Here is a 230,686-nt window from a genome sequence, read left to right as displayed (position 1 = left end):
AACCGTTCCGGGCTCATCAAGCATTTTACGAAACTGGCGGATCTCGATATCCCGATCATTATGTACAATGTCCCGGGACGAACCGGCCAGAATCTCGAACCCGATCTTATCGCCGAGCTTGCCCGGCACCCGAATATCGTTGCGGTCAAGGAAGCCAGCGGCAATATCGGCCAGATCTCGCGGATCATTGAAGAGACGCAGGACGATGAATTCTCGGTGATCTCCGGTGATGACAACATCACGCTCCCGATCATGGCGCTGGGAGGAAGCGGTGTCATATCTGTTGCCGCAAATGTGGATCCCCGGCGCATGGTGGCCATGTACGAAGCCATGAAACAGGGCGATTACCAGAAGGCTCTTGTCCTTCATTTCTCTTTGTCCCCGCTCTTCCGGTCCATGTTTATCGATACCAACCCCATCCCGGTGAAAAAAGCCGTGGAGCTGATGGGCATGGCAGGCGGCCCTGTCCGGCTCCCGCTCGATGAACTGGATGCAAAAAAGACGGAGCAGCTCAAAAAAGTACTGGCGACGATCCCGGTAAAATCCGGTGCAAAACGTTCAGTAACCGCTAAAAAACCGGCAGCAAAACCAGACCCAATGAAAAAGTCTGTAACCGCGAAACGGACGAGGTAACCTGAATCATGATCAAAGTGGTAGTATGCGGCGCCTCAGGACGAATGGGGCAGACGATCGGAAGGATGGTCAATGAATCGTCCGATATGGAACTGGTCGGGGGAATCAACCTCAAGCCCAGTTCATTTTTCGGCGCTGAAATTGTTGAAGCGAAAAATGCTGAAGATCTCTTAAAATCGACCCGGGCCGATGTGCTGATCGATTTCACGATTGCGGCAGCAGCTGTAGAGAACGTGAAGATGGCTGCGCGGAACAACGTGGCGCTGGTTGTCGGCACCACAGGATTTTCTCCCGAGCAGCGTGCTGTGATGGAAAAAGCCATTCATAACAATGTTCCTGCCGTCATATCCAGCAACTTTTCGGTAGGAGTGAATATCTTCTGGCAGCTGGTCCGGGAGTCCGGGAAGCTGCTGAAAGACTATGATATCGAGGTCTTTGAGGCGCACCACCGGAACAAGAAGGATGCGCCGAGCGGTACGGCAAAGACCATCCTCGAGATCCTGGAAGAAGAAGTCGGCCACCGGCAGAAGCAGTACGGGCGTGAAGGTATGACCGAGCGGAAAAACGAAATTGGTGTCCACGTTATCCGCGGTGGGGATATTGTTGGTGATCACAAGGTCATGTTCTCAAAGAATTTTGAGACCATTGAACTCTCTCACCATGCGTCTGATCGCTCTGTCTTTGCCAGCGGGGCCGTCCATGCAGCCCGGTGGGTTGTGGGCAAAAAACCCGGTATCTACGGCATGAGCGATGTGCTCAACCTCAAAAAATAAGCCCTTTTTCTGAAATTTACCGGGAGGGTACAATCGAAACCCTTTTTTTGTCTTTTGTAAAACATATACGATGGAGTGAACGAGTTGGTAGCAGTCGTTGATATTTCCAAGTGTACCGGATGCGAAACCTGCGTGAGTGAATGCCCAGCATCGGCAATCGCCATGGAAAATGAAAAGGCCAAAGTGGACAAGGACATGTGCGTTGACTGCCAGACCTGTGTTGATGTCTGCCCGGCAGAAGCCATTCGTATGGAATAAGCCCGGAGAATAAATCCGGTTCTTTTTTTCATTCCCCGACATCGGGTTCCTGTATTGCGCTGTAATTTCTTTATCCTGTTCTTTTATCCTGCATATCTTGGATAGTGGAAAGGGTTTTCTTTCTGGAGTATTTTGAAATTTTCAGGATTTTTCCCCTTATGACGGCCAATAAGCCCTTTTGTATAAATTAAAATAAATTTTTTTTGATTGTTCCGTTAAAATATTAAAAAACAACGTTTTTATTATCACAGGTGAAATGGAATTTTACAACCCGACATTATCTCAAACGGGAAATACACACACAAGCAGGAACTGACTACTTATGATCAATGTTGGAGTGCTCGGAGCAACGGGTGCGGTTGGTCAGCGATTTGTTGAACTCCTTGCGGATCATCCCTGGTTCAATCTGTCGACGCTCGCCGCATCCGATCGCAGCGCGGGAAAGCCCTATGGAAAAATTGTGAACTGGCGTCTTGACACGCAGTTTCCGGAAAATATTGGGAAAATCAAGGTCGTACCCACTTCGCCAAAAGCGATGAAGGATGTTGATCTGGTATTTTCTGCCCTTCCGGCAGAGATTGCCATCGATGTGGAGAAAGAATTTGCCGATGCCGGGATCGCGGTCTGCAGTAACGCAAGTTCCTACCGGATGGAGAAGGATATCCCTCTGGTTGTACCGGAAGTGAACCCGGAACATCTTGGTCTCATCGATGTCCAGAAGGATGCCGGCAGGGATGGGTTCATTGTCACTAACCCGAACTGTTCCACCATCGTGATGGTGACAGCGCTGGCACCATTACGGCAGTTCAAATTTACGGATGTCCGTGTCGCAACCATGCAGGCCATATCCGGAGCCGGGTTTGCCGGTGTCGCTGCCATGTCCATCTATGATAATGTCATCCCGTATATCGGCAAAGAAGAAGAGAAGATGGAGACCGAGACGCTCAAGATCATGGGGGCCCTTAAGGGAAACAAAGTAACCAATGCCCGGTTTAATGTGAGCGCCAGCTGCCACCGGGTGCCGGTTATTGACGGTCACACGATGGCAGTCTGGGTCGATATCAAGGAACCGATCGAGACCCTTAACAAAGCATTCCGGAATTATAAACCGCCCATCAAAGGCCTGCCTACACAACCCGCGGAATCCGTTCACTTCTTTGAAGAAGAACCCGATCGCCCGCAGCCCCGTCTTGACCGGATGCGGGGGAAGGGAATGACCGTTTCAGTAGGGCGTCTGCGTGAGGGTGTTCGTTTCATTGCCATGGGGCACAACACGATCCGTGGTGCTGCTGGTGCAAGTGTACTGAATGCAGAACTGATTGTGAAAAAGAAGTATCTCTGATACAGGTAGTACCTATGCAACCGCTCAAAGAGAACACTGTATTCGTCGGGAATAAACCGGTAATGAACTACGTGCTGGCCGTAGTCACACAGTTTAACAATGGTGCAGATCAGGTGGCAATCAAAGCCCGGGGCAAAGCTATTTCCCGGGCTGTTGATACCGCAGAGATCTCCTTAAACCGGTTTTTGGAAGGAGTTACCAAGAAAGAGATTGTGACTTCAACTGAAGTCATTGATACCGATTCAGGCAAGACCAATGTTTCGAGCATTGAGATCATCCTGGTTAAATAATAAATAATATTTCTCTATATTTTCCGGCGTAAATTTATTTTAATCCGATAATTTTCTCACGATTCTACCCAAAACCATTTATGTGGTATTCACGAATTTGTATTGCTATGCGAGCCCGTGCCATCGCGCTGCTGTTTATTCTTATATTGGGCATCGCCACCCCGGCATTCGCCGCCAATGAAGAGCGCTACGGGTACCTGAAGATTGAGGATGTGACTGTACGGCTTGACAACGGGACTGCCGCCATCCATGTGAATTATACCGTTGATGAAGGCACGCGGTTCATCTTTTTTTTACTGGGAAAACAGGATCTCAAGAACAAGCTGTTAAAGATTCTCAATTATGACACAGCCCAGATAAAACGCATTGATCTTTCCAGTGCAGATTTTACCGTGGATGACGCGGCATTTGCGTATGGCAATGGGATATACTGGTATCCATCTCACGAATTCAATGTTGCCATCCCCACGCTTACGATCGAGACACCCCAGGTTTCGCGCAACTTTACTATGGTAAAAGAGTTTCCGGCCGGCATGGGGTATTTCTCCGCCAACAAAGATGAGTTCCCTGCGCCCCCTCCTGAACGTTTGCTCTCTGCTGGTCGGCCCCACTAACCGGCTTCTCTTCATTCAGGAACCCTGTTTTCCAGGGATTATTTCCTGATTTATGCAGGGGAAATTGAAATACGATATCCAGTCCGGATTGGGGGGTTGTTCCTGTTTTAAAGTATCACTGTATCCAGGCCGAAAGAATACTTCAGTGATTCCAAAACCATGCAGTTGTCTATTACCTGTGAACCCCGGCCGGAATATTTTTCCTGTTACAACCGGATTGCAGGTTGTCTCTTGTCAGATCTTCAATCGCTGACTCTGTAATATCGGTAAACAACCGGATTTATTGTGATAAAAAGATATTGAGAAATTCTTGTTTTTTTGCATCGGGAAAAAGATTATATTACTTCGATAATTTCCTGCTTGCGGAGTTCTGTCATTTTCTTATTCACAAAATACTGGACAACAACTCCCAGCACGGCAGATATGATGCCCACTATGGTTGAGTACATGATAGCACTTTGTGCTTCTGTTGCATTCAGCGGGAAATCGGGAAGGCTGCTGACGATTGCCAGAATGTATACGCTGGCTCCGTAGAGAATGAGACCAAGGGCCGTGACAAAGAAGGGAAAGACGATCACTTTTCCGAGTGCTTCGCGTTCATTGGCATACACATCGATAATTATACCAATGGATGTTACCAGTCCGGCAACAATCAGCCATTCGACAGAACCAAAAATAAATGTCATCAGGTACTGCAGGATACCAAGACTCGCGTCCGTTGAATAATATTTTAAGACGTTGATAAAGCCCGTGGTAAACCCGATGATAACGAGTAGGATTGTCGTTGAGTAGGTGATGAACGAGAACCTTCCCCGCGAGAGGGAGATGCGCAGTGCATCGAGGGTGCCATGGACAATTTCATCGAACCCGAATCCCTTGTAGAGCAGGTAACACCCGATAACACCCACCACAATGATAGTGGCAGTCCCGGGATACCCGAGCAGGTAGGCTGAAGCATAGAGCAGCATCGCAAGCCCGAGCGGGATGAAGATCATGCGGGAGATCTTCGGATCATCGAATAATTTCTTTAAGATATAATAGGTGCCTTCGAGATTGGGCATCTGGTTGACGATGACCCGTGTTATGGAGGTCACAGGGATTTTTGACTGGATGATGGGAACAACGTATTCATCTTCAGCGCCATCCGAAACAAGGATACAGTTAGTTGCCTGGGTTTCCTGTATTACCTGTTCCAGTGCGGTTGCAATCCGGCGATCCCCTTCTATCATGTGCAGGTGATTTCCTGCAACCACGGCAATGGCCGCATCTTCACCCTTGCCAGTGAGTTCATCGTAGATTTTGACGGCCATGAAGATTGCATTGACATCGGAATCCTCAGGGTCGGCAAGGGCTAACGTATTCGCTGCTTTTACCGTCGCCGCTCGGCCAATGACTGGGCTGTCTATTTTTCCTTTCCAGCCGATATCATCATCCCGATCGACACTGAGAACCAATGTCCGCCCTTGCGTCATTACTAATATAAAATTGCAGTAAACCTATTAAACCGTTACTGACGGAGAAAAAAGTAAGGTAAAAAAATTAGATGAGTTTTGAGCGCTGGAGGAGTAAAATATCGTCGGTAGTGAGTTTTTCTCCGGCCCGGAAATTCTTAAACAGGCTCTCTGCTTCTTTCCTGACCGCTTTCTGCTCTTTGGAGACCTTGACTTTCTTGGTCTTCTTGCGCAGACCTGATATGACCTTATCGTAATCGCGAAGTTCCTTCTGGCAGGCAATAAAGAACTTGTGCTCGGAATCTGCGGATTCCTGTGCCTCGACAAAACTCTTGTGTGCTGCGTCGGCGGCTTCGCGTGATTTGTCAGCCTTTCGGTAAGATTCGACCATGAGGTCGTGGTGCTTCTGGGCAAGTTCTGCGACTTCAGTTACTTTTGCGTGCAGATCGGATGCCTGCTTGCGAAATTCGCGTGCATCAGTAATCTTGGTGCGCATCTCTTTGTTCTGCTCGAACTCGGCTTCCTGTTCCCGCACCTGGCTTTTCATCTGCTTGATCTTATCGATCAGTTCGCGTTCCTTATCGGTGGTGAAAACCTCGGTCTGCTGGCGGTACTCCATGAACTCTATCTGTTTCTGGAGTTCTTTGGTGCCGCGGCTTTTTGCAGAGCCATGTTCCTTTTTAAAGGATTCAATATCTTCGAAAAGAACGTTTGCTTTATCGTTAAAATCATTGCGCTGGGCCTTGACATCAAGGACATCCTGGTTATATTTATCCCGGAGATCCTTGTTTTTCTGCGCTTCTTCTACAAACTCCCTTGTCTGGTTGTTGAGCGTGTTTCTTTCGCGGGCAAACTTGCTTGCAGATGCATTCAGTTCGTTGCGGTGGTTTTTGTGTTCTTCAGACTCGGCAAGAGTTTTTTTTCTTTTTTCCATAAGGTCATTCAACATGCGTTACAGCTCCTCATCAGATTTTCCTGTCCGGGAAGTGCATGAATTGTAAGGAGTTTATTTACTAAAAAGAGCAGAAAACCTGTCTCTCCTTTGTTACTCAAATACCAACTCTGCATACAGGATGCAGGGTGAAAAACATCAGAAAATGTAACCAGCGTATATTTCGAATGAGACTTCGATGCGAAGTCTTTGTTCAACACTCTGTTCATGATGTTCAACTCCCGATACCCGGGTCTCACTTTTCTTGAAAAGCAAAACCCCTCTCCTCCCAGTGAAGGACAGATCGAATGTACTATATTTTAAAGGATTGGGGAATAATTAAGCGTTTCGCCACATTCATCGAAGTGACATCAATTGGTTATCAGTAACAATTGACTCTGGTTTTACAGAATCATTACAAAAAGGATGTTGGTAGTTGGATGATGCCAACATTTCCCTGAATTACTGGAGTTTGGAAATTTGGTGTGTTAACAATTGTTCCGGTATGCTTAACCGACCCATTCAAGAACGCCGCCGCCACTGGGCTGGTCCCTGCCGCCTCTTCTGCTTTGAGGCATCTCAACTGCCTTGGGGTTTGAACGCTTGTTTTCAATATCATTGACCATGGTCTTGTAGGACTGGCGTGAACCGAGGATCTGCGCGCTCTTGACACCGGTCATGATCGCGAGTACACGGATCTTGCCTTCCATGTCACTGCGCACACGGGCGCCCCAGATGACATCTGCGTGGGGGTCGAGCTCGTACGTGAGTGAGGTTGCAACTTCTTCTGCATCCTGTAAGGTAAGGTCAGTGCCACCGGTGATGTGGATCAGGCTGCCGGTTGCGCCGCGGTAGTCGATGTCGAGCATCGGGTTGCTTAAGCATTCGCGGACTACGCTTTCTGCCTTGTTCTGCTGCTTGCTCTCTCCAACGAGCATGACTGCAACGCCGCCCTTTGACATGATGGCGCGGACATCTGCATAGTCAATGTTGATGAGTGATGGCTCAGTGATTGTTTCTGAAATTCCCTTGACGGTCTCACCGATGAGCTGGTCCATTACGGAGAATGCCTGGCCTAACGGGAGGTTCGGGACGAAGTTCTTCAACCGGTTGTTATCGAGAACAATCACGGAGTCTGCTGCTGCTGCAAGTGCCTCAAGACCTTCTTCTGCACGGATCAAGCGGGCCTTTTCTACCTGGAACGGGTAGCTGACCATGCCGACTACGATTGCGCCCTGCTCTTTTGCAATGGATGCAACAACGGGAGCTGAACCGGTACCGGTACCTCCTCCCATACCTGCTGTGATAAAGACAAGGTCTGCTGATTCCAGGATTGCCTCAAGGGTGGGGCGAGCCATCTCTGCTGCACGTTTACCGACATCGGGGTATCCACCGGCGCCGAGACCTTTGGTTAATGATTTACCGATAAGGATACGTTTGTCGGCCTGGATCATGTCCAGGTGCTGCTTGTCAGTGTTGATTGCGATCGTCTCTGCACCGGAAACACCCATGTGGTGGATACGGTTTACGGTGTTGTTGCCAGCGCCTCCGCATCCGATAATTACGATGCGTGGCTGTCCGCAGAAGTCGTCATCCGTTTCATTTGATGTGCTGGCCTTTTTCATCTCTTTTTCTAGGTCAGCATTTTTTAAAGCGTCGTTAATAATGCTCTGCATTTTTACCCTCTCAAACCTTGAATGAAACCTGGTCGCTCTCCTTTAAGACACGGTTTGCACGTTTTTCAACAAGTTCGCGGACCGCAGCCCGAACAGCTTCAGAAATGTTGGGATATTCTCCCGTGTCTACTATCTGTTGTAGCAGATTGATTTGCTGTTCAGGCAATCGGAGCGTGATTCTTTGCATCATTTTACCTCACATTTCTGACATATGTCTGTCATTTGTCATTCATATGTCAGACAAAGGGTGTCTTAGTGTCTGACTTAACCAGATGAATCTAAATAAAACATCTAGGTATAAATACCTTCTCCTTTGGTTGTCAGACATTCTCAAAACGAATTTAAGACAGCCAGACTAAGTATTCTAGAAAAGGAGGGATTTTTGTGACTCTTGATTTTCCTAAACGAGTGGTTCATGGGGGGACTGGAAAGCGCCAGCTCGAAAAAACCCGGAAAAGTGTGCTGGATTTCAGCGCGAGTGTCAATCCCTTTCCCCCACAGTTTGCCTGGCACTGCGATCCGGCACTCCTTGCTTCGTATCCGGACGACTCCTACCATGAACTTAAGGAACGAATTGGTGCAATATTCCATCGCGACCCCGAGGAGATTTGTGTAGGCAACGGTTCGATAGAGTTGATCAGGGCGTTTTGCTCTGTCGTGCTTCGCGGGGATAAACATTTTTTTTGTGAATCCCCGACATTTGGTGAATATGCACTTTCTGCACGTCTTGCAGGAGCTACACCTGTGGATAATCCTGCGATGGCAGATGTCTCGTTCATCTGCAATCCCAACAATCCAACCGGTATATTACAGGAAAAAAAGAGTCTGGTACAGAAACTTGCCGATATGAGATCGCATGGCGGGATGCTCTTTTGCGATGAAGCTTTTATTGACCTTTCTGATCCTGACCAGAGTCTTTCCGGCGTCAATGACTCAAATCTCTTTGTCCTGCATTCAATAACAAAAAGTTTTTCGGTTCCGGGAATCAGGTTCGGTTTTGGATTTGGGGACCCGGATCTGGTTGAGAAGATAGAAATATCCCGTTCTCCCTGGAGCGTGAATTCCTTTGCCGAGGCTTTTGCCATGGAGGCGCTTCTCCATATGGATGATCTTAAGGTATCGCGAGACCGAATACGGAAGGAACGTGACTGGCTCTCCCAGGAGATTGAAGCGCTGGGATTCCACTGTCACCCCTCATCAGTAAATTATATTCTTGTGGAATGTTATCGTGATGCCACAAAGATTTGCGAGTGCCTGGAGGGGCGCCTGATTCTTGTTAGGAACTGCACATCCTTTGGGATGCCTACCCATATTCGCGTTGCAGTCAGGACCCGGGAAGAAAATCTTCTGCTCATGGAGGCTTTAGCGGCATGCACGCCCTGATCATGGCAGGGGGTGCAGGAAGCAGGCTTAACCTTGGGGAAAAACCGCTTATTTTGATCTGTGGACAACCCTTGGTTTCCTACGTGGTTGATGCGTTTGAAGATGCCGGGTGCAAACCCGTTATAGCAACCTCATTCCGGACACCGATGACCCAGAACTGGTGTCGGGCCCATGGCATTGAATTCTGTAAAACTGCTGGTACCGGGTATGTGGAAGATATGGTACAAGCGGTTGGTATGCTCGAAGATGAAGGACCGGTGTTTATCAGTGCTTCCGATCTTCCCTGCATTACCTCGGATATCATCAGTACGATTTCTGATGCGCATCGTTCCAGCGGAAAAGATGCCTGTTCTGCCTGGGTGCCTGCAGCAATGGTAAAATCCTGTCGGGAGGGTATGCCTTACCGCGAAGAGATACTCGGTGTTATGGTTTGCCCGGCGGGAGTAAATATCCTGCATGGTGCACTTATTGACCAACCCCAGGATGAGTTTCAGCTGCTTTTAGAAGAACCCCGCCTGGCTCTTAATATTAATACGAAAGCTGATCTTGCTGAAGCTGAGATTTTTATCCGGCAAAATCCTGTTACGAAATCTGCAGGAAAACCATTTTCATAATTTAAAAAATTCTTTCTAATCCGTGACATTAAACCAAAAACGGGCTCAAATTCAGTCACATTAGTCAGGAATGCATATTAAGGTGCATCACCAAGATCATGGTATTATGGGAGAGTCGCAGGAGATAGAGCTGCGGGGTCATATCATAGACTCCGGGATTATGACACAGCTCTTCGACCGGGTCATGGATATGGGCGGCAACTATGAGATCCTGGTCTTTGATATAGGTAAGAAGAAGACCGACCCGAGTTATGCCCGCCTCCGGATCAACGCCTCAAGTAATGAGAACCTCCGTTCTATCCTGTCCGAAGTTCATCGTCTCGGTGCCCGCCCGGTCGAAGTCAAGGATGTCTTCCTTGTCGCAGCGGAAGCGGATCGCGTTGTCCCCAAGGGATTCTATACAACCTCTAATCATCCCACGGAAATTAAATACCAGGGCGAGTGGATTCCGGTAGAATCAATAGAGATGGATTTTCTCATTGTCGTGGATCCAAAAAAGAAACGTGCAGCAGCTGTTGCCTTGGGAAAAATCCGCAAAGGGGATCTGGTTATTGTCGGGGAACAGGGAGTAAGTGTGAATTATCCTGAACGTCCCCGCGAGGAGAGCACATTTGAGTTCATGCATGGCACGGTATCTTCCGAACGACCCAGTGAGACCCTCATTGCCCGGATCGCCCGGGAAATTCTTGACGTCCGGAAGAAGGGAGGAAAAATTGCAGTTGTCGGGGGACCTGCGATCATCCATACCGGAGCGGACAAAGCCTTGGCGGAACTGATCCATAAAGGGTATATCGATGTCCTTTTTGCGGGCAATGCCCTGCCTACTCACGATATCGAGTATAATATCTATGGTACTTCCCTCGGAATGGATATTTCAACGGGAAAACCCGTCATGGGCGGTCATAAACATCATCTCTATGCGATAAGCGAGATCATGAGAGCGGGATCAATAAAGAATGCCGTTGACAATGGGGTAATAAAAAGCGGGATAATGTATGAATGTGTCAAGAAGAATATCCCATTCGTCCTTGCCGGGTCTATCCGGGACGACGGGCCTTTACCTGATGTAATTCAGGATGTCATGGAAGCGCAGGATGCAATGCGCAAGCATATCGAAGGGTGCAGCATGGTGTTAATGATTGCAACTCTCCTCCACTCCATCGCTGTCGGCAACTGCCTGCCTTCAAAAGTCAAGACGGTCTGCGTGGACATCAATCCTGCCCATCTTACCAAACTGATGGACCGTGGCACGACACAGGCAATTGGTATCGTGTCCGATGCCGGAACATTCCTACCCCTGCTCGCAAAACAGCTCGAGCTCCAGAGTGCTGCAGCAAAAAAATAATATTTTTTTTAACCGGATCGATTTTATTCAACGGGTCAGTGGCATGCAGAATGGCGTTTCATGCGCCAGAACGTACTCCCACTCTTTTTTGCATTCACAGGGTGTTTCTAACAGGGCATTGATCAACTCCCTGTCTGCATTTAAGGAATAGTCGCGGATGCCTTTGACCAGATCATAATCACAGGTACCGCAGTTATGGGGTCCCCGTTTTTGCCCGCCACCGAGCGGATCGCAGGTCATATGAACCGGGGCATCTTTGAGAAGGGTAAGAACACTCCAGAGATAGGGCGGGCGGTATGCGCCCCGCTTCCAGTAAAATTCAAGTTCAGTTCTCCGCTGAACTGTGCAGGGGTTCATCGAGATCATTTCGGTATGTGAAGCTGCATCGCGGATTGACTGTTTCATATCATCAAGCGACTCTTTCTCCGTTAAAAAGAGCGGTTTGAACAGGAGGTATGCCTTGATACCTGCTCCTGCTGCTTTGGCTCGTGATACTGCTGCTGTAAATTCTGCATAGGTAAAGCCCTTGTTGATGCATTTTTCCCGGATGGGATCGCTGCTCGTTTCCAGCCCGACCGCACAATAGAGCGGTTTTTTCCAGGTACCATCGTCAAGGTTTTCAATGAATGTACGGATCACGTCAGAATCGACAAACTCCGGCCGGGTCTCGGCGATTACCAGTTTGCCGCGGAAATATTTTGCAACTTCCCCCAGAAATGCTGCCGGTACTTCAGCAGGATCAAAAAAACTTCCTGATGTGAAGATCTTAACCATCCGGTAATCCTCGGGTTTGAACTCGTTTTTTACCCAGGCAAGCTGGGCTGACAGGTGTTCAGCAAGTTTTTCGCATGATTGCTTATCGTACCGCTCGTGGCGGTAACTGCACATCCGGCATTTTGACCAGGTGCACCCGGCAGTTTTAAAAATTACCGTGAGGCAATCCAGCAGTTCGTTATCGTACCGCTCTTTTCCCCGCCAGCTTGCAAGGGGTTTTTCGATCCGTTCAGAAATCATTAACATCCTATTAGTTGATCCTATATAGATGAAAAAGATCGTCCTTTTTATGATAGGACTTTTCTTTTTATGGGGATTTGTATCGGCATATCAGGTTGATATAGATACCCCGGAATCCCTGTCTATCGGAAAACCCCTCATCGTAACCGGGACAACTACTCTGGGAATAGGAACTCCCATCGATGTAGTGCTCTATTACCAGCAGACATCTACCGCTGAAATCGAACGTAAGATTGTCTATGTCCAGCCGGATCAAACCTTCAAAACCTTTTTTGATACAACCCGCCTGAAGAAGGGAACCTACAAAGTTGAGGTGCCGGCCAATAGTCTGGGCAGTTCATCAGAACCTATGCGCCTAATCCAGCTAATCGATCGTTCGGATGAAATTGAGATGTCTTCTCTCTCCCGTCAGGCATTCAACGGGAAGATCTATATAGCGGGGACCATAAAGGGCGGTGAAAATTCTGGTGTCCAGATTGAGATAATCGGCCCTGACAATATCGCGGTGTTTGGACCCAGTTATATAAACACCAACAACGCCGGGGGCTTTTCTGCAGATGTTTCTATAACAGGGCCCGGGGATTATGAAGTGAGTTTTACCGATGCGAAAGGTTTCATTGGAACACGCACGGTCTCCATTTCGGGAGAAACCACAACAAGTTTTATCCCTATGGCAACAGCGACCACGCCCCCGGTATTCTCCGCACATGCAAAATCCTCGCGTGATACACCGGCATATTTTATTGTGAGGACTGTGTCCGGGCCGGTCATCCTGCATACCTCGTCATCCATTGACTGGGTGATCGAATATGTGGATGACAAGGGTGTTCTCCATATGGAAAATAATCAGGGGGCACTCAACCCGGAAAGAGCTGAATTCCTTGGTAAGGGAAAAACCATTTATGTAAAAATATATCCTTACACGTATGCCGATCGCAGTGAAGTGTTCCTCTATGCAGAAAATGTCAACTCCGTTCTCGTGAGTCCAACGGTACCTGCAGTGTTTGCAGTAACTGTTCCCCAGACTCCAACCGAAACACCACAGTCCCCGTTATTTCCTTTCGCTGGTCTGGTGGCAGCCGGCATTGCAATCTTTATTTCGCGAAAATAACCCGCTCATACGGGAAAACACCCTTGGTCGACCTTGGGCTTAATCATACCTGGATTAAGAAGCCTTTTTTACATACTACGCCCAACATATGGAGCACTGCCGGGGTAGTCTAGTCCGGGAAGGCGGTAGCCTTGAAAGCTACTGGTGCCTGCACCTCAAGAGTTCAAATCTCTTCCCCGGCGTTCCTGTTCTTCTTTTAAAAAAAATCTTGGGTGTCTGAATTTTAATTCTCGTTTCACTATTTCCCTTTCCTGTCAAAGATGATGCCGGAAACGCCATGAATTCTGGGAATTCCTTTTGATTATTCAAAAAATGCTATCCTGTATCAATATCACTGTTTTTATGTGGTTGAACCACCCACAGTACGGAATAGCTAGATCAAAGAGGATTATCGATGTGTGTTGCAGTTCCCGCAGAAGTGCTTGAAATCAAAGAGGGAAATATTGGTCTTGTCGATTATGGCGATCTCAAACAGGAGGTGAGACTGGATCTCGTGGATGTTAAAGTCGGCGAATTTGTCTTAGTCCATGTCGGGTTTGCAATCCAGCGGCTTTCCCGGGAAGAGGGTCTTGAGACCCGGGAAATTTTCAAACAGGTCTATGCTGCGCTGGAGGAGTGATGCACGAGTTATCCATTGCCTATGATCTGTACGCAACTGCACGCAAGGCTGCACTTGAAAATAATGCAAAACAAGTGAAACGAATCAGCGTTGATGTCGGTAAGATGGCGATGGTAAATCCGGAGCAGGTAACTTTTTTGTTTGGAACGATCAAAGAAGATGATCCTCTTTTTGAAAAAACAGAGCTCGTCTGTACCGAAGTCACTCCCCAGACTACATGCCCTTGTGGATATTCTGGTGAAGAAATTTATGTCTGTCCCGGGTGTGGGGCACTGCCCCACATGGTAAAAGGCAGAGAAATTGTTGTTACAAATATTGAAATTGAGGTTGATGATTAATGAAAGTCAATATAATGCACGGAGCCGGTGGAGAAGTTATGGGCGAACTTTTACAAACGCTCACGAAGTTCAAACATAATAATGCCGGAGGTATTGGACTTGAGGCGCTGGATGACGGGGCCGTCATCCCGTTAAATGGACAAAATATTGTTTTTACCACAGATTCCCATGTTGTCCGTCCGGTCTTTTTCCCCGGGGGCGACATCGGCAGAATTTCTGTCTGCGGAACCGTCAATGATCTTGCAATGATGGGCGGTCGTCCAATCGCACTCTCCTGTGGCATGATCATTGAAGAGGGATTTGAGATCGATGATCTCGCAAAGATTGTTGTATCTATGGATGATGCCCTTGGGGAATGCGGGGCGAACCTCGTCACCGGTGACACAAAAGTTATGGAGAAGGGTGCTATTGATGGCATAGCAATCAATACTGCCGGTATCGGCATAGCAAAAACCATTGTCCGGGACAATGGTCTTATGCCCGGTGATGTGATCATCGTTTCCGGCACCCTCGGCGATCACGGTCTGGCAATTATGGCACACCGCGAGGGATTTGATCTCGGGGAGCAGATCAAGTCCGATGTAGCGCCGCTCTGGAATATGGTTGATAAAGCCCTTGATGCAGGTACCATTCATGCGATGAAGGATCCGACACGCGGCGGATTTGCGGCTGCTATCAATGAAATGGCCAGAAAAAGTGGGGTTTGTGTTCGTATCCAGGAAGAAAGAGTGCCCATTCGTAAGAATGTAAAAAGTGCAGCCGGCATGCTGGGTATCGATCCGCTTGAGGTGGCAAATGAGGGGAAGGTAGTGATGGGTGTTCCGGCATCCAGCGTGGATGCAATCCTTGCAGCCCTCCGGTCGCACAAATACGGAAGAGAAGCTACGGTAATCGGGACTGTAACAAAAGGTTCCCATGTTATAATGGAAACATCCATTGGGGGAGAACGATTCATTGAACCGCCCATGGGTGATCCAGTACCCCGTGTGTGCTGATTACTTCCCCTTTTTAATAAAACCTGTAATCCGAAACAATATTCACACTTTTTTAAGGCAATGTCCGCTCTCTTTTTTAGGATTATACTATAGTGTCATTTCCCAGAATGGAACGATATGTTCCCGGGGGTGCATGGATCACAAACCGGGCTCCCTTTCCAAAGACTCCGTTTTCCGTGATTGTCAGGTTGGTGATCGCAAGGATTTCACGGGTCAAAAAGAGGCCGAATCCGGTATGTTTGAAATATGCTCTCCGGAAGATCTGTTCTTTGGCATCGTCAGGAATTCCTGTGCCATTGTCGCTGATAATAATATTGATGCCGTCATTAACCGTTTCTGAAATGATCTCTATCTCAGTCACCCGTTCCCCATGACGGAGGGAGTTTTCAATCAGGTTGTAAAATACTTTCTCCAGTAACGGATCCGCATAAATTTCAATGGATGCGATATTCATCGTAACCCTGATATGACGGATTTCGAGAGTTGCCATCACCAGTGAGACTGTCTCACCAATATTATACCATTGGGGAGAATGAACCCCGATATTCTGGTAGTCACGGGTGAACAGGATCTGGTGACGAATGGCATTTGCTGCCTGTTCTTCCTTGGTCACATAGGACAGTAACCGGGGATCTTTTTCTTCCTCCCGGGATATTTCGAGATACCCGATGAGCGCTGTCAGCTGGTTGAGAATATCATGCCGGGTAACATTATTGAGCAGATTGAGTTTCCGGTTTGCAAGGCGGAGGGCATCCTGGGCCTGCTTTTGTTCGGTAATATCGACAACCGTACAGAGAATTGCCGGTTCAGCGCAATCGGTAGCTGATGCCAGTGCCCAGCGTTTACTTCCGTCTGCACAGGAAAATCGGACCTCAATGTCTCCAACCTTTCGTTTATCCCGCACTTGGGACAGGAACAATTCACGTTCTGTTGTATCGGTGATGATCTCAGGCAGCGTCTTTAACAAAAGTTCATCGCATTCATAGCCGATGAACTGGGAAAATTTCCGGTTTGGATCAATGATCAGCAGTGTTTCCCGGTTATAACCGAATACCCCCGCCTGCGAGTTGAAAAATGATCCACAGCTCCGTTCGCCTTCTTTACGGTATTCCCGGGAATAGGTCGAAATGAGAACCCCGATGGAAACGAAAATAAAGAACCACACGGTTGCCCGTGCAAATATGCCGGTATCCGGGAGACCCAGGGAATATACAAGGGCGATGTAGAGCCACCCGACAAATACTGTAATAAAGATGCTGATCTTTGGCCGGGTAAAGGAGATGAGCACAACCGGAATCAGGTAGAAGTAAGGGAATACATCGTAAATTCCCCGGGATATGGAGAGGTACGTTATTCCTATCGAGGCAAGAACGCTGATGATGATGAATATATCATAGATAAACTTTTTTTCCTTGCTGATAGGGCGCATGGTATCCTGCCTCTGAAATGGTTTTTTCGCCGCATCCACGTTATAACCGAAGTCGGGCGCAGATATAGTGAGTTGCAGTTGGGTAATATAAAACCGTAGTGGTTAACCGGAAATGCAAATGTGGTTTTTATGAGAAAAAAGTCTCTCAACAGGGAATCATGAAATATAGTTCAGAAGAAGTTCCAGTGCTGCATGTTCCTGTTTTCCCCCGCACTTTCTGACAATTCCTGCATGGTAATCGATCTGCTTTTTTAGTTCAGGATCGCGGTTCACCTGGTATCTGGTAGCATGCACCGTCATATCGATGATGCTGTTAAAACCGCGGTTCACCGGGTGCACAGACACTTCTTCGATGATCTCTTTCTGGAGCGTGAGGGTGACCATCAGCGCCTCGGAGGTCTTTTTATCAACCGTGGCCGTGAACGCAGCCCATGCATCCGCATCCTTGAGCCGGTGCATTTTCCTGCCATTGATTATCTCTTCAGAAAAAGCGTCCTGCGGGATATCCCCAAAGGCCGTTGTAACGTACAGGATGGGGTCATATACAAAATTTGCCACAACCCAGCCGTTTTTCTCAATATTATTTGCGGTGTGGGTGCCGGAAAACAGCACCATTCTTGCCACACCTTTCCGGAAAATGATGCCCATGGGAGCTGCGTTGAACCCGGTTGTTGCAATAACTTCGTTAATACCCGGTTTTAAGAGTCCCATTCCCATCCTTCTCCCAGGGCAATAAAAATCGCCGCTATCGTTATATCGGCAATCGAGCCCGGGTTGATATTCCTGTCAATGCAGTCCTGGTCAAATCCTGCAAGGGTCTCATTACCATCAAGCACTTCACGGGCTTTGCGCATCGTATCCTGTGCAACGATTGTACCATGCTTCTTGATAATGAAGGTATCCGGTTCCTGGGCAAGAAGAGTTATGAACATCTGGACAATAGAATCCCGTCCCGGTCCGAAGTGTTTCAAGAGATCTGCACCCCGCCGGGTCAGCGGAAACCCGGTTACCCACTCGCGTGCCACCATATCATGCTCAGCAGAATGCTGCATGACATCCAATAATGTCATCCCGCGATCCCGCAACTCCGCAAGGGATTTCGGGTCATTCACATCCAGTTCATCATCAGAATAGGTGTGGACTTTTGTAAGGCCGAATGCCCGGTAAAAAGCGACAGCATCCGAGGTATCTGTTTTTTCTATGGCTTTCATTGCTCCTTCAATGGAACTGCCATAAATAAGGGGAATGAGGAGAATGAATGCACCAAAATGAGTGTTTCCCCCTTTGTGACAATTGGTCTGCTGGACCGCATGCCGAATGATCTCGCCGATCCTGCCTTCGCCTTTTTCCGCTTCTTCAAGTGCCGGGCGTGCAAAGATCGTGGATGCAAGAAAATGTTCGAGACGTGTTTCAGGATAATCGTGGCAGCGATCGACATTACCGGGCTTGGGAAATGCGCACACTTCCAGCATCATGGCAAGCTGGGCCCGTTCAGCTGCTCTCATCGGTAGGCACGTCATGAAAGACACCGCTCATCAGCGTTTCAGAGAGATCGCGTTTGAGACGCATATATTCTTTCTTTGAAAGACCGGTCTGCTGGATAGTCATATCCCGGAACATGCAGGGAGATGAGATTTTGCAACACCATGCAAGACTGCCAAAACAGGTCTGCTGGCCGGTGTCGAGAGGAGTGCCTTTCACCCCCTCCAGTTTCATGTGTATGTACTGTTCCTTGGTAATGCCGATGCGTGTGAGTGTTGGGATCAGGGGGCACTCTTTTACCGGCATGCAGCAGAATGTCAGTGAACGGATATCCCCGCCGCGACAGAGCTGCTTGGGGGCATTATACCAACCCTCTTCATCCGCATACCGGGTGATGGCCGCATCCAGTCCCGAGAGCGTACGGATATCTGACTGTCGTGCGAGTGAAACAAGGTCAGCGCCGTGCGAGAGCATCTCTTTCATCTTGTCAAAACTGGTGATCGAATTGTTGGCAATCAGCATCAGGGGACAACTGTTCCTGATCTGCCGGAGTTTTGCCGGGCCAAAATCCATAAGATCGATATGCAGGATATCAGCCCCGGCTTTCCAGAGGATCCGGGAAAGGATACGGTCATCCGCTGCCACACCCGCCCGTATCTTCACTGACACGGTAACGCCATGGCTTTTTAATGCTTTTATGATTGCAACAAGCTTGTCCGGGTTTTTTAAGAAGTGCTCTCCGCACCCTGCTGCTATCATCTCGGGCTGGCGACAATGAGCATCGATTTCGTACACTACCTTGTCACCGATTGCGGCTGCAATGGCACTGAATGCTTCCGGAGTGCTGCCGCGAAGATTCATTCCCGGGATGACCGTGCTTTTTTCCATCATTGCGATCTGCCGGGTCAACTCTTCGATCGGGTCATCATACAAAAATTCCCTGCGATCTCCCTTTGCGGCAATGCTCCTGGCAGCATCCATGGTCCGCTGATCGATCGAATACCCGCCAATGAAAGCAAAACCGATATGCTCTGCTCTTTCCATCACATATGGTGCATCAACAATGCCCGCCATGGACGCAATTCCCACCGGTGTCCTGACTACCCGATCATTGATGAGCAGCCCGAAACGCTCAAATGCATCCATCATGAGTTCATATCCGTTGAGGCTGATTGAACAAATTACTTTGCATATTTTTTTCAGAAAAACAGGGATCTTTTTACATTTTTTCTAAGACTCCCGCATTTTTCCCGGTCATTCCGGCATTGTGCTTTGCATGGCAGAATTTTTTTAAAAGAATGGATAGCGAATGGAAAATCCCGCAAAATCTTCAGGTTTAAAATATTGAGTACTCTGTTAGGGGTATTATCGCCAATGGCGATCAAAACAAGAAAGTTATTACAATTACAGGTATATTTTCTTACGTAGTATTTTCTCGTGCTGTTTTTTCAGCATACGGAAAATCGAACTGACCCAGATGGTTACATTTAAAAAATCCTCAAAAACATACCATGGAGTTTACGCAAATGAGTAAGAAAGGAATGTTACTTGTAGGACATGGCAGCACGATGCCCTACAATCAGGATCTTGTCGAGAAAACCGCTGCAATGATCAAGGCAGGCAACACGGATTTTATCGTTAAGTGCGGTTTTATGAATGTGAACAAGCCCTCGATCAAGGAATCGCTCGATGCGTTCCGTAACGAACCCATCGATGTGCTCGTTGTTGTCCCCCTGTTCCTTGCAAAGGGTGTTCACATCGAAAAGGATATTCCCGGTGAGATCGGACTTCCTGAAGGTACCAAGAAAGGGAGCTTTGTTATGAACGGGACTTCGATCCCGCTTGTATACGCGGATCCTATCGGAAGCGATCCCCTGCTTGCAGACCTGATGGTCAAGAATGCAAAAAAAGCACTTTCCATTCTCTAACTTTTTTATGCACATCCTGGTACTGGATACAATCCACGGCGGCAGGGAAATTGGCGACCTGTATGCAGGGCAGGGACATGTCACTGATGTTGTGGATGTCTATACTGGTACCACTCCGGAAATTGCAGAGAATGCCCGTACCTGGACGTATGATCTTATCGTAGCACCGGTTCACCTTGACCCGGAACACCCGCTTTTACAAAACCGAAATAGCCCTGTCATCACCCATCACGAAGCAGTACGCCGGTTGCTGGGCGAAAAACTTCCCCACCCGATGATTGAGATCACCGGGGCCCGGGGAAAGACCACCACGGCACATGCTCTTGCCCACCTGTTACCGGGAAACGGTGTACTGCATACTTCAACCGGAACCTATGCGTATCCGACAAAAGAGTTTCTCGGAAAACGGAGTATTACTCCCGCATCGGTTCTTTCGGCAGTGCAGTCAGCCAACCAGATGAATGGCTGGCTTGTCGCTGAGATCTCTCTTGGGGTTATTGGGTCCGGGGATCTCGCCATCATCACTTCAGCAGAGGATTATACCTTTGCTGCCGGCAAGAAGTTTGCCGTAAAAGAAAAGATTGCATCGGCACAACACGCAAAACGTCTCCTGGTTGCTGACGGAATTGCCGGTGACCATAAAAAAGTCGTGCATATTGAAGATATTGCCCGGTGCGATGGAATGAACTGCACGGTTGAGCTGGATGGACTGCGTTTTATCCTGACAAATCCCCTCTTCATCCTGCCCCCGTACCGCCTCCCCCTGATGCTTGCCGCAGCAGCTGCAATGATGCTCAACGTGGATCCCACACCGCTCAATCATTTTGCCGCACTCCCGGGAAGGATGTCGATCAGCCATGAAAAGGATATCATCATTGTTGATAATGCCAATACGGGTACAAATATTATGACAACGGTCTGTGCCTCCCGGTACGCCCGGCATTGCGCCGGGGCCAGAGATCTGACCCTGGTGATCGGGCAGGTGGAAGGTGATGGTGCAGTCTGTGAAGGCTTTTCTGCATACCAGATCATCAGTGCAATTGAGAAAGTATGTCCCACAAACCTGATCTGGGTGGGACGGATGCCGGACCCGGGTTCAGATGCGTTCCGTGGAATCCGGCATCGTATCGATGCTCACTGCACGACCCTGGAGGAAGGCCGGAGAGCGGCTGTAGAAAAAACCGACAAAGGATCCATTGTCCTTGCGGTAAAAACCTGGAGATAACTGATACCCATGAAGTACATGCACCCCCGCCCCAGTTCGATCGTTGCTGCGCTCTATACCGCTCGCGATCTTGAAGCCGATGTCGCGATCCTGCACGGCCCGTCAGGATGTTCATTCAAGCACGCACGTCTTTTGGAAGAAGATGGCCTGCGGGTGCTCACCACCTCTCTTGCGGATAATGAGTTCATATTCGGGGGCCAGGCATCGCTTGAGAATGTTTTGCGGTATGCCGAAGATAATTTCGCACCAAAGCGGATGGTTGTGGTCGGCACCTGTGTCTCCATGATTATCGGGGAAGACCTTCAGTCCGCTATTGACGGATCTGGTATCACCACCCCGACTATCGCAGTCGATATTCATGCAGGATTTTTGGAAAATATCGCGGGTGTGCTAGCCACGCTCGAAGCTGCGCAACTGGCCGGCTGGATAACTGAAGAGGAACTCACCCGCCAGCAGTTCCTGATGCAGAAAGCCAACGAGGTTGAGCGCGTCCGGGGTGCAGCCAGCAAGTCATACATAGAACCATCCCGTGGCGACATGAAACACGTGGCAGCACAGCGACTACAACAATGCGCACGGAGTGGGGCAAAGGGAATTGCGATCTTAAATGCAAAGAAAGAGACCGCATACATGTTTGCCGATGAACTGATCGCTCTCCACGATAAGTGTCCTGATGCAGATATTACCTATATTGTCAATCTCGACCAGCGGGGACTGCCTAAAGTGCGGGCCGATGCTGCACGGATTCTTGACGAGATGAAAAAACGGGGCCTGAAGGTAGAATTACTCGGTGCCCTGGATGAGTACGGCGCGAATGGCGATGCACTCGGAAAACGCATTCGGGAAATAGCACCGTCATTTGCATTGATTGCCGGTGTGCCTCATGCCATTCCTCAGGAATATACAACGGGAATTGAGTGTTTCTCCATCACCAACGGCCCCCGACAGGTAGAACCGCTCCGGGATCTTGGTCACCAGCACGTGATGGTCGAAATAGACCTCCACCCCAAGACGCTGGGTGTCCGCGACATTGTTGAGAGCGAATTCGGGGCGGTTCTCCGGAGCTTGTAGATGAAACAGATCCTTATCACGGGTGATCGATCCGGCAGTGGCAAGACCAGTATCACGCTTGCCCTCACCGCGCTTCTCGCAAAAAATTACCGCGTCCAGACGTTTAAAGTGGGAATGGATTATATCGATCCATCTTACCTCGCGGCGGCTTCCGGTCGGCCATGCCGGAACCTTGACAGTTTTGCCCTCTCAACCAGCCAGATTCATGAAATTTTCTCGTACGGCTGTCGGGATGCCGATATTGCTCTTGTCGAAGGTGTTCGAGGGCTTTACGAGGGAGCAGAAGCGCTGAGCGATGTAGGAAGTACCGCAGCAATCGCAAAGGAACTCGATCTTCCGGTAATCTTGGTGGTATCAGCACAGAGCATTACCCGCAGTGCAGCGGCTCTCGTGAAAGGTTTCCAGGCATTTGACCCGAAGATACGGATTGCAGGGGTCATTCTCAACAATGTAAAAGGCGGTTCCCACAAGGCAAAAGCGGTGGCTGCCATTGAGCATTACTGCGGGGTGCCGGTCATTGGTGCAATCCCCCGTATGGACGAGATGCAGCTGACCATGCGCCACCTGGGACTCGTACCTTATCGTGAAGGTGCCGGAAAAGGGGATTTCGATACGCGGATTCGCACGATCACTGATAAGATCGGGCAATACGTGGATCTTGACTGGCTGCTCTCCCTGATGAAAGAAACGAATGTTCCTTTGCAGCCTTCGTCGGCATTCGAAAGAACTACGGAATCTGATGTAACGATTGGCATCGCCTTCGATGAAGCGTTCAATTTTTACTATGCCGATCTCTTTGATGTGCTTCGCTCGCTGGGTGCAGAACCCGTGATGTTCAGTCCCGTTCATGACAATCTTCCACGGGCCGATGGTTACATCATTGGTGGCGGATACCCGGAACTCTATGCCCGGGAACTGGAAGCCAACAAGGCTATGCGGGATGCTATCCGTGCAGCATCAGCCAATGGGACTCCGATTTATGCAGAATGCGGGGGGCTGATGTATCTTACCGACCGCATTGTCCTGCAGGCCGGCTGGCAGGGATCAACTGAAAACCGGCAGTATGCAATGTGCGGGGTTTTTTCCGGGGAGACCCGGATGCCTGCCCGCAGAGTGGTTAGTTATGTGACCGGTACGAGCGATGCGGACTCTCCTGTTGGCGCAGCGCAATTTCATGGGCATGAATTCCATCATTCTGATGTTGTCCTGTCAACCGGTACCCGATACGCGTACCGTCTTAACCGGGGTATCGGTATCCAGGATAATCTCGATGGCGCTGTAATCAGCAACACGCTGGGCAGTTACACCCACCTGCACCCGGTGGGGAGTAAGGGCATGCTCGAACATTTTGTCCGTATCTGTCGGAAGAAAACCTGATTATTCTGATTGTTGCTATTGTTGAAAAAAGTAAAACCCGAAAAAATATAATCATGTTTTTTTATTGGAGCGGGTATCAGTGCGGATTTTATCCGCGTAAAGATGCCTTACTGGTCTTTATCCGTATTTTCAGTTTCAAAATCTATAATTTTATCGACAAAGGAAGACATCTGCGAAAGAATGACCGGGTCAAGCCCTTTCTCCACGCAGAGGAAAATACCTGATACATCGGAGAGTTTGAGTTTGTTTATTACAAAATGAAAAAACTTGGATGCCGTTGCTGACGGGATGTGGATGAGAAGCATGCTGACAGAATCGAACATAATGCACTTTTTCTCCTCCGGCATCTGTTTCAGGAGTTCGGTTATGGCAATACCGAGATCGGTCAGGTTTGAAGGGTTATTGATATATTTCACCCGGGGAGTGTTCTCACAGACTCCCCCGGAATATTGAGTCACGGTATCTATCACATAGATTTTTGAAGTGTCAATGCCCTCCCGGTCATAAGTTCTTGTCAGCACTTTAAAAGGCTGGTTAACCGTGATAATGAGGGGTGTGCAGTTCCGCCCTAGTATCTTTTTCAGTACGGAAATGTTCATCGCATGGATACTTTCAGGAGGAGAGAGCATCAGGTACAGGACGTTATCCAATGTAGTATCAGTCGGGGTTGCGTCAGTCAAATCACTCACTTCCCGAGAAGGAATTCCCTGAATTCCTTGGGGATATCCTGTCCTCGCTCTTCTGCAACCATCCGGACAAGGTCATCGAGATTTTTTATCATCTGGCTGATATTATTTGCTTGTATCTGAAGTTCCATGCGGATCTCTTCCGGTTCAAATTCCCCAGTTTTTACCTGATCTGCAATGAGTTGCATATTCATTTTCGTCAGTTCAAGGGGCCGGCGGATACGGAGCATCGATTCATTCATAAAACCAATAAGAGCAACTTTCCGGTCATCTGCCTTTTTCCGGTCTGATATGTCAATGAAACTTTCCAGCAGGAGTTCTTTTCCCGCAATGGTAACCCTGGCTACCGTCTTTAAGATATCTACCATCTCGCCTTTTTTATTCAGGAATTTCCCCTCTTCATTAATTATGGAAGTATTCAGGTCAGTGATCGGACAGGTCCCCTCTTTTGCTGGGCAGATAAATTCGTGACATGTCCGGTTTATCAGGTCATGCTTCGATGCACCAAGGATCAGTTCAGCAATCGGATTCGCATCAACAATCGCATGGGTATCGGGATCTATGAGAATTATGCCAGTTTGTATCCGGTTAAAAATTTCTTTGAACAGGCTATCAGATGAATCAAAAGTAATCCCTTTTTCCGATGAAGAGATTTTTTGTTTTTGGGACATTTTATATCATTTCTCCATTCTTTATGCTATGGCCGAATCGTTGTTTTTACATGACACTATTGTTATATGCAGGAGTTAACGTTTCGTATTATCAAATATATATTCACGATAAAAAATGTATTGGCTGGTCATTATCTCCCCGCTTAAAAGAAAAAACTACAAAAACCCCGGCGATCTATGAGAAACTATGATCATCTATTATGATGGGAAATTTCTGCCGGATGACCAGGCAAAAGTCTCTGTTTTTGATCACGGATTCCTGTACGGGGATGGTGTGTTTGAAGGTATCCGTGCCTATAACGGCAGGATATTTCGTTTAAAGGAACATCTCGACCGTCTTTACGATTCGGCAAAAACCATTGATATCCATCCCCCGATATCAAAAGAGGAGATGACTGAAGCGATCTGTGAGACCCTACGTAAAAATAACTTAAAAGATGCATACATCCGCCCGATCATCACCCGGGGTGTCGGGGATCTTGGTCTTGACCCGCGCAAATGTCCCAAATCATCCGTGATAATTATCGCAGTCACCTGGGGTGCGATGTATGGCGACCTGTACGAGAAAGGATTGAAAGGTGTCACCGTTTCTGTGCGGCGCAATCCTGCAGAATCCCTGCCCCCGAATGTCAAGAGTCTCAATTACTTAAACAACATCCTTGCAAAGATCGAGGCGAATTACAAAGGAGGAGATGAGGCAATTTTCTTTGACACGAATGGTTACCTGTCAGAAGGGTCCGGTGATAATCTCTATGTAGTGAAGAATGGTGAGATTATCACCCCCCCCACGCTTAACAATCTTCGTGGAATTACCCGGCAGGTCCTTATTGAATGTGCCAAATCACTGGGTATTAGTGTGAAAGAACAGAATATGGGGTATTTTGATCTTTATACTGCAGATGAGATAATCTGTACGGGCACCGCAGCTGAAGTAGCACCAATTACCTGGGTGGACGGGCGAACAATTGGCAGTGGCAAACCCGGGCCGGTTACCCGGCAGCTTATGGAAGCGTTCAAATCTGTGACTGCAACTGAAGGTTATCCCATCAATAAAAAATAATTTTTTTTCTCACGGAAAAAAAGCATGAAGTCCTTTTTAAAAACAATGAGACCAAATGGTCTTTTTCCCCCTCCATAACCTATTTATAAGCCACAGGGTAATAATAGAGAGCAACTTGCTGCTATAGTGTAGTCCGGCCAATCATGCGGGCCTTTCACGCCCGCGACTGGGGTTCGAATCCCCATAGCAGCATCATTGGTGTATGAATTCCCTCTTTTCTTTTCGATCTTTGTTGATTTTCTTTTTAGTTCTGCGTTCTAATCCTGCTTCCAAAATACTAACAAAAACCGTGCCGGACAATAACCGGACCGTACCCAGATATCAAAATTTTGTGCATATTTTCCTTGCAGATCCTGCATGAAAAATTTTAATCGCGATTATAAGGTGTTAGTTGATGAGGCTACAATCAGATAATTATCCTACAAAATGCATGTACATGCTACAAAATTTTTGATTCTCCGGTGTGAGGGTTCGGAAAATACAATCAAGATCCGATTGAAAAATTTCAGGTAGGGGGCGAGGGGTCGATTGGAAAAAATTTCCGGAGATCGATTGCGATTTTTTTGCAAACGGTTGATTGCAAAAAACGCTTTTTTAAATGGAAACATCCAGAAAAAAGAATTAAACTGAGACCTATGCCGTTCCTGTTGCATTGGCAGTTGTATTCAGTGCCGCTGTTGTTGCGGGAGTGACTGCAGATGGAACAGGTGTCGGGGTCGGTGCCGGCTTGAGATCGACTTGTAGTTCGACAATGCCTTTGGGTGCCTGTGTTGAGGCACGTTTCATCATCTCACCATTTTTATAGACTTCCAGGATAAGCTCATCGGAAGACCCATCGAGTTTCTGGATGGATGCTTCAACCGGGCCGTTAATCGTTGATACCATGAAGAACTGGTCCCCGGTGTCCTTATCTCCTACAGGGTACTGGCTGCCCGGCATACCATAGGTACCGCTGAATTTCCCGTCATAGGTCACTCTCAACCACACACCGTTTTTCGGAATCATCACTTCAGGTTTTGGGGTTGGGGTTGCCGGGGTTTCAACGGTTACTGCAGGGGATGGGGTCGGAACCGGCGTTGGCGTAGCGGTAGTAACGATTGGGGTAACTGTCGGAGTGATTGTTGTATCCTGCGGAGTTGTGCCAAATGGATTTGCAAAGAGGAAAACACCCCCGATGACTGCCAGGATGACAATGGCGAGCACACCAATTGCGACAAAATTTCGCTTTTTTGGCGGAGAAGCGACCGGTACGGTTGGAGGTACCGGTGGTAGTGGAGGTGGTGTGGACGGTGCAGTGCCGTCAGGCTGAGCCTCGCCTGTTGGCGGCATTGCGGGAGTTTCTGCCTGCGGAACAGCAGCGGGAGATTCTATGACCGGGATTTCTGCCACGGTTGGGGGGGCCGGGTAATGACGGGGAATCAGAGGTGCAGCTTCAGAGCGACGGGGAACTGAGTCTTCGATCAATGGTTCGATGGAGTGGATAACATCTTCAATCATTCGCTCTTTACGGTCTCCACTTTGTCCGAAGACCGGGAGAGTCGGGACGTGGACCTGAGGTACAACCGGCTGGGGGGTTGGAACCGGGGCCGGGGCATCCACGGGTTGATCCGGTGATGTGGTCACTTTGGTCCCGCACAGGTTACAGAATACAGATTCCGGGGGTACGCGGTTGCCGCACCGGGAGCAGAACGAACCGACCGGCAGGGTCGTAGTCTCGACGGGACGGGGCATAGTGGGAATGGGTTCGATAATATTCCGTCTCGGTTTTGTGATTTCAATCTTCTTCTTTTGGGAGGGTGCACCGGAACCTCCGGATTGTGACTGGGGGGCAGTCCCGGCATTTTGTGAAGATGGCTGACCGAAGGCTGTTGTGTCAGGAACACCCGGGGAAGTGGCTGCGTAAGCAATCTGTGCTTTGAGTGCCTTTAACCATTCATCCCGCTCCCGCCGTCGTTCTCCACTGGCTTCGCGGGGGAAGGTAAGAATCATCTGGCGCGCGGTACCCCCCGGTGAAAAAATTGCGAGCGTGAGGATGGGGTCACGGATTGCATTCTCCCCGCCTTCAACGGTACTGATCGATGCGATCAGGATCTCCTGAGGGGGAATCAGGCCTTTCTTGCTGTCCACCAGCATAAGGCTTTTACCCGTAAGTACTGCGTCAAACGCTACCGATTTTACTTTGATATTGTGAGCCCGGAGGATCACCGGCTCATCATTGTTCTGTTCAGGAAAACCCATACAACCCCTTCGTACTATTATCTAGGTTATCCTCATAAAATAAGGATTTGCAAAAAAATGACTTTTTGAGAGAAAAATCAGAGATATTCCTGGTCATTCATATAGGGACGTAGTACCGGCGGGATCATGACACGCCCATCGGGCTCCTGGTAATTCTCAAGAATTGCACGCATGACGCGCGAAGTGGCAATTGCTGTTGAATTGAGCGTGTGTATATGATATTTAATCTCAAATTCGCTCTTGTCACGGACCTTGATATTAAGGCGTACTGCCTGGTACGAAGTGCAGTTTGAACAGGAGACTACCTCTTTGTAGGCATTTTCCCGGGGCATCCAGACCTCAATGTCATATTTTTTGGCTGCAACTGTACCGATATCGCCAGTGCATATATTGACAACATGATACGGAAGTCCCAGGTTCAGGTAAATTTCCTCTGCATTGGCAAGCAGTTCTTCATGGATCTTCCATGAATCTTCAGATTTGCAGAAAACAAACTGCTCCACTTTGGTAAACTGGTGGACCCGGAACAGGCCTTTGGTATCAAGACCGTGCGCACCGATCTCGCGCCGGAAACACGGGGAGATGCCGGCGAGCCGCAACGGGAGATCTTTTTCCTCAAAGATCTCATCCTGGTACATGGCACCGATAGGGTGCTCGCTGGTGGCAATGAGATAGGCATCATTGCCGTCAATCTTGTACATCACCTTCTCAAAATCCCCGAGATCCGTGACGCCTTCGTAGGAAGAGCGGTTGATCATGTAGGGGGGAATGACCGGGATGTATCCTTTCTGTGCCAGCAGGTCAATGGCATAGCGCTGGAGTGCCATATCGAGCAGGACAAGACTGCCTTTCAAGAAATAAAAGCCAGCACCCGATGTTTTTGTTGCCCGCTCGAAATCCGCCCAGCCCATGTCAGCGGCAAGCTGGCCGTGGTTCCGGATCTCAAAGTCAAAAGTACGGGGGGTCCCAACCCGCTTTATCTCGACATTTTCAGTATCATCTTTCCCGACAGGTACACTTTCATGCAGGATATTGGGAAGGCGCATCAGGTACGAACGGATCGTTGTCGCGTTCTCTTCCTGTTCGGCATCGCAGTCCTTGATCTTCTGGGGAAGAGCTGCAGCTTCTGCCATCAGGACCGTTGCATCCTGGCCGGCTTTTCGTGCGGCATTGATCTCGCGGGCAATGGTATTGCGTCGCTGGCGCAGCACATCGGTCTCTCCCTTGAGTTCACGCGACCGGGCATCTTTTTTGAGCAGTTCGTCAACCCACGGAAGTTTCTCCATGTCGTTGCGTTTTTTGAGATCGGCTTTGATCGCATCCGGATTTGCCCTAACGAACCTGATATCAAGCATTGATGAAACCTTCTTTTATTGAAATTTTATACTATTGATTGATTACTCATCATTATGGAACGTTTTCATTCTTATTTTGCACAGGTTGATACACGAATGATAAAAATCGTAATGTTACCCGTGTGTAAAAAATAATGGGTGCAAATTCCTTAAACATAATTTATATTTGACGCCAAGGCACCAGTATGGTTAGGGAGACAGAGAATCATGAAAATCGCGATTTCCGGAAAAGGGGGTGTTGGCAAGACCTTTATTGCGGGAAGCCTGGCCTCGTATTTTGCCCGGCATGGTCATTCTGTTCTTGCAATCGATACCGATCCCTCCCCCAATCTTGCCATGACCCTGGGGCTCACTCCTGAAGAGACATCCCGTATTGTTCCCATTGCAGAAAATGAACAATTGATCAAGCTCAAGACCAGCACAGAATTCTCCGGGGTATTCCGCCTCACGTTCTCGGTCGATGATATTATAGAAAAATACTCGGTTCGAACTCCCGCCGGTCCTGCGCTCATGGTGATGGGAACTGTCCGTGCGATGGGAGCGGGATGTACCTGCCCGGCAAATTCGCTGGTAAAAGCCCTGTTGCGCCACCTGGTAGTGGAGCGTAATGAAGTAGTGATTCTTGATATGGAAGCGGGTATTGAGCATCTCGGGAGAGGTACGGCAGAGCATGTCGATGTCCTGCTCGTGATCGCAGACGCGAACCGGAAGTCGCTTGAAATTGCCGGAACTATCTGCAGGCTTGCCCGGAATTCAGCGATTAAAAAGGTCTGTATTATTGGAAACCGGATTGCGGATGCCCGGCAGGAGGCGGCCGTATGGACATTTGCAGAAAAAAATGGCATTGAGGTACTTGCCCTGATCCCGTTTGACAAGCTTGTAGCTGATGCAGGAATGACCGGAGAGCCCATCGGGTATGACAATTCTGCCGCACTCCAGGCAATTGGTAATCTTGCAAAAACCATGGTGAGTATGAATCATGGATAATTCCGTGATTGTTATCTGGCTTAAGAGGAACAACGGATGAAAACGATAGTCACGATGGGACGCGGGGGGACCGGAAAGAGCAGTTTTGTCGCCCTGATGGCAAAATACTTCATAGAAAAAAAAGCAACGCCCCTGCTCCTTGTGGATGCCGACCCGGACCAGAACCTTGCTGAGATGGTGGGAGTAGATCTCGAAGCGGCCGGTAAGAAGACAATCGCAGAACTCCTGTCGGATACGTTCATTGCGCGAGGGGGCACGACCGTCGGTATTGCACCTTCGCACCGGATAGAAAACCAGATCTGGGAACAGGGATTGTACGAAGGGGATCAATTTGACCTGTTCGCTGTCGGTACAAAATGGGTGGAGGGTTGTTACTGCCTTCCAGATGCGGCGCTCAAAAATGCGCTCCTTGCAATAACAAAAAATTACCAGTATATCCTAATCGATTCTCCCGGAGGACTGGAACATCTCAACCGGAAGATTGCAAGCAATGTCGATATCATCTTTGATGTCATGGGTCCCTCAGCAAAATCGTTTGCCCATGTAAGGCGGGCCTACCGGGTAATCGGGGAAGTCGGCATCAGTTTCAATCGTTTCTATGTCATAGGCGGATATGCGTTCCCTCCCGATGTATCTGCCCGTGTATCAGAAGAAACCAATCTACCCTACCCGGGCAACATCGCTTTTGATGACGAGGTAGCAGCTCATGTCCTTGCCGGGGAATCGCTTCTTGATATCCCGGATACTTCTGTTGCTTATCGCTCGGTTTCAGAAATTATGGATCACGTTCTTACCATTCCGTAACTGGCGGACCGGAAAGAAAAGTACTGCCCTTTTATCAGTGCGAGAAAAGAGCTCCCTCCATGCTGCTGAAGATGAATTTCCAGACAATGGAAGATGTTGATATCCATTGATCTGAAAAAAGGTTTAAAAACCATCGCAATTCCTCTTTGGCAATTCTCGCTAAAAGAAAATGAACTGCCACTGCCCACTTCGATAACCTTATGTGGGCTATTCTTCAATGTATGTGTGAATTTTTCGTGGGTGAATAATGAACAGGAAAGGCGTCAATATCAAGATCAAAGAGTTGAATTCTGATATCGCACAGCTTCGCGATATCAGCCTCACGATTGGCGCCATTAATGAGGAGAAATGGGATGAACCGATGGGCCCGACGCCATTTCCTTCGCTCACCACTCTCCGGAACTGGGATCTCACCCTTCTCAACCGGTACAAACCCTTTTACCTGCCATTCTGCGATCTCTGCTGCCTCTGCACGTACGGCAAGTGCGATCTTACCGGCACCAAACGCGGAGCATGCGGTATTACCATGCCCGCCCAGCAGTCAAGGACTGTATTAATCTCTGCCTGCATCGGTGCGGCCACTCATATTGGTCATGCCCGGCATCTTCTTGATCATTTGATCGAAAAATACGGCCGCGATTTTCCGATAAATGTGGGGGAGACGGGTGTTGAAGTGGAAGCCCCGGTAACCCGGCTAGTCTGCGGTATAAAACCGGTTACTCTCGGTGACCTTGAACCCGTGCTGGACTATTGTGAAAACCAGGTCACCCAGCTCCTCTCGGTCACCCATGTCGGGCAGGAAGGAAATAACCTTGATTTTGAATCCAAAGTGCTGCATGCCGGCATGATCGACCAGCTCGGGATGGAAGTTGCCGATATTGCACAGATATCGGCTCTCGGTTTTCCCAAGGCTGATCCTGAATCAGCCCTGGCAGACCTTGGCCTCGGAACGGTGGATACCAGCAAACCGGTAATTCTTGTCATCGGTCATAATGTTCCGCCATCGACCGAGATTATCGATTATCTCCAGAAAAATGACCTTAGTTCTGATGTAGAAGTCACCGGTATCTGCTGTACTGCACTTGACATAACCCGGTACTCTGCACGGGCAAAGATCATCGGCCCCATCTCCTGGCAGCTCCGGTACATCCGGAGCGGCATTCCCGATGTAGTGGTGATCGATGAGCAATGCGTTCGCGCCGATACCCTGCAGGAATCTGCACATATTCATGCCCCCCTGATTGCGACCAGCGAAAAGAACTGTCTCGGGCTTCCTGACCGAACCAACGATCCGGTCGATGAAATTGTCCATGATTTTGTGACCGGAAAGATGAACGGGGCGCTCATTCTCGATCCCGTCAAAGTCGGGGAAGTGGCAGTTCGGACCTCAGTTGCAATCGCTCCGTTAAGAAAAAAGCACAAAACCCTGCCAGAAGGAACTGATGCCATTATTGCACTGGCAAAAAAATGCACCCAGTGTGTCCTCTGCCGGCGCGCCTGCCCCAATGATCTACCCCTGCCTGCCGCAATCAAGGCCGCAGCGCAGGGCAATTTGTCCGGTCTCGATGAGATTTACGATGATTGTATTGGCTGTGGGCGATGCGAATCTGCCTGCACGCAGAAGATACCGGTCCACAGCCTGATTGTTGCAGCTGCTGAGAAAAAGACCCGGGAGGAAACCTATTGTATCCGGACCGGTCGGGGAGCCATCCAGGATGTTGAGATCCGGAAAGTGGGTGGCCCGATTGTCCTTGGAGAGATCCCGGGTGTAGTCGCGTTTGTCGGATGCGCCAACTACCCGAAGGGCTCGCGTGAAGTAGCTGAGATGTGCATGGAGTTTGCAAAACGCCGGTATATAGTCTGCACCTCCGGTTGTTCTGCTATGTCTGCGGGAATGTACCGGAATGAAGACGGGAAGACCGCGTACGAACTTTACTCCGGTGCCTTTGAAGCCGGCGGTATCGTAAACGTTGGCTCCTGTGTATCCAATGCCCATATTGCCGGCGCCGCCATCAAGATTGCCAGCATCTTTGCAAAGCGCCCGCTGCGGGGCAACTACGAAGAGATTGCCGATTACGTGTACAACCGGGTCGGCGCAGTCGGTGTTGCCTGGGGTGCGATGTCCCAGAAAGCAGCAGCAATTGCCGCCGGTTTCTGGCGTCTCGGCATTCCGGTAGTTGTCGGGCCGCATGGCACCAAGTACCGGCGCATGCTGCTCGGCCGTGCGGATAAGGAAGAAGACTGGTACGTGTACGATGCCCGGACCGGGAAAAAAGTGTATGGGGGGCCGGTACCGGAACACCTCTTTTTTGCCGCAGAAACAAAGGAAGAGGCGATGGTAATAATTGCCAAGCTGACCATGCGCCCCAACGATACCAGCAAGGGTCGGGCAAACAAGCTGGCAAATTATGTTGACCTCCACAAGCGGCTCATTGGCGGTATGCCCCCCGATGTCCACCAGCTGGTCAGGACCCTTGCTGATGTGCCCCTGACCATGAAAGATGAGATCGTTACCCACCTCCATGATCATAACTGGAAGGAACACCCGATCCCGGACCCCACGCTCCTGAAACGAATGATCCATAAACCGAGGGACGGATAATCATGTCGAAGACTGACTCATGGCAGACCGCTGAGATCCCCGGGCCGAAAAAGGCTTCCCTGATCATCAAGCCGGATATCGCTGATGCCATGATCCGGAGGGCCAAACGCCCCATCATGATCGTTGGTCACGGCATTCTCGAATATGAAGTTGAAGGCAGGAAACTGATTGACTGCCTTATCGAACTATCAAAAAGAGGAAAAATTCCGGTTGTTGTTACGGCAAGTACGAACCGGGAATTTCTCAACCGAGGTTTCTCTCCCGCTGCCCTGATGCCTGCCGTTGATATCGCCAACCGTCTCACGGACTCCCAGTGGAGAGGCCTTGACGGGAAGGAATCCTATGACCTGGCAATCTTTGTCGGTCTCCCGTATTACATGGAATGGACCATTCTTTCGGGTCTCAAGCATTTTGCCCCCCACGTCAAGACCATGACCCTCGATTGCGTGTACCAGCCCAATGCGAGCTGGTCATTCCCGAACAGCACGATCAAGGACTGGGCGGCAAACCTCACATCCATTGTTGCAAACCTGGGGGACTGAAACGCATGTTTGACAATATTCCCGTAGAAGTCGGTCTTGTCCATGAAGGGGAACGTATCCGCAAGAACGATATGCAGGTGGAACTGGGAGGGCCAGCCGAGCCGGAAAAATTCGAGATTGTCCGGGTCCGGCCTATGGAACAGGTCACTGACGGTGAGATCCGGATTATCGGCCCGGATCTGAGCGCCATGGAACCGGGTTTGCATTACCCGATTGGCATCCTTGTCGAAGTTGCCGGTGCCCGTATCGAAACGGATCTTGAAGGAGTCGTTGAACGGCGGATACATGAATACTCGAACTATATCGCGGGATTCATGCACCTCAACCAGCGGTATGATATCTGGATCCGGCTCTCAAAAAAGGCCTATGCCAAAGGACTGAACTCCTTTACCTTTATCGGAAAGGTCATGCACGAGCTGTTCCGGAACGAACTGCCCATTTTAGAAAAGGTCCAGATAACATTCATCACCGACAAGGAAAAAATCCGGCCGCTCTATGCAGAAGCCCTTGGAGTCTATGAAGCCCGGGATGCACGGGCACGCGGGCTTTCCGATGATGACGTGGATACGTTCTACGGGTGTGCACTATGCCAGTCCTTTGCCCCTACGCATGTCTGTGTCATCACCCCGCAGCGCTATGCCAACTGCGGTGCAATCAGCTGGTTTGACGGCAGGGCAGCAGCGGGAGTTGATCCCAAAGGCCCGATCTTTGCAATCGAGAAAGGCGAGTGCCTCGACCGCGAGAATGGCGAGTATACCGGCATAAATGAGAGTGCAAAAAAGCGATCTATGGGTGAAGTGAGCCGGGTCTACCTCTACTCGGCATTCGGGTATCCCCATACTTCCTGTGGTTGTTTTGAAGGCATTGCATTCTATATCCCCGAAGTGGACGGGTTCGGGATTGTCCACCGCGGGTTCCGTCAGGTTACGGTAAACGGCCTTGCCTTCTCGACCATGGCTGATTCAACGGCCGGCGGGCGTCAGGTGGAGGGTTTCCACGGTCTCTCGATCGAATACATGCGGTCAACAAGATTCCTGCACGCGGATGGCGGGTACAACCGTGTGGTATGGATGCCCTCAGAGATCAAGGAACGCCTGAAGGAGTTCATTCCGTCAGGTGTCTATGAAGCCATTGCCACGGAAAAGGATGCCATGTCGGTTGCAGACCTCAGGGTATTTTTAGAAGACCATCATCATCCGGTGATCCAGCGCTGGGTTGCAGAAAAAGAAACCGCTGCGGGATCTCCGGATATTCCCACCGTATTTTCTGCCGGGGATATTCCTATGACGGTTGGTGGATTCCGGGTTATCTTAAAAAATGCAAAGATTACTGCGGAAAAAGTGATCATCCTGCCGGTCAAACCCCCGGCACCGAAGGGGAGGTGAATGGTGGCGCAAAAAAATAATTCCGGCATAAACAGCGAACAGTTGCTCTCGTTAGCCCCCCAGCTTCTCGAACTGCTGAAAGGTGTACAGCAGGTTGAGTTGCAGAATGTGATGCTGGAGATCGGCGATCTTGAGTTTTTCATCCCCTCATCAGCATTAGCTCCTTTGCTCACCCAGCCTCAGGTCACACCCGTCTTAATGCAAAAACCCACGGAACTGATCCGTGAATCCTATGTACCCCACATAACAGAATTCCCGGGAAAGATCCGGGAAGTAACCCTCGGGGCAACAAAATCACAGGGCGGCAGCCGGAGCAAGACCCTCACCATCGGCGGTGCAACAACTCCTGCGTATGCAGACCGGTTACATCCACCGGCCCATGCCCCGGTCTTCTCGCTCGATGTCTTTGATATGACCGTCTCCCTGCCCATGGTCCTTCGCGAGAATGTGAAAGAGGTGATGGAAGATCCCGCTGAATGGGCGCGGATGAATGTGAAAAAATTCGGGGCGGACATGATCACCATCCACCTGATGAGCACGGATCCTCTTCTCAAGGATGCCAGTGTAAAGCAGGCGGTAAAGACCGTTGAGGACGTGTTGCAGGCTGTAGATGTCCCTATCATGGTCGGAGGCTGCGGCGATCCGAAGAAAGATGCTGCTGTTTTTACCGCGGTAGCCGAGATGGCTCATGGGGAGCGCCTGCTGCTGAACTCTGTTACGCTTGATATGGCCGAAGCAAAAACACTGGAGAGCGTTGCTACCGCAGCCCGCGATCATGACCATGTGCTTCTCGCATTCACCGGTCTTGAACTGAATAGCGCAAAGGAACTGAACCGGAGGCTGTATGAGTTCATTCCCCCAGAACAGATCGTCATGGACCTGACAACCGTGGCGCTGGGGTACGGGCTGGAGTACTCGTTTACGATTCATGAGCGTGCCCGGTATGCGGCCCTCATGGGGGATTTGGAACTGGCACACCCGGTGATATCGGCTGCAACCAATGCCTGGGCTGCCCGGGAAGCCTGGATGAAGATGCCCCCGGAATACGGGCCGCGTGAACTACGGGGTCCGATCTGGGAAACGGTCAATGCCCTTACCCTGCTCCTTGCCGGTATTGACCTGTTCCTCATGATGCACCCGGCAGCAGTCCTCACGCTCAAAGACGTAATTCACCGTCTCGAAACAAAGGAAAATCCTCCGGTTGAACAGATCCATGACTGGGTGAGCGTGAGAATATGAGCAGCCCCGGTACCCTGCCCCAAAAAAAGGCTAAAAAAAGCATACGGGAGATCAGCCCCATAGATGTCTATACCCTGCTCCCCCGGACAAACTGCAAGGAATGCGGGGAATCCAACTGCATGGCATTTGCCACGCGGGTAGTCAATGGCGAACTGATGCTCTCTGCATGCCCTCCGCTTCATACGATTGAATATAGCAAGGAGCACGAGTCTCTTTCGCATCTTATGGCACCCCCGGTGCGCCAGGTAACCATCGGTACCGGAGCATCGGCTGCCATTACCGGTGGGAAATATGTGCTCCAGCGGCACGAGTTTACCTATCACAACCCGACCCCGGTCGCAATCGATGTCAATGATCTCATGACCGATGATGAACTGGTTGCCCGGGTCCGCCAGATCAGCGGTTTTTCCTACAATTATATCGGAAGAACCCTAAAACTCAATGCGATTGCCATCCGTTCCTGTTCAAACGATCCTGCAATCTTTAAGGCAACCGTGAAACGGGTGGCAGACGCAACCGACCTGCCCCTGATTCTCTGCACTCTCGATCCGGTTGTCATGGAAGCCGGCCTGTCTGAAGTGAAAGAACAGCGCCCGCTCATCTATGCGGCGACCGAGAAGAACTGGAAACAGATGGCTGACCTTGCCCTGGCCTGTCATGCTCCGCTTGCCGTCTTTGCCCCCCATGATATCCCGTTGCTTCGTTCGCTGGTAAGGACCTTACTTGCATATGGTATCACCGATCTTGTTCTTGACCCGGGGACAGTAGCAGAAGCCGGATTGGCTGAAACGATCAGTACCTTTACTGCCATCAGGACACAGGCCTGCAGGAATTTCGATGAACTGTCCGGTTTTCCGCTTATCGGGGTTCCGCTCACGGTCTGGACCGGTGGGGAGTTATCCGAAGATGTCTTAAAATGGCGGGAAGCCACCACGGCATCGATGCTCCTGACCCGGTATGCTGACCTGCTCATCATGCATAGCCTTGATGGCTGGGTGCTGCTCCCGCAGCTTATCTGGCGGTTCAATATTTACTCCGATCCCCGGAAACCGGTGTCTGTCGAAGCCGGTGTAAAAACATTCGGCAGGCCCGGCCGTGATTCCCCGGTCCTTATCACGACAAATTATGCTCTCACCTATTTCACCGTGGAATCCGATATCAAGGCAGCAAACCTTGACTGTTACCTCATCGTAACCGATACTGGTGGCCTGAGCGTGGAAAGTGCTGTTGCAGGACGGTATTTTACCGCAGATGCAATCGCATCGTCCATAAAGGAATATGGGGTAGCTGACCTCGTGGATCACAAAACGCTGATCATTCCCGGATTATCCGCCCGCCTCAGTGGGGAAACCGAAGAGGCAACCGGCTGGAAAATCCTGGTAGGGCCCAAGGATTCATCCGGTATCGCCTTGTATATCCGCGAACGCTGGCACAAGGAGTAATGAATTGAACATCACGGTCGAAAATAATTCCCGGTCGGCTTGTATGATTCATTATCAATTTCCATTTTTTCCCTATCTTTTCTCCGAGGCTTTCCATGACTGAGCAGGTTACCGTCTCGTTCTCTCCGGTGAACAAGCAGGTTTCCGTACCAAAGGGCACGACCGTACTTGATGCAATCCGTAAAGCAGCAATCCTGTTCGAAAGCATCTGTGGCGGAAACGGGGAATGCAATAAGTGCAAAGTTATCTTTGTGAAAGGCTCAAGCGATGCCGGTTCACCGCTGAGTCTTCACGGGCTTACTCCAGAAGAGATAAAGAACAACTATTGTCGGGCCTGCCACACACATGTCCTGGCAGATTGCGAGTTTATCATTCCCGTGGAAAGCAGGATCTTTTCTCCCCAGATCCTCATGAACAGCATAAGCGACAATCCCGAACTTTCTCCTCTTGTCGCAAAATACCGGTTAATGCCGGAACATGATGCCGGTCACTCCGCTTCGTCCCGCTCGCTGCGCCTTGAAGGGTATGCCGGAACCCGCCCGCACATGACAAAAGAGCAGCACGATCGCCTGCTTACTGTAAAAGCAATGGTTACGGTCACCATTACCCGCTCCCGTAATTACCCGGAAGTTATCGCAATAGAAGACGGCGATACCCGGGAACAGAACTATGGTCTTGCCCTGGACCTCGGAACTACAACCGTTGTGGGGGTGCTCGTAAATCATTCCGACGGAAGTATCCGGGCACAGGCCTCTTCTCTCAACCGGCAGATCACGCTCGGTGAGGAGCTCCTGACCCGTATCCATGCAGCAAGAAAACCTGAAGGCATGGCAACGCTCCAGCGCCTTGCGGTGGAAAGTATCAATGATGTTATCAGCCAGTTGACCCCTTCTGCAGTCGTGGACCCGTCCCATATCAACGACATCTGTATCAGTGGAAATACCGTGATGGAATACCTTCTTGTTGGAAAAGACTGCCATGACCTTGAGCTAGCCAACATCCCGGTCTCCCGGAAACCGATCCTGATCCCTGCCCGGCAGCTTGGGATTGGGGTAAATCCCGGGGCATATGTATACTGCCTGCCCAATGTCAGCCGCTTTGTTGGGGGCGATGCCGTAGGAGATGTATTGGCTTCGGGAATGCATTCCTCAAAAGATCTCTCGCTTCTCATCGATCTTGGGACGAACGGTGAAGTAATCCTGGGAAATTCCGACTGGCTGGCCTCCGTTTCCTGCGCATCCGGTCCTGCCTTTGAAGGTGCCGGGGTCAGCTCCGGTATGCGGGCCATGCTTGGCGCAATCGAATCTGTCAGTATCGATCCCAAAAACTTCACAGTATCCTGGACTACCGTTGGAGATGCACCCCCCCGGGGGATTTGCGGTTCTGGTATCATTGATGCTGCTGCCGCGATGGTACGTGCGGGAATTCTTGACTTTACCGGAAAGTTGGTTGACGGAAAGCCCGGAGTCCGGACCGGGCTGGAAGGTCCTGAATATGTGCTTGTACCCAAAGACAAGACGGCTACCGGCAGGGATATTGTGATCACGGGGCAGGATATGGCATACCTGATGGACTCGAAAGCAGCAGTACTCGGGTCGATTGGAGTGCTGCTGAAAAAGTACCGCATTCTGGTCTGCGATATAAAAAATGTGTACCTTGCCGGGGCATTCGGGACATTTGGCGACATAAAAAATGTTGTCCGGTTCGGCATTCTGCCTGATTTTTATAATGCCTCATTCCAGGGAATCGGTAATGGTTCGCTGAGTGGCGCCTATGCAACACTCATGTCTGAAAAGAAACGATCCACCGCACAGGAAGTGGCAGACAAAATGGTTTATATCGATCTTCTTACTGAGGCAGATTTCATAGAAGAATATTCAGCGGCAATTTACATTCCCGGAAAAAAAGAATATTTCTCCCGTGAAGAAATAACCTGAAGACCTAGCAGGGATATTGGTTTTTTTAATAAGAACCCGTGCTGATGACGGCTATTTTAAGCAAATCCTGAACCTTGCTTTTATTTATGGGAATTATTTCCAATAACGTTTGCAGATCGTTTAAGGTCCTGACAGATTCCACCAGGTATGCGAGTAACCGGCTTTAAATTTCCCGGTCCTAAATTGGTAAGTAAGGAGAGATCGTGAGAAAAGATTCCGAGGCCTGGGACAAGGATTACCTGCAACGCGGAGCACTCTGGAGTGGTACCGTACATCACCTGCCGGTCTTATCGCCTGGTTCCCGGGTGCTTGAACTTGGTTGCGGCAATGGCAAGACCCTCTCTTGTATGATCCAGCGCCACTGGGATGTGGCAGCCATTGATTTTTCCCCCTGTGCAGTCAGGATGTGTAAACCCATCACCGATACCGACCCCAATGGATTTACCTGTGTAGCCGATGCCCGCTGGTTGCCCTTTGCACCCGGCATTTTTGATGGGGTGATCGCGATTCATGTTCTTTCGCATCTGGTGAGCAGCGATCGCAAACATGCGGCTGCTGAAGCAACGGGAATGTTGAAAAAAGGCGGCATCCTGTATTTTTCAGGATTTTCTGTTGAAGATTTTCGATACGGTAAAGGGTCTTTAGCAGAACCGGGAACGATCCGTAAAGGATCGGGGATTATTACCCATTTTTTTACCGAACAGGAAGTACAGGATCTTTTCTGTACCTTACACCTCCAATCCATTACCACGAAACGGTGGTCCCTGCGTGTCCGCGGGCAGGAGCATCCCCGTGCTGAAATCCAGGCATTGTTTATCAAATAATTTCGGGCAGGTTTTTTCTCTGCAAAATATCTCCTGATGATGTTTTTTTCCGGTTACCAGAAATGTTTATACTGGAAAAAGCCATTCTCCCTAGACGGAGAATTACTATGAAAAAACTGCTTTTTCTTGTGGGTATCGCTATGAGTATGTTCCTGCTTACCATCCCGGTGGTAAGCGCACTTGGCGGCGAAGAGGGATGGATTGATATCCGCTGCAATGTTGATGGGGCGAGAGTCTATTTTGATGGTGTGGAAAAAGGCTTGATCAACGGGGGTTCCCTCACGGTCTCAGTATATACGACGGCTGCCCCGTACCATTCATTTTCCGTAGAAAAATCCGGGTACACTCCTTACAGCGGGGATATCTCGATGCCGGGTGCCGGGGAAACAAGGACTTATTACGCCACATTAAACCCGATTCCAACACCGGTTCCACCGGTTAATTATGGTTCAATCTATGTTGAATCGTCACCGTCCGGTGCCTCAATTTATTTTAATGGCAACTACCGGGGAAGTGCCCCCCTGACAATCAGCGAAGTCTGGCCAGGAAGTTACACGATACAGGCAGAACTCAACGGGTACCATACCTACACGACAACCACTTCGGTCTCATCCGGGACACGTTCGTCTGTCTATTGCCCCCTCTCTCCCTTGGATACTTCGGGCGCTTTGTATGTGATTTCCGATCCCACAAACTCAAAAGTGGTCCTGGATGGCATGTACCGTGGAACAACTCCCCTCACCCTCAACAACCTTGCATCCGGTACCCACATAGTCGAACTCGACCATGCAGGATATTATGACTGGAAATCAACCGTCACCGTACCGTCCGGCGGGACAAAAACCGTTTCAGGCACACTCAACCCGGTACCCGTGAGCAATGTCGGATGGGTATATGTGTCCTCAAGTCCCGGTGGCGCATCGGTAACCCTGGATGGGAATAATTACGGGCAAACCCCTTCAAGCGGCTCACTGAAACTGAATAACATTGGCGTTGGCGATCATACCATTGCCCTCGCTCTTTCGGGTTACGAGACTTATACGACTCCGGTCAGTGTAAATGCAAACACGGTTTCGGAAATCAACGCGATTCTTTCACGGGTGGGACCAAAACCCGGCTATGGTGAATTATCCATCTCCTCAACACCAGCTGGCGCAAATGTATTAATTGACAATAATTTTGTCGGGATTACTCCATTAACCTTAAAGGATATTCCTGTGGGAAGCCATGTCGTGATGGTCCGGCAGCCTGGTTACCAGGATTATGAAGTCACGACAACGGTAAACGCGGGTGCAGTGAGCACGGTTGTTGCCGGAATGTCACCGGTTACTCCCACAACCCAGCAGAAATCCGCGACGCTTCCGTTGATGGCGTGCGGAGCGCTTCTTGTGCTGGCGTTCTTCTCCATTAGAAATAACCAGTAACTTTTTTTTCTTTTTTTGTGTTTTGGATAAAACGGCCTCACTGTATCGTCCCCTTTCTGACATCCAACGATCAAGGAGGTTTACGGACATCCTTGCCTAATCACCGGACCCCGATACAGAATGTGTCCGAAGATGTGACTCTGCAGATCGTAGATGGTGAAGAAATGCATAATCCCCTAAAAAGGGTGTTCTTCCATCCTCTCCTGGATGAATTATCAAAAAAAAAATTACCGGACTATCTTTCGCAACATGATGCATCCGCTGACCGCAAGTCCCGTGATCAACAGACAGAACCCGGGAACAGGCAGAATTCCCTGGGGGGCAGTAGTTGTTTGTGGCGAATACTGGAGGAATACAAATACATTGGTTGTTTTGCCTTCAACGATGGCTATGGTCTTTGTCACGGGTTGAAAACCCTCTTTCTGGAACAGCAGCGTATGGGTTCCTGCCGGAATATCAGAAAATGTCCCGGGAGTATCTCCCATATAGTTGCCATCAATGGATACCTGAACACCTTCCGGGGACGCAGTTACGTTAATGCTGCCGGTCTGATCCATGGTTGTGGAGGCAGAAGGTTTCGAAGGATCGATCACAATATGGGTGAGTGAAGGAAGAACCGCTGAGTTTGCAAATGACCTTGTATAAGCATCAGGGAATGTTATCGTGATCTTTGCAGGTGTAAAATCGGCAGTCACCACGCTGCTCAATGCAGATTCTTTTAAGGCAATCTCTGCCTTCTGGAAATTCATGGAAGCGGTGCGGTACTCAGTTCCCGTTGCCACATCCTGCGTATCGGCAAATTTTTTTAAGATCATGACTGCTCCCGTTTTGTCCATGGAGAGGAGAACCGGGGGTTCTGAACTGGTGGTCAGGCCTTTTTTGAGTTCTTCTTCCAGCATAGACTGGGGTATGGCATTTTCCAAAAAACCCTCAAGGGTAAATTTGAAACTTGCCGTAGCATCACCGCTTTTGTCAATAGTAATATCAAGAGAATTTGCGGTAAATGCATGTGCCGGTGAAATAAAAAGCACAGCGATACATGCGATTGCGAGAATGCGGAGCAGGTTTGTAGAACAGATATGAGACATTGTTACATCACTCCATGGGGGATGATATTATCCGATCGAGTGAATCATTTTAGGTGCTTATCCCCGATATATGTTCTTAAGCGGATGATTTTTGAGATAATTTTTCCGCACTCCGATTGGAATTACCGCATTTTAGCTAACCGGCAGGAACTCAACTTAATATAGGGACCGAGCCCATATTTTTTTACCCATATGTTCGATTTTTTGATCACTATTTTTCTTCATCTCGACCAGAACATGGTCTCTGTTGTCCATGAATACGGCATGTGGACGTACCTGATTCTATTTTGCATCATTTTTCTTGAGACCGGTTTTGTCATTATGCCTTTCCTTCCTGGAGACTCCCTGCTCTTTGTTGCAGGTGCGGCGGCAGCAAGCGGGATAATGGATCTTCAGTGGCTGTTTATTGCAATTATTCTTGGTGCAGTACTGGGAGATTCCGCAAATTACTGGATTGGCAATTATATCGGCCTGCATGTTTTTCTCGAGCGGTTCCCCAATCTTGTGAAAAAAGAGTATATTGACCGTACGTATATTTTCTATGAAAAATACGGTGGTGCGACGATCTTTGTTGCACGGTTCGTCCCGTTGGTGCGGACGTTTGCCCCGTTCCTTGCCGGCGTAGGATCCATGCACTATCACCGCTTCCTGTTCTATAATGTGGTGGGTGCCGTGTGCTGGACTGCGGGAGTTGTTCTGGCCGGGTATTATTTTGGTTCATTTACGGTAGTAAAAGAAAACATGAGCCTCATGATCATTGCTGTCATTGCCCTGAGTGTGATAACCATCCTGTTCATACTCTATGGCATTGTATCCGGGTACCTGGAAAACCGGAAAAATTCTGAAGCCCGGAAAGAATAATTTTTTTATAGTCATCAATATTGGCGGGCAACAGGAATCTGCTTATTGATAAGGGCTGATGCCCCCATACTCCCATGAATGAGGTTCTGCCGTACCCGATGGGCGTTCTCGTGGCAATCCCGTCGATAAAAAGGATGGAGCCGGATTTTTTAAATCACCTTAAGACCCGCTTAATCTAATTATAATTTGGATAAACCTCCCTGCCCAGCAAGGCCCTGCCGAGGCGGCCAGCGACTCTAAATGATGGTGGGAGACATCGCAATAATAACAGGAAGGAAAAATTTCGGTGGTAAAATTTCACTTAAAAAAATTATTTTTTATGGCGGATCGTCATGCCCTTGTTATCGACTTTTGTGCTGATGGTAACGTTCAGGCCAAGAGGTTTGAGCAGTGTATCCATGGACTTCCTGTCAAGCGCAGTGACTACGGCAATGGAAGGTCCTACCGAACTCATACCGACAAACTCGAGTTTTTTCTCCCGCAGCTGGCTCATGTAGTGATAGATCCCGTAACTGTGGTGCTCCACTTCAGCCCGCTTGGATCCCCGGAACTCGATCTCCCAGACCACATCGCCTGCCTTTTTTATGTCATCTTTTTCCAGTGCAGGGACAAGGTCCATCAAGAAAAGATATGCCTTGAGTTCGCGGTCCCGGTAATCCAGTGTCCGCGCCTTGTTCATCAGGAGATCGAATTCCTGGGTACCGGCCGATGAAATGTCGGTCGGGGGGATGATGATATGGACATTTTTTCCTTCGGCAAACGCATGGTGGTAGACCAGCGAGAGCTCATCGCCCATGATTGCCATGCCGCCATAGGTACTTACTGCCGGGCCGACACCGGTCTCGAACCCGAAGGCAATATTCCCGTCTTCGGTCTCTTCGACATAGTTATGGCCGATAAGGTGACGGAGCTGGGTGTTGGAAAGCGGGGAACCCACAGCGACATTCATCGCTGTCGCAACTGCAATCATTACGGTGCTGGTCGATCCAAGGCCCACGTGTTTCTGTTCATGATCGGTTGCCGTAATGGAAAAACCGCCATTATAACCGACCGCCTTTTTGAAAACCGCCACAAAGTTTTCGACAATGGGGGCGCGCTCGTAGTTGATAGAGATTGATTTTTTTGTGCATTCTACGGTTGCAGTACAGTAGCACTGGATCGCAAACCCGATACCCCCGCCGCCCGGGTGGTCCGGGGCAAACCGGTTCATGTCCAGCACGGTTAAGTGGATGCGTGCCGGGGCTTTTACGATAACTTTGCCTTTTTTTGGAGCCAGCTTATACTTCTTTTTCTCAAGTCCGAGCGTCTTTAAGATCGTCATTGGAGCGAATGATTTGAACTCGTACTCCACGAGATCGAGATCTCCGCCACGGATTTTCATGATCGGCATGGTAACAGTTTCCATTAGGAGCGATCGAAGAAAATGTTTTTGCCTGTTGCAGAGAGCGGAATCGCATAGGCAACTGTGCAATCCTTTCCCATGAGCCCGAGATCGATAGCCGCGACTCCACCGGAATACATAATCCGGTTATCGGCATTATGGAACTGGGCGGTTTTTACTGCCGAGCCAAGGGCAATACCGAGATCCGCCATGCGTATTGCGCAGTTGGGCCCGGAGAACGGTGTGGTCTTCTTGTTCTTCCGTTTTTTGCATTCCGTTGTCATTTCTGCACAGGTTGCATACCCGCATGCCCCGCAGTTGATGCCGGCAATGGTGTCTCCGCGTGCCCCGACAAGGACGCATGCATCGCTAGCCGAGATGTTCTTTGCATCCCGTAAAAAAAAGCCAATGCCCTGCTTTTCTCCAAGGTCCGAGAGTCGGGTTGCGAGCGTGGATATTTCTTTGCCGGTAAGTACCCGGATGATGATCGTGTCCACCCCTTTTCCTTTCGGGGCCGTGCGTGCGGCAAGGGCCATGAGACCGGCAACGGTCATCACTGCCGTCTTTTCAGGAGTCATACAAACCTAGTGTGACCGGGCAGATGAAAAATGCTGAGGAAACGATCTAAAAATGTTTGAAAAAAAGAGGAAACAGACCTGATTGTCCGCATCGTTCCTGCGATTTCCTGAATCTTCCTATCTAATCTTCCATTCTTTCATTGGATGACGGGGTGTTCCATACCTGCCAGCACATACCGCCAATGCCAATGATAAGAAAGAGTACGAACAGGATCAAACTAAAAATATTTTCTGCTATGAGCAGGTTGACCGGGATCTGCATGCCCAGCTTATCATTTATTACACCAATTCCAAGCGCAGCGATGAGGAACAAAACAGTGCCGATGATAATGCCAAGAATTACTGCTGCTGCAAGGCGCAGCATACCGGGTCTTTGCATATTTTCTGTCATAGTGACAGATACTCACGCCAGATATTTAGTAATTGGTAAAAAAAATTGAAAAAATCCAGAAGGATCCTGTTTATCGTGGGGGTGGGTTTACCTGGAGCGCTACTCCGTCAAATTCAGCAATGGTGCGCTCACCTTCATAGACCATTACCCGGAATGTTGAGTACTGGCCATTGTCGGCAACGCGGTGTGCAACCGCAACAAGGGGGCCGGTTGCCGGTGCAATATATTGGATGTGCACCGAGACTGCGACCCGGTCAGCATTATCGCAATTTGCCGCAATACCGAATGCCTGGTCTGCAAGAGCAAAAATTGCACCCCCATGCGCCACATCGTGCGGGTTTAATGTCTGGCAGCAATCCATAACCACCCGGGAATAGCCATCATGCGCTTCAGTGATGGTCATGCCCAGCAATTGTGCAAACGGGCTCTGGTTGAAAGCGGCAATCCGACGCTCTTCCTGAGCTTTCCTGCTGGCTGGTTGATCTGCTGCTGGCATACTTTTACGATCCTGCCGGTAACAAGGGTAGAAAAAAAATTATTTGTACTTTTTCTGGGAATACGAGTATTTTTCAGAATTCCCGCCCTTGGACACGATATATATCCATTCGTAGAGTGACTGGAGGGTGCCGAATTTCTGGTACCGCCGCATGGAAAAACCCACCTTGAGCCGGTTATCGAAGTATATCTTTCCCTCGTCTTTCATCCGCATCGCGATCTCCAGGTCATCGCCGGCATCAATGCAGCGGTACATCCCTGCCCGGGTGAATGCATCTTTCCGGAACGCTGTATTGCAGCCAAGTGTATAGAAAAAGGTCTTGCTGTAATAGCCGATGCGGGCAAAGGTGTTGGCGAGCAGGAGCGAGAAATGGTTCCCTATTCCTTCTTCGATGGGATAGACCGGGCCATAGACCTGCACTACCTTTGGATCCTTAAAATCCTCTGCAAGGTTTTTGATCCAGTGCGGAGGAAGTATGCAGTCTGCGTCCGTTGTTGCAACGATATCGCCTTTTGCTTCCTTAACCCCGTCGTTTCGGGCCCCGCCGACTTTCCTGCTGGTCTGGGTGAACACCTTGTCGGCATACTTCTTTGCAATCTCACACGTGGTATCTTTTGAGCCACCGTCAACTACGATGATCTCGTATTCGGTCCGCGGAATATTCTGGTGCGAGAGCGAGACCAAGCACTGGGCGATATTCTCTTCTTCGTTAAAGGTGGGAATGATAACGGAAATCATTAAAGGAAATACTCCTGTACCATTTTTACGTTAACGGATAATAAGCGTGTGCCAAAACCGGAGAATCAGGACTCCGGTTGCTGCGCAGAAAAATCCATAACGCTGCGGAGGCAGCCGTCCATGTTGAGATACTCAAACTGGGAAAACCGGCCGACAAGCGGGATATCAACCGATGTGCAATACTCTTTTACAATGGCGATATTTTTCTGGTAATTGAGATCATAGACCACATACGCATAGGGCTGGCGTTCTACCGAGGAATAGACAACCCGGTCTTTGGTGAGGATCTGCATTGCCTCTAACGTTTGGACTACATGGGCAACAAGCGTGCCATCATCCATGCGGGAGACTTCATCGCCCGGCTGGTGGGTAATCTCCGCAAGCACCGATCCACAGCCTTCGGGTACTGCCCGGGCACTGTAATTGGATGGAAACGAGATGCGGTTGGTCATGCCGAGTGCTATCTCGGGAATATAGAGCCACGAGATATCCGGAACTGTTCCCCGTATACCGATATTCACGCAGACAATGGCATTGTACCTGAGGGCTGCACAAGCCTCCTTTACCCGGAGAGGCACACCCTCAAGGGCTGCAACAAGGTGCTGTACCGGCATCGTGGAGATGCACCGGTCGGCCACAATTGTCTCACTGCCATTACTGATCTCGAAACGCCCGTCTTTTTTCCGCACTGATGTTACGCGGAACCCGGTCCTGATCTTTTCCCGGATAGGTTGGGCGACAGCCTTCACAAGCGCTTCAATGCCCCCGTCGAGCGGGTAGGAAAAGACCGACTGGTGGGTGTACCCTTCCGTGGGAATACCGATGGCTGATTTGATCACATCTTCGACCGGGGGGCGGGGGATGCGCCCGTCCACCCAGTGCAGGGACATCTGGTCAGTGGGAAACTTCCAGATCTTCTCATTGTAGGGAACCATGTAGCATTCGGCAATGCCTTTACCGAATGTATAGTATATCCATTCCCGGAAATTTTCCGGTACAGGAAGCTCGCATTTTTCCACGGCAACATGGGTCTTTACAAACTCGTTGATGCAGAAGAACCGGTCCTCGATTGTGAGATCAGAAAGCCCGTTCTCAAACGGATATTTCACGTAATGGTCTTTATAAAAAATTTTTGTATTCCGGTCATTGCGCTGCTCGTTTCCTGCGATCATCCGCCGCATGAACCCGAGCACTTCGGTATCCCGGGAGAAGATGATATGCGAACCGCCAATATCGAACGTGAATCCCTGTTCGGTTTTTGAACGGCAGAGCCCGCCATATGCCGGTTCCGCTTCAAGGACAATGACATCCTTGCCTTTTTCATGCAGCAGGCGGGCCAGTGCGAGTCCTGAAAGCCCACCGCCAAGAATTGCTGTTGTCACTGCTCATACGTTGGCACCCGGAATTTATATTGATGAGTGTAAAAAAGGGGATGGATTTCCGTCCCGCCCGTCTTTCTTATCGTTACTGACAAGTCACTGGGGTACCGGCATGGGAGTTACGGGCGAATCACACCTGCCCGCAGAACAGATCAGCCCAGCCGGGCAGGAATTTTGGCAGGAACCGCAATGACGGGGGTTGGTCAGCAGATCAAAACAGCCGTCAATGCAGCTGGCCTGTCCGGCAGAACAGGTAAGTGCGCAATTACCGTTCAGGCAATAGGTTCCGGTGGGACAGGAATTATTGCAATACCCGCAATTGTTGTTGTCAGTCCTCCGGTCAATACAGGTATTATTGCAGGCAAGCCGGTCAGCAGCGCAGAAGACAGACTTTGTAACCTGAACCGTGGTCTGGAGGGTGGTGACCGGTGTTTTGGGAATAATCGTGGTGGCTGTGATGAGTGGTTCTGTTGCAGGTAATGGCGTTGGCTCTTCTGTTTCAACAATCACGTATGATCCGCCCGGGTAATCCCCGGGCCCGCCAGCGGGAGACTGCACTGTTGCAGGGGACGATAGTGTACCTGCAATAGCGGTGGTTCCCGGGACCATGAGCAGGGGATAGCCAATGGAGATGATAACAAGGATGATGATAACCAGTCCCGCGACCGCGATAAGGCTGTTTCTGGATGGGATCCCGGAGAGTGAGACCCGGGGAAACCGGCCGGACAGTAACCGTTGCGGGGATGCTGCTTCATCGGTTCCGGATAGATCCGGCCGGAGGGAGGCGCCACAGTTCCTGCAAAATTTATTTTCGGGCTTAACAGCATTGCCGCACAGTGGACAGAATCGCAGAACAATCACCTTATGAGAGTATCTGGTACCATCGTTGAATGTCAATGGGGAAAAAATGTTTTGCCAGCAGGTAAAAACCTGCCCGCCCGGACACCCAGAATTTTTTTATAAAGATGTCCAGTATTGTCTGTCCCTGAAATCATAAAAATAGATTAATGTTTTGAGAAGTACCAGCCGGTCTGGGTCTCGTTGAGCACTTTTTCAGAGGTTTTTGCAGTCAACAGGCTGACAATAATCATTGCAAGAATGGAGATCACGAATGCATAGAATGAGAAGTGCATGGGAATTGTTGCAAATTCGAAGCCCATGGCAACCGTCTTGGAATAATTAAGACCCCCTATAATGAGTGAGGAAATTAGCCCCAGTGACATTGCCGCAAGCGCTCCCTCACGGGTTGCTCCCCGCCAGTAAAGACCGGCAAGGAGCGGGACCGCAAATGTTGCGAGCATGACCCCGATACCCATCCAGATGAGGCTTGCCAGCATCTCCGGCGGGTTGATTGCAAGGATCATGGAGACAATAGCGGAGATCACTACCACAATTTTTGAGAGCAGGAGAACGGATTTGTCATCCGCATCGGGTTTTAACACTTTCTTGTAGATGTCCCACGAGAACATCGCCCCGATAGTCAGCATCAACCGGTCGGTCGTGGACATGACGGCGGCAAGCACAATAACGGCAAAGACTGCCCAGAGCGTGATGAGAGGCAGGGCATACTGGATCCCGTAAAGGATAACAAAATCCCCGGCATTTGGGACATTCGGGAGGGCGAACACTCCTTCTTTTACCATGGTGAGCCCGGCAAAACCGGTGAATTTCAAGAGGACCATGGTTGCCAGGTAGATGAAGAACGCGATGAGTGGTGCCCATTTAAAGTACTTGACATCTTTTATCGCCAGCACATTGTTGATGACATGCGGGGCACAGGCCAGGCCTACCATGAGGAGTATGGCAAACGAGAAGATGTACGGGATGGCAAATGCACCGGTCGGCATCCACGGCATGACAAGGTTCGGGTTTACCGATGCAATGAATTCATTGACATGAGTAAATCCGCCCGCATAAAATATGATGATGGGTGCCATGATGAGCACGCCGACAATCAGGATGATGGACTGAATGGTTGCAGCCCACGCCACCGCGTAGAGCCCGCCAATCGCGGTATAGACCATGGTCACTGCGGTTGCGATAAGCAGGGCCAGCCAGAGCGGGATCTGGAAGAGCCACATAAGCACGATCGCAATTGCGGTATATTGTCCGACAAGGTAGATGAGTGAAACGATGATACCGGCAATTGCAGCGAGTGTTCGCAGAGCGGTCGGGCTCTCGTACCGGTGAGCAAGGTAATCCTGTACCGTTACGTACCCGGATGTTTTTGCAACGTTATGGAGTTTCACGCCAAAAAAGACGATACAGAACGCAATCGAAAGCGGGACAAATATTTGTTCCCACATCGTTGGCCAGCCCATCTTATACCCGAGACCGGAAACCCCGAGCAGGGACATGCCCGAGCAGACCGTTCCTATCATCAGGAGAACGAACATCCAGAATCCTAAGGAGCGTCCGGCATTGAGATAATCGTTGGTGTTCTTGATCTTTTTAGATGCCCAGAATCCAATTCCGAGCATGGCAAGGAAATAGAGAGAAACAACCGCAATAGTGACAAAATCGGCCATATTAATCATGCCCCTTAAAGGTTATTCCCCATATAATGAGCAAAGCGATTGCAATGATCGTTACTATTCCAAAAACAATGATTGTGATATCCGGTAATCCGAACATAGTACCATGCTATATTGTAGCATGCTAACATATAACATAATCGAATTTGTTTTACAAAAACAGGGCGGAAATAAATCTAAATTTTATGGAATATTTATTGTTTTTAAGGCATTGCTATTGAGGAATTATTGCAGTAATTTTTACCGGTCCGGCCAGAGGATCTGTGGATAGTTTCAGAAGTCTGACAAACAATTAAAAAAACGGAAAAAAAATTTTCCGGAGTTATTCTCTTCGTTTCGTGTTCATCAGGATTGCCAGCCCAATCGCACCGATCAGTATAGTCACCGGTACTGGTGCTTTCTGGGTTGTGGGCACCGGTGTTGGTGATGGTATTGTTGTAGTGACCGGTGCTTGTGTTTGTTCTGTAACAACCGGTGCCGGTGTCGCAGGAGTGGGGGGGAGTTTTGCTACGATAGTAAAAAGGGTAGATCCCGTTACATCCACGGTGATACCGGAGACTTTAACGATATATTCATCCGGCTTGAATGTGGAGGCATCGACCGGAAACGACCACCGGTTCAATGTACCGCTGCCCTGTTCTACTTTGACCATGCCCGATGCACCCGAGAATTCGGCACTCTGCGATTTTGATGTGGGTTTAAATGACGAAGAGGTGATCTCGACCATCAGGTTATCCCCGACGGCAAGGTTGGTTGAACCGGTTATAGTGAACTGTTCTCCCACCGCATGAGTCCCGACCGGGTCGATAAATGCGGTCGAAGGATTGACGATAAACGATGTGGCAGCAAAGGTATCGTCAACATTCTGGCTGTTGATTGCCTGCATCAGTGCGTTTGCACCGGCCGGTGTCTGGAGACTGCCGGATCCGGTGAGCTGGAAGATGGATGTCCCGGTCCCGAGCTGGCGGTTGACAATCTGGCCCGTTGCGGCATCATAGTAAATATCGAACTGCCCGTTCATCATGGGATGCTGGATCAGGACATAGTACTGTCCCGGTGCAAGGGCCCGGGTATCCGCAGGTTTGAGTTCGTACTCGTAGGAATTATCCGCGTTAGTTGACACTGTGGAAATTTTCATATAATTATTCCCAAACAGCCATACCTGCAGGCCGTTTTGCGGGTGACCGGTGGCTATGCCGTGAATATAGACCGGGTCGCCGTTTGCTATTGACGCTGCACCTGAAAAAGAGCTGCCGGGTGATAATGAGACCGCAGCAGCCGGGGGCAGGGCCAGCAGTACACAGACGAGCATGATAGATACCCATAATCGAAGAGAAATTGTCATAGTGCTCATCCGTTATTATGCCTGCTTGGCAATGAATATGTGGTTAGGAAAAAGGCAGGGATATGCCACTCCTTCGATGACGGTATATCTAAATAGGTATATAACAACCAATCCTCATGGATCAAAAACCACAAGCCATACGAGTGAAACGTGATAAGCCGATCTGTGCAAAGTGCCAGGATACCAATCTGAAAGTCAGGCCCGATGGCAGCTACACCTGCAAACGCTGCGGGTATGACAGCGCAAAATAAGACCGGGGATTTCCCAACCCGTTCATTCCCTTAGTTTCCGATAATTTTTCTTAAAAATATTCTACCTGCTTGTAACCCTGGTTATCGATTTTTTCAAGAATTTTGTGACATTTTTTTTATGCTATTGATACTGCCCGCGCGACTTTCCCGGAGGTTGCCGGTCTCCAAAATGACACCAATTCACAAAAAATGACACTATTGTTTTTGAAAACTGCACATTGAACCCCGATTGGCTGAATCCCCTGGTCAATTGGCTCTAAAAAGTCAGCAAATCGCATCATTGAGGTGGCAATCGTTTTTCAGATTAATAGGTGTGGGTGAAAATGAAATGAAGGCCTGTTTAGGGGCTGATATTGGAAGTTTCTCTCTTCAGATAATGACGTTAATCTAGGGTTATTCCCGGGCAGCGGAGATGCGACGAAAAATGTTTTACAGGAAAAATCAGATGCATGGATATGCGGGATGAAAAATTGTTCGCGTTAACCAGCGAGAGAAGGGACGAGATGGTCGCGGAGATAAAGAAATATTTTTTACACGAGCGGGAAGAAGAGCTCGGTGACCTGGCTGCGGGTCTGATCCTGGATTTCATACAAAAAGAATTAGCACCGGAATTTTACAACCAGGGCATCGAGGATTCCCATCGTTACATGCAGGACGCGGCTGAGGATCTTCTCTCAATCCGGAAATGATGCCCGTCTATCCGCAGATACAGCGGTGATTGACACTTTCGCGACTCGCTCCTGTCGGTTTAATATCGCAATCGTATGATGCTGTTGCATGGAATGCATGCACAAACCCCGGCGTGCCGGGAAGATGGATACTCCCGTTACGATATATGATGATGAGAAAATAATCCGGATTCGTGAAAAAATTTCCCTTGTTTTTGGCAGAACGAGTGCTTGGGATGATGCAACGATCTCTGAGCGATATAATATAACTCCGGATGGCGACCTGATTGTTATTGTAAAATGACGAACCGGTCAAAATTTTTTGCCCGGAACAAAGTAAAAATTTTCAGAAAAAATGTTCACCGGAAATACCCGACGGCATTCCGGAACAGGTGCATGTTTAATGATTCTGCCGGCAGCGCCACACCTTTGCGCCGCATCTCTTCTTTCCTGAGCGGCCAGTCATACAGGTTGACAAACTCCATGGCCCGCTCGGGGTGCGGCATTAGGCCCAGCACTTTGCCGTCAGCGGACGTGATCCCGGCAATATCCTCTACCGAACCATTCGGGTTCCACGGGTATTCGCCATAGGCCGGGGTCAGGTCCTCGTGGCAGTAGGTAAACGCAATCTGCTTCTGTCGCTTGAGGCGCAGCAGGGTCTCGGGCGAGCACGAGAGGTTGCCTTCACCATGGGCCACCGGGCAGTACAGCCGTTCGATACCTTTTGTCCAGAGATTGTCGGCAGCGGGTTTCAGGGAAACAAACCGGCACTCCAGCCTGCCGCCCCGGTTGGGCATCAGGGCAATGTCGCGGGCATAGTGCTTGTCAAACGCCGGTACTAACCCGAGGTTTGCGAGAATCTGGAAGCCATTACAGATTCCCAGCACGAGATTATCGCCGTCAAGGAACTCCAGGAGATCGTCCCAGATATTGTTTCTCACCCGGTTGGCGTACGCATTACCGGCACCAGTATCGTCACCATAGGAAAAACCGCCGGGAAAGACCAGCAGCCGGTAGTCCGACAGCCGGTTGCGGCCGGCTATCAGGTCATTGATGTGGACAATGTCTGCGTCCATACCGGCCCGGGCAAGTACCTCTTTGGTCTCCATCTCGGAGTTGATCCCAAAGCCGCTCATGATCAGCGCTTTTTCATCGATCATCACCGGGGCAGTTCCCCGCGATGCACCGACTTTCCTTAAGGAGGTTTGTTGTGCAGCAATGGTCATGATCAGTACCCCCGGAAGGGTGCCTTGTACACCGCTTCGAGTTCAGTTACGGGAATATCCAGCAGGAGTTTATCCGATGTTATCCGCAGGTTTTTGCCGCCAACGCGGCCCAGCAGCAGGGCATCGGCCCCGCAGGTCCGCTCGAACTCCCGCTTGTGGTCCGGGGCAACCGTTACCACGAACCGGCCAAGTGATTCAGAGAAGAGATAATAGTCCGGGCGCAGGGCCGTCGGTATGGTGATATCCATACCCAGCTGGCCCGCGATTGCAACTTTGGCCAGCGTTGTTCCCAGCCCCCCGTGGCTGACCGGGAAGGCCGAGGCCACGAGTTCATGGGTAATGGCATCGGTCAGCCGGCTGTACCGGGCTTTCATGACCGTTGCGTCCAGTGCCGGCACCGTATTGCCGATCCTGTCGAGCAGGGCGAAATACTCCGACCCGCCCAGTTCTTCAGCAGTCTCCCCGATAATGTATACTAAGTCGCCCTCGATCTTCGCGTCAAGGGAAACCGATTTGGCCACGTCCGCATGGATGCCTATGGAGGAGATGAGCAGCGTGGGAGGCACCGAGATCTTTACCCGGTTATCCTCCGCATCGAAGCCCGAGAAATCATTGTACATGCTGTCCTTGCCGGAGATGAAGGGGGTGCCAAATGCAACCGCGTAATCGTAGCAACCCTTCGCCGCAAGTTTCAGCTGGCCAAGCCGCTCGGGTTCATCGGAGGAGCACCAGCAGAAGTTGTCAAGAATTGCAATCGTATCGAGCGGGACGCCGATGGCGATAAGGCCCCGGATGGCAGTATCGATTGCAGCGCCGGCCATCCGGTACGGGTCAATCTCGGAGTATGCGGGAAAAAGTCCCTGCGAAAGTCCCACGCCTTTTTTCGAGCCCTGCACCACTTTGGTCAGCGTGGCTGCACCCTGCACCCGGCCGGCTCCCTGCACCGGCCCAAGCACGTGGCCACCCTGCACCGTATGGTCGTACTGGAGGGAGATGAACTCTTTCGAGCAGATATTTTTCCGGCCCAGCATCGAGCGAAGGGTTGCATCGAGACGGTCGGGGCAGGGAGTGTCCGGTTCGGGCCAGGTCTGTTTCGTGTACGTAGTCTTGAGGTGCTTTTTCGGCAAGCCGTCGTGGAGGAAGTCCAGGCCGATCTCCATCACGACATTGCCGTGCCACTCTACCACGCATTTGCCGGAATCCGTAAACGTCCCGATCACCGTCGCTTCCACTTCCCGGCTCTGCATCAGGGTCATGAGTGCATCCAGTTTTTCCGGCGGCACCGCAAGGGTCATGCGTTCCTGCGATTCCGAGATCCAGATCTCCCATGGGGCCATGCCGTGATATTTCAGCGGCACTTTGTCGAGCTGCACGTGACAGCCATTGCACTCCTTGGCCATTTCGGCAACGGAACACGAGATCCCACCAGCCCCATTGTCCGTGATGCTCCGGTACAACTCAAGGTCACGTGCTTCCTTGACAATTACATCGGAGAGTTTCTTCTGGGTGATAGGGTCGCCGATCTGCACTGCGGTCACCGGGCTGGCCGGGTCGAGCGCTTCAGAAGAGAACGTGGCGCCGTGGATGCCGTCTTTTCCCACGCGGCCACCGGCAACCACAATGAGATCGCCGGGCGCGGCCTGTTTCTCGTAGAGTTTCCGGCCTGCATGTTCGAGCGGCATAACGCCGACCGTCCCGGCAAAAACGAGCGGTTTTCCCCCGTACCGGTGATCGAACCAGCACCAGCCCTGCGGCGTGGGGATGCCCGAGCAGTTCCCGCCAACACCCACGCCCCGCACCACCCCGTCAAGAATCTGTCGGGGGGAGAGGATGGGATTGGTTTTGTTCTTTGCCCGGAAGAGAGCGGGGCTGGTATCCGGGTCCCCGACACAGTACCCGTAGAAGTTGATGCAGGGTTTTGCCCCGAGACCGAAACCGATTGTGTCGCGGTTGACCCCGACAATACCGGTCAGGGCACCGCCGAACGGGTCGAGCGCTGAGGGGGAGTTGTGGGTCTCGACTTTGTGCGTCACCAGGTACGTGTCATCAAAAATGATCGAGCCCGAGTTGTCGGTAAACACCGTAACGCAGATGTCCTTTTCTCCCTTATCGGCACGGATCTTGTTGGTTGCCTCCTGGATGAATGTCTTGTACAGCCCCCTTGGAACATCATCATCCATGGCCGATGCAAAGATCGTGTGCTTGCAATGCTCGCTCCAGGTCTGTGCCAGCGACTCGAGTTCGATGTCGGTCGGCATCCGCATCTCGACATCAAAATAGTCGCGTATCGCGTGCAATTGGGCGAGATCGAGCGCAAGCGGCCCTCTCCGCTGGCCGGTCCGGCCATCAATTATTCCCTCTTTGCCAATCCGTGCGAGTTCCTGGTCATCGATATCCAGGTTCACGATATCAGCGGAATGCATTTCATGGAGATGGACAACGGGCACAACCGGATCCATGCCTTTGTCACTATACTCTGCCCGGGTTTTGATATGTACCCGGTTCACGAGCGGGTTCGCAAGCGTTGCGGCAAGTTTCTGCAGGTCTGCGGGAGACAACGTGCCCCGGACAAAAAAGAGCTGCGAAGTGTAGACCGCTTCTCCTTCCACAAATTTCATGGACAAGAAATCTTCGATCGTTTGCCGGGCTGTGGTGCCGACATTATCGGTAACGCCCGGAAGAAATCCTACTTCTATTGCGTAATCGAATGGCATCAGGGTTGGCGTGTCTACCAGGAATTTCTGGACAACGGGATTGATGAGTTGCGTGCCGATATCGGCAAGTTCCTTTCCGGAAAAATCGCGGGTACTGGTGGCGATAGTATAGACATCGATGAGATGCAGTTCATCTACAGGAAAACCTAACGATCGGATCCTGCTGGTCCGGGTTTTTAACCGGGGATCGGTTGTATAGTGAACTTCTATCCGGTGAACGCAACTCTCCATATGTATACAATGTGACTGCAATTACAAAATAGATGCCGTAAGGGACAACGAATGTCACTGGTATTTGACCGGGGTTGAGGAGATCTTTTACAGGAAAAAAATAAAATTTAAATTTTTTTATGTTATTTTTCGTGTTATTATCAGGTAAATCTCTCGCATCGTAGCGATGTATCCCACCCCCTTTTGGGGTCGTTCGGACGCCTCGGCGGGGCCTCGCTGGGCTGGGAATTTAATCCAACATTTTGGTTGTTGTTGTTCCGGGATGTGTATCGAATTCGAAAATATAGGGTTTTAACCAATTTATCCGCCGCGGGGGCGCCCCTTCGGGGGGGGTCATCCTAAATGGGGTTATGGGGGTATCAGTCCCCATCAATGAAAACGAAAAAGATTCAAATTTTCCTAAAACGCCGTCCACATCATACCGACCGCAAACGCTTTCCGGTACTGCTCGTCACTGAGTCCCGGACATTTCTTTCGCAGGATAACCAACGCAGCCTCAATCGCCTCGTCTCCGCTGCCATATTCACCTTCGCGGAATGCATTGCAGATATCATACACATCGTGCGAGAGCCGCTGGATACGGATAAGGGCATCCCGGCACATGGCCGGGGATTCATTGTGTACCTTGTCCCGTATACGGTTGAGAAGATCCATATCATCGGGTACTGGGCAGGACGGGGGTGACCGGCCCTGCCGGAAGATCAGGTCAAAGGCAATGGTCATCACTTCCGTGCCCGGGGGAGTTGGTGTTATAGTCATGGTCGTGGTCTCCACTTATCACGGGGCAGGTGCCGGGATATTGGTAGTCCCGTTAATCCAGTCTTCAGGCTTTGTCCAGTCAGCATCGGGGATTTTTGCAAAATAGACCTGCACGTATCCTTTCTGTTCCATCTGTTGAAGTTGCGGCAACTCGTATGTGTAGAAAATCCGGTTCGCTCGTGCACCCTGGACAAAACACCAGACCTTGACCGGTTTTCCGGTTGCCTGCGCGATCAGTTCAGCCATATCGGTATACCGTGCCGAATACTGCCCCCATACCTCATCGGCCTCGGCAAATGTGACCGGCTGGGGATCTGCGTAGGATTTTCCGAAGATGATTACAGTACCATTAACGCCGGAAGCCCGCTCGTACCAGTGTTCGTCAAGGATACGGGTGTAGGACGGGTAATTGTAATAGGCTGTGGTGCCCTCATCCCAGATTGCACGGTTGGGGGGAACAGCTGATGCTGCCGGTCCTTCATTGATGGCGTCCAGCACCCGCAGCATGCTGCCATGGTTTCCTTTGCCCGACCAGAATCCCATGTGCACCTGCGTGCCCGGCACTGCCAGAAGCGGTTCGGTTGCAATGGCTTCAGCAAATAACTGCCGGGAAAATGCCGGATCTTTTAAGGCTGTGATTTTTTCTACCGGGCCCGGAAAGAGCGGGCCTGTAACCGGAATAGTGCAGTCCGTGCTGCATACGGTTACCGGGCAGGAAGAAGTCGGGGGAATGCCCAAGACCGAGAGAAGTACAATAATGGCTAGAATTGCGAGCAGGACAACACCGATAGTCCATTTATTCAGGTAAGGGGTCAGGAAAGGAGGCGCCATGAAAAGACTCCATGCATCTTTAGGTAATCATTCTTAGGCAGACCCTCTATTTGGATTTTAATGGCTTGATATTCGCAAATTTCGTAAAGGTTGCCGGCATTGTCAGAAAAACCGCAGAATTTATACCCCTTCCCATGATACGCTATCCATCTGCATGGCAAAAAAATGTGAACGATGTGGTAATCCGGCGCTGGATGACCGGTCAGAGTTCTGTAACCGGTGCGGTTCTTCCATCATTGAAGAGCCCGTATCAAAAGTGTCGGTCTGCAACCGGTGCGGCAATGCGGCTCCCAATGCCGATGTGCTCTTCTGCAACCGGTGTGGTGCGGCATATCCCCCCCCAGAACCGGACCCCGTCACCCTGTCCTGCCCACGCTGCGGGAATATCATCTCCGATGAGCAGTCTGAGTACTGTAACCGCTGCGGCGCACCGGTGCATGAGATGCCGGCACCGGATCAGCGCATCTGCCGCAAGTGCGGCACACCGGCTCCGGATGCCGGGGCGCTCTTCTGCAACAAATGCGGCACGGGATATAAAAAAGAACCGGAGATCGTAAGTGCGGCCTGCCCGCGCTGCGGGTATGCCCTTCCTGACGACCAGTCGCAGTTCTGCAACCGGTGCGGTGCTGCGGTTGGCACGCAACTCGTGAATAAGAAACCGGCCTGCAAAAAGTGCGGGGCAGTAGCTCCGGATGAAGAGACCCTCTTTTGTAACCGTTGCGGAACATCGTTTAACTCCCCGGCATCATCATTTAAAACCGTTAATGTTCCTGAAACGTATCCGGTACAACCGGTTTCTGTCAAAATCTCAAAAAAGAAACCTGCGCCCGTGGCAATAACTCCGGAAGACCTCTGGGATACGGTTCCGGTAGAGCAGTATACTGAACCTTATTACCCGCCCCCGGTTACCCCTCCGGTATCACCCATGCGGAAAAAGTATGGCCATCTCCCGCTTGTAGCTGATGAATTTGCCGGGGGAAAAGTCCGGGATGAATGCATAGATATTCCGCAAACTTCAAAAAAATACGGCCACCTCCCGCTGATTGCTGACGAACTCAAAGAAAAGCAGTCCCCGCGCCTTGAGATAGAGTCACCGTATTATCCCGGGCCCCCAAAAGAGCGGAAAGCGGGCAAACCGAAGAAAGGGTTCTTTGACCTGCTGAAAAAATAATTAAATTTTTTTTAAACCAGAAAAAAAATTAATCTTTTCATCAATATTTTCTTCACAATTATCAGATAATTCCCGTTATCGTATCTTCGTTATTGTCCGACTGGTAATCCGGGTGTACTTCCTGCCGTGCAAACAGGGCTAATACAAGGATAATTATCGCTATAATGAACGAGGCAAAGAAGGCAAGGTCAAACCCTGCCGTCATAAGTTCCAGTTTGATGTTTGCCGGTGCGAGTTTTGTAATCCCATGATGCCCGGCAATGGCGATGATACCCTGCGTAAATACCAGGTTTGCAAAGGCGATTCCCAGCGTCAGGGGGGCGAACCGTTCAAGGCTCGTGAGACTCGAGACCATGCCCTGGTATCCCTTGCCCACGGAGTTCATGATCATATTCGAAGCCGGTGTGATCATGAGACCCAGGCTGAACCCGATTATGAGCAGGCAGAGAATGACAAATCCTGTAGATGAACCGACCCGCAGGAGAGTCATCATATAAAATCCGGCTACCAGGAAAATGCCCGCAGCAATGCAGAGCACTCTCCCGCCTACCCGGTTATAGAGCATGCCGGCAAGGATACCGGATACCATCATGGCTATTGAAAGGGCTGTCAGGATAAGTCCCGCATCGGAAGCGCCGTACCCTTTTACGTACTGGAGATAGAACGGGAGCAGGTAGCTGATCCCGGCAAAGCTGAAAAAGACCAGCGACATGATGAGGTTGGTCAGCAGGAAGTTCCGGTTCTTGAACAGGCGGAGCTCTAACAACGGGTCTGCTACCTTCAGTTCGTGCCAGACAAAGTAGGCGAGCGTGATGATCGCAAGTGCCAGGGTGCCAAGGATGACCGGCGATGTCCATCCCAGTTCATTTCCTTCCGAAACGGCAAAGAGCAGCGCAGCAAGCCCGGTGAAGATAAGGAGTGCCCCGGACTTGTCAAAGCCGGAGATCCTGTCATGGGGTGTTGATGCCGGGATGACTTTTGCACCGAGCATGAGTGCGATAATTCCCACCGGTACATTGATTAAAAAGATCCAGTGCCAGGAGAGATACTGGGTGAGCACACCCCCGATGGTTGGCCCGATGGCAGTCCCGAGTGCGGCAACCGTCATGATGATGCCCATGGCTTTTCCCTTCTGCTTCATGGGTATGTATGCTGTAACCATGGCAGGAGCAATCGCCGTTATCATTGCGCCGCCGATTGCCTGGAAGGCACGTGAACCCACGAGCACGGGAAATGAAGAGAGGAGATCCGGCAGGAGAGCGCAGCAGAACGATCCTATCGTGAAGATGATAAATCCCGAAAGGAAGACTTTCTTGAATCCGATGCCGTCCGATAATTTCCCGAAAATCAGAACGCAGCCGGCCATCACCAGCAGGTAGATGGTTGAGACCCAGCTCACGGTGCTGGTCGAGATATCGAAGACGGATGAGATCGTCGGCAGTGCAATATTGACGATTGTGCCGTCCAGTGCCGACATGAATGCGGCAAGAGAGATGGAGAGGATAAGGAGATTGAATCCAGCCTTATCCGTATCCTGACGGTTATTTTCCATACCGGTTTATTGGATGTCGGAATTATAAAAGGGGATACCGTCCGGAATTGATAGGATGACCGGGATTAAATGAGATGTACCATTATTCAAAGGATGACAATTGAATCAGGAAAACATAATCTCCGGTACCTGTGGTAATTTTTTTGCAGTAACCGATTTGCCCCGGTGATATGGACGAGAAAACGTAATGAAAAGTGTGAGTGGGAGGAGTAAGCCTCCTTTTGTTCTAGCGGCATTCAGCTCTGCGCCATACCCGGGCGGATACCGGACTATCCACTGGCCCTGTTCTGGCTTGCACCCGCAGGGATTCGTCGTTCCAACGTATCCTGTTCCTCAAACGCTCGGCGAGTTACTCGCATGGTTACCCATGCTTCTTGCTTTACAGCTCGATCGCCTCATTGCTCAGAACAGGCCGTGTCGTTTCTGTGCCATTGCCGTGACTCTCGCCACCCGTACTTGCGTACGGCTGCGTGACCGGTGGGTGGGGGGACTTTCCTCAGCGACACTTAAGTCACCGTCAGCCGCTCTCTCCCTCTCGCTCAGTATATTGGGTGGCCGGGCTGATAAGCGCAGCGACAAAATTAGTGTTGGAGATTTCAATTAAAAGAGAGTGCCAGTAATAATTTGCTCTCAATTTCCTGATTGTGTTGTTGATCTCATATACTTGCGATGGCCTCGCCGCCCCCGAAGGGGCGCCCCCGCGGCGGCCAGATTGGGTGCAATGGTCGAAGAGTTTTTTCGGGGGCTTTCCCGCTTGCCCGTTTCATAAAAAACAATCGCTGACAAAAGGCATATCATTCGTACGTCATAAAAAACCTGACCCGATAAGGGGGTCAAGGGGGCGCTCCCCTTGGGCTGCCTCCCCCTCTGGGGGAGAGAGGGGGTCACCATCCTAATTTGACGAAAAAGATGGTTAAAAATCTGGAAAAACTATACTGTTCGATAGATTGTTATCCAACCTGCACCAATCAAAGTCTCAACGCGGGAGAGAAAAGTATGCTGACAGCAGACGAAGGAACACTCGCTATCCATCTTGCACGTGGCGCACTTGAACAGGCAGTTGCAAAAAAACCGGTACCCGTTCTCAAACTTACTCAGGTCTTCCATGATAAAAGGGGGGTCTTTGTCACGCTTACCCGGGATGATGAGTTGCGGGGATGCATCGGTCTGCCGTATCCGGTGATGTCGCTCGGTGCGGCCATTGAGCACGCAGCAAAAGCCGCTGCGCTCGAAGATCCCCGCTTCCCTCCGGTAGCAAAAGATGAACTTGCCCATATTGATCTCGAAGTTACGGTCCTCACCGTACCGGTACCGCTGTTATGCGAGCCGTCAGAACGTCCTGCCAATGTCAAGGTGGGAAAACACGGCCTGATTATCCGGGGCATGGGCACGAGCGGTCTTTTGCTCCCGCAGGTGGCAACCGATTATGGCTGGGACAGCACAACGTTCCTGGATCATACCTGCACCAAAGCCGGGTTGCCCGGCCGGTGCTGGACCCGCAAAGATGTTGAAGTGATGATCTTTGAAGGCCAGATCTTTTCCGAGACACGGAATCGTTTAACCTCCTGAGCGCACATATAAAGGCACATTAAGGGTGCCTCATGGGAATTTCATTCGAGAGTTTGTACAGCGATATTGCCGGCCGCTGCGGAAAGCTGACGGTCGGAAAAAAGATTGTCAAGACTCCCGCGCTGCTCCCGGTCATCAACCCCCACCTCCAGCTGGTCACGCCCAAAGAACTCCGGAAGATGGGCGTGGAAGCGATCATCACCAATGCCTACATTTTTTCCCAGAGCAAGCAGTACCGGGAACGTGCCCTGTCCGAAGGTCTCCACAAGGTGCTGGATTTCGATGGTGTCATCATGACCGATTCCGGCTCGTTCCAGTTGTCCGTGTACGGCCAAGTCTCGATCACCAATACCGAGACGCTCTCGTTCCAGCGCGATATTAAAAGCGACATCTGGGTGCCGCTCGACATCCCCACCTCCCCGGCTGCCGACCGCCAGACCGCGGAAGGCGAACTTGCGATTACGATGCAGCGCCTTGCCGAAGCAAAGCAGGTTTTCGGCAACGATGCCCCGATAGCTGGTCCGGTCCAGGGCGGCATCTTTGAAGATTTACGGGAACAAGCCGGAAAGGCAGTGACCGATCTCGGTTTTACCTTCTGCCCTATCGGTGCCGTTGTCCCCATCATGGAACAGTACCGGTACCGGGATCTTGTCAGTGTCGTGATGGCGGCAAAACGGACGATCTCGCCATCAGCCTGCGTCCATCTCTTCGGCGCCGGCCATCCTGCCATGTTTGCGCTTGCAACGGCAATGGGCTGCGATCTGTTTGACTCGGCCGCCTACGCCCTCTATGCCAAGGAAGGACGGTACATGACCGTGCACGGCAGTTACAAGATCGATGAACTCGCCGATCTTCCCTGTGCCTGCAATATCTGCCGGACCCACACGGTCGAAGAACTCCGGATGTCACCGCAGCGTGACCGCCTGCTCGCGCTCCATAACCTGCATGTGACCCTGGCCGAGATCGCCCGCATCCGCCAGGCCATCACGGACGGGTCGCTCTGGGAACTGGTTGATGAGCGCTGCCGGGGACACCCACAGTTGCTTGCCGGCTACCGGGCGCTCCTGCTCCACAACGCGGAACTCGAAAAGACCGACCGTACCTCCAAGCGCCGCTTTTTCTACCGTGGTGACGAGAGCTGCAAACGAACCGAGGTACTCCGCTACCAGCAGCAGCTCGGCCGGCTCCGGCTGGGTAAGGAAGTGCTGGTGGCATTCGATGGCGGGGCACGCGACGAGTTTGAAGATACACTTCTCTTCAAGCCCCCGTTCGGGCCTTATCCGAAGGAACTCAAGGAGACGTTCCCGGTTGGCCAGAGCGAGATTCCCGAATGGGATGATGCGATGGTGCGCCAAGGGTGCCGGGGAATAAGGGCTCTTGTCGAGAGCCACCCGGATACCCGCGTGGTTGTCTCCTGCAGCCCGCGGTGGGAATCGATCCTGCGGCAGGAAGTAACCGGTTGTGAGGTGCGCAGTGAGCCAGTTTAATATTCGCAAAAGGGACGGTCTCGGCCGGACCGGGCTGTTCAAACACGAAGGAACGGAACTGAGACTCCCGGCCGCAACGGATACCATCGCGTTTTTTCCCGCACTGGGGACTCTCTGGAATGCCAACATGCCGGTCTCTGCCCCGGCTGCCGTTGCCCGGCAGTTCCCCCCGGCACCAGGCATGATGCCGGTCACCCTTCACCCGCAACTGGATAATACCGCGGTGAGCGGTGACTGTGTCATGGTTGCCAACTGGCACACCGCGTTTGCCAATCCCCGGAATTACGTGGAGTGGCTGGTGGGCTTAAAGAAGAAGACACCGGCCGATACCGCGTGGTACGCACCGGCCGCCGCGATCCCATCAACAGCCGCCATCCTCTGCTACTCCGGGTTCGATCTTTTCGATTTCATTGGCGTAGACCTCAAATCTGCGCAGGGAATTTTCTGTACGGCCGATGGCGAGTTTACTGCTGATGCCATGAAGACCGGCATCTGCACCTGCGCCGGGTGTGCAGCAAACGATCTCAAAGAGCATAACCGGAATGCCCTCCGTCAGGAGCTTGCTCTTGTTGCCCGCTTTATCGAGCAGGGACAACTGCGGGATCTCATCGAGTCCCGCTGCCGGATGAGCGCAAACCAGGTCGCCATCATGCGCCACCTGGATAACCAGTACGCGTTCATGGACGCAGCCCAGCCAATCGCCCGGAGCGGCGTGATGCGGGCAAACTCCGGCGACTCCATGCAGCGGGTGGAAGTGAGAAGGTTTGCAGAACGCGTGCTCACGCGGTATCTTCCACCTAAGACGGACGTGGCTGTGCTCCTGCCGTGCTCGGCACGGAAACCCTACTCGCTCTCCCAGACCCACAAGCGCTTCCAGATGGCGATTGGCGGCCGGGCCCACGAATTAATCGTAACTTCCCCGCTCGGTCTCGTGCCCCGGGAACTCGAAACAATATACCCGGCCGGGCACTATGATGTGCCGGTCACCGGTTACTGGGATGCAGAGGAATGCGCCTTCATCAGTAGCATCCTCACCCGGTATTTCAAACGCCACCCGTACCGCCGTATCATCGCCCATCTCGAAGGCGGGGCGCTCAAAGTTGCCCGGCAGGCTGCTGAAGCAGCGGGAATCACGCTCGAATGCACCTGCGAGGAGCACCCGACCAGCGATGCCGCCCTCAATGCACTCGACAGCGCCCTTGCGGGGGAACGGCGATTCAAGGATGACCGGCTTCATGGCATGGCCTCATACCAGTTCAATATTGATCTCGATGCCAAGGGGACTACGCTCCGGGGCCATTTCCCGGAGGTCTTCTACAGCCGGAATAATCTCCAGCTCTTCTCGATTGACACCGGTACCGGCATGCTCCGGCCAACCGTGGATGGCTGGAACCTGGTACCGGATGGCTACCGGGTGCATATCGACGATTTTATTCCGGAAGGCGATGTGCTGACACCGGGTGTGATGAAAGCAGACCCGGAGATCCGCGACGGCGATGAAGTGCTGGTCGTGGGTGCGCGTGCTCTTGCTACGGGACGGGCTGCCATGCCGGCGGATGAGATGCTCCGCTCAAAACGTGGAGTTGCCGTCCGGGTGCGTAAGATTAAGCGATTGTAAAGAAAATTTATGATCCATAGTTCTGGATCCAATAATACCATTTCATAATTTTCAGGAGTGACAGGGTTGTATACCATAGAAAAAGCCGGGCAGCTTGCCGATAAAGTGTACCAGATGTGGGTAAAGGCCCCCCACGTGGCCCACCATGCACAGGCCGGACAGTTCGTAATCTTCCGGATCGATGAGAAAGGCGAGCGCATCCCTCTTACCATCTCGGCGGTGGACGGGGATTCCTTCCGGGTCATCTTTATGACCATCGGTAAGACCACCACTCATCTTGCCGCCCTTAAGGCAGGAGATCATATCCGGGATGTGGCAGGCCCGCTCGGAAAACCCAGCGATCTCTCGAAGTTTGGTACCTGCGTACTTGTGGGAGGCGGTGTTGGTACCGCAAGCCTTCCCATCATTGCCCGCTCCTTAAAAGCCGCGGGGAACCGGGTAGTCGGGATTGTCGGTGCACGCAATGCCAGCCTGCTCATCCTGGAAGACGAGATGGCAAAAGCCTGCGATGAACTTCTCATCTCTACCGATGACGGAACCAAAGGCTTCCACGGCTTTGCCGCAGACCTGCTCAAGCAGGTCATGGCGCGGGAAAAAGTCGATGCAGTCTGGATTATCGGGCCCGCGATGATGATGAAGGTCACCTGCGAGGCAACCCGCCCGGCCGGTATCAAGACATTTGTCAGTCTCAACCCTGTCATGGTGGACGGGACCGGCATGTGCGGGTCCTGCCGGGTGATTGTCGGGGGCGAGACAAAATTTGCCTGCGTTGACGGGCCCGAGTTTGATGCTCACCAGGTTGATTTCAATCTGCTGATGGGCCGGCTCCGCACGTACCAGCCCGAAGAGAAAGAATCGCTCGAACGCTATAATGCGCACATCTGTGCCTGCAAGGGTGGTGATCACCATGCATGACCGGGCCATAGACCAGCGTCTCCATGACTTTAAAGAAGTAGATACCGGCATGACTTCCGAAGAAGCGAAGATCGAAGCCGAACGCTGTCTCCAGTGCAAAAAACCCCTCTGCGTTAAAGGATGTCCGGTGGGTATCGACATCCCCGCGTTCCTCCGGGAAGTTGCTTCCGGTAATTTCCAGAAAGCCGCCGCGATCATCAAGGAGCAGAACATGCTGCCGGCGATCTGCGGACGGGTCTGCCCGCAGGAAGTCCAGTGCGAGGGTCAGTGCATTCTCGGCATCAAGGAAAAACCAATTTCGATAGGCGAGCTGGAACGGTTTGTTGCCGACACCGAACGGGCGCATGGCATGGTAGCCCCCCAGAAGAAAGCGTCAACAGGTCGCAGGGTTGCCGTTGTCGGCGCCGGTCCGGCCGGGCTGACCGCATCTGCGGAACTCGCCCGCATGGGATATTCGGTCACTCTCTTCGAGTCGCTCCACGCAGCCGGAGGGGTGCTCATGTACGGGATTCCCGCGTTCCGCCTGCCCAAGGATATTGTCAAGGCAGAGATCGATGCGGTCCTCTCTCTTGGAGTTGATTTGAAACTCAATCATCTCGTGGGCCGCAGCGTTACGGTTAAGGAACTGCTCAGTTACGATGCGGTATTCCTCGGCACCGGTGCCGGCCTCCCCTACTTCATGGGCCTTCCCGGTGAGAATCTCCCCGGCGTATACTCGGCAAATGAATTTTTGACCCGGGTCAACCTGATGCATGCTGATAGTTTCCCGGTCTTTGATACCCCGGTAAAAAGGGGAAGCCGTGTGGTTGTGGTTGGCGGAGGCAATGTCGCCATGGACGCGGCCCGGGTTGCCCGGAGACTTGGCGGCAAAGTTATGCTGGTCTATCGCCGGCGCGAAGAAGATCTCCCGGCCCGTGAGGCCGAGACCCAGCGGGCGAAAGAAGAGGGCATCGAATTTGTCATGTGCTCACACCCCATAAAAGTCCTGGGAGAACAGGGAATTACCGGTGTCGAGTGCGTACGCATGGAGATGTGTGCCCTTGACAAGTCCGGCAGGCCCGAACCCGTCCCCATAGAGGGCAGCCATTTCACCATCGATGCTGATGTCTTCATCGCTGCTATTGGCCAGGGCCCCAACCCGCTCCTGATCAGCGAGATTCCCGAACTCAAACGCGGTAAACGCGGCAATGTCATAGTCGATGACGAGTTCCGCACCTCCATGCGCAAGGTCTTTGCCGGTGGCGATGTGGCGACCGGTGCCGCGACAGTCATTCTTGCCATGGGTGCAGCAAAGTGTGCGGTTCATGCAATCGATAAGATGCTGAGGGAAGAATAGGCAGGCTCTTTTTTTTTTATATTTCATACGAAAGCAGCAGGTTTCTGCGGTATTTATAAAAAAACCAAAAAAGGTTTTTAACTCATCATCCCAAGTTATTGCCAATGGATAGCCTGTTCACCTCCCCGGAATTCCAGATGAGCCTGCTCCTCTTCGTGGCTCTCGGCGGATACCTGATTGCATCGCGCATCAACCAGTCGGCCGTCATCGGGCTGATCCTCGTAGGTCTGCTCGTTGGTCCGAGTGCACTCGGACTTATCACCTACACGGATTTTGTCCGGGGGCTTGCCCATCTTGGAGCCGTGATATTGCTCTTTGTTATCGGGCTTGAGTTCAATGTAAAAGAGATTCTCTCTATCAGAAACGGGGCGATCGCGGCTGTAGGGGTGATCGTCCCGTGGATAGGTGGCTATTGGATATCGATTGTCTTTGGTTTCGATACTGCCAGTGCAATTTTCATCGGAACTGCCCTGACTGCGACCAGTATCGCAATCACGGCTAATGTGCTCAAGGAGATGGGAAAGCTCCAGACCGATGCCGCAAAAGCCATCATCGGCGCAGCGGTCATCGATGATGTACTCAGTCTTTTAGCTCTTGCGATCAGCACCGATGTAGTGAGCGGGACGGTCACGGCAGGGGGCATTGCCATTGTCGCTATCAAAGCAGTAGCGTTTATCGTTATTGGCGGAGCATTCGGGATCTTTGTTGTCAGCAAATACGTAGAAAAACTCGATTCTACCGGGTTCTGTAAAAAATTCCCGGAGTTCATTTTCATCTTTGCGATGATGATGGCATTTCTCTATGCGATGGGTGCGGAAGTAGTCGGGCTTTCTGCTATCGTCGGGGCATTCATCGCGGGAGTCTCCTTTGGGAGTGTGAAACTATCTCATAGTAAAAATTTCAAGGAAGGAGCTGAATACCTCGAGATCATCTTTGCATCCATCTTCTTTGTCTCGCTCGGGATCCTTGCAGATATCAGGGCTGTCACTCCAGAGATACTCCTGTTCCTCGTAGTGCTGACCCTTGTTGCGATTATCACCAAGGTTGTTGGCTGCGGGATACCCGCCCGCATGATGGGATTGTGCCGGAAGGACTCACTTATCGTCGGGTTCGGCATGGCTCCCCGTGGGGAGGTGGCGATGATCGTGGCCCTCATCGGGCTTGAAGCAGGAATTATCGACCAGACCGTGTATGTTGTGATCGTGCTCATGAGCCTTTTAACAACAGTGATAACCCCAATCGTGTACCGGAACTGGTTTTTCAAGGCAGAGGATTGCCGGTATGATGCGAAGGGGATGTGCATCGATGAAGGGAAATAACCAAAATTTTCTTTTCATGAGTAGTAATCCCGCACAGGGTAAAAAAATTCAGGGTATAAAAGGAAGATAACCCCTGATTTTTTGGGTAAAAAAACGTTACAAATGATTACGGATAATCTTCTCTTTTTTTATAAACCATAACCTCTAAAAAGATTACGGCGAATAGTAGCACAATGGACGTTGCTCCTGTTGTTGTGTTTCTTGGTATCCTGATTTTTTTGGGAAACCTGCTCAAACGCGTCTTTACGTTAACCAAAATCCCCGATCTCCTCTTCTTAATCGGTGTCGGTCTTCTTATCGGGCCGGTGCTGGGGCTCGTATCTCCGGACTCATTTGGGATTGTCGGGCCGATTTTTACTACCGTCACGCTGGCCATCATCCTCTTTGAAGGTGGTCTCCATCTCAGGGTCGAAACCATTCATTCTTCATTCAGGGGCACGATTTCGTTAACACTTGCCTCGTTTGCAATCACTATGCTGTTTACCACCGGCATACTGTATTACGGGGGATTTTTAACCTTTTTGCCAGCCCTGATGCTGGGGGCAATCATTGGCGGGGCATCACCGGCTGTGGTCATCCCGATGATCGGTTTCCTCCACTTAAAAAAAGAGGGCGGTGCGATCTTATCCCTTGAATCCGCGATTGCCGATGTGCTCAGTATCGTCATCTTCTTAATGATCCTTGATGTCTACCTGCTCGGCACCGTTGACCTGCGGGTAATGGCAGGCAAGCTGTTCGCCTCCCTCTTAATGGCAGTCATTCTTGGCGTTCTTGCGGGAGTGTTCTGGTCCTCGATCTATCACCGTTTGGGAGATATCAAAAGTATCTTCCTTACGCCGGCGTTCCTTCTCATTGTTTTTGGGACTGTCGACTCCATCGGCTATTCCGGTGCCATTGCGGCTCTTGCTTTCGGTATCACCCTGGGTAACCTCGATTCGTTCAAAATCTCTCATATTTTCCCTTCGGCAAATGATATCCCGCAGATGGAACTCAACCTGACGGAAAAATTGTTTCTTGCCCAGTTAGTCCAGCTCTTCAAGACTTTCTTTTTCATCTACATCGGGCTCTCAATCCATTTCACGAATGCGGAATCGTTCATCATTGCCGGTGTGATTGTCATTGCCCTGTTTATCCTTCGTATCATTGTGGTGTATCTTTCCCTGTCCCGGACGATTCCCGCATGGGATGCAAGCGTGATTGCTATCATGATCCCGAAGGGACTTGCGGCAGCAGTACTTGCCGGGATACCGCTCCAGTATGGGGTACTCGGGGGATCGTTTATCGAGACAACGACTTATGCGATCATCCTTTTCAGTATCATCATCTGCTCGGTGTTCGTCATCCTGCTGGAACGAACCGGGTTTAAGAAGATCTACGGCTTCTTTTTCCGGAAGTTCGGAACCGCACCGGTGCCCGTACCCGTTGCAGGACCGGAATAACCCCGCATCATTTTCGACGGTGCCATTTTATCCGATACGTTGCCGTTCAATACCGGTAAATGATTCCCGGATATGAGGATCCTATCCGGTCTCGTAAAGGCAGCCTGTGTTTTACAATCCCTTAACTCAACCCTGCCGGTGAACAGGGAAATACCGGGAAATCTTCAAATACCAGTCACATCCGTACGGTAGATTAAGATGGATAATTGCCGAAATGCTTTCGTGAGAGGCGCTGTGAGATGATATGACCGGATCAACTGCACCCGCAATCGCTCCCGGAGCATGGCACACTCTCCCGACCGATGAGGTCTTAAAAGAGTTTTCAGTATCGGAAGCAGGATTGTCTGATGCGGAGGCAGCACTCCGCAGGAAACGCTATGGCAAAAATACCCTTCCGGTAAAATCCCCGCCCGGACTTGCGTGGATCTTTCTTGTGCAGTTCAAAAGTCCACTTATCTTTGTCCTCCTGATTGCAGCAGTCATCTCAGCAGGTATCGGGGATGTCAAGGATGCGGCGTTTATTTTTCTTGTACTTCTTATCAATGCCGTGATCGGAGCATTCCAGGAATACCGTGCTGAACAGGGAGCACAGGCCCTCAAGTCAATTCTCCATGGCTCTGCCCGTGTTGTACGGGGTGGAAAGGAGCGGACCATCATATCAGATGAGGTAGTCCCGGGGGACATTGTCCATCTTGATGCCGGATCCCACGTGCCTGCGGATCTCCGTATCCTGCATACGGCAGGTCTTACCATCGATGAATCCATCCTGACCGGGGAATCGGTCGCCGTTGAAAAACGGGTGGGCATCCTTGAGCTGGCAACCCCGCTTGCAGAACAAAGGAACATGGCCTTTGCCGGGACTACTGTTATGACCGGCATCGCGGTGGGCATGGTCACTGCAACCGGATCCGGAACCGAAGTCGGGAAGATCGCCCGCTCGGTGAGTATGACGGCAGTCACAAAACCTCCCCTGATTATCCGGATGGAACGGTTTTCTCTCCGCATCGGCATTGCCGTGCTTATTGCAAGCACCGTTATGGCGATCATCATCCTAAGCAGGGGAGTGCCGTGGATCGATGTCTTTTTCTTCGCGGTTGCCCTTGCGATCTCTGCCATTCCCGAAGGGCTCCCGGTCTCCATCACCGTTGCCCTTTCAATTGCCGCCTCCCGGCTGGCAGACCGGCATGTGATCGTGCGGCATCTTGCAGCCGTGGAAGGACTGGGGAGTTGCACGGTCATTGCTACGGACAAGACCGGAACCTTAACCCTCAACCAGCAGACCGCACGGATAATTACGCTACCTTCCGGGGAATTCTACCATGTAACCGGTTCAGGGTATACCGGTGAGGGGCAGGTACTGACCCGGACAAACATCCTCCCGGACGATCGCGAAAAAACCCGTATAATACGCTTAGCAACCTCTGCGGTTCTTGCAAGCGAAGGTTCCCTTTTTCCGGAAAATGAGGAATGGATCCATTCCGGCGATACCATGGATGTCGCCGTTCTTGCCCTGACGTATAAACTGGGTCTCGATCCGGATGAACTCCGCTGTTGCAGTATTGACGAGCGCCGGATACCGTTTGATTCCCGGTGGCGGTATTCGGCTGCATTTTTCCCTGCTGAAGATGGCACCCGAGTGGCAGTAAAAGGGGGTATGGAGGTGATCCTGAACCATTGCAGGTTCATGCTCACGGATGAGGGTGAAGTTCCTCTCGACCGGGTGGTGGTGGAAGCCCAGGTCCATGAACTTGCCCATGCCGGCTACCGGATTCTTGTTGTAGCTGATGGTATTGCCCCGGGTGTGCAGGATACACCATCTTCCGATGATCCGATCCATTCCAACCTGACTCTCCTCGGCCTTGTGGGGTTCATCGACCCGGTCCGGCCGGAGGTGACGGAGTCGATCCAGCAGTGCCGGCATGCCGGCGTGGAAGTTGTCATGATTACCGGTGACCAGCCGGCGACTGCAATGTCCATTGCCCGGACACTCTCGATTGCTGACGATGAATCGCAACTGATGACCGGAACCGAACTGGCTGCAAAGGCAACCTCCGATACCGGGAACCTGCCGGAAGCCATCGCCAATATCCGTGTCTTTGCCCGGGTGACTCCGGAACAGAAATTTTTCATTGTTGATGCCCTGCAGAAAAACGGGCATTACGTGGCAGTCACCGGGGATGGTGTGAATGATGCACCGGCGCTCCGCCGGGCAAATATCGGTGTGGCTATGGGATCCGGATCCGATGTGGCAAAGGATACCGCATCTATCATACTCACCGATGACAATTTCACCTCCATCGTTGCCGGGATTGAAGAGGGCAGGTTTGCCTATGACAATATCCGGAAAGTGACCTACCTTCTGATCTCAACCGGATTTGCCGAAGTGCTCCTGTTCACCCTCTCGCTGGTGATCGGACTCCCCCTCCCGCTGCTCGCTGTCCAGCTTCTCTGGCTGAACCTTGTCACCAACGGGATTCAGGACGTAACGCTTGCCTTTGAGAAAGGTGAGGACGGGGCAATGAAACGAAAGCCCCGCCCGCCCGAAGAGGGGATATTCAACCGTCTCATGGTGAAAGAAACGCTCCTGTCTGCCAGTGCCATCGGGCTCATCGCATTTGGCACCTGGTACTGGCTGCTCTCTTCCGGTTGGGATGAGACTTCAGCCCGGAACCTGGTTATTCTCCTCATGGTGCTTTTGGAGAACGTGCACGTATTCAACTGCCGGTCAGAGTACCAGTCAGCCTTCAAAATCCCGTTCAGGGCGAACCTGCTCCTCATCATGGGGGTCATCGCTGCGCAGGGGATTCACATCCTCTCAATGTATAACCCGGTCATGCAGGATCTCCTCCAGATAGGGCCGGTCTCCTTTGAACAGTGGGGCATCCTTCTTGGGATCTCCTGCCTGATTCTGGTCGTGATGGAACTCTTCAAATTCGTAGGAAAATTCCGGAATAATGAGCCGAACGTGGTGTCTTAGTCGGGAATGTGAAACCGTTCCGGCGATTAACCCTCGTTCCGGATCCCCTGCCTCCTCACTTAAATAACTGGAATACCATGTATATTTCAAGGGGCACTGATATGTTTGAAAAAGTACTTCTGCCAACTGATTTCTCTCCCGGCTCACAGAGAATCCTTGCCTATGTAAGGGATATTCCCGGCCTCAGAAAAGTTACCCTTCTCCACGTGATCGATCCCACCACCCTGTCACGGCGGGAACTGGATCAGGACCCGAAGGAGGAAAATCCCCAAATTCTCATGGAGGAGAACCGGAAGGCGCTGGAAAGGGCCGGGGTAACGGCTGACCTTTCCGTTGAAACCATCGTCCCGGCGATCCCGCAGTCCGATATCCCGCTCACGATTCTTGAGACTGCCGAAACGGCGAAGGTCTCGCTGATCATGATGGCTGCCCGCGCAAAGAATACTGATAAGACTATCCTGACCCGCAGCATATCAGCCAATGTTATCCGCAGTGCCAGGATCCCCGTGCTCCTCATGAGGTTCCCGCCGGAATCGGGTACCCCGGATGGACACCGGAACCTTTTCTCCTGCGTACTGGTGCCGGTGGATTTCTCCAAACCCTCGGAGCAGACCCTTGCGCTGGTGAAAAGGATTCCGGCCACCGGGCGTGTTATCCTCATGCATGTCGTTAATGATGGAAAATCTGATACAATAGAGGCTTCAGTTGAGGCTGCAATTCAGGCCGCAGTCCAGGCAGCCCGGAACCGGCTGGAATCGATCCAGCAGGATCTTGCTGCTGCCGGGATCACGGCAGAAATCCGCGTAAGTACCGGGTATGCCCCGGATGAGATCAATGCAACCGCAGAACGGGACAATGTCACGCTGATCCTGATGAGCCCGTATGGTGAAGGCTGGGCACGAAATCTCCTGACCCTCTTTATCGGGAGCACCACGAGTGCGGTCATACGCAGAGTGCACCGGCCCATCCTGGTTACCACCGGCACTATGCTGCATGAGACAAAGGAAACGCAGGCTAAACATACAGCCTGACCCCGTATTCATTTTTAAGGCAGAAAGAAATGAGAGGTAACTACCAGCCCGGAACGTAACTGGATGGCAAACAGATAAGGAGACAGGACAATGAACTCGTGGGAACTACTCTTTGCAATCATTCCCGGTATCATCCTGTTTCTTTATGGGATCGAGCAGTTTTCCCGGGAGGTCCAGCTGGCGGCCGGAGCCTATTTCCGGAACCTGATCCAGAACCTGACCCGCACACCCATAAGGGGAACTGCTGTCGGTGCCATCGTGACTGCTGTTGTCCAGTCAAGCACAGCAACAACTGTCATCACCGTGGGGCTGGTGAATTCCGGTATCATCTCCTTTACGGCATCACTGGGCATCATCTTCGGGTCGAACCTTGGTACCACCGTAACCTCCCAGCTCGTTGCCCTGAACCTGACCTCCTTTGCCCCGCTTCTCATCCTTGCCGGGTTTTTAATTGGCATCATTGGAGGAAAGTACAAGAGTTTCGGGCGACCGATCTTTTATTTTGGTCTCGTCTTTTTCAGCCTCGCACTGATCTCCGGGGTTATGGAACCCTACCGGACCGATCCGCAACTGATCGAATTTATGGGAATGATGGATAATGTGTTCCTGCAGATCGCATTCGGTTTTATTATTACTACCATTTTCCAGTCCAGTTCCGTAACTACCGGTCTCGTTGTGGTGATGACCCAGAACGGACTCCTCACCCCCACGATGGCAATTCCCATTCTTCTTGGTGCCAATCTCGGGACGCCGACTACTGCTTTGCTCGTTGCCCTGCGGATGAACACGGCAGCAAAACGTGCCGCGGTTGCCCATTTTCTTTTCAACTTCCTTGGCGTCCTGCTCTTCCTCCCCTTCCTGACACCCTTTTCTGCCGGGGTTGAATCGCTGGGAGGAAGTCCTGCCCAGCAGGTGGCAAATGCCCATCTCATCTTCAACCTTACCTGCGTGTTCGTCTTTTTAGCCCTCATCCGGCCGTTCGAGCAGCTGGTACGAAAAGTCGTGCCGGGAAAAGATGAGGATATTGTGTTTGTCCCGCGATACCTGCGTCACCCCCTACCCGAAGCCACCGCTGATGCCTTCCGCATGATTGAACAGGAGATAACACATCTTCTGGAGATTTCCGGTAACTTGCTCAAAGAACTTCATTTGTTGCTTGAAACTCCCGACAAACCATCGCAACGAATCAGCCAGTTAAAGGAATACGCCACCTATCTGGACGACCAGATCAGTGATGCGGTTCTTGAAATTTCCAAGCGGGACTTTGCACCGGAAGATACGGCAAATATCTCAGGACTGGGCCGGATATCCAAACTGAGCGAGGTGCTTGCAGACCAGACCGGAGATCTGTATGGGATTATTTCCCAGCTGCAGGAAAAAGGCATCACTCTCTCCCTCGAATCAAAACTGGCAATCAAACTGACGATTGCTCACTGTGAGAAGAACTTAGCGATCCTGGCGGAATCCTTTCCCGATATTTCAGATGCTGCTGATGCTGCGATGCGATCGCAGGATGAGATCCTGAGAAAAGAAATTTCCCGGCAGTACCAGCAGTATCTCGTACGGTTAACTTCCGGTGAGAGCCCGGCGGGGAGCAATTTTTCCCGGGCCATGTTCCAGGTGGAGGGGATGGCAGGAACCATACGGGAGATACGGAAATCGTCGCGTCTTATGCGAAAGGGTTGGGAATGATGGATAATTTACCTGCATTCTTGTATTTTAAGGTCTACCGAAAGATCATTTTTTGTGCAGGGACACAACATTAAAATCAACTAAAGGTGTTGTTTTAAATAAATGGATGATTGGGTTAAAGAGCGATGTTCTCTAACGGTCGCTGATCAAATCCCCGGGTGAATACATGTTTGAAAAAATACTCTTTCCAACCGATTTTTCAGAGTTCGCGCAAAAGATGCTCGGCTGCATCATAAAAATCCCGGGCGTCAAAGAAGTGGTCCTGCTCCACATCATTGATGGTACGCAGTACTCCATTCATGGCTGGACCCATGAGCCGGAACGCGTGAACGCAAACCTTCTCATGGAAGAGAAGAAAGCCTATCTGAAAGAGCGGGGGCTGAAGGCAAAAACTTCTGTCGATACGATCACCGGGGGAACAATCGACCAGAGAATCCTTGAGATCGCAGGGCAGGAAAAAGTCTCGCTCATCATTATCGGGGCGCACCAGAAAACTTCCTACGATTTCCTGCTGCATCACATGAATACCCATGTCCTTGTCGTTCAACCCGATGCCAGTGAGTGTCCCGATGGAAAGACCCCCGGGGAAACCTGCACGGATATTTTCTCAAAAGTAATGATTCCCGTTGATTTCACGGAAAAATCCCGGGAACTGCTCAAGATCGTCCGGGGAATGGATGGCATTGGGGAACTGGTTCTCCAGCATGTGGTTACCCAGGGGGATACAAAAAAGGAAATTGAGCAGAGTATCACATACGCCCAGGAGGAACTAGCAAAGATCCAAAAGGATCTGGAGCAGGCAGGATTCCGGGTCATGGTTCATATCCGCGTGGGAAGTTCCGTTGAGAAGATCGTTTCCCTGGCTATCGATGAGGATGTATCGCTTATCCTCATGTGCGCCCATAAAAAGAACTGGATAGAGGAGTTCTTACAAGGCAGCACACCCTTCTCGGTCTTAAAGGTCTCAAAGAAACCGGTAATGGTCCTGCGGATAGGATGATGCATACAGAATGACTTTTGAGCGGAAGATCGCCCGATCCTTTGCATTGGACAACGCAACCTGGCTGCGTCACGCCAACCCGTGGAGCGTGATCCTGCGCTTCACCGTCCTGCCCATTCTTATTTTTGCCTTCTGGAGCCGGCTCTGGTTGGGATGGTGGGCAGTTATTCCGGTTGTTCTCGCCCTTGTGTGGACGTGGGTAAACCCCCGGATCTTTCCTGCACCGCAATCCTTCGATCACTGGACCTCGAAAGCCGTAATGGGGGAACGGGTATGGCTGAACCGTGACACGATTCCCGTACCGGTGTACCACCGGAAGATCCCAAATATTCTTTCTGCGGTTTCCGGTATCGGGATGCTCTTTGTATTCTGGGGCGTACTTGTTTTTGATCTCTGGCCAACCCTCTTTGGTATGGCGCTTGTCTATAGCGGGAAGGTCTGGTTCCTTGACCGGATGGTCTGGCTCTGGCAGGATATGCAGGATGCTGACAGGGAGTACCGGTCGTGGTGTATTACCCCAGAACCCCCGTCATGATCGTCATGAATAGGGATGGATCTTCCTGAACAACCAGACCTTAATCTGATCGCTGATCACAAACGCCACCAGTGCATACCCCCACACAATCATCGCAAGTCCCCACCCGATTGGCGTCATGACAAAGACCCCATAGATGGCGATAAAAGTTGCGGCCACCTGGGTAATTTCTGCCGTGCCAAAGAGAGCAAGCGAGGGGAACGGACGTTCCCAGAAATGCTGCTGGCCGGTGCGGGCAAGATAAATTGTCATGTGACCCGCGACTGCAAGCTTGAGGAAGATGAGCGTCTGAATAACATCAGGGGCCAGGTGGAAATATTCCCGTGCCATCCAGAGGAGAAGGAAGCTTGAAATTACTCCAAAAATCCCGAGAATTGATGCCAGGGTCAGGATGCGGTTCATCTGCCAGCGCACGGGTTTGGGAGCTACCGGTGCATTGTCAAACGCAATCATCATGATGGGGAGATCGTTGAGAATCGCCAGCATGACTATCATGAGTGCCGTAACCGGGTAAAAATTCAGCACTACGATACAGAGCGTCAGGAAGATAAGAACCCGGACCGTCTCGGCAATCCGGTACACCGCATAATTTTCCATACGCCGGAATATTTCCCGGCTCCTCTGGATTGCATCGATGATAACCGAGAGCCCGGGTTTTGTCAACACAATATCTGCTGCTGACTTTGCTGCATCGGTTGCACCGGCAACTGCAATACCGGCGTCTGCTGCCCGGAGTGCCGGCGCATCATTTACACCATCACCGGTCATGCCGATGATATGGTCACCCGTCTGCAGTACTTTTACGATCTGGAACTTGTCTTCCGGAAGCACCTGGGCAAACCCGTCAGCAGCCTCCAGCTGGTTCCGCACATCCTCTCCTTTACCGGTGATGAGTGCAGACCGGGGAAGTATGTCCCGGCCCAGGCCCACCTGGCCGGCGATCTCTTCTGCAATGGCGATGTGATCCCCGGTCACCATCTTCACGTTCACGCCGAGTTTTTTTGCTTCCGAGATTGTGGAAGCGGAATCCTCGCGAGGTGGATCGAACAGCCCGATAATGCCGAGGTACTGCCATTTCCCGGAACGGTCGGTCTGCGCTACCCCGAGAGCACGGAATCCTTTTACTGCAAACCCTGTCACCCATTCGTCCAGCGTTGAGGCGATCGTGCCATCCGCCCCGGCAAGGGACGCAATTGCCTGCGGAGCCCCCTTGGCTACCTCAAACGTGCTGCCGGAAGGTCCCCGGATGGTGGCTTTTGAAAATTTGGCAACGGGATCGAAGGGAATAAAATCCAGGGTTTCAGGGCCGGGTGTGCCGGGCACGGGAGTACTGCGATCATACCGTGAGAAGATGGCCATATCGATCGGATCATTGCTCTCTCTCTTCGATGCCCGTGCTGCTGCGATGATCACATCCTGTTCAGAAATCCCGGGAAATGTCCGGATATCCCCGATACTGATGGAGTTCTGCGTGATGGTCCCGGTCTTGTCGGAACAGAGGATATCCATCCCGGCCATCTCTTCAATGGCACTGAGCCGGCTGACAATCGCTTCTTTTTTAGCAAGGGCAACCGCCCCGACAGCGAGGGTCACTGTCATTACCGCAGGAAGCGCTGCGGGAATTGCCGCAACAACGAGGATAAGGGCAAACTGAATCGTGTCCAAAAAGGATGCAGATCTCAGGAGTGAAACAATGACAACAAAACTGACCAGCACAATGGCAAGGATGATGAGAAAGTTTCCAATCCTCTCAACGGCAGCCTGGAAATGGCTTCTGGGGGATTTTGCCTGGACCAGCCGGGCGGTCTTGCCAAAGAAGGTATTTCCCCCGATGGAAGTGACACTCGCATCCATCTCGCCCTGGCGGGCTATCGATCCGGAGTAGACCGTATCCCCGGACATCTTCTCGACCGGCAGGGATTCACCGGTCAGTGCCGACTCATCGACCTGGAGAAATTTCCCGGTGCCAAGGACGGCATCTGCCGGCACGATATCCCCCAGCCGGATATGGACGAGATCCCCGGGCACGAGTTCGCGGGACGGGATCTCCTGCCATGTACCGTCCCGGAGCACACGGGCATTGGGAGCGAGCTGCTTTTTTAAAAGTTCAATGGCGTTCTCGGCCTTCCGTTCCTGGAAAAACCCGACCACCGCATTGGTCATGAGCAGCAGGAGAATTATGGCAAAGTCTTCCCAATGAGAAATAACTGCTGAAAGGATTGCCGCGATCTCGATCATCCACGGAATCGGACCCCAGAAGTAGCCGAGGAATTTGAGCAAGGGATGTTTCTTCTCTTCCGGGATATCGTTAAAGCCATACTGTTTCCGGAGTTCGATGACCTCCGAACTGGCGAGCCCGGTTTTGGATCCCGGGGCGGGTACAGGGAATTTAGCTGCTTCTGGCGGTGTTGCAGTATCGTTCATAATTATTGTGCTCCGGTTCTCATGCCAATCGCTCAATAAATATGCTACCGTTCATTTGGGTACTACTTATTGACATCCTTTTTTTCTCCCCCAAGAAAATCGGCATGCATAACCCCGCTCCTGGATAAAGAACCGTTTATTTTGAGAATAAAACCGTAATAGTATTCTTCCAAAGGATCACATAACAGAATAATTCATGGTCCGGTTGCATTTTATTGACAATCTGCGGTGGATGTGCATCCTGATGCTCTTTCCATTCCATACCGCAATGGTATTTTGCGCAGGATGGTACGGCTATTACATTTCTTCCAGTTACTCGTCTACGGCTGCACATTGTCTTACGGTCTCGGTTGAGCCCTGGATCATGCCGCTGCTTTTCTGTATTGCTGGACTGAGTGCAAAATTTGCATTGCAGGAGCGAACGCCCCGGGTGTACCTCAAAGAGCGTGTCACAAAACTCCTTGTTCCGTTCCTTGCAGGTCTGGTGCTCCTCTGCCCTGTTATTGCCTACTTTGCCCTGAAATTCCACACCGGCTATATCGGGACTTTTGCCGGTGCGTTCGTGCATTTCTTCAGTTCACTTCTCCCCCTTCAGGATCCGCCAAACGGAATTACGGGTGATTTCAGCGTTGACCACCTCTGGTTTATCCTCTTTTTATTTTTTATATCAATCCTGGCACTCGGCGTAATCCTGGCGGAACGGCGATGGGCGGGGCTTTACCTCAATGACGGCAAAGCAGGTCTTCTGGTCCTGGGTCTCTTGTTTATACCGGTCTGGCTCCTGAACTTTGTCGGCTTCATGGTGACAGGTTATTCTTTCCTGTCGTATTTTGTCATGTTCCTCATCGGGTACTATCTATTTTCAATGGATTTTGTCCTGGCCCGGTTGGAACAGTACTGGTCCGTTCTCCTGGCTGCATGGATCATCCTGACCATTGGCGTGATGGGGATGTACGGAATAATCCTGGGGCATGACGAAGTATTCTGGGGGCATTCCATCCTCTATGTTTTAACCGGATGGACGGGCGTTCTTGCTCTCATGGGAACGGGCAGGCGCCTGTTTGACCGAAAGAACACCTTCGCTGCCTATATGGCAACCGCATCGTATCCTGTCTATATCCTTCACCAGGCAATACTGGTGGCAATTGCCTATTATGTGGTGATGCTCCCCATCCCTCCGGCACTACAGTTTGCAGCCATCGTGATCTTCAGTATCCTGCTGACCTTTGCCTGCTACGAGATCCTCAAGAGAATTCCGGTGGTTCGGGCGCTGTTTGGAATTATCAGTCCCCAAAAGAAAACTTCGTGAATTGTTCTTGTTTCTCTTTTTTTCTTTTTTATTACCGGAATAATAACGGATATCCTGATTGACAGGACACCGGGAGTGAGCGATTAACCTTACCCGTATCGTAAAATGTTCCTCGAATTCACCTTGAAACCTGCATGTCTGAATGCCCCTCTTTTTGGATACGGAAAATAGATCCGAAAATCAGATTCTTTGTATCATCCGGTTATCGATAAAATTTTAAAAACCGATTTGAGCCAGCAATCCAGGAAATTATTCGCCCGGACCTGCCCGGTAAATTCTGAAAGCGTATGGGGATACCAATAATTTTCCTTTCTATCGTTTTCTTCCGAATTGGTTCCGGGTAGCGGAAAAAAATTTTTAAAAATAATATTTCCTGGTTAAAAAAATCAAGGAAAAAAAGTCTCCCGTTTCAGAGAAGTTGTCGCCGGCGTATTGTCCAGAGAATAATCGATGCGCTGATGAAGAACAGGAAAAAGGTAAACCGGTAAATCATTGCCTGGGATACTTCAATTCCCTGGGGGGATACGATAAAACCGCCAACCAGGAAGAGCAGGGTTACGATACAGACCGTGGGAATTGCATACACCCTCTCCGACCAGTAAGACAGGACAAGAGGGATGAAATAGAGAAGCCAGACCGGTTCTCCCAGGGGCGTGATCGTATCGATCAGATAAACCCCAAGGATGATCACTGCGGCTATCGTTACAATTCCCAGGTCCGATGCCAGGGCGTTGAGGGTCTTATTGGTCGGGGTTTGGTTATGACGTTTGGCAAGGGGCATGTAATACTCCGTCTCTTGGGGGAACCGGCATTTCAATTATCACAATAAGTATTCCGTGATATATAGAAATTCCTTGCGATCCTCCTCAAGATTGTCATATTACGGTCAGAATAAATCCCGGAAATCATTCCGGCCTGTTTTTGGTCCCCGTTTTCGTTTTCTGACCTGAAATTCTGACATGTGGGATTTGTACAAACACAAAGGGTTTATAGGGTGAAACCAATATTGGAGATCACTGAGTGGTGCACTAAGGTACAATCAATTTCTGTTAATATTTAATCCGGAAATTTTCGCACCGCTCGACCCCTGCCCTCTGACGGGCAGAGAACAACTTCATAACCGAGGTCAAGCAATGAATCCAAAGTACGTTACGTCAATTTCAGAGCTCGACAACCTTGTCGGGCTCGCACCCAAAGAGAGGGAGATGATGGAGACCGTTACGGAACGGTTCCCGTTCCGCTCTAACGAGTATTATCTCTCGCTTATCGACTGGAAGGACGGGCACGATCCGATTAAGAAGATCGTTATTCCCGATGCACGGGAACTCAAAAACGGGGGAATATCGGATCCTTCGTGTGAAAAAGATTATACCAAAAAACCCGGCCTGCAGCATAAATATGACCAGACCGGCCTCCTGCTTCTCACTGATGTCTGTGGCGGCATCTGCCGCTTCTGTTTTCGGAAACGTCTCTTCATGTCCTGCGAACGCGAGACCGTAAAAGACGTATCAGAAAATATCGAATACATCCGTGAGCACAAGGAGATAACAAATATCCTGTTGACCGGGGGTGACCCGCTCACGCTCGAAACCCGGCAGCTCGAATCGGTCCTGCGCCAGCTCCGGGAGATAGAGCACGTCAATATCATCAGGATCGGCAGCAAGATGCTCGCCTACAATCCCTACCGGATTCTCAATGATCCTGATCTTCTTTCCGTCCTTTCGCGGTACAGCACACCGGATAAGCGCATCTACTTAATGGCGCATTTCAACCATCCCCGCGAACTCACCGATGTATCAAAAGATGCAGCAGAAGCGCTCCGGAAGGCCGGGGTAATGGTTGTCAGCCAGACCCCCATCTTAAAAGGGGTCAATGATGACCACGAGACCCTGACCTCACTCTTCCGCCAGCTCTCGTTTTCCGGTATCTCCCCGTACTATGTCTTCCAGTGCCGGCCAACGACCGGCAACCAGTTCTTCCAGGTTCCGGTTGAACAATCCTACGAAGTTCTCCAGAAATCCTGGCATGCCTGTTCGGGCCTTGCAAAAAGGGCCCGGTTCGTCATGTCCCATGCAACGGGAAAGATCGAGATCGTGGGAAAGACCGCCGATCACGTTTTCATGCGATACCACCAGGCCGCGGATTCTGCAAATATCGGGAAGTTCATGGTTTTTAAGAGCAACCCGGTGGCCCGGTGGTTCGACGATTACCGCCACGCACTATCGGATTTCCAGCCGAAAAAATTCTGGTTACTTTAAAGGAGGAAAAAAGATTTGACAACAGCCTCAGCAGCACCAAAGCAAGCTCCAAAGATTGATCCATCAAGCGATAATGCCAGTACGATCCGGCAATTGAGCGGGCAGGTAAAAAATACGGTAAAAGATCTTGTCTCCATCCTGAAAGGATATCACCAGGGCGCAGAAACCCCGGGGGATCCGGGTATGATGCAAAATACGCAGGAGCCAATGAATGCCCCGGAGTACTGGAAAGACTGGCGCTGGCAGGTACGGCACCGGGTCAAGGATATCGATACGTTCCAGCAACTCCTCGGAATAAAATTTTCATCAGCCGAAAAAGAAGAACTCAAAAAGACCATTGAGAAGTTCCCGTTAAGCATCACCCCGTATTATCTCTCGCTCATCGATGTGGATGATTACAAAAACGATCCGATCTTCAAACAGGCGTTTCCCTCTCCTAAAGAGCTGATTGTCGAACATTACGAATTGTCTGACCCGCTGGCAGAAGACAAAGACAGTCCGTGTGACTGCATCACGCACCGCTATCCGGACCGGGTCCTTTTCCTGGTCAGCAATACCTGTGCCATGTACTGCCGGCACTGCACCCGGAAACGCAAAGTCGGTGATGTGGATTCGATCCCGGACCGGGCAAAAATCCTGGACGGGATTGACTATATCCGCACTCACCCGGAGATCCGGGACGTCCTCTTATCGGGCGGAGACCCGTTCATGCTCAGCGATGAGTATCTCGACTGGATCCTAACAGAGATCCGTGCCATCCCTCACGTTGAAGTTATCCGGATAGGATCCCGGGTCCCGGTTGTCCTGCCCTTCAGGATTACCGATAATCTTGTGGCGGTCTTGAAAAAGCACCATCCCCTCTGGATAAACATGCAGTTCAACCACCCCAAGGAGATGACGGAATCCGCCCGTGCCGCAGTGGCGAAACTTGCCGATGCCGGTATCCCGCTCGGCAACCAGTCGGTGCTCCTTGCGGGCATCAATGACTGCCCGAGGATCATGAAAGAGCTCATCCACCAGCTCGTCAAAAACCGTGTCCGCCCCTATTATCTCTACCAGTGCGATCTCTCGGAAGGGATCAGCCATTTCCGCACGCCGGTATCCAAGGGTATCGAGATCATGGAGAACTTAATCGGTCACACGAGCGGGTTTGCTATTCCGCGGTACGTGGTCGATGCACCGGGCGGCGGTGGAAAGATCCCGGTCTTTCCCAACTACCTGCTGACCTGGTCGGTGCATAAGGTCGTCCTCCGCAATTACGAGGGAATGATCTGCACGTACCAGGAACCGGAAAATTATGATCATATCACCTGTGACGGCGATTGTGCTGCCTGCAAGCTCCAGTTAAACATCAACCGGGCCGATGAATCAAAGATTGTCGGTGTTGCAAAACTGCTCGCAGATTACGATGAAACAACTACCCTTATCCCGGAGAACAATGACCGGATCGAACGGAGGACCGATGACCTCGAGTGATATGGTCCTGCACCGGGGAAACAGTTACGTCCAGCACGGTCATTCCAACAACCGGGTCTATGTGATGAAACTCTCCCCGCCCGATACGCACGACATCATCCGGTACGCCGACGAACTCGTCCACAAGGAAGGCTATACCAAAATCTTTGTCAAGGTACCGGAATCCTTAGTGGAAACATTTGAAAATGCCGGGTATATCACCGAAGCCACGGTCCCGGACTTTTTCCAGGGTAAAGAGCCCGCAATGTTCATGGCGAAATATTCGGACCCCGACCGGAAAGAGGTCAAAGAATCGGTAAAAATTGCGGATGCATTAGCGGTAGCATTCGAGCATACGGGGGAAAGATCCTCATACAATCTGCCGGATGGATTCTCGCTGATGCATGCCCATGCAGGAAATGCGGAGGAAATAGCAGCATTGTATCGTTCGGTTTTCAAAACCTACCCGTTCCCCATTACGGATCCTGATTTTATCCGGAAGTCAATGCAGGGAAATACCCGTTTTTTTATAATTAAAAAATTCCACCTTTTAGCAGCAGTAGCTTCCTGCGAGATCGATGCAGAGAACCGGAATGCCGAGGTGACCGATTTTGCCACCGGCCTGCTCTTCCATGGAAGAGGTTTTGCCAGCACGCTCCTTCATGCAATGGAAAAAGAACTGGTAAAAGAGGGAATCCTGCTGGCCTATACAATCGCCCGGGCCAGTTTCGGGCCGATCAATGCAATATTTGCCGGGGCCGGATACCAGTTCGGGGGATTGCTCCCGAACAACACCAATATCTGCGGATCCACAGAGAGCATGAACGTGTGGTACAAAAAACTTAATGAAGGCAGTCCTGGACCAGAGGCCCGAAGCAAAACAGCAGAACCGGGGGATTGCCTGAATGGATAATGGTTTTTTATATGCAACTATTACCATTGCCGTCGGGGTGATCCTGGCCGGTGTTGCTTATGTCATCGTCCGGTGGCTGAAGAAACATGCAGAAGCCACTGAGTCCCAGTTGGATGATATCATCTTAATGGCCATAGGGACGCCGCTCATTGTCGCGATTATTGCCCTGTCGGTGTATGTCGCCCTGACACAGTTTGATATTGTTCCTGCCTCCATGGACTGGCTCATCACCGGCCAGGTGATCAATGCAGTATTCATCCTGTTCGGGGCATGGATAGCCTCGGTCTTTTCCTACAATCTCCTCCGGACCTATGGCACGCTCGTTGCAGAAAAAACGGAGACGGATCTCGATGACCGGCTCCTGCCTATCCTGGAGATTGCAGCGCGTTACCTCATCTGGTTCATAGCATTCCTCCTGATACTCGCGGAATTCAAGATCGATGTCACGCCACTTCTCGCAGGTGCAGGAATCGGTGCCCTTGCCCTTGCCCTTGCCGCTCAGGATATTATTGGCAACTTCTTCAGCGGGGCAATCATTGCAATGGACAAGCCATTCAAGATTGGCGACCGGGTGAAGATCGATACGTTCTTTGGAGACGTCATGAGCATCGGCCCAAGAAGTACCCGCCTCAAGTCGCTGGATAACCAGATCGTCACCTTCCCGAACTCGAAAGTCACCTCGAGTGTGGTTATCAATTACGCGATGCCAAATTACTACCTGAAAATCCGTATCCCGTTCTCGGTTGCCTATGGTACCGATATGGATAAAGTAAAAGATATCCTTCTCACCATTGCCCACGAGGCTGCGGAGAAGACGACCTGGGTCTTATGCAATCCCGCCCCATCGGTGTATTTTCTAGAATTCGGTGAATCCAGTCTCAACGGTCAACTCATTCTCTGGACGAACAATTACGACTCTGCATGGGATGTCCAGGATTATGTGAACTGCCGCATCGCCCGCAGGTTTACCGAGGAGAAGATCGAGATTCCGTTTAAGCAGGTTGATGTCTGGATGCGTAAAAACGCGGAATGATGGACATGCCTGGAGGAATTCCCCTACCCTATCGGATTGTCGCGCTGATGCAGGAGCGGAACCGTCTTTTTGCGTTCCCGCTTGAAAAAATGGCAGAAGAGATCAAGGCGACCGGGTTCCGGTGCGCCGGCTGCGGGACCTGCTGCACCCGTGCCATCAACAATCACATATTTCTCCTGGATCAGGATATCGCTAAACTCGAAACAATCGATCCCACAGCTTTTGAACCCGCACCGGACCCGGAGTTCTGTGACCAGAACGGCAGGTTATATGTCTCGGGATATGCTCTCCGGATGAAAAACGATCCGCCCGGATCCTGCTGGTTTTTAGAGAACGGGAACTGTCGTATCTATGACCAGAGATTCTCCATCTGCCACATCTACCCGCACATGTTGCGACGGGATGCCGATGCGGCTGGACAAGTGATGTGGCGACAGTTTGCCCACCCGGGTGAGCACGGGCGATATGACCCGGCCCTGTCCGATGAGGAGTGCCTTACTACCTCCCGGAAGATTAAGGAATACGAGAATGCATTTCTCTCCCAGCAGATCTCTTTTTTAGAAACGATTCACGAATATTTTACCGTGAGTAACCTAAGGCATGATCCGGAAAAATACAAACAGACTATACAGGAATACCTTTCAGGCCGCCCTGTGGATATTTCTGTGTATCACGCCGGCGAACTGGAAGATTACCGGATTGCCCGGGTACCGTAAAAACCTGTACAGGTTCTTGCGGTAACGTAAAAACCAACCGGCTTTTCCATATCTTTTAATAATCCCCCGTTTATCTCACTAGTAGGACTGGCAGGATATGGCAGAAGTGGAAAATTCAGATTGCGTGTGCACCGTTATCGGCTATGAACGGGAAATAAAAGAGATAACTGAAGCCATCGAACGCTCAGAATCCGGTGCACCGTCCCATATTGCCATCATTGCAGGTCCTCTGAGTGGCCGCACAACACTCGTTGACGAGATCCGGCGTCTCTATGGCGAAAGGGTACACTACCAGTCCCTGGATTTTGTCTTACATCAATCAGATCTTCCGGATTTCTCCTGCATGTCTGAAGATATCATCTTTATCGATAATTGCCAGTTCTTAACCACGAGAGTTATTGGTGGTTTTGATGTACTTGATACGTTCCTGCGTACGCAGATCACGTCAAAAAAGATCTTCATTACGACCTGGAACACCTACAGCTGGCAGTACCTCTCCTCCGTGATGAACATTGATGCGTATTTCCCCTCCATTGTCTCCTTAAACAAGATGGATACACCGGTTATCAAGCAGTTGATCCTGACGCGACACAAGACCGGCGAGATCCGGTTTGCCGACGAGGGAACCGCAGATAGTTCGATTTTTTTCTCCGTAATCCACCGCACGGTGCACCTGCCGTTTATGGCAAAGGAAATTTCAATTCCCTGGATAAAGCTGAATTTTAAGGTAGCGCTTCACAAACTTCCCCGGAAAAAACGCGTTCAAATCTCCTTAGAAGACATCATTTTTGAAAAGATCAACCGGATTGCACAGGGAAATCCCGGGGTTGCCATCCTGCTCTGGGATAAGAGCCTGAAAGATAATGTAATCTCATTAAGTGCAATCACCGAAACGGTCTATTCCATCTCCCTGGACACAAATGAATCCTTCATTCTTTCCGTTATCCTGTCCATGGAATCCCTGCATGCAAAGGATCTTACCGCGATTGCCGGATCCGAGATGAATATCGAGCGGGTGCTCTACCGCCTCGTCCAGCAGGGCCTGATCCGGGAGGATGCAGGGTATTACCGTATCGAGCCATTTGCCCTTGGCCCGGTAACGGATTATCTTAAGAAAACCCGGAGGTTGTGGTAACCATGGCAGATACCCTTCTTTCCAATGTTACTGCGAATGTTGCTGCCGATGTCACGATGCAACTCCCGATAAAAACCATCGATGTAAACCTGATACTTTACATCATCTTTATCATCGTCATCGCCTACGTCCTGTCCTACCTGCTCAGTTTTATTCTCGTCCATGTCTCTGAGCGGATCGGCTGGTACCGGACATCCGTCACGATGACCATCCCCCTCCTCAAGCTCCTCGTCTACCTGGTCGCACTCTATTACATCATCCTCGCGGTCATCGAACCTTCATTGACCCAGATGATTGCATTCTCGGGGCTCTTTGGTGCGGCTATCGGGTTCGGGTTGAAAGACCTGTTTTCCGATATCGTCGGGGGTATAGTAATCATCTTTGAAAAGCCGTACCAGATCGGCGACAAAGTAACCATCGGCGACAAATACGGGGAAGTAAAAGATATCGGTATTCGCTCTACGCGTATCCAGACACCTGCAGATGAACTGGTATCCATGCCAAACACCATGATCTTCAGCCAGTCAGTAACCAGTGGCAATGCCGGCGACCTGGCCATGATGATTGTGATCGACCTCTACATCCACCCGGATTCCGATGCGGATAAGGCCATGAAGATATTAAAAGAGGCGCTGGTGACTTCGAAGTACGTGATCATCTCGAAAAAATATCCGTACACGGTTCTTTTCGAGGACTTCCCGTTCTACAAGCGTGTCCGGGCAAAGGGATATGTCAATGACCTCCGGCTGGAGTTCGAGTTCAAGTCTGAAGTTACGCGGAGGGCATGGGCGGAATTTAAATCTGCAGGGATCCGGCCACCCTCATTTGTTCCCCCGTCACCGGATATGAAAGGGCAATCTCCGGAAACGAAACCATAATCCTGCCGGTCATCCAATTTTTCCCGGCTCTCCCGCATGAAATCTATATACCCGAAAAAGAAAGAAGAGAATATTACTGGTATTTACTCATGAAACGACAACTGCTCATCTTCTCTGCGTTTCTTCTCCTCTCTGTTGCACTGGGCGCTGCTGCGCATATCATCAATGAGCCGGTTGTCATGGATCTTTTCTCCACCTCCCTTGTCCTGACCATCACCTACCTGGTCTTCCCGGTGATTACCGGTATCTTCCTTGTCCGGAAGATAGCCGACTTAAAAACCCGGTACACCGCAAAAAAGGCCATTTCAATTATATCCGTTATATTCATCATCGCTCTCTGCCTGCGGATCTGGGTGACGGATACTTCTGCGCTGATTGTATCGTATGGTATCATCGGTGCTGCCCTTGCTTTTGCCCTGCAGGATGTGTTTAAGAATTTTGTCGGGGGTTTACTGGTCATCATCACCAGCATGTACCGGATTGGGGACCGGATTGCCATTGACAACCAGTTCGGGGATGTCATGGATATCGGTCTCATGAGCACAACGTTAATGGAGATCCGGGGCTGGGTCTCCGGAGACCAGCCGTCCGGGCGCCTGCTCATCTTACCAAACGGTCTGTTGATCACCCATGCGTTATACAATTACACCCGCGATCATTCGTTTGTCTGGGATGAGATCTCTATTCCCCTGACCTATGATAGCGACTGGAAACTGGCAAAAGAGCTCGTCTTAGGCATTGTCACGAAAGAAACAGCCCTGACAACAAAACAGGCAGATGCCGAGATCGAACGGATCGGGGAAAAATATTATCTTCCCAAAAAAGTTGTTGACCCTTCGGCCTACATTACGCTCACGGACAACTGGATTACGCTGGATGTGCGGTACGTTACCGATGCCCGCAGCCGCCGTATCCTGCGGTCAAAGTTGAGCGAGTTGATCCTTTCGGCTATTGAAAAAGAAGACCGGATTACGATCTCATCGACAACGGTTACGGTCACAACCACGGGTGAAACTCTCGCTTCGCGCAAGGATCAAAAGACAGGGTCTGCGGAAACATAGCGGTCAGTTCACTGATATCGATAAGGATGACAAGAACCGGAATGAGCAGGGCAATTGCCAATGTACCTGTTGATATTTGGTTTGCCAACACGGGATCCGGGTGAGGTGAGTTGGGAGAAGTAAGAGCCCCAAGTGCCGGTCTTAATCCAGCCTTCTCGCAGGCCTGAAACAAAACTTTTTTTTATACCCGGTTCGAAAGAAAAAGTATGAACCGGTTTTTGATCCTTTGTCTCATCATCATTGCGGTGAGCCTCCCTGCACCCGTTTCCGCTTTTGTCGACAGCAATGATGTCAGATCAGGAGCACAATTCAAAGACTACATTCCCGCATCATACCTGAAAAAAGCCGGGGTCACGGACGGGATGACGGTCGATCAGGCTCTTGACGCGTATATCACCTATGCGCTCAGTTTCTCGGATAAAACCTCATACGCGTACATTGCCCGGATTACAAACCCGGCACAGGTGAAGATCCAGGCGGGAAGGAGTACAACTGATGCATCGCGGGGAGACCCGGTATCAGGGGGATGGGACATTGAGGTTGATGACGGTGCCCTTGTCGCAATCCGGTACCCGGGAAGCGTAACGCACACCATTACCGGGCCCTATACTTACACGGTTCCTGCGTATGGCCAGTGGGGGACAACTGCCGCGTTCGGTGCTTCCCCGGGAGGATCGAACAGCAAGGCATTAGCCACACTTCCGGACACTGCTGGTTACAAGATTGTAACAAAGGAGATTCCCTGCCGGGGTATCACGAACAACGCGATTCAACTGGCAAAGGTAACCGGAACCGTCTACGCGGTCCATTATTCCCAAAACCCGGCTGACCCCAAATACTTCTCTTATCAGGTCTCCGCCAAGATGACCTCACCTCTTGGCGATACAACCACTCTTGTTGTTGGTCCGGGTTCATCAGCCACAGTAGATAATCTGGATCCAGTTTTTCTTCCTGAAAAGACCGTGTACAGACTAGAGCCGCGGTTCAGCGAATGTGTCATGGATAGCGACTGGAGCGGCAAACCAACGGGAACATGGCGGGAAAAGACCTTTATTGATTCCATTTCTTATGGGATTATTGAGATCTGGAATGGTGCGCAAACGAAGTTTTTCGAGATAACGAATCCGACCGTAGTAGCTGGTGTGCGGGGCTGAGTCTTTCGAGACCAGCCGTCCGGGCGCCTGCTCATCTTACCAAACGGTCTGGTGATCACCCATGCGTTATACAATTACACCCGCGATCATTCGTTTGTCTGGGATGAGATCTCCATTCCCTTAACCTATGACAGCGACTGGAAGCGGGCAAAAACATCCTTGGCATTGTCACGAAAGAAACTGCCCTGGCAACCAGGCAGGCTGATGCGGAAATCGAACGGATCGGGGAAAAATATTATCTTCCCAAAAAAGTTGTTGAACCGTCTGCTTACATTACGCTCACGGACAACTGGATCACGCTGGATGTGCGGTACGTGACCGATGCCCGCAGTCGCCGTATCCTGCGCTCCCGGTTAAACGAACTTGTCCTTACCGCTATTGAAAAGGAAGACCGGATTACGATCTCCTCGACAAACGTGACCGTTACAACGATTGAGGGGAATCAACCGCTGCAAAACAAAAAGCAACAGGATGATTTTTAATTTTTGTGTTCTGGAGAAATCATCCAGCAATCTCTGACGCTCCCAATTGCGATGGCGATGTGACCGGGAACCTCATTCGTCCTATTGCAATGTGCCCCCTTCCCCAACGGGAGATTGGTGGCACAAGAGGGGGGCATTAAATTTTAAGACAATTGGTTTTCTTATGAAAATAATCATCTTTAGGAATTATGATGAGGGGGCCCTTTACACCCCCAATGCGATAAACCCCGCCGCCCCCGAAGGGGCGCCCCCGCGGCGGATCAATGACGGAAATATGCAAAAAACTTCTTGCGGCGCCGTGCCTGAAAAGAGGCCCTGTAGCGGGGGTATATCTCAAATAATTTCATGGATCTGGTGTGAACGAGATCTATTCAAGTCTGTTTCCACAGAGCAAATTTTTGGATAAAATACTATTTTGCCATCATGTCGGGCTGGTGATTGAGTCGCGGTTTTCTCTAAAAAAAAAAGGAAATGTGTCAAACCCCTTTTTTAGGGCGTGATTAAAATCCCGCAAACTTGTGAATTTCCCCCTTAACCGGCAACCTCATACCCCCACTCATCCCCCTCCGCACACCCGTGCAGCAATCCCGGCAGGAAGTGTTCCGCTGGCACAGAGCTGGGTGAGGATCACATCGGATCCCAGCGCAATACCGAAACATCCGATAAGGGCTCCGATAAGGATTGCAAAGAAGACAAGCACATTATTGATTCCCAATATCTTTCCGGCAATGGAACCCCGGATTCCCCCGCTCCCTAAGAAAGGGACACTCGCCATAAGGACAATGGCAAAGAACCAGAGGCCGGCAAACCAGGGGTGGTTAAGGATAAACTGCTCAGTCTTTTTCGTAGTGTCCGAAAGCAGCGGACCGAGGAAGGGAATGCGGTAGGTGAGGTCAAAGTTCAGCGCCATGAAAAGGCCGGTCTCAACATCTATCATGACAATTGAAAGCGCCATGTACCACCACGGGATTCCCAGGGCAATCCCAATCGGGATGACGGCCTCTTTACCTGCGGGTGGGAGGAGATAGGTGACCATCAGCCCGATCATTGTATAAAACTGGGTCTGCGGGAGGGTGGCAGCCATTATGCTGATGTGGATAATGACGACAAGGACCGGTATGAGCAGGGCAATTACCCGGTACGGGATATCCCGCGACTGAATCCTGCCCATTATCCTGTTTACCATAACACTCTCAAGCGATCTATAGGATGGTATAGATTTATAGAATCGGGTTATGCGGGGAACCAAAGGGATGATAGTAATACCCGGATCACATCACGACCCGGGTCACCACACCGTGGATCTTTTCCGGGGGAAGGGCATAGAACTGGACAAACGGGGGAGAGACCTTTTTGATGAGCCCATACAGTTTCCAGAGAATCTGATCACTCACGATATTTTCAATGCCATAGAAGATCGTCTTCTCATCGATTGCCCGCTCCTTTAACAGTCCGGTTACGTTGACGACTTCCATGTACCCGGAGGTGACCATAAAGAGATGGAGGCCCGGGGCAAGATCGGCATCAAAAGCGGTGCTGATGCCAAACGGCTTTTCGGTGACCTTGATCGATACAAGAATATTATTCTCGTACAGGATCTCGTTCTGGAAAAAGACCTGGGAAATATAGGGCGAGAGGTTGTTTACATCGCCGATAAAGTAAAGCGCAGTCCCCCGGATCTTCGGGCAATTTGCATAAATCTGCTGGTACCGGGGGAGAAACTTTTCAAGCGGGACCGGTTTGAGCATGGCGTGAAGTTTCTCCTGCCCCAGGATGAACGTAATGATGATGATAAGAGGAATGGCAGCCATGATGAACGACCAGTAGGCCCCGTGCGGGATCTTGAGCAGCGTGGAGATGAAGAACAACCCATCGATGATGATGAGAGCTCCGGTGATTATCGTCTCGATCGGTTTTCTCTTGTGCAGGAAGATGATCGCCATCATGATAGCAGAGATCAGCATTGAACCTGAAACCGCAAGGCCATAAGCGGAAGCAAGATTCTCTGATGAACGGAATTCGAACATCACGACCAGCACGGCGGCAAGCAGCATCCAGTTGATCGCATCGATGTAGATCTGCGACTGTAGTTCCGAGGACGTGAACTCAATTTTCATCTTTGGCAGGATGCGGGTAGTCATGCCCTGGTAAACAATCGAGAACATACCGGAGATCATGGCCTGCGATGCAATGACCGTGGCTGCGATGCTTAAGATAAGGAAGGGGACGTAGACAAGGGGACTGATGTGGTGAATCATCGAGAAGAGTACATTGTGCGTGTTGTCTGTCTGGAGGACGTATGCTCCCTGTCCGAGGTAACTGAGCACGAGTGCCGGGAAAACCACGACCCAGCCTTTGACAATCGGTTCCCGGCCAAGATGTCCCATGTCGGCATAGAGCGCTTCTCCCCCGGTAACACAGAGAATCACGGCAGACATGACAATAAGCGAGGCCCAGCCGTTTTCTAAGATGAATGCCAGGGCAAACGTCGGACTTAATGCCCAGAGCACATGAGGGGCGCCGATGATCGAGATCGCGCCGGATAGTGCAAGGGCCGCGAACCAGATTACCATAATCGGCCCGAAGGCAAATGCCACCTGGTCCGTCCCCCGCTTCTGGAAGAGGAACAGGCCGATGGCGATGATGGCTGCGATGATGAGGATGCCAATCTGGCTGGTTGTTTCAAACCCGGGAATCAGCAGGATACCTTCAACTGCCGAGAGAATACTGATGGCCGGCGTGATCACGCCATCTCCTATGAACAGGGCAATCCCGATGATCGTGAGAACGGATACAACCGATGCGGTGATGCCGGGCTTTAACAGGGAGTCAAGGAGGGTTTTGAGAACGATGGTCCCTCCTTCCCCTTTGTCAGAAAGCGACATGGCCAGCCAGATGTACTGGATGGTGATGATGATAAACAGGGTCCATATGACGAGCGACAAGAGCCCGAAGATGTTCTGGACCGTGGGCATCAGGAAGAGCAGGATGGCCCCGACCGTGTAGATCGGGCTGGTGCCGATATCCCCGAACACAAGCCCGAGAGATTTGACAATCTTAGAGCAGGGGGTTTTCGGGTTTCCCATTATGCATAATCTGGGCTTGGTAAGGGGTAAATGTTTTGGATTCTCCAGCAGGAATTTTCCGGTATAATCCGGCTCTTTAAAAAAAAGGAATGAAGATAATTTCAGATTACGTGCAGGAGATAGCGGAGAATCAGAAAGATCAATGCAAGTGCACCAATAATTCCCCCTCCCGCCAGGAGAACTTGCAGAAAATCGACTCCCTGATTCTCACTACCGGGTTCCGTGACGGAATCGGAATCAGACTTTTTAATGGAATCACGACCTGGTTTCATGACTGTTTATTGGAACGAACACCATATCTATTTTCTGTGCGGACTGATTTTTTTAACATTTGATTCCTTTAAGCGCTATTAATAGAAAACATATAATTTCCTTATCGATCAACGTGTAACCAATGGATCCAGCAGTGACTGTACTCTTCCTTGGTCTTCTCATATTCCTGGGAAACATTCTTTCACGTTTTTTCACGCTCACCAAAATCCCTGACGTGCTCTTTCTTATCGCCATCGGTATAATCATCGGCCCGTTTCTCGGCCTTGTCGATCCTTCGGCTTTCGGGGTTGTCGGCCCGCTCTTTACCATGGTCACGCTGGCGATCATCCTGTTCGAAGGCGGCCTGCACATCACCCTTGAAACCCTGAAAAAGTCCATCAACGGGACGATGGCCATCACCCTGATAAATTTTGTTATCATTACCGGCATCTGTATCGCAGTCATGCATTTCCTGGCCGGCTTTACCTTTATCGAATCGCTCATGCTCGGCGCGATTCTTGGGGGCACGTCGTCTGCGGTTGTCATCCCGTTCACCAATTACCTCAATATCAAAAACGATACAAAAGCAATCCTCGCCCTTGAATCGGCGATCAGCGATGTGCTCTGCATCGTTGTCCTGCTCGCCCTGCTCGATGTCGTCAAACTGGACCAGTTCAACATTGGTCACCTTGTCGGCAACCTGATGGCCTCGTTCCTCATCGCCATCATTATCGGGGTTGCTGCCGGGGTCTGGTGGTCGTCCATCTACCACCGTCTCGCCAGTATCAAGAGCGTCTTTATTACCCCGGCATTCGTCTTCATTGTCTTTGGCTTTGTCAGCCTGCTCGGGTTCTCCGGTGCTATCGCTGCGCTGGCACTCGGCCTGACTTTGGGAAATCTCTATTATTTCAAGGCAGAAAAGATTCTCCCGTTCCTGGGGGAGGATATCACCCAGGTCGAACTCACCCCGATAGAAAAAGAATTTTTTGCCCAGCTGGTATCGTTGCTCAAAACGTTTTTCTTCATCTATATCGGGATCTCGATTCACTTCGGCGATATGTCTATCATTTTCCTGGGTGCAGCGATTACCATCATCATCTATCTTGCCCGGATCCTCATGGTCTGGTTAACGATTCCCCGGAGTATGCCGGTTGCGGATGCAGCGATCGTTGCGGTTATGGAGCCCAAAGGACTGGCAGCAGCCGTGCTCGCATCCCTCCCCTTACAGGCGGGTATCGCAAGCGGCCAGGCCATCCAGGACATCACCTATATTATCATCTTTTTCAGTATTCTCGCTTGCTCAATCATGATATTCCTGCTGGAAAGAACCGTGATTGCACGAGCCTACCAGAAATTGTTCTGGGGATTTGGAAAAGAGAAAAACCCCTCCTGATTTTTTGGTTACCGGTTAATCCTTTGTTAGCGTTCCCTCTTCCTTTTTAGTATCTTTCATTTTTTTTAAAACCCAAAAAGAAAAAGTATCAAACCCTTCGCAGCCAATGCTCCTTACATGCCATTCTGTACATCCTGCGGTGCAGAGATTCCCGCTGATAAAAAGTTCTGCGGGCAGTGCGGGGCACGCCAGGAGACCGATACTGCTCCGGCCGTTCCTGAAACCCCCACCGCTTCTGAAACACCCGTAGTCCCTGAAGCCCCCCTGCCCCGGTGCCAGCCTCCGGTCTTCCGGGCACCCTCTTCAAAACCCATACTCCCGAAAAACCCGGCAATTATTGGCATTATTATTGCGCTCATTGTTATCATGGCTGTATTACTTATCGCGGGACTGCCGATGCTCAAAGCCAGTGGCCAGGATACCCTGGAAGGAATGGCTCCCCTTCCTGCCAATTCCGTAACCCCGAACCTGACCCCACAGCCGACGGCCCAGTCCACGGTGCCTGTAGAAACAACCATTATCCCGGAAACAACAACCCTGCCGGTCGCACAATGGGATGCCCGCCTGGAGGAAGATTATGAGCCCGTCTATAATCTCAACCAGAATTTTTCCTATGGCCAGAAAGTTGAGTTCTCCCAGGAGCTCACGCGTCCCCCGCTGTATGTACGGTTCAATCTTACGCCGGTCCTAATCATCCGTCACCGGCTGGTTGCTGCCGAGACCAATAATGAACACTATGAAAATACCACCCAAGCCAGCCCCTATGCATGGTTTGAAGTGACCGTGTTCGACGCGGGAACCGGTGAGGTTGTTGAACAGCAGGGATATGGGAAGGACTACCCTGATCTCACAAAACACAGTTTCATGGTGCGGAAGAGTGGCAATTACCGGATTGTCATGTCCGGAAATGATGTCTTTGCCGAGGTCCAGATGCTGATTGGCACCCCATAATTTTTTTTGAAAATTCCCGTATTTTTTTGTGGGATTACCCCAACTTTTAACTGATCCCTGGTGTAACGCATAAAGTCAAAAGTGAAGTGAATCCTGATGAATTTTGGAAGTCTTGGTGGAATGGGCGGTGCGGTTAGCAGTTATCTTGCAACCCCCGAAGGACAGGAAGCGGCAAAGAAATTTCTGGCATCCCCGGATGGCATTGCCATGCTCAAAGGATTTATTGAAACCCCTGACGGGAAAAAAGCCATGATGAGCCTGCTCCCGGCATTGTTGGATACGCTGAATGTGCCCCCGGCGGTAAAAGATGCCGTGAAAAGTGCAATCGGCACTTCAGCATAATTTTTTTTAGAATTTTTTTTAGTCCGGGGATGAATTTCCCAGAATTTCGAAGATAATTTTTTTGCCAAATACTTTTTCAAACGCCTTTTTCTCGCTTTCGATGCTCCACATCTCCAGCTGGCAGTCTCCCCGGGCAATGATCTCGAACCGGACTTCATCATTTCCCGATGCGGTGAAACGGACATGCCGGATCAGGGCTGCATGACTCCGGTCAAGGCTCTCGCCGATCCGTATGAAAGTTGCCAGTACCCGCAGGGTTTCGCGCTCATGTGGATCGAGTTCGAGGATCTCGGGATCCTTCTTGCGCGGGCTCTTTTTCCGGTGGTACTTGGCAAGGTTGGCCATGAAGGTCACTTCCTTTTGGTCAAAGCCCAGCAGTTCTGAATTTTTTATCAGGTAATACGAGTGTGCCTGGTGATTGGTATACGATATGAACGAGCCGATGTCGTGAAGGAAGGTGGCGTATTCCAATAGTTCGCGTTCCGCATCCCCGTACGAATGGAGGTGCAGTTCCTTTGCACTGTCGAACATGGCAAGGACAAGGGCCGTGACCGTCCGGGCATGGGCCTCATTGATCCCGCAGGAGCGTCCCAGTTGCAGCACACTGCGCTGGCGCGGCGAGAGTTCTCCGAGCAGGGGAAACTCATCCATCCGCGAGAGGTAATCCACCAAAAGCCCGTCCTGCAGGCCCCGTGCGGTAACGGTAATCGCATTCAGGGAGAGTTCCTGCATGAACGTGTCGAGAATGGCAGCGCCCGGCACAATGATATCTGCCCGCTCGGGATTGATGCCGGGAATTTTCCTGCGCTGTTCGAGAGGCAGGGAACAGATCAGGCTGATGACTTTTTTTAGTTCATGGTGGGTGATCACGCCATCCGCATTCTGGTTCTGGTGCAGGGCTTTTGCTGCAATATCGGCAAGGTTCAATGCGGTGCCGGAGCTTGCAACCGCACAGACCGGGTTGTGTTTATGGATCTTTTTAATGGACCGGATGATGTTGTTTTTGACATGCTGCTGAATCTTTTTGTAGCGTTCAGCAGTAATCGGGCCTGCGTCAGAGAGGGGGACATACAGGTTAGCCAGCCGGATCGCCCCGAGTTTGAAGCTCTCAAGGTACTGGTAATTGCGCTCATCGCCCACCGCTATTTCCGTGCTCCCGCCGCCGATATCAATAAAAAAAGTGACTTTTCCTTCCAGGTGCATGCCGCTGGCAACGCCTAAGTAGATGAGCCGGGCTTCCTCCTGGCCCGAGATCACCCGGATATCGAGCTGGGCTTCGAGCCGGAGCCGGTGCAGGATTTCCTGTTGGTTGGACGCTTCCCGCATGGCCGAAGTGGCAACTGCCACAAATTCTTCGGCAGAAAACGTGCGGGCAAGCTCGGTGAATTTTTTGCAGACCACGACTGCCCGTTCAATGGCTTCGGGAAGGATCTCGTCGTCTTCAAACTCACCTTCACCCAGCCGCACCTGCAACTTCTGCCGGGTCAGGATGGTGTAGGAATGATTCGGGTTGAGCCGGACAACCAAAAGGCGGATGGAGTTGGTCCCGATATCGATAAACGCAACAACGCGGCCATTCCCGTCAAATTTTTTTGCCTTCACCGGATCACCAGGTTCCTGCCAAACGCCCGGTTAAAGACATCCGCCTTGGTCCGTGCCCGCTCTTTTTCCACCGTCAGGTCGGATGTCCCGGTGACATCGCAGAATATCTCGTCTCCGATAACGCAGTGAACCTCCTGTGCCGTCCCGAGATGCAGGTAATCCAGGCCATCGGCAATGCGAAGTATGCCGGAAAGTATCAGGAGTTTTTTCCGGTCATCTTCGGAAAGCAGGGAAAAGAAACTGTGGAATTCGATCGTAAGGTGCCCGCGATGGGCCAGGGCTGCCAGGGCAACAATCCCGCGTTCGGTCAGGTCGAGCGGCAATCGTTCATCGGCAAAGATCATGGCAGCGCTGCGCTTGTTATGATTTTTCTGTCCGAATTTCCAGCCAATATCGTGCAGCATGCCTGCGCACTCCAGCAGGAACCGGTCGCGTGCATCGAACTTGTGGAGGGGCAGGAGGCTGTCAAACAGCATGAGGGCAAGTTTTGTCACCAGCTGGCAGTGGTCCAGTCCTTTAGGGTATTCCGCAGAAATCATTGCAACGACTGCCCGGATTTCCGGTTCCGGTACCGGATCGCGGGGCCGGAAGCGGGTTTTCCTGCCGGAATCAAGCGTGGCCCGGAGTTCTTCCCAGATATGCGCCCGTTGTAAGGAGGCCCAGTAACTGGTGAAATGCCGGTACAGCGCTCTTCGTTCCCGCTCCCGTTCGGCCAAAAAGATCTTCAGGCTCGAGAGGGTCTGCGTGTCCGGGCGTTTTGCCTCCTTCTCGGACCGGAGGAGAGAGCGTTCCCGGAGGAGCAGCAGGGTGATGGCGTCAATCCAGACATCGCAGTCATGGAGATCGCCGAGTGCTTCCTGCACGGCCTTGACCCGTGCGATTGGCTTTTGCAGGTTGAGCCGGTACACCGGGGCATAGACTTCGAGCGTATACCGGAGTTTTTTTGCCGCAATCCGGGTAGCGTGGTGTTCGGCCACGGCTTCCGGGTGGGAAACCCAGGGTTCGAATGCGAGCAGATCGCATAACCGTTGTTCGATCCGGATGGCTGCAACGGGAGCAATGCCGTAGGCAAAGGCGCGTTTCATCCCGCCTTTGACCGGGAGATCCGGTTCACTAAACGCAATGAGCATCTCCTCAACGGCATGGTTTTTTTCCAGCGTTGCCAGCGCACGCAGTACTACTTTTTGTAAAAGATGCCGGCGTTTCTTCAGGTCGGCAAGCAGGTACCGCACCGCCGGGCTCGTCGGGAGCTCTGCACCATCCGCATGTTTTGTGGCCTGCCAGGCTTTCTCCGAGCGTTTCTGGTATTTTGTCAGGTACGCGATCTGGACATCGCAGTCCCGGGCTTCGCCCAGTGCCCGGGTGATCTCCTTAATCTCCTCGGTCCATTTTGCGTACTGCTTTTTCAAAAAACAGGACTGGAAGAGAGGAAGTGCAGCCCGGAGACGGCGGGAAGCGACTCGCATCCGGTGGATATACTCGATATCTTCTGCGGCTTTTACCCCGGTAATTTCCTTAGCGAACGCTTCGAGCAGCGGAAGCAGCCGTTTTTTCCCGAACATGCAGGCTGCGGTAACCGGCACCTGCCGCGCCTTCCGGTCATTGCCGGGCTGTTCAGTGGATGTCATGGTACCAGCACCCGCTGTGTTCCAAAAACCAGTCCTGGGCACTGAGCGGTTTGGCCCCGTCGGGTATGGTGCGGCGTTCATAGGTCCCGTCACTGCGGAGCACTCGTAATTTGAGATTATCTTTGAGCTGCACCGGAAGGATCTTTTCCACAATGGCATCCCGGATTGTGACATTCTGGACCGGGTAGAGGACTTCTACGCGCCGGTCGAGGTTGCGGGGCATAAGATCGGCGCTTCCTAAGAACACTTCGCCCTTCCCGCCATTGCGGAAATAGTAAATCCGGGCATGTTCGAGGAACCTGCCAACAATCGTGGTCACTTCGATGTTCTCGCTGATGCCGGGAATTCCCGGGCGGAGGCAGCAGATACCCCGCACCTGGAGATCGATCTTTACCCCGGCCTGCGATGCCCGGTAGAGTGCCGCAATGCAGAATGGATCGACAAGGGCGTTCATCTTGAAGATGAGGTGCCCTCCTCCTTCTTTCTGGTGACTGGTGATCTCGCGCTCGATTAAGGAGTGGATGCCTTTCCTTAAGGTGACCGGGGCCACGAGAAGTTTCTGGTAATTCTCAATCCGTGCATACCCGGTCAGGAAATTGAACAGGTTTGCCACGTCCTCTCCGATCTGCTTGTCGCAGGTGAGAAAGCCAAAGTCCGTGTAGATGCGGCTTGTCGTGGCATTGTAATTGCCGGTGCCGAGATGCATGTAACGCCGGATCCCGTCTTTTTCCCTCCGCACTACCATGCAGAGTTTTGCATGCACCTTGAGGCCTACGACCCCGTAGACTACGTGCACGCCCTCTCCTTCCAGAGCCCGGGCCCAGCCGATATTATTCTCTTCATCGAACCGGGCCTTGAGCTCGATGAGCGCAGCAACGGCCTTGCCATTCTCCCGGGCTTCCATGAGTGCCTTGACGATCGGGGAGTTGGAACCCACCCGGTAGAGCGTGATCTTGATGGCCAGCACATCCGGATCTTTTGCAGCCTGCCGGATAAAGTTGACGACCGGCGTAAAACTGTCATAGGGCTGGTACAGGAGAATATCGTGGTGGCGGATGGCAGAAAAAATATCCTTTCCTTCGGTAAGATCATCCGGCAGCGAAGGAGTGTAGGGCCGGTCTTTCAAGTCCGGGCGGTCCAGCGAGAGGAGCTGCATGAGATCTGCCATGCCTACGGGATGGCCGACCCGGTGGATCATTGCCGACGTGATGACGAGTTTTTTCTCCAGCATGTGGCAGATGTCGTCATGCATGGAACACTCCACTTCGATGCGCACCGGGTTGCCGTGCGCACGCTGTTCCATGATCTCTTCTACCGTTGTCAGCAGATCCGACGCATCGTCGACTTCAATCTCGGGGTCCGCATCCCGGGTAATCCGGAAGGGAAACGAAGCAATGGTCTCAAGCCCCGGAAAGAGCATGTCGAGATGGGCGGCAATGATATCTTCGAGATAGACGAAATGGGCATTCTGGTCATTGCGGCAGTTTCCTTCTGGATCCGGGATGCGGATGAGCCGCGAGAAGAGGTTGGTCGGTACTTTTAACCGGGCAAAAAATTCTTTTTTATTGGTATCCCGGATAATGATGGCGAGGTTGAGCGAGAGGTTGGAGATGAAGGGAAACGGGTGCGAGCTGTCGAAGGCAAGGGGCGTAAGGACCGGGAAGATCTCATCGACAAAAAAGCGGTGCATCAGCGCTTTCTGGCGTTCATCGAGATCCCGGTACACGTGGATGTGTATTCCCGCCGCTGCAAGTTTGGGCAGGATATCATCATGCCAGCAGTTGTACCCGCGTACGAGTTCGGGGAGCAGCATCTGCTGGATTCCGTCCAGTTGCTGCGCCGGGGTCATGCCATCGGCCGGAAATTTCCGCACGCCTTTTGCATACTGCCGCTGGAGCCCGGATACCCGGACCATAAAATATTCATCGAGATTATTGGAAAAAATGGAGAGGAATTTTACCCGTTCCAGCAGGGGATGGGTGGGATCATGGGCTTCATCCAGCACGTGCCGGTTGAACCGGATCCATGCCAGTTCGCGGTTGATATACAATGCGGGATCATCGAGGGAAATTATCGGGGCGGTATCCATAAATCTGCACCTGCCAGGTATTGTTCAGACGGCGACGCTATTGGTAGAATGTGTACCGTTGAAATATAACAGTTTTCACTGTACCTCTGATTATTCAAAGAAATCATCGTGGCGCATCAGGAAAAAAGAGGCTGTTCTATAGAGAATATTGGGGAAGGAAAAATGCTGTAAAAACATTCCATTGATGGGGGCTGATGCCCCCATACCCCCACTAATGATGGTCCGCCGCCCCCGACGGGGCGCCCCCGCGGCGGCTCTATTGGTAAAAATAGTATTTTTTCGAAAACGGTAAATTTTGATTGCGATTGATTTCGATTTTGGAAAATTTCAATTTCGAAGATTTTATTTTACGGTTTTTGATTTCAAGATTCCCGATTTCGACAATCTATCCGGGAATAACTCCGTAAAAGAACCGGTTGGATGAACCTCCCCGCCCAGCGAGGCCCCGCCGAGGCGGCCGAGCGACCCCCGCAGGGGGTGGGAAGCATCCCAATATTTCATGAAAAAAGTAATCCGGTCTCTTAAATTTCCCGATCAAAATCCTGAATTTTCATGGAAAAAAAGTTATCCGGTTTCTTAAAATCCCAATCAGAATCATATCGATTCCTATCCGTTTTTTTAAAAGCGAATTTTTCACCCATTGAAATTATGGAAATCATGACAATGCCGGATGAACTCCTGCTTCCGGTGCTCGCTCCCATTCACCGGGGGTTTGAGGTACCCGATCTCCGGGCTCTGGCGTGCGGGGCAGAACGGGCAGAGTGCGGCATCGACATCGTTTGCTTTCTCCCGCACCGGGCAATAGTAAACCCCGTCAATGTACTGGACCATGTCGCCTCCGGGAAACGGGGTGCCGACCGGGTGGCCCGGTTCGTGCTGCACAAACATGCAGAAACCGGCAATCAGGAATTTCAAGAACCGGAGCCGGATGTCATCGCCTTCACCAGCACTACCGCCGCCGCACTGCGTCGCAACCATCGCCCAGTACGCGTCAACCTCCTTTGGCACGGGCTCGTTCATGGGAGCAAAAGCGCCCTGCTGGTGCATCAGTCGCAGGGTCTGCCAGGTGCCGAGCAGGTGTTCGGTGATCTTTTCCTGGAGCCGGTCCCGGTATTCGGGGGTTACATCGCGGATCTTTTCTTTAAAATTGCGCCGCATCTGCTCGATGTCTTTGGGGGAATACCGGAGCACGATCGTTGAGATGATTGTGCCCAGTTCTCCCCGGGTTCGGGTGGATCTGATTTCCTGCAGGTCCGAACGGATCTGTTCCGTGATTGACGGAAGATTTTCCGTGTGGTGACCGGTCAGCATTTTTTTCTCCTGAAATATATGCCCCTTTTTTGTGGGCGGATTTTCCTGTACCTATCGAATGTGGAAGCTTCCGGGATTTATTGGCTCCGGATCAGGAAAAAACAGCGAATGTATTTATATTCTCCTTTCCCACGTGTATCTATGGTGAATGCCATGAGTGGTTGTTTTATTGGGCCAAAGGCTGCGTTTTTTTGATACTACTTTACGCGACGGGGAACAGACGCCCGGCGTATCGTTAACCCCACAACAGAAATTTGAGATTGCCACTGCCCTTTCCGATATTGGCGTGGACGTTGTAGAAGTCGGCTCGGCAGCCGCATCTGTTGGCGAACGGGATGCAATGAAGATGATCTCGGAGGCCGGCCTCTCGGCAGAGATCTGCACGTTTGTCCGGGCGCTGCATCTCGACATCGATGCGGCTGCTGATTTCGGAGCGGACTCTGTCCATCTCGTGATTCCGGTCAGCGATCTTCACATTGAAAAGAAGATGCGAAAGACCCGCGAGCAGGTGGCTGAAATGGCTTGGGAAGCCGTGGAATACGCAAAAAGCCGGGGGCTGATTGTCGAACTCTCCGGTGAGGATGCCTCAAGGGCGGACCAGGAGTTCCTGCACCACGTCTTTTCTGAAGGCGTAACGCGGGGTGCGGACCGGCTCTGCTTCTGCGACACGGTCGGACTTCTGACTCCCGAGAGAATTGCTGAAATCATCCCGCCGCTCAGCGGGATTGCCCCGCTGTCCATCCATTGCCACGATGATCTCGGGTTTGCGCTCGCCAACACTATGGCTGCGCTCAAAGCCGGGGCCGGGTGTGCCCACGTGACCGTGAACGGGCTGGGCGAACGGGCGGGAAATACCCCGCTCGAAGAACTCGTGATGGCACTCGAAGTGCTGTACGGGTACAAGACCGGGATAAAAAAGGAGAAGATCTACTATCTCTCGTCACTGGTCTCGCGCCTGACCGGTGTACCGCTTCCCGTCAACAAACCCATTGTCGGGGAGATGGCCTTTACCCACGAGAGCGGCATCCATGCCCACGGGGTAATGAAAGAGCCGTCCACGTACGAATCGATCAAACCCGAAGACATAGGCCGCAAGCGGCGTATCGTGCTCGGCAAGCATTCCGGTTCCGCATCGGTTGAGGCAGCGCTCCACGAGATGAAATACGCGCCGGATGCCCCGCAGCTCAAGGAGATCTTGAAAAGGATCAAGCAGCTCGGTGACGAAGGCAAACGGGTGTCGGATACCGACCTGATGGCAGTTGCCGATGCCGTGCTTGCCATCGAATGCAAACCCGTGATCCGGATGAAGCAGTTCACCGCGATCTCGGGCAGCAACATGATCCCGACCGCCTCGGTTACGCTGGTTGTAAACGGCGAGGAGATGACCGGGGCTGCGACCGGTGACGGGCCGGTGGATGCGGCAATGTCGGTGCTGAGAAAATCGGTTGCCGAACTGGCCGACATCCGGCTTGAAGAGTACCATGTCGATGCGATCAGTGGCGGCACGGATGCACTGGTCGAAGTGACAGTAAGATTAAGTAAAGACGGGAAGATAATTACTTCTCGCGGCGCACGCACGGATATTATCATGGCGAGTGTCGAGGCGATGATCGCCGGAATGAACAGATTACTTGAGGGAAAGAAATGAAAACCGGGGCAAAAATCCTCGTTGAATCACTCCTGCGCGAAGGCACTGAGATTATCTTTGGATATCCCGGGGGAGTGGTGTTGCCGATCTATGATGAACTCTATGATTCACCATTGCGGCACCTCCTTGTACGGCACGAACAGGCAGCAGCGCATGCCGCAGACGGGTATGCACGGGCAAGCGGTCGTGTAGGGGTATGCCTCGCCACGTCAGGCCCCGGCGCCTGTAATCTCGTTACCGGCATCGCCACGTCCTACATGGACTCCACCCCGGTGGTTGCGATCACCGGGCAGGTGCCAACCAACCTGCTGGGAAACGATGCCTTCCAGGAATCGGATATCACCGGTATCACGATGCCGGTCACCAAGCACAATTACCTGGTAAAGAGCGCCGGCGACGTCAGCCGGGTTGTCCAGGAAGCGTTCTATATCGCGGGTACCGGCAGGCCGGGCCCGGTCTTGATCGACATCCCCAAGGATGTGAGCACGGGCCTTGCAGAAGACGTGAAGTTGCCCGACAAAGTTGTCCTTCGCGGGTACAATCCCACGTACAAGGGACACAAGCGCCAGATCGAAAAAGCGCTTGAACTGATCGGTCACGCCGAGCGCCCGCTCATCTATGCCGGTGGTGGCATTATCTCATCGAATGCTTCGCCAGAACTCATGGAGTTTGCAACTCTTGCCTCCATCCCGGTCACCACGACCCTGATGGGCATCGGCTGCATCCCCTGCCACCACCCGCTCAACCTCGGGATGCTGGGCATGCACGGCACGGAATATGCAAACTTTGCTGTCACCGAGTGCGATCTCATGATCGCGATCGGGGCACGCTTCGATGACCGGGTAACCGGCAAGATCGATACCTTTGCACCACGGGCAAAGATCATCCATATCGATATCGACCCGGCCGAGATCGGGAAGAACAAGCGCGTTGATGTGCCGATTGTCGGCGATGTCAAAGCCGTGCTCAAAGACCTGCTCTCGGTGATGAAAAAACAGGGTGCCCACGAAGCCTGGTTAAAGAAAATCAGGCACTGGAAACAACACCACCCGCTCAAGTGCCCGTCGACCGATGGGCTGCACCCGCAGTTTGTCATCAGGACGTTAAGCGATCTCGTGAAAGAAAAAGCCGTGATTGTCTCGGAAGTCGGCCAGAACCAGATGTGGACTGCGCAGCACTTCTGCTTCCACAATCCCCGGACCTGGATTACGTCCGGTGGTCTCGGTACCATGGGCTTTGGCTTTCCCGCCGGGATCGGTGCGCATTTCGCCCGGCCGGATGTCCCGACCTTTGTTATCGCCGGCGACGGCAGCATCCAGATGAACATCCAGGAGATGGGAACGATTGCGGCAAACAAGATCCCGGTGAAGATCGCGATCCTGAACAACATGTATCTCGGTATGGTCCGGCAGTGGCAGGAGCTCTTCTTCGACCGCCGGTACTCGTTTACCGAATTGCCACCGGTCGACTTTGTGAAGATCGGCGAGGCGTACGGCATCGAGGGCATGCGGGTCGAGACTCCCGAAGATGTGCTTCCGGCCTTCCAGGCATCGCTCGACTGCGATGGCCCGTTTGTCATGGACTTCAGGATCGAGCGGGAGGAGAACGTCTTTCCCATGGTCCCGGCCGGTGCTGCGATCAATGAGATGATCGGAGGCCACCCGCAATGATGCCGCACACGCTGTCGATCCTGGTCGAGAACAAGGCCGGTGTCCTGTCACGGGTCACCGGGCTCTTCTCGCGCCGGGGATTCAATATCGAGAGTCTCGCCGTCGGTCCCTGCGAAGAACCGGGCATGAGCCGGATCACGATTGTGGTGATCGGTGACGATGCCAAGGTTGAGCAGATTATGAAACAGCTCAACAAGCTCATCGACATCATCAAGGTCTCGGACTTAACCGGCAATGAACGGGTGGAACGGGAACTTGCGCTCATCAAGGTCACGGCAGAGCAGGGAGCGTCCCGGGCCGAGATCATGCAGATCGCGACAATCTTCCGGGCATCGATTGTCGATGTCAGTCCCAAGTCGATCATTCTCCAGGTCATCGGCGATACGGAAAAGATCGATGCGCTCGAAAAACTCCTGCGCCAGTTCGGCGTCAAGGAATTTGTCCGGACGGGAACGATCGGGATTCTCCGCGGGCCAAAGACGGTGGCAAGCGGGAAATAATTTTTTTGGGAAAAACCCTATTTTTTCAAAAAAATATTCAAAATAACCCTTAAACCCGTGAGTTCTATTGAATACGTGGCTTTTTGTAATGCTTCAATTTCCCTCGTGCTTAAATCACCCCCGGAAAGAATAATCGCCATGAAGAAAATTCAGCACTATTCTTAGTACGAGTAGCGATTTGGGGACGGGCATCTCTCCGTTGATTTCAATGTATTTTTTATTAAAACCCCCCACGGAAATGCATAATGCGGCTTGAACCTGCTGATGATTATCCCAAAAAATCCGGGCTTGGAAAATGTAATTTAATTATCGGTTTTTTACCGGGCCGCGTTACGCTTCAAATTGTTGCAGGGTGGAATGAATGACGGTTAAACGATATGCTTATCGCATTTTCATGAGGACGCACAGAAGACCCGGGCAATGATAATCTTGGTTTCGGAAATCAAGTCGAACAACTTATTACGAAATGGAGGCAAGCAATCGTAACCGAGATTCATTATGTTCATTCTTTACGTTGACGATGAACCCACCCTGCTTGAGATGGGGAAGATCTTTCTCGAAATCAATGGTGAACTCAGTGTCGATACCGTCACGTCCGCTCAGGCAGCATTCAAGATCCTAGCGGCAAAAAATTATGATGCCATCATTTCTGACTACCAGATGCCGGAGATGAATGGCATTGAATTTTTAAAAAATATCCGTGCCATGGGCAACAGGATCCCTTTTATCATATTCACGGGACGGGGTCGTGAAGAAATTGTTATTGAAGCCTTGAACAACGGGGCAGATTATTACCTCCAGAAAGGAGGTGACCCCGGTGCCATGTTTACCGAGCTTGCCCATATTATCCAGCAGGCTGTTCTGATGAGGCGGACCCTCTTGACCCTTGCCGAACAGGAACAGCGCTATCATGACATCCAGAATGCCAATGACCTGATCCAGAGCGTTGATCCCTCCGGCCATTTTCTGTTTGTCAATAAAAAATGGACCGATACGGTCGGATATGACGAACTGGAATTAAATAATCTTACAATATTCGATATTATCCATGAAGAGAGCCTCCAGCACTGTATGGAGGTATTTCCCCGGGTAATCTCCGGAGAAGATGTCGGCATCATCCAGGCTGCCTTCCGGACGCGGGACGGGAAAAAAATTTATGTCGAAGGATTGGTAACCTGCCAGATCATTGATGGAAAACCCCTTTACACCCGGGGATTATTCAAGAATATCACGGATCGCAAAAAGGCAGAACTCGAACTCCTCCAGAGAAATGACGAACTGAGAGCTGCTTATGAACAGATGACGGCAATCGAAGAGGAACTGCGGGGGCAGTTTGAAGTATTGGCGTTAAACGAGCAGCGGATACGGGAGAGCGAGGAGAAATACCGGACCCTCTTTAACAACACGACCGATGAGATCTATTCCCATGAGTTAATGCCTGACGGGTCACCGGGAAAATTCCTTGAAGTAAATGATATTATGTGCAGCAAACTGGGATATACCCGGGAAGAACTGCTCTCCTTAACCATCCGCGATATTGTTTCTGAGGCTCACCGGCAGAAGATGAGCGGAATTAAAGAACAGTTTTCCGGGACCGAAGTTACCACATTTTATGGAGAGCATAAGAAAAAAGATGGTTCTGTCTTTCCCGTAGAGATTACCATACGACGGCTTAAGTTTTCAGGAAAAGATATTGTCCTTGCCGCAGCCCGGGACATTACCGAGCGAAAACGGGCGGAAGATGCTCTCTATGAGCGGGATCTGAAAGCCAATATTATCCTGCAGAATGCAAACGATGCAATTTTCATCCACGAGATCTCCAAAGAAGGTCCCGGTCGTATTCTTGACGTGAATATCCAGGCATGCCAGATGCTGGGGTATACCCGTGAAGAACTTCTGGGAATGAAAATTCCGGATATCGATGTGCAGGAACAAAAAGCCCGTGTCCCCGAAATCCTCAAAACCCTGTTCTCTCATGGAAACATCGTCTTCCAGACCGAGTTCCTCGCAAAAGACGGGCGTCGCATCCCGATAGAAGACAGTATCCGGCTTATCCAGCTCGATGGAAAACCGGTAGTGTTGTGTATCTCCCGGGATCTTTCGGTACAGAAACGGGCTGAACGGGACCTGGATGTCGCAAATCGCAAGCTTCACCTCCTCAACAGTATTACCCGCCATGACATCTGCAATAATCTCACCGCCTTTTCAGGATATCTCCGCCTTGCCCAAGGGATCTCTTCCGATCCGAAAATGGCATCCTATCTCGAAAAAATGGAATCCATACAACAATCAATCGGTCAACAGATTGAGTTTTCCAGCGTGTACCAGGATCTTGGTACTACTACTCCGACCTGGCAGGATCTTCATACTCTGGTAACAAAATTACCGTTCCCGAAAAACCTGGTGGTCCATAACGATATAAAAGACATTGTGGTGTATGCAGACCCGATACTGGAAAAAGTCTTTTTCAATCTTTTAGATAATACCCTGCGCTATGGGGAGCATGTCACCATGATCCGGGTATCAGCGCATGAATCCCCCGATGGATTGCTCCTCCGGTGGGATGATGACGGGGTCGGCATTCCGGCCAAGGAAAAAGAGATGATCTTTAAGCAGGGGCACGGGAAAAATACCGGCCTGGGACTCTTCCTTTCCCGGGAAATTCTCTCTATTACCGGTATGACGATACAAGAGTGCGGTGAACCCGGAAAAGGAGCCCGGTTTGAGATCCTGGTGCCAAAGGAGATATACCGGTCTGTCGGGAAGCAATAGATATTCAGGATTTTTTTACATTACCAATCCGCCGGTTATTTTAAAAAAATTCACCGGAAATTCACTTAACGCTCTTAGGGGGTTACGGGGACCGCAGCCATTCCCATGCCTCAGCCATCTCAGTGGTCCGGAAAAACCGGATCTCCATGTGCGTTAAGGAGGAGGCAACCCTGAATAACCAGGTCATAAACTCTTGCCAGTTCTGGTCAACGACCACAGCCATGCGTTCTACCGACATGAATTTCGGCCAGTTGATGAAGTCATCCCAGGCCCCGTGAGCCGTCCAGCCTTCGAAATTCTCCATCTGGAAAAGCAGGCGGATCTTCTGGTTGGCACTGATGGCCTCTTCTATCGGGGGGAGAAGTCTCTGCTGGTAATCCTCGTCTGCCAGTTTTCCCTGGACCCGGAAACCAACAATGTTTGCGGAACTTTCCGGAAGTTTAGTTATCATGTGTTGCAATTCCGGCTGAGGGCTCATAAATTTTCTGGCCTGCATCCCGCATACTCTTAAAAAATCATCAGCGTGCCCGACCACCAGCCCGTTAGAGCAATCGAATGGAAAATTCCTGGTCTGGTATCCGGTCAGCACCAACTATTACCAGAACCCTGCGTGGGTGATGCCAGATGCGTTAACATAAGGCAGGGATATCAGGGAGAAGCGGGGCAAACCGTTTTTTCCTTTTATATTTTCTCTCTACCGTTTTTGACCCGCCGCGGGGACGCCCCTTCGGAGCGGCGGAGCATCCTTAGTGGGGGTATGGGGGTCTCAACCTCCATCAAGATTCCCGGATAGGAAAATTTTACCGGAAAACGGGAATCATGGGAAAAATGCCGATAGAATTTAAAAAATCCAGCCGGATAGAAACAAAAAAAGTTTGTTGGTATTACATAATGCATTCGAGCTTCTGCTCGAGAACATCCAGACCTTTCCGGATATCTTCCAGGTTCCGGCCACCCGTGAGGATGATCTTTCCTGATGAGAAGATGAGCACGACTATCCGGGGTTCCTTGATCCGGTACACGAGGCCGGGGAACTGTTCGGGTTCGTACTCGATATTTTCAACATTGAGCGTGACAACGAGCTTGTTGAGATTGATGTACTTGCCGAGATTGTAGGAACAGACCATGTTGGTGATGGCGACCTTGGGCTCCTTGAGCGTTGCAATGCCCGCATCGTTTAACGACTTGATGATGATCGCAAGTCCGTCCTTGAGCGCCTTGTGGTTCCGGATACCGGTGAGCACGACTTTACCTGATGAAAAGATCAGGGATGCAATCTTGGGGTCCTCGATGCGGTAAACTGCGCCGGGGAACCGCTTCTTGTTGAGCTCGCAGTTCTTGACCTTTTCTGATAACTCAACCAGGTCAATGGATTCAGCGATGACACCGGATGCAACGATGTTCTCAATCTTCAAGGATTCGTACTTCTTATCAACCATTGTCTATTCAATGATTCTCGCCGAATCATAATACTGATGGGGAACCTTTATGATGCCCTGTTAACCGGGCTGTGGCAGTGCAGATATTGCGCCCCCGTGAACCGCCCGGAACCTGTGAAATGCACGCGGGGAAAAATGTGATGCGAGATCCATGTGAGAAAAAATACCGGGAACTTTTTTTATTGGTACCGGACTTTCTGGACCGAGGAGAAGACGCGGGAAGCGAACCATAAAGGATGATAAGGAGTATGATGGTGCGGCATCATCTCTCTTTTCTCGCGGCAAGGAACACTGCACACAGGAGCGAGCCTATGACAATTACGGCCGGGAGCGGTGCGGGACGGGATGCCGGGGTTTGCGGAGTTGCATTCAAAATTACCGGAATGACTTCTGGTGTCGGGCTGGGACTTGCATTGGCATCGGGATAGATCTCAAATTGCCGGGCATCTCCCCGGACCTGGCTGGTACTGGAGAATGCTTCAACCCGATACGTACCGGGAGAGCACCCGCTGGTGTTGAGAACAAGGGACCAGTATTTCTGCGATGTCCGGTTGATTGTCGTGGCGTGACCCCCGGTATCCCCACAGGAAGGTTGCCGTGCGGTAATTTCTTTGGTGAGAATGTGAGGTTGGTATAGTAACTGAACATACAGTGGATCGTTATCTGAAAGCACGGTTGTTCCGGTTATTAGAAATGTGTCCCCTGCGGTATGATTGCTTACGGGATCAATGCGGATGGATCCGCTATACAATGTAAAGAGGGTTGAGGCGGTTGCATTTCCCCTGACCGCTGCCACACCCACGAGGTACTCATGTGCGAGCCAATGGGTGGTGTCGACCGGAAAACGCCAGGTATTATCTCCCTTGTGGCTCCCCATAACATAGACGGTCCCTGTCGTGCCTTCCTGCATACCTTCCGGTATCTTGAGACCTGGTACGAATGAAGATGGCATGATCTGCACAAGGATTTCTTCACCTTCAGAAAGGGTTGTCGTGCCATCGATTACGAATTGATCTCTCACGGTATGATCCTCAACCGGATGAATAAGAATCGGCACTTTTTCCGGATCAGGTTCCGTCACAGGAGCCGGTGTGATGACGAAAGGCACATCTGTATAGGTATCATTGACTGCGGGATCATTCAGCGCCTGGATAAGACTTGCATACGCAATCCGGCTGAAGGGAGTTTGTGGGCCCGGCATTAATGAGAAGATCTGTTGTTGTGGTACCGGCTTTTTGGTGTTAATCACCTGCCAGTCTTTTACCCGGATATCGTATAATCCAGGTTCGTGCGGAAACTGGATTACAGCATGATAATTTCCCGGATCCATTTCCCGGGTATTTTCCGGGAGTAATGAGACCGTGTAGGAACCATCGGGTTCTATCTTTTGTACGAAAAACAATACCTCAACAGGTCCAAAAACCCAGACCTGGATGTTCTCGTATCCCGGCGCTGATCCGTTCAGCAGCCAGGGTTGTCCCTGTCTTATTGTGGATGAAGGGACATTGATTGAATCGTACAATGGAACTCCAGAGACTATCGAAATTGAGCACAACAATGTCACAACAACTATTGATGTGATAATGATGCGTTTGCCGAAAACGTGCATTTGTCTCTCCATAGTTACTCCTTTTTTTGTTTTCGAATTGCTGCGATAAAGATAATGCATGCGATCGCAAGAATGGGAAGGAGGGCCGGGAGTGGTGCGGGTTGGTTTGTTGAGGTGGTCGGGTCAAATGTATATTTCTGCGTTTCCACAAAACCGGGGAAACAGGACATGATTAATGTCTTTATCTGAGGTATATCATCTGCCAGATCAGATCGCCCGACCACTCCGTAGTATGCGATATAATAATTCTCTCCCGGGAAGTAGTCGGTAGAAAATAGTATGAAATATCCGGATGTATCATTCGCGACATATTTTGTGGCATTGATCTGTTTTGCACGTAATCTGGCAATCCAGGGGTCATTCGTCCGGGTAAGTTCTTCAGTTATATTCAGGACAATGGGAGAGAGCGTGCCGTGTTTTTTTAAATATTGAAACAAATCGTCTTTATTCGTTTTGAACGTGGATCTGTCATTAAAATACCAGACTTCGGAGATGTAGGCTTTCCCGGTTTTTCTAAAAGAAAAATTCCTGAAACCCCGGTATTCCGTCAGATGGGGAAACGGTGATGATATTCCATTATCATAATACGTGGAACTAACGTCAAAACCTAAATCAATGGATTGATTATAGTATGGCCCGGTCGGGTTCGGCAGCAGATAAAAAGACCGGCCTTCTGGCGGTGGAGGCGTTGCATGTACAATCTGAATACAACAACTGAACAGCAATACCGCATAAAAAATTGTAATCCAGTGAAATTTATTCATTTTTACGCATCCTTTTTTTAGCGGCTATCATAATGATGCATCCGATTGCTATGATGGTAAATAGTGCTGGAAGCGGGGCTGGCTGTGTGACTGAAGAAATTGGGGAATAGGAAACATTTGCATCAGTCACCGATTTTGTCTCTTTATTTATCATTCCTGGTGAATTGAGCAAAAACCACTGATACGCAATTTCGGATTCATCATGCGGATCCAAAAAATTATGGGAACTCACCTGAACGATATATTCATCCGGATAGTAATCGGTTGTATTAATCGTGTAAGACCATGAGCGAAAACTTACCTCATCCGATCCTCGCACAACGGAAGTGGACCCCTCATAAACCGGCCTGCGATAGGCATCTGCCATGGTAGGATGTCTGAAGCTGTTGGGCCAGACAGAAATGAAGAGAGTTTGCCCGACCGGTTGTGCAGTTTTTCCCTGAATCGTGAATGAATCCCCGGTTATATGGTTCTCTATCGTGTCAATGGTTATTATATCCGGATATCCTTTTGCGGGACCCGAAGTTGAGTTATTATCTGCTGCAACAGTTTGGATTACGACTATCATTAAAAAGAAGAATGTAATCACTATTGCACTAAAACCAAATTTTTTCTCTTTCCATTGTTTCATCATTAACGATCTCCCGGTCTGTTTTGTCTGATAGTGATCAAAGAGATACAACAAAGTGCAATTACCGGGATTAAGGTTGAAAGTGGTGCGGATTGTGGTGTTGGTGTACCCGTACCATTCCCAGAAACAGCAGAATAGGGTGTCAGGTTTACGCGAAAGATCGATGACCCCTGGTGAGAGCCAGATACGGTGAGATTGATCTCCATCTCCTGGGCATCTGCCGGGATCGGGTCCATTTTATACATCGATTGGAATAAGTGGGGTGGTTCACAACTTACGTCATGATAAAAAAATTGCCGGGGGGTGTTGTGATCGATCGAAAACTCTCCCTCAATGGATACGAAATCCAGATAACACCTTTTCCATCCAGAAGGGTGAGTCCAGAAAGGGATCTCTTCTGGAACCTGGAACGTGAAAAATACATCTCCGGTCGTATTGGTGAGATGGATTGATTCCAGCGTTACTGATACATTATCCACAACCTGTGTCTGGTTGACCCGAATATCCGCCATCAATGCACCGCCCTTTGGCAGGATAACGATATCGACAGAACGGGAATATGGCTCCACGTGAGTGAAGTCCAGGTCTCCATCAGGATTTTCCGAAAGCAAATAATAAACGGCAATCGTGTAGAGCCCGGAATCAACCTGCATCCCTTTTGCATCCTTTTGATCCCAGGCAAAATCGAAGGTAAGATTGTGTCCTGGCAAAATTACAGCAGTATCCGGGGAACGCGGGAATGCAAGGAAATCGGTCTGGTTCCGGTTACTGATTCCCCGTTTGGGAGGAAAGCCCATGATAGTGATGGGATCCGGCCCCTGGTTCGTAAGAGTGACTTGCACATCAACTGGTTCTCCAAAAGCATAAGAGGGCAACTGCCCCGATGCGAACAACGGATTATGAGAGGGAGAAAGGGAAAGATCAACAGATGGTGCGGCCTGGGCAGATCCAGCGAGCGCCAGAAATAGCATAAATAATCCCGGTATGAGGAACTTTCCCGGGAGTTGAGATTGTTTCATTGCTTGCATCGCCTCGCAATAAGGAACGCCGCACACACAAGTGAACCTATGACAATTCCGGTCGGGATCGGTAACGCTCGATTCCGGGAGTTTTCGGCATTTACGCCCGATGCGGGGATGTTGCTGGATAGGCTGCCGCTTTGTTCAGAATGAACAGTGAATGATGTATCATTATTGGTTCCGTACCGGTATGACGTAACAATGATCTTATAGTCATCTGGTTTCAGGTCCGGGGGATTTATGGTAAACGACCAGATATTTCCCTGCGATCCTTTTTGAACATTCACCACACCAACAGCCCCGCTCTGGTCTGTCCCTTTGGGTACGAGTGTATGATTCAGTGAAAATACCTCAACAAGGAGTTCATCACCAGAAGGAAGATTGGTTGTCCCGGAGATTGGGAAAGACTCGTTCCGGGCATGCGGTCTGATCGGATCGATGATAATCATATACGGATTTCCCGTTGCGATTGTACCCGGAGAGGTGAGATTGAAAATTGCCGATGCGTTGATCGTGCTGTCACCGGGATACTTTAGCGAGATGAAGTATTCATCCGGGTACGATCCGGTTGTGTTTACTTCGTAGGACCAGACATTCAGGTTCTTGTTATTATATTTCACTCGGACACTTGTTGGGATATGGTCGTACCACGGATCGCTCTGCGGGGGAATTCCCGGGTTGAACGATCCCCCGTAAATGCTGATAGGGAGTTCAGTACCTGCGGGAAGAATGGCTACGCCATGAATAAGAAACACATCGCCGACCACGTGATCTCCGACAGGATCTATGGACAGTATATCATATCTGTCAGGAATTGAATCCACTCGGGAGGTGGAGTTTGGGTGACGGTCGTATTCGGCATTCACCATCTGTTCCGCACGTTCTTTACCAAAATGTTCCGTGAGGTATTCGATATATTGCCAGTTTACTGCAAAGAACTGTTCTCTCGTGAGAGGATGGTCGACTTCGGTTGTATTGAGGGGTAACTCTTTCGATGTAATGAGGGGGAGGGTAACACCATTGATGGTTACCGTGCCGTTGTCATTTACGATGGGGCCGGTGCCGGAATTATTCGTGGGATTTTCTGCGGTCACGAGCGGAATCATGATCAGTGTCGCCAGTGCCAGTATGATTACCATGAAACCGCTTATCCGAAGAGGTTTCATTGGATCCTCCTGATCAAGAGTAATGCACCGGCACAGATGACCAGTGCTGCAACCGAAATTATAGCCGGGAGCGGTGCGGGACGGGAGGGATATTGAAACGGTTCTACATTCGTATGACTATCAACAGGCACAAGTGTGGAGGGTACAAGCGGGGTCACGGGTTCAATAATCGTCGCATTGCCCCACCGGTTGAAGAAATAGAGGTTTCCTCCTGCATTTGCAGCCAGATAGTTTCCATCAGAAGACATCATGACCCGGTGCAGGTAAGGATCTTTTTCCCCGACTTGATAATCCCAGAGCTTCCGGCCATTAGCATCAAATAATGCCATGTGATTTGGTATTGCACGCTCAGGCGCAAACAATGCCGCGACAACCGATCCATTTCCCGAGACCGCTACGTCATTCACATATCCCGGATATTCAATGTGCCAAAGGAGATTCCCTGAATGATCGTAATAGAGCAACCGGTATTGGGACGATCCAACAAGATACCCGCCATCGGCAGATATCGAAACGGCTGTCATCCGGAATTGTGACAGACGCTGCCACGTAATCTCTCCCTCGCGGGTGAAATAATACACATGGTCGTTGCTCACCGCCGCACCCGAGCTCCCGTTGAAAGAGAGGGAAATATCCGTAATCCACGCATTGATCGGATAACTCCAGACGAACGTTCCATCCCCGGTGAAATATTGAATCGAGTCTGACCGGGGGCTTGCAATCCATTCCCCATCAGAAGAAACAACCACCGACCGATAATAATTGACAGGTAAATTTCCAATCCGGTTGCCGGTCCGATCGAAAATTTCCGTAGTTTGACCGTTCTTTACAAGAATAACAGATCCATCCGATGATATGGATATACCTTCGACCTCGTGTTCCATCTCTTTTCTCCAGAGGATCGTCCCGTCACGATCAACTAGCAGGACTTCTCCGGTAGATTCCGCCATGGTCCACGCATCTCTCCGGATTCCGATGGCACAGTGCGATCCATCACCGCTGACCGCGACCATGGCTGATTTTCCATAATCATAATATGACCAGAGGGGAGTTCCGTCAGGTAAAAACATACGGACTATGCCATTTTGTTCTGTGCCGAGTGCCCCGACATTCCCGCTCGAAGCGAGCGCGAAATTCAGGTTGTAGGTGTCGAAACGGTCAGTCCAGATCGGACCGGGAACCGTATGAGAAATTCCTGCACGTGAAGATTCGGCCGGATACATGAACGGGGCTGACCAATAGAGATAATACTCGGTCAGTCCTCCAACTTCCGGAAGGATATCAATGGAGAAGGATTGTTCCTTACGATCATCAGGATACCTGAACGTTATCGTTTTGGGATACTCTGGATGACCGGGGATATTACGTCCCGGGATCTCTATAGTGCACAACGACTGAGTTACCGTTCCCCGTAATTCTCCATCGATGAATACCTTCACCCCATCTTCCGGCCAATAAATCCGGTAAGTCCTGACCGATTCATTCGCTGAAGGTCCCGGTTGCCGGGTCTGAATCCAGCGGGGAAATACTTCAACATACTCTCCCGAAACCGGCGCATCGGGCAGGGTATCCGAAAACACGGTCCTGTTGCCGGATATAACTGAATATCGATGGTAATCCCGTGACAGGTCATTGACAGGAATCAGAAGCGAATTGTTTTGAATCCTTCCCATAAACTCGCTGCCGAAATAAATCCCGGTATTATTATTGTCAGGCCAGTGCATGACATAATAGCCGGGGTTCTGGATCTGGTTCTCAACACGAGCCGGGATGGTGTCAGTGCTCGCCGCATTCACCGGTGAGATCATCACTGCCAAAAGCAGAATGAGCATTATGACAAAATATCTCTGAAGAGGTTTCATTGGATCCTCCTGATCAAGAGTAATGCACCGGCACAGATGACCAGTGCAGCGATCGAAATAATCGCCGGGAGGGGTGCGGGTTGGTTTGTTGGTGCGACCGTACTATTAACCGCAATTGAAGATTGAATCGTTGGCGTCACCAGTGCAGAGCTTGGATTATTTGCTGTCGTTTGTTTTCCTTTAATGAGCGTGAAAATACCATTGACGGTTATATCATTGAATGTGGATGAATCGAGTGAAACAAAATACTCATCCGGTCTGAATTCTTTTGTGTTGAGAGTAAATGACCAACTGTTGTTTACGGAATTTCCCGCAACCACCCGGGTTGTTCCTGATGCATTGCTTGGGTTTCCGAACCGCGGGCCTCCGGGATTGAAAGCGCTCGTAAACACATAATAGTCAAGATCTTCACCTGCAGGAAGATTTGTTGTCCCGGTTATGACAAAAATATCTCCGATCGAATGGATATTAACAGGATCTATATTGATAAAGAACGGTTCGCCCACATGGATGAAGGAAGGCCGGCTCTTTGTACTGGTACCTTCCGGGCTGGTAACGGTCAGGTTCACGGTGAAATTGCCATCCCTCTGGTAAGTATGGGTTGGTTTTTTGTCGGGGGATTTTGTGCCATCGCCAAAGTCCCAGAGCCATTGTGTGATCGTGCCTTCAGAGTATTGCAGGAATTCAACCGTGCAGGGTGCCGGATGCGGGGTATAAATCGCTTCAAAATGAGCAACGGGCAGGAACGGGCCGACATGGATGAAAAACCAATTTTCCACCGTATTGTTTCCGGCAGGTCCGGAAACCGTCAGGCTCACGGAGTAGTTTCCTTGTTTCTGGTAGGTATGCACCGGGTTTTGTTCGGCCGATATACTCCCATCGCCAAAATTCCAAAGCCATCCCGTGATATCGCCCAGTGAATTATCAGTAAAGGTAATAGAAAGCGGTGCATAATCAGCTCGCTGGGGATCAACGCCAAACTGTGCCAGAGGTGGCCGGGGACCAACAGTGACACCGCCCGGGAGACCCCCGGTAACGGTACGGGTATCACTACCAGACGGGCCACGGACAACGAGGGTTACATTGTAAGTGCCATTGACCTTGTAGGTGTGGACCGGATTTCGGTCTGTGGAAAAAGATCCGTCGTCAAACGACCAGTTCCAGGTCGTGATCGCCCCTTCCGAGCAATCAAAAAACTGTACCTCCAAGGGAGGATTTCCCTCATTCGACTTTATCGCGAACGATGCAACAAGCAGTGCCGGTGTTGGTATTGCGAGACCTCGCTCTGTTGCATCAATGATTGTCATCACCAGCAGGTTCCCGGACACTATATAGGTTATATTCCCCTCGGAATCAATGAAAGCGCCATTTGGTACGGAATGGGTGTGCTGGGCACCGGTATCATAGACGGCGAGGAGCTGGGTACCTTCTGCATTGAAAACACGGTTGATACCATCATCCGACTGGAGGATGATTGAACCTGCGGGTAAGAGGTAAACGCCGGCCTGGTCCCCGGTGCCGAATTCCTGATTCAGGATCACTGGTTCCATTGAATTGTTGACCTGCAATGCCGGAAGGGAATATTTCCCGGAGTCCGGGATGATTATTTTCTGGCCGTTTTCAGCTGAAACCTGTGCAACAAGTGCCACCGTTGCAATGAGAACCAAAACGATCAGAAGGCCACTCGTCCGAAAAAAATGATGGGAACTCATGATATCATATCCGGTTTTTTTGCATTACAAAAATATCTCCTGGGAATTTTCCCCACTGTTGTTCTCAGACGCAGGGTAATTTCCCGGGTAAATAGTATCGGCATCATTGAATCCATCATATCTTTCACCCGGGATACTCCTTACGGGCAAACAGCACCCGGTCATCATCATTGAATTCAGCAAGAATTTTTTCCTGTTCGGTCTTGTTCATGACAGGATCGATATTAATGGAGACGGTTTTCATGGGTTTCAGGTGTACACCCAGTTTTGTAAGGTGAAGGAAATTCGCTTCTTTCGGAGCGCCGATACGAACCGGGATAGTGATCATACCGTTTTCCCGCTTCGGGATCTCAATATATTCCCCCCGGGAATTTACTCGTTCAGGGATGGTTACGGATGTATCGCCCGCAAGAATCAAAAACGTCCGGTTGTAATCCGCTTCCGCGACACTGAAGTAAAAGTCCCTTGCAATCGAAGCGGGCCAGATCTGAACCGTGTATTGGCAGGGAATCCGGTGGCTGCTGATGATCTGGATGATATCACGGTCGCTGAGTGACGCATCAACATCAATATACGTGAACCAGTCTGCCTGCTCACGCCAGACCAGTGCCTCCTTATTCAGAGTCGGGCGAACTTCAGGCCCCGGGTAGAGGGGGTTGAATAGTGCCGGGGGGTTCCCATACACGGGTGTATTGTTGGCGATATACGTACCGAGTGCTACAATTTCCTTATTGGTCAATGGCCGGTCCACAGGAATTTCCTGCGATTTTGCAAACGAGATAAAATCCCGGTCTTTGTTATTTTCCGTATTCCAGCGTTCGACATTTTCTGCAAAATCCTCCGGTGTCACTTTGGAAAACAATGAGGGGTACGCATCAGTTTCCCCGGTTCTGGTGACCGTTTCTGACCGGGTGTTGAGGGTATACGTATCGACAAGAATCCGGTTGATCCTGCGGGTCTCCTGATTCTCCACCTCCATCATTACAGTGACATTGTGGCAGCAATTGTCGGCAAGGGAATAGACCGGCCGTACCGTGAGCACGGTCTCTCCGGGAAAATCACGGAGAGCCGTTTCCTGAGCGACCCGCGTTGCGTTTACGAGATCATAGCTCCCGGCAGAAGAGTCAAGACCCCACGGGTGGGAGAACAGCCCCTTGTTGGCGGCAACAATAATTTCTCCGATAGCTCTCCCGCTGCGTTCGACACTGAACACATAGGAGAGTTTATGCCCGGCAAAATCCTCGATGGCAACCGGATCCCGGCTGCCCAGCGTGGCATCGCGATAGGACAAGTCTTCATAAATCTCCGGCCGGTCAACCTGCCGGTCCCAGAGTACGGATTGTGCCCGGGTCCGGGCAGTCTCAACTGGCACGACATTTTCCCGTATCAACTCATCGGTAACGGGGCGGATGTCAATTTTTTCCGGGGAACCATCGGTCTCCTGTGCGGGGGAGCCATCAGCGGATTCACCCGGTGATTCCCCCGCATAATAATTCCGGATAATACTCGCATTCTCCTCCGACAGCGGGAGTCGGATATCAATTCCCTGCGCCATTGCATAATCGACGATCCTGCTGGCATTTGATTCCTGCAACTCCCACTGCGCAATCCGGGCCGGGTATTCGCTCTCCGGGATGGAATCCAGGTACGACCAGGCATATTCATGGCCCTTGTAATCTTCAGATGCATGGTCCGGAACGATCTCATGCGTAAATGCATCGACAATGATCCTCTCGCTGACTCCGGAACTCGTGTTCCGGATCATGATCCTGCTTGACAGCATCGGATAACCACCTCCGTAAAGAGCGGGAACATTTGACAGAAGCGGGTAATCCGGGTACCGGGCTTTAACGATCGCTTCTGCATCCTGTGCAATCAGAGAGTGATTGTACGAGGGTGCTCCTTCATATATCCGAAAAATCCCGTGCCCCATCAGTTTATTTGCGGCAGTCCAGAAATATCCCGGGATGCCTCTATTGTTCCGGACATAAAATTCGTAATACTGCGGCTGTCCATTGATATCATAAAGGATGACCGGTGTAGGATCAAGGCTTGCGGTGTTCCAGTTGGGGTTGGCAGCATAGGGGCCATCGAGAGTAAATCTCCAGAATGTCAAGAGGGTCTGGTTATACGCTGTTCCAACGGGTACGGTATTGGGATCATTATTAACGAACAATGAAGAAGAATTTGATAGATTTTCCCAGTGCTTACCCGAAGCACTCGCACTATCTGTGCATCCTGCGCCCAGCAGGAAGCAGACGATCAGCCCGGCAACGATGCTGCTGGCAATAATAACAGAAACAAATTTTTTCTTCATAAATTATTCCCCCGTCCCAAACGTCTGTTGCTCATACGCACCCACTGCACGGAGAATCACGCTCTGTCCGATGCACGCAACCAGTATCGCGATTATGTATAAGGATAACAGGAAAGGAACTTCCGGTGGGAAGCTGGTGGCAGGTAAGCTATTGTAAAAATATTCTGAAATGGTGACCGTAAAGATTGCACCGGCAACGATCCATATACCGTTGACCGTGATCCGGTCAAATGTCCGCTCGAAAAGGAACAGAGGCGTAATGACCGCAAACGCAAGAAGGGCAAAGGCAATAAGTCCCGCATACTCCGGACCATGATAACCCGACATGCCGGTGAGCCAGAACCCGGTAAGAACAAGGGTGACCGGAATTGCAATAACGATAATTCTTCGAATCATTGTTGAACGAATCCCGCTCATAAGAAGGGTGAGGCTCAGGGCACAGCACCCGATACAAAACGGGGTGAACAGGAAGATTACGATGATTGGCACAGCAAGATATGCCAGGTAATTGTGCTGCAGGTGCGCCAGTTTTAAGCCCAGTTCCTGCAGGAATTCATACAGTCCCAGTACTATGAGGCCAAACAGCACCATCTCGAAAAACCGGAACATCTGGAAGATAATGTCAGTGGTCTGTATGTCCAGCATGGAGGTAATGGTGCCGGTTGCTGCCGGGCCAAACAATGCTGCAAACCCCATCAGGAACGCGGAAAGGAATGAGATGACAAAACAGGCAAAAAATAACAATCGCGGATATTTTGGCCGGAGGTGAACTGCCATGAGATGCCAGGCAAAAATTGCGCCCAGGGCCATGATAGTCAGGCCAAGAAATGAGGTAATAATAAATGAGGACGAGCCAAGCGATATGAACTGGCCGGTAGTCAGGAAAGTCCGCAGGAAATTCTCATAGGAATAATTTGCCAGTGACAAGATGACTGCGATAATAATGGCGACAAGCAACCTGACCGAACGCCGGGGGATCCGGTTGATTGCGGTAAACAGGAGCAGGGCATATCCCCCGACAAGGAGCGGCGGGATGAGGAAGACAATAAAATAACCAAACAGGGGCCCTATCAGGGGAATATCGATAAACGGGTTCATGAAAACCACCCTGCCAAATCGCCAAACGGCCCGAAGAGATCAAGTTTTCCGGCCCCGAAAATATATACCGGATTTTTAAGCGGCCACCCCGTCAGGCTGTACCCGATCACCGGCCCGGGCTGGCCGGGGTTGGTTGCGTTCACGTTATACATGACCATGAGTGTGAGCGGGGATTCGCACCGGGTAAACGGGAAGGAACACGGCCTGTTTACCATGCATCCATTGCTCCCGCACCAGGTCACGTTCGGGTAAAGACGGGCCGTGGTTGCATTCATCGTGTGGATGGGTTCTGGTTTTAGTATGTTGCTGTAACGTGACATGTCCTTCTGCCCGGCGAGAGTATCTGCGTGAGTCAGGTAGTACGACGTGTCCATTGTCTGATTCTCTGCACTCACTCCGGGAATTGCAATAATTCCTGTCAGCAACACGATGAATATGATACAAGACCAGGATTTCGTCGCTTATCCCCCCGTTGCATTGACCATCAGCGGGAATGGCTCGCTGTCAGTTCCCGGTTTTTTCCCGTAAAAGATCCAGACCGGGGTACATACGTTTGGCGGCGTTGGTTGGGCCGAAGCATCGGGAAGGTGGGTCTCGACATGGTACCCGAACTGCACCCGGGTGATGTTATACCCGAGAATACTGCACTGGACGGGGATGAGCAGTTCCTGCCGCTGTAGTTTTTCCCATGCACTTTCTGCAGAGATGATCGGACCATCCCCGGCATACTCAAGCGTGCTCCAGTCTTTGGAGATATCCAGAAGTTCCCCGCCTTCTCCGAGCGAAACCGTTATCCCGGAACCCATAACCGGAGAATCGTTGACATACTGGCGGTACATGACCCGGGTATTCTGCGGGGACTGCTCCTCGACCATCCCGGTCCTAAGATTATATTTGTTCATGAATGACTGCTCAGTTCGTTCAAGGACCGCATCGGCCGGAAGTCCCCCGTATTTTGCAAGGGCTTTTTCTGCCAGTACGGGTGCTTCAGCAATCGATGGGATATTTTCTCTTACCAAAAGAGCAGTTCCGGTGCCGGAAGAAAATTTCTGTACAGATGTCACGCGGTAGTAGGGAACGGTTTTTGGAGATGCAGGCAGCGGGACTTCAAGAGTCATCACTGTGTCGTATACCAAAGGAGCGGGGGATGGACCTGCATTTCCGGAAACAGGAAGAGGCAACTGGTAGCCCGTAATCCCGAGCACACAAAAAACAAGGATAAGACACCCGGCAAGGAAGACTGCGATGACAAGCCCGCCGCCTATCTTCATCAACTCGTGTGCATTCATAACGGTAGAGCGTCCCTTGTGTTTTTTGTTCTCTGGTATTTCAGTGCCTTGGCCGACGGGATTTTCCCGGGCACTTCTGCCGCAGGAACCCAACCCGGGCGGGCAGGACGCGTCAGATTACATTTCCGTAAACAGGATTATTTGCGGGTGGTGTTGCCCGTCTGCCCGCTGGGCAGGGTGAACCACGGGAAACCCGGTGACGGATTATCCCCGCCCTGCGAGATCTTATACTCAAAGGACTGCGTATTTCTCGGCATCACGGCAAGCGTCCACTCGCCCGGTCTTCCCTGTGCGGAATACGTGAAGATATACTGGGTCCCGCTCTCCTGGTACTGACCCGGCCGGTCACCGTTAGTCTGCATCGGGTCATTACCCAGGTTCACCGAACCCTTGATCACTTTCTCCACGAGAACCAGGTTGGCATTTCCGTCCGGCCCGGTGAGCGTGGCATCAAACGAGGGCTCCCTGCGGGGTATGTCCCGGGGAGTCCCCGTCTCTGTCATGGGCATCATCATGTACATCGACGAACTGAGTTCGAGCGATAAGGGCTCCTGCGTTGTTACCATGAACTTTTTGGAAAAACCTCCCTCAGGTTGTTTCCAGATCTGGAAATTGAGCTGGATCCGGTTCTCCTCCATCCGTATCGCAGGATCATCGATACCGAGGTCCAGGTTCCCGTTGAAGTACCCGCTGGCGTTCTGCGGCACATTCACCTTTAGCGTGATCGTCCCGTTCTGGCCCGGCGGAAGGTTAAACGGTCCGCTTACGGTGAACGATTTTGCATCCAGCGGGGGTGCCTGCGGCCCGTATGACCCATAGGACGGGTAGCTTTCGTCGCCAATCCGGGCATTCAGGGCTAGGGGCGTTTTTCCTTTATTTTTGACATCAATGGTATAGCTGTACTCCCCGCCGGATTCCAGCTGGTCGCTGATAAAGGGAGTGGAGATGAGGATGACCGGAGAAGATGCAACACTGACACTGAGCCCGAGCGTATGGATATAATTGGGAAACGGCTGGGGGTAAGGGGTGGGATATGTCTCGTCGGTTAAGGTGAGCATCGAAGAATATGATCCCCGCACGGTATCCTCCGGCACGGTAGTTGTCATGGAGAATTTCGCGCTCTCACCGGCAGGGATATCGGCACTGGCGGGAGTTATCACAAACCAGGAATTCTCGGCAACATAGGGTCCGCCATAGGGTTGCTGCCGGACTATGGGCTGGACATGAACGCTTTTGGTGTCCCGGTTACGGACCGTTACGGTCATCTCTTTTTTCTCGCCCGGTTCGACTACGAAGTTCATGTACGAGGGCGTCAATTCTAATTTCGTGTAACTGGCCGAACTCTCGCCGGAAGGTGTTGGTTCGGGAAATGGTATGGCAATCGCCTCACTTCCGGCTGCCGAAACCATCATTCCCACCGGGGCACTCCCGATACTAACGGGACTTTCAACAGCAGAACAGGTAGTGATGATGAAAAAAAGCACCATGATTGCAAAAATTCCTTTGCCGGTATTATGTTTCATATTAAATCAAAATCCTTAATTAATTCAATTTTTACATCTCATGGTATATACAATTTCTAGCCATTCCCTTTACCGGTCGGGAACATTATGTCGGCGTTACCGGTTTTTGCCGGCATCCCGGTCCAATACCATCTGCCAGGCCGGGCTGGTAAGGTTCGGGTAATCCCCCGATGCCCTGATAAACAGGCCTTTTGCCACCTGCCAACCCTGCGAGTCCCCGGTATGGAACCAGGTATAACTGTCAGCGTAAAAATTATCCCGGGTATCCCCGTGTTCATCCCACTTGTTCAGGACAAGCACCTGGGAATAGATATTCACCCATGTTGACGGCGATGCAGAATAATCGGCATAGAGCATCACCTTCTGGTTGACATCAACATCCCTGTACACGATGAGATCCGGATTTTTTGACGCGGTTACTTCCGGCAATGCTTGCGAGAAATTTATTTTCTGCAGGAAAACGGACTGGTTGTCAAACGGGTAGATTGTATCGGGAAATGCGAGCGGAGAGTCTAACGCGGTCTTGTTTTCATAAAAGAACGAATACTCGATATTATTGGTCTTGTTCGGGTAGAACCTGTCGGCATGGATCTTGAGAAACAAGGGCGTTTCACCCGGTACCGGACTGGTCCAGTTGGGATCCATTCCCGGCGGGAACCGGACAAAATCAAGGGAAATATTTTCCTGCGAAAAGTATTGTTTTGTCAGCACAAACGTCCCGGCTACCGGTGTTCCGTTTTTCACCGGCAGCGGCACATACAGCGTGACATTGGTCAAAGGCCCGGTGGAAACGACCTGGAATTTGTAATCCACGTTGGTTGAAAACATTCGCGGGTTGGGATCGGCTATGCACCCGGCACTGATGACAAGCGTGACGCAGAGCAGTAAGCATATCGTCGGGCAGGGCCAGTTCCGGTTCATTTACGTATTGTCGAACGCACCGGGTAATAAAAATGGTGAAATGATTCCCGTGAAATATTCTGTGATGGATTTTCCTGTAAAAATCCTGGCTGATGATGGTGCCAATTTTTTTTAACCCTCAAATGATTATCAAGAAGTAACACCGTTTCTCTCACGAAGGCAAAGCATCTCCCAAGGAGTATCCCCATACCCCGGTAGCGATAAAAACTGCTGCACCTGATGGTTGCTCACGGAGCGAATCAAAAAAACTAAAACCTTATTGCCCTGCCCTGCCGTGCCTCGGAGATGCCCTGAGGCGGGGAGCCTCGCAGTATCCAGAGTATTATTGTTCGAAATGAATTCCTGTTCATGAGCGTTTCCGGGCCCAAAAACCAGATCATAACACTATAAGACCAAAGAATTTACACCTATTTCCCAATGAACGAGGATTATCTCGCGATCATCATCACCATTATCTGTCTGACTCTCGTAGTGACGGTCATATCCACGCCGCAAGTAGCGAATCACGGGTACGTGGTCGTGCCGGCAACCGATGCAGATTCAGTGGGGCAGTCCGGGGCAGATGCGGTCCGTATCACGTTCTGGGAACTCCCGCCCCGCCTGATGTTGGTCACGGTGATACAATCGATCTCGCCGATCCTGCTCGTCCCGTTTGAACTGTTTTTCTTCATACAGAGCCTCACGTTCCTTGGCTATCGCAAAATTACCGCAGGCAATGTGCTCGGGAGTCCGGCACGCTCCCTTATTTTTGAGAAAATCCAGGCTAATCCGGGCATTTATTTCAATGAATTATCCCGCGAAACCGGACTGAACCGGGGATCCCTCCGGTATCATCTTGCGCTCATGCGGGTGACCGGTAAGATATCGACGCTTGCCATGGAAGGCGATATACGGTATTTTGAAAATTCCGGGAGATTTTCCGAGACCGAGCAGAAAGTCTTAAAATTCCTGCGGAACGACAAGGAGCGTGCGATATTTGTCCACCTCATGGACAATCCTGAATCCACCCGGGGCGATCTGGAAAAGATACTGGGGATATCCGGCGCTGCGGTGACGTGGCACACAAACCGGTTGTGCGATGCCGGGATGCTGAAAGTTGCCCGGAGCGGGAAAACAGCAAGGTATCTCATTGATCCGGACGCGAGGACATACCTGGAGAAATATCTTGCAGACACGCCAGAAAAACCGGCATTTATCCCTCCAGGGTGACGGGGATTTACCTGGTATCTTCTGTTAATATTCCCCGATAAATCCCTGCAGGATCCGAATAACGGGATCGTTTCGGAAAAACATACGCCTGCATTTTCAGGGCAGAGCATAATCCCTCCTGAAGGTTACATCCAGGTCAAGTGAACGGGTTCTTATCGGGGTCCATGGGATCTTGGCGAAGTGCGGGAACCCGTTTTTGCCAGTTTTTTTGTTGGGGAATAAATGTACAAGTGAATGAAATTTTACCCTCGGAAAAAAAGATCCCCATATTCGCAATCCGGCAGGGTTTTGGGTGTCCGGATGGAGTAACTACGTGGGGAAAATCACCTCGATTTAAACGCATTTGATGGGTTTTGGGAGGGGGGAGTATTCCAGCCGCATTTTTGCAAACCGTGTGATTTAAAGGCTTATTTTCCGAACGAACTGAAAAAAGGGAATTGTTGGGGGTTTCCGGGATTGAAAGGGATACCGACAAAGGAAAAGGAACCTGTATAGGGCTTATTTGCCATCAGGGTCCAGACCAATTATTCCATGAGTCTCATACGACGGGTAAATGAAGGAGGGTTATCTGGAACTTAAAAAACCAAGAAACGGTAAAATCAAGAGCGAATTGTATTAAAAATGGATATTCCGGAAGATCCAATATCAAAAAAAGGGATCATCTTTTCCTTTATCAGATACTGCTTCCCAACATAACCGCCGATTCCGGTACATCGAATTCCTGACTGGAACCAGTGATCCGGTATTTGCCCGTCGCTTTCACACCATAGGGATTGCCGGTCGTAGAGAAGGGCACGATAAATTCCCCATTAACGCTCTCCTGTCGGTATGTGAAATTCCGCCCGGTATTGGAGATAAGGTCCAGTTCAATGATACCGGTCCCCTTGATGTGTGCCCCTTTAACATATTCAAAAATTTTCACGTATTTTATATCCGGTGTCTTTGCATTGAACACATTAGTCGGGGACTCATGGATCAGCCGGTAGTGACGTAGTGCCGGGACATTTCCTACCGGATCAATCAGTGATGAACTAAGAGCGATTGCATGGTAACCGTCCGGTGCTTTCAGATTATATTGTTCGACACGCTGTGAAGCATCAGATGCATTCGTCAACACTCCATTGATGATGACCGGCAACGATACATTGGTGATGCTCGGATCGGCATATTCGATATAATATACCCCAGTCGCCGGAGTCATCGAACCATCAAAGTTGTGAAGCCGTGAAACCATAGTCAGATAATACTGCAGCGTATTCAAAAGTCGTGGTTCTAACCTGTTAGGATCATTCTGATCGGGGATAAACATGGTTTTCATGTAAGGATCCGCAGCAAGCGACGGGTTATACCATGTTGCCATAGCGGGGAATTTTCCCATATCCATTTCGATATCCGTGATTACGTACCGCGTACCAAGTTTGTCCAGCATCTCATTGGCATTTTCTTCTGAGATTGAAACGAAATATGCAGCAGCCCCGGTATCTCCCGCTACACCCTGCTGGAACGGGTTGGCATTGGGAATCCGTTTTGAAATGTAGGTAATCATATGCCCGTAGTCCCACCAGGACATAACGCCATATGCCTTTTCCGGGTAATGGAACGTCTTGGGATCGTAAATGGTCAAATAATCCAGACCGGTTTCCGGGGAATTATTCCCCAGCCATTCCAGTGATTCCCGCCAGTCCGGATTCATGTTGTAGCCATTGTTCACCACATTTGTGTAGCTGTAGGATGCGGAAGAATATGCGAAGAGAATTCCTGTTCCTGCGGTAAGAATAGCAATGATAATAATAAGATATGTGAAGGCAGGAATCTTTTCGGGTTTCCCCGGATCTTTCTTCTGGTGCTTTCCTTTTGGAGATTTCTCTTTTGGTTGTTCTTTTATTTCTGATGGGTGAATGTTCTTCCGGCTTCGTGTTATCCTCGAATAAATTTCTGACCAATACCTGCTGAAAACAAAACTCGTGCAGACCGCTGCCATGAGGGCGATATTTATTGCAAGGTAATATTCGTACCGAACATGCTGCCATGTTGAGAGGAACATGACAAGCGACCAGACCAGTGCAAATACCTGGTGCGGGTGCTCATCTTTTCCGTTGTTATAGAGCATGACCAATATTCCCCCGGCAAACAGGATGAGCCCGTAGTTAAACGACATCCACGCATGATCGAGTGACCACCCCCGTGCTTCCAGCACGGTTTCGGTTACCGGTTGCTGGCCGAAAAAGGCGAAAAGGGATGAGACGAGAAGGTTATAGATCTGGGGTGCTGCAAGATACAGGATTCCTGAAAAACACATTGCGCCGACAAGAATTACTGCGGGATACCAGATTTTTTCCCTGCATTTGAGATAATACGCTAAACCGTAAAGCAGTACCGTACCCCCGATAAGTCCGAGATAGGCATAGACATGACCAATCGAATAGGTGGACAGACCAACGCCCGGGTCTTTTAAGCCAAAGAGGAGCAACCCGAGGATGGCCACGAGAAAAACGGTTATATTTATTATCAGGAGATATTCACTGGTACGGTTGCGGTAAACATCAACGACAAACTGGATTACTGTAAATATTCCCACGATCAGGGCAAACAGGATCATTGTCGGCATTACAAAAAGACCGAGAAGATAACAGACACCGGCGAGTAATGAGAGAAAAAGGATTTTATTATAACTTACAAAATTCCTGAGATCAATTTTTGTGTTTTTATCAGAGACAATCGCATAACTGTATATCAGGCAGAACAGTGTTGAGAAGAGCACTTCTGCGATGTGGTGATCGATGTAGCCATACCATGAGACTGTAAAAAACTGGCCCGATACGATCGCAGTAAATCCTGCTGCCAGGAGTCCGGTCTTCCAGTCACCAAAGACCTTCCCGATGAAATACATCAGCACAACGATTACCGCAGCCATTAATGGTGGTACAAGGAGACCAATGCCGATAATCTCCGGGCGGGTGGTGGCACCGACGATGAGGCAACAGACAGCGATAATTGTGGGAAACAGCGGACCCCAGTATATATTCGTCCCATGGGGATAGTTGGTCAATGCCTCGAACCAGCCGTAGCCCGGGAAATTTGCGAGGATCAGTTCAACCTGGCGAAGATTATAGAGCGGGTCATCCATTGCAACCATGTTGAGAATATCGGTATTCCCCATGTGGAACATCGGGATGAGACGAAGCCAGAGCGCAAAAAGCGAGAGAAAAATGATGAGACCGGCTATGAGATAGTTCCGGGGGTTTTTAAAATCCAGATTTACCATGGAAACATCCGTTTTGTTAATAGAATGGTTATGAGAATATAATTATTTTAAATGTGTTTTAATAAAATGATGTGGAAACGTGGGAAAGGTGTCTCCTGCTCACTCCTATCCCAATACGATACCTAATGCATCTTTCTGAATCTGCAACGAAACCGAGGAACATCACCACCCTTATCCATTCCATGCTTTTTTTCAAGCAGACCCTCTGCCTGAATATTAATCAAACCTCGGTCGAAATTTTAAAGGTTTTATTTTGTAGATTTATTCCCTCCTTATCTGGATGAAGAGGATGCCGATAACCAAAACGGACAGAGTACAAAAGGTACCAAAACCCGGAGCCGATGTGGGTTTAGGAACCGGTGGAGAATCGGGAGAATACAAGGGGATACCGGTTGCATTTACCTGCGGTGCGGGACTCGGTTCCGGTAACGGAAAACTGCCCGGATCGAGCGTGAACAGCGAGATCTCCTGTACAGGATCCTGTCTCGGTTCATCCCGCCGGTCGGCCGGAATATGCGCAAGATCCATAAAGATGATCCGGTTCCCGTAAATTGCCGGTGCGAACATGCTGGGAATATCCTTGAGAACCTGGTATTCTTTCCCGGAAGAAATATCATACATCATCAGCCGGTTGCTCTCATCATAGGGATTGTAGAGGAGCATGGATGGCCTTTCCATCCATATGACTCGATCGCACGAGATATCCGCGGCCTCCTGCTCTTTGATACCAGTGGCAACCAGCGTTTCTTTACCGGTTGTGATATCGTACATATACACATCCCAGTTCTGGTCACGGTGATCGCTCCAGACGATTCGATCCCCCGATATCTCCGGTTCGGCTTGTATTCCGGTCCTCGTGCCGATGACCTGTTCTTTTCCGGTTGCCAGGTCATAGAGGTAGATGTCCCGGGATGCCCCGCCACTCCGGTAATCTTCCCAGACAATGCGGGAACCGTCGATCCTGACGCCGGTTTTATCCCATGCTCCATGTGCGACAATGATTTTTTTTCCGGTTGTCAGGTTATACGCGATGATATCCGGCGTATGGGACGCTGCTGCAAACGGTTGCTCTGTCCAGACAATAGTATCACCGGAAATCCCCGGATAGAGAAATACGAGGTGGCTGAAATCGTCAGACTTTTCATAAAGGGTGCTTTGTTTTCTGGTCGTAAGATCATACATCCGGATGGCCATGTCGGTAGTCCAGACAACCCGGTTACCGGAGATTGCCACCGGGTGTTCGTCAAACCCAGAGGCATTCTTTGGCGTTCCGTCTTGTAACAACGAGGATATGAGCGTTTCAGTCCCGGTTGTGATATTGTAGAGATAGATGTTGGATACAGATTCGTTATCTGAAGTGCGCTCGGCCCAGACAATCCGATCCCCGTCGATCTGGGCTGATCGCCAGATAATGCCGGTGTGGTTGCTGATGCCAAACGTAGTGGTGCCGGGCGTGATCTCATCGGCCGCTGCACTACCGGGAATGCAACATACTGACAGCATCACCATGAGGAGGAAAAAGAACAGGATGGCATGCCGGGCGGTAACCGGGTTTGCCCGGGTGTTTCCCAGTTTATTAAAGGAAATCATCATTTCTTCCTCTTTAACATCAGGACCCCGATCACGACAAGTCCCAGGAATATCCCCGCCCGGGCCAGGGGGGGCTGGGCCAGTTCTCCGCCATTGCCCGTCCCGGTAATACCGGTGTTCCGGGATTCAGGAGTTGACCCGGGCCCGGCAGCAATGGAAAACATTGTTGAATTCGGTTCAGCGACAACGGTAAATATTGTCGAACTGGTTCCGGTGGTATTCGATTTCAGCCAGCCAACGGTTACAAAATATTCGCCGGGCGAAAATCCCATGGTGTTCAGGTCAAACGACCAGCGGTTTGTATCTCTGCCTGCAATGACTGGTATCATCTCAGTGCTGATGAGAGTATTGGTGTCAAGGTTCCGGATAATAACCTGCAGGGTATTTTCCACGCCCATGTTCGTTGTGCCGCTAATGACCAGGTGTTCGCCGGCGGTCAGGCTGGGCAGCGGGCGATCCGGATCCGATTGGGATTTCCGGTCGAAATGAATGAAGGGCTCTTCGACCAGGAGATAATAGGGGGTGAAGATATCGTCGGCTCCCGGGCGCAGGGAACCCGCCTCAAGTATCCTGACTACCGGCTCTGCATTCGCCCGGATATCCAGTTTTGGCACGAGTTCAGCGACAACGGTTCCCGAATTCAGGATCGTAATGTTCCCGTTGCTTGCAACCCGGGATTTGATATCCAGTTTTTTGTTGAGCCCCGGGTCCTGGATCACGACAGCATACTGGCCGCTGGAAAATTTCCCGGTCTCTTCGGGTTTGAGAATTATCGAAAAATTCCCGGTTGCATCCGGCATTACGGGTGAGGCCCGGAAATAATTCCTGCCGATAATCCAGCAGGCCAGGGTTCCGTTCATTGCATGGGTGCCACTTATCATAACCAAGTCGCCCTTTGCGGTTACCTGCGGACGGTCCGAAATCAAAGTCACGGATGCTGCAACCGGAGCGATAATAATGAGCATTATCAGGCTCAGGGCCGTTACTGCGGTTCTGCAATTTTTCATCTATTCACCAACATCTTCAGATAAAGGAAAAATTGTCCCGGGTTCTTAAACGATCTCTGTGGCAATTGTCTACCGGTTATTCCTGAGAGGATTGACACAGAATCTTGATGAGTTGGCGAAAACATTCAGAATGTGTCGAATACCGCAAAGGGGTCCATTTCAATAACTCAATTATTCTTGGTCCTGTTAATCCGACACCTTTTCCAGTATGCGCTCGATATTGTCCAGTTTCTTCTCGATTCGTTCCATTTTCCCGTTCATGACTGCGAGTGCCTCCCCAGAATTTTCTCGTTCTGATTTTTGTGCGGCGAGCATGTCCAGTTTTGCGAGCATCTGATCCAGGTACTTCTCGATCCAAGTCTTGATCCAGGTTGCTGCCATGGTGATCAGGATGATAACAAGGATCACGAGAAACGCCTGCGTGAGGACCCACCCGAGAGATCCGAAGATCATAAAGAGCCCGTTACTTGCCTGGTAGTCATTAGGGCGGAGTACTGTCACCACAATTGCGATGAGAAAAAGTCCCGCGAACAATCCCGTTAATGCAATCACACTCTTTGTCAACCAATGAAATTCTCTGATTGTTTTAAAATCCATTTCTAATCATCTCCAAGTTTCCCGATTAAATCCAGGTTTACTACAAACTCAAAAGGCACCGCCTTGTAATACCGTTTAAGGTATGGCGGCTCTTCGGCAATGCGGTTCGTTCCGGTAACAAGCCCGGCCTTTTCGAACTGCTTTAAGTATATGTTCACCAGAGGCCGCGAAATCCCAACCTCTTCTGAGATCTCCCGCGCGAATTTCTCCTCGTGGGCGATCGCTTTGAGAATGTTGAGCCTCTGCTCGTTCCCGAGAAATCCCAGGAGTTTTGCCAATTCAGGGACTGAAGATGGGCTCAGCATGCTTATGTGTTTAATTATTTTTACACATGATAAATTTTTTGTTATTTAGGATCCTTTGGATTTTGTTTTTACTCTGATAAGAAGTAAAGTCCTGCCGGTCCGACAATAATGAAAATGTTTTTTTTTATGAAATCAAAATCCGTTCGATTTTTTTATTTTAGGGAACACGAGCTTCGCAGAGCTGCCATACCATTTGGCCTATTGATACAATTTATGAAGGAATTTTCTACTTCTCATGATGAGACATTTGTCACAGAATCTTTATGCATGATATAACAAAATTTCTATAATCCGATAGGGATATGCTATCGTAAAGGGGAATATTGCGAGAATTTTCTCCCGTTATGCAGGAATGAGGCGCATGGAAAAGAAAAAAATCCTCACCAATATTATTCTGGGAGTTCTCATTGCGCTCTTCCTCCTTGAATATCTCTACATTCCGTTGTTTGGCGTGAAACCCGGTAATGAAGCCATCCCGTTCTGGCAGCACCCGCCACAGGCAATTATCTTTCACGGGATTTACCTCATCTCGCCGGCACTCATGAAACCGGCAAATTTCCTGATGTACTGGTGCGTGGGGTTCGGGATATGGCTGGGCTTCCGCCAGGTGTCCGCCGGCAATGTGCTGGATTGCCCGGAACGACAACGGGTTTTTTCCTTCATACAGGATCATCCCGGCATCCACTACCGGGAACTGGAGCGAATAACCGGCATCAATCGTGGCACGCTCGCATACCACCTGGAAATCCTGTCCCAGACCAAAAAAATAATTGCAGCCCGTAGTCCCGGCTATACCCGGTATTTCGAGAACAATGGGAAATATTCCGGACTGGAACAAAAGATTCTCTCTTCGCTGAACAATGACCGGAAGAATACTATCCTTCACGTGCTGCTTGATTCGCCGGCAACGCTGGCCGAGCTCAGCGCCAGGCTCAATATATCTCATTCTTCGGTTGCCTGGCACATGAAAAGGCTCTGTCGCGAGGGGATCGTCTCGCTGCAGGATGATGGGGGATGCCGGAAATATTGTCTCTGTGATGAATCGGCGAGATTCCTGGCAGATTCCCGGTAACGGGATCATCTCTGGAAAAACGATATGCATCCCGTGAACAAAAAATCCGGTCGGAAAATTTCTCCTGCCGCCATCACCCGCCCAATCCCGTAACCCTCCTGAATATTTGCCGAGCGGTTGTCGGGACCATCCCCCAGGCCGGATTAGCCTGTCATAAAAAAATGACGGGCAGATTATTGAGAGCCCGGGTAAAAAAATGCTACAATGGCGACCCCAATTGCGGGTCCCAAAACAGGTATCCAGGTAATCTTTCCTTCAATGAGAAAACTCAATAGTGCACCGGTTGCAAATGCCACCAGTCCCAATAGTAATGAATAGGAAATTTTTTTCATACTTTTTTCCCTATGCACCGTTACTGCGGGGGATATTAAACACTTTCCCGCAATGCTCCCGACTTCCCCCGTCCCCAGAACCGGGCCAAGGAATAACCAGCCGGATGACCCCTCCCTTTTTAATACGTGAAAACTAAATTGCGTTCAATGCAGAATCCGGCCTCACCCCCAAAGATCATGCATATCTGCCCCACCTGCAAAAGGCCCGTTGAGCCCGGTTACAAATTCTGTGAAGCCTGTGGGACACACATAACGGAACTGTCAACCTGCAGCAAATGCGGTACCCAGTTCATATCTGAGGATAAGTTTTGCGATCTGTGCGGAGCCCCGCTTATCCATGGGGAAGTACCGGAAGACCCTGAGGAAAAGGAAACCAGGACGATTATAGGGCAGGCACCGGGACGCGATGTAGAAGAAATCACGGAACAAGTAATGGTTGAAGTACCTGTAGATAATGCAAAAGAAAACATCAGGACTGTTATAGGGCAGGTACCGGAACGCGATGTAGAAGAAATTCCGGAATCGGACACGGTTGAATTACCGGAAGATAATGGGGAAGAGGATACCGGGGCGGTGGAAGAGCAGGTTCCGGAAGACAATGAAGAGGAGATTCCGGAACAAGAACCGAATGAAGTACCGGAAGATAATGAGGAAGACCGTGTGCCGGTTGAGATGGATACTCCGCACCCTGCTATAAGGGACAATAAGGAACCGTACACGGATACATTACTGAAAAAATACGGGGCGGGATATTCAGATGAGGAAACCGTGGGATCCCATCGTAAGCAAAAACCTGAGCCCGTCGATGACGCGCTGTTTTTCACGCATAAAAAACCGGGAACCCCGGCAAAACAACGGGCAGGCATAACACGGATTATCGGCGTAGTTATTGTGCTGGTAGTCTTGATTGCGGCCATCTATTTTATCGGTCTGCCGATGCTCAACGGGGACGGTGGTTCAGGCGTTTTGGGCAATTCGTCGACAGTGGAGATCACCCCCACACCAGCACCATCCAGTGTCGTGATAATCCAGCCAGACCCCCCAGAGACAACCCTACCGGTCTCCCCAGGCCTCGTCCCCCTGCCAACACAACTGGTCCCATCAGACCAGAAGTTCTACTTCCAGGTCCGGAAAAACCCGGTTACGTTAAAGATCTCGGTCATCTTCACGGGAAGTGCGGGAGTGGGCGGCATTGAAAGTGCGAATATTAAGGTCACCCACCCGAACGGTGCGGTGTCAACGGGCATCATCCAGCCCTTAAAGGGCCAATCCGAGATCACGCTCGCAGGATCCCAAGAGGCCGACCGCGTAGAGATCATTGCCCAGATGTACTCTGGCGAGGCATACCGGGTCTATGATGATCTGGTCTCTGTGTGAGGTACCGGGCTGCCTCCGGAATTCTTCCGGTCTCATCCGGGGTCTCATCGTATTTTACGGCCGGTTTTTCCTTGTCAGGGCAATGACCGGATCCGAAGGATACGGCAACCGCATGCGGGAACCAAAAGGAAAAACGATGGTAAAATCCCGGGCGATACTCAGTCCTGCTGCAGCGTGCCGGTGATCTCCTGAGTTTTTTTAAAAATGGGGGATGTCAGTTCAGGAGCACGATTCCGGCATTCAGGGCCGTGGCGATGCAGACCCAGGCAAGATAGGGAACGAGCAGCATGGCGGCAGGTTTTGATACCCGGTAGAATGCCACGATTGTTGCAATGATAAGTACGAGCAGCAGGAAGATGTCTGCAAGGCCGGCGATGGGTGATTGCATCCCAAAAAAAAGGAACGACCATGCCAGGTTTGCTACCATCTGGAGACCAAAAAGAGTCACACCGGTTTTCACGGGTTTCTTTTCCCATCCCTGAGAGATGACAAGGTACAATGAGATTCCCATCAGGAGGTAGAGGACGGTCCAGACGGGGCCAAAGACGTAATTTGGTGGCGAGAACCAGGGTCTGTTGAGCGTGACATACCAGGTAGAGATCCCGCCCATCGTGAGGAAACCCACAACGATACCGGCGACCATTGGTCCCAGGATACAGGCTGCTGCGAGTGCGGCCGAACGAAGATTAGCCATAGACATCACTGGAAAGCCGGAGATAATGAGTGTATCGCTGGGAGATGTTAACAAAGGGGCTCTTTTTCACTCTGCACCCGGACCATGCCAAAATAAATTTATAAAAACCTGAAGGGAGATTTCCCTGCAAGGAATTAAAAATTAAAAAAATCGACAAAGGAAATTTCCCTGAAATGAATTAAAAAAATTCCGGCAGGGGAAAATCCCCCGCCGTTGTTCACATCGCATTACTTCGGGTTGTTGCTGTTTTCCATATGATAGAGGACCCGGTCCCCTGTGATGAGAAGCCCGCGTTCAAAAGGGGCTTTTGCGCGAGACTTGGTGGGCTGGAGGCTTTAAGAATCAGCAGAAGAGATCCTTTGGCTCCACTCTTCCTTTTTCCGTCCGGTCGAAATCCTTGTCGAAGCTGACAATTGAAAGCCCGTTTTGCACTGCGACAGCATATTGGTACGCATCATCAAAATCCAGGTGAAACGTGTCTGCTGCCCCGGTGATCTTTGAGAAATTATCGGGAGTTATATTGATGACACGAATTCCGCTGGCAAGAAGATCTTCATTGACAAATATGAGATATTCGCGGGACTTATGTTCCCGCAGGTAAAGCACGCCAATGGTATGCAGTGAGAAATCACTGATATACAGGGTCGTAAGATCGGCCCGTTTAAAAAAATCCCTTACTTCCTCTACCCGTGAGCGGCGGAGAATGTACTCGAGAAAAATGTTGGTGTCGAGAAGGTACATCAGGCTTCCCGCCACTCCAGTGCTTTGTGCTGGAGCTCAACGGAGGAATAGTGTTTGCCGAGTTCAGCAAGTGTACCTTCAGCTGCGCACCGGAATGGAGCCGGCTGTACTCGTTTGGAGCGTTTCACCAGCTCATCGATATAATGAATTGCTTCTTCACGTAGATCGGGAGGGAGCAGACGAATTTTTTCTTCAACTGAAATTGTTGAGGAAGACATGAAATATCAGTATTTTATTGTTTTTTATGCATAGAATCTTTTCGGGGATGCGGGATACCCGGTGCGGGGATTTAACGCTCAAAAGGGGCTCTGCCCCTCGGCCAGCGTTGGCTTACCCGGCCGGTCCCGGGAAAAATTGATCCAAAATAATAATAATTCCCAGGAAAAACCGGGATATTTTCCCGGCTTTTCTGCAGGGGATATCAAAAAATTCCGGCAGGGGAAAATCCCCCGCCGTTGTTCACATCGCATTACTTCTGGTTGTTGCTGTTTTCCATATGGTCGAGCACCCGGTCCCACATGACTAAGAGCCCGGGAACGATCACGTAGGCGAGCAGCCCGGCGCCGAGGAATGCCCCGGTGAGGATGAGTTCGGTTTCCATCATCATCACCGTTACGCAAGTGCCGGGACTGTGTCGGCCCAGGTCTCGACTTTTGTCCGGATGCTGTCGTCCGAGTAGGAGGTGAGCCCCACGCTGTCCCGGGTGAAATTTACCATGTAGATCTCCCCGTTGGCATCGTGGCATTTCAGGGTGGCCGAGAAGGTCTCGTTGTCGGTGTCCCGGTAGGGGCTTCCGCCGTGCGCTGCAGTGAGGGCGGCATTGGCAAGGATTGCGGCTGCCCCGGCATTGAACCCGGCGATCGTGCTGAAGCGGCCGGAGTCGGTGCCGACCGTGTTGGCTTCGTTGTCCTGGTACACGATTTTTGCCCCATAGCTTTCTTTTGTCTTTTCCACGCCGGCATGGTTGGTGCCTGCGGTCATGTAGGCTACGCATTCGAACGGGTTGTTGGTCAGGACCGACTCAACGATCGTGTTGAACGCTGCTACATCTTCGATCGGGTTTGCGAGTACGCGAACCGCTGATTTTGTTATGGTCTTTTGTACGAAATCTGCCATTGTTGTTTCCTTCTTTTTTGTTTCTTCTGGTTGTTTTTTTGGTGTTTTTCTGGTTGTCTCGGGGGCCCCTTTGACATGCTAGTATACGTCGTGAAAGGACTTAGCCGTGGCTGAATCTTTTTTATTTTTGGGGAATGGGTGGCGGTGTGCGGTTGGATTGCGGAAAAGAGCGGGGGTTGGGCGGGGATGGTGCGGGAAGAAATGGGAGCGAGGGATGATAGAAACAAACCGCAACAAATAATGTCACAGCCTTAATAAATCTCATACATTATCGAATATATTCCCGGAAGACATGAACGGTGAGCCTGAAGAAGTCACACGAAAGAAACGGATCGATCCCTTACTGAAAGCTGCAGGTTGGTCTGTTGTGCCTTTTAAGAATGGCATGGACATCTCCCGGTTCAACAAGTGCGCTCTTGAAGAATTTCCCACAGCAAACGGTCCCGCTGATTATGCACTCTGTCTTGACGGGAAGATCATTGCTGTTATCGAGGCAAAAAAAGTCACTCTCGGCCCGCAAAATGTGCTGACCCAAGCCGAACGGTACGCCACCGGGATTCCGGGCAGCCCGTTCAATTTCTCCGGCTTCCGGGTCCCTTTTATTTATTCCACAAATGGCGAGATCATCTGGTTCCACGATCTCCGCAATCAGTTAAACAGATCCCGGCCCATAGCAAAATTCCATACGGCGGACGCGTTAGCCGAACGGCTCAAAGAAAAATTCGAGGCGTCCTGCCAGCGTCTTTTGGAATGGGAAAATACGCACCCGATGATACGCCCCTACCAGGCTGAAGCGAATGCGGCAATCGAGCAGGCGATCCGTGACCGGAAGCGCCAGATGCTGATCGCAATGGCAACCGGGACTGGCAAGACCTACACGATGGTCAACCAGATCTTCAGGCTGATGGAATCCCATGTTGGAAAACGGATTCTCTTCCTCGTCGATCGCCGGGCTCTTGCAGCTCAGGCAGTCAAAGCATTTGCTTCATTTGAAGGCAGGCCCGGGCTGAAATTCGACAAGGCATATGAGGTCTACAGCCAGCGGTTCTTCCGCGAAGATTTTGAGGAGGATGAGAAATTTGATCCAAAAGTGCTCCCTCCGAATTACCTGTTGGAACCGAAACCCGGCCTTGCATTTGTCTATGTCTGCACGATCCAGCGGATGACGATCAATCTGTTCGGGCGTAACGCACTGTTCGGATCCAGCGATGAGCCAATCGATGAGGATGCGGAACAGATGGATATTCCGATCCATGCCTTTGACCTGATCGTTGCGGACGAATGCCACCGGGGATATACTTCAGCGGAGCAATCGGTCTGGCGCAAGACGCTGGATCATTTCGATGCGATCAAGATCGGGCTGACGGCTACCCCGGCAGCTCACACAATGGCCTATTTCCGGGAGATCGTGTACCGGTACGATTATGCCCGGGCGGTGCGGGAAGGGTTCCTGGTCGATTACGATGCGGTTGCTCTTGACTCAAATGTGCGAATGAACGGGATCTTCCTTCAAGCCGGGGAACAGGTCGGCGTGATTGATGCAGCAACCGGAGCACAATCGTTTGATAACCTTGAGGATGAACGGCAATTCGATACTACGGAAGTAGAACGAACCATCACTTCGCCGGACTCGAACCGGAAGATCCTTACCGAGATCCGGAAATACGCAGAAGAGCATGAGCAGCGGTTTGGCCGGTTCCCCAAGACCCTGATCTTCGCCGTGAATGATATTCCCCATACTTCCCACGCGGACCAGCTGGTGGATCTTGCCCGGGATGTTTTCGGGAAAGGGGATTCGTTTGTGCAGAAGATCACCGGTAAGGTTGACCGGCCGCTCCAGCGAATCCGCGAATTCCGGAACCGGCCACAGCCGTCGGTTGTAGTTACGGTGGATATGCTCTCGACCGGAGTGGATATTCCGGACCTGGAATTTATTGTCTTTTTGCGGCCGGTAAAATCCCGTATCCTCTTTGAGCAGATGTTGGGCCGGGGGACCCGGAAGGGCGAGCGATGCCCGGACAAATCCCATTTTGTGGTCTTTGATTGTTTTGGCGGTACGCTGTTCGAATATTTCCGGCAGGCTACCAGTATCACCGCAGAACCGCCCGAGAAGGAAACCCGGCCAATCTCGCAGGTGATCAAGGATATCTGGGATAACCGGGACCGGGAGTATAATGCCCGGGTGCTGGTGCGCCGGCTGCAGCGAATCGACAAGGAGATGAGTGGCGAGGCCCGTGACCTGTTCGCCGCGTTTATTCCTTCCGGCGATATGAAACGATACGCTGCCGGGTTGCAGCATGCACTCCGCCGGGATTTTACCGGGACAATGACGCTGCTCCGTAACCCGGAATTCCAGAACCTGCTCGTTCACTATCCCCGGCCTTCGCGCTCGATGCTGGTCGCGTATGAGAATGAGGACACCGTCAGTTCGCGGTATATCTTCCGGGATTCGGCAGGCAACGAGTACAAGCCGGAGGATTATCTTTCCGCATTCTCGCAGTTTGTCAAAGAGAACCCGGAGCATATCGAGGCGATCCGGATCCTGCTGGACCGGCCGAAAGACTGGGGAACAGATGCCCTGTCCGAGCTGCGGCTGAAACTCGCCGCAACCCGGTACCGTTTTACAGTTGAGAACCTCCAGATGGCCCACAAGGTGCGGTATAACAAGGCACTCGTGGATATTATCTCGATGGTGAAACATGCAGCCCGGGAGGAAGAACCGCTCTGTACTGCAGAGCAGCGGATTCACCGGGTCTTTGACAAGATGGCCTATTCAATCTCGCTGACTCCGGAACAGCAGCAGTGGCTCGACAAGATCCGCGAACACCTTATTGCAAATCTCTCGATCAGCAAAGACGACTTCGATATCATTCCTCTCTTTGCCAACGAAGGCGGATGGGGAAAAGCAAACCGGGTCTTCAATGGGGAATTGCCGGTCCTGATCCAGCAATGGAACGAGGCGATTGCAGCCTGAGCCGGTGGCCGACTAAATATTCCGGTACACGGACCGGCGATGATCGATCATGACCACGAAAATAACCAGGTGGCCCTGATCGATGGTCAGGATGATCCGGTAATGCCCTACCCGGCAGGAATAGAGCGGGACTTCTTCATGACCCTGGAGTTTTTTGACGAGCAGCCACGGCTCAGTTTCCTGTGCGAGCTCATTTAAGGTGGTGCGGATGCGTCGTGCATCCTCTTTGGGGAGGCTCAGGAGATCTTTTTGTGCCCGCTTTGCGAGATGGACGGTATACATTCAGATCCCATGCGCATCGCAGAACTCGTTGAGCTCCCGGGTTTTTCCTTTCCGGATATCGGCGAGTCCCTCTTCGATTGCCTGAAGTGTGTCTTCGCTGATGGGATCCTTGTCGGTCTGGGAGGACATGAGGCGGGCGATCACTTCATCGTAGGTCTCCCGGGGGTGTGCCCGGAATTTCATGAGCGCCTCTTTGGTCTCCTTCCGGATCCGGATGGGGATGGTTTCCATGGTTATCTGTAGTACTGCTGCACCCATAAGGCTACTGGTGTATGCATTGGTGATGCACGCGGACGATTGCGCAGGGTTAATGCGGACGTCGGTTCTATCCTTATCCACATGAGCGATATAGTCCAGAAACTGTGGGGATTCTGCCACACGCTCCGGCATGACGGGATCGATTACGGGGATTATATTGAGCAGATCACGTATCTCCTCTTCATCAAGATGGCTGATGAGCGGAGCGTACAGCTTCCCGAAGGCTGCGACTGGAAGGCGCTCATTGAGAAGTCCGGGACTGACCTGACGGAACATTACCAGGATGTGCTCCGGAGACTCGGGAAGGAGCATGGACTTCTTGGCGATATTTTTGCCGGCGCGATCTCCCGGTTTTCCAATCCGGTGAACTTAAAGAAACTGATCGGGCTCATCGATGAGACCGAGTGGACCGAGCTCAACATTGATGTGAAAGGCGAGGCGTTCGAGGGCCTCTTAGAGAAGGCGGCAAGCGAAGGGAAGAAGGGTGCCGGGCAGTACTTCACGCCGCGTATCCTGATCCAGTCGATTGTCCGGTGCATGAAACCCGATCCCCGTAAGCGGGCCGACCTGACGATCTGCGATCCCGCGTGTGGTACCGGCGGGTTCCTTGTCTGCTCGTACGAGTGGCTTCTGGAGCAGACGAAAGGAGGGGCACTTGACCGCGATGTTGCGAAACGCGTCATGAAGAGCACGTACTTTGGTCAGGAACTGGTTGCCCGCCCGCGACGGCTTGCGCTGATGAACCTCTTCCTGCACAATGTCGAGCCCCAGATCAAAATCGGGGACTCGATCTACGAGAACCCTGACAGCCGGCGCTTCGATGTGGTGCTGACGAACCCCCCGTTCGGTACGAAAGGGGCGAACCAGGCACCGGACCGCGAGGACTTCACGATCTCAACCTCCAACAAGCAGCTCAACTTTGTGCAGCACGTGATGACGATCCTCAAGCCCGGTGGACGGGCGGCAGTCGTGGTGCCGGACAACGTGCTCTTCGCGGACCAGGCCGGAGAAGTGTTCAAGGTGCTGACCGAGGACTGCAACCTGCACACGATCTTACGGCTCCCGAACGGAACCTTCACCCCCTATTCCCCCGGCACAAAGACGAACCTGCTCTTCTTCACCAAGGGCTTTCCCACTGAGACCATCTGGGTGTATGATGACCGGACGAACGTCCCGGGCATCACCAAGAAGGACCGGCCCCTGACACCGGAGTATTTCGCCGAGTTCGAGCGGCTGTATGGCGCTGACCCGAACGGCGGCTCGAAGCGGAATGCTGCGGACTCGAAAGAAGATCGCTGGCACTCGTTCCATATCTCTGAAGTGAAGGAGCGGAACTACAAGATCGATTCGCTGAAGTGGCTCAAGGATGATTCGCTCGATGATGCGGATTCTTTGCCGGAGCCGGAGGAGCTTGCGGTTGAGGCGATTGAGGAACTGCGGTTGGCGATGGATGAGTTGAAGCAGGTGCTGGTGTTGCTGGAGAATGGGGATGCGGCGGCGAGTGAAGGGAAGAAATGAAAAAACCGGTCGTGATATCTCCGGAACCCAGTTGTTTTCCCGATGACGAGCTACCGGAAGGCTGGAAATTCGTAACAATTCTTGATGCGTGTGAAGTAAATCCTCATAAGCCGTCCAAAGATTTTCTCCCTGCTGATGCGCCGGTGACTTTCATCCCGATGCCTGCGGTTGATGCTGACATGGGAGCGATCACGAATCCGCAGATCAAACCCTATCTGGAAGTGCGTAACGGTTTCACATCTTTCCGTGATGGCGACGTGATTATGGCAAAGATTACGCCCTGCATGGAAAACGGGAAAGCGGCTATTGTCACCGGAATGAAAAATGGGATCGGTTTCGGTTCAACAGAATTCCATGTGATGAGATCACGAGGGGAAATCATGCCGGAATATCTCTACTATTACATCCGGCAGGAATCCTTTCGGAATGAAGCAGAATCTCATTTTACCGGCTCGGTCGGACAAAAGAGAGTTCCTGCTGATTTCATCAAACAGAGTATGATCCCCCTCCCCCCGCTCACCGAACAGCAGCGTATCGTCGCCCGTATCGAAGCCATGATAACGCACATCAACGCCGCCCGTAATCAACTGAGCCGGGTGCCGTTAATTATGAAGAAGTTCCGGCAGGCTGTGCTGGCGGCTGCGTGTTCGGGGAGGTTGACGGAAGGATGGAGAGAAGAAAATTTACACATTTCTCAATTGTCAAATCAAATCAAGCTTAAAAATTATAGAGTACCTGATTTTATAGAAGACATATCTGAAATTCCTGCTTCCTGGAAATATGTTACTGTCGGATCTGTAGGTCGTGTCAAAGGGGGTAAGAGACTTCCTAAGGGATCAGAACTCGTGACGAAAAATACTGGTTTTCCTTACCTGCGAGCAGGTAATCTCAAAAATGGATCTGTACTGGGGGAAATTTTTTATCTAGAGCCTGAAATTCAGGTAAAAATCTCTCGGTATGTAATTTCTTCTTCTGACATCTATATTACAATTGTTGGGGCTTGTATCGGTGATTCTGGAACCGTACCAGAAAAATTCAATGGGGCGAATCTAACCGAAAATGCAGCTAAAATTTGTAATCTGGAAGGAATCGATAATCATTACCTTGCCCTTGTTTTTAGATCCCCACTTATTCAGGAACAAATCAATGGAAAAATTTTTTCTGCCACATTGGGTAAACTAGCCTTAAATCGTATTGCTCAATTAATAATTCCCCTCCCCCCCCTTGCCGAGCAGGACGGGATAGTCCGGCGTGTCGGTTTGCTATTCGAGCGTGCGGATGCGTTCGATCAGGAAGTTGCTGCGGCGGGCCGACGATGTGAGCGGTTGACGCAGGCGGTGCTGGGGAAGGCGTTTTCAGGTCGACTATAAAATATTATGATTGAGTAAGAAAGGACTTTGAGTCATCGATTTTTATCATGAGAAGACTTGCTAAAAACAGAAAGTGAATGGCATTTTCTTTACTGGTTGTCAAATTTGCATGAGCTTTTGGATTTCTAATTCCTAATATCGAGCCGGAATAAATTTGTAAATACCCTTTTTGAATATCTTTACCACTATCTGTAGAGAGATCATCTAAAACTATTATTGGTTTCCCTAAAGAAAATGCACGATTCATCAAATCCACACCATCAAATTCTTGACTGGTTTTATCCCTCACAATCTTTTTCACACGGGTATTCACTTCTTTGAATGCCGACTCTACTGCATCCGAATAATGCCCATCAATAAATTTTTTTTGGGAAACTCTTTGTATGTCTTTATGAATAAGAGTCCACATGTCGGGACTTAATATCGCTTTTTTATCGACAATCAATGTTCGAAGTGGGCTATTATCAGGAGTAAGCCCCTTGATGAAATCACCTAAAAGTTGGATCTTTTTATCATCGGTCATCGAATTATCTGCAAGTGTCATTACCCAATTGTAAATTAACTGAGATCGTACTGAGGTAATACTTTCATGAGGGTATTCTTTCAGTGAAAAATCAAAAATCGCAGATGAAATCCTATTAATATCGTTTACTGTGGTATCATACTTCAATCCCTCACCCAATTTTATCGCAATTAATTTGAAGTTCATATTACCCTCCCCCTATTTTTCAATGACTTTCAGGTATTCAGAATATCTTTTTCTACATCCATCAAGAAGATCATCATACGTCATAAGCTTAATTCCCCTCCGATATTCCATTATTTCCCTAGCCTCTTGTGATATTTTATTTCCGATTAAATACCCTTCAACCGATCGATATTTAGTGGAATATTGCTTCGAGATTCGCAAATACAACTCTAATTGATCTAGTTCGTCTTTAGTCAATTCAATAGAAGGTCGTTTTATTTCCAGAATTAATAATTTATTATCTGAATCAACGACTGCAAAATCAAAACGTTTTTTAACAAACTCCTTATGTTTTTTTTGCATGTCATCGCCGATAAACGTTCGAAGTGAGCGATTGGAATGAACTAAAAAATAATTCTCATCAATGAGCCACATACTTTTCTCAAGTACTCTATGGATTGAATCGGGTGTATCAATCTCATACGTATTTTCATCGTGAATCATTTGTTCAAATGTGTGAATTGTCTCCAGACGACTTTTTACTAAACTCGAAATTGATGCAATTTGAAAAAGATTCCATTGCTTCATCAGATCCGATAGATCTTGCATTCCTTCGGTATCTTCTTTGGAAACCTTTTCGATGACTTCTTTGAAAGCGACACGCAAGCGTTCATTTGAACTTACAATGTTTTCTCCAAGGATTTCCAATAAATCAGATAAATAATTAATATCTTTTTTTGTTGAACAGAATTTTATGATATCTTCGATAACCTTTGGATTATCATTGAGGAAACAAATAATTTCTGCCGGCAGATCATCATCCGATTTGATTATGTCTTTAATTTCCTCTTCAGATTTTACTTCCTCTACTTTAATTTCGAGATTATTGTCAGAATTCCATTCTAATTCTGACGCACCCTTGTGGAGCATCTTTTGAACGAGGTTTAAATAATCTCCGCTTGGTATAGAAAACCAATTTCGGAATCTCTTTAATCGAAGAAATTTTCTTTGGGATTTTTTTTCTTGTGCGACGACTAAATGGACCCAACCAAATTTTCCGGATATTTTATAAATGCGCAATACATCATTGCGTTCAGCCCATGGGGGGAATTGCTCTTCAGCCATTAATGTGAATTTTACATTTCACACGATTAATGTTCTGAATTTATATTCTTGGTTTTTTCCCATCTATAATGCCGTTGGGTCGTTCGCCCCCTTCCGCTCCTATCCGGCGTGCGGCTGGTACCGGGCGTGGCGGCGGCGGTCCGGCACATCCCGGTAGAAAATCCCCGTGCAAGCCGATCCTCAATGAAGATGACATTCCTTAAACCGGGTCCAGCTCAATACCCCACTCAGTGTCTGAACAATCAGGTGCGTAGGATAAAAGAGAAAATTCATTCCCCCAGTCTCCATATCACGTCCTCCACCCGCCCGATCCGCTCCCTCATCCGGATGCAGGCCGCCCGGTCAAGAACCGATTCATTGATCCAGGACTCCATCTCCGTAATTACCGATCCATCATCCTCCCGCCATGCAACCCAGGCCAGGTTCCAGATGGGAACGCCGGCCATCACCATCGGCAGGAACTGCAACAACCCCTCGTGCTTCTGGAATTCTGCCAGCGCCAGCTGCTGCTCGCCTAACGCTTCTGTCATCATAATGTGCCGGGGACCCTGAAGATCCTCAAGCGCAGTACGGCAGATCTCCTTAACCTGTGCCAGCTCCTTTTCAAGCCGTCTCTGTCCGGGACGGAACGCAGTGGTTATGGAGCAGGGCTCGCAGTACCCGACCTGCCCGACCGTACGTTCCGGTACCGGAGGTTGCTGGACGGCAATATTCACCAGGGTAACTATCTGTTCATGGATCAGATCCTTTCGCGTTTCTTCCGTAACTGCACGGATTAATAGTGTCATCTCTTCACTCCTGTACCTGCTTCAGCGCTCGTATTTCCTGTATTGTCAGTGATTACTTCCCGGGGCACTTGGGGCACATTGAGTGCCATTTCCGGGATCTTTTTTCTGTACAATTTTCTCGTAAGACTTTCCGGAAAATGGGGTATAAGTGCCCCATGTGCCCCCAACCCGTACTGCATGTTACAATACACCGGACAGTACATCCTGAAACCCTCCTGCTTTCTCCAGTTCAGTCAACTCATCCCCATTTTTCCAACGGATGCCGGACCAGAACCGCTCTCCATGACTCTTCCCGCCATCTCTGACGTTGCGTTCCCGTAAAGCATCCGCGACTCTCTTTCCCGAAGGCACCCGCCGTACTCCTTCCTCCGCACACCACTTCTCGAACATCTCCCGGAACGCGGACCGCGACAACGAGGCCCCCGCTTCAAACGTACACTCCGTCCCCAAAAACAACCCCACCGTATCGCTCACCGTCCGGAGATTCACCGTAGCCTGCGAAACCTTCCGGGGCTGCACCAGCCGGTGCCCATTCGCATAATACCGTTCCAGCCCCGCCAGGCACCAGTTCAGGATCCCGGCCGACTCCGCCAGCAGTTTTGCCGCAATATCGGGATCGCACTTCTCCTCCGGGATCTGGACCGAGAACGGCACCATCCAGAGCCGGCGCCAGATGCCGTCATCGGTCCCGGGGATGACGGGCTCGTGGTTGGTCGTCATCCAAATCTTGGCAACGGGCGTAAACTCGAACTCGTTTTCATAGAGTTTCCGGACCGTGATCGCGTACTCGCCGGTGATCTGCTTGATGATCGATTCGTCCATCCTCGCGCCTTCCGCACCTTCGGCCGCCGTTGCAAAGCGAGCCCCCGCCAGCCGGGCAAGATCCGACCGGGTGGTCTCGAACCGTTTGGCCATGAGCGAGTCGGACGCGATGTTGACCGCATAGTCAGCAAAGATCCGGGCCAGCACCTCGATCGTCTTGGACTTGCCGTTCCGGCCCCGGCCATACAGGATGAACATGATCTGCTGGGGATTGGTGCCAAGCAGCGTGTACCCGCACATGGACTGGAACCCTGCAAGATAATCCGCATCGCTCCCGAAGATCAGGTCCAGGTGTTCGAGCCACCGGGGGCACGCGGCCGTGCAGTCATAGTCAACGGCTGCCATCCGGGTGAGCATGTCCTCGCGCCGGTGCTCGCGGAAGCTCATGGTCGAAAGTTCCAGCGTCCCGTTCCGGCAGTTGAAGAGATCCGGCCGGGCATCGAACTCCCCCGGCAGCACCGGGCAGTGTGGCGCAGCGGAATCGATCATCGCCTTTCTCGCGTGGAGGCTTTCAGAAAGGATCGCCCATCGCGAGAGTGCCCGGGACCGGTCGGCAGTCGGGGCCTCAGCGGCTTCGCAATGGATTGAGCGGGCAACGGTGGTTGCGATGATGAGCATCCGGCCGGCGGCGTCGCGCTCCCAGCATTTACCGTTCCAGAGGTACCAGGCGCCAAAACTTGCACAGTACCGGACCGAATCGCCGTGCAACGCGATAAGCCGCTCGGCATTACCGGCATCCGTCAGGGCGAACTCCCTTGGATACTCGGGTGCGAGCGGGACGGTGCCGCCATCCCCGGCCTTTGCCCTTACCCGGTCCCGTTTGCCGGCCAGCAACCGCTCTTCCCGGTGCTTCTGCCGCTCCTCTTTCGTTTCGCACTGCTCCCGGAGTTCCTGCCACCGCTGTTTCCCGCTGCCGCAGGTGGCGTGGTGACAGCCGGCATGGATAGCGCCGTTTGCAAACTGTATCGCGTAGGCCCCGTCTTTATGGGCAGAGGAGAACGGGCATTGGGCGAGCGTGTACAGGGTTCCGCCGCAAAACGGTTTTTCCGACCGGACTTTTATCCCGTGGCCGGCAAGCCATCGGCCCAGTTCGATGCTTGTGCCCGACACCGGCCGGGCCTGCTCCTCTCCAGAGGGCAGAGCGCTTCCCAGTTTTTCCAGCAGTGCCCCGCTCACCGTATCGAGCCGGTCCGGCACCGAGAGGATGCGGCTCCTCCGGTGCGGGCGTTCTTTAGTGTTGTCCCCCTTCCGGGCCACCGTGCCATAGAGTTTCCAGATCCGGCCGGCGTTTGAGTTCGCTGCATCCACGGTCGCCGTACCGTCCGAAAAGATTGCGTCGAGCACCGCAAGTCCCCGCTTCACCAGCGCAAGCGATGCCGGGTCATTGGGGAGATCGATCCGGTACATCAGGTGAGCGCCGTTGCCGGAATCGGCCCGGACCGGTTCGGGAAATCCCAACGCACCGAGCCAGTCGGCAACCCGCCCGGCCATAGCGAGTGCAGCCTCGTGTTCGGCATCGGTGGACGAGACCCCGCTCGGCCGGACCGGGTCGATGTCAACCGGGAACCACCGGCGCCGGATAATCTCGGCATCCGCTGTGGTTGAATCCGTCCGGGTCAAGCGCATCTTGATCCGGTTTGCCCGCCGGGAGAGCAGCGACGGGTTCACCCGGTTTAAGGTCACGTAAATCCCGTGCACGGCCGGGTCCGCGTCAAGCGCCCCGGCAAACTGTGCGAGGGCGGCATAGTCGGTGAAGTACCCGCTGTGCGTTGCGTTCTCCGCCAGTGCCCGGATCTCGACAACCTGCCCCGGTCCCGCGAGGAGTTCGATCACCGATGCCACATTCCCGGAATAGTCAGCCGGTCCGGCCATCGCCGCTCACCCCGCAGCCCGGCATCGCGGGCGGGTTTTGAGATCCTGCCGTATCCTGCGCCGCTAACGTGGTAAATGTCCACTGCTCGCCGGGCATCTCCCGCCATTCCGACACGAACAGGGGTTCGGGTTCCCCTTTCATCCGGCACTTGTACTTGATGCGGTACGCATGCGAGTGGGTCCGCACCACCGAGATCCGGTAGAGTTTCCCGCCACGCTTCCGGACCCCGTCGGCAACGGCCGTTGCGATGAGGAAGAGCGGGACAATGGGATCGTTTCGCTGTGCCCTTGTCACCGGTACCGCCCCCGGGCCCGTTCGTTGTTCTCCCGTCCGGCGCCGTCTCTGGGCGATGCTGCCGGATTGGTCCTGTTCCTGGTGCGGGAACGTCCGGCACTGCCGGTGCTTCCCTCTTTTAAAATTCTCGTGTCTTTTTCTGCTGGTCTGTTCTTCGTTGCCATTACAATCACTGCTGAATTTTTTTCTTCTCCCCGGTTTTTTCCAAATTCCGGGAGACTTTTGCTCCCGGGTCAATCACCTCCAGCGCCGGTTCCGGTAAAAGCCGCCGCTCTTTGCAGCAACTCCATTTCCTGTTTCCCTGCGGACGGCAGGCTATACCGTACGGATGTGTCAGGGATTCAGCGACCGGAACCGGCGGTCAATTCCTATGTATACAAAAAGAGGCGGGCAGGATGGCTTCGGCTGCGGGTCCCGCGATGATTCCCGCGCCGGAATTTCGATGGGGCACTGCGATGAGACCGGCAAGCATATGCAGGAGTGTGCGGGACATTTCTTCTCCCAGGCTCTTCACTCCCTTCCGGCGGTTCATACACGTGATCATGATTCCGCTGACCGAGAGCATGGAGAGGTAAAAGAACCGGGAGAAGAAAGCCGCAACTTTTGCAGCAACTCCCATCTTTTGCATCTTGCGTGCTACCCGTTTGCAGAACCGGTTTGTCATGTGTATATTCTCCTGTTGAGAAATTATTCTTAAATAGGTTATTGGTTGCTGCGAAATTTTTCGCAGTTATTTCGGAGTTTTAGCGGAATCCGGGCGCGGATTGCGATTGGATTTGTGCGGATTGTCTGACAAAATGTTTGGGGAGGCAAAACGCGGCGCGGGGGGGTAAGGAAAACGATTTTGCAGGGAAATTTTTGCGGAATTAGGTGGATGGTGCCGCATCAATGAGCTAACCGAAAGGTTAGATCAATAAAATCAGGATCTAAAAAATCCGGAATACTAAAAAAAAAAAGATACGGCTTATTGCCGTACCGGACTTATGCTCTCTTGAGCGTATCGAGTGCCGCACTGTAGGGATCGGCATCGTCGATGTGAGTCATTTCCATAGTATCGGTTCCGGTTAATTCTCCGGTCGTGTACCCGTTGGCATTCTCAACCATGGCAAAGGTCTTACCATCGCGGCTGATAACGCCAGCCATCGGGAGGGTGTCGGTGCTGTTGACGCCGAATGTTACGTGGCCGGAGAAGAGACGCCCGTGCTGTTCGGTTACGACAAAGGTTATGGGCATTTTGTTATAATCGGTATACCCGATCCTCTCTTCATATCCCTGCATCTGCCCGGTCCAGGTACCGACGAGGTCAGGGGTTGCTGCTGCTGCCGGTGTGGCAGTGTTTGGTACTGCGGTCGCTGCGGTCGGTGCGGTTGAGGTGCATCCGCAGGCAAATGCTGCGAGAATAACCAGAAGAATAACAATTGCGATCTTCATGAAGAAAGATAGTAGCAGATTCCTGATAAAACAGGCAGTTTACCGACAAAAAAAATTTCCGGATTTTTTGCGGGAATTTCAGGAGACCTGGGTAACATAGGGGGCGATAATTCTTTTGTTACGGGATTTTTCCAGAATCGCCGTACTGAGTTGACCGGGCAATCGGATGAATGAGAGCAGGGTCCGGCAAAAATCATCGTGCCACCCTCACCCAAAAATCCCGGCCTCCGGGGAGTAAAGGGACAATCCCACCCCGCTCATTCCTTTTCTTTCACCACAATCGTAAACGCTGTACCGGCAGTCCGGTCCAGTTCAATAGTGCCATCCATCTGCTCCACCAGCAGGCAGACGAGCCGGAGCCCCAGCGATTCGGCATTGCGCCAGTCTAAGTCTTCTGCAATACCAACGCCATTGTCCCGGTACTCCAGGGTGATGGTACTTCCCTCTCTCTTTCCCGAAATGGAGATCTCTCCGATCCTGTCATCGGGAAATGCATGTTTGAGCGAATTGGATATGAGTTCATTGGCCATGAGTCCCAGGTTAATTGCTGAGTCGATGTCAACGAAAATATCCTGGATCTCGGGTTTGAACAAAATTCCTTTTGCCGAGGCACCCATGACATCTAACAGGCCGTTTCCCAGGAACCGGATATAATCGGCGAAATCGATATGCGAAATATCCGACGACCGGTAGAGTTTTTCATAGATCAGCGCTATGGCTTTGACCCGGCTCTGGCTGTCTTTGATCGCATGGAGGGTTTTTTCGTCGGTGACATACCGCGACTGGAGATTCAACAGGCTTGCAATCACCTGGAGATTGCTGTTGACCCGGTTGTGGATCTCTGTTAAGAGGATATTTTTTTCTTCCAGGGATTTACGGAGTCTCTTTTCTGCAACCTCATGCTGGTGCACTTCGTTATAGAGCAGGTCCGTGGTTGTATTCAGAGAAGCGGTCCGTTTTACAATCCCCCTCTCAAGGTCAACATTGTAACGCTCGAGTTGCAGTTCTGCATTTTTGAACTCGGTGATGTCCTGCGTTACGCCAAAAACATGCTCCGGTTTTCCGGAGGAGTCCCGGGACAGGTTGCCGATGGAATGGAGCCAGCGGATATCCCCGCCGGGCAGGACGGTTCGATAGGTGCGGTCGAACGGTATGCCCTCACTCACGGTTTTGTGCAGGGCCATTTCTGCGTCAGCCCGGTCTTCGGCATGGACCAGTGACTGGACTTCTGCGAGCGTCCAGCGGTGCCCGTCCGTTGATATCCCAAAAAGCATCCCATGATCTTCGTAAGAATGTAAAGCCCCGGAGTTGACATCGTACCGCCAGTAACCCATATGGGCGAGCGAAAGGGCAAGACGCAGGCGCTTCTCGCTCTCCCGCAGTACTTCATCGGCCCGCTTGCGAGCGGAGATGTCAGTGTGCGTCCCCACCACCCGTACCGGATTTCCCTTCTCATTCCGCTCAACAACTTTTCCCCGGCCAAGAATCCATTTCGAGTCCCCCTGCTTTGTCCGCATCCGGAATTCTAAGGAAAATCTCTCGTCATTATGTTCGATATGGGACCGGATCTTCTCTTCAACGATCCCGATATCTTCCGGGTGGATTAAGGATTTCCAGGTAGCAAAAGTGCCGGGCAATTCTCCGGGTTCGTACCCGATTATGGTAAGCCAGCGGGAACTGAAATATGCCGTGCCGGAAAGGACATTCCAGTCCCAGATGCCGTCATCGGTTGCATCCAGCGTGAGACGTAACCGCTCTTCGCTTTTCTGCAATGATGAAAAGAATATATCGCGCTCGGTAATGGTCCGGGCAAGCGTGAGATTGCTGTAACTGAGCCGGGAGATGAAATCGGTCAGTTGGATCAGGTAATCCATCAGGGTAGTTACCCTCTCCCGGCTGAACCGGGGGACTTTCCGGAACGCTGTTGTGTATTCTTCCCGGTCAAAACCATATTTTTCGGCCTGGGCAATAAAAACCGATTCGTCGATGATATCATCATCATAGAAAAACTGGCCGGTGAAGATGTTGCCCATATGCCGGTTACCGATATACAGGGGGGTAACCACATCCCAGAGATTATTTTTGCATTTATACGCAACATATTCACCCCGTTTTATGTTGTTTGCCAGGTGAAGATCGCTTTCTGTGCAGAACCGTGCCGTCTCTTTGTTGACGCGATAGAACCGGGTACAGATCGGCTGCCAGCCCGTTGCGACCAGCACCCTGCCGTTCGTATCGAGTATCGCAGTCACCATACCGGTCAGCCGGGTGAGATTATCCATGAGCCGCTGGAGTGCCTGCTTATCCAGAATGTCCACGAGATCCAGGGTCCCGATATCGCCTTTTGGGGCAAGGAGACTGTCGAGTTTCTGCTTGACCCGGCCCTCGCTCTCGGCAAGGGCATCCAGCTGCGCCGTGAGTTCCTCATCGGCAGCAGCCAGTTTTTCATTGGCTGCATAGAGTTCCTCATTTTTCTGTAAGAGTTCCTCTTTTGCCCGTTTCCGCAGGGTGATATCGGTCAGCATTGCAAAGGAGCCCTTAAATGAACCATCCTCATCGGTAAGCGACGTTGCCGATACATTGAACGTCCGGATCGTCCCGTCCTTTGCCTTGAACCTCCGTTCGTACATGCCCGATTCACCCCGCTTGCGTTGTTCTATCTTTTCCTGGTGGTCGGCAAGGTCTTCATCGGCTATGAAGGACTGGATTAATTTTCCGAGCATCTCGTCAATCGAATACCCGAGCATCTCTGCCAAGCGGGTATTGACATACGTAGTGACAAAATGCTCATCCATTCCCCAGATGCCTTCGTGGGAGGTTTCGACAATGCGGCGGTATTTTTCTTCGCTTTTCTGTAAGGCTTTTTCTGAGGTATGGCGTATCACTGCAGCCTTGATCTTATGCCCGAGTTCTGCAAACTGGCTCTTGGGTTCGCCGCCTTTCTGGAGATAGAAATCCGCCCCGCGGTTAATTGCCTGGATGACTATCTCTTCCCTGCCCCGGCCGGTAAAAAGAATGAACGGGATGGTTCCAAAGCGTTTCCGCACTTCGATAAGGAACTCGATGCCGTCCATGCCGGGCATCTGGTAATCGGAGACGATGGTATCAAATCTCTCCGTTTCAAGCAACCGGATCGCGTCTTGTGCGTTCAGGGCGGTTGTTACGGAAAACTCCCCGGATCGCTCTAAGAACAGCTTGCCAATCTCGAGAAGGGTCTCTTCATCATCAACATAGATAATGCGGTATTTGCCAGTCACGGGTAAACACTTTGCATTGTTTTACAAACATTAAATATTCAATGGGCAATATTGTTGGAGTTCTTTTCTAAAAAATTACATGATACCCGGAAACGGTTGTGATGGGTGAGGGGAAACGGATCTGATAAGAGGTAACCTGTCGGAGAAAAGCAATGTGGATGGCAGTTCCGTGATGGTTGGGGGAATGGTCCTGGGAAGAATAATCCGTAAAAAAAGCAATGGTTGTAGATATTTTCGTGCTGGTGTGAGAGGAAACGGCCTTGGGAAAAATAACCCGTAAAAAAAAGCAATGGTTGTAGATATTTTCGTGCTGGTGCGAGAGGAAATGGCCCTGATAAGAATTAATCCGTAAAGGCCTGTGCCCGGCACGCAGCCGGTCGTGCTACTCTGCCCGGAAGTCCTGCCGGTCGAGCCAGTACATGTACCCGAGGGCGACAACAAGGCAGAGACCCACAAAGGCCGTGGGCATGTACCATTGTCCCGCAAGGTAACGCATCATGGCCGAGAGGATGATCCCAAGCACCATTCCCAGGATGAGCATGCTGGTTACGACTTTTGGGTTGGTGAACGTGGTATAGAGTAACTGGGTATCCATGAGTGCTCTACCGGGTTGTAGGATGGGGAGGGGGAAAAAGTTTTGGTGATGGGGGGGTTTGCGCTCAAAAGGGAATCTGCTCCCCCGGCAGCATGGGCTTGCCTCACATTAATTTTATGAGAACTGACCGTAGTAACCCTGAGCATAAAAGAATTCATGAGTGTTGTTAAGAAAAATTCCCCGTAATTCTTTTGCACTTTTTTTGCGCTGCATCCCGGCCTCCGGTTTTTCCGGGAATGGGACTTTCAAAGCGATCCTGAATTTTCCGGTGGCAGGCCCATCGTATTTTCCTGCAGTCCCAAAAATAATCTCGTGAGGGTACAGCGTCCGGCAACCAAAGTGCCGGCAATTGCCTGGCAGACGATGAACAGGACAAGTCCTGCGAGAAGAAAAAAAAAGGATTGCTGTGATGTCCTGAAAGTTTTGGACACTTAAAAAAAACCTGTGTTCAGGAACGATCGCAGAGTCTCAGGCAGTTGTACTCAGCAACCTTACAGTCCCGCTGACACGAGTACTTTTGTTCCCCCTCGTACTGGTTGCAAAGATTTGTACAGCTTTCAACCTGTCTTCCGCATTCATTGATACAGGCATAGTCCTTGTTCTCAGAATTCTCCGGTGCCTGCACTGCTTTCTGCTGCGGCAGGTCTATGGCGAAATAATGGACCCCGGCAACCAATGTGCCAGCGAACGCTAAGCAGACGATGAACAGTACGAGTCCTGCGAGGGGAGATTGTGTTTCAGACATTTTAAAAAACTCCTTACGAACAAGTCGTTATTCTCCGGTTTGGGTGAAGATTATAAAAGTGCTGCGATATTGTGCGGAGAATTGAGGTGCATTTTCCCGGGGGAAGAAAATCGGTGAATAACTCCGGCTTCCAAAATTTCCCGGGAATCGAATCTCCCCGTAAAAATCGTTCATTTTCCCGGAAGATTATTGCAAGTTTTTTTTAATTCCGGTCATTCCGGGAAAAATCATAAACCTTTTTATTCACCCATCACCATTTCCTGTCTTATGAGTGCACCAACCCTGCGTTACCTCTTCTTTTTCCTTGCAGTTTTCCTTGTGGCCGGCCTGATCTGTTGTGCCGGTTGTACAAGTGCACCGCAGAAAACCGGGAAACTCGATGGCTTTGATGCTGTTGTTACCACAAAGATGGCGGAATATGAAGTCCCGGGAGCCGTTGTCGGGATTGTCGAGAACGATACGGTCGTGTACCTGAAAGGTTTCGGCGTTCGGGAGATTGGAAAGCCGGAGAAGGTTGACCCGGACACCCGCTTCCAGGTCGCTTCGATCTCCAAGTATTTCAACGCGGCCGGGATCGGGACGCTGGTCGAGGAGGGAAAACTTGACTGGGACACCCCCGTTGTCACATACCTGCCGGGTTTTGCCTTGAAAGATACCTATGCCGGCGAGCACGCAACGCTTCGCGACCTGCTCACCCACCGGTCTGGGCTCAGGGCCTACGACGGCGGTCTGCTGGGCCGGGTGGGATACTCGAACCCGGTGATGCTGGAAAAGATGCGGTATCTCGAACCCGGCGCAAGTTTCCGGGAAAAGGGCCAGTACTCCAATGCGGGGTTTTTCATTGCCGGCGAAGTTGCGGCAGCAGCGGACAACCGGAGCTGGGAGGACTTAACCGATGCCCGCATCATCCGTCCCCTGAACATGACCCGCTCGGGGGCGCACTACGAGACCCTGTACCTGGACGACAACCGGTATACCGGCTACCGGGAAACGGCCAGCGGCCTGGAGATGATCCCCCACGAGATCGATCCCCTGCCGGCGGCCGGGCAGGTGATCTCGACCGGACGGGATATGACGCAGTTCATGAAGATGATGTTAAACCACGGCTCGATCGACGGGAAGCAGATCCTTTTACCCAAGACCGTGGATGCCATCAACGCCGGGAGTTTTGTCTCCGGCCGGCCGGATGATCCGGCGGACCCGTATACCTTAAAAGCAACCGGCTTTGGCTGCGACTCGTTCACCTATCTTGGCGAGCGGGTTGTGGAGAAGAACGGGGGACTCGATGGCGTCCGTTCCCTTGTTGTGCTGGTCCCCGGTAAAAAGATCGGGATCGTGGTTATTGCAAGCAAGCATCTGACCGAATTTCCCGAAGCAGTCCAGGCTGAATTCCTCGAGCGGTATATAGGAAAAAGCGGAGTCGACCTGCAGGCCCGGGTAAAAGCCGACCAGGCTATGATCAACGAGATGGTTGCTCCACCCGAGCGCCCCGCAACCCCCGGCCCGGCAACGATTACCCCCTCCGCTCTCGCGGGGAATTACCAGAGCGACCTGTACGGTATTTTGCAGGTGAGCCCGGGTGCGGATACCGGAAACATGACGGTTGTCGTCGGCCCGGGCAGGTTTGCAGGAACCCTTTCGCACTGGACGGACAACGACTGGCTTCTCTCGTTTCCCAACCCGGACGACCCGAACGAGATTGTGACGTTTGTTACCGGGCCGTCGGGAGCGGTTACCGGGATGAACTCCGATGATTTGGGCTCGTTTGCGCGGGTTTGACGGCGGGATATTTTTTTTTAATTCTTGTAGGGATGCGGGGGTTTGGGTTGGAGGGGTGATACCGGGATTTTTATGAGGATGCTTTTCTTCACCGGGTATTCTTTGATGGGGGGATGTTACGCTTAACCGGAGTTTCAGCCTCTCGTCCAGAATGGGTTTACCCGGCCTGTCCCGGTATAAAATCCGATCCAATAAAATAAACTCCCGGCCCTCCACTCACAAACGATTATCCCTTCCCAAAAAAAGAGTGGTAAAATACCATGGGGAACTACAACAACGTCAGGGCAAAAGTGCCGGAAGGCATTGGGAAGAAACGGGCATTCCTGGTCGGGGGCGGGATCGGGTCGCTTGCCGCCGCATTTTACCTCATCCATGACGGCCACATGGACGGGAAACAGATCACGGTCTTTGAAAACCTCAGCGTCCTGGGAGGCGCCATGGACGGGAGCGGCACGGCAAAGAACGGCTTTCTTGTCCGGGGCGGCCGGGAGATGGAGGAGCATTACGAGTGCAGCTGGGATCTTTTTTCCCACATCCCCACCATTGAAAATCCTTCCCGGACTGTGCTTGAGGACCTGCGGGAAGTAAACCTGCTCGACCCCAATGTTGCTGCCTGCCGGCTCATGCAGAACTGCGGGGAGAAGATCGAAAGGGACACGCTCGGTCTCTCGGGTCACAACATCGGGCAGCTCAGGAACCTCTTCATGGCAACCGAAGCCGAAGTCGAGGGCATGACCATTGAAGAGTACTTCGATGACTCGTTTCTTGCAACCGACTTCTGGTATTACTGGCGGTCGATGTTTGCGTTTGAGAATTACCAGAGCGTACTCGAGATGAAGCGCTACATGCACCGTTTCATCCACCACTTCCCCGGCCTCTCCCGGCTCAAAGGCATCCTCTTCTCCCGGTACAACCAGTACGAGTCCATGATCCTGCCCCTGCAAAAATGGCTGGAGAACAAGGGAGTTACGTTTGTTGCAAACGCCCGGGTTGAGGATCTTGCCCTGGACATCCAGCCCGGGAAAAAGACTGTGACTGCCATTCACGTAACAGAAAATGGCGTGGCTAAGGCAATCCCCACAACCGAAGACGACCTTGTCTTTTTCACCAACGGTTCCATGACCGAGAACTCGACGCTTGGCAGCATGGATACGCCGGCAAAAGTAAACCGGGGGCCCGGGGCCTGCTGGGAACTCTGGAAGAAACTTGCCTTTAAGGATCCTGCGTTTGGCAGGCCGGAAGTGTTCTGCGGCGATATCGATAAGACGAAATGGGAGTCTTTTACCATCACCTGCACCGACTCGCCCATGGAAGAGCTGTTGAAAAAACTCACCGGCCGGGACCCCCGGTCGGGAAAACTGGTGACCGGCGGCATCATGACCGCGATCGACTCGGCCTGGCTTCTCTCCGTCACCTGTCACCGGCAGCCCCATTTTGCCAGCCAGCCGGAGAACACCATCGTCCTGTGGGCCTATGGCCTGCTGCCGGACAAGGCAGGTAACCATGTGCCAAAGAAGATGGAAGACTGTACGGGAGAGGAACTGCTAAGAGAACTCCTTTACCACCTGGGGGCCGGAGAACTTACCGAAAAGATCATTGCAACCTCAACGGTCATCCCCTGCATGATGCCCTACATCACCAGCCAGTTCATGCCCCGGAGGAAAGGCGATCGTCCGGCAGTGGTCCCGGAGGGCAGTACCAACCTTGCCTTTTTGGGCCAGTTCGTAGAAATCCCCGGCGACTGCGTCTTTACGGTCGAGTACTCGGTGCGTTCGGCCATGACTGCTGTCTACACCCTGCTCGCTCTGGACAAGCAGCCCCCGGAGGTCCATCCCAGCCAGTACGACCTGCGGGTCATTGCTGCCGCGGTCAAGACCATGTACGGCGGAAAGCATATGCCCGGCGAGATGATCCTCCGCCATTTCCTGAAAAATACCAGCATGGAGGGGTTGATTTAGGCCGGGGAGAGCCGGGCTTCTGTTCCGGAGATCCCCTGTTCTCATAGTCCCCTTTTTTAAAAATTATTAAATATAAAAGTATTTAGGTTAATACGCGATGAATAATTATTTGCCAATTCATTTACTCCGGGGTGAAAATTATGATGATTACCAAATCGGGAAAAACACTGAAGATTAATGGAAACTATTTAGCTCATGATGGAAGAATAATCAAAGGACAGATAATCGTAGAAAATGGTATTATTCAAGATATTAAGAAACCTGAAACAAAAAAAATACCGGATGACTCTTCGATTACCCTAGATCTGGATGAAAACGATATCGTTTTTCCTGGTTTTTTAAATCTCCATACCCATATTGATTACAATACAATCCCTATCTGGGATTCCGTGAAAGCCCCGTGGAATAATCGCTTTGAATGGCGGAAGGATCCCGGTTATCTCAATGATATAAAAAATGTAATTGGGTGCATTACCAATCAATGGAAACAAAAAAACGATCCCTCTTCAGATTGTATTAAAAATCGGGAGAAAATTCTCCAGGACGATAAAAACTGGCGTCCTATTGATACGGTGTTTACCGTAACGTCTGAAATACAGGCAATTTCTGGGGGGACAACATGTATACAGGAAATGATAGGCCTTGAACACGACAATCCCGATCATTCTCCAAATATTCTGATACGAAGTACGGCTTCTGCTTCTGATTTAGATTTTCCCCAGGATAAAATAATTTTTTCAGTAATTGATTTTTACAGGCCTTCGCCATCTTCGACGGAGATACCCGTGAAAACAGATTCTCTTGATATATTTGATAAAGGAGTTAAAAAGGGTAATATTATTTCTACGTTATTTCATCTTGCAGAAGGGCGTTCAGGGTTCTTGAATATGGATCAAAAATTTGACAAGTATTCCCGCAATGAATTCGAAGAATTTATGAAACACATAAGATCTTTTGAAAGGCAAAAAATAATCCCCATGCATCTTTCGATCATTCACGGTTGCGGGATTGATGTAGGCAATAAGGATCATATCAAATTTTTAAAACACTATCAGATAAGCGTACTATGGGCTCCAATTTCGAACCTGTTGCTTTACAAAGATACACTTTGTATTTCTAAACTGCTGAAACAGGGAGTGAATGTAGCCCTTGGATCTGACTGGAGTCCCAGTGGTGGAAAACATATCCTTGAAGAGGCCAGGTTCGCTCTTTGGTTTGTTAACCTGTTTGACAAGGAAATAAAAAGTTATGATATTTTTAAAATGATTACTACGAATGCCGCCAAATGCCTTGGTATTGGAAGGGTGGGCGAAATAAAAATAGGAAATTTTGCGGATTTTTTAATCTTCACGAAACCAAATCCTGAATCTGATGCCATTACTGCATTATTATCTCCGGTTTCCAACGACGATTCAATAAAATGTGTGATAGTAAACGGTCGTATTGTGTATGGCAATAAAAAAACCTTTGTTGACCTGAAAATCGATTATCAGCCATTACCTGAAGAAGGAAATTCAGCCAAGAATAAAGGAGTTAGCTTGAATTCATCACTGGATTTCGTCATGGGGCGGGATATTAAACGCATAGAATTTTTTTTGAAAAATAATATTTACCGCTCATGGAATCGTTCCCATTTTCTGGCAACCGATGATAAGGAGTATTTATCACGATTAGAGAAATTGAAAAATGATATCAGTAGAAAAAGTATCCAGGTAAAAAAATTTTATGGATTATAACAATTTTCGTTTTTATCCTGACTAATACCTCAGGAGTCAGGCCCACGCGCCCAGCATCAAACCCCCGTTGTGCATAACCTCCCCGCTCCCTTGAACCCTACCCCGGCGGAAACAATGGTTTATACCACAGACGCTTAACCATGCAACCAAAGGAAAAGCCCATGAAAAACATCATCCTCATCGGCATGCCCGGCGCCGGCAAGAGCACCATGGGCGTGATCCTGGCAAAAACCCGGGGTATGAAATTTATCGATACCGATATCGCAATACAGGAAACTACCGGCAGGCTCTTACAGGAAATAATTGACACGGACGGGCCCGGTGCATTCAAAATCCTGGAGGAAAAAACGATCCTTTCCCTGCATTGCCATAACACCGTTATCGCCACCGGGGGCAGCGTGGTTTTTTCGGAGCGGGCAATGCAGCACCTGAAATCCGGAGGAATTATCATTTACCTGCAGATCTCTTTTGACGAGATGGCAAAGAGACTCCGGAACAGTGCAGCACGGGGAATTGTGTTGATTGCAGGCCAGGATCTCCGGGATATGTATGACCAGAGAATTTCGTTGTATGAGAAGTATGCCGATATTACCATCGATTGTTCAAAAGATGATTTTGAGATTTGTGTCGAGAGCGTTACTGCTCTGCTCTGATGCTGTCGCTCAATTCTGCGATTCTTCGTGTTTAAGCATATGCCGGATCTCTTTTTTTAGTGACGGCAATTCGTTCTTTGCATTAGAGAATCGTTAATTTGATCCCGAAATAGACATGGGTGAGAACATCGCGAAATCCTGCGATCTTTTTCCAGTCGGTATCCGGGTAACGCTCCCGGAGTTCGGAGGGGAGGTTCTTGATAGCTTCTCCAATTACCTGAAAATTCCGTATGACTGCATCCCTGCGCCTGCGATCTTTGGAAAAATCGTCAAACGAGATCCCACCGGTATCTTCATCAATGTTGTCAATCGACTCAAGAATATCATCGAGCAGTTGGAGAGAAGTCCTACGCATAGACAACCTCGCTGATGATATAGGGCCGGAGTCGTTTCTTGATTGCGCCTTCCATCACAAGGTCAACTTTCCGCCCGAAAAGATCTTCGAGATAAAACTTGCAGTCCATGTAGTTGTCAAAGGTCTCTTCTTCCCGGAACAAAACCAATACATCCACATCACTATCAGGCCGCTCCTCTCCGCGTACGTATGAACCAAAGAGGCCAATCTTTGCAACCCCGAAACGCTTTTTCAGTTCCGGCGTGGCTTGCCTGAGGAGTGCAAGTGCATCCATCTGTACATCCAATTTATGAATGGTCTGACTTAAACATGGGGGTTAATCCCAGACCCGGGTTGCCCTCATAAATTCAGAGTCACTAAGCAATCCAAAAAACCCGGACAACAATCCTTATCACCCCGCATTCCTATCTTCCAGACAGGAGAAACAGCAATGCAAAAAACGTACTGGGGAGGAATCATTGTCTTAGCCGTCCTGCTGGCCGGCTTTGTCTTTGCCGCAGGGTGTGATGGTAATCCATGCGATGGCGGGTTGTGCACGAAATGGTCCACGTATGGCGGACCCCCTACAAATCACCAGGTTATACCGGGACGGACGCTTGAAATGCACCCGGACCTGACCTTTACCCTCACGTACAAAACATATGTGCAGCAGGGAAATTTCGGCAACAGCGTTCCCGGGCAGGATGCTGTCGTGGTTGGCACATGGGAGAGACCGGATGAGACCACGATAATTATCAAGAACCAGGCACTGGCCTCTGATGTGATAGTCTTAAAATTTGAACCGGGAGTCCCGAGGTTGTCCACGTACGGCTACCAGCAGATCTATTACCGGAACCAGGATGAATGGATCCAGTGGACGGATCATACCGGAACACCACTCTCGCCTACGGAATAATCAATTTCGATTATTTCCTATTGCCCTGCCTCTTTCAGGAACCACGAGCGGATGATGGGGAAACCGGAAAAGCCGTATGAACGCGGGTAACTCTGGCTGGCCGGAATAAGAGAGTCAATGCATTAATAATCCCCCCGGTATACCTAACGGGTAACAGGAACAAAGACATGGATCATTACGAACGGATCGCGGCAAAACGGGATGAGATCTTCATACTTGCTGCCCGGTTCGGGATAAAAGATATCCGTATCTTCGGCTCCGTAGCCCGGCATGAAGCCCATAAGGGAAGCGACATCGATTTCCTTGTACAGTTCCCCCCCGATACATCTCTTCTTACCCATGCCGCATTCCAGCGGGAACTTGCCGACCTCATTGGCTGCGATGCGGATGTTGCATCAGTAAACGGACTCAAAGAGCAGATCCGGCATTCCGTAATACAGGAAGCAGTGCCGCTATGAGATAGGACATCGACAGGCTCCTTGATATCAATGAAGCAATCCAGCGCATCAAGGAAAAACTCCCTTCAGATAAAGAGGAATTTGTCCAGTCGACCTCCTGCAGGTCTGGGTTTTTGCCATATCCGGGTAATCGGCGAAGCAGCAAATGGAATATCAGTGGAATTCCAGGAACAGCACCACGGGATTCCCTGGAAAGATATCATCGCAATGCGACACTTTCTTGTTCACCAGTATTTCGGTATCGATCTGGACGAAGTCTGGAGTACGGCCCAACAGGATCTTCCCCAACTTATGCAGCAGATTTCCCTTATTTTAAAACGCGGGTAATCCCTGCATAGAAATATCCACGACATTTGACCCCCGTGAAAACGAGAGCAATCTTCTTTCCAAGTCCAATATGACCAGCTTATCGATGGTCAGATTATATTATCCCGTCCGGGAATCCTAAAAAAAAATCCATTTCCATTCCCCCGAACCCCGCATCTCCGATAATGTCCTCAACAGTGACACATTTATACTATGGCATCATGTTTAGTAGCACAGTTTATAATCAGACTGTTTGAGTAATTTATCATGTATGGAGAATCAAATTTTGGTGGAAACCGCGGTCCCCGCGACTTCGGTCCCCGTGAAATGACAAAAGTAGTCTGTTCAGACTGCGGAAAAGAATGCGAAGTACCGTTCAAACCAACTGAGGGAAGGCCCGTCTACTGCAGAGACTGCCTCCCGAAACACCGGAAGCCCCGCTTCTGAGTGTTTACGGTTAATTTTTTTTTACTTTTTTTTTAAATCCGTTCCTTAAAGGGAATTTTATTCTTCGTCAACAGACCCGGTCTTGTATTCCGGGAATGCCCGGGTAAGTCAGTCCTCGAGAGTGGAAACGCCCTGGCAATCCATTCCTCAAGAGAATGAAATGGCCGCAGGAAATCCACAACGTATCTCCCTGTCCGGAGGCATCACGCTGCATCTTCGAGATCTTCTAAAGACTTCCCGGTCATATCGATCCGGGTCAGCCACGTCACTACAAAGGCAATGATGCAGATGACGCCCATGAAGATCACGGTTACCCGGACCCCATAGGACGCCTTCATCAGCGGCACGAACATGATGCCGCAGGCAGCCCCGACCTTGGCAATCCCGGCACCCAGACCGTGGGCAGTGGCCCGGAGCCGGGTGGGGAAGAGTTCTGCGGGGAGCAGGAATGTAGTGGCATTCGGCCCCCAGTTCTGGAGGAGATTAAAGAGCCCGAACCCGACAAACGCAAGGGCAATGATGGTCTCGGAACCGGACTGGGACAGGGCGAGGATGAACATGCCGGCCGCCATCCCGATAAAACCGGCCAGCTGGAGACGCATCCTGCCCACCCTCTCGATGAAGATAATATTGAGGATAAATCCCAGTACCAGGAAAACATCCAGTACGGCAGTCAGGCCGGAGGAGTAGAAGTCCTGCGCAATGAAATTGAGCCCCGTTGCATGGGCGCCCATCATGGACGCGATGAGAATCGGCGTGAAGATCCCGACCCCGTAAAAGGCAAAGTCCATGAGAAACCATGGCACCGTGATGAGAATCGTCCGGCGCAGGTTCTTTCGGTTGAAAAGTTCCGCATAGGAATCTAAAGTTACATGCCATGCCGCTTTCTTTTCCGGTGCGGGTTTTGCCGCTGCCTCCACCGGGGGCTTGATGGATTTATCCATCGTGAAATCCGGTATCAGGTACCGGACCACGCCCGTTGCCAGTTTCCATTCCCTGCGCTGGATATACCAGCGGGCGCTCTCGGGAATAGAACGCCGCAGGATAAGGATAACAATGGCCGGTATCGCCCCGGCAACCAGCATGATCCGCCAGGCCGATTCAGACGGGTGCAGGGCCAGGATGACAAGACCGATTCCCGCTGCGGCAAAGATGCCAACGGCCTGGAAACTGAACGCGGCGATCAGCATCCGCCCCCGGATCCTCTTTGGCATGAACTCGCTGACATAGGATGCGCAGACCGGGTAGTCAGCCCCAATCCCGATGCCGAGCAGGAACCGGAACAGGATGAGTGACCAGATGTCCCAGGCAAAGGCCGACAGGACAGCAAAGATGATGAAGACGAGGAGATCAACTAAAAAGACTTTTTTCCTGCCGAACCGGTCACAGAGCCTGCCACCGATAAGCGCCCCGAAGATTGCCCCGACAACAGCGGCAGCACCAACGATTCCCTGCTGGACCGGGGTTGCCGCAAACTGGACGATGATGAGCGGGAGCGCAATCGACATCACGAAGAGATCGAAGCCGTCGAGGAAAATCCCCATCGATGAGAGGAACCAGATATGCGCATGCCTCATCGTAAAGGGGGCATCATCCATTGCCTCGGTAATAATTTTGCAGGCCATAAAATTCCCTTAAATTATTTTTTTTATCTGGCGTAAAAAGGGATGTACTTTTCTCTTTTATTCCAGAGCATCTGGTACAATATTAATGCTACGGATTGGAGATTCGGTAGCAGAATACTTTATTGTTGAAAATGGGGCAAATTCCGCGGTAAAAGATAAAGATTTTTATTATGTCAGAATGTAAATACGAGGATACATGTTCTGTAAAAAATGCGGTGTAGAAATAGATGATGATGCAATTTTTTGCAAAGTCTGTGGTACCGCACAAAAACAAATTGCAAGCCCAACAGAAAACAAAATTTTCGGATCTACCTTTCAAAGTTCTGAACTCTATGCGCTGGAGACCAGTGAGTCATCCAAGCTGCTTGAAAAGTTCGAGACTGCTGTGAAGAGGGAAGTCAAAGGGAATAACTATAAAATACTCCCGGATATCTGGGGAATACTCTTTTCCAACCTGTTCATATCCCCTATGGATCTGATAGACTCGATGCATCGCGGGGATGCTATTCTCGGGAAAGAGAATGTGAACATGCTCCGTCAGTTCATCAAAAATGATTGCATGAGTGGGGGCTGGTTTGTGCAGGCCGTAATAAAAAAGGGCGGGATGATCGACCGGGCGGCACTGATCATGATCGCAGATCCCCGTGACCTTGCCAGGATTCAGCGGGATGGCACAACGGCGATTCACCAGCTTGCCAAGATCTGTGACCGGCGGATACGGCCGGAACTGATAAGGAAGTTCGGGAAACAACTGCTCTCCTCCCTGTACGATAACAATGGTATGCCTGCTCTTTTCTTAATTTACGGACTGGGTGATCTGCGGATTCATGATATCGATGCAATAGCTGAGGTATTTTCCAAGAGCGATCTCAAGAAAATCAAGGTCCAGAACGGGATGGGAAGAGACGGTCTGGAAATATTCAATGAAATTTCCCGGTCCATAAATTACATGGCAGTCCTGGAAAAAACCATGGCTTCGGCCCTTCCTGCAGACATGAGAGATGGAGAGGAACCGGATGACAAACCCCGGACTGATTCTTCCCTCCCGGGCGAAAGTGTCAGCCCCCCGCCCGTGAAACTGCTTTCCGGTAAAAAATCAGAACCGGAAAAAATTGCCCTGCCGGATATCACCGGATTATCCGTTCCAGATAAGCCAGGACTTAAAGAAAAAGCCGGAAAATCAACGAAGATCATGATCGTTGAAAACAGCACGGTTATCCAGCACCTTTTAGAGAGAGAATTGAAAAATCTTCACTATGACTGTATATATCTGGCTGATAGTGGTGAACAGGCGATGAAACTTAATCTGGAAGTAAAGGCCGATGTTTTCTTTATCGATATAAATGTGCCCGGAAAATTCAATGGGATCGATGCGGCAAGGGCAATTAAAAACACCCATACAAATTCAAAGATTATTTTTCTCTCCGGATCCAACGACGCAGAAACAATCTACCGGGCAAAGGCGGTCAATCCCACGGGATATATCTTCAAACCATTCACTGCTACAAAAATTCGCAGTGCCCTTCACCTGTTCAATTAAATTAAAAAACGGCTCTGTTGAAATCCTGTTTTCCAATGATTCCCTTCTTCTTATCGAACGTTTGGAGAGTGATCCCCTCATTTTCCCTGAGGGGAGACAGCCCAAGGAGAACATCCCCCTGAATCCCCTTTCAGAAAATTTCAATGAACAAAAAAATTATTTTCTTCCCGCTGCCAGCACAAGGAGCCCAACCGCAAGGACAACAATCGCAATGCCCGGAGAAGCAGGCTTTGCTGTCGTTGGCGTTGCTACCGGTTTCTGCTGCTCATCCAGCCACTGCATTGCATAGGTCAGCTGGACATCTTCGCCGGCCATGGCGCGGGCGACGGTATCTTCATTGAGAGGGACACGGATCTGCGGCGCAATCCCGCCCGTAAGAGACGCATTGCTGTCAACCTGTATCACGCGGTCCTGGTTGAGCGATGCCCCGGCAGGGAAGAAGAGGTACTGGTCGAGCGGCATTATCGCCCGGGGTCCGTTCATGCCGAATGCCCCATTGGTCCCGTACCAGGAGATGATTGTTCCGGTGCCGGACCGGGCAAAGATCATCGGGATGCCTTCACCCGAACTGATCGTGTCGGGACTCACCATCACTGCGACCGGGCCATGATACCCGTTTGGCCGGGGCTGGGTCCAGGCTTCCGAGGTAATAGTGAACTGTCGGGAGCCGGGATCGTACTGGGAGGCATATTCATAGAAGACCGGCTTGTCCACAAACCATCCCGCAAAACAGGATGCAATATTATCATCGCCGCCGCCATTGAACCGGAGATCGATTACTACCCCCGGGGCCTTTTTCGCAATCGCATCTTCCATGGCAGCCTTGAACGGCTGGTATACGTCATAGGATTCGCCATAGATTGCAATGTACCGGTACCCGCCGGGCAATGTCCGGTACGTAACCGTATCATTGCTGATCTGCGGCTGGACATCCTCCCAGGTGCGTTCAACCCCGATATCATTGATCTGCCTGCCCAGGAAAAAGGAAGTCTTTGTCAGACTATCATACCCGTCATCGTATGCGGTAAGGTTTACGACCCGGGACGCAGGAACAGCCGTCCGGGTTACCGCGATCGTGGCCGGCGTGCCGACCGGGGCCCGGGTTAAGAACCGCAGCTGGTTGAGCAGGATTGCTTCTGCGGTGGAGGGTTTTTTTCCCGCCCAGATATAGGAAGTTTCGCTGATAGCCGCGTGGATCTCCCTGCCGTTCCAGGCAGTCACCCGGTCGCCGGGCCGGATTCCGGCAGCATCTGCGGCACTGCCATTGGCCACATAACTTACGATGACATCTCCAGAATCGAGCCGGGTCACGGCAAGCCCGAAACCCCCGCCGATATCAGCATACTTAGCCCCAAACACGCCGGTTGTCGGCAGGATGCCCACGTGCCCGTCGGGAATCGCGTACAGGTATCCCCGCAGGGCCCGGTAATAGGCAGCCTTATCCTGCTTCTTCTCGGCATCGGCAATTGCCGGCGCCCAGGTTGTGTAGAGTTTGTCCCAGTCCACCGATCGCCAATGCGTGTACACATATTTTTCCCTGAAGAGCTGGTGGACTGAAAGAAACGCCGAACTCCAGGACTGGTTGCTGAAATCAGGGAGCGGGGTCTGGTTTGCTGCAACCGGTGCATATGCTGCGATAAGTTCCTCGTTATAGGCAGTCTCGTTGTTCCGCTCGAACGGAACGCAGGTATCTTTCCAGACCATCCCGCAGCCCGGGCAACTGGCAGTATCTGCGACCGCAGTTACCGGAAAAACCATGGCAGCAAGGAAGACCAAAAGGCCGGCAAGAATAAAAAGCCGGACGTTCAGGGCCGTCATAAAAAATTCTCCTCTCGTGAATGGACAGCAATGTTCATACATTCTCTGTATTCCCCGGACGATGATAAGCGAATGCTTTTTTTACCGGCATGCCCGGAAGGTTGTGTACGGATAATCTGATCACTGCATCTTTTTCTCCATGCAGAAAAAATTTAATTTAAAACAAAAGAACGCTAAGTATTATAGAGAGCCGATAGTTTACTACCGACATTTTACGGTGAAATATCATGAGCAACGATCTTGATTTACTCCCCGACCAGCAACCGCTCGGTGCGGTGACCTTTGCAGAAAATCCGGAGCCACGGTGCCCCTGCCTTTTATTGCTCGATACCTCGGGATCGATGGCGGGCCAGCCCATCGCCGAACTCAATGCCGGTATCCGTGATTTTTACAATGAACTGCAGAACGACTCGCTCGCAATAAAAAGAGTTGAAGTCGCGCTGCTTTCATTCGGTCCGGTCAGGCTCATCTCCGAGTTCAATACTGCCGAATGTTTCTTTGATCCCGAACTCAAGGCTGAAGGCGATACGCCCATGGGAGAAGCAATCCGGAAAGGCATCGACCTCATCAAGACCCGGAAAGAACAGTACCGGGCAAACGGCATCTCGTTCTACCGGCCCTGGATATTCTTAATCACGGACGGCGCCCCGACCGACGAGTGGCAGAGCGCTGCCTCCCTGGTTCGCGAAGGCGAGAATGCAAAATCCTTTGCCTTCTTTGCCATCGGCGTTAACAAAGCGGATATGAAGGTCTTAAAACAGATCTCGGTCCGGGATCCGGTCAAGCTCCAGGGCTTAAAGTTCCGGGAATTTTTCCAGTGGCTTTCCAACTCGATGAAATCTGCGTCCCGTAGCAATCCCGGGGACAAAATTATGCTCGCTCCACCCCTTGGCTGGAGTGAGATATGAGATGGAAGTACACCTGCGCATCTGTTACCGGAAAAGCCCACACGCAGCGCGGTGAGAACGGCCAGGACGCATCCCGGGCCGGCACCATCCAGCTGGGAGATTCAGAATTTTTTATCGGGATTGCCGCGGACGGGGCGGGAAGTACCACGGATGGCGGACGCGGCGCAGAGATCGCGTGCGAAATCCTGTACACGCATATCGCAGAAACACTCCGCGAACAGGACGATATTTCACAAATCACTGATGAAACGGTGAAGATCTGGATCACTGCGGCCCGGGAAGCAATAACTGCTGAAACCCAGTCCGAAGGGAAACGGCTGCGGGAATTTGCCTGCACGATCCTTGGCGCGGTTGCGGGAAACGGCGGCGCCCTATTTTTCCAGATTGGCGATGGCGCAATTGTCACCGGGAATGGCACGGAATACCAGACCATCTTCTGGCCGGAACAGGGAGAGTACGCCAATACAACCTATTTCATAACTGACGAGCAATATCTCGACCGGCTGCATATCCTCCATGCGGAATTGCCGGATCAGATCGCGTTATTCACCGACGGTTTGCAGAATCTCGTTCTCTCGTTTGCACTGAAAAAAGCCCATCCCGGATTTTTCCAGCCGCTCTTTTCCGCACTGCAACAACACCCGGAGAGCGGGTTTTTGCCGTTTGCCACCAGGTTGCAAACCTTCCTCTCCCGGGAGGATATTGCTGCGCGAAGCGATGATGACAAGACGCTCGTCTTAGCAGTCCGGCTTACCGGGTGATCGTTTGGCTGCTGTTCCTCTCAGGTCTTTTTATGATAGTACCGGTACCCGGATTACCCTGGGGAAGAAGATCGGGAGCGGCGGCGAAGGGGACGTGTACGAGTGCCTGCCCCTGCACAAAAATGAGGTAGCCAAGATCTATCACAAGCCGCTCGAGCGGCAGAAGCAGGAGAAACTGCTTCTCATGGCGCGGGGATGCAATGATGAACTCAAGAGCATCTCGGCCTGGCCTACTGACGTGCTCTATGCAACCGAACGCGGGCCGGTTGTCGGCTTTCTGATGCCGAGAATTTCCGATTACGAACCGGTGCACAAGGTGTACGGCCCCACGCACCGCAAAGAGCACTTCCCTCACGCGGACTGGCGGTTCTTAGTCCGCACGGCAAAAAACCTGGCAGCCGCGTTCTTTGTAATCCACAAGTTCGGGTACGTGATCGGTGATGTCAACGAAGGAAATATTCTCGTCAATGATGAAGCCTGCGTCCGGCTCATCGACTGCGATTCGTTCCAGGTCCGGACCCGGGACCAGCTCTATTACTGCGAAGTCGGCGTTGCCCAGTTCACCCCGCCCGAGATCCTGCACACCAAGCATTTCCGGATGGAGCGGATGGCAAACCATGACAATTTCGGCCTGGCAATTCTCTCGTTCCAGCTCCTCTTTTTCGGCCGGCATCCCTACTCGGGCGTGTATGCGGGAAAAGAGGATATGCCGCTTGAAAAATCCATTGCCGAATTCCGGTTTGCCTACGGGAAAAATTCCCCGCTCAAGTCGATCGCTCCTCCGCCGAATTCTGTGGGCCTGTCAGTAGTACCGTCACAGGTAGCCGGGCTCTTTGAGCAAGCCTTTGCCGAGAACGGTGCCCGGCCAGATGGCCGGCCTGCTGCCGGGGACTGGTGGGATGCATTCGAGGACCTGGAGAAGAGAATGCGGCGGTGCACTGCCGACTCCGTGCACAGTTATTATTCAGGACTTTCGGCATGCCCGTGGTGCAAACTCGAGGAAAGTTCCGGTCTCCTGCTCTTCCTCAGCGCAGACCGGATCACAAAAATCGATCTCCAGCGCGAGTGGCAGAGAGTTGAAGCGATTGTTCCCCCGGGGCCGATACCGCCCATAAGTCCCGGCAATTTCCTTGTCCGGGCAGAGCCCATTTCGCCGGGCATAGAACGGTCCCTCGGGTTCCGGAATATGCGCCTGTTTATGGGCATAGCAATTATTGCTGGCTGTCTCATCCTGGCCCTGATGGATATGATTACTGATTATCTCACGCTCCTTCCGATTGCCGTCATTGTGGCAGCCCTCCTCTTATTCCCGGGTGAAGCGGCCGGGGAGAAAAAGCGGAGAAAGACCAACCTCGAAAGCGCACGCTACATGTGGGATTTATGGAACCGGAAGTGGATAGCAGAAGCAGGAGACGGGGCTTTTTTTGCGCAGCTGAACCGCCTGCGGATGCTCAAGGGAAAATACGAGCATATTGAACGGGAGTACCGGGCTACACTCCAGACATTGGAGCGGACTGCAAAAGAACGCCAGCAGAAAAAATTTTTGGAGCACTGCAACATCGACAGCTGCACGCTGCCCCGGGTCACCCCCGGGCTGAAAAGTATCCTGAGGAATACCGGGATACGCACGGCTGCCGATATTTCACCGAACCGGTTGCGCAGCATTCCCCAGCTCGACAACACCCTGATAAACAGTCTCCTCCTCTGGCGTGAGAAGACAGAGGGCAATTTCCTTTTCGATTCCACCCGGGGAATCGAGCGTTCCGATATCAAACCGGTCATCCACAAGTACCAGCCAATGATAAAACCCGTTGAGCGGGATCTTTTGCAGGGCATCTTAAAATTGCAGCGGGTACAGCAGGATATCATAAAGAAGCGGGTCTCGCTCCGGCCCGCTGTCGAGAAACGGGCCCGGGAACTTGCCAAGGCCGAGGCGGATTTCGAAGTGTTCAGCCGCACCCCGGAAGAATTGATAATGAAGGAGATCGACGGGATTATTCTTCCGCTGATCTCTAAGCGGTGAGCGGGAGAATGCTCTGCTTATCGGAATATGATGTTTCAGGTAATTTCCGGAATTGACTCAAAAAAATCTGCTGAAATATTAAGAAATTGATTGAGTTTGGATCATTGCTGCAAGAATTTTTTATCTTTAGCGATGCCTCCCCGCCTCAGGGCCTCTCCGAGGCACGGCGGGGCAAAGAGGTTTTAGTTTTTTTAAAATCACGGTCATCAATCCGCCGCGGGGCGCCCTTCGGGGCGGCGGCACTTATCCTTTCCGGGGGTATGGGGGTCTCAACCCCCATCATAATTCATGAAAAAATATTTTCATAAAATTTCTGTGAAAAAACACGAATCGCTCTTGGGTGCCACAGGAAATTCAATTTCATTTCCGGCAAAAACCGCCGCCATTCTTATCATTGCTCTCACCCTAACGATGATCACAGATGCCTTCCAATCCCGACTTGTTAAAACCCGAAACGAATGATACCGATTGTCCTACCCCGGTAGGAGATTCGCTCTCCTGGTCACCGTGGGTACCATTTACTGCCGACAAACAGGAATTCCGGCAAATCCCCGTTGAGCCCGGGCTTTACCGCATACGCCCGGTGGGAGAAGAATTCTTTATGTATATCGGCGAGACCCGGACCTCGCTTTTCAAGCGCCTGAACGACCTTCGCATGGAACTCCGGAGTGGGAACCTGATGCCCTGGGCCGATCCCCATGCAGAAGCAGCGTGCCTGTGGGCATGGCAGGATGCAGAAGGGTTTGCCTACGAGTGTTCCGCAGCCCCACTCGATGCCACGGCAAACGGAAGGATGGGGATGGAGGCATATCTCCTGTACCAGTACCGCCAGGAACACGGCAAATCTCCGCTCTGTAATTTCGGGCAGTTCCACCCGCGCTACCGGAGTTCCTCGCGCCGTAGCGGGAATCTGCGGGGCGGAAAATTAGAAGATGGTCAGAAAGACAATCCTGCCGGCAACCCCAGTCAACCCCCGCTCAGCCCGGTAGGAAAACCCGGGGAACCGGGCTGGATGGGGCTTACCTGGAGCAGCCCGGTGGTCCTGGCATCGGAAAAAACCCCGTCAACACCCGCAGGGCCGTGCCTGTATATTCTGTCCGATGCGGGTGCTGGAGAGATTATTGCCATCGGCCAGTCCGGGGATTGTGCACACCGGCTTGCAGATTTAACCACTAAACCCGGAGACGAAAGGATCCTGCAGGTCTCACTCCATTGCCAGGAAAAAACCATTTTCCCACACCAGCTCAGGGAACTGGAAACGGATCTTATCGGGAATTATTTCGGGGAGTATCGGAAATCGCCGGCGGGGCAGTATAATAACCGGTAATTTTTTTTGCTAATCTTTGGATTTTCTGAATGGAATCTGAACGTGCTGAGTTCCCCCGAAAAAATATTCTTAAACAAAATATTCTTTCAGTAATTATGATGGGGGTTGAGACCCCCATACCCCCGTTACGATAACGCCGCCGCCCCGAACGGCGCCCCGCGGCGGATTGATGACTAAACTCAAAAATAAAAAAAATAAAAATTTCCAGAATATTCATTGCCCCGCCGTGCCTCGGAGAGGCCCTGAGGCGGGGGAGCATCGCAAATAATTTCATTTTTTTTATCTGTCTTATGCAAAACGGCGAAAAAGTAATTCATTGTTCAAAACTTACCAGCCAAGGAACAGCGTTTTGGTCCGGCTGTAACTTTCCAGCGCATGCGTTCCATTCTCCCGCCCGATGCCGCTGTCGTTCATACCGCCAAACGGGATCTCCGGTGGCACGGTGAGATGGCGGTTCACCCAGATGATGCCTGCATGCACCTCGTCAAACACGCGTTTTGTGGTCGCAAGATCGGTAGTCCAGACCGAAGCGCCAAGGCCATAACGGGACCGGTTTGCTTCACGGATTGCCGTGTCGAGATCGGGGACCGTCATCACCGGTAAGACCGGCCCGAAGATCTCATCGGTCAGGAGCCGGGCTCCGGGTGCGACACCGGTAACCAGCGTGGGGCTGTAGAAATGCCCCGCCGCATATGCAGGTCCGGCAAGGGGGCAACCACCAGTAAGAATTGTTCCTTCTTCTTTTTCCGTTACCTCCTCAACCATTGCAGAGATTCGCTGCCGCCCTTCCGCACTGTTCATCGGTCCCAGATCGATCCCCGGTTCGAGACCGTTTCCTGTTTTCAAGGATTCCACGCGCTCTTTGAGTTTCTTAACAAAAGTCTCGGCAATTTTTTCATGCACGTACAGGCGCTTGACTGCGGTGCAGGTCTGGCCGGCATTGTAGAAGCGACCGCGGAGCGCACCTTCCACGGCTTTGTCAATGGCAGCATCTTCCATAACGATCATCGGGTCCGAACCCCCAAGTTCCAGCGTAAGATCCTTTACCTGCGCCGATGCCATCTGGCGGATCTTTTCACCGGTTGCACAGTCACCGGTAAAGGAAACTTTGCGGATGAGGGGGTGCCGGACAATGGCTGCACCTACGGATTCACCACTACCCGTCACAACGTTGAGCACCCCTGGTGGGAGGCCGGCTTTGTCGAGTATTCCTGCGAGTTTCAGGCTCGATAGGGGAGTTGTTGACGCGGGTTTGAGTACCATAGTATTGCCGGCAAGGAGTGCAGGGCCGACTTTCCAGCCCATGATGATGACCGGCATATTCCACGGGATGATGGCACCGCAGATACCCAGGGGTTCGTGCACTACCATGCAGTCACCGGCAACGCCGAGGCGGACTGCTTCACCGGTGGAATGGGCGGAGATCCCGGCATAGAACTCCAGGATATTGGCAAACCCCCGGACTTCGTCGATGGATTCCCGGAGCGGTTTTCCCTGCTCCCGGGTCAGGAGTTGCGCGATGTCCTTGTGCTGCTCTCTTACCAGCCCGGCAGCGTGGAACAGGATCATGCCCCGTTCCCGCTGGGATTTTTTCTTCCAGCCACCGGTTGCTGCATCCGCTGCATCCACAGCCTGAGCAACATCGTCCGGTGTCCCGGAGGGAACCCGGTCGATCACCTCACCGGTTGCCGGATTCTTTACCTCTATCCAGCGCTCATCGATCCCACTGGTATCATTCCCGCCAATCCGCATCAGCATAAAAAAATCCTCTCCTGTTGTACCTTATCGGAATATGCACCGGCTGTGCAATAAAAGGAAGTGGTGGGCAGATGAGATGAGCTGGTATTCCTGCGGACTAAAGACGGCGACCTATACCCGACCTTAACATGCCGGTAATCAGTTCTGGGTAAACATACCGGCAATCCGTTTTGTGTAAGCATATCGGTAATCAGTTCTGGGTAAACATACCGGCAATCCGTTTTGTGTAAGCATATCGGCAACCAGTCCAACGTAAACATATCGGCAACCAGTCCAACGTAAACATATCGCCAAATCCAATAACCGGCGGTGCCCCGGGAATTTTTCAGGAACCCTGTTTCCCTAAGGATAAACTATATGAGCAGGCTCCTCTGATCTCAGCCTGAGTGGGGATACTAATGACCGAAGAACTGCTCATTGAAGTCAATGATCTTGTCTGGGAAAAAACCGTGGAGAGGGGGACCCTGCCGGTTGCCGTGATGTTCTACAGCCCGACCTGCGCATTCTGCCACCAGATGGAACCGTATTTTAAAAATTATGCTGAAGTGTTCAAAAATTCTATCCTGTTTGCGAAGATCAATATCATGAATAATCTCTGGACTGCCGAACGGTATGGCGTAAAAAGCACCCCGACATTCAAATTTTTCTGTAATGGCAAGCCGGTACAGGAGATGGTAGGAGCCATATACCCGGCGCTCCTCAAGAAGATGATCGAAGAAGTGCTGGTCCATGGCAAGGAATGTGCCAATAATTCTACTACCATCGATTACGAGATCACCGGGTACGGGTAGGGATGGGTATGGATGCGTTTGAACAATGGCTGGATACATTCTGGCAGCAGCCTGCCCGGGAACGCAAGGAGTACATGGCGGTCAAAAAGGCAGCCTGCACCTGCCCGAAATGCCCCTCGTATAACCACTGCGCCGAGGGAAGTAAGGAATTAGTCTATTGCATTACCGGAAAAAGTCCGCTCTGCATAGCAGAAGACCGGGGATGCACCTGCAAGGAATGCGCGATACCTTCAGGCCTTGACCTGAAGTACCATAATTTCTGTACCAGCGGAAGTGAAGCCGCGCAGCGCTACGAGCACGAAGTGCACTGACCGTATTTCAGAGGTGCCGGCTGCACCCGCATTGTACCGCAGCATCTGCCACGGCTTTTGCAACCGCTTTTGTTACGTCCTTGTCAAGGATGTTGGGCATAATCCGGTCGCGCTGGGGTTTTGAAACGCAATTGGCGATTGCGTGCGCTGCTGCGATCTTCATTTCATCGGTGATGCGGGTGGCCCGGGCATCGAGTGCTCCCCGGAAAATACCGGGAAATGCGAGCACATTATTGATCTGGTTGGGAAAGTCGCTGCGACCGGTACCAACCACTGCCGCACCGGCACGTTTTGCTGCATCCGGCCAGATCTCCGGCACCGGGTTTGCCATGGCAAAGACAATGGCATCCTTACCCATCGATCTTACCATCTCTTCTGATACCACGCCAGGTGCAGAGACCCCGATAAAGACATCGGCACCGTTCATCGCATCCTCAAGTTTTCCGGAGAGTGCCGGGCGGTTCGTCTCTTCGGCAATAATGAACTTGTACTTGTTTTTGTAGAGCTCTTCCCGGCCCCGGAAGATCGTACCCTGGGTATCGCAGACAATGATCTCGTTTACCTTGGTACAGACATTGGGATTATACCCGATGCATTTTAACAGGCGGGTGATGGCAAACCCGGCCGCTCCTGCCCCGCAGATAACGATATTCAAGTTCTCGAATTTCTTGCCGGTAACCCTGCAGGCATTGAGCAGTGCGGCAAGTACCACGACCGCAGTCCCGTGCTGGTCGTCATGCATCACCGGAATACCAATATCCTGGAGCGCATCTTCGACTTCAAAACATTTCGGGGCTGCGATATCTTCGAGATTGATGCCGCCAAAGACCGGCGCGATATTTTTTACCTGGTCCACAAAATCCGTCTCGTAATTTTCAAAACAGATGGGAAAAGCATCGACACCGGCAAATTCCTTGAAGAGAATTGCCTTTCCCTCCATCACCGGAATTGCTGCATACCCGCCGATATTTCCTAGTCCAAGAACTGCCGAGCCATCAGTTACGATAGCAATCGTGTTCGCTTTTAACGTGTATTTGTACGCAAGGTTCCGGTCTTTCGCAATTTCCCGGCAGACTTCTGCCACCCCGGGTGTGTACGCAAGGGAGAGATCGTGTTTGGTTTTTAGCGGGACTTTGGACCGTATCTCAAGTTTGCCCTTATGGGCTGCATGCAGCGCAAGCGCTTCTTTATAGATCTCGTCACTTCCCGGTGTAAACAGCATCGTGACTGCTCCTTATGTGAAAAGAGCGCGTGAAAGGCAATGAATGTTATCCTAAGAGCAAAAAAGGGTTTTAATACCGGATTTTATGGCTTATATCCGTGTATAATTGCGCCGGCATTCCGGAAAAAGAAGATTCCGGGCAATTCCGGGAAAATCTCGGTTCACCTTTGTTTTCACACGGAAAAATAAGACTTGACCCAGGTAACCGGGTTCCATTTCAGCACCTGCTAGAAAGTTACATTTTAATACACGAATGAACAGAAATATACATCAGCGTATAATCTAGGCAACTTATAGGTTACCGGAGTCGTATGCGTCCCATCACCTGCTTACCAGAATCTTAAATCAGGATGTGTTTACCATGAAGTCAAAAGATATTGCCATAGTCGGAATTTTGCTTGCCATCGGGGCGATCCTTCGCTATTTCCTCGCGATGCTCCATACCCCGCTCACACCGAACATGATCATCGCATTCTACTGTCTTGCGATCATCCTCATCCGCCCCAAGGTCTTCGAGGCGTTTGGTATCGGCCTTGTTGCCGGTATTCTCTCGATGCTGATCTCGGGTTCCATATTCCCTCCCGCCAACCTGATCAGTGAACCGGTCGGCGCCCTGGTCTGTTTCGGCATCTATGCACTGATCCGGACCAAATCCCAGTTTGCACCGGTAGCCACAACGTTCCTTGCAACCCTTGCCAGCGGTTTTACCTTTGCCGCGCTCGCGCTCTTCGCAGTTGCACCCCAGATCCTTGCAAAGTACGCTACGATGGAAGGGTTCATGATCGTCTTTGTACCCATCGTTGTCATAACTGCGGTATTTAATGCGATTATCGTCCAAATCCTCTACATACCCTCCAGCAGGGTATTGTCACGAGGACAGGAATGATAAGGCTCGAAAATATCAGTTACACCTACCCCCACACCGTGCAGAAGGCCCTGGATAATCTTTCTTTTTCATTACCCCGGGGCTGCTGCATCATGGTGACCGGGCCATCCGGTGCCGGAAAAACAACGCTCTGTCTTGCAGCTGCCGGCATCCTTCACCATGAATACGGGGGTAAAAAAGAAGGACGGGTGACCGTTGACGCCCGGGATGTAAAAGATTATCCCGACTTAACAGCGCTTGCCCAGAAGATCGGCATTGTTTTTGACGATGCAGAAGCACAGATGATTTTTACGACGGTTGAAGAAGAGATCCTCTCGGCCATCGAACACCGGGGTTTAGATGCAGCAGCAACAGAAGAGCGGCTCGCAAATATCATCACCACCACGTACCTGGGCGAGTTGCGCAACCGCTCGCCACACAATCTCTCGGGGGGCCAGAAACAGCGGGTAGCACTCGCAGCAACCCTTGCACTGGGAAACGATATCCTGATTCTCGATGAGCCCACGTCCGAACTGGACGAACACGCAACAAAGCGGATTGTTGCCATTCTTACCGATCTGAAAAAACAGGGAAAGACCATCCTTCTCATTGAGCACAAGTATGCGCATTTTAAGGACATGGTAGACCTGCTCGTGGTAATGGAGAACGGGACCATCAGCGCTATCGGGAAACCCGATGAGATTCTTGCTGATGAACGGCTGGGAAGGATCGTTATTGCTGACTTTTCCGGCATCCGGAAACCCGGCCACCAGGTAAAACCGGAAACAGGTTCCCCGGTTTCATCTCCCATCATCCAGGTCCAGGACCTGTCCTATGCCTACGGGGATATCCCGGCACTCGATTCGATCAATCTTACGGTCCAGCCCGGTGAATTCATTGCCCTTGTCGGGGAGAACGGGTCCGGGAAGACCACGCTGGTCAAGCATTTCAACCGGCTGCTGACACCCACCCGTGGCGATGTTATTATCCGGGGCAAAAACACCCGCGACTGCACAATTACCGAACTTGCACGGCATGTCGGGCTCGTATTCCAGAACCCGGATCATATGTTCTTTGCCGATACGGTTTACGATGAGGTCGCGTTCGGGTTGAACAACCTCGGCATTACGGATTGCAAACCCATCATTGATGCGGCACTCTCCGAAGTCGGGCTGGAACATACAAAAGACCTTTACCCCCGGTGGCTTTCCCGCGGCGAGCGGCAGCGTCTCGCAATAGCCTGCGTGATTGCCATGCAGCCGGCAATTATTGTCCTGGATGAGCCGACCACTGGTCTCGACGGAAATGAGGCGCGTCTTGTCCTTGAAATATTAAAAGCACTTCAGGAAAAGGGACATACGATCATCATCATCACCCATAACCAGGATATTGCCATAACCTGTGCAGACCGGATCGTTGCCATGGAAAAAGGCAGGATTATTTCTGATTCATTGATACCGGGAGGTGCATAAATGGCAGAGATTCTCGCGTATGTCCATAAGGACGGTTTCTTCCATCGCCTTCACCCATTTACCAAGATCGCTTTCATCCTCCTGTTCGGCATAATGTCCATCCTGTCGACCAACCTGTTGTTCCTGCTGCTGCTGGTCATCACCATCCTCATCATTGCCTATGTCGCCAGTCTCAGTACCGAAGTGATGCAGCAGTTCAAGCTGATTGCTCTCATGAGCATCATTCTCATCGGCCTCACCATCATCACGATGCCCAGCGGCGAGACGATTGGTTACTTGATCCCGTTAGTAATTCCCCTTATCGGGGGTCATATCCCGATCACTACCGGGGCAATAGAATTCGGGCTGGTCCTGACGCTCAGGTTCATGGTGCTCATCTGCGTCTTCCAGCTCTTTGTAATCTCAACACAGCCGCGGGATATTGTCCATACCATGGAGCGCCTGAAAATCCCGGTCGATTATACCCTTATGTTCCTTATTGCCCTGCGTTTCATCCCCACTCTCCAGATTGAAGGAAAGCGTATTCATGAAGCCCAGCTGGCACGCGGGTATAACCCGGGAGACGGTATTATAGGAAAAGTCCGCAGTGTTGCACCGATTGTCATCCCGCTGGTCTCCAATGCCCTTGCCCGGGCCACCGTCCTGGGTCTTACCATTGATATCCGGGGGTATCGTACGGGAACCCGGACGCGGCTTCGGGAGTTTGCGTTCCAGAAGAGAGATTATGCCACGATTGCGGTTCTGGTAATCGTGGGATGCGGGTATACTGCATTGATCATGAAACAAATGCTCTGAGTCAGTCACAGATTAAAGAGAGATACTTTCACGGGGACCTGTCGGGCAAATCCCAGTTAGGTTTCCATCTTTTTTAAAAAGGGTTTGACTAATTAAAAAACTTTAAAAAAATCTCAGAAAACTTTCATGAGAAAAATGTTGTACGCCCCGGCCGGGACTTGAACCCGGGTCAAAAGATCCGCAATCTTTTAGGATGTCCACTACCCTACCGGGACCCGATTACTTTCTGCTTTACATAAAATGTTGTCATCGCTTAAATAATTCACCGTTTTGAAAAATAACATTTGATTATAAGGACCGGATTATGAAAAAATGGAGATATCATTCTACACTTTGATTTATATTTCCCTCTCGTTTCACGGACAGATTTATATTCGCAAAAACCTTATTTCCGCCAAATTCAATGAGATAATCTCCCCGGGTGAGTATTTTCAAATGACGGGGATTTTCTGTTCCATATTGTTTACTCTGACCAAAACCATCCTGTAGTATGATTTTGCCGGATGCTTTTTCACGAACCGTTACTTCAAAATATGCAGTTGGATCAAAATTACTTACGCTAAAGGAAGTCCATTCATTTGTAAGTGTCCGGCTGTCGCCCTCAATATTTCTCGTTGTATTAGTAACAGATAAGGTAAAATCGATACGCATCGGGGGGTTTTTCAGGTCGAACGATACTGCAGTTTTATTGTAGGCAAATGGTTGGTTATTGATTGAATAAATGACCACATAATCTTCCGGGATGGGGGTAACCGGGGAAAGTGTGGTATATGCGGAGGGGTTTGCGGTTCCTGATACTGAAACCGGTTCAAGAGTCACATAGGGAGTCTCTATCGTGACAAAACCGATGATGGGCGTGGGGATTGTTGTTTCCTCAGAAGCCGGTTGATCCGGCTCATACGTGCCCGCAGGAATTATCGGTTTTTCTGCTGGGGGTGCCACGCAACCGGATAAACTGACCGATAATAGTAAGATCATCCCCAGGATCAGGTAGCAAACCAGCGCTTTCATTAAACAGATAGTGAGTGTTTCATCATAAATAAGGCTTTTTAAGAAGTTTGAAGGAAATTCAGCCCTTGTTGGGGTCTTTTACAACTCCAACGGGCTTAATTTAGGCCATATCGGGAAAAGAAGGGGATACATTGTTATGGATTTTAATGTGCAACAAAACCGGGAATAACTTAATGTTCCTTATCGGGGAGGATAAGGCCGACAATGCCGGCCATGGCACCATCTTTTGTAGAGAAGGTGGATTTCTGGATGGTGATAGTGCGTTTCGAGCGACCGGGGAGGTTGATATCACCGGTGTAGGTAAGCATACCCGGCTTTTTTACAAGCTCATCATCATGGGAACTTAAAATCCGGGCGGTATCCGGGTCAAAGATTTCCCCGCTGGTTTTGCCGGCAATGTCAGCAAAACTTTTTCCGGTAAGTTTTGAAAAGGATCGGTTGCAGCCCAGGAATCGTTCATTCGTATCCTGGTAAAATATCGGGCTTGGGAACGTATCGATCATGTGTTGTAAAAATCCCAGGTGATCTTCAAGCGCATCCTGGGCATGTTTCCACTCGGTGATATCGGTAATGACAATGTACCGTAAAATAGAATTTTCGTGTTCAATGGAAGTAATCCGGTTATAAATATACCGGCGGGATCCATCTTTCCTCAGGATCCAGAACCGGATATCTGAGGGTATATTCCGGGAGACAAAACATTCCTCGATGATCTTTTTTACCCGTTCACGCTCATCGGGGGCTGCAAGATCCGAAGGGGTAAAAAGCGATAACTCCTGCCGGGTATACCCGAATATTTCCTCAATGCGACTGTTCGCATAGGTGATTTTCCCGTTTTCATATATTATGAGCCCGTCCTGAAGATTTTCTGCCATGAGGCGGAACTTTTCTTCACTCGAACGCAAAGCCTGCTCTGCAGATTTTTTCAGGGTAATATCTTCAAGAACTATGATCATTCCCTGTTTACCGTCATCAAAAACGGCGGGAAGTATCTTCTGGCGATAAAACCGGAGTGCAGGTTTTTTTATTTCTATCTCCTGATCTAAAATACCGGTTTTTAAGGATTCCCGGATCCTTTCGATGATCTCTTCACCGGCCGTTCCTCCGCATTTCAGTGAAGAAAATAAGTTCCCGATAATTTCTGTTCGCGCCTGTTGTATAATGGCAAGAAAAGGATCGTTAATCCGGACAACCCGTTCATTCTGGTCAAGGACAAGGATCATATCATCGGTATAGCCGAACATGGCATCCAGGGGCACCCGTGAGGAGAGAGAGAAGACTTTTGCTTTTCCATAATTGCGCATCTGCACATGACCGGATACCAGCAGGATGCCAAGATAGTGTCCCACGGAGTGTTTGTTCTTGTTGAGTGCGCGTGCGATCTCGGTCACACTCATTCCCTGAGGAGATTGTTTTAAAATCTCTTTAATCCGGATAAATTCTTCTTTAAAAAGTTCCATTTCAGGACGACACCCATTGACTTGTTCTTTTATTAGGTTTGTGTAACAAATAAAGGTTTCATTTGTATGTAACAAATAACGGTAACACATAGGAGGAATATATAAATATCAATCAGACATTCATTAATACCACATCAACGGCGTTCCTGGTAAAATTTACCCGCCCAAACAAACAGATACCTGGTGAGAATTCAGCAAAATGAACCAGCAAGTACAAGGAGGGAATAAATCGATGGTAAATTATAGAACAATAACATGCATTTTATTCATTTTTTGTGCATGCCTGATTGCACCTGCAATGGCAGGAACAAAATATATGGCCGGCAGCCCGCAGTTATCGGCATACATTTCGGGCACCAATGAGTTCAGCCCGGCACAAGATGTTCAGATGATTGTAGTGGTTGAAAATATCGGATTGAATGAATTCAAATTTGTCCAGTCCAATATTGTTGACCGCGATGATCTTCCGAACACTGCAAAGTTCCTGACGGTAAAGTTACTGCCGGGAAATGCGCCCCTGGTCATCAAATCCGATCCCCAGATGTTAGGCGATCTCAAAGGCGGGACCAATGTCAAAGCCCAGTTCACGGCCAAGATCAATCCGGAAGCCCCCGCAGGGACCTACAATCTGCCGCTGGACATCAGCTATACCTACCTCTACGCGGCTGATCAATTCGGTACAGATTCTATACAATATTTATATAAAACAATTAATGAGACTGTCAGCGTTCCCGTAAAGATCAAACCGGATATTTCCATCAATGTCCTTTCAGCAGTCCCGGAACATGTAAACGTGGGAACGGAAGGCTATGTTGATTTGAAAATCCAGAACACCGGGTCAGATAACGGGGTAAAATCCATTGTAAAAATTATCAGGAACGGAAACAGCCCCATCATCCCCACGGACAGCAGCGTCTATATCGGGGATTTCCCAGCCGGCAGCATTGTGGATTGCCGGTATAAAATATCTGTTTCCAGCGATGCCCAGAAACAAACCTATCCGATCGATGTAATTGTCGTGTACCAGAATAATGAAGGGGACTTTGTCACCTCCCGGAGCGATACTGTCGGCGTATCAGTCGGGGGCAAAGCCGACTTTGCGATTATATCGCCACCCGCTGAGATGAATCCGGGAAATAAAAAAGTTATAACGGTAGAATATAAAAATACCGGCGATGCCACGGTAAAAAGTGCCCAGGCGCGGATAAGTGCAGTGGACCCCTTTACCAGCAACGATGATATTGCCTATATCGGGGACTTAACGTCCGGTGAGTCCCGGACGGTATCCTATGTCATGAGCCTTGATCGTTCAGCCACTATCAAGGAATACGGTCTTGATTCGGAAATCCGTTACCGGGATGAACTCGATAATACCTATATCTCCGATACCATGAAAGTCAAGGTAAACGTTACAGCTCCGGCGGGTGCAACTGCCATCCTGTCCAATCCGATTTACCTTTCAATCATCGTAGCACTCATAATCGGTGCATTGTACCTGGCCTATCATTTCAGGAAGAAACAATAATTTTTAAAATCCCATTTATCTGGTTTTTATCCGGGCGTCTCACGTAAATCCAGTAATCCGGACAATGAACACTTTACGATACAAATTTTTTTATAAAGAAAAATGCGGTGATGTATGATAGAGAAAATCTTTGAGGCAATTGCAGGCACCATAAACCGGCGGCCGGCGCTGGTTGCCGGGCTTCTCGTCTTAGTTTTCTGCATTGCAATGTATGGCATGACTTTTATCAGCATGCAGACCGGAAACGAGGTTTACCTGGACAAAAACTCTGATAAAGGGATCCTCAACACCCGGTACACCGATGCATTTCAGTCGGATTCCTTAATTTTGATCATTGAAACCAATGATCCTCTCAATCCGGATGTCCTGTCCTATATCGATAACCTTGAAGCATCGGTACGACAGCAGCAGAATATCAAATCGGTCAATGGTATTGTCGATCTGATCAAAGGTGCAAACGGGGGAGTTCTTCCTCATTCAAAAGCCGAAATCGACACCATTGTTGCAAAGATTCCCCCGGAAGTCCAGAAAACCGCTGTTCCTTCAAATATAATGACCCTGGTGCAGATCCAGCTGGATTCGGGCTTATCAGAAAAAGTCCGGAACGGTGCTCTTGCCAATGTCCAGAAAGTCGTATCTACCTCAGACCCGACACCGGGGACCAAGGTTACCGTGACCGGTAGTCCGGCTTTTTCAAAGGAGATGTCGAGTTCGCTTGGCAAGGATATGGGAATGCTCATCGGCGCTGCCATGGTCCTGATGATCATTGTCATGGCCATATTGTTTGCCTATGTCCGTTACCGTTTCATGCCGGTGGCCCTTGTCGGAATCGGGCTTGTCACCTCATTAGGACTCATGGGACTGGCCGGCATCCAGTTAAACATGGCAGTGGTCGGGGCTTTCCCGGTGCTCATCGGTCTTGGGATCGATTATGCGATCCAGTTTCATGCCCGTTTTGATGAAGAGGCCCGGAAGGGTTCCCTGGAAGATGCAGTTTTTATGACGGTTACCCGGACGGGTCCTGCTGTTTTGTATGCAATGCTTGCAACCTGCATGGGTTTCCTGGCAATGTTCATCTCCCCGGTGCCGATGATCCGTTCCTTTGGCATAGTATCCATTATTGGTGTGATGTGTTGTTACTGCATCTCGCTCATCGGTATGCCTACTATTGCCGTTCTCCTCAAGTACAAACCAAAAGGCCCCGCTCCTACGGTCTGTTATGCCGTGGGTGAGGGTGCCTGTGATTCCCTCGATGAAGGAAGTGGACTTCCCCGGAAGAACGCAAACAAGAAAGGCTCATTTTCCTATGCGCATTTCCTCACCGAGACCTCGATGAAAATTGCCAAAAACCCGATACCGATCCTGCTGGTCGTCGGGTTGGTTGCAGTGATCGGTTTCCAGCTTGATGCGGTTATTGCCATTGAGACCAATGAAAACGCCTTTGTGCCGAGCGATATGCCGGCAAAGATCCAGATGGACAAGGTAGGCCGGGTCATCGGGTCTACGGATTCTGCTGCCATCTATATAGAAGGCCCACGGGTGACAGACCTCGATACCATAAAATGGGTGAAGAAATACCAGGATTATGAGCTCAGCCACCATGCGGAGCTGACCCGGGCAACCAGTATCGTCACGTATATCCTTGCCTATAATAACAACCAGATGCCCGAGACCCAGAGCCAGCTGAATGCCGTGCTGGAAACGATCCCGGAATCCGTCAAAAAACCGTATATAAGCGGCTCGATGAATGCGGTGATCCAGTTCGGTACGGTAAAACTCCAGTCCACCCAGCAGGCATCCTTAAAAGAACAGATGATATCGGATATCGCATTCCTTGAACCCCCGGTAGGAATGACGGTGCAACCGACCGGCAGGTTCGAACTTTTCACGTCCTTAATGCACGATCTCTCCTCATCAAAGGATGAGATGACCCTGCTGGGATTTTTGTTAATCTTTATTTATCTCGTTTTAGTGTACCGGCATTTCCATGCGGTATCCCCACTTGTCCCGATTATTGCAATCGTCGGATGGAATGCGGTTGCCATGTATATTCTCGGCATAGCCTATACACCGATGACTGCGACAATGGGATCCATGACAATCGGTGTTGCTGCTGAGTATACCATACTGGTAATGGAACGGTATTCCGAAGAACAAGAGCGGCTCCATGATCCGATAGCGGCAATCCAGGAAAGTGTTCAGAAAATCGGCACTGCGATTACCGTTTCAGGACTTGCAACCTTTTTCGGGTTCTCGGCACTCTGCCTTGCGAGCTTCCCGATTATCAGCAACTTCGGTATTGTGACATTGATTGCTGTTGGTTTCTCGCTCTTAGGTGCAATCTTCATCATGCCGGCAGTGTTGTCCGTCATGGGCCAGTTCACTGCCTGGCTGGATGCACGAAAGCACAAAACTCCGGAATAATTTTTCCGTTTTTTTCCCACCGGCTTTTTTCTCATTCCTTCCACACGGTTTCAAAAAATATTAATACCGGCCACTACAATCTTTCAATACAACTTTAATTGTTTTAATTAAAGTTAATTTGCCCGGTTCAGACCGGCATTTAATGGAGGTTATTATGCACATTATGGAAGGATTCTTACCCTGGCAATGGTGCCTTGTATGGTGGATTATTGCCCTGCCCTGCCTGGTGCTGGGAATATACCAGTTGAAAAAAGTTCTTGCAGCAGACCGGGAAGCACTCCCCCTGCTCGGCGTGACAGGCGGTTTTATCTTTATTCTGTCATCATTAAAACTCCCTTCCGTTACGGGTAGTTGTTCCCATCCAACCGGAACCGGGCTTTCAACCATATCCTTTGGTCCCTGGATTACGGCAGTTGTCTGTGCAATCGTTCTCCTGTTCCAGAGCCTGTTCCTTGCCCATGGCGGCCTCTCCGTTCTTGGGGCAAACATTGTTTCCATGGGAATTGTCGGCCCCCTGGTCGGGTATGGGGTATACCGGTTACTCCGGGACACATCGGTCAATATGTATGTCACCGTATTTCTGGTAACTGCCCTTGCTGACATGTTCACCTACGTAACAACTTCGCTTGAACTGGCGCTTGCATACCCGGCAGAAACCGGTGGATTTGCCAGCTCGTTCATCCTGTTCATGGGCATATTTGCCATTACCCAGATCCCTCTTGCCATTGTCGAAGGCATTGTGCTGGCACTGGTGTTCAAATATATCGTTGCCCTCAAGCCCGATATCCTGATCCGGCTGAAAGTATTTTCAGAAGAAAAGATCAATGCAGCCCGGAGTGAGAACTCATGAAGTTCCAGTATACGCTGGAAGTCCTGACCCTGATTGCAATCGTGACTTTCTGCGCATTATTCCTGTACACGAGTTCGACCATGAGCGGGGCGGAATTTGCCGGTTCTGATAATGTTGGATCGGGACTTATTGCAGAACTTTCCGGAACCCCTCTTGAAAATTTCCAGCCATTGATTCCCCAGTGGCAACCCCCGAGCGGGGAGATTGAATCCTGCCTGTTTGCACTCCAGGCTGCTGTTGGCGGCATTCTTGTTGGTGGTGTATTCGGGTTCTGGTTGGGGCAGAAGAAAAAAGCATAATCGGTACAAAGGATGACTACTATCTATGTTTGAGGAACTTCTGGAAGATATAGCCCAGAAAAACGGGCTCCGGGAAGTCAACGTTTATCTCAAACTCACGGTAGGGCTGGGAGCAATCCTGCTCTGCCTTATCTCGGCGAGTTATCTCGCCCCGCTTTTTATCGCGCTTATCCTGACCGGTGCGATTCTTATCCTTGCACGAGTGGACCTGAAAACCTATGCAGAACTGTTTTTAGCCCCTCTTTTTTTTGCTCTGATCAGTGTTTCCGGCATCATCCTCATCACCGGGGGCTCTGATATATTCTGGCGATGGGATATCCTTCCGGGATTTGCATTATCCATTACCCGGGAGAGCATAAACCAGGGCGTATTTGTTTTCTGCAGGGTCATTGGCGGGATGTCGGCTATGATTTTCATTGCCCTGACAACCCCCATGACTGATATCTTTATTGTGCTGCGCCGGTGCAGGGTTCCGGAAGTAGTAATTGATTTGATGATGATCATTTACCGCACGATCTTTATTCTTATTGACCAGGTAATCCAGATTTATCATGCGCAGATTATGCGTCTTGGCTATTCCACATACCGTGAATCCCTGTATTCTTTTGCCACCTTATGCGGGGCAACATTTATCGCCAGTTGGGATGCCGGTGATGATTTAATCAGGGCCATGGATGCACGCTGTTATGACGGAAAATTTGCCCTGCTGGGGGAGAGCCGGCCTGTGGAACGAATCCCCTGTCTTGCGGTTCTGACGTTTTTGGTTCTGTCGACTGCCGTTGTGATTGCAACAGGGACTATTACAATTTTTTAGGTGTCAGACCATGAGCAGCATCATACTTGAAGCCCGCGATATCAGGTATCGTTACCCCCGGGGTATGGAGGCGATCCGCGGCATCAGTTTCCATATCCGTAAAAAAGAGAAGATCGCTCTCGTGGGTCCGAACGGCGCCGGTAAATCCACGCTCCTTACCATGTTCAATGGCATGATTCGGCCGGATACCGGCATCATGCTCTTTGACAACCAGCCAATCCGTTACGATACGGCTTCCCTGCGAATACTGCGCAAACGCGTGGGTTTTGTCCTCCAGAACCCGGACCGCCAGATCATCGCACCGACCGTATACCAGGATGTGGCATTCGGTCCAACCAATCTCGGCTATAGTATACCCGAAGTAAAAGAAGCAGTTACTATGGCACTCCGGCAGGTCGGGCTTGAGGGATTCGAGCGCCGCCCCCCTCACCAGCTTTCGGGCGGTGAGAAAAAACGGGTTGCAATTGCCGGTGTGCTGGCAATGGATCCGGATGTGCTGGTATTCGATGAACCCACCAGTGGTCTCGATCCATCGGGCTCTGAAGATATCATGGAACTGCTCGATGAACTGAACCATGAAGGCAAGACCATTATCATTTCCACCCATGATGTCGAGCTGGCATACCCGTGGGCGGACCGTGCCATCCTGATGATTGACGGCGGTATCTTAAAAGAAGATGTACCGGATGTGGCTTTTGGCAACCCCGAATCTGTCCGTAAAGCTCATTTATCGATTCCAACCCTTCTTGAACTTCACATGGAACTGCAGAAACGGGGATTTTTGCTGCCCGGTAAAAAACCCCGAACGGTGCTGGACATGATGCATTGCATCGAGACGCTCTTTGAAACATCCAGCGGTCACAGCCGGAACGGGATAATAACGGTCTGCAATGTCGATCTGGACAACCGGGAATTTTTATTGAAATGGTTATCGGAGCATAATGGCGTCAGCATCGGAGCCATGGGCACCCGGGCAAAACAATATGCGGAAAATTCCCAGATTCACCTTGATTTTACCTACGGGGTTATCGACAAGTGTATTCTTAAAGGACTGTTAGGAGAAGATTCCCTTATCCTGACAACGGCAAGCATGGTCAAACGGGTAACCCTGCGAGTGGATGCCTATGGCCTGGAAAGCGGCGTCAGCATACCCGTGCACCCGCTGACTGACACTTCGGCATGGAGCGATGATAAAAACGGACGTGGGTCATGAACCCGGTTCCCCGCATAGTTATTGCCGGTACCCACAGCGGGTGTGGTAAGACCACGATAGCAAGCGGCATTATGGCTGCCCTCACCAGCAGGGGATTAAAAGTCCAGCCCTTCAAGGTAGGACCCGATTTTATCGATCCATCCCATCACACCCGGATCTGCGGGCGTGTTTCCCGCAATCTTGATCCATTCATGATGGGAGAGAAGGGTTGTATTGAGACATTTGTCCGGGCAACGGAAGGTGCTGATATTGCCGTCATCGAAGGCGTTATGGGATTATATGACGGTCTCGATGGTTCAGATATGGCGAGCACAGCTCATGTCGCACGAATCTTAAAGGCTCCTGTCGTACTGGTAGTGGATGCCAAAGGCATGTCCCGCAGCGTTGGTGCACTGATTGACGGGTTCTGGCGCTATGATCCAACCCTTTCGTTCTGCGGGGTGATTGTCAACCGTATCGGGTCTCCCCGCCACCGCTCGATGATTGAGCCGTCAGTAAAATATCCTGTTCTCGGTTATATTCCCCGGAAGGAAGAACTGGCCGTGGAAAGCCGGCATCTCGGTCTCCGGATGGCACACGAATCGGGTAGTATGGGAGAATTTGGCAAAATTATCGAAGATACCTGTAACCTGGATGCACTGGTTGGTGCTGCAAATGATGCACCGCTCTTGACAAATCCTGTGCCTGCCGAAAAAGAAAATTCCCCCCAACGGACAAAGATTGGGGTAGCCCTCGATGAAGCATTCTGTTTTTATTACCGGGATAACCTTGACTGCCTCTTACGATCCGGTGCAGAACTGGTATTTTTCAGCCCGCTTTCCGATCCACTCCCTGATGTTGATGCCGTATATCTCGGGGGAGGTTACCCGGAACTTCATCTCGCCAGTCTCGAATCATCCCGGTGCACGCAGGAACTAAAAACAGCTGCAGATGCGGGTATGCCGGTGTATGGGGAATGCGGCGGGCTGATGTATCTTTCCCAGGAGATCCAATCGGATAAAACCTACCGCATGTGCGGAATCCTTCCGGCAAGCGCCGAGATGACCGGGCGAATACAGGCACTGGGTTATGTAAAAGGGGAAAGTATCGCGAATCATTCGTTCATTTCCCCCGGTCAGATAGTTACCGGCCACGAATTTCATTATTCGCGGTTGGATCCCGCAAGCGATGCCCGGTTTGCATTACAGTTGTCCCGGGGAAAAGGTATCGACGGTGGAAAAGACGGGTTGATCTCGGGAAATGCTCTCGGATGCTACACACATACCTACTTTACTCCATTGTTTGCTGATGCACTGGTTGCCTCGGCTGTAACGTTCTCACGCAGATGATCAGAGTGTTATATCTGTTTTGGGAGAAATTCCCCTTTTTTTTAATTTTCAGGGTAAAAATTTCAGAATTTTAATTTTATCTCTTTTCCCTTTTGCCACAAGGATATAATTGTCTTACTGCAAATCTATCATTATTAAAAATCCTGGTGAAAATTCATGCGCAGCGACGAAGTTAAAACCGGATACCAGCGGGCTCCCAACCGTTCGCTCCTGCGATCCCTCGGGGTCACTGAACGGGAGATGGGGCTGCCATTTATAGGAATTGCAAACGCCTACAATACGATCGTCCCGGGACATACCCACCTCCGGCAGCTTACGGAGAAAGTCCGGGAAGGTATTGCAGCGGCCGGCGGTGTCCCGTTTGAATTTGGTGTCATCGGGATATGTGATGGCATTGCAATGGGCCACGAAGGTATGCGCTACTCGCTGCCATCCCGGGAAAATATCGCCGACTCGATCGAGCTGATGGCAGAAGCCCACCGGTTTGACGGGATTGTCTGTGTCGGGACCTGCGACAAGATCGTGCCGGGCATGTTAATGGCAGCAGCACGGACAAATATTCCCACGATTGTTCTCACGGGAGGACCGATGCTCTCCGGGTCCCTGGATGGAAAAGATCTCTCTCTCATTGATGTTTTTGAGGCGGTGGGAAAAGTTGCCGCAGGCACCATGAGCGAAGCATCACTCTGCGAACTGGAAGGATGTGCCATGCCGGGATGCGGCAGTTGCCAGGGCCTTTACACGGCAAATACCATGGCCTGCATGACCGAAGCCATGGGGATGTCTCTTCCCGGGTGTGCTGCTATTCCGGCAGTCGATTCCGGAAAATTACGGATTGCACGCGAGACCGGAGAAGCGATCCTGCCCCTGGTGAAAAAAGGAATCAAACCCCGGGATATCATTACGAGAGAGAGTCTCCGCAATGCGATCCGGATGGATATGGCACTGGGCGGGTCAACCAACACGGTCCTGCACCTGATGGCAATTGCTGTTGAAGCGGAGATCCCCCTGACCCTTGACGATTTCCGATCGCTTGCCGACGAGATCCCCCACCTCTGTTATATGCAGCCATCCGGTCCCCATTCCATGCAGACCCTTCACCGGTCCGGGGGAATTCCGGCAGTCCTCAAAAGACTGGAATCATATCTTGACGACAACATCACAGTCTCAGGTAAAACAATCCTCCGGATTGCAAAAGATGCAGGCATCAGGAATGAAGAAGTCATCCGCAGTCTCGATAACCCGATAAACAAAGAAGGGGGACTCAAAATTTTATCCGGTTCTCTTGCGCCCGACGGGGCAGTTGTGAAAAGTGCGGCGGTTCCCAAAGAGATGTGGAAACACACGGGACCTGCCCGGGTTTTTGATGGTGAAGGACTGGCTATGAAGGCCATTCTTGCCCGCAAAATCCAGGAAGGGGACGTTATCATCATCCGTTACGAAGGCCCCCGGGGTGCACCGGGCATGCCCGAGATGCTCTCTCCCACATCTGCGCTTATGGGTCTCGGATACACAAAGGTTGTTCTTATCACGGACGGACGGTTCTCCGGGGGCACGCGGGGTCCCTGTATCGGACACGTGGCACCGGAAGCGGCGATTGGCGGACCTATTGCCCTCATCAATGAAGGGGACCTGATTGCCGTTGATCTGTTTGCAAAAAAGATCGATATCCTTGTCGATGCGGCCATCCTGCAACAACGAAAGAATATCCTCAAACACCCGGAAAAGAAATTGACCGGCGTGCTTGCCCGGTATGCAAAAACCGTTGAGCAGGCAAATCTCGGTGCCGTGCAGCGGTAATTTTTCCAGTGAAAATTACTCCTCCCTTTTTTGATTGACGGATTAATTCAACGATTTACTGAGTAGGTATTACGGTCATCTTCCTTTGCAGAATACTTCAATACCATACACCGATTGGAAAATTTACCGTATGCCATATTTTTAAACGACATTTAAAAAAACTGGTGTTACCCGGGAATCATCAGGTTTCAGAATAAAAATACCTGTTCTGCACTAAAAATAGTAAAAAAATTATTTGTGTAGTTATGCTGATCCTGCGCTTTCATAGAGCAGGGTTAAGTAGCGGGTGTAGAAGAGCACGAGGATAGGCAGAATGATGAACAGGATGATACCACCGACTGCCGGAATAAGCATGCAGATCATCTCGATAATTCCCACAATAATGCCCATGATGATGAGTGCGATGATATACGTAACCCAGCCGATCCTGCCAATATGGGCAAATATCGCATTGAAGTTGAACGCTTCTCCCATACTGTCAGTGCGGGCAAACCGGACATAAGCAGTTGCAAGGATCAGGCCAATCACGATTGCCACAATGACAAAGAGGAGGAAAATAACTCCTGCACCGGCCAGACCCGTTGTCATGGCTGCTGCATCCCCGGTCATCATTACCGATACCAGGGCAGTACCAAAGGCAAGGAATTCCAGGATGAGGATCGGTATTGCATAGATCAACGCCACGATAAAGAGTTTAATCCCGTCAATAAACATTCCACCCCAGTTCTCGAGTTCAGGCGAAGGGCTTGCACCCTTGAAGATCCGAACCATGTATCCCAGGATAAGCGGGAAGATAATACAGCTGATGATCAGCAGGATCCACTTCACCCATTTTCCAACAAGCCCCTCCTTTGCATAGGCAAAAGAGTCTCCAACCATTTTTCCGTAATCCATACAATTCACCACAATAATTATTCTGAACCATCTATGACTGGGTCAGCCACAAACGATTTAAATAAGGTATGGCAACTTCGCAGAATATATAATTATCCCCGATTCTTGGCAGGATTATGAAAATAATTGATTATATCAGTGCCTGAAGTATCGCACACCCGTAAAAACCATTGCCATCTGCAATTTATTTGCGGCTTCAATGACTTCCTTGTCACGAATAGATCCGCCGGGTTGAACCAGGGCTGTTGCACCGGCTTTTGCCGCTACTTCAAGCGTGTCCGGGAATGGCAGGAAGGCATCGGAGGCAACCGCAGATCCCTTGAGAGAGCCACAGGCTTTCTCTATGGCAATCTTTGCCGAGTCAACCCTGCTCATCTGGCCGGCACCAATTCCCAGCGTCCTCTTCTGGTCGGCAAATATGATCGTGTTGCTCTTGGTATGCTTGCAGACTTTCCATGCCAGCTGGAGAGCTTTCATCTCATCAGGAGTGGGGTCACGGTCGGTGATCACTTCCCAGTGCTCCTGGTATTCAGGTGTCCGCTGGACCAGTACTCCTCCGTCAATGGTGCGTATTTCGTCCGCAGGAGACGGCTTTGGAAGAGCGAGCACTCTCATCGTCTCTTTCCTGCTCATGACGCCGAGCGACTCCTTTGAAAAAGATGGAGCTACGACTACTTCGACAAAGGTCTTACAGATCTCTTCTGCCAGGACACGGTCCACTTCCCGGTTTAATGAGATTACCGAACCATAGGCAGATACCGGATCTACATCCCGCGCTGACAGGTATGCATCCAGCAGGTCTGTTCCCACTGCCACCCCGCACGGATTGTTATGCTTGACAATAACTGCTGCCGGTTCTTCAAATTCCCGTAAAAGGCCGGTCCCGGCATTTACATCGAGATAATTGTTGTAAGACATCTGCTTTCCCTGGAGGGGTTCAGTGCCGGCAATACCACTGGTGCCATAGACGGCTGCCTGCTGGTGGGGATTTTCACCATAACGCAGCGTCCGGCCACCGGTAAACTGGAGAGAGAAAGTAACCGGAAACGGGTCAACAAGCCGGTAGAGATAGTTACTGATCGCTGCATCGTAAGCGGCAGTCCGGGCAAATGCTTTTCTTGCAAGGTCGAGACGCATATCTGCCGGGATTTCTCCCGCATTGATGGCTTTTACAATCGCCGGGTAATCTGAAGGATCAACGCTTACGACCACATTGCAGTAATTTTTAGCCGCAGCCCGGATCATTGCCGGTCCGCCGATGTCGATATACTCTATCAGGGCGTCAAGTCCCATCTGTTTCCGGGACATCATCTCAAAGGGGTAGAGGTTGACAACCAGGAGATCGATGCGATTGATACCATGTTTCATCATAACCGCATCATCGATCTGTCGTCTTCCCAGTAAACCTCCGTGAACTTTGGGGTGCAGGGTCTTGACCCGTCCATCCATCATTTCCGGAAAACCGGTATAACTCGAGACCTCGGTAAAAGGTATCCCGGCTTCGGCAAGTGCCTTTCCGGTACCTCCTGAGCTCATGATATTGTATTTTTGTTTTACCAGTTCTCGCGCGAGATCGATAATCCCTGTCTTATCCCATACGGACAGCAGTGCCCACTTCATGGTGAAGTGTATGAGGGACAGGAAAGAAAAAGGTATGGTGATTCAAAAATTATTTCAGTAATTTACCGGAGTTCATGTAATTATTTCTCGGATCCATTTGAGAGAAAAAGAATGCAAAATGAATATATAAATAATCAAAATTTTCGGTTTATTTCGAAATCCGCGTGAAGTTTTATAGAAAAAACATTGGCAGTCCCGGTTTTGGGCTTCAATAATGAATCCCGTTTCGTTGCGCCGATTCCTGCATTAGAATGAAGTGAATGTTTATATAGAACTACAATACAAGTGATATTAGAAAAATGTAAGGGTTGCACCATGAATGATGCAGAACATAATGTTGAACAGACCGGCAAAGAAAGTACCGGCATTCCGGATACTGCCCCCGTTAACACCCAGGCCGATTCAGATCCCCTGGATGAACAGCGAAAGGCAGTAGCCGAGCTCAATGACCGGTACTTGCGTCTTGCTGCGGATTTTGAAAATTTCAAAAAACGCACAGCACGTGACCGGGAGATGATTACGAACCTGGCAAATGAAAGGTTCGCTGTCGATATTATTGAAGTCCTTGATAACTTTGAGCGGGCGATTAAAGCAGACGATGCTCACCTGCGCGAGGGTCTCGTGCAGATCCAACAGCTGCTCATTTCACAATTACAACGCCATGGTATTTCACCTGTTGAAGCTCTCAAAAAACCCTTCAACCCGGCAGAGCACGAGGCGATTGCCCATGTTCCTTCTGAAGAAGAGGAAGGAATGGTAATTGATGAAGTGGCACGCGGGTATCGCATGTATGACAAAATTATCCGGCACGCAAAAGTTGCAGTATCCAAAGGAAAGTAATTAAAAAGGAGGTAAAAAAATGGCAAATGACAAAGTTCTGGGAATTGATCTGGGAACAACTTACTCCTGTATGTCCATCATGGAAGCAGGAAAACCAATTGTTATCCCGAATGCTGAAGGCGGGCGGACAACCGCATCGATTGTAGCATTTACTAAAGAGGGCGAGCGGTTAGTCGGCAGTCTCGCAAAGCGGCAGGCCGTGACCAACCCGCAGAGGACAATCCAGTCCATCAAGCGCAAGATGGGGACCGGCGAAAAGATCAAGATTGATGACAAGAATTACACGCCCCAGGAAATCTCGTCGATGATCCTGCAGAAACTCAAGATCGATGCAGAAGCCTATCTTGGCGAGAAGATCTCAAAAGCCGTCATCACGGTCCCGGCATATTTCAATGATGCCCAGCGCCAGGCAACCAAGGATGCCGGCAAGATCGCAGGACTCGATGTCATGCGTATCATCAATGAGCCGACCGCGAGTGCCCTTGCCTATGGTATCGACAAGGACAAGGATGCGACCGTCCTCGTCTACGATCTCGGTGGCGGTACTTTCGATGTTTCCATCCTCACGCTTGGCGATGGCGTCTTTGAAGTGAAATCCACTGCGGGCAATAACCATCTCGGTGGCGATGATTTCGACCAGCTGGTTACCGATTACCTTGTTGAGGAATTCAAGAAGAAAGAAGCTATCGACCTGCGCACGGATCCCTATGCCATGCAGCGCCTTCGCGATGCATCGGAGAATGCAAAGATCGAACTCTCGCAGCGCCAGAGCACCAACATCAACCTGCCCTACATCACGCAGGACAAGAGCGGCCCGAAGTTCTTAAACATCGACCTCACAAAAGCAAAACTCGAGCAGCTTATCGGCAACCTGGTTGAATCAACAGTCGGCCCGGTCAAGCAGGCGCTCAGCGATGCAAAACTTGAGGCAAAAGATATCGATCATGTCCTGCTCGTTGGCGGCTCGACCCGTGTTCCGCTTGTCCAGGATACCGTCAAAAAGCTTCTCGGCAAGGAACCGGACAAGGGACTTAACCCGGATGAATGTGTGGCACTCGGTGCAGCAATCCAGGGTGCGGTCCTGACCGGCGAGACAAAAGATATCGTTCTCCTGGACGTCACCCCGCTCACGCTCGGTATCGAGACATTAGGCGGCATCGCAACCAAGCTCATCGAGCGTAACACGACGATTCCCACCCGGAAAAGCCAGATTTTCTCAACGGCAGCCGATGGCCAGACCAGTGTCGAGATCCATGTAGTACAGGGAGAACGTGCGCTTGCCAAGGATAACTTCACCCTGGGTAAATTCCAGTTGACCGGTATCCCACCGGCCCCGCGGGGCATTCCCCAGGTCGAGGTCACATTCGATATCGATTCGAATGGTATCATCCACGTTTCGGCTAAGGATCTCGGTTCCGGTAACCAGCAGGCCATCTCTATCAAGGGTGACAAGAAACTCACTGAAGAAGATATCAAGAAGATGATGGATGCCGCAAAGACGTTCGAGAATGAAGACAAGCAGAAGCGCGATGAGATAGAGCTGCACAACCAGGCTGACACCGCCGTCTTCACTGCTGAAAAGATGCTCAAAGAGAGTGGCGACAAACTCGAAGCGGAAGACAAGCAGAAAGTAGAAGATAGTGTTGCGGCAGTCAAGAAAGCGCTTGAAGAGGAAAACCTGGATGAGATCAAGAAGTCCATGGAAGCACTGACCGAAGCAGTATATGCTGTGACAACCAAGATTTACCAGAAAGTTCAGGCCGAACAGGCAGCTGCACAACAGCCGCCATCAGATGCCGGCCCCCAGCCGGAAGCGGAAACAAAAGACGATGATAATGTCGTCAATGCAGATTACAAAGTGAAAGAAGAGTGAACTAAAAAATGGGCGCAGGAGATTACTACGACATTCTCGGGATACCCCGGAATGCCGATGACAAAGAAGTAAAGAAGGCCTATCGCAACCTCGCCCGTAAGTATCACCCGGATGTCTGCAAGGATCCAGGGGCTGAAGAGAAGTTCAAACAGATCAACGAAGCCTACAGCGTCCTATCCGATGAACAGAAGAAATCCCAGTATGATAATATGGGCCATGAGACGTTTACCAATGCGTCAAAAGGCTCCTACACCGGTGGAGGACATGGCGGCGGAGGGTTCTCCTCTGACTTCTCCGGTTTCGGAGACATCTTTGATTTCTTCGGCGGGGGCCAGCGAAGGTCCGGCCCCCAGCCCGGGGCCGATCTCCTCATGCGGATCCAGATCCGGCTTGAGGATGCAGTTACCGGCATGGATCGCGATATCGAACTGATGCATACCGAGTCATGCGCCACCTGCAGCGGATCCGGCAGCGAGACAAAACGCCTCAACACGTGCCCCCGTTGCGGCGGAACCGGGCAGATGCGACAGACAGCACAGTCTGCGTTTGGCCAGTTTGTCCGGATGACACCCTGTACCCAGTGCGGGGGAAAAGGAAAAATTCCGGAGAAAGTGTGTAAAGACTGCCGTGGATCCGGTCATGCCCGGGTGAAACGAAAAGTTTCTGTGCATATCCCGGCGGGCATTGACAATGGCATGCGGCTTCGCATGGAAGGCTATGGTGAAGCCGGGGATTACGGGGCAGCAAACGGCGACCTGTTCATCGAAGTATATGTCCAGGCACATGACCGCTTTGTGAGAAGTGGCGATAACCTTGAAACAACCATTGAGATCAGCCCGGCCCAGGCGGTTTTGGGCACTTCAATAGAGATTGAGACGATAGACAAGCGTCATATCGATCTCAAAGTCCCTGCGGGCATACAATTTAACACTGCTTTAAAGCTTGGTGGCGAGGGAGTAAAACGCCGCGGTCATCCCGGCGACCTTCTTGTCCGGGTAAAGATTGTAACGCCAAGATCCTTAAGCAATGAACAAAAAGAACTCTACCAGAAACTTGCCGATCTCGAAGGCCACTCAACCGGAAACGGTGGATTTTTCTCAGGCATTATGGGAAAGAAAAAAGGGAAAAAATAACCTTAATCCCTGATTCATTTTTACTTTTTTTACGCACTTATTTGAGTTCCTGCATGTAATGGGATAAGGATGAAGTTGCTCTTTGAGCTTTCCGGTGAGAACCCGACGCTCCCCTTTGCGGAACTTTCCTGTGTCGGCACTATCTTAGAAGAGCGCCTGCAGGTTGCAGTCGTGGATTGTCCCCACCCGGAACAGGCACAACGGCTTGCAATGACCCAGGTAGTGCTCGAATATCTCGGGGAATGCGAGCCGAATATCCCGGCATTTAAAAATTTACTCAAAGAACTTGCTATCACCACGACCCGTACGTTTGCCGGAAGGGCAAAGAAAGTCCATGGGGGGCTTTATGAACTCAACCCCTCCTCACAACGGGAATTCGAACGGTGTATTGGCGATATGATTGCCGGCCCGGTATCTTTAAACAATCCCGAAACCGAATACCGTGCAATTCTCTCCGAGGATAAGTGTTATTTTGGCAGGGTCCTCTTCTCCATTAACCGTTCGGGTTATGATGAGAGAAATCCCGGTAAGCGGGACTTTTTCCACCCGGGGGTAATGATGCCCCGCATGGCAAGAACCCTGGCAAATATCGCGGGCGTTCAGGCGGGAGACCGCGTCCTTGACCCCTTCTGCGGCACCGGGGGAATTCTTATTGAGGCAGAATTGCTGGGGGCTCATGCAATCGGCAGCGATTTCGATCCACTGATGATATCGGGCAGTCGTCAGAATTGTTCACAGTCTTTCCTGATGCTTGCTGACGCAACCCGGCTACCCTTCAAGGATCATTCGATCGATTCAGTGGTAACTGATCTGCCCTATGGTCAGTCAGTCTGTATAAAAAAAGCAGATACCATGGATAACCTCTATGCCGGTGCACTCGATGAAATCCGGCGTGTATTAAAACCGGGCCGACGGGCTGTTGTGGTAACTCACAAGGACATTTCAGTGATCGCCCGACAGCATATGACCGTTCTCCAGCAGCACGAACAGCGCGTTCACAAGAGTCTTACCCGCCGGGTTCTCGTTCTCGGCCATTAAAACATATCCGGTTTTGAAGAATAATTTATGGTCATCAGCACAAGATATGATCCGGTTGTCATGTACGCAAAAAAAATATTCTTCGCGGGATTTTTAACCGTTCTTTTCCTGGTTCTTTGCATCATGCCGGTGCTGGCATATTCTCCTGATGCTGCTGACGGGTATGCGCAGGGAAATGCACTGATGAAAAGCAGGAATTATTCCGAAGCCATCAGTGCCTATGATCATGCAACTGCGCTTGCCCCGGACTATTATGAAGCCTGGAATGGCAAGGCAGATGCCTTAAACCGGGCCCAGCGGTTCAGCGAGGCACTTATTGCATCGGATAAGGCACTGGCCCTTAACCCGGAATATGTACAGGGCTGGATTAACCGGGGGTATATTCTCTATAATCTCGGCAGGTATGACGATGAACTGGGAGCTTATGAAAAAGCCATTGCGCTTGATTCTTCGAATCCTGAAGCATGGTTCAATAAAGGCTATTCCCTTGCCGGCATGAAAAAATATGATGAAGCCATCTCGGCATTTGACAAGGTCCAGTCACTCAGTCCCGATTATCCGAATCTTGCTGCAAACAAACGGATTGCAGAACAGAGCCGCGATGCAGCTACCCCCTGGTATATCAAAAACGCTTTTACCATCGGCATTATCTCCTTTTTTGCCATTGTTGCGATTGTCTGGTTCCTTGAAGTGAGGAAAAAGAACTAACTTTTTTTTTTGGATCTGTTGATTCCTTAAGAAAAAAAATAGAGATTCCTGCTCTAAAAAAAAATTAAGATCATTGAACAAAAAAACCGGATTACCGGGATTTTTCATAACAGATCTGGGCTTCTTCATGCTTGCCGATCGTATCGAGTATCCCGCCAATATCTTTCCAGATCTCTTTACGGGATCCATCCAGTTCCACGGCATGTTTGAAATCCGTCAGGGCATCCTGGTATTTTTCGAGTTCCTTTAAGGATCGTCCTTTATGGATCCATGCATCCACAAATTCCGGCTGGAGGGTGATCATTTCACGGTATGACACCACCGCCTCCTCGTACCGTCCCAGTGCATCCATTGCACTGCCTTTGGTAAAGTAGGCAATGGAAAAAGTGGGATCCAAAGAAATTGCCCGATCATATGAGTTCAGGGCTGCTTCATCCATATTCTGACCGGCAAGTGACATGCCATGACGGGTCCAGCCAACAACATTTTCGGGATCAATTACCAGTCCCTGTTCATAGGCGGATTGCGCTTCTTTAAATTTCCCCAAATCGTAAAAGGCATTGCCTTTGCCCATCCATGCATCGGCGAGGGTCCCATCCAGTTCGAGTGCCCGGTCAAATGCATCTATCGCATCGCGGGTCATACCCAGTTCGGATAGAGTCACTCCTTTGTGGACAAAGGTTGCAGCTGAATGCTCGATCTCAAGTGCACGGTCATAGGATTGGATTGCATCCCGGTACTGGTCGAGTGCTGCATAGGCAATCCCCCGGTAAACAAATATTTCCGCAGACCGGGGTTTATTTTCAAGCGCATGATTGTAAGCGGTGATGGCAGCATCCATATCGCCAAGCTCAACATATGCCCGTCCCATCCAGAAGAATGCGGGACTGCAGGTAGGAGTGATCTCGATGGCATGCACAAATGCAGAGATCGCCTCTTCATAATTACCCAGTGAGAAATATGCCCTGCCCTTTTCATACAGTGCGCCGGCAGAACCGGGGTTTAATGCCAGTAAGCGATCGAAGGTAGCAATCGCTTCCTTAAGATTCTCATTACGAATCTGGGCACGGCCTTTTTCATAGAGTGCCTCTCCGGAATCAGGATTTGTGGCAAGTGCTGCATCAAATGCAATGATTGCATCGTTATATCGTGAAATGCGTGCAAGGGCAATTCCCTTGTACTGGAATGCCTCACTGTAACGGGTATTGAGGGCCAGTGCTTTCTCAAACAGCGCGATTGCATCTTCATAACGTTCCTGGTGTACCAGGGCAACCCCTTTGTGATATAAGGCTTCGGCATAGTCCGGACGGGATTCCAGTGCCCGGTCAAAAGCATCAACCGCTTCTGAATACCGCTTTAACTGGATCAGGGCAATACCCCGGTATAAGTAAGGAGCCGCATAGTCAGGATCGATAGCAATCGCACGATCATAACAGTCAAGTGCTGCATCGTAACTGCCCAGGTTCGTTTCCGCAATCCCGCGGTAGAGCCATGAATCGGCAAATGTTCCTTTCTGCGCAAGTGCCTTGTCAAAAGCACTGATTGCCTCGTGGAACATTGAAAGGCCGGAAAGTGCCTTTCCTTTCTGGAAGAAGGCTTCAGCACACTGTGGCTTATATGTCAGGGCGGCATCCAGGTTCCGGATAGCTTCCTGGTAACGGCCCATGTTGACATTCGAGACACCGAGATTATAATGAGCCCGTGCATCTTTGCTATCGATGCCCAATGCCTTGTTATAGCAACTGATTGCTTCCTTATCTTTAGATAACGCGGAAAGGGCGATCCCCTTCCCGGTCCAGATCATAGCAGCAGTCGGGCGAATCCTCAGGGCCGGATCAAAGGCTGCAATAGCATCTTCATATAACCCGAGCCGGATAAGAGCCCTCCCTTTCTGGTACAGGGCATCGATATTTTTTGGTTCAATGGAAAGTGCATTGTCAAACGATAGTACTGCCTCTTTATACATGCCCAGCTGGAAAAGAGAACGCCCCTTATCGAAAAATGCCTGCGTATACTCGGGACGTATCTCCAGTGCCCGTGCAAAGGCTTCAATTGCATCATCATACCCCTGGAGGGCGAAGAATGCGCTGCCTTTCAGGTACCAGGCATCGGGATTGGAAGGATCGATCTCTAATGTTTTGACATATGCTTCGATAGCATCATTATACCGGGCGAGATCTGCCAGTGCCCGTCCACGGTACAACCACCCGTCAACCGATAGCGGGTCGATACTGAGCATGCGATCGAATGCATCAATGGCATCATTCTGCCGTCCGGTAGCTATGAGGGATACCCCTTTGTGGTAATATGCCAGGGCATTGCCTGCATCGAGATCGATATTCTTGTTAAATGCAATTATTGCATCTTCATGCCGCCCAAGATGAGCGAGTGCGAGACCTTTATCATAATAGGCCGGAGCATAATTTTTTTCAACGGCGATTGCTTTATCGAACGTTTTTACCGTTTCACGATACATGCCAAGGGAAGCAAGTGACCGGCCTTTATCATAGAGTGCTTCGCCAAATGCAGGGTTGATCTCCAGTGCCAGATCATGTTCTTTTGCTGCTTCTTCAAACCTGCCGAGACTATACAAGGCCATTCCTTTGAAATGGTGTGTCTCTGCGTGTGCAGGATCGAGAGAAAGAGCCTGGTTGTACATTGTGATTGCTTCTTTGATCCTGTTGAGCGAATCCAGAGAGCGTGCTTTGTTATACACTGCTGAAAAATTATCCGGCTGGATATCCAGGCATCGATCGAACGCGACAAGAGCTTCGTCGTGCCGGTTGATCCGTGCAAGGACAAGGCCCAGTTCCAGCCAGGCAACAGGATCCTCCGGGGTAAATGCGAGCAGGTGCCGGTAGGATTCTGCTGACTGTGCATAATCCCCTGCTTCCGCAAGGGCAGAAGATCGATAATAAAGTGCACGGGTATTATCAGGATCAACTGCCAGGGATTCATCAAGAACCCTGACCGATTCTGCAAACTTTTTAAGATTGAACAGGGCCAGGCCTTTTTCATACAGGGCACGCGGATCTTCAGGTTTCAGCTGGATTGCAAGATCAAATGCCGGGATGGCATCTTCCCATTTTCCAAGGAAGGCATATGCCTTACCCTGTTCAAGGAATGCACGGTACGATTCCTTGGTGTACGAAATGGCATTGGTGAACGCATCAATCGCTTCTTCATAACGCTTGAGATGCAGGAGCACGGATCCTTTCTCAATCCAGATATCCGGATCGGTCTCGTTGAGCTGGAGGGCGGCATTAAAAGCAACTTCAGCCTCATGGTAACGGCCAAGAATCACCAGTGAGATGCCCTGTTCGTACAGGGGCTCAAACTTCCCGGGAAGATTTGCTGCCGCAGATGCAAAGATTTCTGTGGATTCTTCATGCCTTTCTAAATGGGAGAGAGCAATTCCTTTTTCAAAAAGTATCTCTCCGTTATCAGGTTCACGCCCCAGTGCTATGTCAAGAATATGGATGGCATCTTCATATTTTTCCAGCCGTCCTAATATTCTTCCCTCCAACAAGAGGAGGGAGATATTGTAAGGATCACCAGCCCTGGCCTTCTCTAAAGCGGCAATTGCATCATCATCGTTTCCAAGGCGTTCACAGGCAAAACCGGTATGGTACCATGCACCGGCATCTGCCGGATCGAGCGAGAGCACTCCTGCCAATGCAGGTATCTCTTCTTCATATTGCCCAAGTTCTTCGAGTGCAAGACCCTTGGCCCGATACGCTTTTATAAAGCCGGGATCGCATGCAATCGCCCGGTTAAAGGAAGGAAGGGAATCTTCGTACCTGCTTAATGCCACATACGTACGACCAAGGGCATAGTGTCCTTCCCGTTTGCTGTCATCAAGCGAGAGAGCATGCAAAAAGGCTACAATGGCATCGTCATATTTTGATAACCGGAAGAGTGCACAGCCTTTTTCGAACCAGGGATCATATACGTGTGAATTAAAACTGATCGATTTGTCAAATGCATCTCCCGCTTTTTCGAATTGCCGGGTTTGAGACAGGGCAAGACCCTTGTTATACCAGACATCATAGTTCCCGCCATCAAGGCTGATTGCTGCATCGAAAGCCACGATAGCGTCTTTTAATTTTTTAATCTGGATGAGTGCGAGGCCTTTGTAATAATAGGCCGGTGCATAGGAAGCATTGACTGCAAGACCTTTTTCAAAGGCTGAAATGGCTTTTTTATAATCGGAAAGACGGAAGTATGCCAACCCGGTATCAAAAAATGCGGTAGCAAAATGCGGATCAATTCCCGTTGCACGTTCAAATGTACTGATTGCATCAGCATCCCGGCCCAGCCGGGTCAGGGCAATTCCCTTATCATAACAGGCATTGGCATATTTTGGATTAATACCAAGGGCCTGATCATACGATGCAACGGCATCTTCGAATCGACCGAGTTCAAAGAGTGCAATACCGCGATCATACCATCCATTGGCCGATACGGGTTTGATATCAAGCGCACGGGTAAGAGCATCGACAGCAGGCTCAAACTCCCCTATCGAGAGATGTGCGCTCCCTTTCCTGAACCAGGCCGGGGCACATGCCGGGTCGCCATTCAGCACCTGTTCAAAACAGTGAATTGCGTCTCGAGTCTGTTCAAGTTCGAGATAGGATTTGCCTTTACGGTACCATGCAATGGGGTTTTTCGGTTCTAACGCAAGAGCCCGGTCAAATGCTTCTAAGGATTCCCCGTACCGTTCACTTTCATACAAGGTGCTGCCTTTGAGAATCCATACATCCGCCCGGTTATTTTCGCGATCCAGTGATGATTCGATCGGAATAAGCGCGTCATTAAACCGGTGAAGTTTTGTTAAGGCAAGCGCACGCTGGTACATAACCATTGCATCTTCCGGCGTTAACTCCAGCATCTTGTCAAATACCTGCAGGGCATTTTCATGTTTACCCAGTTGCGCATAGGATAGACCTGACTGGAAGATGGCATCATAGAGGCAAGGATCATGGGTTATTGCGGCCTTGAATTCACGGATTGCTTTTTCATATTTCCCTGATGCATTCAGTGCGAGTCCTTTCTGGTAGTGCGCCTTTGCATGTTCAGGAACATATTCGAGTGTATAATCAAATGATTTGATTGCCTTGGGATAATTCCCCAGACGGCCGAGGGCAACTCCTCTGGCATATGCAGCATCAGCGAAAGCGGAGTCCAGCGATAAGGTCAGGTCAAAGGCCGTGATTGCATCTTCATCCTGTCCAAGGAAAAAGAGTGCCTGGCCTTTGCCAAACGATGCATGAGCATCCTTTGGATCCAGTTCCAGGGTCTTTTCAAAGGCTTCGATTGCACCCTTATAATTTTCCAGCAATGCCAGTACCTGTCCTTTGTCATACCAGGTAGCTGCATCACCGGGTGCCAGTTCAATCGAACGTTCCAATGAACTCAGCGCATCCGTATAACGTCCTGCAACCAGGAGCGCATGTCCGCGACTGAACTGGATCCGGGCATTCGCAACACCGATGGCCAGAGCATGATCAAAGGCTTCGATAGCTTCATCATTCCGCCCGAGAATGAAAAGTGCCAGTCCTTTGTGATAAGCTGCATTCTGATGATGAGAATCGAGTTCCAGCGTCCGATCGTACGCTGCAAGGGATTCTTCAAATCGTTCACTCCTGCGAAGGGTCTCTGCTTTTTCAAACCATGCAACAGCACAGGACTCATCATTGACTAGTGCATTATCAAACGCGTGTAATGCATCATCCAACAGGACCATCCGGGTATATCCGAGACCCTTGTAATACCATGCCGCCGTATCCTTTGGATCTATAGCCAGCACTTTTTCAAAGTGAGAGATTGCATCTTCCCACCGTTCGAGGTGCATATAGGCTTTAGCCCGGAAGAACAGGGTTTTTACATCCTGGGATCTCAGTTTGAGTGATTTGCCCAGTGCCTCAACGGATTCCTTGAACCGTTTCAGCCGGTAAAGGGAATATCCCTTGCACGTGAGGATATCGGGATTAGCCTTGTCATAATCCAGGGCATGATCAAGGGATATGATTGCATCTTCATACCTCCTGAGTTTAACGAGTGCTACCCCCCTGCCCCGGTGTGCCTGCCCGTTCTCGGGATCGATGAGAAGAACTGCATCAAACGCAGCAATTGCATCTTCATGTCGCCCGGTCTGTGCAAGGGCCAGCCCTTTTGCCAGGTACGACGGGGTGTCATGACTATCCTGCGCCAAAGCCCGGTCAAATGAAAGGATGGCTTCAGGGTAATTTCCCAGTTCATAGAGAACAAATCCTTTTTCTGCATGGACTCTTGCCGTATCAAGCCCGAGCGCAATGCACTGGTTGAACACCTCAAGAGCAGGCTCTGCCTTTTTTAACTTGGTTAAGGCCAGTCCTTTTTCATAAAGGATATCGATCGTGCCAGGGGTGATTGCAAGGAACGCATCAAAGGATTCCACTGCCGTTTCGTATTTCCGGAGTGCGACGAGTGCTCTGCCTTTACCGCTTAATGCATCACCATTAACTGCATTGATCTCAAGGGTGCGGTCAAAAGATTCCACGGCATCTTCATCATGGTGCAGGTTAGCCTGCGCCATACCCTTGTATAAAAATGCCCGTTCACATGCGGGATCAAGGCGGGTGACCCGGCCATATAAGAGGATTGCTTTATCGTATATCCCCAGTTTATCGAATGCCCGGGCCTGGCCGTAAAGCGCAGCAATATCTTTGGGATCGGCCGTAATAACCCGGGCAAAGGCATCAACAGCTTCCTGGTATCGCGCGAGAGCAGACAGTGCCCTGCCTTTCTGGAGATACCCCGGTTCGAAATCGGGCATCAGGTTATTTGCCTGTTCAAAAGCTGCAACCGCATCGTCCAGATTACCCAGGCGATGCAATGCGATGCCTTTGTAGTAGAAGGCTTCTCCGAATGCGGGCTGATTTGCCAGGGCCCGGTCAAAGGATGCTGCTGCATCAGTCAGGGCATCAAGGTTGAGCTGGGCACGTCCTTTATAAAACCATGAATGGGCACTGTTCGAATCGATCTCGAGCGCACTGTCATAGGAAAGGATAGCTTCCTGGTAACGTTTCTCAGCAGCGAGACAAAATCCTTTGATCAACCATGCATTGGCTATCTTCGGACTGGTCTCAAGTGCCTTTGACAGAGCGTCAATCGCATCGGCAAATTTCCCCAGTTCCGCAAGTGAGAGCCCTTTGTGATACAAGGCATCATTATATCCGGGATCCAGTTCAAGTGCCAGGGCAAAGGCGGATACTGCATCTTCATGCTGAACTAAGGAAGCATAGGAAAGCCCTTTTTTGTATATGATATCTGCTCGTTTCGGTTCAATTTCGTGAGCCGCATCAAACACAATAATCGCATCAGGGTAATTCTCCAGGCTGGTTAGAGCCAGTCCCTTCTGGTAGAGTGCATCTGCATTATCAGGTTCTATTTCAATGGCGATATTGAACGAGAGAACCGCTTCTTCAAACATACCAATCGCGTTAAGCGCAATGCCTTTTTGATAAAATGCCGGGGCATATCCGGGAATCAGGTCAAGTACCTTATCGAACGATTCGATTGCTTTTTCAGGATTTTTCAGGTGAATTAGAGCAAGTCCCTTGTCGAAATATGCCTGGGCATTGGTATTATCCAGCTCGATTGTCCGGTCAAATGCGCCAACTGCCTTGTCGTATTGTTCAAGATCCAGGTGGGATACACCTTTTAAGTACCAGGCCCGGGAAAATTCCGGATTAATCTCTATTGCCCGATCCGCAGCAACTACCGAATCTTCATTGCGCCCCAGGTCATGCAATGCAAGCGATTTGTAAAAAGCAGCATCGGCATATTGGGGTTTTAGTTCCAGCGTACGGTCAAAGGAGTCGAGTGCATCCCGGTGGAGGCCAATCGCGTACAGGGACAGGCCCTTTTGGTATGCTGCAGATACATCGCTGGGCATCAACGAGAGAGAGCGGTCAAAGGCAGTAATCGCTTCCTTATGCCTGCCGGTTTTTGCAAGTGCATACCCCCGGTTATAATGTGCCGCCTCAAGATTGGAATCGATTTCAAGAGCCTGGTCAAACGATGAGATTGCATCATCAAACTGGGATAGTTCCAGGAGTGCGAGCCCTTTATGGAGATAGGCTTCACAAAACGCCGGGTTCAGATCAAGTGCCCGGTCGTACGATTCATTGGCTTCTATAAATTTCCCGAGATCCGATAATGCACGGCCTTTATGATAATATGCCTGGGAATTCCGGGGATTGTCATGGATGGTGCGATCAAAATCCTTGATGGATTCACGCAGTTTGCCCAGGTGATACAGGGCAAGTCCCTTTTTCATCCGGGCATCGGTGTATTTCGGTTTGAGATGGAGGGTTTTATCGAATGAGAAAACCGCCTCGTTAAACATCTCCAGGTTTGCATAGGACTGGCCCTTGTGATAAAAAGCGAGTGCATTTTCCGGATCAGAGATGAGGGCTTTATCAAAAGATTCGAGAGCTTCGGTATCCCGGTCAAGTTTCTGGAGCGCGATACCCCGGTTGAAATGCCCTTTTGCATTACTCGGATCATGCTCAAGATTCCGGTCAAAGGATGCGATTGATTCAGTATATTTACCCAGTTTTAGGTAGCAGTAACCAAGATAATAATAAACTTCGTTATACCCGGATTCCATCTCCAGGGCGTGTGTGAACGCATCAACTGCTTCCTGGTACTTACCGATTTCTGTTAATGATTGCCCTTTATTATACCAGACCTGGGCTGATGGTTTGAGTGCAATCGTCTTGTCAAAAGCAACAATTGCATCCCGGTGTTCCCCGAGTTTTGAGAGAGCAAGTCCCTTATGGTACTGGGCATCGAAGTTGGCAGGATCAATCTCGAGGAGGACTTCGAATACCTGGATACACTCCTCGACACGGTTGATTTTTTCTAAGGACATTCCCTTATACTGGAATGCGTCGATGCACCGCTGGTTCAATGCAATCGCATTATCAAATGCATCGATAGCGTCCTGGTACCTTCCCAGTTCGTAATATGCCTTGCCACTTTTTACCCAGCCATCCACCAGCCCGGGATCGATCTTTACTGCTTTTGCATAGGCAGAAATTGCATCCAGGGTTTTGCCGAGTTCATTTAAGGCATCCCCTTTTAAGATCCAGATATCCTGTAGTGACGGATTTATGTCCAGTCCGCGGGTGTAGGCAACAATTGCTTCCGGGATTTTTCCCATGTCATACAGGACATGCCCTTTTTTCACCCAGCCATCGGAAAGATTTGGATTAATTTCAAGGGCTTTTGTAAATGCAATCAATGCCTCTGGATTTTTATCCAGGCTGACGTTTGCATCACCAATTTGCAGCCAGGTATCGACCAGTGTCGGGTTGAGCGAAAGGATCCGCTCACCGGTTTCAATCGCTTCTGCGTACCGTTTGAGCTGGATTAAGGATCCCGCCCGGTAGATCAATGCCTCCATTAATGAGGGATTTGCTGCCAGACTTTTGTCAAGGCATATAACCGCTTCTTCATGGCGGGAGAGATGCGCAAGTGCGATTCCCTGGTACATGAACCCGTCCGAAATTGAGGGGTCCATGTCAGTTGCAGACGTAAGAACCTTTAATGCCTTTTCGTATTGTTTTGACTGGAGATAGGCGATCCCAAGATAATGATAAGACTGGGAATTGTCCGAATCCAGCTCAATCGCCTGTTCAAAGGTGTTTATTGCATCGCTATATCGTTCAGACTGGATGAGCGCGATACCCTTGAAATAATAGGCCTGGGCATTGGAAGGATCGAGCGAAAGTGCCAGGTCAAAAGCCCTGACGGCTTCATCAAAACGTTCCCGGCCGGCCAGGGAGACTCCCAGGTAGTAATATGCATGACCATTTTCTGGTTCCAGTATGATCACGCGTTCAAATGCCTTTATCGCATCATCATACCGTTCGCGCTGGGCAAGTGCCAGTCCTTTATGATACAGGGTCTCGGGATCATCCGGAGCAAGTTCAAGTGCCTTATCATAGGAGAGCACGGATTCAAGGTGTTTACCCATGCGGGCAAGTGCTCTTCCCCGTTCATACCATGCAGGGGCACACTGCCTGTTGAGCTCCAGCACCCGGTCAAAAGCCTTAATGGCCTTTTCAGTCTGTCCCAGTGCTGCAAAGGCAAGGCCGGAATAATACCATGCCTGAACATTTCCTGCATCGTCTTCCAGGGCCTGGTTCAGTATCACAATTGCATCAGAAAACCGGGACAGATTGACCAGTGCTATGCCTTTTTTTACGGTTGCTTCAGTGAGTTGGGGGTTAAGGGCAATCGCCCGTTCAAACGCTTCAACGGATTTTTCTTCTAATCCGAGATGAGATAGCGTTACACCTTTTTTGAGCCAGGCACTAACAAGGCCTGGATCCTGTTCGAGAGCATAGTTAAATGAAATATCTGCATCTTCAAACTGCCGGAGATGCATGAGAGCTGAGCCCTTCTCATAAGCGGCATCTGCATTCCGGGGAGAGAGGGCAAGTACCTGGTCAAATGCGGCAACCGCATCATTAAACCGGTTGATCTGTACGAGTGATTTTCCCCGGTAATATTGTGCATTGGGATACGCTGGATTAATTTCTATAACATCTTCGAATGCCTGGACCGCCTTTCCATATTCTCCGATATGGAAAAGCGCCTGGGCTTTTTCATCAAGTGCAGTAATATTTTGAGGGTCATGTGCAATGACGAGACTAAAGGTTGTTATGGCTTCTTCAAATTGTCCGTTTTTTATGAGTGCATGGCCTTTCTGGGAGAGTATTTCATGATTTTCCGGATCGATCTCCAGTGCAAGGTCATAGGATCGTATTGCTTCAGGTAACTGGTTGGTAAAGAGGAATGCATTCCCCCGCTCGAAATACGCATGGGAAAACCGGTTGTCGATCTCCAGTGCCTTATCGAATGCCCGTATCGCCTCATCATACCGGTTTAAGGATATCAGGGCTACACCTTTGTAACACCATGCCCAGATGTCCCGCGGGTTGTCTTCAAGAGAACGGTTAAAAAGAACGATTGCTTCGCCAAACCGGTTAAGATTGACCAGCGCTATTCCCTTGCGGACCGCTGCTTCGGTATGTTTCGGGTTTAAGACAATTACTTTATCGAATGCGGCAACGGCGTCATCCAGTTTCCCGAGCGTTGCAAGAGCAATTGCTTTATTGAACCATGCATTGACCAGGGAGGGATTCTGTTCCAGCGCTTCATCGAATGCATGAACGGCCTCTTCCAGCCGGTCGAGATGCACAAGAGCCATTGCTTTTTCATATAATGCCCCGGCATTCTGCGGGGACAGGACAAGGACGCTGTCAAATGCATCGATCGCTTCATCATAGCGCACCAGCTGCATAAGCATGATGCCCCGCTGGTAGAGTGCCAGCGTGTGGGACGGATCGATCTCGACAGCCCGGTCAAAGGCATCGAAAGCCTCATTGTACTGCCCGAGGCTTGCAAGAGCAAGTCCACGGTTGTAATGCGCATTTACATAATTCGGATTGATTGCAATAGCGTTTTCAAACGCTTCAATGGCTTTTTGTGACTGGTCGAGCCTTGCACAGGCAAGACCCATATCATAGAATGCCTGTGCATAGGCAGGTTTTAATTCGATACTCTGCAGGTATGCGCCCACGGCATCTTCGTATTTCCCGAGTTTTGCAAGAAGGAGGCCTTTCTGGTGATATGCCTGGGGATTATGCGGTTGTTCTGCAATGGTCCGGTCAAATTCCTGTATTGCCTCGATATTTCTTCCCAGTTTTGCAAGAGCGAATCCTTTGTGATATATTGCATCCGCATATGCCGGACGAATCTGCAGGGCAAGATCATAAGCGGTTACTGCTTCGGCAAAACGACCGAGATGGGCATATGACAGGCCTTTTTGGTATAATGCCGGTGCACACGCAGGATCGAGAGCCTGTGCATCATCAAAAGATTCGAGTGCGTCTTTGTACCTGCCCAGCCGGGTCAGTGCAACGCCGCGATAATAGTACGATACAGCATGATCTTCTTTTATCTTTAACGCATGATTGAAAGAATCCAGGGCTTCATCATACCGGCTTAAGTTGATGCAGGAAATGCCTTTTAAATAATAGGCATCGGCATTCGATTGATCAAAAGACAGGGTCCGGTCAAAATCCTGCACTGCTTCATCATACTCGTTAATGTACGCAAAGGCAATACCCCGGTTATAGTAGGTCTGGGCATGTGCAGGGCTGAGTTCTGCTGATTTATCGAAAGCATTGAGTGCATCATGGTATTGCTGGAGCTGGTTATGAGCAAGTCCCTTGTGATACCAGACATCTGCTACTTTGGGGTTGAGTGAAAGCGCCTGGTCGAGGGCCGAGACGGCATCGTTAAATTTCCCGGATTTTAAGAGAGATATCCCTTTTATGGCCCAGATATCGGCATGATCGGGCTCATGTTCAAGGAATTTTGCCGCTGACTGAGCTGCTTCTTCATAGCGCTCCTGTTTTGCTAAAATAAAACTGCGGTAATACCAGACCCAGATATCAGAGGGATCGAGCTCATTGACCTTTTCAAATGCCGCCAGTGCTTCATCATATTTTCCAATTTCATAAAAGGATATACCGCGGTTATAAAACGCCCGGGCATACCCGGGAACGAGTTCAATCGCTTTATCATAAGCGACAATTGCCTCGTGATGCCGGCCGAGATCGCCAAGGGCAATTCCTTTATTATAATATACCTTCGCTTGCGTCGGGTCCAGGGAGAGCGCATGATCGTAGGCACTTATCGCTTCTTTGAACCGGCCCAGTTCGTATAAGGCAATTCCCTTTAAGATCCAGGCTTCAGTATTGTCAAACCGGATGGAGAGAAGTTGTTCGCAGGCGTCTAAGGCTTCTTCATTCCTGCCAATCTGCGCCAGCGTTGCGGCCTTGTTATACCATGCATTGGGATCTCCGGGTTCTATGCCCAGGGCCAGATCATACGATGCAACTGCATCTTCGAATTGACCCAGGTCATACAGGGCAATTCCTTTGAAGTAATGAGCTTTTGCAAGTTTGGGAAACAGCGCAAGTCCCCGATCAAACATGACAATGGCTTCCTGGAATTTGCCAAGGTCATAGAGTTCGATGCCCTGGCGCAACAAAGCTTCAGCATCACTCTTATTCATGTAATTTTTTACCTCGCACGATATATTATCAGATTTTTTTTGATTTTCACGCGGCAGTACTTAAGAGATATAAAGTTTATAAGGACGGCATATACTCTTTCTGGTACTATATATGTACATCAGGGATTTATCAATCCTGTTTTTATACCGGGAAAAAAACGCGGTAATGATCCAAAAAAATTATTCCCCGCATTGTTTTTTTATCACCCGTGCAAGCCGCCCGATACCTGCGATGATCTTCTCATCGGTAGAATTTGAGAAATTGAGCCGCATGGTCTTGCTCCCGCCCCCGTCAATATAAAACGGGGTTCCCGGTAATACCGCGACGTGTTCCTGTAAGGCAGCATTAAAAATATCCATCGATGAACAGCCATCCGGCAGGGTGATCCAGACGAACATGCCCCCGTGCGGTTGCGTATAAGTAACCGTATCCGGGAAAGTCTCTGCCATCGCCTTGAGCATGCATGCGCACTGGTCCTTATACGCCCGCTGGATCCGGGTTATGTGTGGGTCGATCGTTCCCTGCTGCAGGTAATCATACGCAATTCGCTGGGAGAGGTAATTGGAATGGAGATCGGAAGCCTGCTTGGCAATAATAATCTGCTCCATAATTTCCGGCGGGGCCACAACCCATCCCAGTCGCATACCCGGGGCAAGAATTTTTGAGAACGAACCGGTGATGATGGTCTGGTCCGGGATATATTCCCTCAACGACGAGAGAGACCTGCCGGAGAAATTCAGTTCGCCATAGGCATCATCTTCGATAAACAGGGTATCGGTTTCTTTTAAGATACCGGCAATTTCCCGTCTTCGTTCCTCGGAGTACGTAATCCCTGACGGGTTCTGGGAATTGGGAACCCCGTAAAAGAGCCGGATGTTGTTCTGCCGGCAGAGAGTTTGAAGCACGGTTGGATCCGGGCCATCGTTAAGCAGGTTCACCGGATGGAAGACCGGCTCGTAAAGAGAGAATGCCTGGATTGCACCAAGATATCCGGGTCGTTCTATCGCGATATTGTCCCCGGTATTGATAAAAACCTTGCCGATAAGATCAAGGCATTGCTGTGAACCATTGGTTATGAGAATCTCTTCCGGGGACACCGATAACCCGAGCCGCTTTTTATACCGGTCTGCAATATACTGGCGGAGCGGCAGGTATCCTTCGGTAGTGGAATACTGCAAAACGGACCGGCCGTCAGCGGCCAGTACCCGGGCGGCAGCCTGTGCGATGCCGTCAACATCGATAAGTGCCGGGTTCGGCAGTCCCCCGGCAAAGGAGATGATCTCCGGGTTTTCAGTAACCTTGAGGATCTCCCGGATGAAAGATTTGGGAGTTTTTGCCATTCTCGGTGCAAATAGGTACGGTCTTTTATTCGTACCGGTTTGTGATGCGATGGGGGATTTCATGCTTCGCCTGGTGACTGAATGGGTGTATGAAAAGAGTAGGATGTGCGCATTTTTAAATGATCACCCGTCCGGACCGTTAAAAAGGGATTTTTTTTTAGAACCGGGTATTTGATGCCAACCGGATTTACCGGAATATCACCCTAGAAAAAACCGGACAAATGACAAAACAAAATAATTAATGGTGAGAAATAGTATCAAAACACAATGAAAAATTTTTCAGCAATAGTTCTCCTTGTTCTTTTTTTGGGGATCCTTTTTGCAACCGGATGCATGAGCCAGCCGGATCCTCCGGTTGTCTCAATGACACCCACTCCGGTTTTCCCAACGACTACTCTTGCGGCAATCAATAATTCTTCGGCAATTCCCCAAACAACACCCATTCAGGTAATAACCAAATCCCCCATACCAACAAAGACACCCCTTCCAAAAGCAGATCCAACCGATGTCACCAGGATTGATTTCTTACATTATTCTGATAATGATTTCAGTCTTGATTATCCATCAGCATGGAATGTAACAACTGCAACGTACATCCCCTATTATTGTACAAATTATCTCGATACTGATTCCACGATCTATAAGGTATGCTACCAGAATGAGACAAAATTAATCGGGCCGTTCAATTTTTACGAAGATAATAATGTAAAGAAACAACGGCGGATTGTCACGTTTACGAGCGCCGATGGCAGGATAAAACTGGTAGCATTTTCAGCAGATTTCTCTGATGGCCTTAATGGAATGGTATTGGTTAACCAGGATCTGGAATGGTGCAAAGCGCAGTTTGAATATAATTATCCTGATCTGACCGGGTATGCGTCAAAGTATGTGGGAAATTATGCATTTCTCACAAGCGGAAACACCAGGATTTCATTCTACGATGTCACGATGGCAAAAGGTACCGCATACTATCCCTTAGCCTATACAAAAAAAACCATGGTAACCATGCGCCATTGGTATAGTTTTGGATTTATTACCGATAATAACAATTTTGACAAATACCGGAACTTAAAAGCGTATATATTTTCAACCATCAGGACAAACGACGGAGCGTAAAATTCCTGCACAAAAATTTCTCTTTTATCTGGGAATAATAGGATTTTTACTGGGGGATGACTCAACCAGCGGGTAATCTCCCATCCATGATTAACGGTACAAGATCACATGAGCATCCTGTCGGCAAATACCGGGTGACGGTACCGAGATGAAATGAAACAAATAATGAGGTGAGATTGAGCAGAGCGTGAAAAACAGAACAATAAAATGAGAGCCTATGCCGAGATTTGAACTCGGGACTTCCTCCTTACCAAGGAGGCACACTGCCGGGCTGTGTCACATAGGCATGTTGTGAATTATACCATTGTTGCGCAATCACCGTTATCAGAACATATGTTCTCTCAAGTTCCCTTGAGGCGGATTGCCTAACAACGTTGTAAGTTATTCCTATAAAACATTGCGGAAAAAACGGGCAAATCCCGGTTGATCCGTAGGACTCCCTGGGGCACATTCCTGCAATCGGCTCTTCAGAGCGCACGAATATATTCTATGCTCTGCAGAACTCCATCGAAAGTTGAGATTTCAAGAATGGGAATGATTGCTGAATTTTTAACCACCGCCATCACTTCCTTAAAATCAATGGTTCCCGCACCAACGGCATCATGTGAATCCTCCTTTCCCCGGTTATCATGCAGGTGATAATGCCCGGCCGGGTACCGGAGGAATGCCGGCAGGCACTGGTTCAGGTGTGCGTGGCCCACATCAAGGGCAAACGCAGCAGGGCCAATAAGGGGTAGTTCTGCCGGGGTTTTTAAGAAAAAATATTCCCAGTTGCCCATGTTCTCGATAAAGAAGGGCACCGAGTATTCCTGCGAGAGACGTTTTAGATCTAAAAGAGACTGCTGAAGCTGCTTTTCGGCTTTGTCGCGTTCTTCTGCCCAGGCAAAATATCCCGGGTGGATGACAAGCGGGGCATTTACCTCTGCGGCAATGGCAAAACATTCTTGCATCACTTCGATACTTGCACGGCGGATGGGTTCTAACAGGCTTGCGATATTGGTCCCCCTGCACGGGGTATGAATGGAAAAACGTGCAGTGCAGGACTCAAGGGGTTCAGAAGAACTGAGGTGATGCAATCCCTCATCCATGACTTCGATATAACCGGTTATACTAGAAAGCCGGTCCAGTGCTTCAGGAAGTGCGACTGCATGAAGACAGAATGTGGATACCCCGAACATGAATGAGTGATATTCCCGAGGAGACTGATAAATATGCCCGGTTGTTATTGAAAAAAAGAATTTTATTTCTTTAACCGGACTTCCATCTGCGGGAAAGGAATCTCAATTCCCTCTGCGGCAAACCGTTCTGCAATCTGCGTATTGATGGTATCTTTTACTTCATCGGGAAGATTGTATTTCCGCGCCCAGACATACAGGATAAATTTCAGGCCAGAATCCTGGAATTCTGAGAAAAATGCTTTTGGAGCAGGATCTTGAAGAAGATATTCTGTATTTTTAATCGTATCCCGGGCAATTTCAAGCAGGATCTCTTTTATCCGTTTTGGATCGCTGCCGTACGCTACAGAAACGGGGATAATAATCCGGAGTTTCTGGTCGGGTTCTGCATAATTTACAATCACGTTGGTGGTGATCCGGTTATTGGGGATAGTGACAATCTGGTAATCCAGGGTCTTTAGGCGGGTGCTTCTCGGCCCGATACTGATCACGTCACCATAATACTGGTCTACTTTTATCCGGTCACCGATCTTAAACGGTTTGTCGATTGTTATGATAGCCCCGCCAAAGAAGTTCGAGATGATGTCCTGCGCTGCCAGGGCAACAGCCAGCCCGGCGATACCGGCACCCGCAAGGAACGGGGTAATATTTACTTCAAAGATGGACAGGATCACCATCAATGCCGCAAACCAAACCACGTATTTGACCACGAGTTCAAGCAATTCTACCAACCGGTCATCCCAGTCACCCTCCGACTGGTCTGCCAGGTCGTGCCCATAGATGACAATGATATCGTGCAGGAATGAAGAGAGGATCCATGCACCGATCACGATATAGAATGCAGTAACATACCGCGGATCCAGTATCCATTGCAGGCCCGGTGGCAGGATGCCGAATTGACTGATTGCTAAATAGAGTGCAATAACCACAATGGCGACCTGGACCGGAGTCCCGATCGCAGCTATAATAATATCATCCCATTTCGTTTCCGTTTCTCCCGCTTTTGTACTAAGCCAGTTGACCACAAACCGGGCTATCAGGGCAAAAAGTATCCCGAATACAACCGTTGCAGCTGCGTAGACAAAACTGATGTCTGAAACCGGTATCTCCATGTACGTAGACTTATGTCACTGAACGTAAATAATATTAAGATTACATGGCGACGGGGACAGATATAGCCAAAAAACTCAACGAGTTAGTTGACCGGGATATGACCTTTATGCATATCTGCGGTACGCATGAAGCGGCCATTGCACGCTCCGGCCTGCGGAGTATCCTGCCGGAACAATTAAAGATTGTAATGGGCCCGGGATGCCCGGTCTGTATCACGCCGCAGGGCGAGATTGACGCTGCCCTTGACCTTGTAGAAAAAGACTGCATCATCGCAACCTATGGAGACCTTCTCAGGGTCCCCGGTTCAAAAGGCTCATTGGAATCCTGCGGCGGGGATATTCGCGTTGTACAGGGCGTTCACAAGGCCGTGGAAATTGCCGAGAAGACCGATAAGGAAGTGGTATTCATCTCCGTGGGTTTTGAGACCACTGCACCTACCGTTGCTGCTACGATCTTAACAAAACCCCCGAAAAATTTCTCCATTCTTTCCTGCCACCGCATTGTCCCTCCCGCCATGAAATGGCTGCTGGAGCAGGGCGAGGCAAAGCTTCACGGGTTCATGCTGCCCGGCCATGTTTGCGTCATCATGGGATATGACGAATACGAGCAATTCCCCGTTCCCCAGGTGGTTGCGGGATTTGAACCGGAAGACATCCTGCTGGGTCTGCTCATGCTTGTAAACCAGGTACAGGAAGGTACCCACCGTGTCGATAATGCCTATCCGAGAGCTGTATTGCGCGAAGGTAACCTGAAAGCTAAGAAACTTATGTACGAAGTCTTTGAGACTTCCGATGTCGAATGGCGGGGCTTTCCGGTAATTCCGGGTTCCGGACTCAGGCTGAAAAAGGAATTCGAGCAGTACGATGCGCAGAAGAAATTCGATATTGTCTTTAAACACGTAACCAAACACTCTGCCTGTATCTGCGACAGGGTACTGCGAGGAATTGCCTCACCGTCCGACTGCAAACTTTACGGAAAAGTTTGTACACCCCGGAACCCGGTCGGCCCCTGCATGGTCAGCCATGAAGGCGCCTGCAAGATCTGGCATATGTACCATGCGAAAAAAGTATGAATTTTTTTTTGATGGTATTATTTTTCAGATAATTTTGCTTTTTAACAAGGCGGGGATACTTAAAGTAAATTCTGAAAATAAAAGATTTTTTTCTAACCGTATTTTAAATTTTTATGTCCGTTTAACAATTATCTTTTTTATTTTGTAGAAACCCTTGCGGGGAACTGATGAGTTGCTCTTGGGGGCTTACGCACTTCGTGCTTCCGCCCCCGCCGCTCGGGCATCCCCCCATATAGCGATAATCTCATATGGTTGACGAAAACTTCTGTAAATGGGGGTCAAGGGGATGCTCCCCTTGGGATGCCTCCCCCTTTGGGGGAGAGAGGGGGTCACCCTCCCATATACTGAAGACTGCTGGCAAGTAACGGGAAAACGAGGATTTCTATAGGGTCAACTTTTTCATTATTTCTGGATATGAGGAATTCGATGTGCAGAACAATTCTAAAAAAAATGAGCGATTTATAATCCGGGAGTATCCAGAATTAGACGCTGCCCATCCAATCTTGTTGCAAGAAATAACATCCGTTCCAGACAATGAGATCTCCCGGAATGTATGGGCGAGATAATTTTACAAACGCGGGGCTTTTCATTACTGGAATAACACAAAGCAGGTCCTCAGGGAAAAACGATCCCTGCTCCTGAAATAATAAAAAATAGAGAGTTTATTATTGCTTCTTTCTCGCGATGAATAACCCGACAAAACCCACGACCCCGATGACAACGATACCGGGAAGCCCGGGGGTTTCAGTGGGTGCCGGGGGCGCCAGCATGGATTTGACGGTTGGTATGGGCGTTCCGGCAGGCATCATGCTTGTCGGGGTTGGGGGCATCAGATTGCCATAGGTTTGTGGCGAGGTTACCCCTTCGGTAGTTGGTTTATAGAACAGTGCATACACGCTGAAATGGGTGACCTGGGCACTGACCGTATGAGTTACCGGATCAACCGTTGTTGGAATTTCGGCCCAGGTTTTGGTGGTGAGATCATAGAACTGGATGGTCATGGCCTGCGTATTTCCATTTACCTTACCCAGAGCATCCGCCCATTGTGCCGGTGTCAGGGAGAACGAGATTGTTACAGCGCCTCCAGTAAACTGCGTACCGGAGGGTTCACACTCCACGGATAATCCGGAGAAGGAAAAGATTCCTCCCTGGGCAGCTGCTACATCTGTTACAACTGCGGGATCAAGCGGTGTTAAGGATAATTCTCCTACGGGTTGTCCGGTACTTGAGAGAACCGTTGTGCCCAGACCTACATCCAATGCCGAGGAAAATCCTGCTGCCGGATCGGTTTCAACAACATAATTTGCGAGAACCTGTCCTTCTGGATTATGCTGCATGGTTACCGTCGTTGGCGAAACTCCCGGGGGAGCCAACATTGCCTGAGGGGCTGCAGGAGCGGCCGGAGCGGCCGGTGCTGATGGTCCTCCGTCACCGGGGGCCGGTGCGGGTTCTGGCGTTGGTGGCAGCGTGATGGTATATTGCTGAGTATAGGCGGGTATTGCGTTCGGGATATCTATGGTTATATGCCCGGTATTTACATTTTTCAGGGTGAAACTGAGGGTCTGATCGCCGGCAGGAACTGTAGCTATCGTTCCATCCACACTATAATCAATAGTGGTGACAGCGCCGGAAATTTTTGTGCCCTGCAGGGACACGTCATAAGTACCCGCATTGATATTTTTATTGAGAGTTATTGGATTTGTTCCCGCTGCTATTCCGGGGATATATGCTGCTCCTCCGTTATAGGATAGCGTCAATGGATCTTTGGGCAAAGTATACCCGGTCGTACTCAGGGATGTAGCGGGGTTCGGGTTAAACTCAAATGGCAAAGTAACACTGTTGGTAATTACCGTATCTCCCGGGGTGTCCAGGTCATTAGAGTACAGACGGTATTTGAATGTGTTCCCTACAGCGAGTCCTGTTACGGTAACAGTGATTGCATCTCCAGAGTGCAGTGAAGTTGCGGGATCGGTGACCGTAGCGACAGTGTACGCTGAAACTGTCGGAATTGCAGCAAGAAATATGCTCACCACAATCAGGGCAGCGATAAATATGCGATACCTACTTTTTGTTCCACTCATAATTGAATCATCCTTGATCAATATTATTGAGATTATTATTCTTTCACGGTATAAATCTTCTGATCTTTAT

General features: G+C 50.6%; 191 protein-coding genes, 4 tRNA genes, 1 other RNA gene and 2 pseudogenes (1 of these 198 running past the window's edge). 106 read left to right on the top strand and 92 right to left on the bottom strand.

Annotated features, from left to right (window positions below):
* The 6 genes and pseudogenes from CVV30_05450 to CVV30_05425 all read left to right on the top strand — a co-directional run.
* Positions 1-633 carry the 3' portion of a 4-hydroxy-tetrahydrodipicolinate synthase gene (locus CVV30_05450; protein ID PKL70790.1) on the top strand. The gene continues 336 nt to the left of window position 1, outside the view, so only the last 633 of its 969 coding nucleotides appear in the window; the start codon falls outside the window, past its left edge; the stop codon is at positions 631-633.
* 8 nt (positions 634-641) lie between these two features.
* A complete protein-coding gene (locus tag CVV30_05445; GenBank protein ID PKL70789.1) occupies positions 642-1,406 on the top strand; it encodes a 4-hydroxy-tetrahydrodipicolinate reductase in 765 nt (254 codons plus the stop codon).
* Between the two features lie 84 nt (positions 1,407-1,490).
* On the top strand, positions 1,491-1,664 hold the full coding sequence (locus tag CVV30_05440; protein ID PKL70788.1) for a ferredoxin: 174 nt from the start codon (positions 1,491-1,493) through the stop codon (positions 1,662-1,664).
* A gap of 322 nt (positions 1,665-1,986) precedes the next feature.
* Positions 1,987-3,006 carry an aspartate-semialdehyde dehydrogenase gene (asd, locus tag CVV30_05435; protein PKL70787.1) on the top strand — a complete coding sequence of 340 codons (1,020 nt, stop codon included), beginning with the start codon at positions 1,987-1,989 and terminating at the stop codon, positions 3,004-3,006.
* Between the two features lie 14 nt (positions 3,007-3,020).
* Positions 3,021-3,296: a DNA-binding protein Alba gene (gene albA, locus CVV30_05430; GenBank protein ID PKL70786.1), complete on the top strand. Its 276-nt coding sequence runs from the start codon at positions 3,021-3,023 to the stop codon at positions 3,294-3,296.
* A gap of 107 nt (positions 3,297-3,403) precedes the next feature.
* Positions 3,404-3,844, top strand: a pseudogene (locus tag CVV30_05425) (hypothetical protein).
* 401 nt (positions 3,845-4,245) lie between these two features.
* On the opposite strand, the gene CVV30_05420 reads toward CVV30_05425, so the two are convergent.
* From CVV30_05420 to CVV30_05405, 4 genes are all read right to left on the bottom strand, one after another.
* Positions 4,246-5,382, bottom strand: coding sequence for a hypothetical protein (locus CVV30_05420; GenBank protein ID PKL70785.1), 1,137 nt, complete (start codon positions 5,380-5,382; stop codon positions 4,246-4,248).
* Between the two features lie 67 nt (positions 5,383-5,449).
* Positions 5,450-6,310: a phosphoserine phosphatase gene (locus tag CVV30_05415; protein PKL70784.1), complete on the bottom strand. Its 861-nt coding sequence runs from the start codon at positions 6,308-6,310 to the stop codon at positions 5,450-5,452.
* A gap of 491 nt (positions 6,311-6,801) precedes the next feature.
* Positions 6,802-7,968, bottom strand: coding sequence for a cell division protein FtsZ (ftsZ, locus tag CVV30_05410; GenBank protein ID PKL70783.1), 1,167 nt, complete (start codon positions 7,966-7,968; stop codon positions 6,802-6,804).
* A 10-nt stretch (positions 7,969-7,978) separates the two neighbouring features.
* The gene (locus CVV30_05405) at positions 7,979-8,158 is read right to left on the bottom strand and encodes a ribbon-helix-helix protein, CopG family (protein ID PKL70782.1); all 180 of its coding nucleotides are present in this window, start codon (positions 8,156-8,158) and stop codon (positions 7,979-7,981) included.
* A 194-nt stretch (positions 8,159-8,352) separates the two neighbouring features.
* On the opposite strand from CVV30_05405, the gene CVV30_05400 reads away from it, so the two are divergent.
* The 3 genes from CVV30_05400 to CVV30_05390 all read left to right on the top strand — a co-directional run bounded on the left by CVV30_05400 (position 8,353) and on the right by CVV30_05390 (position 11,310).
* On the top strand, positions 8,353-9,351 hold the full coding sequence (locus CVV30_05400; protein ID PKL70781.1) for a class I and II aminotransferase: 999 nt from the start codon (positions 8,353-8,355) through the stop codon (positions 9,349-9,351).
* Positions 9,339-9,965: a 5-deoxyadenosylcobinamide phosphate nucleotidyltransferase gene (locus tag CVV30_05395; GenBank protein PKL70780.1), complete on the top strand. Its 627-nt coding sequence runs from the start codon at positions 9,339-9,341 to the stop codon at positions 9,963-9,965. The genes CVV30_05400 and CVV30_05395 overlap by 13 nt, the downstream gene beginning before the upstream one ends.
* A gap of 106 nt (positions 9,966-10,071) precedes the next feature.
* A complete protein-coding gene (locus CVV30_05390) occupies positions 10,072-11,310 on the top strand; it encodes a TIGR00300 family protein (GenBank protein PKL70779.1) in 1,239 nt (412 codons plus the stop codon).
* Positions 11,311-11,337: 27 nt separating this feature from the next.
* Here CVV30_05390 and CVV30_05385 read toward each other — a convergent pair whose 3' ends face one another.
* Positions 11,338-12,324 carry a TIGR01210 family radical SAM protein gene (locus tag CVV30_05385; GenBank protein ID PKL70975.1) on the bottom strand — a complete coding sequence of 329 codons (987 nt, stop codon included), beginning with the start codon at positions 12,322-12,324 and terminating at the stop codon, positions 11,338-11,340.
* Positions 12,325-12,352: 28 nt separating this feature from the next.
* Here CVV30_05385 and CVV30_05380 point away from each other — a divergent pair, with 28 nt between their 5' ends.
* From CVV30_05380 to hypE, 5 genes are all read left to right on the top strand, one after another.
* Complete coding sequence (locus CVV30_05380; GenBank protein ID PKL70778.1) at positions 12,353-13,435, top strand: hypothetical protein; 1,083 nt, start codon at positions 12,353-12,355, stop codon at positions 13,433-13,435.
* 98 nt (positions 13,436-13,533) lie between these two features.
* Positions 13,534-13,617, top strand: a tRNA-Ser gene (locus tag CVV30_05375).
* 212 nt (positions 13,618-13,829) lie between these two features.
* Positions 13,830-14,054 (top strand): HypC/HybG/HupF family hydrogenase formation chaperone, encoded by a 225-nt coding sequence (hypC, locus tag CVV30_05370; protein ID PKL70777.1) that lies wholly within the window; start codon positions 13,830-13,832, stop codon positions 14,052-14,054.
* A complete protein-coding gene (locus tag CVV30_05365) occupies positions 14,054-14,392 on the top strand; it encodes a hydrogenase expression protein (protein ID PKL70776.1) in 339 nt (112 codons plus the stop codon). Before hypC ends, CVV30_05365 begins: the two co-directional genes overlap by 1 nt.
* Positions 14,392-15,387: a hydrogenase expression/formation protein HypE gene (gene hypE, locus CVV30_05360; protein PKL70775.1), complete on the top strand. Its 996-nt coding sequence runs from the start codon at positions 14,392-14,394 to the stop codon at positions 15,385-15,387. Before CVV30_05365 ends, hypE begins: the two co-directional genes overlap by 1 nt.
* An 82-nt stretch (positions 15,388-15,469) precedes the next feature.
* Here the strand turns inward: hypE and CVV30_05355 are convergent, their stop codons facing one another.
* The 4 genes from CVV30_05355 to CVV30_05340 all read right to left on the bottom strand — a co-directional run bounded on the left by CVV30_05355 (position 15,470) and on the right by CVV30_05340 (position 19,447).
* The gene (locus tag CVV30_05355) at positions 15,470-16,816 is read right to left on the bottom strand and encodes a hypothetical protein (GenBank protein ID PKL70774.1); all 1,347 of its coding nucleotides are present in this window, start codon (positions 16,814-16,816) and stop codon (positions 15,470-15,472) included.
* A gap of 156 nt (positions 16,817-16,972) precedes the next feature.
* Positions 16,973-17,527: a DUF447 domain-containing protein gene (locus tag CVV30_05350; GenBank protein PKL70773.1), complete on the bottom strand. Its 555-nt coding sequence runs from the start codon at positions 17,525-17,527 to the stop codon at positions 16,973-16,975.
* On the bottom strand, positions 17,515-18,336 hold the full coding sequence (locus CVV30_05345; GenBank protein PKL70772.1) for a triphosphoribosyl-dephospho-CoA synthase: 822 nt from the start codon (positions 18,334-18,336) through the stop codon (positions 17,515-17,517). The genes CVV30_05350 and CVV30_05345 overlap by 13 nt, the downstream gene beginning before the upstream one ends.
* On the bottom strand, positions 18,308-19,447 hold the full coding sequence (locus CVV30_05340; GenBank protein ID PKL70771.1) for a methanogenesis marker 9 domain-containing protein: 1,140 nt from the start codon (positions 19,445-19,447) through the stop codon (positions 18,308-18,310). Before CVV30_05340 ends, CVV30_05345 begins: the two co-directional genes overlap by 29 nt.
* 377 nt (positions 19,448-19,824) lie before the next feature.
* On the opposite strand from CVV30_05340, the gene CVV30_05335 reads away from it, so the two are divergent.
* Genes CVV30_05335 through CVV30_05320 form a run of 4 tightly spaced genes read left to right on the top strand, consistent with a single transcriptional unit; the run spans position 19,825 to position 23,899 of the window.
* A complete protein-coding gene (locus CVV30_05335) occupies positions 19,825-20,226 on the top strand; it encodes a sirohydrochlorin nickelochelatase (GenBank protein PKL70770.1) in 402 nt (133 codons plus the stop codon).
* Between the two features lie 7 nt (positions 20,227-20,233).
* Positions 20,234-21,451 (top strand): coenzyme F430 synthase, encoded by a 1,218-nt coding sequence (locus CVV30_05330; protein ID PKL70769.1) that lies wholly within the window; start codon positions 20,234-20,236, stop codon positions 21,449-21,451.
* A 9-nt stretch (positions 21,452-21,460) separates the two neighbouring features.
* Positions 21,461-22,522 carry a Ni-sirohydrochlorin a,c-diamide reductive cyclase catalytic subunit gene (locus CVV30_05325; protein PKL70768.1) on the top strand — a complete coding sequence of 354 codons (1,062 nt, stop codon included), beginning with the start codon at positions 21,461-21,463 and terminating at the stop codon, positions 22,520-22,522.
* A complete protein-coding gene (locus tag CVV30_05320; GenBank protein ID PKL70767.1) occupies positions 22,523-23,899 on the top strand; it encodes a Ni-sirohydrochlorin a,c-diamide synthase in 1,377 nt (458 codons plus the stop codon).
* 107 nt (positions 23,900-24,006) lie between these two features.
* On the opposite strand, the gene CVV30_05315 is transcribed toward CVV30_05320, so the two are convergent.
* Positions 24,007-24,528: a hypothetical protein gene (locus CVV30_05315; protein ID PKL70766.1), complete on the bottom strand. Its 522-nt coding sequence runs from the start codon at positions 24,526-24,528 to the stop codon at positions 24,007-24,009.
* A 56-nt stretch (positions 24,529-24,584) separates the two neighbouring features.
* Positions 24,585-25,256, bottom strand: a complete 672-nt coding sequence (locus CVV30_05310; GenBank protein PKL70765.1) for a hypothetical protein — start codon at positions 25,254-25,256, stop codon at positions 24,585-24,587.
* Between the two features lie 187 nt (positions 25,257-25,443).
* On the opposite strand from CVV30_05310, the gene CVV30_05305 reads away from it, so the two are divergent.
* Together CVV30_05305 and CVV30_05300 are read left to right on the top strand one after the other, a co-directional pair.
* Complete coding sequence (locus CVV30_05305) at positions 25,444-26,316, top strand: branched-chain amino acid aminotransferase (protein PKL70764.1); 873 nt, start codon at positions 25,444-25,446, stop codon at positions 26,314-26,316.
* 117 nt (positions 26,317-26,433) lie between these two features.
* Positions 26,434-26,508 (top strand) — tRNA-Glu (locus CVV30_05300).
* A 441-nt stretch (positions 26,509-26,949) separates the two neighbouring features.
* On the opposite strand, the gene CVV30_05295 is transcribed toward CVV30_05300, so the two are convergent.
* The gene (locus tag CVV30_05295; protein ID PKL70763.1) at positions 26,950-28,554 is read right to left on the bottom strand and encodes a hypothetical protein; all 1,605 of its coding nucleotides are present in this window, start codon (positions 28,552-28,554) and stop codon (positions 26,950-26,952) included.
* A gap of 77 nt (positions 28,555-28,631) precedes the next feature.
* A complete protein-coding gene (locus CVV30_05290; protein ID PKL70762.1) occupies positions 28,632-29,909 on the bottom strand; it encodes a serine--tRNA ligase in 1,278 nt (425 codons plus the stop codon).
* 207 nt (positions 29,910-30,116) lie between these two features.
* Between CVV30_05290 and CVV30_05285 the strand changes: the two genes are divergently transcribed.
* The 10 genes from CVV30_05285 (at position 30,117) to CVV30_05240 (ending at position 43,095) form a co-directional block, all read left to right on the top strand.
* Positions 30,117-30,896: a cobyrinic acid a,c-diamide synthase gene (locus tag CVV30_05285; protein PKL70761.1), complete on the top strand. Its 780-nt coding sequence runs from the start codon at positions 30,117-30,119 to the stop codon at positions 30,894-30,896.
* A gap of 36 nt (positions 30,897-30,932) precedes the next feature.
* A complete protein-coding gene (locus tag CVV30_05280) occupies positions 30,933-31,700 on the top strand; it encodes a cobalamin biosynthesis protein (GenBank protein PKL70760.1) in 768 nt (255 codons plus the stop codon).
* 247 nt (positions 31,701-31,947) lie between these two features.
* Positions 31,948-34,302: a CO dehydrogenase/acetyl-CoA synthase complex subunit epsilon gene (gene cdhA, locus CVV30_05275; GenBank protein ID PKL70759.1), complete on the top strand. Its 2,355-nt coding sequence runs from the start codon at positions 31,948-31,950 to the stop codon at positions 34,300-34,302.
* 2 nt (positions 34,303-34,304) lie between these two features.
* Entirely contained in the window at positions 34,305-34,844 is a 540-nt protein-coding gene (gene cdhB / locus CVV30_05270; protein PKL70758.1) for a CO dehydrogenase/acetyl-CoA synthase complex subunit epsilon, read from the top strand.
* 5 nt (positions 34,845-34,849) lie between these two features.
* Positions 34,850-36,229: a CO dehydrogenase/CO-methylating acetyl-CoA synthase complex subunit beta gene (gene cdhC / locus CVV30_05265; GenBank protein PKL70757.1), complete on the top strand. Its 1,380-nt coding sequence runs from the start codon at positions 34,850-34,852 to the stop codon at positions 36,227-36,229.
* Positions 36,230-37,468 carry a CO dehydrogenase/acetyl-CoA synthase subunit delta gene (cdhD, locus tag CVV30_05260; protein PKL70756.1) on the top strand — a complete coding sequence of 413 codons (1,239 nt, stop codon included), beginning with the start codon at positions 36,230-36,232 and terminating at the stop codon, positions 37,466-37,468.
* Positions 37,465-38,910, top strand: coding sequence for an acetyl-CoA synthase (locus CVV30_05255; protein PKL70755.1), 1,446 nt, complete (start codon positions 37,465-37,467; stop codon positions 38,908-38,910). Before cdhD ends, CVV30_05255 begins: the two co-directional genes overlap by 4 nt.
* 95 nt (positions 38,911-39,005) lie before the next feature.
* On the top strand, positions 39,006-40,847 hold the full coding sequence (locus tag CVV30_05250; GenBank protein PKL70754.1) for a ferredoxin: 1,842 nt from the start codon (positions 39,006-39,008) through the stop codon (positions 40,845-40,847).
* A gap of 200 nt (positions 40,848-41,047) precedes the next feature.
* Positions 41,048-41,671, top strand: a complete 624-nt coding sequence (locus tag CVV30_05245) for a class I SAM-dependent methyltransferase (GenBank protein ID PKL70753.1) — start codon at positions 41,048-41,050, stop codon at positions 41,669-41,671.
* A 62-nt stretch (positions 41,672-41,733) separates the two neighbouring features.
* Positions 41,734-43,095 (top strand): hypothetical protein, encoded by a 1,362-nt coding sequence (locus tag CVV30_05240; protein ID PKL70752.1) that lies wholly within the window; start codon positions 41,734-41,736, stop codon positions 43,093-43,095.
* Positions 43,096-43,322: 227 nt separating this feature from the next.
* On the opposite strand, the gene CVV30_05235 is transcribed toward CVV30_05240, so the two are convergent.
* A complete protein-coding gene (locus CVV30_05235) occupies positions 43,323-44,183 on the bottom strand; it encodes a hypothetical protein (GenBank protein ID PKL70751.1) in 861 nt (286 codons plus the stop codon).
* 192 nt (positions 44,184-44,375) lie between these two features.
* Here CVV30_05235 and CVV30_05230 point away from each other — a divergent pair, with 192 nt between their 5' ends.
* Entirely contained in the window at positions 44,376-45,044 is a 669-nt protein-coding gene (locus CVV30_05230) for a hypothetical protein (protein ID PKL70750.1), read from the top strand.
* A 310-nt stretch (positions 45,045-45,354) separates the two neighbouring features.
* Here the strand turns inward: CVV30_05230 and CVV30_05225 are convergent, their stop codons facing one another.
* The 9 genes from CVV30_05225 to CVV30_05185 all read right to left on the bottom strand — a co-directional run bounded on the left by CVV30_05225 (position 45,355) and on the right by CVV30_05185 (position 53,895).
* The gene (locus CVV30_05225; protein PKL70974.1) at positions 45,355-46,434 is read right to left on the bottom strand and encodes a GHMP kinase; all 1,080 of its coding nucleotides are present in this window, start codon (positions 46,432-46,434) and stop codon (positions 45,355-45,357) included.
* Positions 46,435-46,448: 14 nt separating this feature from the next.
* On the bottom strand, positions 46,449-47,003 hold the full coding sequence (locus CVV30_05220) for a hypothetical protein (GenBank protein PKL70749.1): 555 nt from the start codon (positions 47,001-47,003) through the stop codon (positions 46,449-46,451).
* A gap of 121 nt (positions 47,004-47,124) precedes the next feature.
* A complete protein-coding gene (locus CVV30_05215; GenBank protein PKL70748.1) occupies positions 47,125-47,367 on the bottom strand; it encodes a hypothetical protein in 243 nt (80 codons plus the stop codon).
* Between the two features lie 97 nt (positions 47,368-47,464).
* Positions 47,465-47,890, bottom strand: coding sequence for a hypothetical protein (locus CVV30_05210; protein PKL70747.1), 426 nt, complete (start codon positions 47,888-47,890; stop codon positions 47,465-47,467).
* Between the two features lie 39 nt (positions 47,891-47,929).
* The gene (locus CVV30_05205) at positions 47,930-48,628 is read right to left on the bottom strand and encodes a glycosyl transferase (GenBank protein ID PKL70746.1); all 699 of its coding nucleotides are present in this window, start codon (positions 48,626-48,628) and stop codon (positions 47,930-47,932) included.
* Positions 48,629-48,693: 65 nt separating this feature from the next.
* Entirely contained in the window at positions 48,694-50,010 is a 1,317-nt protein-coding gene (locus CVV30_05200; GenBank protein ID PKL70745.1) for an FAD-dependent oxidoreductase, read from the bottom strand.
* Between the two features lie 93 nt (positions 50,011-50,103).
* Entirely contained in the window at positions 50,104-50,868 is a 765-nt protein-coding gene (locus tag CVV30_05195) for a hypothetical protein (protein PKL70744.1), read from the bottom strand.
* A 143-nt stretch (positions 50,869-51,011) separates the two neighbouring features.
* The gene (locus tag CVV30_05190; GenBank protein ID PKL70743.1) at positions 51,012-52,535 is read right to left on the bottom strand and encodes a sodium:solute symporter; all 1,524 of its coding nucleotides are present in this window, start codon (positions 52,533-52,535) and stop codon (positions 51,012-51,014) included.
* 328 nt (positions 52,536-52,863) lie between these two features.
* Positions 52,864-53,895, bottom strand: coding sequence for a hypothetical protein (locus CVV30_05185; GenBank protein ID PKL70742.1), 1,032 nt, complete (start codon positions 53,893-53,895; stop codon positions 52,864-52,866).
* A 697-nt stretch (positions 53,896-54,592) separates the two neighbouring features.
* On the opposite strand from CVV30_05185, the gene CVV30_05180 reads away from it, so the two are divergent.
* Together CVV30_05180 and CVV30_05175 are read left to right on the top strand one after the other, a co-directional pair.
* On the top strand, positions 54,593-54,826 hold the full coding sequence (locus CVV30_05180; protein ID PKL70973.1) for a DUF2164 domain-containing protein: 234 nt from the start codon (positions 54,593-54,595) through the stop codon (positions 54,824-54,826).
* Positions 54,827-54,923: 97 nt separating this feature from the next.
* Positions 54,924-55,109, top strand: coding sequence for a hypothetical protein (locus CVV30_05175; GenBank protein PKL70741.1), 186 nt, complete (start codon positions 54,924-54,926; stop codon positions 55,107-55,109).
* 55 nt (positions 55,110-55,164) lie between these two features.
* Here CVV30_05175 and CVV30_05170 read toward each other — a convergent pair whose 3' ends face one another.
* The 4 genes from CVV30_05170 to CVV30_05155 all read right to left on the bottom strand — a co-directional run bounded on the left by CVV30_05170 (position 55,165) and on the right by CVV30_05155 (position 60,566).
* Entirely contained in the window at positions 55,165-55,965 is an 801-nt protein-coding gene (locus CVV30_05170) for a phosphoribosylformylglycinamidine synthase (GenBank protein PKL70972.1), read from the bottom strand.
* 68 nt (positions 55,966-56,033) lie between these two features.
* Positions 56,034-58,976 carry a phosphoribosylformylglycinamidine synthase gene (locus CVV30_05165; GenBank protein PKL70740.1) on the bottom strand — a complete coding sequence of 981 codons (2,943 nt, stop codon included), beginning with the start codon at positions 58,974-58,976 and terminating at the stop codon, positions 56,034-56,036.
* Positions 58,977-59,375: 399 nt separating this feature from the next.
* Positions 59,376-59,699 (bottom strand): hypothetical protein, encoded by a 324-nt coding sequence (locus tag CVV30_05160; protein PKL70739.1) that lies wholly within the window; start codon positions 59,697-59,699, stop codon positions 59,376-59,378.
* A gap of 54 nt (positions 59,700-59,753) precedes the next feature.
* Positions 59,754-60,566, bottom strand: coding sequence for a hypothetical protein (locus tag CVV30_05155; protein PKL70738.1), 813 nt, complete (start codon positions 60,564-60,566; stop codon positions 59,754-59,756).
* 154 nt (positions 60,567-60,720) lie between these two features.
* Here CVV30_05155 and CVV30_05150 point away from each other — a divergent pair, with 154 nt between their 5' ends.
* Positions 60,721-61,737 carry a hypothetical protein gene (locus CVV30_05150; protein PKL70737.1) on the top strand — a complete coding sequence of 339 codons (1,017 nt, stop codon included), beginning with the start codon at positions 60,721-60,723 and terminating at the stop codon, positions 61,735-61,737.
* Between the two features lie 61 nt (positions 61,738-61,798).
* Here the strand turns inward: CVV30_05150 and CVV30_05145 are convergent, their stop codons facing one another.
* On the bottom strand, positions 61,799-63,289 hold the full coding sequence (locus CVV30_05145; GenBank protein ID PKL70736.1) for an MFS transporter: 1,491 nt from the start codon (positions 63,287-63,289) through the stop codon (positions 61,799-61,801).
* A gap of 198 nt (positions 63,290-63,487) precedes the next feature.
* Positions 63,488-63,826, bottom strand: an RNA gene (gene rnpB, locus CVV30_05140) — RNase P RNA component.
* 459 nt (positions 63,827-64,285) lie between these two features.
* On the opposite strand from rnpB, the gene CVV30_05135 reads away from it, so the two are divergent.
* From CVV30_05135 to CVV30_05080, 12 genes are all read left to right on the top strand, one after another.
* A complete protein-coding gene (locus CVV30_05135) occupies positions 64,286-64,858 on the top strand; it encodes a TIGR00296 family protein (protein PKL70735.1) in 573 nt (190 codons plus the stop codon).
* Between the two features lie 32 nt (positions 64,859-64,890).
* Entirely contained in the window at positions 64,891-66,345 is a 1,455-nt protein-coding gene (locus CVV30_05130) for a tRNA-guanine(15) transglycosylase (GenBank protein ID PKL70734.1), read from the top strand.
* Complete coding sequence (locus tag CVV30_05125) at positions 66,332-67,963, top strand: pseudouridine synthase (protein ID PKL70733.1); 1,632 nt, start codon at positions 66,332-66,334, stop codon at positions 67,961-67,963. The genes CVV30_05130 and CVV30_05125 overlap by 14 nt, the downstream gene beginning before the upstream one ends.
* A gap of 66 nt (positions 67,964-68,029) precedes the next feature.
* Positions 68,030-68,878, top strand: coding sequence for a dihydroorotate dehydrogenase (locus CVV30_05120; GenBank protein ID PKL70732.1), 849 nt, complete (start codon positions 68,030-68,032; stop codon positions 68,876-68,878).
* Entirely contained in the window at positions 68,871-70,214 is a 1,344-nt protein-coding gene (gltA, locus tag CVV30_05115; GenBank protein ID PKL70731.1) for a glutamate synthase (NADPH), homotetrameric, read from the top strand. Before CVV30_05120 ends, gltA begins: the two co-directional genes overlap by 8 nt.
* 104 nt (positions 70,215-70,318) lie before the next feature.
* On the top strand, positions 70,319-71,533 hold the full coding sequence (locus tag CVV30_05110) for a cation:proton antiporter (protein ID PKL70730.1): 1,215 nt from the start codon (positions 70,319-70,321) through the stop codon (positions 71,531-71,533).
* A 173-nt stretch (positions 71,534-71,706) separates the two neighbouring features.
* The gene (locus tag CVV30_05105) at positions 71,707-72,972 is read left to right on the top strand and encodes a hypothetical protein (protein ID PKL70729.1); all 1,266 of its coding nucleotides are present in this window, start codon (positions 71,707-71,709) and stop codon (positions 72,970-72,972) included.
* A 244-nt stretch (positions 72,973-73,216) separates the two neighbouring features.
* Positions 73,217-75,949, top strand: coding sequence for an ATPase (locus CVV30_05100; GenBank protein ID PKL70728.1), 2,733 nt, complete (start codon positions 73,217-73,219; stop codon positions 75,947-75,949).
* A 77-nt stretch (positions 75,950-76,026) separates the two neighbouring features.
* Positions 76,027-76,980, top strand: a complete 954-nt coding sequence (locus CVV30_05095; GenBank protein ID PKL70727.1) for a hypothetical protein — start codon at positions 76,027-76,029, stop codon at positions 76,978-76,980.
* A 90-nt stretch (positions 76,981-77,070) separates the two neighbouring features.
* Positions 77,071-78,672: a sodium:phosphate symporter gene (locus CVV30_05090; protein ID PKL70726.1), complete on the top strand. Its 1,602-nt coding sequence runs from the start codon at positions 77,071-77,073 to the stop codon at positions 78,670-78,672.
* A 166-nt stretch (positions 78,673-78,838) separates the two neighbouring features.
* The gene (locus tag CVV30_05085) at positions 78,839-79,672 is read left to right on the top strand and encodes a hypothetical protein (GenBank protein PKL70725.1); all 834 of its coding nucleotides are present in this window, start codon (positions 78,839-78,841) and stop codon (positions 79,670-79,672) included.
* Positions 79,673-79,682: 10 nt separating this feature from the next.
* Positions 79,683-80,207: a hypothetical protein gene (locus tag CVV30_05080; GenBank protein PKL70724.1), complete on the top strand. Its 525-nt coding sequence runs from the start codon at positions 79,683-79,685 to the stop codon at positions 80,205-80,207.
* A gap of 3 nt (positions 80,208-80,210) precedes the next feature.
* Here CVV30_05080 and CVV30_05075 read toward each other — a convergent pair whose 3' ends face one another.
* Positions 80,211-82,631 carry a plasma-membrane proton-efflux P-type ATPase gene (locus tag CVV30_05075; GenBank protein ID PKL70723.1) on the bottom strand — a complete coding sequence of 807 codons (2,421 nt, stop codon included), beginning with the start codon at positions 82,629-82,631 and terminating at the stop codon, positions 80,211-80,213.
* 196 nt (positions 82,632-82,827) lie between these two features.
* Between CVV30_05075 and CVV30_05070 the strand changes: the two genes are divergently transcribed.
* Complete coding sequence (locus tag CVV30_05070; protein PKL70722.1) at positions 82,828-83,940, top strand: hypothetical protein; 1,113 nt, start codon at positions 82,828-82,830, stop codon at positions 83,938-83,940.
* A gap of 409 nt (positions 83,941-84,349) precedes the next feature.
* On the opposite strand, the gene CVV30_05065 is transcribed toward CVV30_05070, so the two are convergent.
* Complete coding sequence (locus tag CVV30_05065; protein PKL70721.1) at positions 84,350-84,721, bottom strand: hypothetical protein; 372 nt, start codon at positions 84,719-84,721, stop codon at positions 84,350-84,352.
* A 352-nt stretch (positions 84,722-85,073) separates the two neighbouring features.
* On the opposite strand from CVV30_05065, the gene CVV30_05060 reads away from it, so the two are divergent.
* The 10 genes from CVV30_05060 (at position 85,074) to CVV30_05015 (ending at position 95,431) form a co-directional block, all read left to right on the top strand.
* Complete coding sequence (locus CVV30_05060; GenBank protein ID PKL70720.1) at positions 85,074-86,198, top strand: KamA family radical SAM protein; 1,125 nt, start codon at positions 85,074-85,076, stop codon at positions 86,196-86,198.
* A 183-nt stretch (positions 86,199-86,381) separates the two neighbouring features.
* The gene (ablA, locus tag CVV30_05055; protein PKL70971.1) at positions 86,382-87,674 is read left to right on the top strand and encodes a lysine 2,3-aminomutase; all 1,293 of its coding nucleotides are present in this window, start codon (positions 86,382-86,384) and stop codon (positions 87,672-87,674) included.
* Positions 87,562-88,566: a putative beta-lysine N-acetyltransferase gene (gene ablB, locus CVV30_05050; GenBank protein PKL70719.1), complete on the top strand. Its 1,005-nt coding sequence runs from the start codon at positions 87,562-87,564 to the stop codon at positions 88,564-88,566. The genes ablA and ablB overlap by 113 nt, the downstream gene beginning before the upstream one ends.
* Entirely contained in the window at positions 88,559-89,599 is a 1,041-nt protein-coding gene (locus CVV30_05045; protein PKL70718.1) for a mechanosensitive ion channel protein MscS, read from the top strand. Before ablB ends, CVV30_05045 begins: the two co-directional genes overlap by 8 nt.
* A complete protein-coding gene (locus CVV30_05040) occupies positions 89,599-90,315 on the top strand; it encodes a Fe-S oxidoreductase (protein PKL70970.1) in 717 nt (238 codons plus the stop codon). The genes CVV30_05045 and CVV30_05040 overlap by 1 nt, the downstream gene beginning before the upstream one ends.
* A 97-nt stretch (positions 90,316-90,412) precedes the next feature.
* Positions 90,413-91,450 (top strand): hypothetical protein, encoded by a 1,038-nt coding sequence (locus CVV30_05035; GenBank protein PKL70717.1) that lies wholly within the window; start codon positions 90,413-90,415, stop codon positions 91,448-91,450.
* 2 nt (positions 91,451-91,452) lie between these two features.
* Complete coding sequence (locus tag CVV30_05030) at positions 91,453-92,328, top strand: mechanosensitive ion channel protein MscS (protein PKL70716.1); 876 nt, start codon at positions 91,453-91,455, stop codon at positions 92,326-92,328.
* Positions 92,329-92,417: 89 nt separating this feature from the next.
* On the top strand, positions 92,418-93,389 hold the full coding sequence (locus CVV30_05025; GenBank protein ID PKL70715.1) for a mechanosensitive ion channel protein MscS: 972 nt from the start codon (positions 92,418-92,420) through the stop codon (positions 93,387-93,389).
* Between the two features lie 206 nt (positions 93,390-93,595).
* Positions 93,596-94,543 carry a hypothetical protein gene (locus CVV30_05020; protein PKL70714.1) on the top strand — a complete coding sequence of 316 codons (948 nt, stop codon included), beginning with the start codon at positions 93,596-93,598 and terminating at the stop codon, positions 94,541-94,543.
* Positions 94,544-95,116: 573 nt separating this feature from the next.
* Entirely contained in the window at positions 95,117-95,431 is a 315-nt protein-coding gene (locus CVV30_05015) for a hypothetical protein (GenBank protein ID PKL70713.1), read from the top strand.
* 150 nt (positions 95,432-95,581) lie between these two features.
* Here the strand turns inward: CVV30_05015 and CVV30_05010 are convergent, their stop codons facing one another.
* Both CVV30_05010 and CVV30_05005 read right to left on the bottom strand, forming a co-directional pair.
* Positions 95,582-96,196, bottom strand: a complete 615-nt coding sequence (locus CVV30_05010; GenBank protein PKL70712.1) for a hypothetical protein — start codon at positions 96,194-96,196, stop codon at positions 95,582-95,584.
* A 100-nt stretch (positions 96,197-96,296) separates the two neighbouring features.
* On the bottom strand, positions 96,297-98,111 hold the full coding sequence (locus CVV30_05005) for a potassium transporter Kup (protein ID PKL70711.1): 1,815 nt from the start codon (positions 98,109-98,111) through the stop codon (positions 96,297-96,299).
* Positions 98,112-98,200: 89 nt separating this feature from the next.
* Here CVV30_05005 and CVV30_05000 point away from each other — a divergent pair, with 89 nt between their 5' ends.
* The 4 genes from CVV30_05000 to CVV30_04985 all read left to right on the top strand — a co-directional run bounded on the left by CVV30_05000 (position 98,201) and on the right by CVV30_04985 (position 101,049).
* Positions 98,201-98,446, top strand: coding sequence for a hypothetical protein (locus tag CVV30_05000; protein ID PKL70710.1), 246 nt, complete (start codon positions 98,201-98,203; stop codon positions 98,444-98,446).
* A 59-nt stretch (positions 98,447-98,505) separates the two neighbouring features.
* Complete coding sequence (locus CVV30_04995) at positions 98,506-99,756, top strand: hypothetical protein (protein PKL70709.1); 1,251 nt, start codon at positions 98,506-98,508, stop codon at positions 99,754-99,756.
* A 117-nt stretch (positions 99,757-99,873) separates the two neighbouring features.
* On the top strand, positions 99,874-100,707 hold the full coding sequence (locus CVV30_04990) for a hypothetical protein (GenBank protein PKL70708.1): 834 nt from the start codon (positions 99,874-99,876) through the stop codon (positions 100,705-100,707).
* A 96-nt stretch (positions 100,708-100,803) separates the two neighbouring features.
* Positions 100,804-101,049, top strand: a complete 246-nt coding sequence (locus tag CVV30_04985; GenBank protein ID PKL70707.1) for a hypothetical protein — start codon at positions 100,804-100,806, stop codon at positions 101,047-101,049.
* A gap of 18 nt (positions 101,050-101,067) precedes the next feature.
* Here the strand turns inward: CVV30_04985 and CVV30_04980 are convergent, their stop codons facing one another.
* From CVV30_04980 to CVV30_04965, 4 genes are all read right to left on the bottom strand, one after another.
* Positions 101,068-102,651: a Ppx/GppA family phosphatase gene (locus tag CVV30_04980; GenBank protein ID PKL70706.1), complete on the bottom strand. Its 1,584-nt coding sequence runs from the start codon at positions 102,649-102,651 to the stop codon at positions 101,068-101,070.
* Positions 102,648-104,360: a hypothetical protein gene (locus CVV30_04975; GenBank protein ID PKL70705.1), complete on the bottom strand. Its 1,713-nt coding sequence runs from the start codon at positions 104,358-104,360 to the stop codon at positions 102,648-102,650. The genes CVV30_04980 and CVV30_04975 overlap by 4 nt, the downstream gene beginning before the upstream one ends.
* A complete protein-coding gene (gene ppk1, locus CVV30_04970; GenBank protein ID PKL70704.1) occupies positions 104,266-106,368 on the bottom strand; it encodes a polyphosphate kinase 1 in 2,103 nt (700 codons plus the stop codon). The genes CVV30_04975 and ppk1 overlap by 95 nt, the downstream gene beginning before the upstream one ends.
* Positions 106,369-107,001: 633 nt before the next feature.
* Positions 107,002-107,679 (bottom strand): hypothetical protein, encoded by a 678-nt coding sequence (locus CVV30_04965; GenBank protein PKL70703.1) that lies wholly within the window; start codon positions 107,677-107,679, stop codon positions 107,002-107,004.
* Between the two features lie 157 nt (positions 107,680-107,836).
* Between CVV30_04965 and CVV30_04960 the strand changes: the two genes are divergently transcribed.
* The 4 genes from CVV30_04960 (at position 107,837) to CVV30_04945 (ending at position 114,269) form a co-directional block, all read left to right on the top strand.
* Entirely contained in the window at positions 107,837-109,327 is a 1,491-nt protein-coding gene (locus CVV30_04960; GenBank protein ID PKL70702.1) for a 2-isopropylmalate synthase, read from the top strand.
* The gene (gene ilvB / locus CVV30_04955) at positions 109,324-110,997 is read left to right on the top strand and encodes an acetolactate synthase, large subunit, biosynthetic type (protein PKL70701.1); all 1,674 of its coding nucleotides are present in this window, start codon (positions 109,324-109,326) and stop codon (positions 110,995-110,997) included. The genes CVV30_04960 and ilvB overlap by 4 nt, the downstream gene beginning before the upstream one ends.
* Positions 110,997-111,497: an acetolactate synthase small subunit gene (locus tag CVV30_04950; protein ID PKL70969.1), complete on the top strand. Its 501-nt coding sequence runs from the start codon at positions 110,997-110,999 to the stop codon at positions 111,495-111,497. Before ilvB ends, CVV30_04950 begins: the two co-directional genes overlap by 1 nt.
* A gap of 498 nt (positions 111,498-111,995) precedes the next feature.
* Positions 111,996-114,269 carry a hypothetical protein gene (locus CVV30_04945; GenBank protein PKL70700.1) on the top strand — a complete coding sequence of 758 codons (2,274 nt, stop codon included), beginning with the start codon at positions 111,996-111,998 and terminating at the stop codon, positions 114,267-114,269.
* Between the two features lie 82 nt (positions 114,270-114,351).
* On the opposite strand, the gene CVV30_04940 is transcribed toward CVV30_04945, so the two are convergent.
* From CVV30_04940 to CVV30_04870, 15 genes are all read right to left on the bottom strand, one after another.
* Positions 114,352-114,804, bottom strand: a complete 453-nt coding sequence (locus CVV30_04940; GenBank protein ID PKL70699.1) for a hypothetical protein — start codon at positions 114,802-114,804, stop codon at positions 114,352-114,354.
* A gap of 349 nt (positions 114,805-115,153) precedes the next feature.
* Positions 115,154-115,708: a TATA-box-binding protein gene (locus CVV30_04935; protein PKL70698.1), complete on the bottom strand. Its 555-nt coding sequence runs from the start codon at positions 115,706-115,708 to the stop codon at positions 115,154-115,156.
* A gap of 262 nt (positions 115,709-115,970) precedes the next feature.
* The gene (locus tag CVV30_04930) at positions 115,971-117,230 is read right to left on the bottom strand and encodes a hypothetical protein (protein ID PKL70697.1); all 1,260 of its coding nucleotides are present in this window, start codon (positions 117,228-117,230) and stop codon (positions 115,971-115,973) included.
* Positions 117,231-117,331: 101 nt separating this feature from the next.
* Entirely contained in the window at positions 117,332-118,081 is a 750-nt protein-coding gene (locus CVV30_04925) for a hypothetical protein (protein ID PKL70696.1), read from the bottom strand.
* A complete protein-coding gene (locus CVV30_04920; GenBank protein ID PKL70695.1) occupies positions 118,074-118,715 on the bottom strand; it encodes a hypothetical protein in 642 nt (213 codons plus the stop codon). The genes CVV30_04925 and CVV30_04920 overlap by 8 nt, the downstream gene beginning before the upstream one ends.
* A complete protein-coding gene (locus CVV30_04915; protein PKL70694.1) occupies positions 118,715-119,509 on the bottom strand; it encodes a hypothetical protein in 795 nt (264 codons plus the stop codon). The genes CVV30_04920 and CVV30_04915 overlap by 1 nt, the downstream gene beginning before the upstream one ends.
* Before the next feature lie 218 nt (positions 119,510-119,727).
* Complete coding sequence (locus CVV30_04910) at positions 119,728-120,897, bottom strand: hypothetical protein (protein PKL70693.1); 1,170 nt, start codon at positions 120,895-120,897, stop codon at positions 119,728-119,730.
* Positions 120,894-122,759 carry a hypothetical protein gene (locus CVV30_04905; protein ID PKL70692.1) on the bottom strand — a complete coding sequence of 622 codons (1,866 nt, stop codon included), beginning with the start codon at positions 122,757-122,759 and terminating at the stop codon, positions 120,894-120,896. Before CVV30_04905 ends, CVV30_04910 begins: the two co-directional genes overlap by 4 nt.
* A complete protein-coding gene (locus tag CVV30_04900; GenBank protein ID PKL70691.1) occupies positions 122,756-124,471 on the bottom strand; it encodes a hypothetical protein in 1,716 nt (571 codons plus the stop codon). Before CVV30_04900 ends, CVV30_04905 begins: the two co-directional genes overlap by 4 nt.
* Before the next feature lie 124 nt (positions 124,472-124,595).
* Positions 124,596-126,788 (bottom strand): hypothetical protein, encoded by a 2,193-nt coding sequence (locus CVV30_04895; protein PKL70690.1) that lies wholly within the window; start codon positions 126,786-126,788, stop codon positions 124,596-124,598.
* A gap of 3 nt (positions 126,789-126,791) precedes the next feature.
* Positions 126,792-127,886 (bottom strand): hypothetical protein, encoded by a 1,095-nt coding sequence (locus CVV30_04890; protein PKL70689.1) that lies wholly within the window; start codon positions 127,884-127,886, stop codon positions 126,792-126,794.
* Positions 127,883-128,260 (bottom strand): hypothetical protein, encoded by a 378-nt coding sequence (locus CVV30_04885; protein PKL70688.1) that lies wholly within the window; start codon positions 128,258-128,260, stop codon positions 127,883-127,885. Before CVV30_04885 ends, CVV30_04890 begins: the two co-directional genes overlap by 4 nt.
* An 87-nt stretch (positions 128,261-128,347) precedes the next feature.
* Positions 128,348-129,175 (bottom strand): hypothetical protein, encoded by an 828-nt coding sequence (locus CVV30_04880; protein PKL70687.1) that lies wholly within the window; start codon positions 129,173-129,175, stop codon positions 128,348-128,350.
* A 137-nt stretch (positions 129,176-129,312) separates the two neighbouring features.
* On the bottom strand, positions 129,313-130,698 hold the full coding sequence (locus CVV30_04875; GenBank protein PKL70686.1) for a hypothetical protein: 1,386 nt from the start codon (positions 130,696-130,698) through the stop codon (positions 129,313-129,315).
* 96 nt (positions 130,699-130,794) lie between these two features.
* Positions 130,795-131,526, bottom strand: coding sequence for a hypothetical protein (locus CVV30_04870; protein PKL70685.1), 732 nt, complete (start codon positions 131,524-131,526; stop codon positions 130,795-130,797).
* A gap of 19 nt (positions 131,527-131,545) precedes the next feature.
* Here CVV30_04870 and CVV30_04865 point away from each other — a divergent pair, with 19 nt between their 5' ends.
* Together CVV30_04865 and CVV30_04860 are read left to right on the top strand one after the other, a co-directional pair.
* Entirely contained in the window at positions 131,546-131,734 is a 189-nt protein-coding gene (locus tag CVV30_04865) for a hypothetical protein (protein ID PKL70684.1), read from the top strand.
* A gap of 302 nt (positions 131,735-132,036) precedes the next feature.
* Positions 132,037-132,828 (top strand): Crp/Fnr family transcriptional regulator, encoded by a 792-nt coding sequence (locus tag CVV30_04860; GenBank protein PKL70683.1) that lies wholly within the window; start codon positions 132,037-132,039, stop codon positions 132,826-132,828.
* 673 nt (positions 132,829-133,501) lie between these two features.
* On the opposite strand, the gene CVV30_04855 is transcribed toward CVV30_04860, so the two are convergent.
* The 5 genes from CVV30_04855 to CVV30_04835 form a co-directional block, all read right to left on the bottom strand.
* Complete coding sequence (locus tag CVV30_04855; protein ID PKL70682.1) at positions 133,502-136,093, bottom strand: oligosaccharyl transferase, archaeosortase A system-associated; 2,592 nt, start codon at positions 136,091-136,093, stop codon at positions 133,502-133,504.
* A gap of 261 nt (positions 136,094-136,354) precedes the next feature.
* The gene (locus CVV30_04850; GenBank protein PKL70681.1) at positions 136,355-137,686 is read right to left on the bottom strand and encodes a hypothetical protein; all 1,332 of its coding nucleotides are present in this window, start codon (positions 137,684-137,686) and stop codon (positions 136,355-136,357) included.
* Positions 137,683-138,648 (bottom strand): hypothetical protein, encoded by a 966-nt coding sequence (locus CVV30_04845; protein ID PKL70680.1) that lies wholly within the window; start codon positions 138,646-138,648, stop codon positions 137,683-137,685. Before CVV30_04845 ends, CVV30_04850 begins: the two co-directional genes overlap by 4 nt.
* Positions 138,649-138,876: 228 nt before the next feature.
* The gene (locus tag CVV30_04840; GenBank protein ID PKL70679.1) at positions 138,877-139,287 is read right to left on the bottom strand and encodes a hypothetical protein; all 411 of its coding nucleotides are present in this window, start codon (positions 139,285-139,287) and stop codon (positions 138,877-138,879) included.
* A gap of 2 nt (positions 139,288-139,289) precedes the next feature.
* A complete protein-coding gene (locus CVV30_04835) occupies positions 139,290-139,592 on the bottom strand; it encodes an ArsR family transcriptional regulator (GenBank protein ID PKL70678.1) in 303 nt (100 codons plus the stop codon).
* 352 nt (positions 139,593-139,944) lie between these two features.
* Between CVV30_04835 and CVV30_04830 the strand changes: the two genes are divergently transcribed.
* The 3 genes from CVV30_04830 to CVV30_04820 all read left to right on the top strand — a co-directional run bounded on the left by CVV30_04830 (position 139,945) and on the right by CVV30_04820 (position 142,557).
* The gene (locus CVV30_04830) at positions 139,945-140,664 is read left to right on the top strand and encodes a hypothetical protein (protein ID PKL70677.1); all 720 of its coding nucleotides are present in this window, start codon (positions 139,945-139,947) and stop codon (positions 140,662-140,664) included.
* Positions 140,665-141,143: 479 nt separating this feature from the next.
* On the top strand, positions 141,144-142,373 hold the full coding sequence (locus tag CVV30_04825; protein PKL70676.1) for a hypothetical protein: 1,230 nt from the start codon (positions 141,144-141,146) through the stop codon (positions 142,371-142,373).
* On the top strand, positions 142,354-142,557 hold the full coding sequence (locus CVV30_04820; GenBank protein ID PKL70675.1) for a hypothetical protein: 204 nt from the start codon (positions 142,354-142,356) through the stop codon (positions 142,555-142,557). Before CVV30_04825 ends, CVV30_04820 begins: the two co-directional genes overlap by 20 nt.
* 30 nt (positions 142,558-142,587) lie before the next feature.
* Here the strand turns inward: CVV30_04820 and CVV30_04815 are convergent, their stop codons facing one another.
* The 4 genes from CVV30_04815 to CVV30_04800 form a co-directional block, all read right to left on the bottom strand.
* On the bottom strand, positions 142,588-143,073 hold the full coding sequence (locus CVV30_04815) for a TspO protein (protein ID PKL70674.1): 486 nt from the start codon (positions 143,071-143,073) through the stop codon (positions 142,588-142,590).
* A 336-nt stretch (positions 143,074-143,409) separates the two neighbouring features.
* Complete coding sequence (locus CVV30_04810; protein ID PKL70673.1) at positions 143,410-143,808, bottom strand: VapC toxin family PIN domain ribonuclease; 399 nt, start codon at positions 143,806-143,808, stop codon at positions 143,410-143,412.
* A complete protein-coding gene (locus CVV30_04805) occupies positions 143,808-144,026 on the bottom strand; it encodes an XRE family transcriptional regulator (protein ID PKL70672.1) in 219 nt (72 codons plus the stop codon). Before CVV30_04805 ends, CVV30_04810 begins: the two co-directional genes overlap by 1 nt.
* Before the next feature lie 394 nt (positions 144,027-144,420).
* On the bottom strand, positions 144,421-144,924 hold the full coding sequence (locus tag CVV30_04800) for a hypothetical protein (GenBank protein PKL70671.1): 504 nt from the start codon (positions 144,922-144,924) through the stop codon (positions 144,421-144,423).
* Between the two features lie 292 nt (positions 144,925-145,216).
* On the opposite strand from CVV30_04800, the gene CVV30_04795 reads away from it, so the two are divergent.
* The gene (locus CVV30_04795; protein ID PKL70670.1) at positions 145,217-147,898 is read left to right on the top strand and encodes a restriction endonuclease subunit R; all 2,682 of its coding nucleotides are present in this window, start codon (positions 145,217-145,219) and stop codon (positions 147,896-147,898) included.
* A gap of 12 nt (positions 147,899-147,910) precedes the next feature.
* Here CVV30_04795 and CVV30_04790 read toward each other — a convergent pair whose 3' ends face one another.
* Positions 147,911-148,180 (bottom strand): type II toxin-antitoxin system RelE/ParE family toxin, encoded by a 270-nt coding sequence (locus CVV30_04790; protein PKL70669.1) that lies wholly within the window; start codon positions 148,178-148,180, stop codon positions 147,911-147,913.
* Positions 148,181-148,411: a hypothetical protein gene (locus CVV30_04785; GenBank protein PKL70668.1), complete on the bottom strand. Its 231-nt coding sequence runs from the start codon at positions 148,409-148,411 to the stop codon at positions 148,181-148,183.
* Between the two features lie 108 nt (positions 148,412-148,519).
* Here CVV30_04785 and CVV30_04780 point away from each other — a divergent pair, with 108 nt between their 5' ends.
* Positions 148,520-149,956 (top strand): restriction endonuclease subunit S, encoded by a 1,437-nt coding sequence (locus tag CVV30_04780; protein PKL70667.1) that lies wholly within the window; start codon positions 148,520-148,522, stop codon positions 149,954-149,956.
* The gene (locus CVV30_04775; GenBank protein PKL70666.1) at positions 149,953-151,326 is read left to right on the top strand and encodes a restriction endonuclease subunit S; all 1,374 of its coding nucleotides are present in this window, start codon (positions 149,953-149,955) and stop codon (positions 151,324-151,326) included. Before CVV30_04780 ends, CVV30_04775 begins: the two co-directional genes overlap by 4 nt.
* Before the next feature lie 4 nt (positions 151,327-151,330).
* Here CVV30_04775 and CVV30_04770 read toward each other — a convergent pair whose 3' ends face one another.
* The 12 genes from CVV30_04770 to CVV30_04715 all read right to left on the bottom strand — a co-directional run bounded on the left by CVV30_04770 (position 151,331) and on the right by CVV30_04715 (position 162,944).
* A complete protein-coding gene (locus CVV30_04770) occupies positions 151,331-152,035 on the bottom strand; it encodes a TIGR02391 family protein (GenBank protein ID PKL70665.1) in 705 nt (234 codons plus the stop codon).
* A 12-nt stretch (positions 152,036-152,047) separates the two neighbouring features.
* Complete coding sequence (locus tag CVV30_04765; GenBank protein PKL70664.1) at positions 152,048-153,139, bottom strand: hypothetical protein; 1,092 nt, start codon at positions 153,137-153,139, stop codon at positions 152,048-152,050.
* 269 nt (positions 153,140-153,408) lie between these two features.
* Positions 153,409-153,927: a hypothetical protein gene (locus CVV30_04760; protein ID PKL70663.1), complete on the bottom strand. Its 519-nt coding sequence runs from the start codon at positions 153,925-153,927 to the stop codon at positions 153,409-153,411.
* Positions 153,924-154,106, bottom strand: a complete 183-nt coding sequence (locus tag CVV30_04755; GenBank protein PKL70662.1) for a hypothetical protein — start codon at positions 154,104-154,106, stop codon at positions 153,924-153,926. Before CVV30_04755 ends, CVV30_04760 begins: the two co-directional genes overlap by 4 nt.
* 1 nt (position 154,107) lies before the next feature.
* Entirely contained in the window at positions 154,108-156,621 is a 2,514-nt protein-coding gene (locus CVV30_04750) for a hypothetical protein (GenBank protein ID PKL70661.1), read from the bottom strand.
* Positions 156,605-156,916, bottom strand: a complete 312-nt coding sequence (locus CVV30_04745) for a hypothetical protein (GenBank protein PKL70660.1) — start codon at positions 156,914-156,916, stop codon at positions 156,605-156,607. Before CVV30_04745 ends, CVV30_04750 begins: the two co-directional genes overlap by 17 nt.
* A 361-nt stretch (positions 156,917-157,277) precedes the next feature.
* Positions 157,278-157,580: a hypothetical protein gene (locus CVV30_04740; protein PKL70659.1), complete on the bottom strand. Its 303-nt coding sequence runs from the start codon at positions 157,578-157,580 to the stop codon at positions 157,278-157,280.
* Positions 157,581-157,897: 317 nt separating this feature from the next.
* On the bottom strand, positions 157,898-158,347 hold the full coding sequence (locus CVV30_04735; protein PKL70658.1) for a hypothetical protein: 450 nt from the start codon (positions 158,345-158,347) through the stop codon (positions 157,898-157,900).
* Positions 158,348-158,604: 257 nt separating this feature from the next.
* A complete protein-coding gene (locus CVV30_04730; protein PKL70657.1) occupies positions 158,605-161,604 on the bottom strand; it encodes a hypothetical protein in 3,000 nt (999 codons plus the stop codon).
* A 382-nt stretch (positions 161,605-161,986) separates the two neighbouring features.
* Complete coding sequence (locus tag CVV30_04725; GenBank protein PKL70656.1) at positions 161,987-162,199, bottom strand: hypothetical protein; 213 nt, start codon at positions 162,197-162,199, stop codon at positions 161,987-161,989.
* Between the two features lie 245 nt (positions 162,200-162,444).
* A complete protein-coding gene (locus CVV30_04720) occupies positions 162,445-162,630 on the bottom strand; it encodes a hypothetical protein (protein PKL70655.1) in 186 nt (61 codons plus the stop codon).
* A gap of 17 nt (positions 162,631-162,647) precedes the next feature.
* Positions 162,648-162,944 (bottom strand): hypothetical protein, encoded by a 297-nt coding sequence (locus CVV30_04715; GenBank protein PKL70654.1) that lies wholly within the window; start codon positions 162,942-162,944, stop codon positions 162,648-162,650.
* 267 nt (positions 162,945-163,211) lie between these two features.
* Between CVV30_04715 and CVV30_04710 the strand changes: the two genes are divergently transcribed.
* From CVV30_04710 to CVV30_04695, 4 genes are all read left to right on the top strand, one after another.
* Positions 163,212-164,723 (top strand): hypothetical protein, encoded by a 1,512-nt coding sequence (locus CVV30_04710; GenBank protein PKL70653.1) that lies wholly within the window; start codon positions 163,212-163,214, stop codon positions 164,721-164,723.
* Positions 164,724-164,983: 260 nt separating this feature from the next.
* Positions 164,984-166,681, top strand: a complete 1,698-nt coding sequence (locus tag CVV30_04705; protein ID PKL70652.1) for an oleate hydratase — start codon at positions 164,984-164,986, stop codon at positions 166,679-166,681.
* A 140-nt stretch (positions 166,682-166,821) separates the two neighbouring features.
* A complete protein-coding gene (locus CVV30_04700) occupies positions 166,822-168,417 on the top strand; it encodes a hypothetical protein (GenBank protein ID PKL70651.1) in 1,596 nt (531 codons plus the stop codon).
* 161 nt (positions 168,418-168,578) lie between these two features.
* On the top strand, positions 168,579-169,070 hold the full coding sequence (locus CVV30_04695; protein PKL70650.1) for a shikimate kinase: 492 nt from the start codon (positions 168,579-168,581) through the stop codon (positions 169,068-169,070).
* Positions 169,071-169,152: 82 nt separating this feature from the next.
* On the opposite strand, the gene CVV30_04690 is transcribed toward CVV30_04695, so the two are convergent.
* A complete protein-coding gene (locus tag CVV30_04690; protein ID PKL70649.1) occupies positions 169,153-169,425 on the bottom strand; it encodes a DUF86 domain-containing protein in 273 nt (90 codons plus the stop codon).
* Entirely contained in the window at positions 169,418-169,699 is a 282-nt protein-coding gene (locus tag CVV30_04685) for a nucleotidyltransferase (protein ID PKL70648.1), read from the bottom strand. Before CVV30_04685 ends, CVV30_04690 begins: the two co-directional genes overlap by 8 nt.
* A 156-nt stretch (positions 169,700-169,855) precedes the next feature.
* Between CVV30_04685 and CVV30_04680 the strand changes: the two genes are divergently transcribed.
* The 4 genes from CVV30_04680 to CVV30_04665 all read left to right on the top strand — a co-directional run bounded on the left by CVV30_04680 (position 169,856) and on the right by CVV30_04665 (position 171,531).
* Entirely contained in the window at positions 169,856-170,320 is a 465-nt protein-coding gene (locus CVV30_04680; protein ID PKL70647.1) for a hypothetical protein, read from the top strand.
* A gap of 167 nt (positions 170,321-170,487) precedes the next feature.
* Positions 170,488-170,778, top strand: a complete 291-nt coding sequence (locus CVV30_04675) for a nucleotidyltransferase (GenBank protein ID PKL70646.1) — start codon at positions 170,488-170,490, stop codon at positions 170,776-170,778.
* 30 nt (positions 170,779-170,808) lie between these two features.
* Complete coding sequence (locus tag CVV30_04670) at positions 170,809-171,105, top strand: hypothetical protein (GenBank protein ID PKL70645.1); 297 nt, start codon at positions 170,809-170,811, stop codon at positions 171,103-171,105.
* Positions 171,106-171,351: 246 nt separating this feature from the next.
* Complete coding sequence (locus tag CVV30_04665) at positions 171,352-171,531, top strand: DNA-directed RNA polymerase (GenBank protein PKL70644.1); 180 nt, start codon at positions 171,352-171,354, stop codon at positions 171,529-171,531.
* A gap of 203 nt (positions 171,532-171,734) precedes the next feature.
* Here CVV30_04665 and CVV30_04660 read toward each other — a convergent pair whose 3' ends face one another.
* Positions 171,735-173,156 carry an MFS transporter gene (locus CVV30_04660; GenBank protein ID PKL70643.1) on the bottom strand — a complete coding sequence of 474 codons (1,422 nt, stop codon included), beginning with the start codon at positions 173,154-173,156 and terminating at the stop codon, positions 171,735-171,737.
* Positions 173,157-173,352: 196 nt separating this feature from the next.
* Between CVV30_04660 and CVV30_04655 the strand changes: the two genes are divergently transcribed.
* Positions 173,353-174,696, top strand: a complete 1,344-nt coding sequence (locus CVV30_04655; GenBank protein ID PKL70642.1) for a hypothetical protein — start codon at positions 173,353-173,355, stop codon at positions 174,694-174,696.
* A gap of 156 nt (positions 174,697-174,852) precedes the next feature.
* On the opposite strand, the gene CVV30_04650 is transcribed toward CVV30_04655, so the two are convergent.
* On the bottom strand, positions 174,853-176,454 hold the full coding sequence (locus CVV30_04650) for a peptidase S41 (GenBank protein ID PKL70968.1): 1,602 nt from the start codon (positions 176,452-176,454) through the stop codon (positions 174,853-174,855).
* Between the two features lie 287 nt (positions 176,455-176,741).
* Here CVV30_04650 and CVV30_04645 point away from each other — a divergent pair, with 287 nt between their 5' ends.
* The 5 genes from CVV30_04645 to CVV30_04625 all read left to right on the top strand — a co-directional run bounded on the left by CVV30_04645 (position 176,742) and on the right by CVV30_04625 (position 181,533).
* On the top strand, positions 176,742-177,422 hold the full coding sequence (locus CVV30_04645) for a hypothetical protein (GenBank protein PKL70641.1): 681 nt from the start codon (positions 176,742-176,744) through the stop codon (positions 177,420-177,422).
* Entirely contained in the window at positions 177,419-178,183 is a 765-nt protein-coding gene (locus tag CVV30_04640; protein PKL70640.1) for a protein phosphatase 2C domain-containing protein, read from the top strand. The genes CVV30_04645 and CVV30_04640 overlap by 4 nt, the downstream gene beginning before the upstream one ends.
* A 4-nt stretch (positions 178,184-178,187) precedes the next feature.
* A complete protein-coding gene (locus tag CVV30_04635; protein PKL70639.1) occupies positions 178,188-180,206 on the top strand; it encodes a hypothetical protein in 2,019 nt (672 codons plus the stop codon).
* A gap of 86 nt (positions 180,207-180,292) precedes the next feature.
* Positions 180,293-180,514 carry a hypothetical protein gene (locus CVV30_04630; protein ID PKL70638.1) on the top strand — a complete coding sequence of 74 codons (222 nt, stop codon included), beginning with the start codon at positions 180,293-180,295 and terminating at the stop codon, positions 180,512-180,514.
* A 293-nt stretch (positions 180,515-180,807) separates the two neighbouring features.
* A complete protein-coding gene (locus CVV30_04625; protein PKL70637.1) occupies positions 180,808-181,533 on the top strand; it encodes a hypothetical protein in 726 nt (241 codons plus the stop codon).
* Positions 181,534-181,860: 327 nt separating this feature from the next.
* Here the strand turns inward: CVV30_04625 and CVV30_04620 are convergent, their stop codons facing one another.
* Positions 181,861-183,291: an aldehyde dehydrogenase gene (locus tag CVV30_04620; protein ID PKL70636.1), complete on the bottom strand. Its 1,431-nt coding sequence runs from the start codon at positions 183,289-183,291 to the stop codon at positions 181,861-181,863.
* A 398-nt stretch (positions 183,292-183,689) separates the two neighbouring features.
* Between CVV30_04620 and CVV30_04615 the strand changes: the two genes are divergently transcribed.
* Together CVV30_04615 and CVV30_04610 are read left to right on the top strand one after the other, a co-directional pair.
* On the top strand, positions 183,690-184,082 hold the full coding sequence (locus CVV30_04615; GenBank protein PKL70635.1) for a thiol reductase thioredoxin: 393 nt from the start codon (positions 183,690-183,692) through the stop codon (positions 184,080-184,082).
* 8 nt (positions 184,083-184,090) lie between these two features.
* Positions 184,091-184,393: a hypothetical protein gene (locus CVV30_04610; GenBank protein ID PKL70967.1), complete on the top strand. Its 303-nt coding sequence runs from the start codon at positions 184,091-184,093 to the stop codon at positions 184,391-184,393.
* A 7-nt stretch (positions 184,394-184,400) separates the two neighbouring features.
* Here CVV30_04610 and CVV30_04605 read toward each other — a convergent pair whose 3' ends face one another.
* Positions 184,401-185,615 (bottom strand): NAD-dependent malic enzyme, encoded by a 1,215-nt coding sequence (locus CVV30_04605; protein ID PKL70634.1) that lies wholly within the window; start codon positions 185,613-185,615, stop codon positions 184,401-184,403.
* A gap of 361 nt (positions 185,616-185,976) precedes the next feature.
* Between CVV30_04605 and CVV30_04600 the strand changes: the two are divergent.
* Together CVV30_04600 and CVV30_04595 are read left to right on the top strand one after the other, a co-directional pair.
* Positions 185,977-187,952: pseudogene (locus CVV30_04600) on the top strand (ABC transporter ATP-binding protein).
* Positions 187,953-188,747 carry an energy-coupling factor transporter transmembrane protein EcfT gene (locus tag CVV30_04595; GenBank protein ID PKL70633.1) on the top strand — a complete coding sequence of 265 codons (795 nt, stop codon included), beginning with the start codon at positions 187,953-187,955 and terminating at the stop codon, positions 188,745-188,747.
* Between the two features lie 143 nt (positions 188,748-188,890).
* Here the strand turns inward: CVV30_04595 and CVV30_04590 are convergent.
* The 3 genes from CVV30_04590 to CVV30_04580 all read right to left on the bottom strand — a co-directional run bounded on the left by CVV30_04590 (position 188,891) and on the right by CVV30_04580 (position 191,308).
* A tRNA-Arg gene (locus CVV30_04590) sits at positions 188,891-188,962 on the bottom strand.
* Positions 188,963-189,068: 106 nt separating this feature from the next.
* Positions 189,069-189,689: a hypothetical protein gene (locus tag CVV30_04585; protein PKL70632.1), complete on the bottom strand. Its 621-nt coding sequence runs from the start codon at positions 189,687-189,689 to the stop codon at positions 189,069-189,071.
* A 239-nt stretch (positions 189,690-189,928) separates the two neighbouring features.
* A complete protein-coding gene (locus CVV30_04580) occupies positions 189,929-191,308 on the bottom strand; it encodes a hypothetical protein (protein PKL70631.1) in 1,380 nt (459 codons plus the stop codon).
* Positions 191,309-191,450: 142 nt separating this feature from the next.
* Between CVV30_04580 and CVV30_04575 the strand changes: the two genes are divergently transcribed.
* From CVV30_04575 to ilvD, 8 genes are all read left to right on the top strand, one after another.
* Positions 191,451-192,743, top strand: a complete 1,293-nt coding sequence (locus CVV30_04575; protein ID PKL70630.1) for an S-layer protein — start codon at positions 191,451-191,453, stop codon at positions 192,741-192,743.
* Between the two features lie 114 nt (positions 192,744-192,857).
* Positions 192,858-195,167, top strand: coding sequence for a hydrogenase expression protein HypA (locus CVV30_04570; GenBank protein ID PKL70629.1), 2,310 nt, complete (start codon positions 192,858-192,860; stop codon positions 195,165-195,167).
* 154 nt (positions 195,168-195,321) lie between these two features.
* Positions 195,322-196,017 (top strand): cobalamin biosynthesis protein CbiM, encoded by a 696-nt coding sequence (locus tag CVV30_04565; GenBank protein PKL70966.1) that lies wholly within the window; start codon positions 195,322-195,324, stop codon positions 196,015-196,017.
* Positions 196,014-196,316 carry a cobalt transporter gene (locus CVV30_04560; GenBank protein PKL70628.1) on the top strand — a complete coding sequence of 101 codons (303 nt, stop codon included), beginning with the start codon at positions 196,014-196,016 and terminating at the stop codon, positions 196,314-196,316. Before CVV30_04565 ends, CVV30_04560 begins: the two co-directional genes overlap by 4 nt.
* 25 nt (positions 196,317-196,341) lie before the next feature.
* The gene (gene cbiQ, locus CVV30_04555; GenBank protein ID PKL70627.1) at positions 196,342-197,130 is read left to right on the top strand and encodes a cobalt ECF transporter T component CbiQ; all 789 of its coding nucleotides are present in this window, start codon (positions 196,342-196,344) and stop codon (positions 197,128-197,130) included.
* Positions 197,131-197,140: 10 nt separating this feature from the next.
* The gene (locus CVV30_04550; GenBank protein ID PKL70626.1) at positions 197,141-198,343 is read left to right on the top strand and encodes an ABC transporter ATP-binding protein; all 1,203 of its coding nucleotides are present in this window, start codon (positions 197,141-197,143) and stop codon (positions 198,341-198,343) included.
* Positions 198,340-199,671: a cobyrinic acid a,c-diamide synthase gene (locus CVV30_04545; GenBank protein PKL70625.1), complete on the top strand. Its 1,332-nt coding sequence runs from the start codon at positions 198,340-198,342 to the stop codon at positions 199,669-199,671. The genes CVV30_04550 and CVV30_04545 overlap by 4 nt, the downstream gene beginning before the upstream one ends.
* 156 nt (positions 199,672-199,827) lie before the next feature.
* Complete coding sequence (gene ilvD / locus CVV30_04540) at positions 199,828-201,471, top strand: dihydroxy-acid dehydratase (protein ID PKL70624.1); 1,644 nt, start codon at positions 199,828-199,830, stop codon at positions 201,469-201,471.
* A gap of 243 nt (positions 201,472-201,714) precedes the next feature.
* Here ilvD and CVV30_04535 read toward each other — a convergent pair whose 3' ends face one another.
* Both CVV30_04535 and purH read right to left on the bottom strand, forming a co-directional pair.
* Positions 201,715-202,365 carry a hypothetical protein gene (locus CVV30_04535; GenBank protein ID PKL70623.1) on the bottom strand — a complete coding sequence of 217 codons (651 nt, stop codon included), beginning with the start codon at positions 202,363-202,365 and terminating at the stop codon, positions 201,715-201,717.
* Between the two features lie 135 nt (positions 202,366-202,500).
* Positions 202,501-203,985: a bifunctional phosphoribosylaminoimidazolecarboxamide formyltransferase/inosine monophosphate cyclohydrolase gene (gene purH / locus CVV30_04530; GenBank protein PKL70622.1), complete on the bottom strand. Its 1,485-nt coding sequence runs from the start codon at positions 203,983-203,985 to the stop codon at positions 202,501-202,503.
* A gap of 315 nt (positions 203,986-204,300) precedes the next feature.
* On the opposite strand from purH, the gene grpE reads away from it, so the two are divergent.
* The 5 genes from grpE to CVV30_04505 all read left to right on the top strand — a co-directional run bounded on the left by grpE (position 204,301) and on the right by CVV30_04505 (position 209,577).
* Positions 204,301-204,825, top strand: a complete 525-nt coding sequence (gene grpE, locus CVV30_04525; protein ID PKL70621.1) for a nucleotide exchange factor GrpE — start codon at positions 204,301-204,303, stop codon at positions 204,823-204,825.
* Between the two features lie 19 nt (positions 204,826-204,844).
* Positions 204,845-206,698 carry a molecular chaperone DnaK gene (locus CVV30_04520; protein PKL70620.1) on the top strand — a complete coding sequence of 618 codons (1,854 nt, stop codon included), beginning with the start codon at positions 204,845-204,847 and terminating at the stop codon, positions 206,696-206,698.
* An 8-nt stretch (positions 206,699-206,706) separates the two neighbouring features.
* Complete coding sequence (gene dnaJ / locus CVV30_04515; protein PKL70619.1) at positions 206,707-207,831, top strand: molecular chaperone DnaJ; 1,125 nt, start codon at positions 206,707-206,709, stop codon at positions 207,829-207,831.
* Between the two features lie 69 nt (positions 207,832-207,900).
* Positions 207,901-208,869, top strand: coding sequence for an RNA methyltransferase (locus tag CVV30_04510; GenBank protein ID PKL70618.1), 969 nt, complete (start codon positions 207,901-207,903; stop codon positions 208,867-208,869).
* Between the two features lie 27 nt (positions 208,870-208,896).
* Positions 208,897-209,577 carry a hypothetical protein gene (locus CVV30_04505; GenBank protein ID PKL70617.1) on the top strand — a complete coding sequence of 227 codons (681 nt, stop codon included), beginning with the start codon at positions 208,897-208,899 and terminating at the stop codon, positions 209,575-209,577.
* 91 nt (positions 209,578-209,668) lie between these two features.
* Here the strand turns inward: CVV30_04505 and CVV30_04500 are convergent, their stop codons facing one another.
* On the bottom strand, positions 209,669-222,718 hold the full coding sequence (locus CVV30_04500; protein PKL70616.1) for a hypothetical protein: 13,050 nt from the start codon (positions 222,716-222,718) through the stop codon (positions 209,669-209,671).
* Positions 222,719-222,898: 180 nt separating this feature from the next.
* The gene (locus CVV30_04495; GenBank protein ID PKL70615.1) at positions 222,899-224,122 is read right to left on the bottom strand and encodes an aspartate aminotransferase; all 1,224 of its coding nucleotides are present in this window, start codon (positions 224,120-224,122) and stop codon (positions 222,899-222,901) included.
* A 204-nt stretch (positions 224,123-224,326) separates the two neighbouring features.
* On the opposite strand from CVV30_04495, the gene CVV30_04490 reads away from it, so the two are divergent.
* Complete coding sequence (locus CVV30_04490) at positions 224,327-225,175, top strand: hypothetical protein (GenBank protein PKL70614.1); 849 nt, start codon at positions 224,327-224,329, stop codon at positions 225,173-225,175.
* Between the two features lie 212 nt (positions 225,176-225,387).
* Here the strand turns inward: CVV30_04490 and CVV30_04485 are convergent.
* From CVV30_04485 to CVV30_04475, 3 genes are all read right to left on the bottom strand, one after another.
* Positions 225,388-225,461 (bottom strand) — tRNA-Thr (locus CVV30_04485).
* 181 nt (positions 225,462-225,642) lie between these two features.
* On the bottom strand, positions 225,643-226,353 hold the full coding sequence (locus CVV30_04480; protein ID PKL70613.1) for a xylose isomerase: 711 nt from the start codon (positions 226,351-226,353) through the stop codon (positions 225,643-225,645).
* 62 nt (positions 226,354-226,415) lie between these two features.
* Positions 226,416-227,462: a mechanosensitive ion channel protein MscS gene (locus CVV30_04475; GenBank protein ID PKL70612.1), complete on the bottom strand. Its 1,047-nt coding sequence runs from the start codon at positions 227,460-227,462 to the stop codon at positions 226,416-226,418.
* 44 nt (positions 227,463-227,506) lie between these two features.
* Between CVV30_04475 and CVV30_04470 the strand changes: the two genes are divergently transcribed.
* Positions 227,507-228,535 (top strand): hydrogenase formation protein HypD, encoded by a 1,029-nt coding sequence (locus CVV30_04470; GenBank protein PKL70611.1) that lies wholly within the window; start codon positions 227,507-227,509, stop codon positions 228,533-228,535.
* A gap of 665 nt (positions 228,536-229,200) precedes the next feature.
* Here CVV30_04470 and CVV30_04465 read toward each other — a convergent pair.
* On the bottom strand, positions 229,201-230,616 hold the full coding sequence (locus CVV30_04465; protein ID PKL70610.1) for a hypothetical protein: 1,416 nt from the start codon (positions 230,614-230,616) through the stop codon (positions 229,201-229,203).
* Between the last annotated feature and the right edge of the window lie 70 nt (positions 230,617-230,686).

Source organism: Methanomicrobiales archaeon HGW-Methanomicrobiales-1, from assembly GCA_002839675.1.
In the GTDB taxonomy this organism is placed as follows: Archaea; Halobacteriota; Methanomicrobia; order Methanomicrobiales; family Methanospirillaceae; genus Methanoregula.
Note: the sequence above shows the minus strand (reverse complement) of the source record. Positions and strands in the feature narration are given on the sequence as shown.

What these genes read in the sequence shown, in the direction of transcription:
- CVV30_05225 (PKL70974.1), bottom strand. Translation starts at nt 46,434, where the DNA reads ATGCCGATCATGAAAATCCGTGGCGGAGATCTCGATCTCGTGGAGTAC.
- CVV30_04840 (PKL70679.1), bottom strand. Translation starts at nt 139,287, where the DNA reads ATGGATTTTAAAACAATCAGAGAATTTCATTGGTTGACAAAGAGTGTG.
- CVV30_05135 (PKL70735.1), top strand. Translation starts at nt 64,286, where the DNA reads ATGCTGACAGCAGACGAAGGAACACTCGCTATCCATCTTGCACGTGGC.
- CVV30_05295 (PKL70763.1), bottom strand. Translation starts at nt 28,554, where the DNA reads ATGGGTTTTCCTGAACAGAACAATGATGAGCCGGTGATCCTCCGGGCT.
- CVV30_04860 (PKL70683.1), top strand. Translation starts at nt 132,037, where the DNA reads ATGAACGAGGATTATCTCGCGATCATCATCACCATTATCTGTCTGACT.
- CVV30_05220 (PKL70749.1), bottom strand. Translation starts at nt 47,003, where the DNA reads ATGACTCCTGAAAAGACGGCAGTGATGACCGTTGCCGGTCTCATGGCC.
- CVV30_05385 (PKL70975.1), bottom strand. Translation starts at nt 12,324, where the DNA reads ATGATTTCTGAACGGATCGAAAAACCCCTTGCAAGCTGGCGGGGAAAA.
- CVV30_05250 (PKL70754.1), top strand. Translation starts at nt 39,006, where the DNA reads ATGACTGAGCAGGTTACCGTCTCGTTCTCTCCGGTGAACAAGCAGGTT.
- CVV30_04680 (PKL70647.1), top strand. Translation starts at nt 169,856, where the DNA reads ATGCAAAAAACGTACTGGGGAGGAATCATTGTCTTAGCCGTCCTGCTG.
- CVV30_04805 (PKL70672.1), bottom strand. Translation starts at nt 144,026, where the DNA reads ATGTCTTCCTCAACAATTTCAGTTGAAGAAAAAATTCGTCTGCTCCCT.
- CVV30_04870 (PKL70685.1), bottom strand. Translation starts at nt 131,526, where the DNA reads ATGTTTTCAACCAACGTGGATTACAAATTCCAGGTCGTTTCCACCGGG.
- CVV30_05380 (PKL70778.1), top strand. Translation starts at nt 12,353, where the DNA reads ATGAAAAAGATCGTCCTTTTTATGATAGGACTTTTCTTTTTATGGGGA.
- CVV30_05175 (PKL70741.1), top strand. Translation starts at nt 54,924, where the DNA reads ATGCACAAACCCCGGCGTGCCGGGAAGATGGATACTCCCGTTACGATA.
- CVV30_05415 (PKL70784.1), bottom strand. Translation starts at nt 6,310, where the DNA reads ATGTTGAATGACCTTATGGAAAAAAGAAAAAAAACTCTTGCCGAGTCT.
- CVV30_04615 (PKL70635.1), top strand. Translation starts at nt 183,690, where the DNA reads ATGACCGAAGAACTGCTCATTGAAGTCAATGATCTTGTCTGGGAAAAA.
- CVV30_05215 (PKL70748.1), bottom strand. Translation starts at nt 47,367, where the DNA reads ATGCTGCGCCTTGCAGCAGCAGTAATTCTTGGCATTATCATCGGCACT.
- CVV30_04470 (PKL70611.1), top strand. Translation starts at nt 227,507, where the DNA reads ATGGCGACGGGGACAGATATAGCCAAAAAACTCAACGAGTTAGTTGAC.
- CVV30_05165 (PKL70740.1), bottom strand. Translation starts at nt 58,976, where the DNA reads ATGGAGAGTTGCGTTCACCGGATAGAAGTTCACTATACAACCGATCCC.
- CVV30_04810 (PKL70673.1), bottom strand. Translation starts at nt 143,808, where the DNA reads ATGTACCTTCTCGACACCAACATTTTTCTCGAGTACATTCTCCGCCGC.
- ilvB (PKL70701.1), top strand. Translation starts at nt 109,324, where the DNA reads ATGAAAACCGGGGCAAAAATCCTCGTTGAATCACTCCTGCGCGAAGGC.
- CVV30_05230 (PKL70750.1), top strand. Translation starts at nt 44,376, where the DNA reads ATGTTCGATTTTTTGATCACTATTTTTCTTCATCTCGACCAGAACATG.
- CVV30_04985 (PKL70707.1), top strand. Translation starts at nt 100,804, where the DNA reads ATGAATTTTGGAAGTCTTGGTGGAATGGGCGGTGCGGTTAGCAGTTAT.
- ablA (PKL70971.1), top strand. Translation starts at nt 86,382, where the DNA reads ATGATGCAAAATACGCAGGAGCCAATGAATGCCCCGGAGTACTGGAAA.
- CVV30_04935 (PKL70698.1), bottom strand. Translation starts at nt 115,708, where the DNA reads ATGGTTGATAAGAAGTACGAATCCTTGAAGATTGAGAACATCGTTGCA.
- CVV30_04660 (PKL70643.1), bottom strand. Translation starts at nt 173,156, where the DNA reads ATGGCCTGCAAAATTATTACCGAGGCAATGGATGATGCCCCCTTTACG.
- CVV30_05280 (PKL70760.1), top strand. Translation starts at nt 30,933, where the DNA reads ATGAAAACGATAGTCACGATGGGACGCGGGGGGACCGGAAAGAGCAGT.
- CVV30_05045 (PKL70718.1), top strand. Translation starts at nt 88,559, where the DNA reads ATGGATAATGGTTTTTTATATGCAACTATTACCATTGCCGTCGGGGTG.
- CVV30_05130 (PKL70734.1), top strand. Translation starts at nt 64,891, where the DNA reads ATGGGAATTTCATTCGAGAGTTTGTACAGCGATATTGCCGGCCGCTGC.
- CVV30_04775 (PKL70666.1), top strand. Translation starts at nt 149,953, where the DNA reads ATGAAAAAACCGGTCGTGATATCTCCGGAACCCAGTTGTTTTCCCGAT.
- CVV30_04560 (PKL70628.1), top strand. Translation starts at nt 196,014, where the DNA reads ATGAAGTTCCAGTATACGCTGGAAGTCCTGACCCTGATTGCAATCGTG.
- CVV30_05065 (PKL70721.1), bottom strand. Translation starts at nt 84,721, where the DNA reads ATGCCCCTTGCCAAACGTCATAACCAAACCCCGACCAATAAGACCCTC.
- CVV30_05085 (PKL70725.1), top strand. Translation starts at nt 78,839, where the DNA reads ATGTTTGAAAAAATACTCTTTCCAACCGATTTTTCAGAGTTCGCGCAA.
- CVV30_04875 (PKL70686.1), bottom strand. Translation starts at nt 130,698, where the DNA reads ATGAAACATAATACCGGCAAAGGAATTTTTGCAATCATGGTGCTTTTT.
- CVV30_05390 (PKL70779.1), top strand. Translation starts at nt 10,072, where the DNA reads ATGGGAGAGTCGCAGGAGATAGAGCTGCGGGGTCATATCATAGACTCC.
- CVV30_05035 (PKL70717.1), top strand. Translation starts at nt 90,413, where the DNA reads ATGGCAGAAGTGGAAAATTCAGATTGCGTGTGCACCGTTATCGGCTAT.
- CVV30_04665 (PKL70644.1), top strand. Translation starts at nt 171,352, where the DNA reads ATGTATGGAGAATCAAATTTTGGTGGAAACCGCGGTCCCCGCGACTTC.
- albA (PKL70786.1), top strand. Translation starts at nt 3,021, where the DNA reads ATGCAACCGCTCAAAGAGAACACTGTATTCGTCGGGAATAAACCGGTA.
- ftsZ (PKL70783.1), bottom strand. Translation starts at nt 7,968, where the DNA reads ATGCAGAGCATTATTAACGACGCTTTAAAAAATGCTGACCTAGAAAAA.
- CVV30_05185 (PKL70742.1), bottom strand. Translation starts at nt 53,895, where the DNA reads ATGAGCACTATGACAATTTCTCTTCGATTATGGGTATCTATCATGCTC.
- CVV30_05075 (PKL70723.1), bottom strand. Translation starts at nt 82,631, where the DNA reads ATGAACGATACTGCAACACCGCCAGAAGCAGCTAAATTCCCTGTACCC.
- CVV30_05310 (PKL70765.1), bottom strand. Translation starts at nt 25,256, where the DNA reads ATGTCCCAAAAACAAAAAATCTCTTCATCGGAAAAAGGGATTACTTTT.
- CVV30_04785 (PKL70668.1), bottom strand. Translation starts at nt 148,411, where the DNA reads ATGGAAACCATCCCCATCCGGATCCGGAAGGAGACCAAAGAGGCGCTC.
- CVV30_05190 (PKL70743.1), bottom strand. Translation starts at nt 52,535, where the DNA reads ATGGCCGATTTTGTCACTATTGCGGTTGTTTCTCTCTATTTCCTTGCC.
- CVV30_04565 (PKL70966.1), top strand. Translation starts at nt 195,322, where the DNA reads ATGCACATTATGGAAGGATTCTTACCCTGGCAATGGTGCCTTGTATGG.
- cdhD (PKL70756.1), top strand. Translation starts at nt 36,230, where the DNA reads ATGGTGGCGCAAAAAAATAATTCCGGCATAAACAGCGAACAGTTGCTC.
- CVV30_05080 (PKL70724.1), top strand. Translation starts at nt 79,683, where the DNA reads ATGACTTTTGAGCGGAAGATCGCCCGATCCTTTGCATTGGACAACGCA.
- CVV30_05445 (PKL70789.1), top strand. Translation starts at nt 642, where the DNA reads ATGATCAAAGTGGTAGTATGCGGCGCCTCAGGACGAATGGGGCAGACG.
- CVV30_04475 (PKL70612.1), bottom strand. Translation starts at nt 227,462, where the DNA reads ATGGAGATACCGGTTTCAGACATCAGTTTTGTCTACGCAGCTGCAACG.
- dnaJ (PKL70619.1), top strand. Translation starts at nt 206,707, where the DNA reads ATGGGCGCAGGAGATTACTACGACATTCTCGGGATACCCCGGAATGCC.
- CVV30_05395 (PKL70780.1), top strand. Translation starts at nt 9,339, where the DNA reads ATGCACGCCCTGATCATGGCAGGGGGTGCAGGAAGCAGGCTTAACCTT.
- CVV30_04750 (PKL70661.1), bottom strand. Translation starts at nt 156,621, where the DNA reads ATGGCCGGACCGGCTGACTATTCCGGGAATGTGGCATCGGTGATCGAA.
- CVV30_05325 (PKL70768.1), top strand. Translation starts at nt 21,461, where the DNA reads ATGAAGTACATGCACCCCCGCCCCAGTTCGATCGTTGCTGCGCTCTAT.
- CVV30_05335 (PKL70770.1), top strand. Translation starts at nt 19,825, where the DNA reads ATGAGTAAGAAAGGAATGTTACTTGTAGGACATGGCAGCACGATGCCC.
- CVV30_04545 (PKL70625.1), top strand. Translation starts at nt 198,340, where the DNA reads ATGAACCCGGTTCCCCGCATAGTTATTGCCGGTACCCACAGCGGGTGT.
- ilvD (PKL70624.1), top strand. Translation starts at nt 199,828, where the DNA reads ATGCGCAGCGACGAAGTTAAAACCGGATACCAGCGGGCTCCCAACCGT.
- CVV30_04780 (PKL70667.1), top strand. Translation starts at nt 148,520, where the DNA reads ATGAGCGATATAGTCCAGAAACTGTGGGGATTCTGCCACACGCTCCGG.
- CVV30_04820 (PKL70675.1), top strand. Translation starts at nt 142,354, where the DNA reads ATGATCTGGTCTCTGTGTGAGGTACCGGGCTGCCTCCGGAATTCTTCC.
- CVV30_05355 (PKL70774.1), bottom strand. Translation starts at nt 16,816, where the DNA reads ATGCGCCCTATCAGCAAGGAAAAAAAGTTTATCTATGATATATTCATC.
- asd (PKL70787.1), top strand. Translation starts at nt 1,987, where the DNA reads ATGATCAATGTTGGAGTGCTCGGAGCAACGGGTGCGGTTGGTCAGCGA.
- CVV30_05020 (PKL70714.1), top strand. Translation starts at nt 93,596, where the DNA reads ATGAACCGGTTTTTGATCCTTTGTCTCATCATCATTGCGGTGAGCCTC.
- CVV30_04695 (PKL70650.1), top strand. Translation starts at nt 168,579, where the DNA reads ATGAAAAACATCATCCTCATCGGCATGCCCGGCGCCGGCAAGAGCACC.
- CVV30_04535 (PKL70623.1), bottom strand. Translation starts at nt 202,365, where the DNA reads ATGGATTACGGAAAAATGGTTGGAGACTCTTTTGCCTATGCAAAGGAG.
- CVV30_04640 (PKL70640.1), top strand. Translation starts at nt 177,419, where the DNA reads ATGAGATGGAAGTACACCTGCGCATCTGTTACCGGAAAAGCCCACACG.
- CVV30_05145 (PKL70736.1), bottom strand. Translation starts at nt 63,289, where the DNA reads ATGGAAAATAACCGTCAGGATACGGATAAGGCTGGATTCAATCTCCTT.
- CVV30_04490 (PKL70614.1), top strand. Translation starts at nt 224,327, where the DNA reads ATGAAAAATTTTTCAGCAATAGTTCTCCTTGTTCTTTTTTTGGGGATC.
- CVV30_04800 (PKL70671.1), bottom strand. Translation starts at nt 144,924, where the DNA reads ATGGCAGATTTCGTACAAAAGACCATAACAAAATCAGCGGTTCGCGTA.
- CVV30_04855 (PKL70682.1), bottom strand. Translation starts at nt 136,093, where the DNA reads ATGGTAAATCTGGATTTTAAAAACCCCCGGAACTATCTCATAGCCGGT.
- CVV30_04715 (PKL70654.1), bottom strand. Translation starts at nt 162,944, where the DNA reads ATGTCTGAAACACAATCTCCCCTCGCAGGACTCGTACTGTTCATCGTC.
- CVV30_04465 (PKL70610.1), bottom strand. Translation starts at nt 230,616, where the DNA reads ATGAGTGGAACAAAAAGTAGGTATCGCATATTTATCGCTGCCCTGATT.
- CVV30_04550 (PKL70626.1), top strand. Translation starts at nt 197,141, where the DNA reads ATGAGCAGCATCATACTTGAAGCCCGCGATATCAGGTATCGTTACCCC.
- CVV30_05255 (PKL70755.1), top strand. Translation starts at nt 37,465, where the DNA reads ATGAGCAGCCCCGGTACCCTGCCCCAAAAAAAGGCTAAAAAAAGCATA.
- CVV30_04595 (PKL70633.1), top strand. Translation starts at nt 187,953, where the DNA reads ATGGCAGAGATTCTCGCGTATGTCCATAAGGACGGTTTCTTCCATCGC.
- CVV30_05010 (PKL70712.1), bottom strand. Translation starts at nt 96,196, where the DNA reads ATGGGCAGGATTCAGTCGCGGGATATCCCGTACCGGGTAATTGCCCTG.
- hypE (PKL70775.1), top strand. Translation starts at nt 14,392, where the DNA reads ATGAAAGTCAATATAATGCACGGAGCCGGTGGAGAAGTTATGGGCGAA.
- CVV30_04905 (PKL70692.1), bottom strand. Translation starts at nt 122,759, where the DNA reads ATGAAACCTCTTCAGAGATATTTTGTCATAATGCTCATTCTGCTTTTG.
- CVV30_04885 (PKL70688.1), bottom strand. Translation starts at nt 128,260, where the DNA reads ATGGACACGTCGTACTACCTGACTCACGCAGATACTCTCGCCGGGCAG.
- CVV30_05205 (PKL70746.1), bottom strand. Translation starts at nt 48,628, where the DNA reads ATGATTTCCGTTATCATTCCCACCTTTAACGAAGAAGAGAATATCGCC.
- CVV30_05100 (PKL70728.1), top strand. Translation starts at nt 73,217, where the DNA reads ATGACCGGATCAACTGCACCCGCAATCGCTCCCGGAGCATGGCACACT.
- CVV30_04895 (PKL70690.1), bottom strand. Translation starts at nt 126,788, where the DNA reads ATGAAGAAAAAATTTGTTTCTGTTATTATTGCCAGCAGCATCGTTGCC.
- CVV30_04675 (PKL70646.1), top strand. Translation starts at nt 170,488, where the DNA reads ATGGATCATTACGAACGGATCGCGGCAAAACGGGATGAGATCTTCATA.
- CVV30_04620 (PKL70636.1), bottom strand. Translation starts at nt 183,291, where the DNA reads ATGCTGATGCGGATTGGCGGGAATGATACCAGTGGGATCGATGAGCGC.
- CVV30_04945 (PKL70700.1), top strand. Translation starts at nt 111,996, where the DNA reads ATGTTCATTCTTTACGTTGACGATGAACCCACCCTGCTTGAGATGGGG.
- CVV30_04795 (PKL70670.1), top strand. Translation starts at nt 145,217, where the DNA reads ATGAACGGTGAGCCTGAAGAAGTCACACGAAAGAAACGGATCGATCCC.
- CVV30_04950 (PKL70969.1), top strand. Translation starts at nt 110,997, where the DNA reads ATGCCGCACACGCTGTCGATCCTGGTCGAGAACAAGGCCGGTGTCCTG.
- CVV30_04850 (PKL70681.1), bottom strand. Translation starts at nt 137,686, where the DNA reads ATGATGATTTCCTTTAATAAACTGGGAAACACCCGGGCAAACCCGGTT.
- CVV30_04830 (PKL70677.1), top strand. Translation starts at nt 139,945, where the DNA reads ATGAGGCGCATGGAAAAGAAAAAAATCCTCACCAATATTATTCTGGGA.
- CVV30_04845 (PKL70680.1), bottom strand. Translation starts at nt 138,648, where the DNA reads ATGCTCATTATTATCGCTCCGGTTGCAGCATCCGTGACTTTGATTTCG.
- CVV30_05060 (PKL70720.1), top strand. Translation starts at nt 85,074, where the DNA reads ATGAATCCAAAGTACGTTACGTCAATTTCAGAGCTCGACAACCTTGTC.
- CVV30_05170 (PKL70972.1), bottom strand. Translation starts at nt 55,965, where the DNA reads ATGATCGATGAAAAAGCGCTGATCATGAGCGGCTTTGGGATCAACTCC.
- CVV30_05040 (PKL70970.1), top strand. Translation starts at nt 89,599, where the DNA reads ATGGACATGCCTGGAGGAATTCCCCTACCCTATCGGATTGTCGCGCTG.
- CVV30_05305 (PKL70764.1), top strand. Translation starts at nt 25,444, where the DNA reads ATGATCATCTATTATGATGGGAAATTTCTGCCGGATGACCAGGCAAAA.
- CVV30_04865 (PKL70684.1), top strand. Translation starts at nt 131,546, where the DNA reads ATGCACCCGGCACTGATGACAAGCGTGACGCAGAGCAGTAAGCATATC.
- CVV30_04605 (PKL70634.1), bottom strand. Translation starts at nt 185,615, where the DNA reads ATGCTGTTTACACCGGGAAGTGACGAGATCTATAAAGAAGCGCTTGCG.
- CVV30_05405 (PKL70782.1), bottom strand. Translation starts at nt 8,158, where the DNA reads ATGATGCAAAGAATCACGCTCCGATTGCCTGAACAGCAAATCAATCTG.
- CVV30_05155 (PKL70738.1), bottom strand. Translation starts at nt 60,566, where the DNA reads ATGGCGCCTCCTTTCCTGACCCCTTACCTGAATAAATGGACTATCGGT.
- CVV30_04700 (PKL70651.1), top strand. Translation starts at nt 166,822, where the DNA reads ATGATGATTACCAAATCGGGAAAAACACTGAAGATTAATGGAAACTAT.
- CVV30_05365 (PKL70776.1), top strand. Translation starts at nt 14,054, where the DNA reads ATGCACGAGTTATCCATTGCCTATGATCTGTACGCAACTGCACGCAAG.
- CVV30_05235 (PKL70751.1), bottom strand. Translation starts at nt 44,183, where the DNA reads ATGTCTCATATCTGTTCTACAAACCTGCTCCGCATTCTCGCAATCGCA.
- CVV30_05345 (PKL70772.1), bottom strand. Translation starts at nt 18,336, where the DNA reads ATGACGTGCCTACCGATGAGAGCAGCTGAACGGGCCCAGCTTGCCATG.
- CVV30_04910 (PKL70693.1), bottom strand. Translation starts at nt 120,897, where the DNA reads ATGAAACCTCTTCGGATAAGCGGTTTCATGGTAATCATACTGGCACTG.
- CVV30_04670 (PKL70645.1), top strand. Translation starts at nt 170,809, where the DNA reads ATGAAGCAATCCAGCGCATCAAGGAAAAACTCCCTTCAGATAAAGAGG.
- CVV30_04495 (PKL70615.1), bottom strand. Translation starts at nt 224,122, where the DNA reads ATGAAATCCCCCATCGCATCACAAACCGGTACGAATAAAAGACCGTAC.
- hypC (PKL70777.1), top strand. Translation starts at nt 13,830, where the DNA reads ATGTGTGTTGCAGTTCCCGCAGAAGTGCTTGAAATCAAAGAGGGAAAT.
- grpE (PKL70621.1), top strand. Translation starts at nt 204,301, where the DNA reads ATGAATGATGCAGAACATAATGTTGAACAGACCGGCAAAGAAAGTACC.
- CVV30_04725 (PKL70656.1), bottom strand. Translation starts at nt 162,199, where the DNA reads ATGGATACCCAGTTACTCTATACCACGTTCACCAACCCAAAAGTCGTA.
- CVV30_04965 (PKL70703.1), bottom strand. Translation starts at nt 107,679, where the DNA reads ATGCTGACCGGTCACCACACGGAAAATCTTCCGTCAATCACGGAACAG.
- CVV30_05350 (PKL70773.1), bottom strand. Translation starts at nt 17,527, where the DNA reads ATGGGACTCTTAAAACCGGGTATTAACGAAGTTATTGCAACAACCGGG.
- CVV30_04765 (PKL70664.1), bottom strand. Translation starts at nt 153,139, where the DNA reads ATGGCTGAAGAGCAATTCCCCCCATGGGCTGAACGCAATGATGTATTG.
- CVV30_05095 (PKL70727.1), top strand. Translation starts at nt 76,027, where the DNA reads ATGTATATTTCAAGGGGCACTGATATGTTTGAAAAAGTACTTCTGCCA.
- CVV30_05110 (PKL70730.1), top strand. Translation starts at nt 70,319, where the DNA reads ATGGATAGCCTGTTCACCTCCCCGGAATTCCAGATGAGCCTGCTCCTC.
- CVV30_05160 (PKL70739.1), bottom strand. Translation starts at nt 59,699, where the DNA reads ATGACCATTGCCTTTGACCTGATCTTCCGGCAGGGCCGGTCACCCCCG.
- CVV30_05210 (PKL70747.1), bottom strand. Translation starts at nt 47,890, where the DNA reads ATGCCAGCAGCAGATCAACCAGCCAGCAGGAAAGCTCAGGAAGAGCGT.
- cdhC (PKL70757.1), top strand. Translation starts at nt 34,850, where the DNA reads ATGTTTGACAATATTCCCGTAGAAGTCGGTCTTGTCCATGAAGGGGAA.
- CVV30_04900 (PKL70691.1), bottom strand. Translation starts at nt 124,471, where the DNA reads ATGAGTTCCCATCATTTTTTTCGGACGAGTGGCCTTCTGATCGTTTTG.
- CVV30_05340 (PKL70771.1), bottom strand. Translation starts at nt 19,447, where the DNA reads ATGATGGATGCATTTGAGCGTTTCGGGCTGCTCATCAATGATCGGGTA.
- CVV30_04690 (PKL70649.1), bottom strand. Translation starts at nt 169,425, where the DNA reads ATGCGTAGGACTTCTCTCCAACTGCTCGATGATATTCTTGAGTCGATT.
- CVV30_04705 (PKL70652.1), top strand. Translation starts at nt 164,984, where the DNA reads ATGGGGAACTACAACAACGTCAGGGCAAAAGTGCCGGAAGGCATTGGG.
- CVV30_04735 (PKL70658.1), bottom strand. Translation starts at nt 158,347, where the DNA reads ATGAAGATCGCAATTGTTATTCTTCTGGTTATTCTCGCAGCATTTGCC.
- gltA (PKL70731.1), top strand. Translation starts at nt 68,871, where the DNA reads ATGCATGACCGGGCCATAGACCAGCGTCTCCATGACTTTAAAGAAGTA.
- CVV30_04755 (PKL70662.1), bottom strand. Translation starts at nt 154,106, where the DNA reads ATGCAGTACGGGTTGGGGGCACATGGGGCACTTATACCCCATTTTCCG.
- cdhB (PKL70758.1), top strand. Translation starts at nt 34,305, where the DNA reads ATGTCGAAGACTGACTCATGGCAGACCGCTGAGATCCCCGGGCCGAAA.
- CVV30_05070 (PKL70722.1), top strand. Translation starts at nt 82,828, where the DNA reads ATGGTCCGGTTGCATTTTATTGACAATCTGCGGTGGATGTGCATCCTG.
- CVV30_05330 (PKL70769.1), top strand. Translation starts at nt 20,234, where the DNA reads ATGCACATCCTGGTACTGGATACAATCCACGGCGGCAGGGAAATTGGC.
- CVV30_04990 (PKL70708.1), top strand. Translation starts at nt 99,874, where the DNA reads ATGCCATTCTGTACATCCTGCGGTGCAGAGATTCCCGCTGATAAAAAG.
- CVV30_04915 (PKL70694.1), bottom strand. Translation starts at nt 119,509, where the DNA reads ATGGGCTTTCCTCCCAAACGGGGAATCAGTAACCGGAACCAGACCGAT.
- CVV30_04655 (PKL70642.1), top strand. Translation starts at nt 173,353, where the DNA reads ATGTTCTGTAAAAAATGCGGTGTAGAAATAGATGATGATGCAATTTTT.
- CVV30_04890 (PKL70689.1), bottom strand. Translation starts at nt 127,886, where the DNA reads ATGAACCCGTTTATCGATATTCCCCTGATAGGGCCCCTGTTTGGTTAT.
- CVV30_04625 (PKL70637.1), top strand. Translation starts at nt 180,808, where the DNA reads ATGTATATCGGCGAGACCCGGACCTCGCTTTTCAAGCGCCTGAACGAC.
- CVV30_04770 (PKL70665.1), bottom strand. Translation starts at nt 152,035, where the DNA reads ATGAACTTCAAATTAATTGCGATAAAATTGGGTGAGGGATTGAAGTAT.
- CVV30_04645 (PKL70641.1), top strand. Translation starts at nt 176,742, where the DNA reads ATGAGCAACGATCTTGATTTACTCCCCGACCAGCAACCGCTCGGTGCG.
- CVV30_04500 (PKL70616.1), bottom strand. Translation starts at nt 222,718, where the DNA reads ATGAATAAGAGTGATGCTGAAGCTTTGTTGCGCCAGGGCATCGAACTC.
- CVV30_04760 (PKL70663.1), bottom strand. Translation starts at nt 153,927, where the DNA reads ATGACACTATTAATCCGTGCAGTTACGGAAGAAACGCGAAAGGATCTG.
- CVV30_05420 (PKL70785.1), bottom strand. Translation starts at nt 5,382, where the DNA reads ATGACGCAAGGGCGGACATTGGTTCTCAGTGTCGATCGGGATGATGAT.
- CVV30_04815 (PKL70674.1), bottom strand. Translation starts at nt 143,073, where the DNA reads ATGTCTATGGCTAATCTTCGTTCGGCCGCACTCGCAGCAGCCTGTATC.
- CVV30_05290 (PKL70762.1), bottom strand. Translation starts at nt 29,909, where the DNA reads ATGCTTGATATCAGGTTCGTTAGGGCAAATCCGGATGCGATCAAAGCC.
- CVV30_05005 (PKL70711.1), bottom strand. Translation starts at nt 98,111, where the DNA reads ATGGGAAACCCGAAAACCCCCTGCTCTAAGATTGTCAAATCTCTCGGG.
- purH (PKL70622.1), bottom strand. Translation starts at nt 203,985, where the DNA reads ATGAAGTGGGCACTGCTGTCCGTATGGGATAAGACAGGGATTATCGAT.
- CVV30_04610 (PKL70967.1), top strand. Translation starts at nt 184,091, where the DNA reads ATGGATGCGTTTGAACAATGGCTGGATACATTCTGGCAGCAGCCTGCC.
- CVV30_04825 (PKL70676.1), top strand. Translation starts at nt 141,144, where the DNA reads ATGCAGAATCCGGCCTCACCCCCAAAGATCATGCATATCTGCCCCACC.
- CVV30_04510 (PKL70618.1), top strand. Translation starts at nt 207,901, where the DNA reads ATGAAGTTGCTCTTTGAGCTTTCCGGTGAGAACCCGACGCTCCCCTTT.
- CVV30_04925 (PKL70696.1), bottom strand. Translation starts at nt 118,081, where the DNA reads ATGAATAAATTTCACTGGATTACAATTTTTTATGCGGTATTGCTGTTC.
- CVV30_05090 (PKL70726.1), top strand. Translation starts at nt 77,071, where the DNA reads ATGAACTCGTGGGAACTACTCTTTGCAATCATTCCCGGTATCATCCTG.
- CVV30_04710 (PKL70653.1), top strand. Translation starts at nt 163,212, where the DNA reads ATGAGTGCACCAACCCTGCGTTACCTCTTCTTTTTCCTTGCAGTTTTC.
- CVV30_05315 (PKL70766.1), bottom strand. Translation starts at nt 24,528, where the DNA reads ATGCTCTCTCCTCCTGAAAGTATCCATGCGATGAACATTTCCGTACTG.
- CVV30_05150 (PKL70737.1), top strand. Translation starts at nt 60,721, where the DNA reads ATGGCAAAAAAATGTGAACGATGTGGTAATCCGGCGCTGGATGACCGG.
- CVV30_05030 (PKL70716.1), top strand. Translation starts at nt 91,453, where the DNA reads ATGGCAGATACCCTTCTTTCCAATGTTACTGCGAATGTTGCTGCCGAT.
- CVV30_05025 (PKL70715.1), top strand. Translation starts at nt 92,418, where the DNA reads ATGAAACGACAACTGCTCATCTTCTCTGCGTTTCTTCTCCTCTCTGTT.
- CVV30_04835 (PKL70678.1), bottom strand. Translation starts at nt 139,592, where the DNA reads ATGCTGAGCCCATCTTCAGTCCCTGAATTGGCAAAACTCCTGGGATTT.
- CVV30_04570 (PKL70629.1), top strand. Translation starts at nt 192,858, where the DNA reads ATGATAGAGAAAATCTTTGAGGCAATTGCAGGCACCATAAACCGGCGG.
- CVV30_04880 (PKL70687.1), bottom strand. Translation starts at nt 129,175, where the DNA reads ATGAATGCACACGAGTTGATGAAGATAGGCGGCGGGCTTGTCATCGCA.
- CVV30_05285 (PKL70761.1), top strand. Translation starts at nt 30,117, where the DNA reads ATGAAAATCGCGATTTCCGGAAAAGGGGGTGTTGGCAAGACCTTTATT.
- CVV30_04790 (PKL70669.1), bottom strand. Translation starts at nt 148,180, where the DNA reads ATGTATACCGTCCATCTCGCAAAGCGGGCACAAAAAGATCTCCTGAGC.
- CVV30_05320 (PKL70767.1), top strand. Translation starts at nt 22,523, where the DNA reads ATGAAACAGATCCTTATCACGGGTGATCGATCCGGCAGTGGCAAGACC.
- CVV30_04975 (PKL70705.1), bottom strand. Translation starts at nt 104,360, where the DNA reads ATGAACGCCGCACCATACCCGACGGGGCCAAACCGCTCAGTGCCCAGG.
- CVV30_05105 (PKL70729.1), top strand. Translation starts at nt 71,707, where the DNA reads ATGGACGTTGCTCCTGTTGTTGTGTTTCTTGGTATCCTGATTTTTTTG.
- ablB (PKL70719.1), top strand. Translation starts at nt 87,562, where the DNA reads ATGAATCAAAGATTGTCGGTGTTGCAAAACTGCTCGCAGATTACGATG.
- CVV30_04995 (PKL70709.1), top strand. Translation starts at nt 98,506, where the DNA reads ATGGATCCAGCAGTGACTGTACTCTTCCTTGGTCTTCTCATATTCCTG.
- CVV30_04480 (PKL70613.1), bottom strand. Translation starts at nt 226,353, where the DNA reads ATGTTCGGGGTATCCACATTCTGTCTTCATGCAGTCGCACTTCCTGAA.
- CVV30_04650 (PKL70968.1), bottom strand. Translation starts at nt 176,454, where the DNA reads ATGGTTTTTCCGGTAACTGCGGTCGCAGATACTGCCAGTTGCCCGGGC.
- CVV30_05180 (PKL70973.1), top strand. Translation starts at nt 54,593, where the DNA reads ATGCGGGATGAAAAATTGTTCGCGTTAACCAGCGAGAGAAGGGACGAG.
- CVV30_04920 (PKL70695.1), bottom strand. Translation starts at nt 118,715, where the DNA reads ATGATGAAACAATGGAAAGAGAAAAAATTTGGTTTTAGTGCAATAGTG.
- CVV30_05240 (PKL70752.1), top strand. Translation starts at nt 41,734, where the DNA reads ATGTTTATACTGGAAAAAGCCATTCTCCCTAGACGGAGAATTACTATG.
- CVV30_04740 (PKL70659.1), bottom strand. Translation starts at nt 157,580, where the DNA reads ATGACAAACCGGTTCTGCAAACGGGTAGCACGCAAGATGCAAAAGATG.
- CVV30_04575 (PKL70630.1), top strand. Translation starts at nt 191,451, where the DNA reads ATGGTAAATTATAGAACAATAACATGCATTTTATTCATTTTTTGTGCA.
- CVV30_04505 (PKL70617.1), top strand. Translation starts at nt 208,897, where the DNA reads ATGGTCATCAGCACAAGATATGATCCGGTTGTCATGTACGCAAAAAAA.
- cdhA (PKL70759.1), top strand. Translation starts at nt 31,948, where the DNA reads ATGAACAGGAAAGGCGTCAATATCAAGATCAAAGAGTTGAATTCTGAT.
- cbiQ (PKL70627.1), top strand. Translation starts at nt 196,342, where the DNA reads ATGTTTGAGGAACTTCTGGAAGATATAGCCCAGAAAAACGGGCTCCGG.
- CVV30_04685 (PKL70648.1), bottom strand. Translation starts at nt 169,699, where the DNA reads ATGGATGCACTTGCACTCCTCAGGCAAGCCACGCCGGAACTGAAAAAG.
- CVV30_04520 (PKL70620.1), top strand. Translation starts at nt 204,845, where the DNA reads ATGGCAAATGACAAAGTTCTGGGAATTGATCTGGGAACAACTTACTCC.
- CVV30_04580 (PKL70631.1), bottom strand. Translation starts at nt 191,308, where the DNA reads ATGTGTTACCGTTATTTGTTACATACAAATGAAACCTTTATTTGTTAC.
- CVV30_05000 (PKL70710.1), top strand. Translation starts at nt 98,201, where the DNA reads ATGAAGATAATTTCAGATTACGTGCAGGAGATAGCGGAGAATCAGAAA.
- ppk1 (PKL70704.1), bottom strand. Translation starts at nt 106,368, where the DNA reads ATGGATACCGCCCCGATAATTTCCCTCGATGATCCCGCATTGTATATC.